The organism is Prochlorococcus marinus str. GP2 (assembly GCF_000759885.1).
GTDB lineage: Bacteria > Cyanobacteriota > Cyanobacteriia > PCC-6307 > Cyanobiaceae > Prochlorococcus_A > Prochlorococcus_A marinus_J.
Map to the genome: position 1 here is coordinate 1 of NZ_JNAH01000004.1, position 226,875 is coordinate 226,875.

The 226,875-nt window shown below is 30.4% G+C and carries 268 protein-coding genes, 2 tRNA genes, 1 other RNA gene and 2 pseudogenes (1 of these 273 only partly in view); 127 read left to right on the forward strand and 146 right to left on the reverse strand.

Annotated features, from left to right (window positions below; translation table 11 throughout):
- Positions 1-379, forward strand: a 379-nt coding sequence (locus EU91_RS09295; RefSeq protein ID WP_032524207.1) for a hypothetical protein, incomplete at its 5' end; no start/stop codon positions are given.
- On the opposite strand, the gene EU91_RS05355 is transcribed toward EU91_RS09295, so the two are convergent.
- The 6 genes from EU91_RS05355 to EU91_RS08955 all read right to left on the reverse strand — a co-directional run bounded on the left by EU91_RS05355 (position 376) and on the right by EU91_RS08955 (position 6,571).
- Complete coding sequence (locus tag EU91_RS05355; protein WP_082303026.1) at positions 376-1,539, reverse strand: type II secretion system F family protein; 1,164 nt, start codon at positions 1,537-1,539, stop codon at positions 376-378. The genes EU91_RS09295 and EU91_RS05355 overlap by 4 nt on opposite strands.
- A gap of 2 nt (positions 1,540-1,541) precedes the next feature.
- Positions 1,542-2,585 (reverse strand): type IV pilus twitching motility protein PilT, encoded by a 1,044-nt coding sequence (locus tag EU91_RS05350; protein WP_032524208.1) that lies wholly within the window; start codon positions 2,583-2,585, stop codon positions 1,542-1,544.
- A gap of 9 nt (positions 2,586-2,594) precedes the next feature.
- Positions 2,595-4,259, reverse strand: coding sequence for a GspE/PulE family protein (locus EU91_RS05345; protein WP_032524209.1), 1,665 nt, complete (start codon positions 4,257-4,259; stop codon positions 2,595-2,597).
- Between the two features lie 3 nt (positions 4,260-4,262).
- Entirely contained in the window at positions 4,263-5,423 is a 1,161-nt protein-coding gene (locus tag EU91_RS05340; protein WP_032524210.1) for a pilus assembly FimT family protein, read from the reverse strand.
- A gap of 86 nt (positions 5,424-5,509) precedes the next feature.
- Positions 5,510-6,019, reverse strand: coding sequence for a hypothetical protein (locus tag EU91_RS05335; RefSeq protein WP_032524211.1), 510 nt, complete (start codon positions 6,017-6,019; stop codon positions 5,510-5,512).
- A 51-nt stretch (positions 6,020-6,070) separates the two neighbouring features.
- A complete protein-coding gene (locus tag EU91_RS08955) occupies positions 6,071-6,571 on the reverse strand; it encodes a pilus assembly FimT family protein (RefSeq protein WP_052041271.1) in 501 nt (166 codons plus the stop codon).
- 110 nt (positions 6,572-6,681) lie between these two features.
- On the opposite strand from EU91_RS08955, the gene EU91_RS05330 reads away from it, so the two are divergent.
- Positions 6,682-7,500 carry a prepilin peptidase gene (locus EU91_RS05330; protein WP_052041273.1) on the forward strand — a complete coding sequence of 273 codons (819 nt, stop codon included), beginning with the start codon at positions 6,682-6,684 and terminating at the stop codon, positions 7,498-7,500.
- Between the two features lie 17 nt (positions 7,501-7,517).
- Here EU91_RS05330 and EU91_RS05325 read toward each other — a convergent pair whose 3' ends face one another.
- The 5 genes from EU91_RS05325 to EU91_RS09020 form a co-directional block, all read right to left on the reverse strand.
- Entirely contained in the window at positions 7,518-8,108 is a 591-nt protein-coding gene (locus tag EU91_RS05325) for a hypothetical protein (protein ID WP_152556170.1), read from the reverse strand.
- A gap of 116 nt (positions 8,109-8,224) precedes the next feature.
- Positions 8,225-10,207: a transglutaminaseTgpA domain-containing protein gene (locus tag EU91_RS05320; protein WP_032524213.1), complete on the reverse strand. Its 1,983-nt coding sequence runs from the start codon at positions 10,205-10,207 to the stop codon at positions 8,225-8,227.
- Positions 10,194-11,141, reverse strand: coding sequence for a DUF58 domain-containing protein (locus EU91_RS05315; RefSeq protein WP_032524214.1), 948 nt, complete (start codon positions 11,139-11,141; stop codon positions 10,194-10,196). The genes EU91_RS05320 and EU91_RS05315 overlap by 14 nt, the downstream gene beginning before the upstream one ends.
- On the reverse strand, positions 11,128-12,024 hold the full coding sequence (locus EU91_RS05310; protein ID WP_082303027.1) for an AAA family ATPase: 897 nt from the start codon (positions 12,022-12,024) through the stop codon (positions 11,128-11,130). The genes EU91_RS05315 and EU91_RS05310 overlap by 14 nt, the downstream gene beginning before the upstream one ends.
- Before the next feature lie 108 nt (positions 12,025-12,132).
- Positions 12,133-12,234, reverse strand: a complete 102-nt coding sequence (locus EU91_RS09020) for a DUF4278 domain-containing protein (RefSeq protein ID WP_072012890.1) — start codon at positions 12,232-12,234, stop codon at positions 12,133-12,135.
- Between the two features lie 307 nt (positions 12,235-12,541).
- On the opposite strand from EU91_RS09020, the gene EU91_RS05305 reads away from it, so the two are divergent.
- Positions 12,542-12,736: a hypothetical protein gene (locus EU91_RS05305; protein WP_032524216.1), complete on the forward strand. Its 195-nt coding sequence runs from the start codon at positions 12,542-12,544 to the stop codon at positions 12,734-12,736.
- Here the strand turns inward: EU91_RS05305 and EU91_RS05300 are convergent.
- Complete coding sequence (locus tag EU91_RS05300; protein ID WP_032524217.1) at positions 12,733-12,999, reverse strand: RNA recognition motif-containing protein; 267 nt, start codon at positions 12,997-12,999, stop codon at positions 12,733-12,735. The genes EU91_RS05305 and EU91_RS05300 overlap by 4 nt on opposite strands.
- Before the next feature lie 87 nt (positions 13,000-13,086).
- Positions 13,087-15,420: a ribonucleoside-triphosphate reductase, adenosylcobalamin-dependent gene (nrdJ, locus tag EU91_RS05295; protein ID WP_032524218.1), complete on the reverse strand. Its 2,334-nt coding sequence runs from the start codon at positions 15,418-15,420 to the stop codon at positions 13,087-13,089.
- A 134-nt stretch (positions 15,421-15,554) separates the two neighbouring features.
- Here nrdJ and EU91_RS05290 point away from each other — a divergent pair, with 134 nt between their 5' ends.
- Genes EU91_RS05290 through EU91_RS05280 form a run of 3 tightly spaced genes read left to right on the forward strand, consistent with a single transcriptional unit; the run spans position 15,555 to position 18,645 of the window.
- Entirely contained in the window at positions 15,555-16,250 is a 696-nt protein-coding gene (locus EU91_RS05290) for a class I SAM-dependent methyltransferase (protein WP_032524219.1), read from the forward strand.
- A gap of 31 nt (positions 16,251-16,281) precedes the next feature.
- The gene (locus EU91_RS05285; protein ID WP_032524220.1) at positions 16,282-17,919 is read left to right on the forward strand and encodes a peptide chain release factor 3; all 1,638 of its coding nucleotides are present in this window, start codon (positions 16,282-16,284) and stop codon (positions 17,917-17,919) included.
- Between the two features lie 51 nt (positions 17,920-17,970).
- Positions 17,971-18,645 carry a CPP1-like family protein gene (locus tag EU91_RS05280; protein ID WP_032524221.1) on the forward strand — a complete coding sequence of 225 codons (675 nt, stop codon included), beginning with the start codon at positions 17,971-17,973 and terminating at the stop codon, positions 18,643-18,645.
- On the opposite strand, the gene hslO is transcribed toward EU91_RS05280, so the two are convergent.
- A complete protein-coding gene (hslO, locus tag EU91_RS05275; RefSeq protein WP_032524222.1) occupies positions 18,640-19,548 on the reverse strand; it encodes an Hsp33 family molecular chaperone HslO in 909 nt (302 codons plus the stop codon). The genes EU91_RS05280 and hslO overlap by 6 nt on opposite strands.
- Entirely contained in the window at positions 19,538-20,185 is a 648-nt protein-coding gene (locus tag EU91_RS05270; RefSeq protein WP_032524223.1) for an ABC transporter ATP-binding protein, read from the reverse strand. The genes hslO and EU91_RS05270 overlap by 11 nt, the downstream gene beginning before the upstream one ends.
- A gap of 83 nt (positions 20,186-20,268) precedes the next feature.
- Between EU91_RS05270 and EU91_RS05265 the strand changes: the two genes are divergently transcribed.
- Genes EU91_RS05265 through EU91_RS05255 form a run of 3 tightly spaced genes read left to right on the forward strand, consistent with a single transcriptional unit; the run spans position 20,269 to position 22,248 of the window.
- Complete coding sequence (locus tag EU91_RS05265) at positions 20,269-20,712, forward strand: DUF3531 family protein (protein WP_032524224.1); 444 nt, start codon at positions 20,269-20,271, stop codon at positions 20,710-20,712.
- 9 nt (positions 20,713-20,721) lie between these two features.
- Positions 20,722-21,495, forward strand: coding sequence for a 16S rRNA (uracil(1498)-N(3))-methyltransferase (locus EU91_RS05260; RefSeq protein WP_032524225.1), 774 nt, complete (start codon positions 20,722-20,724; stop codon positions 21,493-21,495).
- Between the two features lie 6 nt (positions 21,496-21,501).
- Entirely contained in the window at positions 21,502-22,248 is a 747-nt protein-coding gene (locus tag EU91_RS05255) for a TIGR00297 family protein (RefSeq protein ID WP_032524226.1), read from the forward strand.
- A 13-nt stretch (positions 22,249-22,261) separates the two neighbouring features.
- Here the strand turns inward: EU91_RS05255 and EU91_RS05250 are convergent, their stop codons facing one another.
- From EU91_RS05250 to EU91_RS05230, 5 genes are read right to left on the reverse strand one after another with little or no spacing between them, the layout of a single operon-like run.
- Positions 22,262-22,906, reverse strand: coding sequence for a GDSL-type esterase/lipase family protein (locus EU91_RS05250; protein ID WP_032524227.1), 645 nt, complete (start codon positions 22,904-22,906; stop codon positions 22,262-22,264).
- Positions 22,907-22,955: 49 nt separating this feature from the next.
- Complete coding sequence (locus EU91_RS05245; RefSeq protein ID WP_032524228.1) at positions 22,956-24,458, reverse strand: PhnE/PtxC family ABC transporter permease; 1,503 nt, start codon at positions 24,456-24,458, stop codon at positions 22,956-22,958.
- A gap of 4 nt (positions 24,459-24,462) precedes the next feature.
- Positions 24,463-25,203, reverse strand: a complete 741-nt coding sequence (locus EU91_RS05240; RefSeq protein ID WP_032524229.1) for an ATP-binding cassette domain-containing protein — start codon at positions 25,201-25,203, stop codon at positions 24,463-24,465.
- Positions 25,200-26,093, reverse strand: a complete 894-nt coding sequence (locus tag EU91_RS05235) for a putative selenate ABC transporter substrate-binding protein (protein WP_032524230.1) — start codon at positions 26,091-26,093, stop codon at positions 25,200-25,202. The genes EU91_RS05240 and EU91_RS05235 overlap by 4 nt, the downstream gene beginning before the upstream one ends.
- 12 nt (positions 26,094-26,105) lie before the next feature.
- Entirely contained in the window at positions 26,106-27,284 is a 1,179-nt protein-coding gene (locus tag EU91_RS05230) for a pyridoxal phosphate-dependent aminotransferase (protein WP_032524231.1), read from the reverse strand.
- 162 nt (positions 27,285-27,446) lie between these two features.
- Between EU91_RS05230 and EU91_RS05225 the strand changes: the two genes are divergently transcribed.
- The 3 genes from EU91_RS05225 (at position 27,447) to EU91_RS05215 (ending at position 30,597) form a co-directional block, all read left to right on the forward strand.
- Positions 27,447-27,950 (forward strand): uracil-DNA glycosylase, encoded by a 504-nt coding sequence (locus EU91_RS05225; protein ID WP_032524232.1) that lies wholly within the window; start codon positions 27,447-27,449, stop codon positions 27,948-27,950.
- Between the two features lie 32 nt (positions 27,951-27,982).
- Positions 27,983-29,200 (forward strand): (E)-4-hydroxy-3-methylbut-2-enyl-diphosphate synthase, encoded by a 1,218-nt coding sequence (gene ispG, locus EU91_RS05220; RefSeq protein ID WP_032524233.1) that lies wholly within the window; start codon positions 27,983-27,985, stop codon positions 29,198-29,200.
- Positions 29,201-29,262: 62 nt separating this feature from the next.
- Entirely contained in the window at positions 29,263-30,597 is a 1,335-nt protein-coding gene (locus EU91_RS05215; protein WP_032524234.1) for a S41 family peptidase, read from the forward strand.
- On the opposite strand, the gene nadA is transcribed toward EU91_RS05215, so the two are convergent.
- Positions 30,594-31,553, reverse strand: a complete 960-nt coding sequence (gene nadA / locus EU91_RS05210) for a quinolinate synthase NadA (RefSeq protein ID WP_072012891.1) — start codon at positions 31,551-31,553, stop codon at positions 30,594-30,596. The two genes, EU91_RS05215 and nadA, sit on opposite strands and share 4 nt — an antisense overlap.
- Before the next feature lie 118 nt (positions 31,554-31,671).
- On the opposite strand from nadA, the gene EU91_RS05205 reads away from it, so the two are divergent.
- Positions 31,672-32,445 (forward strand): TIGR04168 family protein, encoded by a 774-nt coding sequence (locus EU91_RS05205; RefSeq protein ID WP_032524236.1) that lies wholly within the window; start codon positions 31,672-31,674, stop codon positions 32,443-32,445.
- A gap of 23 nt (positions 32,446-32,468) precedes the next feature.
- Here the strand turns inward: EU91_RS05205 and EU91_RS05200 are convergent, their stop codons facing one another.
- Positions 32,469-33,266 carry a hypothetical protein gene (locus tag EU91_RS05200; protein ID WP_011818183.1) on the reverse strand — a complete coding sequence of 266 codons (798 nt, stop codon included), beginning with the start codon at positions 33,264-33,266 and terminating at the stop codon, positions 32,469-32,471.
- A gap of 31 nt (positions 33,267-33,297) precedes the next feature.
- On the opposite strand from EU91_RS05200, the gene EU91_RS05195 reads away from it, so the two are divergent.
- A complete protein-coding gene (locus EU91_RS05195) occupies positions 33,298-34,488 on the forward strand; it encodes an SAM-dependent methyltransferase (protein ID WP_032524237.1) in 1,191 nt (396 codons plus the stop codon).
- Here EU91_RS05195 and aroB read toward each other — a convergent pair.
- Entirely contained in the window at positions 34,485-35,576 is a 1,092-nt protein-coding gene (gene aroB, locus EU91_RS05190; RefSeq protein ID WP_032524238.1) for a 3-dehydroquinate synthase, read from the reverse strand. The genes EU91_RS05195 and aroB overlap by 4 nt on opposite strands.
- A gap of 125 nt (positions 35,577-35,701) precedes the next feature.
- Here aroB and EU91_RS05185 point away from each other — a divergent pair, with 125 nt between their 5' ends.
- The 5 genes from EU91_RS05185 to EU91_RS09305 all read left to right on the forward strand — a co-directional run bounded on the left by EU91_RS05185 (position 35,702) and on the right by EU91_RS09305 (position 37,832).
- The gene (locus tag EU91_RS05185; RefSeq protein ID WP_032524239.1) at positions 35,702-36,892 is read left to right on the forward strand and encodes a 5-(carboxyamino)imidazole ribonucleotide synthase; all 1,191 of its coding nucleotides are present in this window, start codon (positions 35,702-35,704) and stop codon (positions 36,890-36,892) included.
- A 17-nt stretch (positions 36,893-36,909) separates the two neighbouring features.
- Positions 36,910-37,094, forward strand: a non-coding RNA gene (ssrS, locus tag EU91_RS09025) — 6S RNA.
- 162 nt (positions 37,095-37,256) lie between these two features.
- The gene (locus EU91_RS05180) at positions 37,257-37,556 is read left to right on the forward strand and encodes a DUF1651 domain-containing protein (RefSeq protein WP_032524240.1); all 300 of its coding nucleotides are present in this window, start codon (positions 37,257-37,259) and stop codon (positions 37,554-37,556) included.
- The gene (locus EU91_RS09300) at positions 37,553-37,693 is read left to right on the forward strand and encodes a hypothetical protein (protein ID WP_193741594.1); all 141 of its coding nucleotides are present in this window, start codon (positions 37,553-37,555) and stop codon (positions 37,691-37,693) included. The genes EU91_RS05180 and EU91_RS09300 overlap by 4 nt, the downstream gene beginning before the upstream one ends.
- A complete protein-coding gene (locus EU91_RS09305; protein ID WP_193741595.1) occupies positions 37,683-37,832 on the forward strand; it encodes a hypothetical protein in 150 nt (49 codons plus the stop codon). The genes EU91_RS09300 and EU91_RS09305 overlap by 11 nt, the downstream gene beginning before the upstream one ends.
- 141 nt (positions 37,833-37,973) lie before the next feature.
- Here EU91_RS09305 and EU91_RS05175 read toward each other — a convergent pair whose 3' ends face one another.
- The 4 genes from EU91_RS05175 to EU91_RS05165 form a co-directional block, all read right to left on the reverse strand.
- Positions 37,974-38,723: an NAD-dependent DNA ligase gene (locus EU91_RS05175; protein WP_032524241.1), complete on the reverse strand. Its 750-nt coding sequence runs from the start codon at positions 38,721-38,723 to the stop codon at positions 37,974-37,976.
- Entirely contained in the window at positions 38,724-38,927 is a 204-nt protein-coding gene (locus EU91_RS05170) for a hypothetical protein (protein WP_032524242.1), read from the reverse strand. It abuts the gene before it with no gap.
- Between the two features lie 30 nt (positions 38,928-38,957).
- Positions 38,958-39,215, reverse strand: a complete 258-nt coding sequence (locus EU91_RS0108520; RefSeq protein ID WP_032524243.1) for a hypothetical protein — start codon at positions 39,213-39,215, stop codon at positions 38,958-38,960.
- A gap of 69 nt (positions 39,216-39,284) precedes the next feature.
- A complete protein-coding gene (locus EU91_RS05165; protein ID WP_032524244.1) occupies positions 39,285-39,521 on the reverse strand; it encodes a hypothetical protein in 237 nt (78 codons plus the stop codon).
- A 191-nt stretch (positions 39,522-39,712) separates the two neighbouring features.
- Between EU91_RS05165 and EU91_RS05160 the strand changes: the two genes are divergently transcribed.
- Positions 39,713-40,003: a DUF1651 domain-containing protein gene (locus tag EU91_RS05160; RefSeq protein WP_032524245.1), complete on the forward strand. Its 291-nt coding sequence runs from the start codon at positions 39,713-39,715 to the stop codon at positions 40,001-40,003.
- Positions 40,004-40,734: 731 nt separating this feature from the next.
- Here the strand turns inward: EU91_RS05160 and EU91_RS05155 are convergent.
- From EU91_RS05155 to EU91_RS05135, 7 genes are all read right to left on the reverse strand, one after another.
- Complete coding sequence (locus EU91_RS05155; protein WP_032524246.1) at positions 40,735-40,917, reverse strand: hypothetical protein; 183 nt, start codon at positions 40,915-40,917, stop codon at positions 40,735-40,737.
- A 6-nt stretch (positions 40,918-40,923) separates the two neighbouring features.
- On the reverse strand, positions 40,924-41,121 hold the full coding sequence (locus EU91_RS0108525; RefSeq protein ID WP_032524247.1) for a hypothetical protein: 198 nt from the start codon (positions 41,119-41,121) through the stop codon (positions 40,924-40,926).
- A 96-nt stretch (positions 41,122-41,217) separates the two neighbouring features.
- Positions 41,218-41,472, reverse strand: coding sequence for a chlorophyll a/b-binding protein (locus tag EU91_RS05150; RefSeq protein ID WP_032524540.1), 255 nt, complete (start codon positions 41,470-41,472; stop codon positions 41,218-41,220).
- Positions 41,473-41,982: 510 nt separating this feature from the next.
- On the reverse strand, positions 41,983-42,156 hold the full coding sequence (locus EU91_RS09310; RefSeq protein WP_193741596.1) for a hypothetical protein: 174 nt from the start codon (positions 42,154-42,156) through the stop codon (positions 41,983-41,985).
- A 98-nt stretch (positions 42,157-42,254) separates the two neighbouring features.
- Complete coding sequence (locus EU91_RS05145) at positions 42,255-42,467, reverse strand: TIGR02450 family Trp-rich protein (protein ID WP_032524248.1); 213 nt, start codon at positions 42,465-42,467, stop codon at positions 42,255-42,257.
- 380 nt (positions 42,468-42,847) lie between these two features.
- Entirely contained in the window at positions 42,848-43,036 is a 189-nt protein-coding gene (locus EU91_RS05140; RefSeq protein WP_032524249.1) for a hypothetical protein, read from the reverse strand.
- Between the two features lie 61 nt (positions 43,037-43,097).
- The gene (locus tag EU91_RS05135; protein ID WP_032524250.1) at positions 43,098-43,304 is read right to left on the reverse strand and encodes a hypothetical protein; all 207 of its coding nucleotides are present in this window, start codon (positions 43,302-43,304) and stop codon (positions 43,098-43,100) included.
- A 172-nt stretch (positions 43,305-43,476) separates the two neighbouring features.
- Here EU91_RS05135 and EU91_RS05130 point away from each other — a divergent pair, with 172 nt between their 5' ends.
- Complete coding sequence (locus tag EU91_RS05130; protein ID WP_032524251.1) at positions 43,477-44,142, forward strand: SDR family oxidoreductase; 666 nt, start codon at positions 43,477-43,479, stop codon at positions 44,140-44,142.
- 531 nt (positions 44,143-44,673) lie between these two features.
- On the opposite strand, the gene EU91_RS05125 is transcribed toward EU91_RS05130, so the two are convergent.
- From EU91_RS05125 to EU91_RS09625, 5 genes are all read right to left on the reverse strand, one after another.
- Positions 44,674-44,928: a hypothetical protein gene (locus EU91_RS05125; protein ID WP_032524252.1), complete on the reverse strand. Its 255-nt coding sequence runs from the start codon at positions 44,926-44,928 to the stop codon at positions 44,674-44,676.
- A complete protein-coding gene (locus EU91_RS05120; protein WP_032524253.1) occupies positions 44,928-45,155 on the reverse strand; it encodes a hypothetical protein in 228 nt (75 codons plus the stop codon). The genes EU91_RS05125 and EU91_RS05120 overlap by 1 nt, the downstream gene beginning before the upstream one ends.
- Positions 45,156-45,243: 88 nt before the next feature.
- A complete protein-coding gene (locus EU91_RS09315) occupies positions 45,244-45,399 on the reverse strand; it encodes a hypothetical protein (RefSeq protein WP_012007524.1) in 156 nt (51 codons plus the stop codon).
- A 16-nt stretch (positions 45,400-45,415) separates the two neighbouring features.
- Positions 45,416-45,667, reverse strand: coding sequence for a hypothetical protein (locus EU91_RS05115; RefSeq protein ID WP_032524254.1), 252 nt, complete (start codon positions 45,665-45,667; stop codon positions 45,416-45,418).
- A 288-nt stretch (positions 45,668-45,955) separates the two neighbouring features.
- Positions 45,956-46,081, reverse strand: coding sequence for a hypothetical protein (locus EU91_RS09625; protein WP_275040657.1), 126 nt, complete (start codon positions 46,079-46,081; stop codon positions 45,956-45,958).
- Positions 46,082-46,614: 533 nt separating this feature from the next.
- On the opposite strand from EU91_RS09625, the gene EU91_RS05110 reads away from it, so the two are divergent.
- Both EU91_RS05110 and EU91_RS05105 read left to right on the forward strand, forming a co-directional pair.
- Positions 46,615-46,851 (forward strand): hypothetical protein, encoded by a 237-nt coding sequence (locus EU91_RS05110; RefSeq protein ID WP_032524255.1) that lies wholly within the window; start codon positions 46,615-46,617, stop codon positions 46,849-46,851.
- Between the two features lie 20 nt (positions 46,852-46,871).
- On the forward strand, positions 46,872-47,114 hold the full coding sequence (locus EU91_RS05105) for a hypothetical protein (RefSeq protein ID WP_032524256.1): 243 nt from the start codon (positions 46,872-46,874) through the stop codon (positions 47,112-47,114).
- Between the two features lie 310 nt (positions 47,115-47,424).
- Here the strand turns inward: EU91_RS05105 and EU91_RS05095 are convergent, their stop codons facing one another.
- Positions 47,425-47,736, reverse strand: a complete 312-nt coding sequence (locus EU91_RS05095) for a DUF3303 domain-containing protein (RefSeq protein WP_011818215.1) — start codon at positions 47,734-47,736, stop codon at positions 47,425-47,427.
- 283 nt (positions 47,737-48,019) lie between these two features.
- On the opposite strand from EU91_RS05095, the gene EU91_RS05090 reads away from it, so the two are divergent.
- From EU91_RS05090 to EU91_RS09325, 11 genes are all read left to right on the forward strand, one after another.
- Positions 48,020-48,403 (forward strand): hypothetical protein, encoded by a 384-nt coding sequence (locus tag EU91_RS05090; RefSeq protein ID WP_032524258.1) that lies wholly within the window; start codon positions 48,020-48,022, stop codon positions 48,401-48,403.
- A 96-nt stretch (positions 48,404-48,499) separates the two neighbouring features.
- Positions 48,500-48,637 (forward strand): hypothetical protein, encoded by a 138-nt coding sequence (locus EU91_RS09320; RefSeq protein ID WP_193741597.1) that lies wholly within the window; start codon positions 48,500-48,502, stop codon positions 48,635-48,637.
- Positions 48,638-48,758: 121 nt separating this feature from the next.
- Positions 48,759-49,112, forward strand: a complete 354-nt coding sequence (locus EU91_RS05085; RefSeq protein ID WP_032524259.1) for a DUF1499 domain-containing protein — start codon at positions 48,759-48,761, stop codon at positions 49,110-49,112.
- A gap of 76 nt (positions 49,113-49,188) precedes the next feature.
- Complete coding sequence (locus EU91_RS09630) at positions 49,189-49,320, forward strand: hypothetical protein (protein ID WP_275040658.1); 132 nt, start codon at positions 49,189-49,191, stop codon at positions 49,318-49,320.
- 182 nt (positions 49,321-49,502) lie between these two features.
- Complete coding sequence (locus tag EU91_RS05080; RefSeq protein WP_032524260.1) at positions 49,503-50,558, forward strand: potassium channel family protein; 1,056 nt, start codon at positions 49,503-49,505, stop codon at positions 50,556-50,558.
- Positions 50,559-50,612: 54 nt separating this feature from the next.
- Positions 50,613-50,966 carry a c-type cytochrome gene (locus EU91_RS05075; protein ID WP_032524541.1) on the forward strand — a complete coding sequence of 118 codons (354 nt, stop codon included), beginning with the start codon at positions 50,613-50,615 and terminating at the stop codon, positions 50,964-50,966.
- 169 nt (positions 50,967-51,135) lie between these two features.
- The gene (gene pstS, locus EU91_RS05070) at positions 51,136-52,107 is read left to right on the forward strand and encodes a phosphate ABC transporter substrate-binding protein PstS (RefSeq protein ID WP_032524261.1); all 972 of its coding nucleotides are present in this window, start codon (positions 51,136-51,138) and stop codon (positions 52,105-52,107) included.
- A gap of 105 nt (positions 52,108-52,212) precedes the next feature.
- The gene (gene pstC / locus EU91_RS05065) at positions 52,213-53,160 is read left to right on the forward strand and encodes a phosphate ABC transporter permease subunit PstC (RefSeq protein ID WP_032524262.1); all 948 of its coding nucleotides are present in this window, start codon (positions 52,213-52,215) and stop codon (positions 53,158-53,160) included.
- 6 nt (positions 53,161-53,166) lie between these two features.
- A complete protein-coding gene (gene pstA, locus EU91_RS05060) occupies positions 53,167-54,060 on the forward strand; it encodes a phosphate ABC transporter permease PstA (RefSeq protein ID WP_032524263.1) in 894 nt (297 codons plus the stop codon).
- Entirely contained in the window at positions 54,061-54,870 is an 810-nt protein-coding gene (gene pstB, locus EU91_RS05055) for a phosphate ABC transporter ATP-binding protein PstB (protein ID WP_032524264.1), read from the forward strand.
- 393 nt (positions 54,871-55,263) lie between these two features.
- Entirely contained in the window at positions 55,264-55,410 is a 147-nt protein-coding gene (locus EU91_RS09325; protein ID WP_193741598.1) for a hypothetical protein, read from the forward strand.
- A 180-nt stretch (positions 55,411-55,590) separates the two neighbouring features.
- On the opposite strand, the gene EU91_RS05050 is transcribed toward EU91_RS09325, so the two are convergent.
- The 9 genes from EU91_RS05050 to EU91_RS05010 all read right to left on the reverse strand — a co-directional run bounded on the left by EU91_RS05050 (position 55,591) and on the right by EU91_RS05010 (position 64,593).
- Positions 55,591-55,893 carry a hypothetical protein gene (locus tag EU91_RS05050; RefSeq protein ID WP_032524265.1) on the reverse strand — a complete coding sequence of 101 codons (303 nt, stop codon included), beginning with the start codon at positions 55,891-55,893 and terminating at the stop codon, positions 55,591-55,593.
- Positions 55,894-56,105: 212 nt separating this feature from the next.
- The gene (gene pdeM, locus EU91_RS05045; protein WP_032524266.1) at positions 56,106-56,750 is read right to left on the reverse strand and encodes a ligase-associated DNA damage response endonuclease PdeM; all 645 of its coding nucleotides are present in this window, start codon (positions 56,748-56,750) and stop codon (positions 56,106-56,108) included.
- Positions 56,751-59,237, reverse strand: a complete 2,487-nt coding sequence (locus tag EU91_RS05040; protein WP_032524267.1) for a ligase-associated DNA damage response DEXH box helicase — start codon at positions 59,235-59,237, stop codon at positions 56,751-56,753. It abuts the gene before it with no gap.
- Positions 59,234-60,874 (reverse strand): ATP-dependent DNA ligase, encoded by a 1,641-nt coding sequence (locus EU91_RS05035; protein ID WP_032524268.1) that lies wholly within the window; start codon positions 60,872-60,874, stop codon positions 59,234-59,236. The genes EU91_RS05040 and EU91_RS05035 overlap by 4 nt, the downstream gene beginning before the upstream one ends.
- Positions 60,875-60,876: 2 nt before the next feature.
- Entirely contained in the window at positions 60,877-61,863 is a 987-nt protein-coding gene (locus tag EU91_RS05030; protein ID WP_032524269.1) for a ligase-associated DNA damage response exonuclease, read from the reverse strand.
- A 35-nt stretch (positions 61,864-61,898) separates the two neighbouring features.
- Positions 61,899-62,312, reverse strand: coding sequence for a hypothetical protein (locus EU91_RS05025; RefSeq protein WP_032524270.1), 414 nt, complete (start codon positions 62,310-62,312; stop codon positions 61,899-61,901).
- 84 nt (positions 62,313-62,396) lie between these two features.
- Positions 62,397-62,678, reverse strand: coding sequence for a translation initiation factor IF-2 N-terminal domain-containing protein (locus EU91_RS05020; protein WP_032524271.1), 282 nt, complete (start codon positions 62,676-62,678; stop codon positions 62,397-62,399).
- 96 nt (positions 62,679-62,774) lie between these two features.
- A complete protein-coding gene (locus tag EU91_RS05015; protein ID WP_032524272.1) occupies positions 62,775-64,094 on the reverse strand; it encodes a DUF2130 domain-containing protein in 1,320 nt (439 codons plus the stop codon).
- Positions 64,095-64,224: 130 nt separating this feature from the next.
- The gene (locus EU91_RS05010; RefSeq protein WP_032524273.1) at positions 64,225-64,593 is read right to left on the reverse strand and encodes a hypothetical protein; all 369 of its coding nucleotides are present in this window, start codon (positions 64,591-64,593) and stop codon (positions 64,225-64,227) included.
- A 214-nt stretch (positions 64,594-64,807) separates the two neighbouring features.
- Between EU91_RS05010 and EU91_RS05005 the strand changes: the two genes are divergently transcribed.
- On the forward strand, positions 64,808-65,008 hold the full coding sequence (locus EU91_RS05005) for a hypothetical protein (RefSeq protein ID WP_032524274.1): 201 nt from the start codon (positions 64,808-64,810) through the stop codon (positions 65,006-65,008).
- Positions 65,009-65,065: 57 nt separating this feature from the next.
- Here EU91_RS05005 and EU91_RS09330 read toward each other — a convergent pair whose 3' ends face one another.
- Positions 65,066-65,236, reverse strand: a complete 171-nt coding sequence (locus EU91_RS09330; RefSeq protein ID WP_193741599.1) for a hypothetical protein — start codon at positions 65,234-65,236, stop codon at positions 65,066-65,068.
- 137 nt (positions 65,237-65,373) lie between these two features.
- On the opposite strand from EU91_RS09330, the gene EU91_RS04995 reads away from it, so the two are divergent.
- Complete coding sequence (locus tag EU91_RS04995; protein ID WP_032524276.1) at positions 65,374-65,580, forward strand: hypothetical protein; 207 nt, start codon at positions 65,374-65,376, stop codon at positions 65,578-65,580.
- Positions 65,581-65,594: 14 nt separating this feature from the next.
- Here EU91_RS04995 and EU91_RS04990 read toward each other — a convergent pair whose 3' ends face one another.
- The gene (locus tag EU91_RS04990) at positions 65,595-65,789 is read right to left on the reverse strand and encodes a hypothetical protein (protein ID WP_032524277.1); all 195 of its coding nucleotides are present in this window, start codon (positions 65,787-65,789) and stop codon (positions 65,595-65,597) included.
- 139 nt (positions 65,790-65,928) lie between these two features.
- On the opposite strand from EU91_RS04990, the gene EU91_RS0108535 reads away from it, so the two are divergent.
- The gene (locus EU91_RS0108535; RefSeq protein WP_032524278.1) at positions 65,929-66,111 is read left to right on the forward strand and encodes a hypothetical protein; all 183 of its coding nucleotides are present in this window, start codon (positions 65,929-65,931) and stop codon (positions 66,109-66,111) included.
- Between the two features lie 308 nt (positions 66,112-66,419).
- Here EU91_RS0108535 and EU91_RS04985 read toward each other — a convergent pair whose 3' ends face one another.
- The 3 genes from EU91_RS04985 to EU91_RS04980 all read right to left on the reverse strand — a co-directional run bounded on the left by EU91_RS04985 (position 66,420) and on the right by EU91_RS04980 (position 67,508).
- Positions 66,420-66,770, reverse strand: a complete 351-nt coding sequence (locus tag EU91_RS04985) for a hypothetical protein (protein ID WP_032524279.1) — start codon at positions 66,768-66,770, stop codon at positions 66,420-66,422.
- Positions 66,771-66,812: 42 nt separating this feature from the next.
- Complete coding sequence (locus tag EU91_RS09335) at positions 66,813-66,989, reverse strand: hypothetical protein (RefSeq protein WP_193741600.1); 177 nt, start codon at positions 66,987-66,989, stop codon at positions 66,813-66,815.
- An 81-nt stretch (positions 66,990-67,070) separates the two neighbouring features.
- Positions 67,071-67,508 (reverse strand): hypothetical protein, encoded by a 438-nt coding sequence (locus tag EU91_RS04980; RefSeq protein WP_032524280.1) that lies wholly within the window; start codon positions 67,506-67,508, stop codon positions 67,071-67,073.
- Positions 67,509-67,639: 131 nt separating this feature from the next.
- Between EU91_RS04980 and EU91_RS04975 the strand changes: the two genes are divergently transcribed.
- Positions 67,640-67,909 (forward strand): hypothetical protein, encoded by a 270-nt coding sequence (locus EU91_RS04975; RefSeq protein ID WP_032524281.1) that lies wholly within the window; start codon positions 67,640-67,642, stop codon positions 67,907-67,909.
- Between the two features lie 6 nt (positions 67,910-67,915).
- Here EU91_RS04975 and EU91_RS04970 read toward each other — a convergent pair whose 3' ends face one another.
- Together EU91_RS04970 and EU91_RS04965 are read right to left on the reverse strand one after the other, a co-directional pair.
- Complete coding sequence (locus EU91_RS04970) at positions 67,916-68,152, reverse strand: hypothetical protein (protein WP_241433929.1); 237 nt, start codon at positions 68,150-68,152, stop codon at positions 67,916-67,918.
- An 8-nt stretch (positions 68,153-68,160) separates the two neighbouring features.
- Positions 68,161-68,439: a DUF2103 domain-containing protein gene (locus tag EU91_RS04965; RefSeq protein ID WP_032524283.1), complete on the reverse strand. Its 279-nt coding sequence runs from the start codon at positions 68,437-68,439 to the stop codon at positions 68,161-68,163.
- 116 nt (positions 68,440-68,555) lie between these two features.
- Here EU91_RS04965 and petN point away from each other — a divergent pair, with 116 nt between their 5' ends.
- On the forward strand, positions 68,556-68,657 hold the full coding sequence (gene petN / locus EU91_RS0108540) for a cytochrome b6-f complex subunit PetN (protein ID WP_032513475.1): 102 nt from the start codon (positions 68,556-68,558) through the stop codon (positions 68,655-68,657).
- A 147-nt stretch (positions 68,658-68,804) separates the two neighbouring features.
- Here the strand turns inward: petN and psb29 are convergent, their stop codons facing one another.
- The gene (psb29, locus tag EU91_RS04960) at positions 68,805-69,452 is read right to left on the reverse strand and encodes a photosystem II biogenesis protein Psp29 (protein ID WP_032524284.1); all 648 of its coding nucleotides are present in this window, start codon (positions 69,450-69,452) and stop codon (positions 68,805-68,807) included.
- A gap of 35 nt (positions 69,453-69,487) precedes the next feature.
- Here psb29 and clpP point away from each other — a divergent pair, with 35 nt between their 5' ends.
- Entirely contained in the window at positions 69,488-70,075 is a 588-nt protein-coding gene (gene clpP / locus EU91_RS04955) for an ATP-dependent Clp endopeptidase proteolytic subunit ClpP (protein WP_032524285.1), read from the forward strand.
- On the opposite strand, the gene ftsH is transcribed toward clpP, so the two are convergent.
- Positions 70,072-71,985, reverse strand: coding sequence for an ATP-dependent zinc metalloprotease FtsH (ftsH, locus tag EU91_RS04950; RefSeq protein WP_032524286.1), 1,914 nt, complete (start codon positions 71,983-71,985; stop codon positions 70,072-70,074). The two genes, clpP and ftsH, sit on opposite strands and share 4 nt — an antisense overlap.
- A 106-nt stretch (positions 71,986-72,091) precedes the next feature.
- Between ftsH and EU91_RS0108545 the strand changes: the two genes are divergently transcribed.
- Complete coding sequence (locus EU91_RS0108545; RefSeq protein WP_032524287.1) at positions 72,092-72,301, forward strand: NAD(P)H dehydrogenase assembly family protein; 210 nt, start codon at positions 72,092-72,094, stop codon at positions 72,299-72,301.
- A gap of 1 nt (position 72,302) precedes the next feature.
- Here EU91_RS0108545 and EU91_RS04945 read toward each other — a convergent pair whose 3' ends face one another.
- Positions 72,303-73,520 carry a M16 family metallopeptidase gene (locus EU91_RS04945; protein WP_032524288.1) on the reverse strand — a complete coding sequence of 406 codons (1,218 nt, stop codon included), beginning with the start codon at positions 73,518-73,520 and terminating at the stop codon, positions 72,303-72,305.
- The gene (locus EU91_RS04940; protein WP_032524289.1) at positions 73,514-74,764 is read right to left on the reverse strand and encodes a M16 family metallopeptidase; all 1,251 of its coding nucleotides are present in this window, start codon (positions 74,762-74,764) and stop codon (positions 73,514-73,516) included. The genes EU91_RS04945 and EU91_RS04940 overlap by 7 nt, the downstream gene beginning before the upstream one ends.
- Before the next feature lie 41 nt (positions 74,765-74,805).
- On the opposite strand from EU91_RS04940, the gene EU91_RS04935 reads away from it, so the two are divergent.
- The 11 genes from EU91_RS04935 to EU91_RS04890 all read left to right on the forward strand — a co-directional run bounded on the left by EU91_RS04935 (position 74,806) and on the right by EU91_RS04890 (position 85,342).
- The gene (locus tag EU91_RS04935) at positions 74,806-75,531 is read left to right on the forward strand and encodes a phycocyanobilin:ferredoxin oxidoreductase (protein WP_032524290.1); all 726 of its coding nucleotides are present in this window, start codon (positions 74,806-74,808) and stop codon (positions 75,529-75,531) included.
- Positions 75,531-76,445, forward strand: coding sequence for an HlyD family efflux transporter periplasmic adaptor subunit (locus tag EU91_RS04930; RefSeq protein WP_032524291.1), 915 nt, complete (start codon positions 75,531-75,533; stop codon positions 76,443-76,445). Before EU91_RS04935 ends, EU91_RS04930 begins: the two co-directional genes overlap by 1 nt.
- Complete coding sequence (gene devC / locus EU91_RS04925; protein WP_032524292.1) at positions 76,445-77,617, forward strand: ABC transporter permease DevC; 1,173 nt, start codon at positions 76,445-76,447, stop codon at positions 77,615-77,617. The genes EU91_RS04930 and devC overlap by 1 nt, the downstream gene beginning before the upstream one ends.
- A gap of 13 nt (positions 77,618-77,630) precedes the next feature.
- Entirely contained in the window at positions 77,631-78,359 is a 729-nt protein-coding gene (locus tag EU91_RS04920) for a DevA family ABC transporter ATP-binding protein (protein ID WP_032524293.1), read from the forward strand.
- An 18-nt stretch (positions 78,360-78,377) separates the two neighbouring features.
- A complete protein-coding gene (locus EU91_RS09175) occupies positions 78,378-78,527 on the forward strand; it encodes a hypothetical protein (protein WP_011376314.1) in 150 nt (49 codons plus the stop codon).
- A 61-nt stretch (positions 78,528-78,588) separates the two neighbouring features.
- Positions 78,589-79,500, forward strand: coding sequence for a glycosyltransferase family 2 protein (locus tag EU91_RS04915; protein WP_032524294.1), 912 nt, complete (start codon positions 78,589-78,591; stop codon positions 79,498-79,500).
- A gap of 129 nt (positions 79,501-79,629) precedes the next feature.
- A complete protein-coding gene (rpsB, locus tag EU91_RS04910; RefSeq protein WP_011818259.1) occupies positions 79,630-80,334 on the forward strand; it encodes a 30S ribosomal protein S2 in 705 nt (234 codons plus the stop codon).
- Between the two features lie 44 nt (positions 80,335-80,378).
- Positions 80,379-81,035: a translation elongation factor Ts gene (gene tsf, locus EU91_RS04905; protein WP_032524295.1), complete on the forward strand. Its 657-nt coding sequence runs from the start codon at positions 80,379-80,381 to the stop codon at positions 81,033-81,035.
- A gap of 13 nt (positions 81,036-81,048) precedes the next feature.
- Positions 81,049-82,122, forward strand: a complete 1,074-nt coding sequence (locus EU91_RS04900) for an adenylate cyclase (protein WP_241433930.1) — start codon at positions 81,049-81,051, stop codon at positions 82,120-82,122.
- 22 nt (positions 82,123-82,144) lie between these two features.
- The gene (gene recG / locus EU91_RS04895; protein ID WP_032524297.1) at positions 82,145-84,601 is read left to right on the forward strand and encodes an ATP-dependent DNA helicase RecG; all 2,457 of its coding nucleotides are present in this window, start codon (positions 82,145-82,147) and stop codon (positions 84,599-84,601) included.
- 57 nt (positions 84,602-84,658) lie between these two features.
- Positions 84,659-85,342 (forward strand): M15 family metallopeptidase, encoded by a 684-nt coding sequence (locus EU91_RS04890; RefSeq protein ID WP_032524298.1) that lies wholly within the window; start codon positions 84,659-84,661, stop codon positions 85,340-85,342.
- Between the two features lie 3 nt (positions 85,343-85,345).
- Here the strand turns inward: EU91_RS04890 and EU91_RS04885 are convergent, their stop codons facing one another.
- Positions 85,346-87,133 (reverse strand): NADPH-dependent assimilatory sulfite reductase hemoprotein subunit, encoded by a 1,788-nt coding sequence (locus tag EU91_RS04885; RefSeq protein ID WP_032524299.1) that lies wholly within the window; start codon positions 87,131-87,133, stop codon positions 85,346-85,348.
- An 87-nt stretch (positions 87,134-87,220) separates the two neighbouring features.
- On the opposite strand from EU91_RS04885, the gene glyS reads away from it, so the two are divergent.
- Positions 87,221-89,383, forward strand: a complete 2,163-nt coding sequence (glyS, locus tag EU91_RS04880; RefSeq protein WP_032524300.1) for a glycine--tRNA ligase subunit beta — start codon at positions 87,221-87,223, stop codon at positions 89,381-89,383.
- Here glyS and chlP read toward each other — a convergent pair.
- Positions 89,364-90,704 carry a geranylgeranyl reductase gene (gene chlP, locus EU91_RS04875; RefSeq protein WP_025972038.1) on the reverse strand — a complete coding sequence of 447 codons (1,341 nt, stop codon included), beginning with the start codon at positions 90,702-90,704 and terminating at the stop codon, positions 89,364-89,366. The genes glyS and chlP overlap by 20 nt on opposite strands.
- 112 nt (positions 90,705-90,816) lie before the next feature.
- On the opposite strand from chlP, the gene EU91_RS04870 reads away from it, so the two are divergent.
- The 5 genes from EU91_RS04870 (at position 90,817) to ccsB (ending at position 95,694) form a co-directional block, all read left to right on the forward strand.
- On the forward strand, positions 90,817-91,530 hold the full coding sequence (locus EU91_RS04870; RefSeq protein WP_032524301.1) for a M15 family metallopeptidase: 714 nt from the start codon (positions 90,817-90,819) through the stop codon (positions 91,528-91,530).
- Between the two features lie 128 nt (positions 91,531-91,658).
- Positions 91,659-93,455 (forward strand): translational GTPase TypA, encoded by a 1,797-nt coding sequence (typA, locus tag EU91_RS04865; RefSeq protein WP_032524302.1) that lies wholly within the window; start codon positions 91,659-91,661, stop codon positions 93,453-93,455.
- An 11-nt stretch (positions 93,456-93,466) separates the two neighbouring features.
- Positions 93,467-93,835, forward strand: coding sequence for a DUF309 domain-containing protein (locus EU91_RS04860; RefSeq protein ID WP_032524303.1), 369 nt, complete (start codon positions 93,467-93,469; stop codon positions 93,833-93,835).
- 87 nt (positions 93,836-93,922) lie between these two features.
- Entirely contained in the window at positions 93,923-94,651 is a 729-nt protein-coding gene (gene lptB / locus EU91_RS04855) for an LPS export ABC transporter ATP-binding protein (protein WP_032524304.1), read from the forward strand.
- Between the two features lie 113 nt (positions 94,652-94,764).
- A complete protein-coding gene (gene ccsB, locus EU91_RS0108550; RefSeq protein ID WP_032524305.1) occupies positions 94,765-95,694 on the forward strand; it encodes a c-type cytochrome biogenesis protein CcsB in 930 nt (309 codons plus the stop codon).
- Between the two features lie 21 nt (positions 95,695-95,715).
- Here ccsB and rpe read toward each other — a convergent pair whose 3' ends face one another.
- Positions 95,716-96,474, reverse strand: coding sequence for a ribulose-phosphate 3-epimerase (rpe, locus tag EU91_RS04850; RefSeq protein ID WP_032524307.1), 759 nt, complete (start codon positions 96,472-96,474; stop codon positions 95,716-95,718).
- Between the two features lie 187 nt (positions 96,475-96,661).
- Between rpe and glpX the strand changes: the two genes are divergently transcribed.
- The 7 genes from glpX (at position 96,662) to EU91_RS04815 (ending at position 103,611) form a co-directional block, all read left to right on the forward strand.
- On the forward strand, positions 96,662-97,663 hold the full coding sequence (glpX, locus tag EU91_RS04845) for a class II fructose-bisphosphatase (protein ID WP_032524308.1): 1,002 nt from the start codon (positions 96,662-96,664) through the stop codon (positions 97,661-97,663).
- A gap of 18 nt (positions 97,664-97,681) precedes the next feature.
- Positions 97,682-98,992, forward strand: coding sequence for a glutamyl-tRNA reductase (locus tag EU91_RS04840; RefSeq protein WP_032524309.1), 1,311 nt, complete (start codon positions 97,682-97,684; stop codon positions 98,990-98,992).
- A gap of 129 nt (positions 98,993-99,121) precedes the next feature.
- The gene (locus EU91_RS04835; RefSeq protein ID WP_032524310.1) at positions 99,122-100,417 is read left to right on the forward strand and encodes a glucose-1-phosphate adenylyltransferase; all 1,296 of its coding nucleotides are present in this window, start codon (positions 99,122-99,124) and stop codon (positions 100,415-100,417) included.
- A gap of 95 nt (positions 100,418-100,512) precedes the next feature.
- Positions 100,513-101,931, forward strand: a complete 1,419-nt coding sequence (gene gndA, locus EU91_RS04830; protein WP_032524311.1) for an NADP-dependent phosphogluconate dehydrogenase — start codon at positions 100,513-100,515, stop codon at positions 101,929-101,931.
- Positions 101,919-102,656 (forward strand): 6-phosphogluconolactonase, encoded by a 738-nt coding sequence (pgl, locus tag EU91_RS04825; protein ID WP_032524312.1) that lies wholly within the window; start codon positions 101,919-101,921, stop codon positions 102,654-102,656. The genes gndA and pgl overlap by 13 nt, the downstream gene beginning before the upstream one ends.
- A 30-nt stretch (positions 102,657-102,686) precedes the next feature.
- On the forward strand, positions 102,687-103,235 hold the full coding sequence (locus tag EU91_RS04820; protein WP_032524313.1) for a CIA30 family protein: 549 nt from the start codon (positions 102,687-102,689) through the stop codon (positions 103,233-103,235).
- Positions 103,225-103,611, forward strand: coding sequence for a hypothetical protein (locus tag EU91_RS04815; protein WP_032524314.1), 387 nt, complete (start codon positions 103,225-103,227; stop codon positions 103,609-103,611). Before EU91_RS04820 ends, EU91_RS04815 begins: the two co-directional genes overlap by 11 nt.
- Positions 103,612-103,632: 21 nt before the next feature.
- Here the strand turns inward: EU91_RS04815 and ilvD are convergent, their stop codons facing one another.
- From ilvD to EU91_RS04800, 3 genes are read right to left on the reverse strand one after another with little or no spacing between them, the layout of a single operon-like run.
- Positions 103,633-105,306 (reverse strand): dihydroxy-acid dehydratase, encoded by a 1,674-nt coding sequence (gene ilvD / locus EU91_RS04810; protein ID WP_032524315.1) that lies wholly within the window; start codon positions 105,304-105,306, stop codon positions 103,633-103,635.
- Between the two features lie 23 nt (positions 105,307-105,329).
- Complete coding sequence (locus tag EU91_RS04805; RefSeq protein WP_011376338.1) at positions 105,330-105,620, reverse strand: hypothetical protein; 291 nt, start codon at positions 105,618-105,620, stop codon at positions 105,330-105,332.
- Positions 105,621-105,649: 29 nt separating this feature from the next.
- Complete coding sequence (locus EU91_RS04800) at positions 105,650-106,267, reverse strand: uracil phosphoribosyltransferase (protein ID WP_032524316.1); 618 nt, start codon at positions 106,265-106,267, stop codon at positions 105,650-105,652.
- Between the two features lie 63 nt (positions 106,268-106,330).
- Between EU91_RS04800 and EU91_RS04795 the strand changes: the two genes are divergently transcribed.
- The 5 genes from EU91_RS04795 to purQ all read left to right on the forward strand — a co-directional run bounded on the left by EU91_RS04795 (position 106,331) and on the right by purQ (position 109,147).
- The gene (locus EU91_RS04795) at positions 106,331-106,843 is read left to right on the forward strand and encodes a pentapeptide repeat-containing protein (protein ID WP_011862813.1); all 513 of its coding nucleotides are present in this window, start codon (positions 106,331-106,333) and stop codon (positions 106,841-106,843) included.
- 9 nt (positions 106,844-106,852) lie between these two features.
- Positions 106,853-107,917: a GTP-binding protein gene (locus tag EU91_RS04790; protein WP_032524317.1), complete on the forward strand. Its 1,065-nt coding sequence runs from the start codon at positions 106,853-106,855 to the stop codon at positions 107,915-107,917.
- 46 nt (positions 107,918-107,963) lie between these two features.
- Positions 107,964-108,128, forward strand: coding sequence for a hypothetical protein (locus EU91_RS09340; RefSeq protein WP_193741601.1), 165 nt, complete (start codon positions 107,964-107,966; stop codon positions 108,126-108,128).
- A 97-nt stretch (positions 108,129-108,225) separates the two neighbouring features.
- Positions 108,226-108,480: a phosphoribosylformylglycinamidine synthase subunit PurS gene (purS, locus tag EU91_RS04785; RefSeq protein WP_032524318.1), complete on the forward strand. Its 255-nt coding sequence runs from the start codon at positions 108,226-108,228 to the stop codon at positions 108,478-108,480.
- A 1-nt stretch (position 108,481) separates the two neighbouring features.
- Positions 108,482-109,147 (forward strand): phosphoribosylformylglycinamidine synthase subunit PurQ, encoded by a 666-nt coding sequence (purQ, locus tag EU91_RS04780; protein WP_032524319.1) that lies wholly within the window; start codon positions 108,482-108,484, stop codon positions 109,145-109,147.
- Positions 109,148-109,195: 48 nt separating this feature from the next.
- Here the strand turns inward: purQ and fba are convergent, their stop codons facing one another.
- From fba to hisA, 17 genes are all read right to left on the reverse strand, one after another.
- A complete protein-coding gene (gene fba, locus EU91_RS04775) occupies positions 109,196-110,269 on the reverse strand; it encodes a class II fructose-bisphosphate aldolase (protein ID WP_011376344.1) in 1,074 nt (357 codons plus the stop codon).
- Positions 110,270-110,416: 147 nt separating this feature from the next.
- Positions 110,417-111,484: a class I fructose-bisphosphate aldolase gene (locus EU91_RS04770; RefSeq protein WP_032524321.1), complete on the reverse strand. Its 1,068-nt coding sequence runs from the start codon at positions 111,482-111,484 to the stop codon at positions 110,417-110,419.
- A 103-nt stretch (positions 111,485-111,587) separates the two neighbouring features.
- Positions 111,588-112,685: a Gfo/Idh/MocA family protein gene (locus EU91_RS04765; protein ID WP_032524322.1), complete on the reverse strand. Its 1,098-nt coding sequence runs from the start codon at positions 112,683-112,685 to the stop codon at positions 111,588-111,590.
- Positions 112,686-112,690: 5 nt separating this feature from the next.
- The gene (locus tag EU91_RS04760; protein ID WP_032524323.1) at positions 112,691-113,080 is read right to left on the reverse strand and encodes a hypothetical protein; all 390 of its coding nucleotides are present in this window, start codon (positions 113,078-113,080) and stop codon (positions 112,691-112,693) included.
- 1 nt (position 113,081) lies between these two features.
- Positions 113,082-113,963, reverse strand: coding sequence for an acetyl-CoA carboxylase, carboxyltransferase subunit beta (gene accD / locus EU91_RS04755; RefSeq protein ID WP_032524324.1), 882 nt, complete (start codon positions 113,961-113,963; stop codon positions 113,082-113,084).
- 142 nt (positions 113,964-114,105) lie between these two features.
- Entirely contained in the window at positions 114,106-115,002 is an 897-nt protein-coding gene (locus tag EU91_RS04750; protein ID WP_025881193.1) for a phosphoribulokinase, read from the reverse strand.
- A gap of 89 nt (positions 115,003-115,091) precedes the next feature.
- Positions 115,092-116,165: a 3-isopropylmalate dehydrogenase gene (leuB, locus tag EU91_RS04745; protein WP_032524325.1), complete on the reverse strand. Its 1,074-nt coding sequence runs from the start codon at positions 116,163-116,165 to the stop codon at positions 115,092-115,094.
- A gap of 28 nt (positions 116,166-116,193) precedes the next feature.
- On the reverse strand, positions 116,194-117,228 hold the full coding sequence (lpxD, locus tag EU91_RS04740) for a UDP-3-O-(3-hydroxymyristoyl)glucosamine N-acyltransferase (protein ID WP_032524326.1): 1,035 nt from the start codon (positions 117,226-117,228) through the stop codon (positions 116,194-116,196).
- 20 nt (positions 117,229-117,248) lie between these two features.
- Positions 117,249-118,331 (reverse strand): glutamate 5-kinase, encoded by a 1,083-nt coding sequence (proB, locus tag EU91_RS04735; protein WP_032524327.1) that lies wholly within the window; start codon positions 118,329-118,331, stop codon positions 117,249-117,251.
- On the reverse strand, positions 118,328-118,822 hold the full coding sequence (locus EU91_RS04730; protein WP_032524328.1) for a YqeG family HAD IIIA-type phosphatase: 495 nt from the start codon (positions 118,820-118,822) through the stop codon (positions 118,328-118,330). The genes proB and EU91_RS04730 overlap by 4 nt, the downstream gene beginning before the upstream one ends.
- A gap of 5 nt (positions 118,823-118,827) precedes the next feature.
- Complete coding sequence (locus EU91_RS04725; protein WP_032524329.1) at positions 118,828-119,364, reverse strand: DUF3727 domain-containing protein; 537 nt, start codon at positions 119,362-119,364, stop codon at positions 118,828-118,830.
- 25 nt (positions 119,365-119,389) lie between these two features.
- Complete coding sequence (ruvX, locus tag EU91_RS04720) at positions 119,390-119,851, reverse strand: Holliday junction resolvase RuvX (RefSeq protein ID WP_032524330.1); 462 nt, start codon at positions 119,849-119,851, stop codon at positions 119,390-119,392.
- Positions 119,848-120,903 carry a hypothetical protein gene (locus EU91_RS04715; RefSeq protein WP_032524331.1) on the reverse strand — a complete coding sequence of 352 codons (1,056 nt, stop codon included), beginning with the start codon at positions 120,901-120,903 and terminating at the stop codon, positions 119,848-119,850. Before EU91_RS04715 ends, ruvX begins: the two co-directional genes overlap by 4 nt.
- Positions 120,904-122,079 (reverse strand): hypothetical protein, encoded by a 1,176-nt coding sequence (locus EU91_RS04710; RefSeq protein WP_032524332.1) that lies wholly within the window; start codon positions 122,077-122,079, stop codon positions 120,904-120,906.
- Positions 122,080-122,087: 8 nt separating this feature from the next.
- Positions 122,088-122,636, reverse strand: a complete 549-nt coding sequence (locus tag EU91_RS04705; RefSeq protein ID WP_032524334.1) for a thylakoid membrane photosystem I accumulation factor — start codon at positions 122,634-122,636, stop codon at positions 122,088-122,090.
- Positions 122,637-122,650: 14 nt separating this feature from the next.
- Entirely contained in the window at positions 122,651-124,273 is a 1,623-nt protein-coding gene (locus EU91_RS04700; protein ID WP_032524335.1) for a DUF3685 domain-containing protein, read from the reverse strand.
- 79 nt (positions 124,274-124,352) lie between these two features.
- Positions 124,353-125,120, reverse strand: a complete 768-nt coding sequence (hisA, locus tag EU91_RS04695; RefSeq protein ID WP_032524336.1) for a 1-(5-phosphoribosyl)-5-[(5-phosphoribosylamino)methylideneamino]imidazole-4-carboxamide isomerase — start codon at positions 125,118-125,120, stop codon at positions 124,353-124,355.
- Positions 125,121-125,212: 92 nt separating this feature from the next.
- Here hisA and EU91_RS04690 point away from each other — a divergent pair, with 92 nt between their 5' ends.
- On the forward strand, positions 125,213-126,133 hold the full coding sequence (locus tag EU91_RS04690; RefSeq protein WP_032524337.1) for an NAD-dependent epimerase/dehydratase family protein: 921 nt from the start codon (positions 125,213-125,215) through the stop codon (positions 126,131-126,133).
- On the opposite strand, the gene pgsA is transcribed toward EU91_RS04690, so the two are convergent.
- Complete coding sequence (gene pgsA / locus EU91_RS04685) at positions 126,107-126,646, reverse strand: CDP-diacylglycerol--glycerol-3-phosphate 3-phosphatidyltransferase (RefSeq protein WP_032524338.1); 540 nt, start codon at positions 126,644-126,646, stop codon at positions 126,107-126,109. The two genes, EU91_RS04690 and pgsA, sit on opposite strands and share 27 nt — an antisense overlap.
- A 183-nt stretch (positions 126,647-126,829) precedes the next feature.
- Between pgsA and EU91_RS04680 the strand changes: the two genes are divergently transcribed.
- Positions 126,830-127,441, forward strand: a complete 612-nt coding sequence (locus EU91_RS04680) for a PCC domain-containing protein (RefSeq protein WP_032524339.1) — start codon at positions 126,830-126,832, stop codon at positions 127,439-127,441.
- Positions 127,442-127,451: 10 nt separating this feature from the next.
- Here EU91_RS04680 and EU91_RS04675 read toward each other — a convergent pair whose 3' ends face one another.
- From EU91_RS04675 to nth, 3 genes are read right to left on the reverse strand one after another with little or no spacing between them, the layout of a single operon-like run.
- Positions 127,452-127,640, reverse strand: a complete 189-nt coding sequence (locus EU91_RS04675; protein ID WP_032524340.1) for a hypothetical protein — start codon at positions 127,638-127,640, stop codon at positions 127,452-127,454.
- Between the two features lie 26 nt (positions 127,641-127,666).
- Positions 127,667-128,326 (reverse strand): SDR family oxidoreductase, encoded by a 660-nt coding sequence (locus tag EU91_RS04670; RefSeq protein WP_032524341.1) that lies wholly within the window; start codon positions 128,324-128,326, stop codon positions 127,667-127,669.
- A gap of 35 nt (positions 128,327-128,361) precedes the next feature.
- Complete coding sequence (gene nth / locus EU91_RS04665) at positions 128,362-129,015, reverse strand: endonuclease III (protein ID WP_032524342.1); 654 nt, start codon at positions 129,013-129,015, stop codon at positions 128,362-128,364.
- Positions 129,016-129,110: 95 nt separating this feature from the next.
- Here nth and EU91_RS04660 point away from each other — a divergent pair, with 95 nt between their 5' ends.
- Both EU91_RS04660 and EU91_RS04655 read left to right on the forward strand, forming a co-directional pair.
- On the forward strand, positions 129,111-130,169 hold the full coding sequence (locus EU91_RS04660) for an ABC transporter ATP-binding protein (RefSeq protein WP_032524343.1): 1,059 nt from the start codon (positions 129,111-129,113) through the stop codon (positions 130,167-130,169).
- A gap of 242 nt (positions 130,170-130,411) precedes the next feature.
- Entirely contained in the window at positions 130,412-130,966 is a 555-nt protein-coding gene (locus EU91_RS04655) for a ferritin (protein ID WP_032524344.1), read from the forward strand.
- On the opposite strand, the gene EU91_RS04650 is transcribed toward EU91_RS04655, so the two are convergent.
- Positions 130,952-131,242 (reverse strand): hypothetical protein, encoded by a 291-nt coding sequence (locus tag EU91_RS04650; RefSeq protein ID WP_032524345.1) that lies wholly within the window; start codon positions 131,240-131,242, stop codon positions 130,952-130,954. The genes EU91_RS04655 and EU91_RS04650 overlap by 15 nt on opposite strands.
- 3 nt (positions 131,243-131,245) lie before the next feature.
- On the reverse strand, positions 131,246-131,833 hold the full coding sequence (locus tag EU91_RS04645) for a Crp/Fnr family transcriptional regulator (protein ID WP_032524346.1): 588 nt from the start codon (positions 131,831-131,833) through the stop codon (positions 131,246-131,248).
- A gap of 153 nt (positions 131,834-131,986) precedes the next feature.
- Here EU91_RS04645 and EU91_RS0108555 point away from each other — a divergent pair, with 153 nt between their 5' ends.
- Entirely contained in the window at positions 131,987-132,175 is a 189-nt protein-coding gene (locus EU91_RS0108555) for a hypothetical protein (protein WP_032524347.1), read from the forward strand.
- Here EU91_RS0108555 and EU91_RS04640 read toward each other — a convergent pair.
- The 3 genes from EU91_RS04640 to EU91_RS04630 form a co-directional block, all read right to left on the reverse strand.
- Positions 132,168-132,956, reverse strand: a complete 789-nt coding sequence (locus EU91_RS04640) for an ABC transporter ATP-binding protein (protein WP_032524348.1) — start codon at positions 132,954-132,956, stop codon at positions 132,168-132,170. The genes EU91_RS0108555 and EU91_RS04640 overlap by 8 nt on opposite strands.
- A gap of 104 nt (positions 132,957-133,060) precedes the next feature.
- Positions 133,061-134,383 carry a Rieske 2Fe-2S domain-containing protein gene (locus EU91_RS04635; RefSeq protein ID WP_032524349.1) on the reverse strand — a complete coding sequence of 441 codons (1,323 nt, stop codon included), beginning with the start codon at positions 134,381-134,383 and terminating at the stop codon, positions 133,061-133,063.
- A 157-nt stretch (positions 134,384-134,540) separates the two neighbouring features.
- Positions 134,541-134,735, reverse strand: coding sequence for a hypothetical protein (locus EU91_RS04630; RefSeq protein ID WP_025931807.1), 195 nt, complete (start codon positions 134,733-134,735; stop codon positions 134,541-134,543).
- A gap of 361 nt (positions 134,736-135,096) precedes the next feature.
- On the opposite strand from EU91_RS04630, the gene EU91_RS04625 reads away from it, so the two are divergent.
- Positions 135,097-135,438 (forward strand): hypothetical protein, encoded by a 342-nt coding sequence (locus EU91_RS04625; protein WP_032524350.1) that lies wholly within the window; start codon positions 135,097-135,099, stop codon positions 135,436-135,438.
- 20 nt (positions 135,439-135,458) lie between these two features.
- Here EU91_RS04625 and EU91_RS04620 read toward each other — a convergent pair whose 3' ends face one another.
- The 3 genes from EU91_RS04620 to EU91_RS09345 all read right to left on the reverse strand — a co-directional run bounded on the left by EU91_RS04620 (position 135,459) and on the right by EU91_RS09345 (position 136,514).
- Complete coding sequence (locus EU91_RS04620) at positions 135,459-135,641, reverse strand: hypothetical protein (RefSeq protein WP_032524351.1); 183 nt, start codon at positions 135,639-135,641, stop codon at positions 135,459-135,461.
- A gap of 337 nt (positions 135,642-135,978) precedes the next feature.
- On the reverse strand, positions 135,979-136,275 hold the full coding sequence (locus EU91_RS04615; protein ID WP_012007619.1) for a hypothetical protein: 297 nt from the start codon (positions 136,273-136,275) through the stop codon (positions 135,979-135,981).
- 92 nt (positions 136,276-136,367) lie between these two features.
- Positions 136,368-136,514, reverse strand: coding sequence for a hypothetical protein (locus EU91_RS09345; RefSeq protein WP_193741602.1), 147 nt, complete (start codon positions 136,512-136,514; stop codon positions 136,368-136,370).
- 75 nt (positions 136,515-136,589) lie between these two features.
- On the opposite strand from EU91_RS09345, the gene EU91_RS04610 reads away from it, so the two are divergent.
- The 4 genes from EU91_RS04610 (at position 136,590) to EU91_RS09180 (ending at position 138,104) form a co-directional block, all read left to right on the forward strand.
- The gene (locus EU91_RS04610; protein ID WP_032524352.1) at positions 136,590-136,988 is read left to right on the forward strand and encodes a hypothetical protein; all 399 of its coding nucleotides are present in this window, start codon (positions 136,590-136,592) and stop codon (positions 136,986-136,988) included.
- A 119-nt stretch (positions 136,989-137,107) separates the two neighbouring features.
- Complete coding sequence (locus tag EU91_RS04605; protein WP_032524353.1) at positions 137,108-137,419, forward strand: hypothetical protein; 312 nt, start codon at positions 137,108-137,110, stop codon at positions 137,417-137,419.
- Between the two features lie 75 nt (positions 137,420-137,494).
- Positions 137,495-137,668, forward strand: a complete 174-nt coding sequence (locus EU91_RS09350) for a hypothetical protein (protein ID WP_193741603.1) — start codon at positions 137,495-137,497, stop codon at positions 137,666-137,668.
- Positions 137,669-137,927: 259 nt separating this feature from the next.
- Positions 137,928-138,104 (forward strand): hypothetical protein, encoded by a 177-nt coding sequence (locus EU91_RS09180; RefSeq protein ID WP_152556171.1) that lies wholly within the window; start codon positions 137,928-137,930, stop codon positions 138,102-138,104.
- A 33-nt stretch (positions 138,105-138,137) separates the two neighbouring features.
- On the opposite strand, the gene urtE is transcribed toward EU91_RS09180, so the two are convergent.
- The 8 genes from urtE to ureE form a co-directional block, all read right to left on the reverse strand.
- Positions 138,138-138,848 carry an urea ABC transporter ATP-binding subunit UrtE gene (gene urtE, locus EU91_RS04600; protein WP_032524354.1) on the reverse strand — a complete coding sequence of 237 codons (711 nt, stop codon included), beginning with the start codon at positions 138,846-138,848 and terminating at the stop codon, positions 138,138-138,140.
- Positions 138,849-138,850: 2 nt separating this feature from the next.
- Positions 138,851-139,600 carry an urea ABC transporter ATP-binding protein UrtD gene (gene urtD / locus EU91_RS04595; RefSeq protein ID WP_032524355.1) on the reverse strand — a complete coding sequence of 250 codons (750 nt, stop codon included), beginning with the start codon at positions 139,598-139,600 and terminating at the stop codon, positions 138,851-138,853.
- Positions 139,590-140,723 (reverse strand): urea ABC transporter permease subunit UrtC, encoded by a 1,134-nt coding sequence (gene urtC / locus EU91_RS04590; protein WP_032524356.1) that lies wholly within the window; start codon positions 140,721-140,723, stop codon positions 139,590-139,592. The genes urtD and urtC overlap by 11 nt, the downstream gene beginning before the upstream one ends.
- Positions 140,723-141,877: an ABC transporter permease subunit gene (locus EU91_RS04585; protein ID WP_032524357.1), complete on the reverse strand. Its 1,155-nt coding sequence runs from the start codon at positions 141,875-141,877 to the stop codon at positions 140,723-140,725. The genes urtC and EU91_RS04585 overlap by 1 nt, the downstream gene beginning before the upstream one ends.
- 83 nt (positions 141,878-141,960) lie before the next feature.
- Entirely contained in the window at positions 141,961-143,238 is a 1,278-nt protein-coding gene (gene urtA / locus EU91_RS04580) for an urea ABC transporter substrate-binding protein (RefSeq protein ID WP_032524358.1), read from the reverse strand.
- 127 nt (positions 143,239-143,365) lie between these two features.
- The gene (ureG, locus tag EU91_RS04575; protein WP_032524359.1) at positions 143,366-143,977 is read right to left on the reverse strand and encodes an urease accessory protein UreG; all 612 of its coding nucleotides are present in this window, start codon (positions 143,975-143,977) and stop codon (positions 143,366-143,368) included.
- Positions 143,978-143,980: 3 nt separating this feature from the next.
- Entirely contained in the window at positions 143,981-144,667 is a 687-nt protein-coding gene (locus EU91_RS04570; RefSeq protein ID WP_032524360.1) for an urease accessory protein UreF, read from the reverse strand.
- Entirely contained in the window at positions 144,660-145,109 is a 450-nt protein-coding gene (gene ureE, locus EU91_RS04565; RefSeq protein ID WP_032524362.1) for an urease accessory protein UreE, read from the reverse strand. Before ureE ends, EU91_RS04570 begins: the two co-directional genes overlap by 8 nt.
- 49 nt (positions 145,110-145,158) lie before the next feature.
- Here ureE and EU91_RS04560 point away from each other — a divergent pair, with 49 nt between their 5' ends.
- The 4 genes from EU91_RS04560 to ureC are packed head-to-tail and all read left to right on the forward strand — an operon-like array spanning position 145,159 to position 148,451.
- Positions 145,159-146,061 (forward strand): urease accessory protein UreD, encoded by a 903-nt coding sequence (locus EU91_RS04560; protein WP_032524363.1) that lies wholly within the window; start codon positions 145,159-145,161, stop codon positions 146,059-146,061.
- Between the two features lie 50 nt (positions 146,062-146,111).
- On the forward strand, positions 146,112-146,414 hold the full coding sequence (locus tag EU91_RS04555) for an urease subunit gamma (protein WP_032524365.1): 303 nt from the start codon (positions 146,112-146,114) through the stop codon (positions 146,412-146,414).
- A 2-nt stretch (positions 146,415-146,416) separates the two neighbouring features.
- Positions 146,417-146,737, forward strand: coding sequence for an urease subunit beta (locus EU91_RS04550; RefSeq protein ID WP_032524367.1), 321 nt, complete (start codon positions 146,417-146,419; stop codon positions 146,735-146,737).
- A 4-nt stretch (positions 146,738-146,741) separates the two neighbouring features.
- Positions 146,742-148,451: an urease subunit alpha gene (ureC, locus tag EU91_RS04545; RefSeq protein WP_032524368.1), complete on the forward strand. Its 1,710-nt coding sequence runs from the start codon at positions 146,742-146,744 to the stop codon at positions 148,449-148,451.
- On the opposite strand, the gene EU91_RS04540 is transcribed toward ureC, so the two are convergent.
- Positions 148,448-149,674 (reverse strand): glycosyl transferase, encoded by a 1,227-nt coding sequence (locus EU91_RS04540; RefSeq protein WP_032524370.1) that lies wholly within the window; start codon positions 149,672-149,674, stop codon positions 148,448-148,450. The two genes, ureC and EU91_RS04540, sit on opposite strands and share 4 nt — an antisense overlap.
- 50 nt (positions 149,675-149,724) lie before the next feature.
- Here EU91_RS04540 and EU91_RS0108560 point away from each other — a divergent pair.
- From EU91_RS0108560 to EU91_RS09640, 6 genes and pseudogenes are all read left to right on the forward strand, one after another.
- A pseudogene (locus EU91_RS0108560) lies at positions 149,725-151,485 on the forward strand (sugar phosphorylase).
- A gap of 2 nt (positions 151,486-151,487) precedes the next feature.
- Positions 151,488-152,285 (forward strand): mannosyl-3-phosphoglycerate phosphatase-related protein YedP, encoded by a 798-nt coding sequence (gene yedP / locus EU91_RS04535; protein WP_032524371.1) that lies wholly within the window; start codon positions 151,488-151,490, stop codon positions 152,283-152,285.
- Between the two features lie 4 nt (positions 152,286-152,289).
- Positions 152,290-153,234, forward strand: coding sequence for a kinase (locus EU91_RS04530; protein ID WP_032524372.1), 945 nt, complete (start codon positions 152,290-152,292; stop codon positions 153,232-153,234).
- A gap of 91 nt (positions 153,235-153,325) precedes the next feature.
- On the forward strand, positions 153,326-153,553 hold the full coding sequence (locus EU91_RS04525) for a DUF1830 domain-containing protein (RefSeq protein ID WP_032524373.1): 228 nt from the start codon (positions 153,326-153,328) through the stop codon (positions 153,551-153,553).
- 89 nt (positions 153,554-153,642) lie between these two features.
- Positions 153,643-153,768: a hypothetical protein gene (locus EU91_RS09635; RefSeq protein ID WP_257008987.1), complete on the forward strand. Its 126-nt coding sequence runs from the start codon at positions 153,643-153,645 to the stop codon at positions 153,766-153,768.
- 57 nt (positions 153,769-153,825) lie between these two features.
- On the forward strand, positions 153,826-153,960 hold the full coding sequence (locus tag EU91_RS09640; protein ID WP_011818343.1) for a hypothetical protein: 135 nt from the start codon (positions 153,826-153,828) through the stop codon (positions 153,958-153,960).
- Positions 153,961-153,965: 5 nt separating this feature from the next.
- On the opposite strand, the gene EU91_RS04520 is transcribed toward EU91_RS09640, so the two are convergent.
- On the reverse strand, positions 153,966-154,244 hold the full coding sequence (locus EU91_RS04520; RefSeq protein ID WP_032524374.1) for a hypothetical protein: 279 nt from the start codon (positions 154,242-154,244) through the stop codon (positions 153,966-153,968).
- Between the two features lie 82 nt (positions 154,245-154,326).
- On the opposite strand from EU91_RS04520, the gene EU91_RS04515 reads away from it, so the two are divergent.
- Complete coding sequence (locus tag EU91_RS04515; protein ID WP_032524375.1) at positions 154,327-155,127, forward strand: undecaprenyl-diphosphate phosphatase; 801 nt, start codon at positions 154,327-154,329, stop codon at positions 155,125-155,127.
- A gap of 53 nt (positions 155,128-155,180) precedes the next feature.
- Complete coding sequence (locus EU91_RS09355) at positions 155,181-155,330, forward strand: hypothetical protein (RefSeq protein WP_193741604.1); 150 nt, start codon at positions 155,181-155,183, stop codon at positions 155,328-155,330.
- Here EU91_RS09355 and EU91_RS04510 read toward each other — a convergent pair.
- From EU91_RS04510 to EU91_RS04500, 3 genes are all read right to left on the reverse strand, one after another.
- Positions 155,331-155,404 (reverse strand) — tRNA-Pro (locus EU91_RS04510).
- Positions 155,405-155,431: 27 nt separating this feature from the next.
- Positions 155,432-156,160, reverse strand: a complete 729-nt coding sequence (gene msrA / locus EU91_RS04505; protein ID WP_032524376.1) for a peptide-methionine (S)-S-oxide reductase MsrA — start codon at positions 156,158-156,160, stop codon at positions 155,432-155,434.
- Positions 156,161-156,195: 35 nt separating this feature from the next.
- Entirely contained in the window at positions 156,196-157,941 is a 1,746-nt protein-coding gene (locus EU91_RS04500) for an ABC transporter ATP-binding protein (RefSeq protein WP_032524377.1), read from the reverse strand.
- 79 nt (positions 157,942-158,020) lie between these two features.
- Between EU91_RS04500 and EU91_RS04495 the strand changes: the two genes are divergently transcribed.
- From EU91_RS04495 to EU91_RS04465, 9 genes are all read left to right on the forward strand, one after another.
- Positions 158,021-158,317, forward strand: a complete 297-nt coding sequence (locus EU91_RS04495; RefSeq protein WP_032524543.1) for a DUF3288 family protein — start codon at positions 158,021-158,023, stop codon at positions 158,315-158,317.
- A 30-nt stretch (positions 158,318-158,347) separates the two neighbouring features.
- Positions 158,348-159,382 (forward strand): anthranilate phosphoribosyltransferase, encoded by a 1,035-nt coding sequence (gene trpD, locus EU91_RS04490; RefSeq protein ID WP_032524379.1) that lies wholly within the window; start codon positions 158,348-158,350, stop codon positions 159,380-159,382.
- A 10-nt stretch (positions 159,383-159,392) separates the two neighbouring features.
- Positions 159,393-160,532 (forward strand): glutamine-hydrolyzing carbamoyl-phosphate synthase small subunit, encoded by a 1,140-nt coding sequence (gene carA / locus EU91_RS04485; RefSeq protein ID WP_032524380.1) that lies wholly within the window; start codon positions 159,393-159,395, stop codon positions 160,530-160,532.
- Between the two features lie 126 nt (positions 160,533-160,658).
- On the forward strand, positions 160,659-160,958 hold the full coding sequence (locus EU91_RS09035) for an STAS domain-containing protein (RefSeq protein ID WP_342503432.1): 300 nt from the start codon (positions 160,659-160,661) through the stop codon (positions 160,956-160,958).
- On the forward strand, positions 160,955-161,356 hold the full coding sequence (locus tag EU91_RS04480; protein WP_032524381.1) for a Mini-ribonuclease 3: 402 nt from the start codon (positions 160,955-160,957) through the stop codon (positions 161,354-161,356). The genes EU91_RS09035 and EU91_RS04480 overlap by 4 nt, the downstream gene beginning before the upstream one ends.
- Positions 161,353-162,360: a 23S rRNA (guanosine(2251)-2'-O)-methyltransferase RlmB gene (gene rlmB, locus EU91_RS04475; RefSeq protein ID WP_032524382.1), complete on the forward strand. Its 1,008-nt coding sequence runs from the start codon at positions 161,353-161,355 to the stop codon at positions 162,358-162,360. The genes EU91_RS04480 and rlmB overlap by 4 nt, the downstream gene beginning before the upstream one ends.
- A 147-nt stretch (positions 162,361-162,507) precedes the next feature.
- Positions 162,508-162,723, forward strand: a complete 216-nt coding sequence (locus tag EU91_RS0108565) for a DUF1816 domain-containing protein (RefSeq protein ID WP_032524383.1) — start codon at positions 162,508-162,510, stop codon at positions 162,721-162,723.
- 29 nt (positions 162,724-162,752) lie between these two features.
- Positions 162,753-164,201, forward strand: coding sequence for an Asp-tRNA(Asn)/Glu-tRNA(Gln) amidotransferase subunit GatA (gene gatA, locus EU91_RS04470; RefSeq protein WP_032524384.1), 1,449 nt, complete (start codon positions 162,753-162,755; stop codon positions 164,199-164,201).
- Between the two features lie 85 nt (positions 164,202-164,286).
- Positions 164,287-167,787, forward strand: coding sequence for a DNA polymerase III subunit alpha (locus EU91_RS04465; protein WP_032524385.1), 3,501 nt, complete (start codon positions 164,287-164,289; stop codon positions 167,785-167,787).
- Between the two features lies 1 nt (position 167,788).
- Here EU91_RS04465 and EU91_RS04460 read toward each other — a convergent pair whose 3' ends face one another.
- From EU91_RS04460 to EU91_RS04440, 5 genes are read right to left on the reverse strand one after another with little or no spacing between them, the layout of a single operon-like run.
- A complete protein-coding gene (locus EU91_RS04460; RefSeq protein WP_032524544.1) occupies positions 167,789-168,238 on the reverse strand; it encodes a PAM68 family protein in 450 nt (149 codons plus the stop codon).
- 10 nt (positions 168,239-168,248) lie between these two features.
- The gene (gene rpsO, locus EU91_RS04455) at positions 168,249-168,518 is read right to left on the reverse strand and encodes a 30S ribosomal protein S15 (RefSeq protein WP_032524386.1); all 270 of its coding nucleotides are present in this window, start codon (positions 168,516-168,518) and stop codon (positions 168,249-168,251) included.
- A gap of 35 nt (positions 168,519-168,553) precedes the next feature.
- Positions 168,554-169,231, reverse strand: coding sequence for a Holliday junction branch migration protein RuvA (ruvA, locus tag EU91_RS04450; protein ID WP_032524387.1), 678 nt, complete (start codon positions 169,229-169,231; stop codon positions 168,554-168,556).
- Complete coding sequence (locus tag EU91_RS04445) at positions 169,232-169,588, reverse strand: glycine zipper 2TM domain-containing protein (RefSeq protein WP_032524388.1); 357 nt, start codon at positions 169,586-169,588, stop codon at positions 169,232-169,234.
- Between the two features lie 25 nt (positions 169,589-169,613).
- Positions 169,614-170,504, reverse strand: a complete 891-nt coding sequence (locus EU91_RS04440; RefSeq protein WP_032524389.1) for a DMT family transporter — start codon at positions 170,502-170,504, stop codon at positions 169,614-169,616.
- A gap of 94 nt (positions 170,505-170,598) precedes the next feature.
- Here EU91_RS04440 and dnaG point away from each other — a divergent pair, with 94 nt between their 5' ends.
- Positions 170,599-172,632: a DNA primase gene (dnaG, locus tag EU91_RS04435; RefSeq protein ID WP_032524390.1), complete on the forward strand. Its 2,034-nt coding sequence runs from the start codon at positions 170,599-170,601 to the stop codon at positions 172,630-172,632.
- Between the two features lie 16 nt (positions 172,633-172,648).
- On the opposite strand, the gene EU91_RS04430 is transcribed toward dnaG, so the two are convergent.
- The 5 genes from EU91_RS04430 to EU91_RS04415 form a co-directional block, all read right to left on the reverse strand.
- Positions 172,649-173,116 carry a hypothetical protein gene (locus EU91_RS04430; protein ID WP_032524391.1) on the reverse strand — a complete coding sequence of 156 codons (468 nt, stop codon included), beginning with the start codon at positions 173,114-173,116 and terminating at the stop codon, positions 172,649-172,651.
- A 5-nt stretch (positions 173,117-173,121) separates the two neighbouring features.
- Positions 173,122-174,408: a Y-family DNA polymerase gene (locus EU91_RS04425; RefSeq protein ID WP_032524392.1), complete on the reverse strand. Its 1,287-nt coding sequence runs from the start codon at positions 174,406-174,408 to the stop codon at positions 173,122-173,124.
- Positions 174,405-174,821: a LexA family protein gene (locus EU91_RS04420; protein WP_032524393.1), complete on the reverse strand. Its 417-nt coding sequence runs from the start codon at positions 174,819-174,821 to the stop codon at positions 174,405-174,407. Before EU91_RS04420 ends, EU91_RS04425 begins: the two co-directional genes overlap by 4 nt.
- A 101-nt stretch (positions 174,822-174,922) precedes the next feature.
- On the reverse strand, positions 174,923-175,339 hold the full coding sequence (locus EU91_RS0108570) for a 23S rRNA (pseudouridine(1915)-N(3))-methyltransferase RlmH (protein ID WP_032524394.1): 417 nt from the start codon (positions 175,337-175,339) through the stop codon (positions 174,923-174,925).
- A 19-nt stretch (positions 175,340-175,358) separates the two neighbouring features.
- Positions 175,359-175,691, reverse strand: coding sequence for a hypothetical protein (locus tag EU91_RS04415; protein ID WP_032524395.1), 333 nt, complete (start codon positions 175,689-175,691; stop codon positions 175,359-175,361).
- Between the two features lie 56 nt (positions 175,692-175,747).
- Here EU91_RS04415 and rsmA point away from each other — a divergent pair, with 56 nt between their 5' ends.
- The 6 genes from rsmA to secF all read left to right on the forward strand — a co-directional run bounded on the left by rsmA (position 175,748) and on the right by secF (position 181,420).
- Positions 175,748-176,572 (forward strand): 16S rRNA (adenine(1518)-N(6)/adenine(1519)-N(6))-dimethyltransferase RsmA, encoded by an 825-nt coding sequence (gene rsmA / locus EU91_RS04410; protein ID WP_032524396.1) that lies wholly within the window; start codon positions 175,748-175,750, stop codon positions 176,570-176,572.
- A gap of 13 nt (positions 176,573-176,585) precedes the next feature.
- Positions 176,586-177,521, forward strand: a complete 936-nt coding sequence (gene ispE / locus EU91_RS04405) for a 4-(cytidine 5'-diphospho)-2-C-methyl-D-erythritol kinase (RefSeq protein WP_032524545.1) — start codon at positions 176,586-176,588, stop codon at positions 177,519-177,521.
- 23 nt (positions 177,522-177,544) lie between these two features.
- Complete coding sequence (locus EU91_RS0108575; RefSeq protein ID WP_082303028.1) at positions 177,545-177,847, forward strand: DUF3082 domain-containing protein; 303 nt, start codon at positions 177,545-177,547, stop codon at positions 177,845-177,847.
- A gap of 179 nt (positions 177,848-178,026) precedes the next feature.
- Positions 178,027-179,010, forward strand: coding sequence for a pyruvate dehydrogenase complex E1 component subunit beta (locus EU91_RS04400; protein WP_032524399.1), 984 nt, complete (start codon positions 178,027-178,029; stop codon positions 179,008-179,010).
- A gap of 3 nt (positions 179,011-179,013) precedes the next feature.
- Positions 179,014-180,483 carry a protein translocase subunit SecD gene (gene secD, locus EU91_RS04395; RefSeq protein ID WP_032524401.1) on the forward strand — a complete coding sequence of 490 codons (1,470 nt, stop codon included), beginning with the start codon at positions 179,014-179,016 and terminating at the stop codon, positions 180,481-180,483.
- Positions 180,484-180,505: 22 nt separating this feature from the next.
- The gene (secF, locus tag EU91_RS04390) at positions 180,506-181,420 is read left to right on the forward strand and encodes a protein translocase subunit SecF (RefSeq protein ID WP_032524402.1); all 915 of its coding nucleotides are present in this window, start codon (positions 180,506-180,508) and stop codon (positions 181,418-181,420) included.
- Positions 181,421-181,624: 204 nt separating this feature from the next.
- Here the strand turns inward: secF and EU91_RS04385 are convergent, their stop codons facing one another.
- The 3 genes from EU91_RS04385 to mnmH are packed head-to-tail and all read right to left on the reverse strand — an operon-like array spanning position 181,625 to position 184,135.
- Positions 181,625-182,668 carry an AI-2E family transporter gene (locus EU91_RS04385; RefSeq protein WP_032524403.1) on the reverse strand — a complete coding sequence of 348 codons (1,044 nt, stop codon included), beginning with the start codon at positions 182,666-182,668 and terminating at the stop codon, positions 181,625-181,627.
- 12 nt (positions 182,669-182,680) lie between these two features.
- The gene (gene psb28, locus EU91_RS04380) at positions 182,681-183,034 is read right to left on the reverse strand and encodes a photosystem II reaction center protein Psb28 (protein ID WP_032524404.1); all 354 of its coding nucleotides are present in this window, start codon (positions 183,032-183,034) and stop codon (positions 182,681-182,683) included.
- 60 nt (positions 183,035-183,094) lie between these two features.
- The gene (gene mnmH, locus EU91_RS04375) at positions 183,095-184,135 is read right to left on the reverse strand and encodes a tRNA 2-selenouridine(34) synthase MnmH (protein WP_032524405.1); all 1,041 of its coding nucleotides are present in this window, start codon (positions 184,133-184,135) and stop codon (positions 183,095-183,097) included.
- Positions 184,136-184,170: 35 nt separating this feature from the next.
- Here mnmH and EU91_RS04370 point away from each other — a divergent pair, with 35 nt between their 5' ends.
- Together EU91_RS04370 and EU91_RS0108580 are read left to right on the forward strand one after the other, a co-directional pair.
- A complete protein-coding gene (locus EU91_RS04370; RefSeq protein ID WP_032524406.1) occupies positions 184,171-184,890 on the forward strand; it encodes a GUN4 domain-containing protein in 720 nt (239 codons plus the stop codon).
- A 48-nt stretch (positions 184,891-184,938) separates the two neighbouring features.
- Positions 184,939-185,372 (forward strand): annotated as a pseudogene (locus EU91_RS0108580) (ATP-binding protein).
- Here EU91_RS0108580 and EU91_RS04365 read toward each other — a convergent pair.
- The 3 genes from EU91_RS04365 to glnA all read right to left on the reverse strand — a co-directional run bounded on the left by EU91_RS04365 (position 185,351) and on the right by glnA (position 188,206).
- Complete coding sequence (locus tag EU91_RS04365; RefSeq protein ID WP_032524407.1) at positions 185,351-185,614, reverse strand: DUF6439 family protein; 264 nt, start codon at positions 185,612-185,614, stop codon at positions 185,351-185,353. The pseudogene EU91_RS0108580 and the gene EU91_RS04365 overlap by 22 nt on opposite strands.
- Positions 185,615-185,626: 12 nt before the next feature.
- Positions 185,627-186,682, reverse strand: coding sequence for a class I SAM-dependent methyltransferase (locus EU91_RS04360; RefSeq protein WP_032524408.1), 1,056 nt, complete (start codon positions 186,680-186,682; stop codon positions 185,627-185,629).
- A 102-nt stretch (positions 186,683-186,784) separates the two neighbouring features.
- Entirely contained in the window at positions 186,785-188,206 is a 1,422-nt protein-coding gene (gene glnA / locus EU91_RS04355; protein WP_032524409.1) for a type I glutamate--ammonia ligase, read from the reverse strand.
- 215 nt (positions 188,207-188,421) lie between these two features.
- Here glnA and EU91_RS04350 point away from each other — a divergent pair, with 215 nt between their 5' ends.
- The gene (locus EU91_RS04350) at positions 188,422-189,606 is read left to right on the forward strand and encodes a pyridoxal-phosphate-dependent aminotransferase family protein (protein ID WP_032524410.1); all 1,185 of its coding nucleotides are present in this window, start codon (positions 188,422-188,424) and stop codon (positions 189,604-189,606) included.
- Here the strand turns inward: EU91_RS04350 and EU91_RS04345 are convergent.
- Entirely contained in the window at positions 189,581-190,096 is a 516-nt protein-coding gene (locus EU91_RS04345) for a nucleoside deaminase (RefSeq protein ID WP_032524411.1), read from the reverse strand. The genes EU91_RS04350 and EU91_RS04345 overlap by 26 nt on opposite strands.
- A gap of 43 nt (positions 190,097-190,139) precedes the next feature.
- Here EU91_RS04345 and EU91_RS04340 point away from each other — a divergent pair, with 43 nt between their 5' ends.
- Entirely contained in the window at positions 190,140-191,525 is a 1,386-nt protein-coding gene (locus EU91_RS04340) for a pyridoxal phosphate-dependent decarboxylase family protein (protein ID WP_032524412.1), read from the forward strand.
- A 133-nt stretch (positions 191,526-191,658) separates the two neighbouring features.
- On the opposite strand, the gene EU91_RS04335 is transcribed toward EU91_RS04340, so the two are convergent.
- The 5 genes from EU91_RS04335 to pyk are packed head-to-tail and all read right to left on the reverse strand — an operon-like array spanning position 191,659 to position 197,218.
- Positions 191,659-193,158, reverse strand: a complete 1,500-nt coding sequence (locus tag EU91_RS04335) for a GTP-binding protein (protein ID WP_032524546.1) — start codon at positions 193,156-193,158, stop codon at positions 191,659-191,661.
- 1 nt (position 193,159) lies between these two features.
- The gene (lspA, locus tag EU91_RS04330) at positions 193,160-193,618 is read right to left on the reverse strand and encodes a signal peptidase II (protein WP_032524413.1); all 459 of its coding nucleotides are present in this window, start codon (positions 193,616-193,618) and stop codon (positions 193,160-193,162) included.
- Positions 193,618-194,154, reverse strand: coding sequence for a biotin transporter BioY (locus EU91_RS0108585; RefSeq protein ID WP_241433931.1), 537 nt, complete (start codon positions 194,152-194,154; stop codon positions 193,618-193,620). The genes lspA and EU91_RS0108585 overlap by 1 nt, the downstream gene beginning before the upstream one ends.
- A gap of 48 nt (positions 194,155-194,202) precedes the next feature.
- Positions 194,203-195,435: an ABC transporter permease gene (locus tag EU91_RS04325; protein WP_032524415.1), complete on the reverse strand. Its 1,233-nt coding sequence runs from the start codon at positions 195,433-195,435 to the stop codon at positions 194,203-194,205.
- The gene (gene pyk / locus EU91_RS04320) at positions 195,428-197,218 is read right to left on the reverse strand and encodes a pyruvate kinase (protein ID WP_032524417.1); all 1,791 of its coding nucleotides are present in this window, start codon (positions 197,216-197,218) and stop codon (positions 195,428-195,430) included. The genes EU91_RS04325 and pyk overlap by 8 nt, the downstream gene beginning before the upstream one ends.
- Before the next feature lie 61 nt (positions 197,219-197,279).
- Here pyk and EU91_RS04315 point away from each other — a divergent pair, with 61 nt between their 5' ends.
- Positions 197,280-197,609 (forward strand): nucleoside triphosphate pyrophosphohydrolase family protein, encoded by a 330-nt coding sequence (locus EU91_RS04315; RefSeq protein WP_032524418.1) that lies wholly within the window; start codon positions 197,280-197,282, stop codon positions 197,607-197,609.
- Positions 197,610-197,611: 2 nt separating this feature from the next.
- Here EU91_RS04315 and EU91_RS04310 read toward each other — a convergent pair whose 3' ends face one another.
- The 3 genes from EU91_RS04310 to ilvA form a co-directional block, all read right to left on the reverse strand.
- The gene (locus EU91_RS04310; protein WP_032524419.1) at positions 197,612-197,890 is read right to left on the reverse strand and encodes a YggT family protein; all 279 of its coding nucleotides are present in this window, start codon (positions 197,888-197,890) and stop codon (positions 197,612-197,614) included.
- A 38-nt stretch (positions 197,891-197,928) separates the two neighbouring features.
- Entirely contained in the window at positions 197,929-198,426 is a 498-nt protein-coding gene (scpB, locus tag EU91_RS0108590) for an SMC-Scp complex subunit ScpB (RefSeq protein WP_032524420.1), read from the reverse strand.
- A 75-nt stretch (positions 198,427-198,501) separates the two neighbouring features.
- Positions 198,502-200,040, reverse strand: a complete 1,539-nt coding sequence (gene ilvA / locus EU91_RS04305) for a threonine ammonia-lyase, biosynthetic (protein ID WP_032524421.1) — start codon at positions 200,038-200,040, stop codon at positions 198,502-198,504.
- Between the two features lie 116 nt (positions 200,041-200,156).
- On the opposite strand from ilvA, the gene dxs reads away from it, so the two are divergent.
- Positions 200,157-202,046 carry a 1-deoxy-D-xylulose-5-phosphate synthase gene (gene dxs / locus EU91_RS04300; protein ID WP_032524422.1) on the forward strand — a complete coding sequence of 630 codons (1,890 nt, stop codon included), beginning with the start codon at positions 200,157-200,159 and terminating at the stop codon, positions 202,044-202,046.
- A gap of 20 nt (positions 202,047-202,066) precedes the next feature.
- Here the strand turns inward: dxs and psaK are convergent, their stop codons facing one another.
- The 9 genes from psaK to EU91_RS04260 form a co-directional block, all read right to left on the reverse strand.
- Complete coding sequence (psaK, locus tag EU91_RS04295) at positions 202,067-202,327, reverse strand: photosystem I reaction center subunit PsaK (protein WP_032524423.1); 261 nt, start codon at positions 202,325-202,327, stop codon at positions 202,067-202,069.
- Positions 202,328-202,393: 66 nt separating this feature from the next.
- Positions 202,394-202,729, reverse strand: coding sequence for a DUF3593 domain-containing protein (locus EU91_RS04290; RefSeq protein ID WP_032524424.1), 336 nt, complete (start codon positions 202,727-202,729; stop codon positions 202,394-202,396).
- Positions 202,722-203,024: a DUF2499 domain-containing protein gene (locus tag EU91_RS0108595; RefSeq protein ID WP_032524425.1), complete on the reverse strand. Its 303-nt coding sequence runs from the start codon at positions 203,022-203,024 to the stop codon at positions 202,722-202,724. The genes EU91_RS04290 and EU91_RS0108595 overlap by 8 nt, the downstream gene beginning before the upstream one ends.
- Positions 203,025-203,028: 4 nt before the next feature.
- Positions 203,029-203,562 (reverse strand): peroxiredoxin, encoded by a 534-nt coding sequence (locus EU91_RS04285; RefSeq protein WP_032524427.1) that lies wholly within the window; start codon positions 203,560-203,562, stop codon positions 203,029-203,031.
- 5 nt (positions 203,563-203,567) lie between these two features.
- Entirely contained in the window at positions 203,568-203,804 is a 237-nt protein-coding gene (gene rpmB / locus EU91_RS04280; protein ID WP_032524428.1) for a 50S ribosomal protein L28, read from the reverse strand.
- A 38-nt stretch (positions 203,805-203,842) separates the two neighbouring features.
- On the reverse strand, positions 203,843-205,747 hold the full coding sequence (gene htpG / locus EU91_RS04275) for a molecular chaperone HtpG (RefSeq protein WP_032524429.1): 1,905 nt from the start codon (positions 205,745-205,747) through the stop codon (positions 203,843-203,845).
- Between the two features lie 116 nt (positions 205,748-205,863).
- Positions 205,864-207,012 carry an ATP phosphoribosyltransferase regulatory subunit gene (locus EU91_RS04270; RefSeq protein ID WP_032524430.1) on the reverse strand — a complete coding sequence of 383 codons (1,149 nt, stop codon included), beginning with the start codon at positions 207,010-207,012 and terminating at the stop codon, positions 205,864-205,866.
- Positions 207,013-207,030: 18 nt separating this feature from the next.
- Positions 207,031-207,879 carry an inositol monophosphatase family protein gene (locus tag EU91_RS04265; protein WP_032524431.1) on the reverse strand — a complete coding sequence of 283 codons (849 nt, stop codon included), beginning with the start codon at positions 207,877-207,879 and terminating at the stop codon, positions 207,031-207,033.
- 5 nt (positions 207,880-207,884) lie between these two features.
- Complete coding sequence (locus EU91_RS04260; RefSeq protein WP_032524432.1) at positions 207,885-208,259, reverse strand: 2Fe-2S iron-sulfur cluster-binding protein; 375 nt, start codon at positions 208,257-208,259, stop codon at positions 207,885-207,887.
- 49 nt (positions 208,260-208,308) lie between these two features.
- Here EU91_RS04260 and EU91_RS04255 point away from each other — a divergent pair.
- The 5 genes from EU91_RS04255 to EU91_RS04235 all read left to right on the forward strand — a co-directional run bounded on the left by EU91_RS04255 (position 208,309) and on the right by EU91_RS04235 (position 212,404).
- Positions 208,309-208,395, forward strand: a tRNA-Ser gene (locus EU91_RS04255).
- A 213-nt stretch (positions 208,396-208,608) separates the two neighbouring features.
- The gene (gene dnaK / locus EU91_RS04250) at positions 208,609-210,606 is read left to right on the forward strand and encodes a molecular chaperone DnaK (RefSeq protein ID WP_032524433.1); all 1,998 of its coding nucleotides are present in this window, start codon (positions 208,609-208,611) and stop codon (positions 210,604-210,606) included.
- Positions 210,557-211,516 (forward strand): DnaJ C-terminal domain-containing protein, encoded by a 960-nt coding sequence (locus tag EU91_RS04245; protein ID WP_032524434.1) that lies wholly within the window; start codon positions 210,557-210,559, stop codon positions 211,514-211,516. Before dnaK ends, EU91_RS04245 begins: the two co-directional genes overlap by 50 nt.
- Before the next feature lie 33 nt (positions 211,517-211,549).
- Entirely contained in the window at positions 211,550-211,930 is a 381-nt protein-coding gene (locus EU91_RS04240) for a DUF3110 domain-containing protein (protein WP_032524435.1), read from the forward strand.
- 36 nt (positions 211,931-211,966) lie between these two features.
- Positions 211,967-212,404: a peptidylprolyl isomerase gene (locus EU91_RS04235; protein ID WP_032524436.1), complete on the forward strand. Its 438-nt coding sequence runs from the start codon at positions 211,967-211,969 to the stop codon at positions 212,402-212,404.
- 4 nt (positions 212,405-212,408) lie between these two features.
- Here EU91_RS04235 and ribBA read toward each other — a convergent pair whose 3' ends face one another.
- Complete coding sequence (ribBA, locus tag EU91_RS04230) at positions 212,409-214,133, reverse strand: bifunctional 3,4-dihydroxy-2-butanone-4-phosphate synthase/GTP cyclohydrolase II (protein ID WP_032524437.1); 1,725 nt, start codon at positions 214,131-214,133, stop codon at positions 212,409-212,411.
- An 88-nt stretch (positions 214,134-214,221) separates the two neighbouring features.
- Between ribBA and argC the strand changes: the two genes are divergently transcribed.
- Entirely contained in the window at positions 214,222-215,277 is a 1,056-nt protein-coding gene (argC, locus tag EU91_RS04225) for an N-acetyl-gamma-glutamyl-phosphate reductase (protein ID WP_032524438.1), read from the forward strand.
- Here argC and purN read toward each other — a convergent pair.
- Positions 215,261-215,917 (reverse strand): phosphoribosylglycinamide formyltransferase, encoded by a 657-nt coding sequence (purN, locus tag EU91_RS04220; protein WP_032524439.1) that lies wholly within the window; start codon positions 215,915-215,917, stop codon positions 215,261-215,263. The two genes, argC and purN, sit on opposite strands and share 17 nt — an antisense overlap.
- Before the next feature lie 177 nt (positions 215,918-216,094).
- Here purN and EU91_RS04215 point away from each other — a divergent pair, with 177 nt between their 5' ends.
- The gene (locus tag EU91_RS04215) at positions 216,095-217,678 is read left to right on the forward strand and encodes a glucose-6-phosphate isomerase (protein WP_032524440.1); all 1,584 of its coding nucleotides are present in this window, start codon (positions 216,095-216,097) and stop codon (positions 217,676-217,678) included.
- On the opposite strand, the gene leuS is transcribed toward EU91_RS04215, so the two are convergent.
- A complete protein-coding gene (gene leuS / locus EU91_RS04210; RefSeq protein WP_032524441.1) occupies positions 217,675-220,245 on the reverse strand; it encodes a leucine--tRNA ligase in 2,571 nt (856 codons plus the stop codon). The genes EU91_RS04215 and leuS overlap by 4 nt on opposite strands.
- Before the next feature lie 107 nt (positions 220,246-220,352).
- Here leuS and dapF point away from each other — a divergent pair, with 107 nt between their 5' ends.
- The 4 genes from dapF to EU91_RS04190 are packed head-to-tail and all read left to right on the forward strand — an operon-like array spanning position 220,353 to position 224,239.
- Entirely contained in the window at positions 220,353-221,213 is an 861-nt protein-coding gene (gene dapF, locus EU91_RS04205; protein ID WP_032524442.1) for a diaminopimelate epimerase, read from the forward strand.
- Entirely contained in the window at positions 221,213-222,385 is a 1,173-nt protein-coding gene (locus EU91_RS04200) for a cysteine desulfurase family protein (protein ID WP_032524443.1), read from the forward strand. The genes dapF and EU91_RS04200 overlap by 1 nt, the downstream gene beginning before the upstream one ends.
- Positions 222,385-223,011 carry a DUF1995 family protein gene (locus EU91_RS04195; RefSeq protein ID WP_032524444.1) on the forward strand — a complete coding sequence of 209 codons (627 nt, stop codon included), beginning with the start codon at positions 222,385-222,387 and terminating at the stop codon, positions 223,009-223,011. The genes EU91_RS04200 and EU91_RS04195 overlap by 1 nt, the downstream gene beginning before the upstream one ends.
- A 7-nt stretch (positions 223,012-223,018) precedes the next feature.
- The gene (locus EU91_RS04190) at positions 223,019-224,239 is read left to right on the forward strand and encodes a D-alanyl-D-alanine carboxypeptidase (protein ID WP_032524547.1); all 1,221 of its coding nucleotides are present in this window, start codon (positions 223,019-223,021) and stop codon (positions 224,237-224,239) included.
- 8 nt (positions 224,240-224,247) lie between these two features.
- On the opposite strand, the gene coaD is transcribed toward EU91_RS04190, so the two are convergent.
- The gene (gene coaD / locus EU91_RS04185; protein ID WP_025961160.1) at positions 224,248-224,721 is read right to left on the reverse strand and encodes a pantetheine-phosphate adenylyltransferase; all 474 of its coding nucleotides are present in this window, start codon (positions 224,719-224,721) and stop codon (positions 224,248-224,250) included.
- Between the two features lie 59 nt (positions 224,722-224,780).
- Here coaD and EU91_RS04180 point away from each other — a divergent pair, with 59 nt between their 5' ends.
- Positions 224,781-225,269: a flavin reductase family protein gene (locus tag EU91_RS04180; RefSeq protein WP_032524445.1), complete on the forward strand. Its 489-nt coding sequence runs from the start codon at positions 224,781-224,783 to the stop codon at positions 225,267-225,269.
- Between the two features lie 9 nt (positions 225,270-225,278).
- Positions 225,279-226,875: the 5' portion of an excinuclease ABC subunit UvrC gene (gene uvrC / locus EU91_RS04175; RefSeq protein ID WP_032524446.1), read on the forward strand. The gene runs 362 nt beyond the window's last position; 1,597 of the gene's 1,959 nt are visible here — the first part of the coding sequence; the start codon lies at positions 225,279-225,281; the stop codon falls past the right edge of the window.

Here is a 226,875-nt window from a genome sequence, read left to right on the forward strand (position 1 = left end):
AGAGAGTAAGTTACCTCCAAAGGTAAAGGAGGATACTTCTGATAAAAAGCAAGAACTACCGCCACTACCAAATCTCAATATTAAGGAGAAGAAGGTAGAGAGTAAGTTACCTCCAAAGGTAAAGGAGGATACTTCTGATAAAAAGCAAGAACTACCGCCACTACCAAATCTCAACATTAAGGAGAGGAAGGTAGAGAGTAAGTTACCTCCAAAGGTAAAGGAGGATACTTCTGATAAAAAGCAAGAATTACCGCCACTACCAAATCTCAACATTAAGGAGAAGAAGATAGAGAGTAAAAATGAAAATAAAGAAAGTAAGAGTGGATTAAAAAATAAAAAGAATTTTAAAATTGATACTTCTTTTCTAGATAATGACTAACCCATTTGATTAATTAAATCAAACATAGGTAAATAAAGAGATATAACAATTGTTCCAACAATAGCTGCGACTACAAATATGACCATAGGTTCCATCGCCTTTGTCAAGACTGTAACTGCTTCTTCAACTTCTCTCTTGTAGAAATTAGATAAGTTTTCAAGCATAAATGATAATGCTCCAGTCTCTTCACCTATCTTGATCATAGATATTAATAATCTTGGAATTACTTTCGCATTTGATAAAGATACGCTCAATTCTTGCCCTTGAGTGACAAGAGATATAGCTCTTCGTAAAGCAATTTTTATTATCTCATTATTTGAAGCATTAATACATCTTTCTAATCCTTCTACTAGAGGAATACCTGAATTTATTAATGTACTTAAAGTATCAGACATTGATGCAAGTTCAGATTTTAATATCAAGTCACCAAAAAGTGGAACTTTTAAAATCAAACGATCAAAGAACTCGCGACCTTGTTGACTCGCATATGAAGTTTTGAATAGATATAAAACTATAAAAATTATTATCGGAGCTCCAATTGCAAAAGTCGGGGAAGTTACAAATTTGGAAAGAGTTAACATAAAGCCAGTTAGAGCAGGCAATTCTGCACCCATGCCTTTAAACATTTCATCAAATGTTGGCACTATAAAAATCAATAAAGCAAGACTTATTGTTACTGCTAAAACTAGAATGGCTATTGGATAAATTAATGCCCCTGTTATTTGTCCTTTAATTTTACTTTGAGCTTCAAGTAAAAGGGCTAACCTATCTAAAACTTCTGATAAAATTCCTCCAGCTTCTCCAGCTTCAATTAACCCTATCGTAATTGGAGCAAATATCCTTGGGTAAGAATTTAAACATGAAGATAACTCTTCTCCACTATTGAGTTTCTTTGAAATATCAAAAATACATGCTCCAAATTCTTTATTTGTCATATTCTCAGCAAGTAATTCTAATCCTTGTGATAATGGAACTCCACTTTTTAGCATTACTGCCATTTGTCTAAAGAAAACCAAAAGATCATTCTGAGGCACTTTTAGTTTTGTATTTGGGGGATAATCAAGATATGACTCTTCTCCAAATACGATCCCAAATACTTTTATTGGAGGTGTTCTCTGGATTGAATTAGTTTCAACTATTGATTTGCCATACTCTGCCATAATTAAAATTTAATAGCTTTTTTATTTGAAGCTTTACCTAAAGCTTCTTCTTGTGTAATTAATCCATCTGAATATAAATTATTTAAACACTGCTCAAGTGTATTCATCCCTTCTTGGCTGCCTGTCTGAAGTTGAGAATATATTTGACTTACTTTCTTCTCTCTTATTAAATTGCCAATGGCTGGTGTATTGACCATTAACTCATAGGCTAATGATCTTTTCCCTTTGGTATTTTTGCATAATGTCTGAGACATTATTCCAGCAAGAGAAGTTGATACTTGTAGCCTTGCTTGTTCTTGTTGATCTGCTGGGAAAACATCTACTATCCTTTCAACAGTTTTAGCAGCTGAGGAAGTATGTAATGTGCCTAAAACTAAATGGCCAGTTTCTGCGGCTGTAATTGCAAGCTGGATTGTCTCTAGATCTCTCATCTCTCCAATATAAATAACATCTGGATCTTCTCTTAATGCAGCCCTAAGAGCTGTAGAAAATGAATTTGTATCTCTTTTGACTTCTCTTTGATGAATTATTGAATTTTTAGTATGGTTGAAAATAAATTCAATAGGATCTTCAATAGTTAATACATGCCTACATTGGGTTTCTAACATACAGTTGATAAATGCAGCCAAAGTAGTTGATTTGCCTGAACCAGTTGGACCAGTGCAAAGTACGAGACCTCTGTGCAATTTGGATAAGTTTATAAATGAATCAGGTAGTCCTAAATCTTGCCATTTTGGTAGATCATTAGGCAGGAGTCTTAGAGTGAGGCATCTTTTTTCATTTGCAACGTAAGCATTTATTCTTAATCTTGATAGACCTTCTAATCCTATAGAGGTATCTAAGTCTGCTGTTTGATTAAATTCTTCTAATTTAACTTCTCCTAATAACTCCAGCAATAATTGATCCATATCATCAGATTCAAGCTTTTGAGGACTTATTTTTATATCAGAATTAACTCGCACTGCGATAGGCGCTCCTTCCTCAAGATGTATATCAGAAGAACCCGCTTGTATTGCGAAACTTACTATTTCTCTTGCAATGGACATCTTAAGAATTTATAAATCTGTCTTACATACTCTAATTAATTCTGCAGTGGTAGTTAAGTGATCTTTAACTAACTCAACACCATATTGAGTCAGAGTAAGCATATTGTTTTGAGTTACAGCAATTTGTTCGACTTCTTTATCAGTTTTACCCTCTGATATCGCATTTTGGATTTTACTATCTACTAGTAAAAGTTCATATGCACCAATCCTCCCTTTATAACCCGACCCTAGACATTGAGGACAAAGTGTATTTTCTTTTTTTCTTTTATTTTTTTCTTCTGCTGAAAGGGTATTTGCGTACATAATTGGCGTATTTTTCCCAATTTGAAATTCTCTGGCTTCACTCTCTGATATTGGTCTTTTTATACCACATCCTGTACAAACCCTTCTTAATAATCTTTGAGCTAAAACACCTCTAACACTTGCATTTAATTTATATTTGGGGACATCCATATCTAAAAGTCTTGTTAATGAACTTGTTGAAGAATTAGCATGAAGGGTTGTAAAAACCAAATGACCTGTCTCAGCAGCATCCATTGATGATTCAGCTGTTTCTGGATCCCTTGTCTCTCCTATAAGAATAACGTCAGGATCCTGCCTTAAAAAAGTTCTTAGAATCATTGCAAATGTTTGACCTTTAGCTCGGTTAACCTGAACTTGGTTTATGTCACCACCCATCTCATATTCAATAGGATCTTCTGCCGTAACAATGTTCGTATCTCCTGTATCTTTCTCTTGTAATGCTGCAGCAAGAGTAGTGGACTTCCCGGAACCTGTTGGGCCTGAAACAATAACAATTCCATTTGTCGCGTTCATTATTCTTCGGAAATCTTTTCTAACACTTTCAATATGAATTAAGGTATCAAGATTCAAAGTTGATGCATCACTATTTAGTATCCTGAGTACCATTTTTTCTCCATGCTTTCCTGGTACTGTTGAACAACGAAATTCAAGTTTATTACCTTCAAATTTTCTAAGAATTTTTCCATCTTGACTTGCTCTCCTTTCTGCAATATCCATCATTGCCATGTTTTTCAAACATGCAACTAATTGTATTCCGGGCTTTCTTGGTAAACCCATAAATTTTTGCATAACACCATCTTTCCTTACCCGGATTTTATAACTATCTTCTCTAGGCTCAATATGTATATCAGATACTCCTTCAGTCGTTTTTGCATATATGAGGACACCTCCAGCAGCTTTTTGAATTTTACTCTCCATCATTTCTAATGCTAAATCAGCACTATCTATCTCAACCTCACTTGACTCATCATCATCATCAAATTCAAATTTAATGCCATTAGGATCATTATCTGTAGTTTGTTTTATAGCCTCAAGGACTGCATCTTCATCAAATTGCGATATCTCAATACTTTCTCCACTAATAAATCTCTCTTCAGAAGCATCATCAAGTATTTCTTGAATTTCTTCTTGAGATTTTTCTACAAATTCGCACTTTAAATTATCACCAGATTGTAAGATTCTTTGCTTTATTGGCTCCGCAATGGTTCCTAAATAGGAATAATTAGCAATTGCTATTTTTAATATTCCAGGATTCATAGGCAAACTGGGTTCCACATAAAGTGGAACTACCAAGTTATCCCTACACCATTGCAGAGAAAAATATTTATCAACTAATTTTCTTACGCTTGTAGCTGTATATTGCTTAGCCATTTTCTATCTCTTATTCCAGCATATACATTCTTTATAAGCCCATTTAAGCATAGCGTTATCACAAATTGGTGGCTTAGGAAAGGGGGTACACGTTGGAGGAGGAGGAGGAGGAGGAGGAGGAGGAGGAGGAGCAGCTCCGCATGTATCTTTATATTCTGAATATTCAACCTGGTTACCATCACATATCCATATTTTATCCCCACAAGGTTTGGGACCACCCTCTGATTTTACTGGGTTATATTTATACTCCCCCTCCGTCTTCAGCCTATCTTTTTGGTAATTATATTCGCAAGCTTTTTCGTACCATTTATCTGGTTCATTCCATTCACTCCCAGTATGAAACCAAAACCTTTGATCCCCACATGCTACTGTTGTCTCTCCAGAAGCAGGGCTGATGTAGGTAGAATTATTTTTATTCTTTTGATTTTTCGCCCATTCTGTACATTCTTCACCTAATTCTCTTTCACGTGCCTTTTCTATTCCTCCATTGCACGAAACTACTTCACCTTTATAAAGGCAAACTGGTTGAATGCATTTTTTTTCGACACTATCCCATCTCGAAGTTTGTCCTACAAATCCAGAGACAAGCTTTTTTTTATAATCTTTTTCACAATTTTCTTCTGCTATTTGTAGACGTTCCAATTCCGCAAAATATGCTTCCTGTTCTGGTGATAGACCACAAAGTTGTCCAGCCCAACCTTTACATGAGTTAAGAGCTTTCGGATCATTTGATGGAGTAGCTCTCTTTTGAACTCCTGCTGGTGAAACTATAAAAGAAAAGGCGTATAAAAACTTCTCTTCTTGATCTGCAGGGATTATTCTTGTGAAACTACATTTTGATTTTTCTTGTTCACCCCCAAAACCATCAATCTTATAACCTAAAGTCAATAATTTCTCATTATCTATAGTGTCAGGCCTTGCTTCTTCTCTAAATGTTTGAATCTCAGTCGCAATTCTTAATTTCCCTAAACATTCAGCTGCATATGAATTCATTAAAGCTTTAGCTTCTTCAATTCTGTTAAGTTTAAGAGTATTTAAGAATGCTGGGAAAGAAAATGCCAAAATCGCAGATAAACCAGCTAAAACTACAACAAGCTCTACAAGTGTAAATCCTACTTGTTCTTTATCTTCACTTATGATTTTGCTATCTTTGGATATTTTCATTTAATATCCATAAGTTTCGAGTAATTTAAATTATATTATTCTTTAAGAATTAATGCAATAAATGAATAAATATAGCTTAAAAATAGCTATTTTAAATTCATAATTATTATATAGTTTTCATCATCTAAATTAATATTTATTGTCTCTAGAGAGGGGCTTATATTTTTTACAACAGCCTTTGGAGGGAGTAATTTGGTATTTATATCTCCAATTGAATCAATATCAATTATTCCTTCTTTGTTTTTGTATTCAACAAAAGCATAATCTTTATTATTAAGTGATAAGAAACCTTTTAGTTTGAAATCAGGAATCGATCTATTTGAATCGTTACCAAAAGATGAAAATGGATCTTTTTTCCCATATTTTATTGAACTGGTAATATCCTCCTTTTTATCCAATGAAATTAAATTTAATTCAACTTCTTTACTTTCTTGAATGATTTCATTTTGATTATCAATAGACTTGGCCGGTTTTGGAATAGTATTTTTGAAACTAGATAAATCTAAATCAACATTACTTGGACTTTTGCTGCAGCTAGAAATCAATATGATTCCTGAAAGAGTAAATAAAAAGTTTTGTAATGAATATTTTTTCATAAAAAAAAATCTCAAGATTTTAGTCTTGAGATTCGAATGGTTTTGATGATATTACCAAGTACCTGCCCCTTTGCCATCTGCAGCAGTTGCAGTACATCCAGCTCTTTCACCATGAGAACATGTTTTTACAGCGACACCATCACCATCCATATAAATTTCGAAGTCAGAATCATTCGCATTACTATCAGCATCAGCAATTGCTCCGAAACAAGAATCACCACCCTGAGGAGGATCGCCTGCTCTTTGCTTTACTTCAAAACCTCTAAATGCTTTTGGACTGGCGAAGGATTTTGCAGCTGAAAATGTTGTTGCTGAATTCTCTGCTTGAAGAACAAAACATTCTTTTATTCCGTTAACCAAACCGTTTTGCACCGCTGATGCTCTAGCATTTGCTTGGACATTAGTAAATGAAGGTATTGCTACTGCGGATAGAATAGCTAAAACAGCAATAACGACGACAAGTTCAATAAGTGAGAAACCTTCTTCTCCGGGCTTTGTAGACAAGGTTTTTTGAACTCTTTTATTTTTAAGAAAAACTTCTATTAATGTCATAATTACTAGGAAGTAGTAAATGTAATACTAAAAATTATATACATTAAGTAAAAAAATTACAATTATTTTATGTTTATATTAAAAATATATACGTTAATTTATCAATTGAAGTGATTGAAATCATTCAAAACATTTATAAATTAGTTTTAGGTTTGTGTGTTGGTAGTTTTCTAAATGTTGTAATCTTTAGGCTCCCTCAAGAGATATCAATAATTAATCCAAGAAGTTTTTGCCCAAACTGTAAAAATAAAATTATTTTTCGTGAAAATATTCCAATTATCAGTTGGATATTACTTAAAGGTAGATGTTCTTTTTGCGGCACAAGTATAAATATTAGATATCCATTAATCGAAATTTTAACTGGAATTCTTTTCCTTGTTTTTTCAGAATCTTCACCTGAATTATATAATTTTAATCAAAATTTATTTATTGAAAATATATTTTCTTGGCTGTTTTTATCTATTCTTTTAGTAATAAGTTTTATTGATATTGATTATTTCTGGGTGCCACAGTCTTTAATTAATTTTGGACTTTTAAGTGGATTTTTTAATCTCTGTTTAATAGGAATTTATAATAATAATAATATTCTTTCTATTTACCTTTTTGAAGGCTTAATAGCATCGATAGTAAGTTATTTGTTTTTTGAAATAATAAGAATTTCTGCAAAAGTAATATACAAGCGTGATGCCCTAGGAAAAGGCGATTCTAAGTTAGTCTCTATGATTTCTATTTGGCTTGGTCCGCTTGGAATTATTTTAAGTTTAGGAATTTCTTATGTTATAGCGGCTGTACTAATAATAATTTTGCTTAAATTAAAAAAAATTAAAAAAGGTCAAATGATACCCTTTGCTCCTTTTCTTTCTATAGGGGGATTAATAATTTGGTACTTTGGAAATCAACCTTTACTAAGATTTATATATAGTTTTTAGATTTAATTAATTAATATTTATTTGCAGAATTTATTTAGTAATTTAATTGCTGCACCATCAATTTTTGAATAAGTAAATGCTTCTCTTTCAATGTTTATTAATTCCTCAGGATTTTGGCTATAAAAATTGTGTAAATTTAAATTTATATTTTTTGAGAATTCTAGTGGTAGGCCTATCCTTTTTGGGAAGTCTCCTCGATTACCACTATTACAACTCTGAGAGACATGAATAACTTCATGTCTTAATACGTTGAGAAATGTAGGAGACCCCATGTTAATAGTTCTGTAATTTATCATTATTAAATCTTGGATTGGGACCCAAAGACCTAGAGTCTCATTTCCTATATTTGCCAATTTATTATTGATTTTTAATTCATTAATTCGTTTTAAAAGAGTTAATATTTTTTTTCTATCATTTTTGTAGAAATCACTTCCTAGTGAGATCCTTTTTTTTATTTCTTTTAAATTGATATCACTTTCTCCTGGCCTCTTAATATAGGAATAATAAGACGAGCCATCGATTTTGTTGACCAATTTAGGGGTTAATTTTTTATCTGCCTTAGAAAGTCTTAGCATTAAGTCATTTAAATTAATCGATTCAATCTTCATAGAATTTTTTTCTAACTTATTAATTGAATTCTTGTTGGATGTAGGCGAACAAGATAATAATAAAAAGATGGAAAATAAAAATATTAGAAAATTAAATTTCCTAGATATAAATGACATTACTTTTCTCTAAGTCTAAATTTAGAAATATTGGAGTAGGCTTTTTTTAATGCAATAAAAGTTAAAATTTTTGTTTGATAGAAGCTCATTTTTAAAAAAAGAATTATTAATTTCTGGGTTGAAAATTTATCATTACTAAATTTATAGGAATTATAAATAATATATATTTCTTTAATTTCTTTTTCTAGATGGGGGTAAGAATCTAAAACTCTTAAGCAAAACGATTTGAGTGTTTCTCCTTTTTTTTTGGTGATACTGAAAGTTTTTAATAAAGATAAATATATATTTAAATTTAATCTTAAGAGTCCAATCTTTTTTTTGTTTTCAAGTAATAAAAGACTAATAATGGTTAGAAATAATAAAAAAGCAAAAAATAAGATCGAAATTAAACGATTAAATACTAGATTTTCTGAGAATTTTATTATTTTGAATCTTCTATTAATTATCTCAGCTATATAGTTAATATCTTGTTCGATTCTGGTTAAATTAAAGATATATTTTAGATTAATATTTTTTGCAAATTTTCTTAATCTTGATTCATCTTTATTTATCAGTAATGTTGATGCCTTAATTCGTTCAGGGAATACCCACGAAGTGGGATCAACTCTTATCCAACCTTTATTTTCAATCCATATTTCGTTCCATGCATGTGCGTAAGTATTATCAATCAGAAGATAGTTTTTATTTTTTGCATCTTTAAATATTTCACCTCCTTGAAAACCAATTACTACTCTCGCTGGAATATTTGCATATCGCATTAACAATGCAAAACTTGCTGCAAAATGTTCACAAAATCCTCTTTTTTTTTGAAAAAGAAAGTCATCATAAGGTGATTTTTTACTCATATTTCCTGGGTTTATTGAATAAGTAAAACCCCCTTTCAAAAACCATTCTCTTGATTTTCCTAATATTTCCTCTGGAGTAGATGATTCATTTAACCATTTTTTTGATAATTGAAAAAGTAATTTATTTTTTATCTCACTATTTAGGCTTATTTTTTGGGGAGCAATTTCTCTCCATGCGTTTTTTTCATGAATAATTTCATATTGGTCTCTTTTATTTAATTTTTTGCTTCCAAGAAGAACACCTTTTTTAGTTATTGATAAATTTTCACTTTTAGAATTTCCTTTACCACTCCATGGCCTTTGCATAATGTAGTTAGGCTCTAATATCCATCTTTCACTTTTTAACATTTCTCTATTAAAATTTTCTTCTACAATGTTTTTCTGGATAATATTTTGTTTGTTGAATTTTGAAGTTGATGTCCAAGTATTATTTTTGAATCTATCTAAGACATATACTCTCCAATATCTATTTTCTGGTTTTGGTAATTGATCACTAAAAAAGACACGAGCTACTAATTCTCCATTTTGAGCTAGTGAATTTATATCGCCAGGTCTTAATTCATCATTTAGGCCTGTTTTTGCTGTTGTTTTGAAATTCTGCCTTAACCATGGTTTAGGAGATGGAATATTAATAAAAGAAATTAATGTTAGAGGTAAAAATGAAATTAAAATTAAAAGTTGTTTAAATATGTTTTCACTTTTATATTTATTAAGAACTAATAAACTATTTATCAGTAAAATTAAAGAAAATATATGAATTAGATTAGAAATAAAACCTATATTGAAGAGCGAACTAGTTCCAATACAGAGAAATAATAATAAAATTATATTTTTGTTATTGAGATTATTCCTTACTTCAATCATTTTTATTGATGTAAGTAACCATAACAAATTATTTAATGCAAGAAACCAATCTTCAGAGTTACTGATAACGATAAAATAACAATTGAATATCCAAATAATAAATTCAACTATAAAAATTTTATTTATAGCTTTTTGGCTTAATTTAGAAAAAATTGAAAAATATAAATTTGGCCCTAAAAAAATAATTACTGAAATTAAAAAATTTTTATTAATAAATAAATTTGCAAATAAAAATATATAAATACATAAAATAGTTATATTAAATCTTTTCATGATTGAAGTAAGCTAGCATTGTGAGGCATTTTTGATAATGCTTTTCACTTTTATTTGGGGTGATGAATTCATTTTTGCTAAGTAATATTCCAAAAACTTTATTATTTTGATAATGATTATAAATTTCAAAACATAAATGCTCAAGTGCTTTTTCAATTGGTAAGTTTTTGTTTAATAACAACCATTTATCATTAGTATTTTCATTAGCAAAGTTTTTTGATAAAAGAATTCTTGATCTTGCCATGGATTTCCAATGAATGGATGATTTTCTTTCCCCTTCTCTGTAAGGCTTTATATTTATAAATTGATCTCCATTTTTATTGTTGAAATTTTTATTTTTATTTTTGTTACCTTTAAAGTTTTGTTTATTTATCTTTCCTTTTTTTTTCTGTGGTGCAACTACGAAATTTTCAATTGGTAGCCAATAGAACCAACAATTAAAAAGAGAAAAAGGTGAAGATGATTCACCATAAATTATGTCTGGATTATATATACCTCTTTTCTTACCTTTTATTGGTAGAGATTCAATTTTTCTTTCTACAATTTTTTCTATGAAAATAAATTTATTTTCTTCATTAAGAAATTTTAGTTTAATATTGTTTCTAATTTTTTTTGTATCCAGGATAATTCGATATTTAATTTCAGAATTAGCAAAATTAATTTTTTGATTTATTGATATAAGTTCTAGGCCATGAATATTGAAATGCGTAAGAAATAAGCTTATTACAAAAACTATAATCATTAAATATGATATAAAAACAGTTAGATTATTCTCTAAGTTAATTCCTAAAATATATATAGTAATTAAGGTAAGGATCCAATAAAGTCCAAAAAGATTTGGAAAGATATAAAGATTTTTAAAACCTAGTACTATTTTCCCAGACTTTTTATAAAATTTTCTATAAAACCATTTATTTTGATTAACGAATTGCATCCACTTCTTGAATTATTTTTTCAGATAGTGAAGAAGAATCAATATATCCATTATCCAATCTATGTTCAGCGACTGATTTAAAAATGTATTGAACGTGATCCGGTGTAACGTCAGTGGCACCATTTACATAAGCACATGCTTTTGATGCATTTATAACTGCAATCGCGGCTCTTGTGCTTAATCCCCCTTCCCTGAGTCTTCTACTTTCTGAAAGTAAATCTAATATGTATTCATAAATTTCATTTGATAATTTTTTATTAATTAACTCTTTTTGAATAAATATGAGATCATCTTTAGACATTATTTGTTTGATTGCACTGGGAGTTTTATTCTCTCCCTTTAAAATCTCTTTTTCAGCTTCTCTATTTGGTTTCCCTAGAGATATCCTCATTAAAAATCGATCTAATTGAGATTCGGGGAGAGGTGATGTACCGACTTGATCTAAAGGGTTTTGAGTTGCGATTACGAAAAATTGAGAAGGTAGTTTCATCGTTACACCTTCTATATTAATTTCATTGTCATTCATTGCTTCCAGTAAGGCGCTTTGTGTTCTTGGACTGGCTCTATTTATTTCATCTGCTAAAAAGAAATTACTGAAGATTGGGCCAGGCTCAAACTGGAAAGATGACTTTTCTGAATTGAATACATTTATACCGATAATATCTGAAGGTAAAAGGTCACTTGTAAAGTGTACAGATTTTGAATTTAGACCAAAGCATTTAGCAAGAGTTTTAGATAAGGTCGATTTCCCTGTCCCAGGGAGATCTTCTATGAGTAAGTGACCTTTAGCCAAAAGACATATAACTGCCAATTTAATTTGTTTTTCATTACCAAGAATTACTTTATTTAGTTCATCTAAAAGTGAATTAATTTTTTCTTTCATAATTGAAAGTAAAGTTTCTATGTTATACCCATCATAATTATCTTTTATAAATGTAACTGCAAAAAAAAACTCCCTAAGTTATAGGGAGTTTTTTAAAAGTTGTAAGATCTAACTAGTGTAAGATTTACCTCTATAAGTAAGTTCATTATGCTGTTTTTTTACAGCTTCCTTGTTTTGAGTGTACTTTTGTCCTCTGTAAATAAGAGTCATTTTTTAAGCTCCGGTTTCGCTTAAGTCCCCGTTCCATGGCCTAAGTCGATTTGCGGCTTGCTAAACGCAAGTTGAACGTTTTTGGTAGCGGTTGCTACAAATTTATACTAACATCTGAGAAAATTATTTGTCTAGGTCTTTAATAAATAAACTTAATATTTTTATTATGAAATTAGGCTCCTACTAAAAATATATATGTTTATTTTTATGAAGTTTCTTGCAGGTTACATTTTGTTCGTTTTTCAGAAGTATTTTTTATTTAATGAACTTTTAAATGTAAAATTCTTAGGATTATAAAATTTGTTTTATGTTTTCTAAAAGCAAAAAACCTACAGTAAAAAAATCTGCAATAGTTGAAGAAACTCCATTATTTGCTCAATTACTACCATTCGCAAATAGAATGAATGATAAGGTTCAATTAGTAAATGCTTTGGCTTTTACTTTTATTATGGGATTCTCAATTTTTGGAATTGCTTTATGGAAACTCTCAGCGCTGACCTAATTCTTTAATTTTTGCAAAGCTTCAATTTTTGATTCTTTATTTTTAATTATGGTTATTAACCATTTAGAGGCAACCCCTCTAGATATTGATCTATTTTTTAAAAATCTACATATATAAATATGTAGATTTTTTTCGTTTTTGGAATTAAATTTTTCTTCAAATTCTAATATATCCGCTTCTAGCGTTCTCTTTTTAAGCTCATCAACTAAGGCATGGCTTGAGGAATCATTAAATAGGTTCCCAATATTTAAGCTTAATGTCATAAATAGTTTATGTACCTATTAAAGAGGTAGCCGTAAATCCAATTTTTAAAAACTAATTTATATTTTTTATTTACAAATAATCTAATATTAATCTTTTGGTTTGGCCAGAGGAAGAAGACACTTATCTGAATCACAACCCGCTGGTCCTGCTTCAGATAGTTCTCCAACATCATATTTATTAAGAGCGTCAAAGAAATCACTATTGACTTTCCTCTCTAATACTTTATTTTGCAATGATATATATTCCTCTTTGCTTATTGGTTCAAAAGGTAACCTCGGGAAAGTAGCGTTAGCACTAAATCGAGCCAACAATGCCGCTGAAATATATCCTTCATTATTTTCTATTGCATTATGAATAGCTTTTGCTAAATCCTCGATTTCATTTTCTCTAAATTCTACGGTTGCAGAGGTATTATGCTCTGTGTAAAATTTCTGCACTTGCATGTAAAAATCAAATTGAGCTAATGCTGAGAAATTATTGATGTCTATTTGGTCTGCGCCCTTTATGTTTGCCCAACTAACTTCTGTAGGTATTTCAACTAACCATTCTGTACATCTTGGATCAAATGGATTATCGAGCAAGCATCCATTTTCATCTTTATCTGATTGAGATGGAACAACTGAGTAACCATAATCCATGCAAGCTAAAGCAATTGGGTCATTTTTCCTGAAAGTTATTCTTCTTATGAATCTTTGAGCCTTTGGAGGATGCCATCCTGGAGCTGCTCCAGTAAGAAGACTCTTAGTTCCCGCTGGCTGTACTGTTGTGCATCTATTTGGTCTTCTTAGATTATGCTTATCACAATATTCCCATACAGTTTCTTTTACTATTTTTCTCCAATAATCTAGGAATTTAGCTTCCTTTTCTTTGAAGGCCTTCCCTTCTTCGTTATTTGGCCTTCCTGCTTCCCACCATTTCAACCATGGCGTCCCAAAGGCATGGACACAAAAATCAAATAATCCAGTGAAACTTACTCCCACAATAGGATCATATTCCCTACTTTTTCTGTAACGCTCAACTTCAAATTCATGGTTAAGTAAGCATGCTACAGAAAGAGCCGCTGCTTTAAAAGCCTTTTTTTGCTCTTCAAAATTTCCTGGATCAATTTGATTTAAATGAACTTCAGCTAAATTGCAGTGGAAATCATTTCCCAAGATCTCACCACAAGGGTTAAGTCCATATCTGCTCATCCTGTGGTCCAACTCTTCTTCTGAAAATGGACCATAACTACTATTTATCCAATTTCTCGCTTCATCCTTACCTTGTTCTGAGTAGATTTCAATAAATTCTTTTCTCAATTCATCATCCTTGAGAATATCTGCATTTGATCTTGCGATTGCTTCTGGAGCAAATTGAATAGCTCCCTCCCCGGAATAGAATTGTTTCGTTACTGCATCTAAAACAGTTTGGTAAGTTGGTTTAGTATGGTAAACCCTAGTATGATTAGCCATCCTTAGGGCATCTTTTTCAGGATCTATTCTCCAATTACCATTCTCATCTTGACTCCATAAATTTTCTTTCGCAGATGCTGCTTCCTTATCATCTGAAGCAAATTGTCTCATTCCAGCACTTCTTCTTATATTCCCAGCAACTATGGTTACTGCAGCTTCATCAATTAATAAACAACACTCTACAGTACTTAATTTCCTTCCTATCGCTTTTCCAAGAAGTGATGCGACTCTAGAGTAAAGATCTTTCAGTTTGATAGGATTTGCCATACCACCAAAACCTTTTAATGATTCTCCAGCAGGCCTAATATCTTCCAAATCAATATAAACATCAATTTCTCTTGCAAGATTCTCGTTACTTGATGCCTCAAGAAGATATTTATAGCTATCTACCCATCCTCTTCTGCTATCTCCAACTTTGATATGTAGGTCTTTACCTTTGATTTCTAATGATGATTTTTCTTCCCTTTGATCTTTAGGAGTGATTCCAACTTCGCTAACTCTTTTAATGTTTATTTTGTTTATTACAGTAGGTAAATTGTTTATAAAATGAGGCTCAATTATTGCACCTGTGCCACAACCCATCATTGCTAAGTCCATCATTAAAGCAAAGGCTTCCCAATCAATTAAATTTGTTGAAGTACAGTTGTATGCCCCGGAAAAATTTTGGTTTTTATTAATCCAAGGAGTTCCTCCAATCCATAACCATCTCCCTGATGGTTGAGCTTTTTGGTTGCTTTGCATCTCTCTCATCAGGATCAATTCTTCATCAGAAAGTTTTCCTAATTCTTTTAAGCCTGATAAATTCCTTTGGCCTACTTCGCTCCAGTTCTCCCTTTTGCCAGATGAAGTTTTTCTACTGTAAGATCTGAAAAAAACTGGATAAGCAGCTGGAGCAGTCTTTGGAAAATCATCTTTTTTAAGATTATTGGAATTGCTCTCTGAAGAAGCTTTATTTGGTGCAACAGTCACGATAAAAAAAATGTATGTAAATAACCTGTACTGGAAGAATAACTCTACCTGTGGCGTCTGCAACCATTCTTACCACTATTTAACGGTTTGTGTAGAATTATGTTTAATATGAAATCTTTGTTTCAAGAAAGGATATGGAAAGAATCCCTGAACCTGAATTAATGTTAGAAAAAAAACAAGTCATTTCTTATGACGAAGCTGATTTTTCAGAAGGGGAAGTTAATCTAATCAATCAAATAAATTATTATCTTTTGAGAAAAAATATTTCTTTAGGTGAAAAAGATTTAATAGTTGATTTAGGATGCGGCCCAGGAAATATTTCTGAGAGGTTAGCAATAAAATGGCCTAATACTGAAGTAGTTGGTATAGACGGTTCTAAAGAGATGATTTTGAGAGCAGAATATAATAAAAGTATTTTTACTAATCAAAAAAAATTAAAAAATTTACGCTACATTTGTTCTGACATCAAGGACATTAAATCAAAGAATTTCTTACTTAAAAAAAGAATTAGTTTGCTTGTAAGCAACAGTTTGATTCATCATGTTACTAATCTTGAAGATTTCTTCAACACAATAAGAAGTTTGTCTAGTAATACAACTGTAAATTTTCACAAGGACTTAAAAAGGCCATTAGATGAAAAGTCTGCTTTAGAACTCAAAGCACAATGTTCAAAAAAATATAATGAGATATTAACAAATGATTATTATGCATCTTTAAGAGCTTCTTACTCTTTTAAAGAGTTAAAAAATTTCACTTTGGAGAATGATTTATCCTCTTTAGATGTGTTTGAAGAAGGTGATAATTATTTAATAGTCTATGGTAATGTTTAAGAACTAAGTGAAAGGCACTTATATTATATAAATGAGCTTAGGTACTAAAATTCTAAATAATAAAGAAATACTGGATGCGGTAAATAAAAGAAGAAATTTTGCTATTATTTCTCATCCAGATGCTGGGAAAACGACACTTACTGAGAAGCTTCTTTTGTATGGAGGCGCCATTCAACAGGCAGGAGCAGTAAAAGCTAGAGGTAATCAGAGAAAAGCTACCTCAGACTGGATGGAACTTGAAAAACAAAGAGGTATTTCTATTACATCAACTGTATTGCAATTTGAATATGAAAGATCAGTAATCAATCTATTAGATACACCAGGACACCAAGATTTCTCCGAAGATACTTATAGAACATTAGCTGCTGCTGATAATGCAGTTATGTTGGAAGATGCTGCTAAAGGACTAGAACCTCAAACTAGAAAATTGTTTGAAGTTTGCAAGATGCGAAAAATACCAATATTTACTTTTATAAATAAAATGGATAGACCAGGAAGAGAGCCATTTTCTTTACTCGATGAAATTGAATCAGAACTTGGATTAAATACTTTGCCTATTAACTGGCCAATTGGGAGTGGCGAGGAATTTAGAGGGGTTATTGATAGATTTTCGAGGGAGGTGATTTTATTTGATAAAGCTGTGAGAGGGAAACAATCGAATGAGAAAAGATTAAGTCTTGAAGATAAAGAGCTATTAAAATATGTAGAGAGAGATTTACTTCAAAACGCACTTGAAGAATTGGAGGTTCTTGACGAGGCAGGATCGAAATTTGAAAAAGAAAATGTTTTTAATGGCTCTTTAACCCCAGTTTTCTTTGGATCTGCTATGACTAATTTTGGTGTAAGACCATTTTTAGATAGTTTTTTAAAAATGGCACAAAAACCAACTTCAAGAAATAGTAATAAAGGGGATATTGAACCTGCAAGCGATGAATTTAGTGGGTTTGTTTTTAAGCTTCAGGCAAATATGGATCCAAAGCACAGAGATAGGGTCGCTTTTATAAGAGTTTGTAGTGGTAAATTTGAAAAGGATATGTCAGTTAAACATTCTAGAACTGGGAAAACAATCAGATTATCAAGACCACAAAAAATATTTGGGCAAGATAGAGAAGTAGTTGATGATGCCTATCCTGGAGATGTTATTGGTTTAAATAATCCAGGTATGTTCTCTATTGGAGATACTCTTTATACTGGTTCTCATTTGGAATATGAGGGCATACCCTCCTTTAGTCCTGAAATATTCAGCTGGCTTAGAAATCCAAATCCATCAGCATTTAAAAACTTTAGAAAGGGTGTTAATGAACTTCGAGAAGAAGGTGCTGTTCAGATTCTTTATGACTTTGATGAGAGTAAAAGAGACCCTATACTCGCAGCTGTCGGTCAATTGCAGTTGGAGGTAGTAACTCATAGATTAAAAAGTGAATATGGTGTAGATGCAAATCTTCAAGCAATGCCATATCAATTGGCTAGATGGATTTCTGATGGTTGGCCAGCCATTGAAAAACTAGGCAGAATATTCAATTGTAAAATAGTTAAAGATTGTTGGAATAGGCCAGTTATTCTTTTCAAAAATGAGTGGAATCTAAATCAATTTGTTGAGGACAATAATCAATTAAATTTAAACAAAGTTGCTCCCGTTGTTAGTGGAGTCGAACCAATTGTTTTATAAAGTCTTAATGGATTATAAAATTAGTTAATCTGTTATTATTGGTTAAAAATTTTGGATTCAAACAGTAGTCAAAACAATAACGAAAAATCACCTTATGAAATTTTAGGTGTAAAAGAAGGGGCTGCTTTTGAGGATATTCAGAAGGCTAGAGATATTAAAGTTAAAGAGGCTGGTGAAGATTTAATTTTAAAAGCGAAAATAGAGTCTTCCTTTGATCAATTACTAATGGGTAGTTTGAAAGCCAGGCAATCAGGAAATGTAAGCTATGAAGCTGTGAGTGCCTCAAAAAAAGAAAAACAAATTAATCAAGTTACAATTAATAATTTCCCACTGCTTTCTAAGATAAAAAATTTTAATAATAACTCTAAGAATTCAAGTCAGTATAGTCTGCCAAAAATAACCACCCCCTCATTTGATAATCTTTCAATAAAAATATCTGTTGGGCTATTATTTTTAATTTTGTTATTTATCAGTCCAGACTCTAATAATAGAATTTTACTCTCTATCTCAACATTAATACTTACCTATACTCAAATTAAATCAGGGAAAAGATTTATAGGTTCTCTGGGTTGGAGTGTTACTTTTCTCTCGATAGGATTAATATTTGGCGGATTGCTTGAAAACAACTCTTTCATTCAAGAAGTATCAAACAACTCTTTATCAATACAAAAAATTCAAAGTATTCCAGCCATGGTTATTTTATGGCTAGGCATAATTTTTTTATGATTGATTTTCTATCAATGATTTAATTTCTTCATAATTTATAAGATATTTATTCTTACAAAATTCACAAACTAACTCTGCTTTGCCATCTTTCTTGAGGATGTCCTTCAACTCGCTCTTATCAAGCATTCTCATAGCATTCAAACTTCTTTGTTTGGAACACTTGCATTTAAAACTAACTTCTTGTGAACGAGCTTTTTCAGAGATTGATTTATCGTCAATATCGGGAAATATATTTCTAATTAAAGAAAGAAGATTATCTTTTGACTTAAATAGGTCTTCGCTGAAAGAATTAATTTCTTTACATCTTTCTTCAAGTAGTGAGACAAGTAGAGGGTCAGTATCTTTTTTAGGTAGAACTTGAGCTAATAAGCCCCCGCTACAAATAACACTTTTATTTTGAATTTTTTCTCCAATAAATACAGCAGAGGGCGTTTGCTCTGAGTGATATAAATATGAAGCTAAGTCTTCAGCAATATTACCGTTTACTAATTCAACAGTGCTTGTAAAGGGTTCTCCAAAACCACTATCTCTAATTACATTTAAATATCCTGTACCTATTGCTTTTGTAAAATCAAAAGAATATTTATTATTATCTATTTTGACTAAGTCTAATTCTAAATTAGGATTCCCTACATAACCCCTGACTTTTCCGTCTCTACCTGCATCAACTAGTAATCCCTTTAAAGGTCCGTCAGATCTAACTCTTAAAGTAACTCTCCCATGCATTATCTTCATCGAGCTTGCTAAAAGCAGTGAAGCACTAAATGCTCTGCCTAAGATACTGGTGGTTAAATAAGAAAGACCGTGTCTTTTTTTTGCTTCTAAAGAAGATTCTGTTGTTAAGACCGCAACTAATCTTATTCCTCCATTGGCTGCAGTAGCCCGTACTATCCTATCCTGCATGATTTTCTTTCATGAAATTTTTGATTTTCCCTTTTTCCAAGAATAATATCCTAGAAGGAATTCCCTCAAATATGGCAGGTTCATGGGTAACAATAATAATTGTATTTTTATTTTTTAAATCCAGAATTAAATTCTTCACATCATTTCTCATTGAATAGTCTAATCCAGCAGTTGGTTCATCAAGTAAAAGAATTGAGGGGTTTCTAAGTAGTTGAACTGCTACAGCTAAGCGCCTTTGTTGTCCGCCACTTAGCTGTTCTGGTGGTTGAGTCAGATTAATTTTTTTCAAACCAACTTTATTTAAAACTATTTCTATATTTTTTTCTCTTAAAGATTTATGGCCTATTTTTAACTCTTTCCCAATGGTTGTACCTATAAAGTATCTTTCAGGAAATTGGAATACTACTCCACAAAACCATCTTCTTTGTCTAGGAGACAAAATTTTATTTTTCCAAGTAATTTTTCCTTTTTGTGGATTCGTTAATCCGCTTATTATTTCGAGTAGTGTTGTTTTCCCAGAACCACTATTGCCGCAAATTAAAATAATTTCATTTTCATGAACTTTTAAATTTAAATTGTCTATTATTTTTCTTTCACCAGTTTGGGGTTGATATGATATTTCTTTTAAATCAAGCATTATTAATTAAGTTTTAGGTATGAATTTGAATCTAGTAATAACTTACTTATAATAGTTGTAGATCTAAAAAGATATTAGTCAATATGAATATTATTTTTAGGGAAGTTGATCCTTTTAATTGTTGGATATGGATCAGGTTTTCAGAGTCACCAACTCAAGATGAAAAAAATTATTTAGATGGTGTTTTTGATAGTTGGTACGTTTTAGGAAGGTTAGGTGGATTTAACTCTGAAAATTTGCAAACTCATGAAGAGGGTTCCGATCTAAGTTGGATGTCCTACGATAATGAACAAAAAAATGCATCTCTTCCAGCCTTAATGCATAATTTAGGAATTATGGAATATCAAAACCTGTGGGGAAGATGTTGGGTTGATTTTGGAACTTCAGACTCCATTTCAATAGATATATTAATTAATTCTTTGAATGAGATATCAAATAATTATGTAAAAATTGAAGAGTTAATTATTGGGGGTGAAAATAATGATTGGGCAATTGAAGAACATGAGGATTTAGTTTTCAAAGATTAAGTGTTTTAGATGGAAGACTTAACAAGATTAATTATTTCCCATGAGAGAATTGAAAATATTAAGAACAATAATTTAGAACTTTCTAAGGAAGAGGCTCATTATTTAAATAAAGTAATGAGGATAAAAAATGGAAAAGAAATATTTATAGCAAACGGAGAGGGTTTATTATGGAAAGCTATAAAAGTTAAAAATGATTGTTTAGAAATAATTCAATTAAATAAACCTTACTTATTTCAAGAACAAGAAACATACTTATTAGGAATAGCTGTTGTTATACCAAAAAGTGGTTTTGAGGATATTTTAAAAATGTGTACTGAAATAGGAATTGATTTTATACAGCCATTATTTTCAGAAAGACAGGTAAACAAAAATTTAAATTTTTCTAGAAAACTTTTGAGATGGAATTTAATTATCAAAGAAGCAGTTGAGCAAAGTGAGAGATTATGGAAACCATCTATTTTAAATGGAATGGATATTATTGAATGGATAAAAAGTAGAGATAATCAAGAAAGAGTTTCAATTTCCATAACTAGAGAAGAAACACTATATGACTTAAATCAATGGTTAAGAAAACAACAAGAATTTGGAAATAAAAAAGGAGGTATTTTTTGGAATGTAATTGGTCCTGAAGGAGGTTGGTCCTCTAAAGAAATTGATTTTTTTAATAAAAATAACATTACCTTTGTTAAACTTTCCGACACTATCTTAAGAACTTCGACAGCTAGTATTAACGCATCATCAATTCTAAATCAGTGGAGAATTGATTTGAAATTAACGAATTAAATAAATATGGATTTAATTAGAAATCAATTTTTAATAGGTTTTTGCATTAATTTTATTTTGATTTATATATTTTGTAAGATTCCTTTGATGACTAAAAGTGGTTGGGTAAGTGCAGGCATCTTAGGCACAATTTTGTGGGGATGTTTGTCTTGGCAGGGATGGATGTCAGTTGTAATTTATTTATTATTTGGATCTCTAGTTACCAAAATAGGTTTTAAATATAAAAAAGCACAAGGAATTGCTGAAAAAAGAGGCGGGAGAAGAGGTCCTGAGAATGTATGGGGCTCTGCAGCTACAGGATTATTTCTTGCCATTATGACCAAATTTTTTCCTGCCAACATAGTGATGTTTAAAGTAGGTTTTGCTGCAAGTTTTGCTGCAAAGTTGGCGGATACTTTTGGTAGCGAAATTGGGAAAAGATTTGGTAAAGACACATACTTAATTACTTCACTTAAAAAGGTGGATAGAGGAACTGAAGGAGGAATAAGTATAGAAGGAACATTAGCTAGTTTTTTGGGATCAATATTTATGGCTTTTATAATGCTTCGTCTATCAATTATTTCTACAAAATATCATTTTATAGTTGTTGTAGTTTCTGGGTTCTTGGCAACACTTTCTGAAAGTATTATTGGTGCTAAATTTCAAAATAAATATAAATTAAGTAATGAATTGGTAAATTCAATTCAGACAAGTATTGCTTCTGTTTTTGCTATCTTTGCTCTTATTTTATATTCATATTTTTTAAATCAATAATATTTGGAAAGACCTAGGATTCCTTCCATTTTGTAAGAATTTGCCAGCTTTTAAGTCTTTGGAAAAGCCAGAAATGACCTTCGGAATTTAGATGAATTCCATCATTCGTAATCCAATTTTTACTCCTTTTATCAGAGTATATTTCTCTAAAAGTAGGAAGAAATGGGACATTCTGATTGAGGCATACTTCCTCCATTCTCCTTTCATAAGAATTACAAAAATCATTTGAGTACCATAGACATCCTGCAAACGGCATTTTGCTTTCGTCAACTGGTGTCAAACCAATAACAAATACATTTGTTTGAGAGTTCATTTCATTAATTAGCCTCTCTAGTCCATATTCAAATCCATCTATATCTAATTGATGTCTTCCATTTATCTGACCAATTGCTGCAGTGTCGTTAAGACCTACATTTAGTAGGATTGCTTTAGGTTTATTTCTTCTCGTTTCTCCTCTAGATGACCATTCTTTTTCCCATCTAGATGAAACTTTTTCTATCCCATCTCCCCTAACGCCAAGTTGATAAATAACTGGCCCATTTTGATTATTACACCAATCTTTTCTAAGCCTCTCACACCATCCACCACCCTCATTATCTCCCCATCCATAAACTGAACTATCTCCAATTACAACAAGCTGTTTTGGTAAACTAATCACTATATCCGGAAAAAAATAATTACTTGATTTAACAAATTATTCTTACAAATCAAGTTAAACTATTTTTGATTTTACCATTTATTATTTCACCAACTATTGCGATGGAGCTATAAGCTATCAAAATTATGGTGACTTCTTGCCATGCGAAGGAACTTAGTGATTCTTGCAATTGCCAACCTAGACCAACACTTCCAATAACCCCAACAATTGCAGTTTCTCTAATAATGATGTCAGATCTATAAGCGCAGTATGCTAGGTAACTTTTTGCTTGTTGAGAAAATAAACCTAAAAGCCAACTAGTCTTTTTTGAGATTCCTAGAGATTGCATTGCAATATAATTTCTCTTGTCTTGGCTATCTAAATTTGTAAAAAGTAATTTGCTAGTAATACCAGCATTGTGGAGACCTAATGTTAAAGCTGCTAAAGATAAAGAAGGATTATTAAAAGTTAATAGAGTTAGAAGTATTATAGGTGTAGGTATTAAACGTAATAAAAATGCAAAAATTTTTATAAAAATTTTAGAACTATTGTTATTAAAAATTCCTATTACTAATGGAGGTATACTAATTGCGATTCCTGTTGATAAAAGACTTAAAATTATTGTTTCTAATATAAGTTTTAAGAAATCAAATAATCCTAAATCTGAGCTTGATTTAAATAGAGAACTAACGGAATTAAAATTTTCAAAATTATTATTAAAAATAAAATAAAGAAAATATGAAAAAGAAAATAAAATTGTTATAAAAAAAACTGCAATAAAAAAAATAGATAGGATTTTATTTGTAGGATTAGATTTTATTTTTTTGAATATTAATCCAGAAAGAATTATCAAAATTGCTAAGGACCATAAATAAGTCCATAACTCTCTAAAATTCAAAGTTTGGAAAGATAAAAAAATGCTGGTACCTATTCCTCCAATCCCAAAAATTCCTAAAATCACAGTACTTCTTATTGCACACTCTAATCGATATAAACCAAAGTTTTTAAATGTATTTATTATTGGATTCCATATTAAAGTTAGTAAAGAAGAAAATTTAGGTGCATTTATTTGATTTATAGATTCAAAACTTTTGTAGTCTATAGTTTCTAATTGTTCAGCAAAAACTTTTGAATTTACAGCAATATAAGGTATACATATAGCTATTATTCCTATCGAAAAATTTATTCCATATATTTGCATTAATATTATTCCCCAAACCACTTCGTGTATAGATCTAATTATTGTTAGAAAAACCCTTATTATGCGGTAGAAAAAATTTGGAATATTAAAGATTTTATAAAAAATATTTGAGGAAATTATTCCAAAAATTGCTCCAAAAATAATACTTACTAACCAACTAAAAAAACCAATTAAAATAGTTTCATTTAATCGCTTAATTACTGTAATAATAATTTCATTATCGATCTTGGGATTAAATGCAGAAATTAAGAATTCTTGGAATAATATAAATCCTCCAAAATGAATATTGTTTATTAATTGATACCCTAGAGGTATGCATACCAAAATTGGAAGAAAAGATAATGAGGTATAGTTTAATTTTAATTTGTTCAACTAATTAATATATTTTCTCTAAATGAATCTTCTTTAAATTATTTCTTTTGATATTGAAAAAAATTTTACCATCCCTTATTCCAATAACTTTATCGAAATCGTTCAGCAAATCTAATCGATGTAATGCAACTAATACCGCCTTTGGGGATTTTTTTGTATCATTTTTATCGACACTTTCTAGCATTAGGTTTTTAATTGATGTTATCAATTTGGGATCTAGATTATTAAAAGGCTCATCTGCAAGTAATATATTTGATTCTTGGATTAATGATCTAGCTATAGCCACCCTTTGTTTTTGCCCCCCAGATAGTTTTCTGATTTTTTTGTCGTAAATAGAGTTATGAAGTCTACATAATTTCATATATTTATGCGCCTTCTTAAAAGAACTTATATTTAGTAAATTTTTAAAAGCGAAATAAAAATTGTTTTCCGCTAGTAGTCCGCAATTAACATTTTGTTCTGCAGAGAGATCCTCTATTAATCTTAAATCTTGCCATATAGTTGTTATTTTACTTTTCTGCTTTCTATCTAATTCCTCGAAACTTTCATTGAATAATTTAACCTCACCTTGAGTTGGCTTTATAGTGCCATTAAGTACTGATATAAGTGTAGTTTTTCCTGAACCGCTTTTACCTAAAAGTGCAATTTTTTCCCCAGAATTTATTTTTAAATTTATTTTATTTAGGATCAGATCATTTTTGTATTTATAAGATATATTTTCTAATTCTAAGACAGTATTATTCATCTAATTTTATTTAATTTTCTCCCGATTTCCTCTATATTTTTGTATTGTTTTGATTCTGCGTTTATAAATCTTTTTGCATTGAACATATCTAGTATCTCTTTATGTGATTTTTGCTTTATATCTAAATTTAGAATTACTGATTTAAGTTCTTTTGTAAACCCTTCCCCGAATCTATTTTCAAGATCACCTTGAGCTACCCAATGATAGTCAACATATTCTGGTGTGATCCAGAATAATTCTAAATTACTTGTTCTTTTGGGATTATTTTTAAGATTGTTTTCCCAAACCTGTTTATTTAAAGCTCCAGCATCAAATGCCCCACTATTAACTAAAGCTATAGTGGCATCATGACTCCCACTAAAACCTGCTTTTTTCCCTTTAAAATTTTTAATTTCTACCCCTGCTTGATTTAAAAAATATTCTGGCATTAATCTTCCAGAAGTAGAGTTTTCAGAGCCAAAAGTAAATCTTAAATTCTTTAGTTTTTTAAGTCCTTTAATGTTTGAAATTGAGTTAATTTCTAAATTTTTGTTTACTATAAAAACACTTTTAAATTCCTTATCGATATCTCTTTGAGCTATGACAATTGAATTAGGTGTTTGTAATCTTGCTTGAACTCCTGATAAACCGCCAAACCAAACTAAATCTAAATCTTTAGTTCTAAATCCAGTTACTGCTGCAACATAATTAATAACAGGAATGTATTTAACTTCTACATCAAGTTGTTTGGATAATTCTTTTGAAAATAAATTAAATCTTTTGTCCAAAACATCTTGGTTTTGATCAGGTATTGCTCCAACTTTTAAAACTTTGGGATTTGAAAATACAGGTGATGAAAAAACAGAAAATAATAGAGATGAACTTAGTAGGAAATTCTTTAAATTAAACATAACTTTTTTAAATTAATAGTATTCGGAGATTGCTTTTTCAAGTCTCTGTAGTCCATCTTTTATTTTAATTTCTGAAGCTGCACAAGATATTCTTATACATTGATCAGCTCCAAAAGCTTTTCCAGGTACAACAACTAATCCGTAATCTTGAAGAGCTTTATTGCAGAAATCAACAGAAGTAATTGAGGAGTTGGGTAATTTTGGAAATGCGTAAAATGCTCCGTTAGGTTCTTCAATATAAATACCATTTATATTATTAAGGCCCTCATAGAGAAGTCTTCTTCTTTGATCATAATGGCTATTTATCATTGAGAAAAACTCATTATTAATTTTTAAAGCCTCTAAAGCACCTTTTTGAACAAAAGAGCAAACATTACTTGTACTTTGACTTTGTAATGCTGAGGATGCTTTGATTACATCTTTGGGACCTACTAAATAACCTATCCTCCAGCCAGTCATAGCCCATCCTTTCGCAAACCCATTTATTATAAAAATTCTATCTTTTAAGTCATTTGCCAATGAAGATAAACTGTAATGTTTAAATTCTTTTTTAAGGATTAGTTCGTAAATCTCATCAGAAAGAATATTGATATTTGGATTTTCTCTAGCTAAATCGGCAATTTGTAATAATTCTTCCTTTGACATAACTCTTCCAGTGGGGTTATTAGGAGAATTGATAATTATAAATTTAGTTTTTGAAGAGATTTTAGACTTCAAATCTTCCATATTTATTTTGAATCCATCTTCTGCGGAAGAATTTGTAAAAATTGGCTTCCCACCCGCCAATCTAACCATCTGGGGATAACTTAACCAATATGGAGAAGGAATAATAACTTCGTCTCCAGTATTTAAAAATACTTGGAAAAGATTATATATTGCTTGCTTAGCACCATTTGTGACCATTACATTTTCAAATTCATAATTTAAATCGTTTTGAATTTGAAGTTTATTTGCAATTGCTTTTCGGAGATCTAAATTCCCTGCTGCGGGCCCGTACTTTGTAAATCCATTAAATATAGCTTTACTTGTAGCCTCTATAACTTCTTTTGGAGCATCAAAATCAGGTTCACCTGCACTTAAATTGCAAATATCTACTCCTTCTGCAGATAATTGATTTGCTTTAGCACTTATCTGCAATGTAAGAGAAGGCTCAATTGAAAGTGCCCGATCAGATAAATTAACTTTACTCATTGATTTATCGCTTTTCAAATATAACTTTTAATAATGACAAATGCATAAATTTACAATAAATAAAGGTATCACATAATGGTTTAAATTAGTTCATTTTCTTAATCTATTTTGTTTTGATGTTTTGAGTTCTTAAGATAAAAATGTTTTAAATTTTTATTTTCGGTGAAAAGGTTAGTTATTGGGAGAGGAAGTGTATTTGCAGATTTGTTAATAATTGGTGAGGCACCTGGGGCACAGGAAGACTTAGAAGGAAAACCATATGTAGGTAAATCTGGTAAGTTATTAAATGAATTATTGATAAAAGCCGGGATTGACCATAAGAAGGATGTTTATTTTTGTAATGTAATTAAATGTCGTCCACCAAATAATAGAAAACCCACTGATAGAGAAATCAATATTCATAAACCTTGGTTATTACAGCAAATAAAGCTAGTTGATCCAAAAGTTATATTACTTACTGGTTCGACTGCTATGAGAGCTATTTTAGAAGTTAAAGATCCTATAAGTAATTTAAGAGGTCAATGGATTAAAAAAGATGGGAGAGAAATTATGGTAATTTTCCATCCATCTTATCTGTTGAGATTTCCCTCAAAAGAAATTAATAAACCTTACCATCTAACTTTGAAAGACTTAGAGAATGTAAGTGGTAAACTATATGCCGTATAATTTAGTGAATCCTTTTTGAATATCAAGAATTAATGTCATTAACTCAATCAAAAGAGGTTAATAGTCTCTCCAAAAGATATTCAACTCATATTGAGAGAAGGATTACTAGAACAGTAATGGTTGGTGATGTAGCTATTGGAAGTGATTATCCAGTAAGAGTTCAATCCATGATAAATGAAGATACTATGGATGTCGAAAATGCTTATTTAGCTATTAAAAGACTTCATGATGTAGGTTGTGAAATAGTTAGATTGACTGTTCCTTCCTTAGCACACGCAAAAGCAGTAGGAGATATAAAAGCAAAATTATTAGAAAATAATATCAATACCCCCTTGGTAGCTGATGTTCACCATAATGGTATGAAAATTGCGATGGAGGTTACAAAACATGTTGATAAAGTAAGAATTAATCCTGGATTGTTTGTGTTTGAAAAATCAGATCCTACAAGAACTGAATATACAGATGAGGAATTTGAAACTATTAAACAAACAATACTTAAAAGATTTACCCCTTTAGTTGAAGTTTTAAAGGCTGAAAACAAAGCTCTAAGGATTGGAGTTAATCATGGATCTCTATCTGAGAGAATGCTTTTTACTTATGGAGATACTCCATTAGGGATGACAGAATCTGCGATGGAGTTCGTCAAAATTTGTGATGAGCTTGATTTTCATAACATAATTATTTCCATGAAAGCTTCCAGGGCGCCCGTCATGATGGCAGCTTACAGAATGATTGCAGATAGGCTTGACTCGGAGGGATATAACTATCCCTTACATTTAGGAGTGACTGAAGCTGGAGATGGTGATTATGGAAGGATTAAAAGTACTGCTGGGATTGGAACGCTTTTAGCAGAAGGGTTAGGAGATACTATCAGGGTTTCTTTAACAGAAGCCCCAGAGAAGGAAATACCAGTCTGCTATTCAATTTTGCAATCTTTAGGACTAAGAAAAACAATGGTTGAATATATCAGTTGCCCCAGTTGCGGGAGAACACTCTTCAATCTAGAAGAAGTTGTAGACAAAGTTAGGAACGCCACTTCTCATTTGACGGGCCTTGATATAGCAATAATGGGATGTATTGTTAATGGGCCAGGAGAAATGGCAGACGCTGATTATGGTTATGTTGGCAAAGGCAAAGGAACTATTGCCTTATATAGAAGGAAAGAAGAGATAAAAAGAGTACCTGAAGATGAGGGGGTTAATGCTTTAATTCAACTTATCAAGGATGATGGGAAGTGGATTGATCCTTAAGGATTTGTCAAATTTTTGAAATTATAAATAAAATCTTTTTATAATTAAAAATATCGAATTCATTGAAGATAAGAAAATTGCTTAAAAAAAAATTTATAATTCTTTTTGCGACAACCTTTTCTGGGCTGTTTTTAAATAATATTGCGGAAGCAACAGTTTTAAATAATAGTTATAAAGAAGTAATTGATCATGTTTGGCAAATTGTATATAGAGATTTTCTTGATTCAAGCGGTAAATTTCAAAAATCTAATTGGATTAATCTAAGAAAAGAAGTTTTATCAAAAACATATTCAGACAGTAATGAAGCATATGATGCGATTAGAGATATGCTTTCTAACTTAGATGATTCTTATACAAGATTTTTAGAACCTAAGGAATTTAATCAAATGAGAATTGATACCTCTGGGGAATTAACTGGAGTTGGTATCCAAATAGTTAAAGATAAAGAATCTGATGATTTAATAATTATTTCTCCTATTGAGGGCACTCCTGCATTTGATGCTGGAATTAAAGCTAGAGATAAAATACTATCTATAGATGATATTTCTACTGAAGGCATGAATATTGAGGATGCCGTGAAATTAATAAGAGGACAAAGAGGTACCAAAGTAAAGCTTGAAATTCTTAGAGGTTCTAAATCCTTTTTTAAGATTTTATCAAGAGAAAAAATTGAAATAAAATCTGTATCAAGTAAAGTCAATCAAACCAAAAACGGCTTATTAATTGGCTATGTAAGGATTAAACAATTTAATGCAAATGCATCAAAAGAGACTAGAGATGCTATTAAGGATCTAGAAACAAAAAAAGTTGCAGGATATGTTCTTGACTTGAGAAGTAATCCAGGAGGTTTATTAGAATCAAGCATTGATATCTCAAGGCATTTTATTAACAAAGGAGTAATAGTAAGTACAGTAAGTAAAGATGGTTTAAAAGAAACAAAAAAAGGAAACGGTCAAGCTCTAACAAAAAAGCCCCTAGTTGTCCTAGTTAATGAGGGTTCTGCCAGTGCTAGTGAAATAGTCTCAGGCGCAATAAAAGATAACAAAAGAGGAAAATTAGTTGGTAAGAAAACGTTTGGTAAAGGCCTAGTTCAATCTATGAGAACCTTAGTTGATGGTTCAGGTCTAACTGTTACAGTCGCTAAGTATTTAACTCCGAACGGCACTGATATAAACAAATCTGGAATTATTCCAGATATAGAAGTAAAAATGAATATCAACCCTATTCTCCAAAGAGAGATTGGAACTAGAAAAGATAAACAATATAGAGCTGGTGAAAAAGAGCTAATAAATATAATTAATAGAAAGAATCAGATAAGCGAATTTAAGCCTGACACTACAAACCTTAATGCATTCCTAATAATTAATAAGAAAGAAAAAGTATTTTCATTAAATTAATTACTCATATCCAGCATTCTTTTTATTGGCACATAGGCTCTTCTTATTATTTCTGGGTCAAGTTCGATAGATGGGGAATTGTTTTTTAAACAATCTAGAATTTTTTCTAAAGTATTTAATTTCATATATGGACACTCGTTACATTTACAACCTTCTACATCTGGGACTTCAATAAAAATTTTGTTAGGTTCTTTCTTTTTCATTTGATGAATTATTCCAGGTTCAGTAAGTACCATGTAAATTTTAGATGGATCTTTACTTACGAAATCAAGCAGCTTACTTGTTGATCCAATAAAGTCTGAGAGAATTAGTAAATTTTGACTACATTCAGGATGAGCAATTACTTTTGATCCTGGATTTTGATATTTTAATTTTAGAAGTGCTTCTTCACTAAATGATTCATGAACAATGCAGCTGCCAGGCCATAATTTAAGATCTCTTCCTGAATTTTTCTGTACCCATCTCCCAAGGTTCTGATCTGGCGCAAATATTATCTTTTTATCTTTAGGTATCTTTTTAATTAATGAGACTGCATTACTACTTGTACATATCAGATCACTTTGAGCTTTTACTTCTGCAGTGCAATTTATATAACTTACGACATAGTGATCTGGATTTTCTTCTCTGAATTTTTGAAATTTATCTGAAGGACAATCGTCTGCTAATGAGCATCCTGCGTCAATATCTGGTAATAGGACTGTTTTATTAGGGCTAAGTATTTTTGCGGTTTCGGCCATAAAGTGTACACCGCAAAAAATTATTATATCTGCGTCATTATTTGCAGCTTTCCTAGATAGATCTAATGAATCGCCAATAAAATCTGCAATTTCCTGAATCTCTGGAGCTTGATAATAGTGCGCAAGAATAATTGCATTAGCTTTTTTGCAACGCTCCTTTATTTCAGAAATCAAATCCTCTTCGTTTTGAAATGATTTCTGTTTTGCAGTAGAAGTTATACTGGTCAGGATTTAGAATATCTCTAAATAGATTATATGCCTTTAAATAGAAAAAATTCTGACAAATTTAAAAATTGCTATTGTTGGTGACTGTCATGGTCAATGGTCTGAATTAGACTTGAAAGTTTTATCGATTATCAAACCAAATATTGTTTTATTTGTTGGTGATATTTCTGATGGAAGTGTCAAAATAATTAAAAAAATCAATGAGATCAAAATTCCTACTTTTGTGATTTTAGGAAATCATGATAGAGGGAAAGATTCTACAGGCGAAACTCTCTCAAAGCAGATACGTGTTCTTGGTGAAAAATATTGTGCATGGGATTTGAAAGTTTTTAATAATCAAATTAATTTATTGTCTGCTAGACCATGTAGTTCTGGCGGCGGCTATTATCTTTCAAAAGAAGTTAAAGGCGTTTATGGACCTATAACCGAAAATGATTCAATAAATAAAATTATCAAATGTTCAGAAGAGACTGTTGAAGAAATACCTCTAATAATTATGTCTCATGCTGGTCCTTCGGGTTTAGGTTCAGAACCTAAAAGCATTTGTGGGAAAGACTGGAAATTACCCTCTTTAGATTGGGGAGATAGAGATTTGTCTGCTGCTATTTCTCAAATACAAAAGAGAAGAAAAGTTGATCTTGTAATTTTTGGTCATATGCACAACCGGCTTAAAAGAAATCTAGGTTTAAGAGAGATGTTTAAAATTGATAGCGAAGGAACAATTTATTTCAATACTGCTGTAGTACCAAGATATAAAACTGATGAAGATGGGAAATTGCTAATTAACTTTTCATGGATTGAGTTTGAAAATAAGGAATTAAGGCATGTTTCTCATCGATGGTATTCAGAGTCTGGCGAAATTCGTGAAGAAGATAAATTTTTTTAGGATTAAATATCTCTGATCATATTTTAAGTATTTTTGGGCTTTTCATATCTTGAAAATAATGTTTGAGATAAGATATAACCCGCAATTCCTGCGGCTGTAAAAGCTAAACCATTTTTAAATAAAGGTAATAAATCATTTGTTCTGGATATTATCGGTGCCAAACCAAAAATTCCAAATAACATTCCCCATAAAGGAGAAAGAAGAGCTAAAAATCCAATTGATATGACTTGACCTTCTTTTCTTGGAGCAGATGCGAAACCTGCTACTAAACCTCCGAGAATCGATGTACATAAAGTCCATATATATTGCTCTTTGGGTAGGCCAGGAACAACTTGGCAACCTCCTCTTTCGAGGCAAATCTTTACTGAATCTATTGCATCTAATACTGCACCATCCTCACCGTGATCTTTAACATAGTATTGGTTGCCAAATCTTGTTTGAAGTTCAACCCAAAATAACCTTGGCATAAAATTAAAATAAGCCTCGCCTACGTTAAAGTTCAGCAAATTTCCCCCTCTAGGATCCGCAACTATCAACAAACTTGTCTCATCTAAATCCCAATAGTCCTTTATTGCACTACCAGGAGAACTTTCAAACTGAGATAAATATTTAATTTTCCACCCACTTTCAATTTCTAGATTGTTGAGCTTTTCCTCTAAAGATTTTTTCTGATTAGGGCTTAATGTTTTAGCTAAATCAATTACTGGTGTTTTTTCTTCAGGTAAGAGATTTGGATTATTTATAGCGAAAACGGGTTTATGTGAAATTAAAACTAATATAGATAGAAATATTCCTAATAAATAGTTAATCTTTGAAGGCATAAATAAGTTTTGTCTCTTTATATTTTCGCCGATGAATAGCTTACCCGCGAATAATCCAGATTGGTTAGTAAAAAAAATAATAAAAATGGGTGGGACTATAAGTTTTTATGACTTTATGAATTTTGCATTAAATGATCCTATTAATGGTTATTACGGAAGCGGTAAAGCTAAGTTAGGCGTTCGAGGAGATTTTGTCACATCACCATCTTTATCTGATGATTTTGCTTTTTTGGTTGGTAAACAAATAGAAGATTGGTTGATTCAGTTCAAAAGTAGTTTTTCATCTAATCAAACATTATCTGTAACTGAATTTGGAGCTGGAGATGGAAGCTTTATGAGTGGATTAATTAAGTATTTTTTAGCAAACAACAAGAATTTTTTAGAAGGAGTTTCTTTTGTAATTATTGAACCTAATGAAGGGATGGTAGAAAAACAAAAAAATAAATTGGAGGAATTTTTGAACTTAGGTATTGATATTTTATGGAAAGGTTTGGATGAAGTAGAGGAAAATAATATAAATGGAATAGTTCTAGCAAATGAGGTTTTGGATGCTTTGCCAGTAGAAAGAATAACCTTCTCAAAGGGAAAATTAATTCGACAAGCAGTTTCTATAGACAAAAAATCTCATAAATTATTTTTTGATGAAATGCCAATTACACGTGAATTGGAAAAAAGTTTTGAACTTGCTAAAAGTGAGTTGGGAATAACTATTCCGCCTGAAGATGCTCTTGAAGGATGGACGACAGAATGGCATGTAGATAACTCAAAATGGTTAGAAGCTATTTATGGGAAAATCAATAATGGTATTTTATTGATTATTGATTACGCTAAAGAAGCTAAAAAATACTATAACTCTAAGAATTCTGATGGGACGATAGTTTCATATGAAAATCAAAAAATGAAGAATAATATCCTAGATTCTCCTGGAAATTGCGATTTAACATCTCATGTGTGCATTGAAACTTTAATTAATGATGCTGAGACTCTTGGATTTAATACTGATGGAATAACTAAACAAGGAGAGGCTTTGTTGGGGCTTGGATTAGCAGAGAGACTTTATGGGATTCAGAGAGAATTAAAGGAGAATTTATCAAATGCTCTTTTAAGAAGAGAGGCATTACTCAGACTAGTAGATCCTGTTTGTTTAGGTGATTTTAAGTGGTTTGTTTTTAAAAAGTTTAATGAGAAGAAAATGAATATAAATTCAACCTGTTTGCGTTAAGAAAAAAACTTTAAAAATAATGAATCATCTACGTCATCATATATATCAACAGCACCAATTTCTTTCGGTAATATAAATCTCATTTTGCCATCACGAACTTTTTTATCACCCATAAGTATTGTTAGAACGTCTTCTTTATTTATTTTGGGAATCTCAGTAGGAAGATTATAACTCTCTAAGAGTATTCGCTGTCTCTCTAATTCTTCTTTAGACCATAACCCTTTTTCAATTGCTATTTTCCCCGCAATATTCATACCAATTGATATTGCCTCACCATGCAGGAATTTGCCGTATCCACATAAATTTTCAATAACGTGACCAAAAGAATGACCATAATTCAATATTGCTCTAACACCATTTTCATGTTCGTCTTGAGAAACAACATGAGACTTTGTTTTAATTGAACTATTAATTATTTTAATTAAATATTCATTTTTGAGATTTATAAGTTCATTTTTGTTTTTTTCAATTTCTAGGTATTCGAAAAGTTCTTTATCTTTTATTACTCCGTATTTTATTACTTCAGCCATGCCTGCGCTAAATTCTCTTTTGGGCAAACTTTTTAAGGTTTCTGGATCAATAAAAACTGCTTTAGGTTGATTAAAAGCTCCAATTAAATTCTTACCTTTTGGATGATTTACTCCTGTTTTTCCTCCCACAGATGAATCAACCATTGATAATAATGTTGTTGGAATCTGAATATATTCGATACCTCTCAGCCAAGTCGCAGCAGCAAAACCACTTACATCTCCAACAATTCCTCCTCCAAGGGCAATAATTATTGAATTTCTATCTAAGCCAAATTCAAATGCTACATCATATATTTCACTTAAGGTTTTTAAATTTTTATATGATTCTCCAGCCTTGATAAGGAACATTTTGGCCTGAAATTTATTATCTTTTAAATTATTTAAGAATTTTTCACCATATAAATTTGATATTTCTTTATTTGAAATCACAAGTATTTTTCTTGTCTTTGTTATTCCAATTTTTAAGAGTTCTTCGCTGATATTATTCAGTATCCCTGCTTCTAGAGTTACTTCGTATGACTTATCACCTAATGGAACTAATATTTTTCTCTCATTCACAATTGATTACCTAGTTAAAATTTATAAATATTTGGTATTGAATACTTTATATATTAGCAAAATCTAAGCTCTAGATCCTTAAAAATTCAGTTGTTAAGAATTAGAAATGGTAATAAAATCATGCTATGAGTTTAAAAAAAAATATAAACGATATTAAGAAAAATTATTCCCTAGGAATAATTGGAGGTGGTCAGCTGGCATTGATGTTAACCGAGGCAGCAAAAAAAAGAGATTTAGAAGTATGTGTGCAAACAAAATCTTGTGATGATCCTGCTGGTTCAAAAGCAGATCATGTCATAGAAGCTGATCCTTTAAAGATAAGAGGTAATAAATCATTAATTAATGAGTGTGAAAAAATAATTTTTGAAAATGAATGGATAAAAATTGATAAATTAAATTTAATTGGCAATAAAGATATTTTTGTTCCAAGCCTTAATGCAATTAAACCATTAGTAGATAGGTTTTCTCAAAAAAAATTAATAGATAGAATGAATATTCCTTGTCCAAAGTGGATAAGTATTGAAGATTTTAAAAATCTCTCGGATGAGGAAATCAATAATTGGACTTTTCCTTTAATGGCAAAATCAAATAAAGGTGGATATGACGGCAAAGGGAACAGAAAAATAAAGACAAAAGAAGATTTAGATTCTTTTTTAACAGAGAATAATTCTGATGAATGGTTAATAGAAGAATGGATAGAGTATGAAAAAGAACTGGCTCTTGTCGGTTCTAGAGATAGGACAGGTAAGATAAGATTCTTTCCAATAGTTGAGACATTCCAATCAAACCATGTTTGTGATTGGGTTCTTGCACCTGGAACAAATGAATATGATTTGAACTTATTTGCAATAAATATTTTCTCTTCAATAGTCAATGAACTTAATTACGTTGGTGTTTTAGCTATTGAATTCTTCTATGGCGATAATGGTCTTTTAATTAATGAAATAGCTCCTAGAACACATAACTCAGCTCATTTCTCTATTGAAGCTTGTACTTCAAGTCAATTTGATCAATATGTTTGCATTTCTTCCGGGATAATGCCACCTGAAATTAAAATGAACTGTGAAGGGGCAATTATGATAAATCTTCTGGGATTAAAAAAGAATTTCCCAATCTCAATGGAAACCAGAACTAAAATGTTATCTGAAATTGAGGGTTCTAATATTCATTGTTACGGCAAATCTCGAGAAATCCTGGGAAGAAAAATGGCTCACATTACATTTTTATTAAATGGTAAAACGCATTCAGAAAGATATGATGAGGCACAAGTTTTGTTAACTATGGTACGAGACATATGGCCATCTCCAAATGGATAAAAAAATAAGTTAGAGTTAAGTCACTGGATCTTTGGTTAAGTTCTTCTTTATGTGCTCTGATCTGACTCTCTTTCGACATGAGGAGACTGTCGTGATGCGGTAGTAAACCGATCTTGTAATCGGAAACGAAAGCCCACTTTGAATCCTCTTCTGGCATTTCCAGGTCGATGCAGCAGAGAACTGACGGGGATCCGGTGTTACCTATCAAAATGCTTGCAATAACAGGCATTTGGTAGGTATTTTATTTTTTAGGAATACCTTAGTTGTTTTTATTCTCTGTCAGTGTAAATAATTTGTTTACTAAAATACTTGACGATCCATTTCAAATGTATTTATATTAATAGTACACATGTATTACTAATTAATGACTTTAGGAGGAGCTAATGTTTGGACTAATTTTTCTTACGGTTATCGTAATGAGTCCCCAAGTGGTTGGTTGCTTAGCCCAGACCGCAGCAGATTAATCTTATTTACAAGGAATAAAAAATCTCCAAGAAGTAGTATGAGAATTTTTGCTCATACATATTATGCAAATGATCTTGGTGAGCCAAGGGCAATTAAATCATCAACTCAAATGTATTTGGATAATGCTTGGGATAAATGGCATGACCTTCAATTAGAAGGTTGGACTTTTGAAGAACTTGAATTACCTGAATCAGTATGACTAACTTAAATCCAATCAAAAAGAAACTATCAAAATTAGATAGAAAGATATCTATGCAAGACCCATCAAAATTATTAGCAGAATTTTTTAATGGTGTTGTCGTGGAACTTGATGAAGAATATAAACATGACTCATAAAGAATTGATAGATCAAGTTTCTGCAAATTTATTTAAACAAAGTGGAAAGTTAGAAAGCAGAAGATCTTGGTTGGCAATGAGAAATTATCTCGAACAATTAGATAGCGAACAACTTAAATCCATGCTTCAGGACCATTGATGATTTTGAAACTTTATTTATGAGTTATTTATTTGGTTTTTATTTTTTTCTTAATTCTTAGAAAACTGTAAGTTCCAAAGCCAACCAAAAACATGTCCAAGTAAATATGCCAAGTAGGAAAAATCTGGTGAACTAATTCCATTAGCTCTTTATTGCCACTTGCCAATAAGGATAATCTAAATTTGATTTTTCTCTAATTAATTGTAATTTTCTGGAATTTATCTTTACTACTATTCCATCTGTAGGATATTCCCTAAAAAGATTCCCTTCTAGCCATTTTTTTCTAAATACTTGAACTTGGCTTGTGAAGTTGCATGAAATATCCTGAGGGATTGTGAAGCGTAGCTTAGAAAGGCTCTTTTTGGATTCATATTGGTTAAGTGTTGAATTAAGTATTTGAAATGCGCAGAAGCTAAGACTTTCAGGAAATCCTTTTCTAGCTCTGAGAAATCCAGAAGCTATTCTCTGGGAGATGTTTGGACTTTGGTTGGGTGCGTATAATTCACCTCTAACTTGAAGCACTCCACGTAAAGGAAGATAATTGGGAATGTCTTTAACTTTTGTCAGTTTATTAGTAACGTCAGCTCCTTTTCTTGAAATTGCTTTATTCAAGATCCCATCACTATATTGCAAAGCAACAGCACAACCATCAATTTTAGGTTCAATTAATAATTTGGTATCTGCTAATAATCCTTTCAAAAATTCATCTATTGAATCTTTTTCTAATGAAGGTAAAACTAGCTTATTTTTATTTTTAAAGTAATCACAATTAGGGTTTGTTCTTAATAGATTCTTTTCAAGTTGGTCGAACTGCTTATCAGAAATTAAAGCATTGCCATTTCTATAATTATCGTCATACCATTCAATTCGTTCTTCTAAATAAGTCTTCATTTAATATGATTTCTTAAGTTTTTGGCTAGGAACCCAATTTGATTTATTTATGATCCATTTTTCTCTATCTAAATATTTTAAAGTCCATAAAAGAAATGAAGAAATTTGTTTTAGAGATATGCCAATCACATATCTTGTTTTGGGACTTATTGATATAAATGCAAATAATAATATTAAAAAAATAAGTTGAATATCCTTAATCATTTAAAAAATCAGCGTAATTTTTGAAACTTTTTAATTAATGCAATTCTTATAACCTTCAATCTTCGCTAGTTCATCAATGTTCAAACCTGTTTCTTCTAATAATGTTTCTCCAATATCGTCTTTATTAAATTTAGTCAATGCTCCTTTAGTTGAGTATTTGATACATTCGTTTTTATATTTTACCTCTTTGACAACAGGATATAAATAAAAACCAAACAAAATGATAAAAGTTCCATAGGTTAAAACTTTTCTGTGGTTTTTCCACCATGTATAAAATTTATTGGACACGAAAAATAACTATCTAACTTCTATTTTAAATTGATTGTCAATAAATTACTTAAATAATTGATGGACTTCTTAATTTATTGTTTTTTCATTAACAGATCTAATCCAAGAATAATATCTTGATTTTCTAATCCTTTGTTCTTTCGAGACTAATCTATCGGCAGATTCTAAAAGTGATTCTCCTTTCTCAACTTTTGTTGTAATAGAAATACCAAAACCTTTTGCTTCAATTTTTGGAGTGCCACCCTCTAAAAAAAATAGGAAAGACCAACCTTTATTCCATCCTAGATAGAAGGGATTCCGATACATTATATTTTTTGAGTATATTCTTAAATCATATTTTCCTTTTTAAGAAGTTACTTGTATACACTATTACCAAATAAGAAGTTTACAACTGATTATTTCTGGGAAGTAATTTGAGTATTTAAATAATTACTTGCAGGAGGACTTGACGTGGGCAAGTAGTACATTTATATTAATAGTACAACTGTATTATTTTCATGACTTCAGGAGTTGCTAATGTTCGGACTAATTTTTATCGTGGCAGCCTTATTGACCCCCCAACTGGCTGGTTGTTTAACCAAAAGAGTGGTTTATTAATTTTTTTTGAGAGTTATAAGAAATCTGTATCTAATAACTTAAAAGTATATACTCACCTTTTCTTTGCAAATGAATTAGGTGAACCAGCCCAAATTAAAAATTCAAGAATTCACTCTATTGAATGTGCTTGTGAAACATGGAATGAATTAATTTCAGGAGGTTGGCAAATTGTTACTAATAAATTCCAGTAATCATGATCAAGGTAAATCCGTCAAAATGGGAATACCTAAAAGAATCTACCCTAAAACGAAAACGGACAAAGATTTGTATTACATGCAATCACTTTCGCTACAGCACTACAGAAACTTTTGCTACTATCTTGATTTGTCCAAGATACGAAAAACGCATACCACAGGGTGATCATTTAATTAAAGGTTGTGAGTATTGGCAAAAAAATAGGATGATTTTTTCTCCTGAAGCATCCTAATTATTCTCTAATTAAACTTTTCTATGCAGAGATATTTTATTATGTAAATAAAGCAATATTTTATACAACTCAAAAAATTCTTTTTAAGTAATTTGAAAAAATGATTCAATTTTACTTTTCCATATTTTTATTAGTAGTGCTTACATTTTTTGCACTTTTATTAGATGCACCAGAATTGGCTTCTTTAATACAAACATTTTAGAAAAAGATAAATCAGCATTTTTACTGATTTACTTTCTTTATATGTATGGCGTAGGTTTAACTTATTGAATCGGAGGGATCAAATGATTGACAGTCCACCAGAGGAATCAGATTAAAAAAAATTTACATCTAAATAAAACTAATGCTAAATAAGGAATGAATCTTCTATTAGAAATTCATTCCTTTTTTAATTATTTTAAAAACGTTAAATTATGAATATTAAATTTTTAAAATTAGAAAGTATTCATATTGAAATAATTAGATGTCAAAGTCACTTGTAGAAAGTGGCAAACTTTACCTGAATCCAAAACCAGTTTTTTGTTCTTCCTTTTCTTCCCATTCATTCATAATTAGTTTTAATAAACTTTTAACTTCTAAATTCGAAGTATCAGTATCTTTTTGAAGATTTATACAAATGTTTTTTATTTCTTCATAAGCATCATCTATTAATATTGTTTTTTGGTCTGGATTAGCCATAGAATTTTAAAATGCTCCATTACAGTTAAAACCACTGCAGTTAATAACCCTAAAAATATTCATTAAAAAGTTGTGGAATCTTTCATCATAAAAAAACGCCCAGGTTGTAAATATAGCAAAACCAGAGACCGCGAAAGCAGCATATTGGAGCCAATGTATACCAAAGCTGTCTAATCCATTTTTATCAAAATCAGAGTTACTCAATTGTTTTTTTTCTTATAATAAAAATTTTTTTTTTAAAAGGCGAGTTTGTTTTGAACGAGAGATTTATTTTCTTTTAAACTTTAATAAATTGATAATTTAAATAAAACCAGGTATTATCCACCCAAAAAAACCGTAGTTCACTATTAAAGCTAAAAAACCAATCATAGCTAATCTCCCATTTGTTATTTCTGCATTTTTCCAAAATTTACCCATATAATTTTTTATTTTTTTAGAATTTTTATCTATCAAATAATTTGGTTCTAAAGGTTCCTGTAGCCTTTTTAAGGCGTATAAGGAAAATTGAATTGTAATTGCTATGATAACAACTATAAAACTAGTAAGAGCATCCATTTTTATATTCCCTATGAGATCGATTAGTAAGCCAAAGAATAAATGACAGTTGTTTGTATCAAACATTTCCTTATTTCTGTGTTGTTGAAAGAGGAAACCTTAACTTGAATTATTAACAAATGTAACATATTTAAAAAAAAATAGTATGAATTCTTACTTTTTCTTTGGATTTCACATTATTAAAGACTAAAATGTCACATTTATGTATCAATTATATCCTAAGAGTAGTCTTAATTTAATTGCAGAATTGTACTTAAAGTTTTATTCTTCTAATCATATAAAGTTCAGAAGAATTTTTACTATGAACGTTAATTTAATATATATTTATAACTAAATTTATTACTTCTGTTTGATTTCCGGAAGGTAAAATTTATTGCCTAATGTATAACCAATTGACATCAGTACGAACCCAACAAGTTGAGGTAAATGAGAATTTGCTAGAGAGATTTTTTCAATCATTTCTCAATCTATAAATTTCTATAATAATAAAAATTTTTTAATACTGTAAGTCTATTTTCTTTTTGATTCTTTAATTTCCCCAGATTTTTTTAACGAATTAACAAGCCTTTCATTTTCTGTTTTTAAATTTTCTAATGCAGATTTTGTGAATTGTTCTTTAGCCTCAAATTTTGCTGAACTTATAACTTTTTTATTGGGCAATTTTTTCTTCTGTTCTGGATTCATATTAAATATATTTTTAAAAATTTTAGAAGTTATTATTCTTGTATTAGGTATTATTTTTTACAGTTTTCTTGTTAATAGTATTTGTTTACATAGACAAATTAATCTTTATCTTGTGGGAGCCTTATCCATCCAGAAGTCCATTCTGATTTTAGTTTTGCCCATAGGATCCTTTTAATATCTTTTTTATTTTTGGTAGGAAAAATATCAACCCATCTATCTTCATTTTTACCACCATAAGCTTTAACTTGAAAATGCCTATTACCATTAATAGTCTTTGGTGCTGTCCAACAAAGAGTAGGAGGCCATTTCATGAGAAATTTTAAAAGTTGAAAAAACTAAAGGTTGCTTTGCCCAGTCAAAACTAAACCATAATAAGCAATCGTACCGAGGATAAGTACGATACCTAGTATTCTAATAATCATGCTTTAATATTTTTAAATTAAAATTACATTAAAATGGTTTTATAAATTTGAGTTGAAGATTTAATATTTTCTAATTTTTACTTTTTTTATTTCTAACTATGGAGTGGCAAGATTCAGGATGCCATTCATTCTGAATTTTGCCAATAAAATCATAAATAAATGAATCGGGACATCCAGTTTCTTTTTAAAGTTCTGAAAGTTCTTCTTTAATGAATTCATATACGCTTATTACCCCTAAATTTTCTTCTTGGCTGGGAGCCCATTCTTTATTATCCATTAATATTGTTTAAATTATTTTCCACAATATCGTAATAGGTTATATCTCCATAATCAGCATCCGAACAACATAAATCTCCATATAAATCCTCTAACAATTCGTACGCATCTGAATACTTATCAAAACTTTGAGCGGTTAATTCATCATCTTTTCCATCAATTCTAACTATTTTGTAGGTCATATCTTACTTAAATGCCAAAAGTATTTTTTTGATTCATTAAACTATCTTATAAATAAAAATCTTATTTAGGAGTATTGGTTGGGTAAAGCTTTTGAATTTTATTTTTCTGAATTTCTATTTTTCTTTGTTCATATTTTTTTGCCATTATTTTTCTGATAAATAATTGTGGGATAAGCCAAACTAATGCAATAGCTACAGCCATGAAAGCAGGATTTCTCCACGTTAACCTAATAATCTCTTGTATTAATTCTTGATTGGAAATTTCCATACATTAAATTTCGATGATAAAAATATCTTGACTTTCTTTTAAAAATCTTTTAAACATCACAACCTATCATAACCTTAAAAAATCTTATAAGTAATTTTATAAATTTTTTCTTTTTCTAGTTTGTTTTTTTTTATATTTGGATTTAGATTAATTTTTTACTTTTAGTTTAAAGATGCCGAATTATCTAATTACAGGATCAAATAGGGGCATTGGATTAGAATTATGTAGGCAAATTCATAAGAGGGGAGATAATGTAATTGCAACGTGTAGGAAATCTTCAAAAGAACTTAGAGATTTAGGAGTCAGAATTGAAGAAAATATAGAAATTTCTTCTAATGAGTCCATAACAAATTTGTGTAAAAAATTATCTGGAGTTAATTTAGATTGTTTAATTCATAATGCAGGAATTTATGAATATAATTCTTTCGAAAGCTTAGATAAAAAAAGTATTTTGCGTCAATTTGAAGTCAATGCACTGAGCCCAATATGTATGACTCAATCTCTTAAACATCTTTTAAAAAGATCTTCTAAAGTTGTTTTTATCACAAGTAGAATGGGATCTATTGAAGATAATACTTCTGGAAGTTCTTATGGTTACAGAATGTCTAAAGTCGCCTTGTCCATGGCAGCAAAATCACTTTCTGTAGATTTATCTAGAGAAGATATTCATGTAGCTATTTTGCATCCTGGTTTAGTGAGTACAAGAATGACTGGCTTTACAAGAAATGGAATTAGCCCTGAAGAATCAGCAAATGGCCTTTTAAAACGTATTGATTCTTTAAATAAAAATAATTCGGGTACTTTTTGGCATGCCAACGGACAAGTTTTGCCCTGGTAATGTCTTAACCTTTGATTGGAGAGATTTATATTGTTAATTTGTTAAAAAACTTTTAAATTTTTAGCGAATTTCTTTCCTTGTTTAATTCTTTTAGTTATCTTTAAAAAAACATTAGTAAAGGAGGTGATTCATTGTCGTATCTACCGAAAAATGCGGTTACCAAAGGGGCCGTGAATTCAGTATCTTCATCACATTCATCGGTCTCTTTTTCTTTAATTAAGAAAAAAGGTTTTATAATTAATAGATTTATATAAAACAATCACTTAATAATTAGTAGCTCTGCATCTCAAGTAGTTGCAGAGTTTTTTTTTGAATTTTAATAGTCTTTCAAAATTTACCCTATCTTTTTTGGCCGAAGTAAATTAAGGCTAAAAAAGATAAAGTGCTTACCACAGCGATTAAGTACCACCCAGTTGAGGAGTTGCTTGTTATTTCTGTCATCTATTTTGATTTATTGAAGGAATTTATTATTTGAGTGAAAATCACAATTGATATCATTAAAAAAACTAAAAGTATATAAGTTACGTTCATTTATAGAAAAATGCTAATTATTAAAAAGATTATTCCTAGAACTACTGTAACAATTGCTCCATCAACTAATAAGTCTTTCCATGTATAACTTTTAAGCATTCTTTTTCGATCTTCCTCACTCATAAGGTTTTTCAACCAAGTCCAATCTAAAAGCTGAGTCAATGCAACACCAAAAATTAAATGACCAATCAAAATACCAATCAGATCAATCTTAGAAATATCTTTAGTGAGACTTGTAATTATAAAAAAGTCCACTAGCTTTTGTCTTTATTAGATAAAGCGCCACCTTCTTCTTTGTATTTTTCCCAAGCTTCGCTTATTTTTGCTTTAGATAAATTTTGTTTACCCTCAGAGAATTTATTTTTGAGATTATTAAAACTATTAGTCAGCTCTTTTTTTGTTGGTTCATCAAGAAAGTTTGATGTTAATTTCCATAAGTACCAGCTACTAGCTAGAAGAAGAATTAATCCCAGTAATTGCATGTTGGTTTTTTACTATGCTATAACTTTTTTAACGGTTTCGATAAATAAATTTATTTAATACTCGAAGATTTTTTTGACATAAAAAAATTTAAAACTTTAACCAGTGGAAAAATATTCTATCCAGCAACCATATAGTTAAACCCCCTTCTAGGAAAGCCAACCAGTACATCCCGTAATCAGAAAATCCCATTTGTTCTTTTACTGTTTTAATTAATTTTTTGTGGGCTTGAATGAGATCTTTCATGAACAATCAAATTTTTTTAAACCTGCTGAATTTTTTTAACCAAAAAACCCTTCCCGTAGCAAGATAAACATGTTTTAGTCTCATCTAATGAAATTCTTAGAAAACCTGCTCCATTACATTTAAAACAATTTACCTTAGTGTTTGAATAGATTTTTGATTTAATTTTAGCAGCACGATTTAAGTAAGAAACAGTTTCTTTACGACCGTTTGCCTTGGCGGCTTTGTTTAAAAGCTTTTTGTAGTTGACTTTAAGTTCTTGGATATTCATTTTTTATAGAAACTAAAATGCGAATATAGGAAAAGCCAAATGTTTAAATAATTGAAAAACTTTTGATTTCCCGTCTATATTTCTAATCTGATCTCTTACTGAGATTAAAATAATATAACTAGGATTTGTCTTATATGGTTGGTATCAAGAGTTTTAATTTGTATATTTAATAGAAAATTTATATTTGAAAACCTTAAACTATTTAGGGTGATCATTCAAGAAATATAATTTCGTCTTATAAAGAAAATTAAGAAATTTATTGTTTAAAAATATTTTTAAGCTCTAGGATTATCCAGCCTTTTTAAGGTTTTTGACTAAAAAATCATTTTCTTTAGTTAAAACTTTAAGCTTAGATTTTTCCAACTCTTTAATAGTCTCGGAATTTAAATCCTTTTTTGTCTCATTTATATTCATAGAATTGGAAATTAAAAATTATTAAAAGACAAATGAAATCATAGAGATCTCTAAAAAAATTTGTGGATAGTTTTTCTTAAAAGAAGATAATATTTTATTTTGCACATAGAAATTCAAATTTAATCAACATATTGTGGAAAACCCTGTTGAAAAATGCTTAAATAGTGGATAACTCTTCGGGAGCATTATCAAAACAAGCTTTTCTGGAAAAATTTTTAAGTATTAATATTTCATCAAAAAAAATAAAATATAGTTTAAAAAGCATCATAATCACTTGTTATAACAGTGGGATCATTCCTTTTTTTTAAAGATAAAAATTCTCTTCCAGAAGCACATGTTGATAAAAAATTTAAAAAGTTTTTTCTTTATATGTATCAATTTGAAAATTAAAGTGAAGAAAAATCAAACTAAACTTGAAATTTTTAATTTTTGCCATAGCTGATCAAAAAATGTTTTAATTCGGTTTTCTCTATTCAAAGATTTTTCAAAACAAAAATTAATCAAATACATTTGAGATAATTGAAAAATTTTAAATGACAGAAGAAAAAAAAGATTCAAAAAAATGTTCTGGAAAGAAAAACATCATGTTTGCCTACGGGTTTATACAACTGGGCTCTAGTTTCGTATCTGCAATAGCTTTAGTTGCAATCGCTTTTGGATTCTGTTCTGTAAAAAAAGAGTCTAAACTTTTCAATAAATGTGTTGTAGAAATTATTGAAGATGGTGGTACCAATTCTGAGGCCGTAAGGTATTGCAATGGGGGCAATTAAAAGCCCTAAAGAACAATTAAATGGATCCAACCTGTGATTTGATTATTGACTCTTTAAAAGAGTTGCCAATTGGAGAAACTGATCATTTTATTTGGTTCATAACAGATATTGGCATTGTTGCCCTATTTAAAAGAGAGGAAGACTTTGAAACTTATAGTTCGAGTGTCGAAAATGAGGCAAATAAAATTGCTTTGGATATAACTAAAGAAGTGAAAGAGTACTTAAAAATAAAAGAGAAACAGCTTTTCTTGTTTTATTCATAATCTAGGATTTAGTTCTTAATCTAGTAGGATGGCTCAAGGTTTAGCGCCGGCTCTATAATATTGTTTTCGCTTATTAATTCGTAGGTTAGCTCTTTATTTAGGGCATTTATATAAGATGTATAAAGTTTTCCCCAAACAAATTCAAATTCATCCTTACTTAAATTCTTGAAAAGAATTTCTCCTTTGAAGTAAATGTGATAAGAATCATTCATCATGGAAAATTAATCTTATCCTTTTTAACGCAGTGAAATATGTATGTAGTATTAGGTGCTACTAAAAAGAAATTTTTATTTAGAAGTTAGAAATACTTTTAGACTATCCGTGTATTCATTTTTTGTTTTTTGAATAATCCGACTGTCTCATCAAGATCCATACACGGCTGAATACTTATATCCATTAACCTTCTCCAGGGATGCCATTGCTTCCAAATTGTCTCAAGAGAATCTGCACTTACTACAGAATGTCCAATCCCATTTTGAACCATAAAAATCCAAGAATGAACCTCATAGTTCTCAGGTCTATTTTGGGGACCACCTGATTCGTACCAATTAATTAGCATTTCTGCTCCTTCTTCTTGATCCTCGCCATCTGTAAATTCGTAGGAAATCAAATACCTTTGCATATAGATTATTATTAAAATCTTTAAACTATTTTAACTATAGATTTAGATATTGCCTCCTAATTTAATTAATGCTATCAAGTTTATAGAAGCGATTGTTTTAAATGTCTGAAAGATTTGGGAAAATCAAAAAGAATATTTTGACTAATTTATCTTTTATAAATAGGACAATCTTGAAGTATTTTCATAACCATGATCTGTTCGTATAGCTCCAGTTAAGAGATAAAATTTGATACTTTTTAAAATACCTTAAATTAGTTACCATATTTGTACTGTTTAGATACCAATGAAAAATAAAAAGGATCAAAGCGATCCAATTGATAATTTAGAGTATGAAAAAGTTCTAGAAGAAGAAATAATTAATTCGTACGAAAGTAAATTTCAGAAAGATACTGAAGAAGATATTAAAAAGATTAAATTTTACAGACTTAAAAGAACTCCATTAGAAATACTAAATAGGTCATTTTTCTTTTTCTTTATTGGAAGTTTTCTTTTCTCTTTGTTTTTAGCTTATTCAGAAAGTAAGTTATGGTTCATACTTTATGTAATAAGTGCATTGTCATGTGTTTTCTATACTCCTAACAGGAAGGCAATTAAAGAATTAATAGCAGCTTGGCCAAATATAGAGGATCTCATTAAAGGGAGGAGTTTGTGGAGAAAAGGCAAGTAAAAAGATTATGAAACCGTTAAATTCATTTAAAAAGTGGTTATTAAATATTCTTGTGCCATACATTGAGGGTACCAACAAGAAGAAAGAGGATAAAAAATGATTCTAATAAAGGTTGGAATTGTTGTTGAAATATTTTTGTTTGTTGTAGTTTTTTTATGGGTTAGGAAAATAAATAGAAAACAATCCAGGCAACCATCTCTATCAAAAAAAACAATAAAAAATCTCAAATTTTAGAATTTTGATCACAAAATAAGGAATTTTTATAAAGAGATCAAATTTATGGGAAAATTCTTTACTTTTTTCTCTCACTTTGTGTGTGAAATCGGTTAGAACAATTAAATCGTTCTTAAAAAATATGGTTTCTTCCATTCAAGGTCTTGCTCCAATAACCAATCCATTAAATAGTGTCTTAATAGAAAAGAAACTCATAAATGTTGATCAAAAGTTTATTCAACTTGTTTCTCTGGCAGAAGGATTACCTCGTACAGAAGTCATTGAAAGTGGAAGGAATTATTGGAGAGGTGTTTGTAGAAGCTTGATTTTTAGATTTCCTGATGACCTTGAAATTTTAAAGCTTGATGTAAGAAGTTATGTAGACAGATCAAAAGGAATCATTCAAATAAGATCTGCAGCAAGATTAGGTCAATCAGATTTAGGCGTTAATCTAAGACGAGCGGAATACTTGTTTAATCAATTAGAGAAATTTTAATTAATCTGTTTTTTATAAATTTAAGGTTCTTTTTACTAAATAGTTGTGCTTTAATTCATAAGAATATTGAACTGACATGGTTAAGATAATCTTAGTTGGAATAATTGTAGCTCTTGTGTATTCTCAACCTGACCTTCGTCTTACAGTCGCTGATTGGTTAAGAGCAGCTTCTGATTTTCTTATTGAATCAGTACAAGTAAAACCTTGAATAAATTTTAATGAAACATTAAAAAAGACCTGAGACGGTAATCATTTGTTTAATGCATACAGCTACGAAAATAAATATTATTATCCTGCTTAATATGTATTTCACTTAAACAAATAAAAAGTTTTAGAAACATAATAGAAAATTTTTTTGAAATTTTTGAATAGTTAACGATAATAAGTGATATGAAGCTTAGATTATTTGAGTTCTATTTTATTAAAGACTATTTAAGGCCTTGGTTTGGTCTTATTTATTCTTTATTCTTTCTGTTTTTTTTAGGTGCAATTGGCTATCGAATAACAGAGGGATGGGAATGGAGTGATTGCTTATGGATGGTTCTGATCACAATAACTACTATTGGTTTTGGAGAAGTTCAACCTTTAAGTCCTGAAGGCAGGATAGTAACTGTTTTAGTAATCGTTGGCGGATTGATCTTTATTCAATTTACCTTTCAAAAAGCTGTAAGATTATTCGAATCTGGCTATTTTCAAAGAGTAAACGAATTACGTTTTAAAAGACTTCTTAGAAAAATGGAAAATCATGTAATTTTGTGCGGATATGGGAGGGTAGGTCAGGAAATTTCTAACCAAATAAAAACGCAAAATATTCCAATTATTGTGGTTGAGAGCGATGAAGATAGAAAAAAGATTGCTGAAGAAAAAGGTTTAGAAGTTCTTTGTGCTGATGCAACTCTTGATGAGACTTTAAAACTGGCAGGATTAGAAAAATGCAAAAGTTTGGTTGTTACTTTGCCCAATGATGCTGCTAATTTATATGTGGTTTTAAGCGCTAAAGGGATAAGAAGTTCTATAAGAGTAATTGCAAGAGCTGGGACTGAAGAAGCCGCAAGTAAGTTGAGATTAGCCGGGGCAAGTATAGTTGTAAGTCCTTATATAGCTGCAGGAAGAGCAATGGCATCAATGGCTTTAAGACCAATAGCTATCGACTTCCTTGATCTGCTCGCAGGAAGTGAATGTGAAATTGAAGAATTTGAATTAAGTAATGATATTAGTCTTTTTGAAACAGCAGAGAAAAGATCACTTTCTGAACTTGGAATAGGAAAAAAAAGCGGTGCAAAAATTTTAGCTATTAAAGAAAATGAAAAGTTGTTCACTAATCCTGGTGGTAACTTTATACTTCAGCCAGGTCAGGTATTAATAGCATTTGGTAGTAAAGAACAACTAAATATTTTGAACGGATTATTAGGAAATCTTGTCGTAGCAGTAGAACTATTAAAATAGATAGATCGAGATTAAGAATTAATAGCTAAATTAGTTGTGAGTGCAATAAATCAAATGAAAATATTTAAATATCTACTTGTAATTCCTGTAATAACTTTAATAATTGTTTTTCAAACTTCTTTGCAAAATAGATTTCTAATGGCTTCTGATATTAGAGATGGAGAAACAATTTTTAGAAATGTTTGCGCAGGCTGCCATGTAAGAGGTGGATCAGTCGTTCTTAAAGGATCCAAATCATTAAAACTTTCCGACCTTGAAAAAAGAGGAATAGCAGATGAGATTTCAATAGCAAAAATTGCTAATGATGGGATTGGTTTTATGAAGGGTTATAAAAATAAATTGAAGGAAGGAGAGGATAAGGTTCTTGCACAGTGGATTATTCAAAATGCAGAAAAGGGTTGGGAATAAATGAAAAGCGTACTTCTTGCAAATTTTTTACTTCTATTAGCTGAGCTCTTAATGCCAATATATACATAATAATTTTATATATCAAAATAATTTGATTTATTTATCTTTTGATTTTTAAATTACTTCTTGGCTGTAATTTATATTTAACAGACTCGTTTCTCATTACAAAGTGGGCATTTTAAAAAAAATCTTTATTTTCTCTTCTGCTATCTCATTAGTTCTCTCTCAAGATGCGATTGCTTCAAAAAGATTAAGCGGAGCAGGTGCTACATTTCCCTCGAAAATTTATACTAGGTGGTTTTTTGACTTGGCGAAATCAGGCGGACCAAGGGTTAATTACCAGGCAATTGGTTCGGGCTCTGGAAGAAAAGCTTTTATAGACCAAACCGTAAACTTTGGTGCTTCTGATGATCCTATGAAGGCTAAGGATATAGAAAAGGTATCAAGAGGTTTAGTACAGATTCCTATGGTTGGAGGAACTATTGCTTTTGGTTATAACTATGATTGCGATTTGAAACTTACTCAAGAGCAAGCAGTACGAGTTGCAATGGGTATGGTTAAAAACTGGAAAGAATTAGGCTGTAAATCAGGAAAGTTAACTTGGATACATCGTTCTGATGGTTCAGGAACTACTAAGGCTTTCACAAACTCTATGGAAGCATTTTCTCCAACATGGATTTTAGGAACTGGTAAATCAGTTAAGTGGCCAGCAGGCGTTGGAGCAAAAGGTAATTCTGGTGTTGCAGGTGTAATTCAAAACACTCCAGGCACAATTGGTTATGTAAATCAGTCATATATTAAAGGTAATGTTAAGGCTGCTGCACTTCAAAATCTTTCAGGGGAGTTTCTAAAACCATCTGCAGAATCAGGAGCTAAAGCTCTTAATGGTATTACTTTAGATGAAAATCTTGCGGGTAAAAATCCTAATCCAACGGCGAAAGGAGCGTACCCTATAACTTCATTGACATGGATACTTGCTTACGAAAAAGGTAATGGTAGAAATACTAAAGCAATCAAACAAGCCCTTAATGCATTGTTAAGTGATGAGTATCAAGATAAGGCTTCATCCCTTGGATTTATCCCCTTAAAAGGCAATATCCTTTTGAAATCAAGAGCTGCCGTTGAAAAAATAGGTAGTTAAATTTTTAGATAGATGTCAAATTATCATGACTTTCATATACCTTTAAGTCGTCTTAAAGTCTTTTACAGCATTTAGTAGTAGATTTATAGAGATATTCTTTTTTTAATGGAAGAGAAATTAACTCTTTTCAAGAATCGTAAAAGATTCGGTATCGAAAAAAATATAGATATTATCTTCAAGAATACTGCCCTAGTCTTGTCTAGTTTCGTAGCAATAATACTTTTAGGAATTATTTTAGTAGTCTTTTTCCAGTCATTTGAATCTTTTTCAAGGTATGGTTTGAAGTTTTTAGTAACCTCTGAATGGAACCCAGTAAAAGATGAATACGGAGCTTTTACTGCAATTTATGGCACATTGGTAACTTCATTTCTTTCGTTATTAATAACTATCCCTTTGGGCGTTGGAACTGCAATATTTATTACCGAGGACTTTGTGCCGAAAGTTTTTAGAGAAATAATTGGTTCTTTTGTTGAATTATTAGCAGCTATTCCATCTGTTGTATTGGGACTTTGGGCAATATTTGTAATGGAACCTTTTTTTAGAGCCTTTTTTGTCTTTTTACATAATTTCTTTGGTTGGATTCCTTTATTCAGTACAGAACCAACAGGTAGGAATTCTTTGTTAGCAATATTGATTTTAGTAGTAATGCTTTTGCCAATAGTGACTTCCATTGCAAGGGATTCACTTAATCAGGTTCCTAAAAAGCTTAGAAATGCAGCCTACGGAATTGGAGCAAGTAGATGGAAAACAATATTTTCAGTGATTTTACCGGCAGCATTATCAGGAATTATGGCAGGTGTTCTTCTTGCTTTAGGTAGAGCAATGGGAGAAACAATGGCTGTCACAATGATAATTGGTAATTCAAATGCATTTAGTTGGTCTCTATTATCTCCTGGATATACCATTTCCTCCATGCTCGCAAATCAGTTTGGTGAGGCTGATGGAAGTCAGGTTTCATCACTATTTTATGCAGCTTTTGTACTAATGATCCTATCTTTAGTGGTCAATATCTTTGCGCAGTGGCTAGTTAAGAAATTTAGTCTCAAATATTAGATAATTATGAATTCACTCTATTACCAGAAAAGATTATCAAGAAATATAGGAGATAAATTCTTTACTTCTTTATCAGTAATTTGTGCATTGATAGCAATACTCCCTTTGATTTTTCTAGTGACTTATATCCTTTACAAAGGTGGAGCTCAAATCACACCAGAATTATTTACTTTGGAACCAAATCCTCCAGGAGATGATTTGGATGCAGGAGGTATTAACCCTGCATTAATAGGTACATTAATAATTACTACTATTGCTTCAATTATCGCCATTCCAGTAGGAGTTGGTGGTGGAATATATCTAGCTGAATACTCTAAAGGCGGAGCTTTTTCAAGATTTATTAGATTCGGAGTTAATGTTCTGGCGGGAGTCCCCTCAATAATTGCGGGTGTCTTTATTTATGCCTTAATTGTTTCTACAAAGATCTTGTTTGGGAGTATGTACAGCGGTTTAGCTGGAGGGATGGCGCTTTCAATATTGATGTTGCCTACTGTGATCAAGACCACTGACGAAGGTTTAAAGTTGGTACCAAATGAGTTGAGATATGCGTCTCTTGGTGTTGGAGCAAGTATGTATACCACCATATTGAAAGTTACTTTGCCCTCTGCCTTTAGGTCTATTGCTACTGGCGTTGTACTTGGTATCGCAAGAGCTGCAGGTGAAACAGCACCTTTGATATTTACGGCTTTATTCTCTTACTACTACATAACAGGCTTTGGCGACTTGTTTTATGAGATGGGCTCCTTGGCCGTATTGATATACAACTTTGCTCTAGAACCATACGATGCACAGAATAAACTAGCCTGGGCAGCTTCCTTTATTCTTGTTTTGTCGATACTATCAGTAAATATATTTTCAAGGATATTGGCTGCTTTTACTGAGAAAACCAAGAGAGTATAAATGATTAAAACTAATAAAAAAATACCGAAGAATATCATTTTATCTCTTGAGAATGTTTCTATTAGTTATGGAACTTTTGAAGCTGTAAGAAATGTTTTTTGTAACTTTAAAAAAGGAAATATAACTTCCCTTATTGGTCCCTCCGGGTGTGGTAAATCAACTGTCCTTAGATCATTAAATAGGATGAACGATTTGATTCCTAATTGTTCGTTAAAAGGAACTGTCCTCTTTGATGGAACAAACATTTACGATAAAAGAGTAGATCCAGTTGAAGTAAGAAGAAGAATTGGAATGGTTTTTCAACAACCAAATCCTTTCCCGAAATCTATCTACGAAAATATTGCATTTGGAGCAAGAATTAATGGATTTACTGGAGATATGGACGAACTAGTAGAAAGTTCACTGAGAAAAGCCGCTTTATGGGACGAATGTAAGGATAAATTAAATGATAGTGGTTACTCTTTATCTGGTGGACAACAACAAAGATTATGTATTGCTCGAACGATTGCAATTGAACCTGAAATAATTCTAATGGATGAGCCATGCTCAGCTTTGGATCCTATCTCTACTTTGAAAATAGAAGAGACAATGCACGAACTTAAGAAGAATTACACAATAATAATCGTTACTCATAATATGCAACAGGCATTAAGAGTAAGTGATATGACTGCATTTTTTAATGCTATTGAGTATGAAGATGGTGATGGAGGGAAGGTTGGTTATCTTGCCGAATTTAATTCGACAAAGAAAATTTTTAACTCTCCAAAAGAAAAAACTACTCAGGAATACATATCTGGTAAATTTGGTTAATGTTTAATTTTTACTTTTAAAAGAAAGATTTTTAGCTTTAAAACGGATAAAGGGTAGACAAACAGTATAAATACCTATATAGTTATTTCGAATTAGCAAGTTTATCGTTGAAAAACTACCCTTTTCTACCTTTCTTGATTTTTGCAGGGGCTCTTATAACAACTGCAACAATAGGATTACCTGTATTTACTTCATAATTTAAGAGTTTTTCTACTTCATGTAATCTTATGGTTTCAATATTGAATAAAGAATTACTTGGAAGTCCTCATAAAACCTTAATAAAGGCAGATTTATTTGACTTTATAAAAAAAAGAGAGAATATGAATCTGTGTGGGAGTGAAAAATCTGTATTAAACCCATTTTTAAAATTGGTTAATTTCTAATTTATTTATCATGGATAAAACTAAAGAACAGTTAGAAAAATTAAGAGAAGTAGCAGAAGCATCTCTTACAAAAACGGATGAACTTCAAAAAGTTTTGGCTCAAATCGAAGCTTTAATGTCTAGAAAAGAATCACAAACATTATTAAAGAAGAAGTAATTATTTAAAAAATAATTTTTAGTTTTGTACTTTTAATTACACCTCTACAAATTCATTGTAGTTATTAATTGGGTATGCAGAACCCGTTCCAAAGTTTTCTGTTAGGTCTCGGGGTCTTACCTTCTTTAAGTAAAAGACCTCTTTCAATCATTTGTGTTTTTAGAAATATTATTTGCTTGTTTAGTTGATAACTTTATATATTTCTTTCTTGCAGACATTTACATCGAAGAATTCAGTGCTTACAATTTCTAAGCCTGTTTTTTCTGTAACCTCAACGGTCGCATTACATTCGTCTTGTTTAAGAGCCATGTAAATTGGTTTTTTATTGCTTACATCTAATTCAATATTAGATTTAGTATCTTCTTTATATTTTTCCATTACAAGTTTTAGGGCCTCTATCTCAACTGAAAAATTCTCATTAGCATTTGTCTTTAATGGAAAAATAATTAATGAAAAAAAAATCAAAGCTATAAATTTATTCATTTCTATAAAATGCGTCTAATTTTTTTATAACGTGGATTCTGAGGTAAAGAAAGGGTCATTAGATGTATATATTTTAAAATTGTCTATGTTTACTTATTAAAAACAAATATATTTAAATTAATTGGTGAAAATGTTAATTGAGACTTCTAAGTATTAATAAGTATATTTAAATGCAAAATTTAATACAGATTAATAGGCTTTTGAGCTAACAATCATAATTCAATTATTTCTTCTTCAGAAACAATTGCCCATTTTCTAAATGACTTTTTACAGGGATAGCCTCCCGTTAAGTCTCCAAATGCTGGCAAAAATAAAGTATTTTTATTCTTATCCATGGCAAAACACCTAAAAGATAAACTATCCCCTTTGTTTCTCAAATAGAGTTTTGGATGATAATGTCCACAAATATTCAAAATTCTATTATCAGCTAAATCAACTGGCTCATGACTGAAAATAATATTTTTTGTTTTTTTAATATCAAAAATTTTTATATTTTTAATATCACAACCTGCATCATGATTTCCAAGGACAAGTTCAACATTAATTTGTAGTAGTTTAGGAAGATTTTCAACTTTTTTTTGAAGAGTTTTATCTATTGAAAATTTACTGTGAAATAAATCCCCCAAAACTATTAACTTTTCAGGACTATGTTTTTTTACTATTTTTTTTATTCTTGTAAAGTTGTTTTCATCTGAATTATTAGTAAGAGGGATACCATTTTGCTGAAAATAATCAGCTTTCCCAAGATGAATATCGCATATCAACAATTCTTTTGTTTCAGGTAGAAATAAGGATCTTGAAGGAAGCATCTCAAGCAATATATCTTCCCAATAAAATTTAAAAGAACTTTTTTTCATTTAATCACTATATTTTTTTATAAGTTTTTCTACTCTTTTTTCTATTGGTTCATTGCTTAAAGTATTTTTAAGTCTTTCAACTAATAAAGGGAAAGCAAAAGGAGTTGGCGTTTTTATCTCGTTTAATAGCATTTTTAAATTTTTTAATCTTTCTAATGATCTAGATATTCTTTTATTTTCTAATTGATATTCTTTAACTTCTTGATGCGATTGTTTTATCAAAAGATGGCCTTCTTCATATTTAGTAAAGACATCGTAGAAAAGACTTGAACTTATTTGAAGTTGAGAGGAGGTTTTTGTTTTAGTTGGATTATTTTGATTCACAAGTCCACTTATTTGGGCAATATTTTTAAATCTACGTTTTGTTAATTCTGAAAAATTAATTGCATTTTCTAGATCTTCTTCTAATTTTTTGTTATTCAAAAAGTAATCAGCTTCTGTTTTTATTATGGAAAAATCATAATCTTCTGAGGTGGTTAAGCTGAATCCAAAATCATTGGCAGTAATACTAAATGTAGATTGTTTTAATTTTGCTAATCTCAAAGCCCATAAAAATGCAATTCCTTCATTTACAAATTTGCCATCAAGTGTAAAAACAAAAAGATTTGATAAACCCTTGGTTTTATATATTTCTATGAGGAATTCATCATTCTTTGGAATATTTGAAAGAACTTTTTGTTTCTTCAATATTGGGCGTAATGAATTGAGTTCTGGATTTAAGCAATCATAATTTTCTAGTCCGTTGCATATATCTATTTCTTTTCTCAAACTCTCACAAAGTAGATCAGAAATTGCCATTTGACCTCCAACCCATGCAGGAATTAGAGAACTTTTTTTTGTTGATTTTTTAACGTACAAAATCATATCTCTTATTCTTACAAATTGAAGCATTTTGCCGGCAAAGTAAAATGTATCTCCGGGATTTAATTTTGAAGCAAAATTCTCCTCCAAATTACCTAAGGATTTACCTTTCGTATATTTGACATTCACAAATTTGTCACTTGTAATTGTCCCAATATTGAACTTATGCATTCTTATTAAAGATTTGTCTTTTACAAAATATTTAAAGTTTTCATTATTATTTTGTGATTCTTGTTTAACTATCTTTTTATATTTTGGGTATGCTTTAAGACATTTTCCTCCATATTCTAAAAAGTCAATACACCAATTCCAATCTTGATCCTTTAAGTTTCTATAACTCCAACAACTTTTAATTCTTTCTTTCTCAATTTTCGGATCAAAGCCATTCCCGCATGCCAAACTTATTAGATGTTGAAGCAAAACATCATAAGATAATTCAGGAAGTCTTATTTTTTCATATATTCCCCTTTTTATAATTCTTCTCATTGAACTAATCTCAAATAACTCTAAAGAATTAGTAGGCATAAAAATTATTTTCGATTTTCCACCCGGTCTATGCGCACTTCTTCCTGCTCTTTGAATAAGTCTAGCGATATTTTTTGCACTACCAATTTGAACTATTTGGTCTACAGGTTGGAAGTCAACTCCCAAATCTAAAGAGCTGGTGCAAACTACCCATTTTATTAATCCGTCTTTAACCCCTTCTTCAACTCTTTCCCTATCTTCTTTATCAAGGGAGCCATGATGAAGTGCGATTTTGTCTTTCATCTCTGGGAGAAAAAATTTAAGACATTGATACCATCTTTCAGATTGATTCCTTGTATTGGTGAATAATAAGGTACTTTTATTTTTATCCAATATTTTTAAAAGTGAAGAATGACTTCTAATCCCTAGATGACCACTCCATGGAAATGTCGTTTCCTCCTCTGGTAAAACACTTATAATTTCAATCTCTTTTTGAATATTTGTACTTATAATTTTGGGTTTAATAGCGCTCATACCAACTATTGCTCTTGCCGCTTCTTCGATATTCCCTATAGTTGCAGACATTGCCCAAATTTGTAAATTTTTTATATTGCCTCTTAGCCAACTTAATGATAATTCGCACTGGTTTCCTCTTTTACTACCCATCAATTCATGCCATTCGTCAATAATTATTGAAGACAAATCCTTAAAAAGATTATTTGATTCTTTATTAGAAAGTAAAAGAGATAAAGACTCTGGAGTTGTAATAAGAATATTAGGTGGTTTAGCTAACTGCTTTTTCTTTTCATATGGTGTGGTGTCCCCATTCCTAATCTGAACAGTGATTTCTTTGTTAAAATGCAAAGCTGCTAACTGTATGGAATTTTTTAAATCTCTACTTAGGGCTTTTAAAGGCGTTATTACCAATATATTCACACTTTTTTGATTTTTTGGATCTTCTATCTGTGATAGAGGCCCCATTAATGCAGCATAAGTTTTGCCGCATCCAGTGGGAACTTGTATTATTCCATTCTCTCCATTTAAAAATGCTCTCCATGATTCGATCTGATAGGGTAATGGCTCCCATCCATTTGAGGAGAAAAACTGTTTAATTTTAGAAATTAAATAATTTTGCTTACTATTTTGCGTAATATTTTTCATGATATTTTTTTCATCAGTTTATAAGCATTCTCTAGGCTATCTGCATCATTAATTTTTTTATCTTTTCTCCATTTTGTTATTCTTGGAAATCTTACTGCTATGCCTGACTTATGACGTTTTGAAATTTGTATTTTCTCAAAAGATATTTCGAATACCATTTCTGGTTTTACCGATCGAACAGGACCAAATTTTTCTATTGTATTTTTCCTGATCCATTTATCTAGCTCTTTTATCTCAATATTCGTTAAACCAGAATATGCACTTGCAAATTTAATTAATTCTTGTTCTTTCCATAATGCAAAACTATAATCTGTATAAAGACCAGCTCTTCTACCGCTGCCGCCTTTAGCGTAAATTAGAACAGCATCCAGTTGCATAGGATCAACTTTATATTTCCACCAAATACCTTTTTTTCTCCCAGACGCATATATAGAAGTCTTTTTCTTAATTATTAATCCTTCAGTATTATTTTCTCGAGATTTTTCTTTATAAGTTAGAGCATCAGACCAATCTTTAGGATATATTAAATCACATATTTTGAAAATATCAGAGATATTATTCTCAGTTTGCTTTTGCCATTTTAAAAAATATTTTTCTAAATAAATTCTTCTATTTTCTAATTTAATTTCTCTTATATCTCTTCCATTAATCTCTAAAAGATCATAAGCAATAAAAATGATTGGATATTTTATTTGGATTGATCTAGTAGGAGATTTTCTATTTATTCTTTTTTGAAGAAAAGAAAAATCAAATGCAATTTGTTGTTTAAAATTCCAAACTAATAATTCCCCATCAAGAACAAAATCATCTTTTATATGTGATATTTTCTCTACTAATTCTGGGAAAGATTCATTTACTAATTCTTGCCCTCTTGTCCATAAAGAAACATTGCCTGATCTTTTAATTAATTGCATCCTAATACCGTCGTATTTCCATTCAAATTGAAAATCATTTATTGAATTTTTGAAGATTTTATCTTCAATGGTATTTGCCAGTAGAAATGGAAATGGTTTGGAATTTAATTCTTGAAGATTGATATTCTTGTTAATTAAAAATTCATATGATTCAATTGAAGGTTTGAAATTACCCATCAACCTATGAGAAATAATTTCTTCATCAATATTATTTAGTTTTGATATTGATTTTATGATTAATCCAATAGAGACTCCAACTCTAAAAGTACCTGTAAGAATTTTATTAAAAATTAGATGGTTATCTTCAGGCAATGTTTCCCAAAGATTTTTAATTTCTAAATTTTTCTCCACCTCATCAAGTTTTGATAATTCAGGTATTATTTTGCTTAGTAATTCATTGAGACTTATATTTGATAATTTCTTATTTCTAGAATTAGTTTTATTTTTAAGTAATAACGTTATTACCTCAGCAGAATCACCAACTTTTAAATAACATGTATCAATTAACCATTGTGGATAATCATATAGTTGAGAAAAAATATTTTTTAAATATCTTCCACTAATAAATCTCTTTCTACTTTTTCCAGTTAATAGATATATTGCCCATGAATTATTTATTGGTTCATTTGATAAAAAATAACTTTTTAAAACTTCAATTTTATTATTTGTACTATTAATTGAATCAAGATCCGCAAATAATTGTGAAAAATTTTTTAAGCTCATATTTATTCGCTGAAGAAAAGAACATTTATTGATCCCTTTTCAATTAAATATTTACTTAAGGCTTCACTATCTCCATGATGAAAAAATACATTTTTTGCTTCTGAGTTTTTTACGACTTCTAGAATCCCATCCCAATCTGCATGATCAGAGATTGCGAATCCTTTGTCATATCCTGATCTTTTTCTTAGAGCTCTTATTGACATCCATCCACTCGCAAAGGCTGTTTGAATATTTTTGAAATTTTTTAAATATGAGCCTTTACTTAAAGATGGCGGTAACAATATTAAACTTCCTTTAAGTTCATCAATCTTTTTTTTATTTTCGATTTTCATTGTATCTTTGATATCAATTCCAAGTTTTTTATAAATATTGTTCATTTTATGTATACTGCTGTGAGAATAAATATTACCTTTAAAACTTGTTTGACTAATTTCGTTTAATAATCTTTGAGCTTTTCCAAGTGAATAGCAGAAAAGTAAAGAAGTTTTTTCTGGGGAATTAGTTATCCATTTTGAAATATCATTTGCTATTTTATTCGTTGCATCCCACTTAAATATTGGTAATCCAAAAGTACATTCACTTATTAAATAATCAGTTTTTACTATTTCATAGTTTTTGCAAGTCTCATCTTCTTGAAGCTTAAAGTCACCTGAAATTAGCCATTTTTCTTCTGCAAAAATAAATCTTATTTGACTAGATCCAAGGATATGTCCGGAAGGATGAAAAGAAATATTTATGCCATTTATCTTGAATTCTTCTCCATAATCAAAAGTCTTAATTTTTATATTACCTTCAACTCTTTCTTTAAGAAGTATCGCAGTTTCGTTAGTAGAAATGTATTCTTCACAGCCAAATGTAAAGTGATCAAAATGAGCATGAGTTATTAGCGCTGTTTTTACTGGCTTACTTGGATCAATCCAAATATCGGCAAGTTCACAGTAAAGATTTCCATCTTTGTATCTAATTAAATCTTCTTTTTTAATTCTCAAAACTACATCTCTAAAAATGAAGTTAATTTAGCTAATTATGCCCACGCTTGTTTTGATAAAGCTATGGCTGAAATTGTTATTAAAGCAATAACCACAACTCTGTTGCTCCAGTTAATCATGAATGATCTAATCATGTTAATGGAAACTCTATTAGATCGAAAAATTTTTTCATTATTAATTATTTTATCTTTCTCATTATTTTCTAAGAAATTTAAATTTTTGATCTCATTTATTAATTTAGATTCGCAAGTTGAAAGTTGTTCTACTTGATTTAATACATCAATATCCTCTGGTTTTAATAAGGAATTTAATTCTTTAATTTGTCTTTCGTTTTTTACAAGAAATTCATTAACTATCTCATTAGTTCCAAACCCCTTCTTTATATTTAAAAGAATTACATCTCTTTCCCATGATTTTTCGAGAGAATTTAAAATTTTGTTTATGCTCATTTTAAGTATTTTTACTTATAATAAATTATTATTTTTTTCTTCTGTGGCTTCTTTCTTCATGTAATAAGATAAAATTATTTTTATTTAAGATTTGCGAATAAGTCTGTTTGCAAAATATTTTATTTTTACCTTTTCTACATTTTTCTTAGAACTGCTTTTGGTTTTAAGTTTATTTAAATTGATCACTTCATCTGACGCATTTTTGCCCGTTTCAAAATAACTTTTAATTTTTTCTATTTCTTCTTCATTTAATCTTTTTGTCGCACCTTTTGCGTTTATTCCTAGTTTCTTGCAGGCTAATAATATTCTATTACTTTCTACATTAAGATCTTTGGCAATACTGAAAATAGGAGTGTTGATAGACATTATTTTCTTTACTATGAAATTTATTATTAATAGTATATTTATAATTTAGAAATAAAAGATATTTTTAACTATTATTAATTTCAAAAACTTTTTTAATTAGGCTACTTCATCTTCGAAATTATTTAAATCATTAAACTTTTTCTTCATAGTTTGGTTATTTCTAGTTAATTTCTTTACTGTTAAATCTTGTGATTTGCTGTCTGCGGACAAAAGATGTTTTTTTGAGAGAACTAGAGCCTCTTTAGTTTTTTGTAAATGGGTTATTGATTTATCAATTTCTGAAATTGCATCATTAAATCTATCTTGGGCAAGTGAAACATTTTTACCAACAGCATTTTTGAATTGCTCAAGAGTACTCTCAAAATTAGTTATATCAAAATTCTCACGTTTCATTAAATCAATTTGTGATTTGTATTTTAAGGATTCCATAGAGGCATTTCTTAATAGAGATATGATTGGTAAGAAAAATTGTGGTCTTATGACGTACATCTTTGGAAATCTATGAGAAACATCTACTATCCCAGCATTATATAGTTCACTATCTGGTTCTAGAAGCGATACGAGTACTGCATATTCACAAGATTTTTGTTTTCTATCTTTATCTAATTCCTTTAAAAAATCTTCGTTTTTTCTTTTATTAGTTCCATTTAAACTTTCATTCTTCATCTCAAACATTATAGATACGACTTCAGTTTTGTTTTCATCAAATTCTCTAAATATATAGTCACCTTTACTTCCAGAGGTGACATCATTATCCTTTTCGAAATATGAGTTTTTAAACGCAGAAGCACGATTCAGATTAAATTGTGTTTCGCAATGGATTTCTAATGTTTCTCCAACCATCTTTGTAGATAATCTAGATTTCATTTCTCTTAACTCCTGTATAGTCAGGTCTCTTTCACTAATTTTACTTTTATACTTTTCTTCAATTAATTTTTCATTAATTGAATGTTCAAGCCTTATCTTTTCAATAGAATTTGTTAATGATGAGTTCTCTTTTTCTAAATTAGTAACTGCTTCATTAACTTTGTTTTTTAAAGTTAGTTCTGAAATTAAAGACTGGTTTTTAATTTCATCCTTCAATTTGATTAATTGATTATTCAGTGAATTAATTTTATTTGTTGCTTGATTTTTTAAATCATTAAGAGCATTTGTTTTCTTTTCTTCAGCTATTTTTAATTTAGATTCAAGAGTTTTGATCTCAGATTCTTTAATACGATTTTGCTCTATTAACTGTATTTTTAACTCACGTTTTAAAATTTCCAAAGCTTTTTTATTATCTTCTTGTGCTAATAGAAGTCTTTGTTCTATTTGCTTATTAAATTCTTCATCTTTTATTTGAAGAAGTATTTCTTCAAAACTGCTGGGATCAATTCGAAATGTCTTTCCGCATGATGGACATTTAATATCTTTCATTTTTTATAACAAAATTAATATTTGAAGTGATTGAATATTCGAATTATTTAAAAAGAATATTATTCTTGACTAAGAATAAACAAAGATCCATTAATATGCATTAAAAAATAAAATAAATTCTCAAAGCTAGTCATATTAATCCAGATTCTTTAAGGATGTTAATTTTATTTGCCAATTCAATGTCTGCAGATGATATTGAGCGATCTAATGTTTTGTGAGAAGAAACTGTGTAACCACTATCATCAACAAATTCATCTTCAGCATCTTTTAAGTGCATATTCTTATTTTGTGCTTCATTGTAAATACCCGATTTGTATGTATTAGATTTGCTAATGTTGCCAAATCCAAAATTTGCTATTCCTCTGGCATCTAATGCTTCCTCAACTAATATTCCAACTACTTTTGATCTGCTTATAGATTCGCTCTTGGATATTTCATCAATAATTTCAAGAACTCTTTTTCTAGGAAGATATCCTATTCTTTTAACTTTATTTTCCATAGTTCTTACTATATGTCGTTATTGTAACACTTCTGTCAAATAAGATTTGAATTAGATTGTAATAAGGCTAAATTTGTTTACCAGAAGAAAGTATGATTATGATATTTATAATTTTTCCTTAATTAATTATTAGAATAGTTTAAAAGCTTCCTTTAAGAGCTTTTTATAATGAGCTCAAAATTTTAAAAAATTTTTAATTTTAATTTAAATACCTATGAAAGATAAGCTTTATGATAATGCTGACAGTTTTGCAGTTTCATTTGACGAGGAATGGAAAAATATTGATTGTGAGGATCTACGATTAAAGATAGATAAAGTATTTGAACTTTTGTCTGACCACCCTTTTTTACTATCGAATCCTACAAATGCAAGAAAAATGGCAGAATTTAGAGTGTTTTCATTAAAAAAATTCTAATAATTTTATACTTTCCTTTAGTTTAAAATTTTAAGCTTAATTTTGAATTCTTAAGATTCACATAGTTGGAGAATTAAAAAACCCCTTGCTGTATAAAAATATTAATATGCCTATTATTGGACCAATTCCAAATATAAAAAGAACTAATTTTGCAGAATTTTTTGTTTGACCTAATTTAAGATTTTTATTTGTATTAGTTTGAATTTTTTTTGATTTTTTCTTTTTCATGAAAATTATCTTACTATATCGCAACATATAAAAGGCTTGATATTATATTTAATCTTAAATAACTATTTGATTTAGCCAAATTCATCTAGGAATCATAAAAACACAATATTGTATAATGTAATGAACCAAAAGCAAATATGAGTGCTACAAAAAGAGAAGAAGTAAGTTCTCACCTTAGGTATATAAGGTTAGAGCTTAGAGAAATGCATCAAATGCTTATAAAAGAAGATTTGTTACCAGATTTAAATGAAGCGAAGGAAGTACATGCGCAATTAAATGCTTTGCTTGATTTGTTATCGGATAAAAGAGTAAAAAAAATAAATAGTCAATTTGGTAATTATTGAATCATCTTAAGATGTTATAAATAATTAGTAGCAGATTCTATTTTTTTACGTTTATCGTGCATTTGTTCTAATTTATTGTAAATCTCTTTAATTTGGATTTGTAATAGATCAGTAGAATTTATATTAGTTAAAGATTCCATAGCTGAGAGAAGACTATCTTTAGCTTCTATCAAATGTCTACATTCTTTACTTCCTGCTTCGTATGACATGAATTTAAAATTGTAATTATTACAAATACTACAATTTTTGTTCAGTATTGCTTGATACTCTTAATCAAACGAAAGCGTTTTAATGTAATTTTTAATACATAATGGTTGATTAATTTAACTAAAATTCAAAAAAACCTTTATGCAAGAAAATCCGAAAGACTATGAATTTTGCATTAAATTATCAATAGATAACGCAAAAAAAAGAATTAGCCTCCTAGATAATCAAGATAGTAAGTGTGTTTTTGAGGAATATAAAGAATGGATACAGGATGGATTAAATAACCATACAGTTTTACTACTTAGGGAAGACCCAATTATCTAAATAATATAGAACTATTTTTAATTCTTTTGGTTAGAAGTAACCTTAAATAAAAAATAAAGACTAACAATAAAAGTAATTATTAAAACTATAGTCAAAGATGAGAAACTATACATTATTACTTCTTTAAAGTAATTTAAATATAGCAATTTTCATAATATTTACCCTTTAATTCAGTTTTCTTTGAAAAGTGAAAAAATAAATTTTTTAAAATTTTCTTTTTCTAAGAAGATTTCTTTTGCTTTGTAACTTTTTAATTTCTTAAAAATTAAATCAATTATATGTTCAGATTTCTGATTCATACCAAAAGCTTATTTTTCTAATAAATAAATTTTTTCTTCACCGATTTTATCAGGCTTAGTTATTTTACATCCTTTATCTTTTTCCATATCACAATCCTTTGTGGCAGGAACAGATTGCCAAGTACAAATCTTTTCTTGAGAATCTTCTTTTAAGATAATCCATCCATCATCTAGGTATTTTGAAATTCCATCTTCTCCACATGAAAACTTTATTTCCATCCTTTTCTTTTCTATATTAGGATTCTCTTTAATATTTTCATCAGAATTTATTAAGGGTAATTCTTTAATAACTGAATTACTACAGGAAGTAGAGAAAATTAAAACAAAAAATATTTGAGAAATTGATTTTATCCTTTTCATTTGTTGAATCTTTTGGTGGTTAAAAGTTATTTAAATTATAAGTTAATTTGATTCTATTAAACTTAACAGTTTATCTACTTTTAGCATCAATGTTTTGACTTCATCTGGCTTAGGCAATGTTAATTCTTCTGTAACTGCCAAATGCATTTTTTTAAGATTTTGCCTTAAATCTTTTAAATGCATTTTTACGTTTTCTTTTTTTTTGTTTACATCAGACATAGTATGAAAATATAAATTTAATTAAAGGTAAGGAATTATTATAATATTTAATATGTTATTAAATAGAAAATTATTAAAAATTTAGTTTTTAAAATTCTCTATTTCGTAAACTTCTTCTCCACCATAACAAAAGTTTGTTGATAACATTTTTAGTTCTCTTTTGGTAATTCGTTTTATATTTTTATTCTTAATAATGTAATTTTTAGCTGTTGCTTCACAATCTAATTTATTTTTAGCATGTTTAATAACTGGATAAAAATATGTCATTACAGCAATTATGAAGAAAAATATTATTAATGTTCTTTTGTCATTTTTAATAAATTCTCTAGATTTCTTTTTGGCTTTTAACAATTTTATTAGTATGGTTTCTGGTAATCCTAATTGGACAAATAATAGTTCTACCCACCATGGTAGTTCTCTATCTTTCTTTCTCTTTGAGGTTTCGGAAGTATTCATTCTATTCGGATCATTATTTTGGTTTCTTAAACTTTTAGGATTACCTTTTTCTTTTTTATTCATATAATCAAATACCTTATTTGGGATGAGGGTTTTTATTTTGATTTGGAAACTATATATTCATATTATAAGTTTTGATTTAATTTATCTATGAATTTTAGTATTGTAAATTTGTATTTAAACAAAAATTATAAATGATAAAAAAAAGGAGAAAGTTAAATAAAGATTTCGAAAAAAAAATATATTCTTCTAAAAAAAATGTCGAATTAGTTTTGGCCAAAATTTATGATATTGATGATGAAGATATTCAAAAAGAATATATGAATGCATTCAATGCAGTTGTTTATTTATATGATGAATTAAAAGAAGATTATGAAAAAGTAGGATTTAATGAAAATTCGGAAGGCTTTTTAACAAAGTATAAAAAGGCTTTTAATCTTTTTGAATCAGAATTTGAAATTTAATTGTTATCACTTTCTATAAGGTGATACAGGTATTTCAATTAGATATCCTTTTTCTAGTTTAGATTTTTTTTCTTTTAGATTTTTAATACAAAATTGTTGATTTTTCTCCTTTTCACAAAATTTTTTTATTTGGTAATTAGTAAGTGATAAGGATTTATCTCCAAAGATGACTAAAGCAAGTAAAAATAAAGATACATTTACTAATCTCATGATTTGAAGATAGTGGTTTTTTTTTATTTTCATTTATTAGATTATTTATCATTATATATATCTATTATCTGTTTTAATTGATCTTTATTTAAGTCTGTTGAAATAAAAACTTCTTGAGCTGTTTTGCCTTTTCTTGCTATAGCCTTATATCCGTTTTTAGTTTTCACTGACAATCTAATTATTAATTTAGAAGATCTTCCTCTTACTCTTGATATCACAGCAGGCGTTACTGTCTTTATATTTATGTTTAGTGCTAATTTTTTGAGTATGGGTATTAGGCCATCTAAATTAGTACTATGATTTAAAACTAGCCTGCCCAATTTCTTTTTTATTTAATTATATTTAGAAAATTTTGTTAATGAGAATTTAAAGTTACCTTGGAAATTATAAAAAAATTTTGAAGTTCTGTTATATTTAAAATAGTAATTCTAATCAAATGATCTTTCAAATAGGGTGGGCCTCATTAGCTGCAATCTTTACTTTTTCAATTGCTATGGTTGTATGGGGAAGAAATGGGGATGGCTCCATTGATATATGATTTCTTTTTTAACTTATGAAGTATATTTTAATAAATTTCTTATCTTAACATCTTTTGTTTTACTTATATTCATAACATTAGCTGTAATTTATATATCTTATGTCTCCTGGAAAGATAAAAGAAGATTAAAGAAATAGTTATTTTTCTTTAGTCTTTTTTCTTATTTTTTACTCTCAGTTCTTCAATCAATTCTTTTGCTTGTTCCATTTTTGATATGCTACTTTTGTAAATCCCAATATCTTTTTCTGCTTTATTAGTAGATAATTTTAAATTCTCAAAAATATCAGAGATTAATTTATTTATCTCAGATTCATTTTTCAATTTGAAATCTTGGGAATTTGAAACTAATATGTATACCCCTAAATTTAATATCCTTGAGGGATAAAGTTTGGAATCGCTTTTTTCTTTTAATAATTTCAATATATCTTTTGATGACTTATCCTTAAATTCTATTTGAGATTTTTGAGAGATTTGATTAATTTCCTTTGCTTCAAAATTTGTTGAACTGCATAAAGAATCAAAAAGTAGATCCAAATGTTTTTCTGGTTTGTATCCTTTAGTTAATTCTTTGAATGTTTCGGTGAGACCTACACAAAAGAGATAATCCTGTGTAAATTCATTTTGATGATTTAACAGATTAAGTTCGACAAGCATTTCATCAACTATTCTTTTATATAAACCTGGAATAACGTAAGGGAATTGTTCATGAAATAACTTTTTGCTATCTGAAACAGTCAATTTTTCTTTCAATTTTTTATATGTAAACCTTAATAAGGTTAGCGTATGTTGACTCAATATCGTTAATATCTTATAAACAGATAAATATTATTATGATCCCTTTAGTTTTAGAAGAATCAGGTGGAAGTGAAAGAGTATTTGATATTTATTCAAGATTATTAAGAGAGAGAATAATCTTTTTAGGGGAACAAGTTACTAGTGAGACTGCTAACAGAATTGTTGCTCAATTATTATTTCTTGAAGCAGAGGACCCTGACAAGGATATTTATATGTACATAAATTCACCAGGGGGATCCGTCTACGATGGTTTAGGTATCTTTGACACAATGCAACATGTTAAGCCTGATATTCACACAGTTTGTGTAGGGTTAGCAGCCAGTATGGGTGCTTTTTTGTTGGCGGCAGGTACTAAAGGTAAAAGAAGCAGCCTCAGACATTCAAGGATAATGATTCATCAACCTCTTGGGGGTGCTAGAGGTCAAGCTAGTGATATTAGAATTCAGGCGGATGAAATTTTGTTTTTAAAAGAGCGACTTAATACAGAATTATCAGAGAGAACTGGCAAGGATTATGAAACTATCAAAGAAGATACAGACAGAGACTTTTATATGTCACCTAAGGAAGCAGTTGAATATGGATTAATTGATCTAGTCCTCGATAAAAAACCTATTAAAGTTTAACTTAATAGCTGAGGAGTTCGTTCTTTCTTAGGAATGGAAGTGAAATTAGAAAGGATTCTTGTAAACTCTTCACCATCTAATGTTTCTTTTTCTATTAATAAATCTACTATTTTATCCATAGCTTCTCTGTTTTTGCTAACTATAGCGTAAGTTTCTTTATAACATTCTTTAACCATTACTCTTACGCTTTCATCAATTTGTTTGGATATTGAATCAGAAACTTCACTTCTAGTCATTAAATCTCTACCAACGAATACTTCTTGGTTCCCACTTTCTAAAGCTATTGGACCTAAATTACTCATTCCAAATCTAGTAACCATTTGGCGAGCCATAGAAGCAACTTGCTGGAAATCCCCTCCAGCTCCAGTTGTAATCTCACCTTTTCCAAAAACAACATCCTCAGCAGCCCTTCCTCCTAAAGCACCCATTATTCTTGCTTTAAGTTGAGCTCTGCTAACTAGTGTTTGTTCATCGTCTGGGGTGAACCAAGTTAATCCTTTTGCTTGACCTCTTGGAATCACTGTCACTTTTTGTACAGGATCATGATCTTTAACTAATGAGCCAATTAGAGCATGGCCAACTTCATGATATGCAATTAATCTTTTACTTCTTCCGTCAGTTAAAGGAGAACCCTCCATCCCTGCGACAATCCTATCTACAGAGTCATCAATTTCTGAAATACTAATAGAATCTTTTCTTCTCCTTGCAGTTAAAATAGCAGCCTCATTTAATAAATTTGCTAAGTCTGCACCAGTAAAACCAGGTGTTCTTCTCGCAATGCTTTCAAGCGTTAAGTCATCTTGCAGTTTCTTATTCCTAGCATGAACTTCCAATATTGACAGTCTGCCTTTTATATCAGGTGCATCTACGGTTACTTGCCTGTCAAATCTGCCTGGTCTCATAAGTGCTGAATCAAGCACATCAGGCCTGTTTGTGGCGGCTATTATTATTATCCCACTATTACCTTCGAAGCCATCCATTTCAGTAAGTAATTGGTTGAGAGTTTGTTCTCTTTCATCATTACCTCCACCAATACCAGCCCCTCTTTGCCTTCCTACAGCATCGATTTCATCAATAAAAATTAGACAAGGACTATTTTCTTTAGCTCTTTTGAAAAGGTCTCTCACTCGACTTGCACCTACACCAACAAACATCTCAACAAATTCAGAACCTGACAATGAAAAGAATGGGACACCGGCTTCTCCAGCTATTGCTTTTGCTAAAAGGGTTTTACCAGTGCCAGGAGGTCCTACCAATAAAACTCCTTTCGGAATTCTTGCACCTACAGAAGTAAACTTTTCTGGCTTTTTCAGAAAAGTGACAACCTCTTGTAAATCCTGTTTAGCTTCGTTAACACCTGCTACATCATCGAAAACAACCCCTGTTTCAGCTTCCATTGCAAATCTTGCCTTTGTTTTCCCAAATTGCATTGCTTGCCCAGGACCTCCAGGCATACCACTTGATCTTCTGGCTAATAAAATTAAGCCCCCAATTAAAATAGCTGGGAAAAGTAAATTACCCAAAATTCCTAATGCAGGTGGGGCTGTTTTAATTGGATGCACGTCAAAACTTATTCCTTCATTTTTTAAGATATTTATGAGTTCTGGTGTTAATCCTGGAAGATCTACCCTTAACCTTTGAACTTTATTATCTAAATCCGAATCTATTGTCTCTATAACTGCATTTCTTCCTCCCTCAAAAATATCAACAGATGTAACCCTACCTGAATTAATGTAATCTAAAAATCTGCCGTAACTTACTCTTGCTACCGCAGAATTCCTTGGTGCAACAGTAGTCCCATTGGATTTAAGTGAGTCAACATTGCTTGAGGATAAAAATTGGTAGGAAAGCACTATTACTAAAAGTATAGGTAAAGCCCATAAAATTAATGTTTTGATTTTCTGATTCATTAATTTGCAGTAGTTAATTCATGGATTCTAGAATGAATCAGTGCATTTCGTTGATATTTTCTATAACTTTGTGCTTATACTACTCATGAATGTATCTAATTTATAAATGAAATTTGAGATCAACGATAAGGTTAAGTTGATTGCGCCAGTCTCTTACTTGAAGACTTCAGATAATATGCCGATGTTGAGACCACCTGATCTTGTTGCTATTGATGAAATTGGAGAAGTCCTATCAATCAAATCTCCAGGTACTCTTGAAATAAAGTTCAGAAGAGGTTCATTTTTAATCGATGTTGATAAGGTTGAGAAAATTTAACTTAAAAGTTTTTCTTCCATATATTAGAAATTTCAAAACATATTTTTTCACCGCCAGAAATACTTAAAAAAGGTTTTGGAAAATACTTATTAAACAATTTAAGAATATCTAAGGAAGAAATTTCATTTATTTTTGAAGCTAAATCGATCTCAGAAATTGGTGAAATGCCATAACTAATTATTTGTATCTTTCTCTGCAAAATTTCATCTAATGATTGATTTCCTAATAGAAAAGAACCTTTTAGTTTTTCTTTTGCTAAAAATATTTCAGAATCGGTCAAAGGATTAAAAAGTAAATTTTTCCAAAGTGTTGATAAAAGTTCAAAAGCAAAAAGGGCATGTTTATTGGATACTGATAAATAAATTAAAAATGGGGCATTTCCACTTCTGATAGGATAATGAACACCTAAATCGTAAGTGATACCATGTTTTTCTCTAAAAAGTTTAAATAAAGCGGCGCTCATTCCATAGGATAGATATGACTCCAAAACCTTGAGAGGCAAATATTCACTACTTCTTCGCGAGCAAGTTTGATCTCCAATCATTATTATTGTTTGATTTGAATCATTATTGATAGAAACAAATCTATTCATGGGACTTAAGTTATGATTTACACTCCCTGATTTTTCTTCAAAGGTTTTTTTTTCTAATGTTCCAAAATTTTCTCCATTAATTTCGGGATTATTTGAAATTAAATACTTATCTCGAATTTTGAAATTTTTAAACTCAAGCAAAACATCATCATAGGTAATCTTTGAGACATCATTTGCATTACCATTTGTATTAAAGGCATAAGGATGATTTGAGTAAACAATTCTTCTCCAGTTTTCAAAACAGATATTAAATGGATTCTCTTTATCTTTTTTAAGAGAATCAATAGAGGATTTTTTTACTTTTTGAAATTCAATTTCTAAGAGAGTTGGTTTATTAATTATTAAATCTAATAAAGGGAACAATTTACTGAAATGTTCATTTAGGGATTTAATGCTTATTGAAATACCATCTTCAAATATTTCTTGATTTAATTCTGCTCCATTGGACTCAATATACTCCGAAAGAGTGAAATTATTAAAACCCTCACATCCTCTTGTAAGTAATGAACTGAGGATTTTGTTAATACCTTTTTTGCCAACATTATCCATATCACTGCCTCCTTTAATCCAAATTGAAGCAGTTGAAAAATTCCTTTTTTTATTATTTAAAAAATATTTTTTTAACATTTACCAGGGGATGCAACTAAAGTGAATTTTTCTCCACGGATATATTCTGTGATCTCTTTGAAGTTATCCAAGTCATTCCAATATTTTAAATGACTCTCTAAATTATTGATTGAAGATTTTCTTCCCCAAAGAAGTTCATTTCCAAAGAATGAAGAGAGTTGTGTAGATGTCTCTAAATTAAAGAAATAATTACTTTTCACAATATTTATTGCTTTTTTTATTTCATCCAAAGTCAAAGCTTTACAATTTGAGATCTCATCTATTGTTTTATTAATTTGCTTTTCTACTATATCTATATCTTTGGACTCACAACTTGCCTCCATTATAAATAATCCGCCTAATTCTCCAGCATTTACATCTACATATACCGATTCAACAAGATTACTATCTTCTTTTAAAATTTTAACTAATCTGCTGTTTCTTCCAACAGAGAGTATTGATGCTAATATCTCTAGTCCAATAATATTTTTTTGATCATTTAGGTTTGGAATAAACCAAGCCATAAATATTCTTGAAAACTCTAAATTATCAAACTTAACCGACTCTCTACCATTTCTAATTTTTAAACTAGGTTCATTTTTTTGATTTATTAAATTTGGTCTTTTTCTTATGCCAGATAAATCACTTTTTTCAAAAATTTTGTAGATTTCCTTAGAGAGATTCCCAGCAATTGCAATACAAATTTTTCCGGTAGTGTAATGTTTGCTATGAAATTCCACCAGGTCATTTATGTCTAGGTTTTTTATACTTCGTTCAGTTCCAAGAATGGAATTGGCATAATTCGGACTTAACCAAACCCTTTTCAAAAAATAATTAAATAATTTTTCTTCAGGCTGATCATTTTGTTGTTTAATTTCATCAATAACTACCCCTTTTTCTTTAATAAATTCATCAGGATTAAAATCTGGAGCAACGACAATATTTGTCAAAAGACCAAGTGATTCTCTAAAGTTATTGGGTGGAACTAAGACATGGTAATGTACATCATCATAACCTGTTGAAGCGTTACTTAATCCGCCTAGTGATTCAATTTTATGGTCAAACTCACCTGGCATTATTTTGTTAGATCCTTTAAAAATCATATGTTCTAGGAAATGAGCAGTGCCGTTTTTATCAACATCCTCAAATGAAGAACCTGCTTTGCACCAAATATCAATGCTTATAAGCGGCAATTCTTTATTATCCACAAACACACATCTAGTTTTGCTTGAATGGGTGTAATAGTTAACTTCTCCTACGTTCATTTCAGTTCCCTCTTTAAATTCTATTTTGGTACTTTTTAGCCTTGTTGTCTGAATCTTTAACTAAAACAAAATTAACTGACCCTCTTATTTTGGAGTTATTACAAAATATTAGAGAGCATAGATGCATGCTTGAGGACCTTCAGAGTATAAAAATTGATCCAAAACTAACTAATATAATATCTAACGAAATAGGCAGAGAACTCTATATTGAAAATGAATTTCATAAAGCAAAAGGATTTAGAAAGTTACATATTGAAGTAGCAGAATTTTCAAAGAATCTTAAGATATTACACTGCGTCTTTTTCCCTGATCCAAAGTTTGACATTCCAATATTTGGGATGGATTTGGTAAAAATAAATGATAATGTTTCTGCTGCCATTGTTGATTTATCCCCGGCATCACAAAACCAAGGTTTGAAATACGAAAAATTTCTTTCTGAAGTTGATAAAAGTTCTTTTACCTCTTTGAGAAAGATTCCTAAATGGGGGGGGATTTTTTCTAATAATGTATTTTTTGCTTCCTTACAAAGTAAATCTGAAAAAAATAATTTTTGTAGGGTTGTGGATCAATACCTCTCTATTTTGATCAAATTAAGTAAGAAAGCTAAACCTGAGTTTAATGAGGAAATTATCCAAGAGAGAATAGATTTTCAAAAAAATTATTGTGTTCAACAAATGAAAAATGAAAAGACTAGTATGGTGCTTCTAAAATATTTTGATGAAAAATGGGTCAATAACTATATAAAAACAGTTCTCTTCGATTTTTAATGAAATTAAAAATATTAAAAAATGTATTTATTTATTTATTATTATTTGCACCAATATCTCTTGGGGTAATTTCCTGTTCTGGAAATAATAAATCTAGTTCAAAATTTAAAGAGGAAACAACTTCAGATTTCATACCTCCCATTACAGCTGTTGCTGCACTAGGTCAACTTTCACCTTCGGGAGAGATTAGACAATTGGCCGCTCCAATAAGTCAGTTTGGCTCTTCTCCTCGAATTGTCGAAATTTTAGTAACTGAAGGAGATTTTGTAAAAAAAGGTGATATTCTGGCAATCTTTGAAAATGAAGCAAAATTAATTGCTGATCTTGAAAGAAATGAAAATCTAATTAATACTATTAACGAAGAAATTATCCTAAAGAAAGATCAAATTCAACGGTATGAGTTAGCTTTGAGCGAAGATGTATATTCTTTTGTTGAGTTTTCACAGAGAAAAGATGAATTATTAAAATTGCAAAAACAGAAAATAAATCTTATCGGAGATCAAAAAAATATTAAGATAGACCTCTTTAATTCAAAACTAAGGAGTCCAATTGATGGTTTTATCCTTGGAATAAATACAAGAGTTGGTGAGAGACCTCAGAATGAGGGGATTTTGGATATTGGTTCTAGTCAAAAAATGGAAGCTTTGATAGAGGTTTATGAATCTGATATCGATAGAGTCTTTATCTCTCAGAATGTTGAATTAAGCAGTGAGAATGGGGGGTTCCAAAAAATTCTTAAGGGAAAGGTGATTAGGATTAGCCCTCAAGTAAAACAAAGAAAAGTTTTATCGACTGATCCAACAGGGGATGCTGATTCGCGAATTATTGAGGTACTAGTAAAACTAGATCAAGATTCTATAGATATCGTTCAAAACTATGCAGGAATGAAAGTGATCGCAAAATTTATTCCCTAATGAGTTTTTCTTTTTTAAAATTTAGAAAAATACCATTAGCTTGGTTGTTATTAACTAGGCAGCCATTAAGGCTAGCAGTTGCCATAGCTGGAATAAGTTTTGCAGGGATTTTGATGTTTATGCAATTAGGTTTTAGAGATGGTTTGTTTGACACGAGCGTAACTATTCATAAACTTCTAGATGCCGATCTTGTTTTGATAAGTCCCAGATCAAAAAGTTCTATAAGCATGAGTGGATTCCCAAAAAGAAGGTTAATTCAATCTCTCGCAGTTGAAGATGTTGAAAAAACTGCTCCCGTTAATCTAAATTATTTACTATGGAGAAATCCCGAAAATCTTAAAACTAGATCAATACTTGCATTAGGTTTTAATCCCTCCGATTCACTTCTTTTAGATGAGGGATTCTCAAAGAAAGCTTATAAATTGAGAAATCCATCAAGAGTTCTTTTTGACAAACTATCTAGACCTGAATTTGGACCGATTGAAGAATGGTTCTTATCTGAAAAAAAAGTTGAGACTGAGGTTGCTGGTAAAAGAGTAATTGTTGAGGGCCTTGTGGAGTTGGGACCATCTTTTGGCGCAGATGGTAATTTGATAACTAGTCGAGAAACCTTTTTAAGACTTTTTCCCGCTAATCCTACTGGAAGTATTGAAATTGGTTTGGTAAAGCTAAAAAAAGGATCTGATCCTGAATTGATTTCAAGGATATTAAATAACTCACTCCCAAATGATGTTAGGGTTCTTACAAAAAATCAATTTATAGAATTTGAGAAGAATTATTGGAAAAATAGTACTGCAATAGGTTTTATATTTAGTTTGGGGGCATTGATGGGTTTCGTTGTAGGGTGTGTGGTTGTTTATCAAATTCTTTATAGTGACGTTACAGATCACCTCCCAGAGTATGCCACCTTATTGGCAATGGGGTATAGACTTAAGTCCCTTTTCTTTGTTGTAGCTAGAGAGGGGTTTTTGTTGGCATTGTTTGGTTATTTACCTGCTTATTTCTCTGGTCAAATACTTTACTCAGTTATAAGAAGTTCTACTAAACTCCCAATAATAATGGACGCAGACAAAACTATTTTAATTTTCGTATTAGTTTTAGTTATGTGTATGGGGTCCGCTGCTGTTGCGATGCGTAAATTAGTTGACGCTGATCCTGCCGAAATTTTTTAACAATTGAAGATAAATGGTTAAAGCTAATAAATTAAAAAATAATGTTAAAAACCTTAAAACAGTCTCAATAAATAATTTGAGTCACTTTTATGGAAAAAATGAGAATAAAAAACAAGTTCTTAATGACGTTAATTTAAATATTGATAAAGGAGAGTTGGTTCTTTTGAAAGGACCTTCTGGATGTGGTAAAACGACTCTTTTAACATTAATTGGTGCCTTGAGAACCTGTCAAAGTGGAGATTTAACTGTTTTAAATAATCAGTTAAATGGAGCTTCAAGGAAAACTCGTCAGATTCTTAGAAGAAGTATTGGAATGATTTTTCAAGGTCACAATCTTCTGAGATGTTTAACAGCAGAACAAAATGTCCAGATGGGCGCCGATTTAATAAAAGGTTTAACATATTTGCAAAGACGTGAAATAGCACGGAATTGGTTGTCAGCAGTAGGATTAGAAGAACACCATAAAAAGTTGCCAAATGACTTATCTGGTGGGCAGAAACAGAGAGTAGCAATTGCTCGAGCTTTATCTGCTAATCCAAAACTTTTATTAGCTGATGAGCCCACTTCAGCTTTAGATAGTGTCACAGGGAGAGAAATAGTAACCCTTTTAAGGAAACTAGCAAAAGAACAAAATTGTTCTGTACTTATGGTGACGCATGATCCAAGAATTTCTGATATGGCTGATAGGATATTAAATATGGAAGATGGTAAAATATATGGTGCTCATAGTGAGCTAATATAATTAAAAGTTAAAAATTTTATGTCTAAGAGAAGGAATCTAAAAAAAGAAAAGCAGGAACGAAATAGAGCCTATGCTAGAAAATTCAAAAAAAGGAAATTAAGAACTGATGGAAGACCTGATGGTGGAAACGTTACAGGCACAGCAAATAATGGCGGTGCAGCTGATTAGGGAATATATTCTATTTTTATCTTTTGGAGATTAATATATCATGCATATTTAAGACATAATCATGAATGTAAGTATTGTTATACCGACTTACAATAGGTTACCTATATTAGAGAAATGTCTGTTTGCGCTTGAGAATCAAAAATTAAATACAAATATCAGTAATTATGAAGTAATAGTAGTTGATGATGGATCAACTGATGGGACAACCTCATGGATAAATAAAAACAAAGCTAATCTCCCACACGTTATTCTATTCCAGCAAGAACATGGTGGGCCTGCACTTGGAAGAAATCTGGGAGTAATTAAATCAAAATATGAAATTATTATATTCATTGATAGTGATCTTATTGTTTTAGACAACTTTATAAATTGCCACGTAGAAAAATTACTTGACTCTTGGAGAAAAAATGATAAAAAATGTTTTACCTATGGCTCGGTAGTCAATACATCTAATTTTCTAAATCCTCAGATTGAAAAACATAAAATAATGGACACTTCTTTTGCATACTTTGCTACTGGGAATGTAGCTATATCAAAAGAATTGATTTTAAGTGTGGGATTATTTGATACTTCTTTTAGTCTTTACGGTTGGGAGGATTTAGAACTTGGAGAAAGATTAAAAAAAATTGGGACAAAATTAATTAAATGCCCAAATGCCGTAGGTTTTCATTGGCATCCTCCATTTAATTGCGAACAAATAGATTCATTAATAACTCAAGAAAAAGAGAGAGCAAAAATGGCTTTAGTATTTTATAAGAAACACCCAAATTTGAGGGTTAGATTTATGATTCAATTAACTCCTCTCCATAATTTACTTTGGCAAATTCTTTGCTTGGGAGGACTAATCAGTGTTGATAGAATTCTTCCTTTATTAAGATTCCTAGTAAATACAAGAAGAAATAGACTTGCACTTGAGATACTTAGGATCCCTCTAAATATGATATACATTAAAGAGTTAACCAAATCAAGATAAAAAACTTTTAGAAATACACATCACTTGCTAAAATATTTTAAGTAAATTTCACACATCTGACAGTTTCGGGTGAATTATTAATATTAATTCCCCGTCGGATGGAGGCTAACCCGAAACCCTTTTAAAATTATGGCTGTTGTATCACTATCAGAAATGATGGAAGCTGGTGCTCATTTTGGGCATCAAACTAGACGTTGGAACCCGAAGATGTCTAAGTATATATATTGTGCGAGAAACGGAGTTCATATTATTGATCTTGTAAAAACAGCATTGTGTATGAACAATGCTTATAAATGGACTAGAAACGCAGCAAAAAGCGGTAAACGTTTCCTATTTGTTGGTACAAAAAAACAAGCATCAGATGTTGTAGCTCAAGAAGCTACCCGCTGTGGAGCTGCATATGTAAATCAAAGATGGCTTGGAGGTATGTTGACTAATTGGACAACAATGAAAGCTAGGATTGAAAGATTAAAGGATCTAGAAAGAATGGAAAGCAGTGGTTCAATAGCAATGAGGCCTAAAAAAGAAGCTGCAGTATTAAGGAGAGAACTTGAAAGATTACAAAAATACTTAGGTGGACTTAAGGGTATGAGAAGGTTACCAGATGTAGTTGTATTGGTTGATCAGAGAAGAGAATCTAATGCAGTATTAGAAGCTAGAAAATTAGATATCTCACTCGTATCAATGTTGGATACAAATTGTGATCCTGATTTGTGTGAAGTTCCAATTCCTTGTAACGATGATGCCGTTAGATCTGTGCAACTTATTTTAGGAAGACTTGCAGATGCCATAAATGAGGGTAGAAAGGGCTCTAATGCCGAAAGAAAAAATTAAATTCTAATTTAAAACTTACTATTCACTATTTTTTATTACTTCAAATGGGAAACATTACAGCAAAACTTGTAAAAGATCTTAGAGACAAAACTGGCGCAGGAATGATGGACTGCAAAAAAGCACTTAACGAAACTGAAGGGAATCTAGATAAAGCTTTGGAATGGTTAAGAAAGAAAGGCATAGCTAGTGCCGAAAAGAAATCGGGAAGAGTAGCGGCTGAAGGATCAATTGGTAGTTATATTCATACTGGGTCAAGAGTCGGAGTTTTACTAGAGTTAAATTGTGAAACCGATTTCGTTGCTAGAGGTGATATATTCCAATCTCTGTTGAAGGATGTCTCAATGCAAGTAGCAGCATGCCCAAATGTTGAGTATGTATCAATTGATGAAATACCTGGAGATGTTGTGGAAAAAGAAAAGCAGATTGAAATGGGTAGGGATGATTTATCTGGAAAACCAGAACAAATTAAAGAAAAAATAGTTGAAGGGAGAATAGCAAAAAGACTTAATGAGCTTGTTTTGCTTTCACAACCATACATTAAAGATAGTTCTCTAACAGTTGAGGATCTTGTTAAACAAGCAGCTGCAAAAATTGGGGAAAATATCAAAGTAAGACGCTTTACAAGATATACATTGGGTGAAGGCATCGAAAAAAATCAGGTGGACTTTGCGGAAGAAGTCGCATCAATGCAAACAAACTAGTCACTTGAATGATTTGAATAATTTTAATAATTACATAGATTTAGATAAAATTAATTCTCAATTAGAGAGAGCAGAGATACAAAAAAGAATATTAACTAGAAATATCTATAGGGAATATGAAATTTATCTTAATCTCGTAAGAGATCTACTTTTTATCTCTGTAGAAAAAGGCCTCAATCAAATATGTAATTATCCAACAATTAATGATAATTTCTTGAATGAAAATGAATTTTTTAGCCTTTTTGAAAAAAAAATAAGTAAATTAATATTGACGAATTTACCCTTTTTAACAGTAGAACAATTAAAGATAAATGAAATTGAAAAAAATATAAATAAGGAAATTAATTTAACTATTTTTGATAGTTCCACAAAAATAAGGGATGATCAAAAAGAAAAATTTCAATATGATGGTTATCAATTAAAAGAACAAATTCAGTTCGAGATTACTGAAGACTTATCAAATACTTCTGAATATTATCAAGTTCATAATTATGAGAGATTAGTGTCACTTAATTTAGATAATAACCAAAATAATAATTATTTATTAAAAAAAAATATTTTTGAAAATTTAGGAGTTGAAAAACAATTTATTTCCTCCTTACTTGAATTAATAGGAGAAGAAAAGGTGGAAAAACCAAGATATCAAGAAAAAGAAAATATCAATCAAATGGATAATTTACCAAAAAATCAGATTTTTAATGATTTTGATTTAATAGATAAGTCATTGGAAAATTTACTATTGAATCTCTCATATAATGTTAATCAAGAATTATTCAAGGCAAATCTAATTAAAAAGATGATAACTAAAGATACCTTTGATTACTTAGTAGGCAAAAATTTTATGATAAAACATCCATATCCTTTTGTTATTAATTTCGAATTAAACTTAAATCGGTCATCATTAATCGGCAATAATTTGCCAAGCATTATTTTCTTCAATATATCTACTGTTGAGTTAGAGTTTAAAAATTTAAATCTTTCTATTCAAAGGAACAAAATAAATGAGCTAAAAAATCAATTTCAGCGTTTGATTAAAAAAGAGACATATTGGAGGCAAAAAGAAATAACTTTGAATAAAATACGTTGAAAAAATAACTCTTTTTTCAAATGTGACTATTAGCGAGAATAATAATAAATTAATTAAAGATTGGATAAGACCTCTTCAAAAATCTCTTACTATTGAAACTGAAAATAAATTTATTAATACTTTAGGAAGAGAAAAATATTTTAATGATTATTTGCATGAATCATTAAAAAAACTAGATAATCTAAATCTCTCAGACGAATATTTAAGAATATTTTATGATTTTTCTAAAAAATATAATGAATATAATAAATTAGATAAAAATCAAAGAAAAAGGTTAATTATAGATACAAGAAAAAATCTTTATAAACTAGGGAAAACTCTAGAAATAAAAAGTTCCAATAATATTAATAATAATGTTTTTCTGAATAAAGCTGATTCAAGTTTGTCTTTTGATTCAGATATTTCATTAATAAAAAATGTAGGAAAAGTTTATAAAAATAAGCTTAATGAATTAGGGATATTTCATATAAAAGATCTAATTAATTATTTCCCACGAACATATCTAGACTATACGAATAGAGTCAAGATAATAAATTTAAAACCAGAGAATTTATACACGTGCATCGCAAACGTAAAAAGATTTTATATTCATAAGAGTAAAAAAAATAGTAATTTATCAATAATGAATATTGTAGTTTCTGATGAAACGTCTTCAATAAAGGTAACAAAATTTTTTTTAGGAAGAAGATTTAGATCTTACTCCTTCTTCACATCTCAAAAATCTTTGTATATTCCTGGAACCAAATTAGCAATTTCCGGCAAGGTTAAATTGACTGAGTATGGTAAAACTTTTGTAGATCCGCAGATTGAAATTCTTAAGGATAACAATGATAATTTTAATTTCTCAGGCAAAATATTACCCTTGTATTCATTAGGTGAAGCTCTATCAAATATGAGTTTTATAAAACTTATGAAAAAGGTACTAATTTATGCAAAGCAATATCCAGAAATTTTAAATAAAAAGCAACTTGATTCATTATCTTTATTATCAAAAGGAGAGTCGTTGATTAATATTCATTTCCCACCAACTAAAGAAGCACTTATTGAGTCAAAAAAACGTTTGGTTTTTGATGAGTTATTCCTACTGCAAATAAAGTTCCTTCTTAGAAAAAGAAAGATCAACAAAAATGTAACTTCCCAACAATTACCTCAAAAGAAATCTTTATTAAAAGAATTTTTAAATACTTTTCCTTTTGAATTAACAAAATCTCAAGAAAATGTTTTAAATGAAATTAAGAAAGATTTATCTAATCCTGTACCAATGTCTAGATTGCTTCAGGGAGATGTGGGAAGCGGTAAAACCATAATTGCAATAGCTTCTCTTTTACTTGTCATTGAAAAAAACCTGCAAGGAGCATTTATGGTCCCAACTGAGGTATTGGCAGAACAACATTATAAAAATCTATTAAAATATTTGAATCCTCTATTAGTTTCTGTTGAACTACTTACTGGGAATACTCCTCAAAAAAAGAGAAAAGAAATTTTCTCTAATTTGAACAATGGATTAGTTGATATCCTCGTAGGTACTCATGCATTATTTGAGGATAAAGTCATCTTTAATTCATTAGGGATGGTCGTAATTGATGAACAACATAGATTTGGAGTTACTCAAAGAAATAGATTACTAAATAAAGGAGAAAATACTAACTTGTTATCAATGACAGCAACACCAATTCCAAGAACTCTTGCGCTTTCCATTTATGGTGATTTAGATGTGAGTCAAATTAAAGAACTCCCTCCTGGGAGAGTTCCTATTACAACAAAAATAATTTCAGAAGATGATTTAACTAAGTTGTTCAAAATTGTTGAAGATGAGATCAATAAGGGAAAGCAAGCTTATGTGATTTTGCCACTTATAGAAGATTCAGAAAAAATGAATTTAAGCTCCGCAAAGAAAATATTCAAACATTTATCAGAAGAGATCTTTTTTAACAAAAAAGTTGGATTATTACATGGCAAATTAAGTTCACAAGAAAAGAATGAGGTGATTAATTCTTTTTTAAAGAATGAAATTAATATATTGGTTTCAACCACTGTAATTGAGGTTGGTATTGATGTGCCTAACGCCACAATTATGATTATTTATAATTCGGACAGATTTGGATTGTCCCAGCTACATCAATTAAGGGGGAGAGTTGGTAGAGGATCAACAAAATCTTTTTGTTATCTTGTAACATCCGATAAAAATGGATTAGAAAATAAACGACTTTGTGTTTTGCAAAAATCTAATGATGGCTTTTATATTGCTGAAAAAGATTTGGAGCTTAGAGGACCAGGACAGATTTTAGGATATAAACAATCCGGATTGCCTGATTTTGTACTGGACAATTTACCTAACAATAAATTTCTTATTGATAAGGCGCGTGAAGAGGCTATTAAGATTATTAGTGATGATCCTGATTTAAAAAAAAATATTGTTTTAAGAAATATACTTATTGATAATTCTGAAAATAAATTCATTCATGATTTCTTGAATTGAAAATTATCATTGTAATTTTTGATATATATGCCACCATAAATCAATTGCAAATTTCAATTGAAAATTTGGAATAACATACCAATTAAAGATAATGGAGATAAATTAATAGCTATACCTAGCTACTTTAAATTTTTAGATCCTCACCCTTACTATCATTTAGGAGCACCTTATAAAGATAAAACTTCTATTTGGAAATTAAGAGAGGAGGTCGTAAATAGATTAGTAAAAGTAAATGATTATTTGATATCAAAGAGTAGTTTTTACCTCTTAATTTATGATACTTGGCGACCCTTAGAGGTCCAGGAATTTATGTTTAAAAGAGCATTTTTATTAGAGTGTAAAAAATCCGATATTGTTGCTTCTTATGAAAATATAAAGTCTTACCCATCTATTTTAAAAAAAGTTGAAAAATTTTGGGCATATCCTTCTTATGACTCTATGTGTCCTCCTCCTCATTCAACAGGGGGTGCACTGGATGTTTGTTTATCAGATAAAGACGGAAATATTATTGAAATGGGAAGCACGGTTGATCAAATGGATGAGACCTCGAATCCTTATTTTTATGCAAACATAAAGAATGAAGAAGCAATTATTTGGAATAATAGAAGAAATTTTTTAAGTGAAATTATGACTAAATTTGGTTTTGCTCAACATCCAAATGAATGGTGGCATTTTAGTTATGGTGATCAATTATGGGCTTGGAAAAATAAAAAAGAAAATGCCATTTATGGAAAAATTTAAATTCTATTGAATCTCATTAAGTAAATTTAAAATTGAACTTTCATCTTGGGTATTTATAAAATCTCCAAAATCTAAATCCGAACTTTTTTTCCAATGATCAAATAATGGTTGAAGAGTTTTTTCTAAATCGTTAAGTTCCATTCTTTGTAAAAAAGGTTTAGCAAGCCTTTGTAGATTTTTGCTTCCCCCCAACCATAATTGGTATTTGTTTTGCCCACTTCCAACAAGTGCTAATTCGGCCATGTAAGGCCTGGTACATCCATTCGGACATCCTGTCATCCTAAATAATATTGTTTTTTGTATTTTTAGATCTAGTAGTAAATTTTCAATCCTTTTTAGTACATCTGGCAATATTCTTTCAGCTTCAGTCATTGCAAGACCACAAAGTGGTAAAGCAGGACAAGCTAAAGCGTGTCTTTGTATTTCATTAATATTTTCTAAATTTTCGTATCCAATTTTTGATAGAGATTTTTGAATTTCACCTTTGTTTTTATTGAGGATATTACAAAGTAAAATATCTTGATTAGGTGTGAGTCTTAAATCTAAATTATATTTTTTAACAATACTTGTGATGGTATTCTTCTTCTCTCCAGATAATCTTCCTGATAATAATGGTAAACCTACGAAATGGGAGGTTTTATTTTGTTTATGCCAACCTAGGTAATCAATAAGAACCTTATCAGGTTCTTTTCTAATTTTTTTAATTTCTTTTTTGAAATACTTATCAGCGAGTATCTTTTTGAACCATTTAATACCTTTTCTATGAAGAAGATATTTCATTCTCGAATTTTTTCTTGATTTTCTATCACCATAATCCCTTTGAATAGCCACAATGCTTTGTATTAATTCATAAACATCAGGTTCTTCAACATATCCAAGCGGATCTGCAATTCTAGCAAAGGTCTCCTCATTATTATGTGTGCGACCCATACCACCTCCAACATAGAAGTTGCATCCTTCTAAGTTTCCATCTTTAGAAGTAAAGGCAACTATTCCTATGTCATTGGTAAGAAGATCTACAGAATTGTCCCCAGGAACTGTCACGGCACATTTGAATTTTCTCGGTAGATAAGTTGAACCATAAAGAGGCTCATCTTTTATTCCACTAAAAACATTATCTTTGAATTGGAGCTTCCTAATTGCTTCAATATCTTTATCAGGCTTTATGGTGTACTCTAAATCTCCATCAGCCCAAAGCTCTAAAAAAGTGCCTTGGCCAGCCATTGGGGTGAGAAGATCTGCAACTCTTTTTGCCAATGCTCTTGCAATATTATAGTCTGGCGAATCAAACGGAGCCGCAGGGGCCATAACATTTCTATTAATGTCTCCACATGCAGCTAATGTGGAGCCCATTGAATTTACTATTGTTTGAATTACTTCCTTTAGGTTCTCTTTTCTGATTCCATGCATTTGAAAGGCTTGTCTTGTAGTGGCCCTAAGTGTTCCATTACCTAATTTGTCAGATAATTCATCTAATGCTAAAAATAATTTCCCAGGGACTTCACCGCCAGGATTTCTTAACCTAAGCATCATTTGCCAATCTTTACTTTTGCCCGGCCTTCTATTTTCCCTGTTATCTTGTTGATAACTACCATGAAATTTTAATAACTGAACCGCATCATTTGTAAAATGATCACTTTCATTGACTAATTCTGTAGCAAGTGGTTCCTTAAGAAATTGACTGCTTTTTTTAAAATTTTCAAATTTAGAGACTTCTAGTCCATTTGCTAAACAAACAGTCTCTTCATTTGCAGAATCTTTTTTCTTTTTTACTTTCTCAACCTTGATCAAAGGACCAAAACATATCTCTTTTTATACATTAGCGAAAAGCTTATTTAACTGGTAGTAAATTATAGTAAGTAAAGTTATATTTTTTTCTTGTCTAAATATTTACTTGAGATAGGAACAGAAGAGTTGCCCGCAAAATTTTCTCATTCTGTTATAGAGCAATTTAAATCTCTAATAGAATTTGAATTGGATAAAAAGTTAATCAAATTCGAACAAATAGTTGTTACCTCCACACCAAGGAGGATAGTTCTACTTCTCGAAGGTTTAGTTGATTATGCAGAAGATAAGATAATAGAAAGAAAAGGGCCTAAAGCAAATTTAGCTTATTTAAATGGAAGTCCTACTAATGCTGCTTTAGGATTTGCTAATAGCTTAGATATAGATGTAGGTGAGCTAGAAATAAAAAACACGGAAAAGGGTGATTTTGTATTTGGAAAGAAAATTGAGAAAGGACTATCAACAAAAATTTCTTTGTCTTCGATTATCCCAAAATTAGTAAAGAGTATTCAAGGTCCTCGATTTATGAAATGGGGTGGTGGGAACATAAAATTTTCAAGACCTATTAGGTGGATTGCCTCTATTTATAATGATGAAATTCTTGATTTTGAATTTGATGAATGTGATCCAAAAATCAAAATAAGTAATAAAACAAAAAGTCATAGGTTAATCAATGAAGTTTTAGAAGTTCAGAATCCTGATGATTTTTTTGAATTATTGAAACGAAATAGAGTAATAGCTATTCGAAAAGAAAGAAAAGAGAAAATTGAAAGTTTAATTAATCAGGCATCTAAATCTTTAAATCTGAAACCTGACCTTTCAGAAGGATTACTAAATGAACTAACTGATTTAGTTGAATGGCCAGACTTAATTATTGGCAAGTTTAATAATGAATTTCTTGATCTTCCTGTTGAAGTTCTCTCAACAGTCATGAAAATTCATCAGAGATATGTTCCTCTTTTATTTAAAAACGAAAGTTTTTCTAAACTAGATTTAAGCTCTGAAAAAAATATTAGTACAACTTTCTGCGTTATTTCAAATGGTCTTGAAAAATCAAATAATAATATTGCCAAAGGTAATGAGAAAGTATTAAGGGCAAGGTTTTCAGATGCAAAGTTTTTCGTAGAAAGTGACAAAAAAGTTACATCAATCGAAAGAACTGAAAAGCTTAAATCTGTTTCATATTTAAAAGGACTTGGAAATATATTTCAGAGGGTAGAAAGGATAGAGGAAGTTACTAAAAAAATTCTTAAATTTTTAAATGATAAGTCTTTAGAAGAAAAAAAAATAATAGAAGCTGCTAAATACTGTAAAAACGACTTATGTAGCGAAATTGTTTTTGAATTCCCTGAGCTGCAAGGAATAATGGGTGGTAAATATCTTAAATATGAGGGATTTAGTGAGGATGTTTGCTTGGCTGTCGCTGAACACTACTTACCTGCTTTTTATAAAGATGCTTTGCCCTCCACAAAATATGGTGCGATAGTTTCCATTTCAGATAAGATCGAAAATTTAATAAGCATATTTATTTCTGGTAAACGTCCTAGTGGATCATCTGATCCATATGCTTTAAGAAGGAATTTGAATGGAGTGATTAAAATAATTTGGGATTATGAACTTGATTTACCTTTAGATAAATTATTCAACGAACTTATTGATTTTTGGAAAATCGTATTTCCGAATTTAAACTTCTCAAAAGAAACAGTATTTAATGATTTAAATGAATTTTTAGTACAAAGAATTGTTAGTCATCTAGAAGAAATATCACTAAGTAAAGAATTAATAAAGGCCGTTTGCTCTTCTGATGAATTATCTCAAAAAAAAGTATTGAATATTGTTGATCTTAAAAATAGGATAAACTCTATTATCAATTTTATCGAAAAGGATAAATTTGTTGAAATCCAGAAGGTAATTACTAGGGTAAGCAAATTAGCAAATAAAAGTGATATTTCAAGAGAAGTTCTTTCAAGAAGAGATTATATAAACACAAAACTTTTTGAAAAAGATTGTGAATTTAAAGTTTTTGAATTTATTGGAGAATTAGAAAAACTTTTTTCAGAGGGTTATTGCAATTATTTGGAACTTCTAAATTTGTTTGAGATTAATGTAAACACTATCGAGGATTTATTTGATAATGAAAAGGGAGTCCTAATAATGGCAGAGGATTTAAAAATAAGAAATAATAGACTCAATTTGTTGAGCTTAATTAGAAATTATTCTCTAAAAATTGCAGACTTTACACTTTTGAACTCTTAACTTTAATTCCTCCCTTTATTGAATAATTTTCTAGCATTTTTTCTACCTCTTTATTTTCCCTAACAGCACTATCAACGGGTTTATATTTTAGTGGCGCTAGGGCTTTCCCTCTTAAAATCGAACCAAGTGTAAGCATCGTAATTTTAAGTTGCTGTAATGGTTTCATAGAGACAACTCTTTTGTATAAGTAACTATCAAAAGTAAGTCTTTGAACATCCATGTCATCACACATCTCAACAAAGGCTTCTCTAGCAGAATCATTTCTGTAGAAAATATTTTGAAGGATTTCTAGAACCTTATAAGTTGTGCCATATTTTTTATCCCATTTTTTAAGATAGTTTTTTAAATCTTTTTCTGATGGAATTACTTGACCATTTTTTGATGCTTCAACAATTTCTTCAGCACACATTCTTCCGCTTTTTGCAGCAAAATAAATACCCTCTCCAGAACTTTTTGTAACATAACCAGCTGCATCACCAACCAATGCCATTCTCCCAACTACCCTTCTAGGCCTTGGATGTTCCGGAATAGGGTGAGCTTCTACCTTTATTACTTCACCATTAACAAGTCTTTTCTTTGCCCTATTTCTTACACCCTCTTGAAGTCCTTTAATTAATGACTGATTCTTTTGCATGGTTCCTGTGCCCACAGCAACATGATCATATTTAGGAAATACCCACCCATAAAAATCAGGAGAAACATCAGTTCCAACATACATTTCAGCAAGATCTTCGTAGTAACTCATTTCTTCTTTAGGCAATTTAATTCTTTCTTGAAATGCTATAGCAACTTTGTAATCGCCTGCATCCATTGCTTTTGCTACTCTGCTATTGGCTCCATCAGCTCCGATCAAAAGGTCAACAGTAAGCTCTTTTAATTCCCCTTTTTTATCTCCATTCGTAAAATCTGAGTAGGAAAGCTTATATGGCCCTTGATTATTATCGCCAGTATCAATAGAAGTAACTAATCCATTTATTAATGTAGCACCAAGATCTGATGCTCTGTTTCGCATAAAGGCATCCATAACTTCTCTTCTACACATGCCAATAAACTCATTATCACTTTTTCCATAAACTCTATCTAAACTTATGTCTACTTCTCTATTTGATGGAGATATCATTCTCATATGCCTTACTTTTCTATCAATAATTGACTCAGGCAAATCAAATTCTTCGACCATGCAAAGTGGAATTGCTCCTCCACATGGTTTCGCATTATCTAATTTTCTCTCGAAGAGCCAAGTTTTTATTCCAGCTTTAGCAAGTATTTCTGCAGCACATGAACCACTGGGACCTCCACCAATAACAGCTACCCTCAACATATGAAAAAAAATAATACTGTATATAAAAACTACATCTTTTTTGCTTATAAAAGTGCATTTCTTAAAATAATAGTTAATATCGAAATATCTTTTCCAAATTCACTTCTAAATATTGGAACTAAACAAAGATAACGATCAATTTGACATACCACTTGCCAAAAGAACTTACCTAAATAATCCAAATTCAACATTATTAAAAAAAATATTAATATTTTCTCCATTTCTTTTTCTTATATTTTCTGTCGTTGCATTGCGATTAATTAAAAATATAGAAATAGGATCTCTTGATAATCTTAATTTTCAATCTCAGATAAATCACGACCGTAGAATTTTAGGTCATTTACCCTATGCGGAAATTTCTAAGGAGAAACTTGTTTTAATTGAGCCTAATATTGAAGTTCATATGGATATGCGCGATTCTCTTCTAAAGATGAGAGAAGAAGCCAAAAAGGATGGGATATATTTAGTCTTCTTGAGTGGTTATAGATCAATAAATTTGCAAAACGATATCTTTTATTCTTTAAAATCTATTAGAAATCAAGACGCCGCAGAAAGAGCTAGAGTTTCAGCCCCTCCAGGGTATTCCGAACATAGTACAGGATTCGCAATCGACATTGGTGATGCTACTCAAAGAGAGACAGACTTTGAAACCAACTTCGAAAATACTAACGCCTTTAGATGGTTAATAAAAAATGCAGCTAAGTTTCACTTTAAGTTATCGTTCAACAAACATAATAAATATATAGATTACGAACCCTGGCATTGGAGATATGAGGGGTCAATTGAAGCATTAAAAGTTTTTGAAAGCGCAAATAGAAAATTATAAATCTAATTGATTAATTTAATTATCCAATAAATTATATTTTTCAAAGTCTTAAAGAGAAAAATCTCATAATAAGCATACTTTGAGTTAGCCTTAATAAAGTCAATCTAATATTTATATAAATTCTTTAAATGTCATCTTCGATAAAAGAAATTAGAAATGTTGCAATTATTGCTCACGTAGATCATGGGAAGACAACTCTTGTAGATGCATTGTTATCTCAATCAGGAATATTTAGAGACAATGAAGTTATCCCTACATGTGTAATGGATTCAAATGATCTTGAAAGAGAAAGGGGGATAACAATTCTCTCAAAAAATACCTCAGTTAACTACAAAGATACCAGAATAAATATTATTGATACACCTGGACATGCTGATTTTGGAGGAGAAGTTGAGAGGGTTTTGGGAATGGTTGATGGTTGTCTGCTTATTGTTGATGCAAATGAGGGACCTATGCCTCAAACAAGATTTGTTTTAAAAAAAGCATTAGAAAAAGGACTTAGGCCTATAGTCTTTGTGAATAAAATTGATAGACCACGAGTTGTACCAGAAATAGCAATTGATAAGGTCCTTGATTTGTTTTTGGAGTTAGGTGCTGATGATGATCAATGTGATTTCCCTTATCTTTTTGGGAGTGGCTTATCTGGTTTCGCAAAAGAAGAGATGGAATCTAATAGTGACAATATGATGCCTCTTTTTGAAGCTATTATTAGACACGTTCCTCCTCCAGTAGGTGATTCTAATAAGCCTCTTCAGCTACAAATAACTACTTTGGACTATTCTGATTTCTTAGGCAGAATAGTAATTGGGAAGATCCACAATGGAACTATAAAAAATGGCCAACAGGCAAGTTTAATTAAAGAAAACGGAAAAACTATTAAAGGTAAGGTTAGTAAGCTTTTAGGATTTGAAGGATTACAAAGAATTGATATAAATGAAGCATTTGCAGGTGATATTGTTGCTGTTTCTGGTTTCGATGACGTCAATATTGGTGAGACCATAGCATGTCCCGATTCTCCTCATCCTCTTCCATTAATCAAAGTTGATGAACCTACTTTAAATATGACTTTTGTTGTCAATGATTCACCATTCGCGGGTAAGGAAGGGAAATTTGTTACTAGTAGACAATTAAAAAATAGATTGGAGAGGGAACTTTTAACAAATGTTGCCCTGAGAGTAGAAGAAACTGATTCTCCTGACAGGTTCTCAGTTTCAGGAAGAGGAGAATTGCATCTAGGGATATTGATTGAAACTATGAGAAGAGAGGGTTTTGAGTTTCAAATCTCACAACCTCAAGTAATTTTCAGAGAAATTGATAATGTTGAATGTGAGCCTATAGAGACTTTGGTTTTAGATGTTCCTGAAGTATCTGTTGGTTCTTGCATCGAAAAGCTTGGATCTAGAAAGGCAGAGATGAAAAACATGCAGACAAGTTCAGATGGTAGAACTCAATTAGAATTTCTAGTGCCATCAAGAGGATTAATTGGATTTCGCGGGGAGTTTGTAAGGATAACAAGAGGTGAAGGTATCATGAGCCATTCGTTTTATGAATATAAACCTAAAGCAGGAGACTTTGAAACCAGAAGGAACGGAGTTCTAATAGCTTTTGAGGAAGGTGTAGCCACATTTTATGCTTTAAAGAATGCTGAAGATAGGGGAGTATATTTCATTAAACCTGGAGTTAAAGTTTATAAAGGAATGATAATTGGTGAGAATAATCGACCTCAAGATCTTGAGTTGAATATATGTAAAACTAAGCAGTTGACTAATATGAGATCTGCAGGGGCAGAAGAACTTGATACGTTGCAGTCACCTGTGGATATTACCCTTGAAAGAGCACTCGAATATATTGGCCCAGATGAAATGCTAGAGGTAACACCGGATTCAATAAGAATGAGAAAAATAAATAAAAAGAAAAAAAATTAGTAATTGCTTTAATGAACGAAGAAAGTGCAAAAAGTTTTCAAGATTCCCTTTTTATAGCTTTAAATCTTTTTAACAATCATGAATGGTACGAGGCTCATGATGCTTTTGAAGAAATATGGAATTCCCTAGATGGTGACGAAAGACAAGTTATCCAAGGAATTTTACAAGTATCTGTTTCTCAGTTTCACTTAAGTCAAGGAAATTTAAATGGAGCTACTATTTTGCTCGGAGAGGGTTTAGGCAGAATAAAAACTAGAACCAAGATTGATTTAGGGGTTGATCTTGAATCCTTTTGCCAATGTTTGGAAGATTTATTAAGGAAATTACAATATAGAGAACTATTAAACGAAAACGATAAGCCTTTTTTGAAACCTCTTTGATGAATATATCTCTATCTTCAATTAAGTTAATATTATGTATTTAATTTTTTTTCAAGAAAGTAAGAAAACTAATCGATCTCAAGGAAAATGACCTTAAATATTCATAATGTATCCCTTTCAATTAAAGGAAAATTAATTGTAAATGATGTTTCCATAACTGTTAATCCAGGGGAAGTTGTAGGTTTGATGGGACCTAATGGTGCTGGGAAAACTACAACTTTTAATCTTGCAGTTGGGAATATAAAACCAGATAGAGGTGAAATTTTAATGAATGGGAAAAATATAACCAATCTTCCTCTACCAATTAGATCAAGACTTGGGTTAGGGTACTTAACTCAGGAGGCGAGTATATTTAGAGACCTCACAGTTAAGGATAATATAGATTTGGCTTTACAAAATTCATCTTATAGTAGAGCAGCGATAAGAAATAGAAGAGAACAATTAATTAATGAATTTAATTTGAATAACTTTGTAGATAATTATGGTTATCAACTTTCAGGAGGAGAGAGGAGGAGGTGTGAAATTGCAAGGGCTCTAACAGTAGGCAGAAAAGGACCTAGATATTTGTTATTAGACGAACCTTTTGCTGGGATAGATCCTCTAGCTGTTAATGATCTAAAGAAACTAATTCTAAAATTAAGTAGTGATGGGGTGGGGATTCTCATTACAGACCATAATGTGAGGGAAACCCTTCTAATTACTAACAAATCATATGTATTAAGTGAAGGAAAAATTTTAGCTAACGGTTCATCAAGCGAATTGGCTGATAATCCAATAGTCAAGAAGTATTATCTAGGAGATAATTTCAAACTTTGAAATGCTTTTTTAAAATAAATTAAAACTTTATTATTAAAGATTTACTCATACGAGAATGATTTTAATTATTATTTAGTTGTCATTGAATATTAAAACTTGAGAAATTTCAAGAAATGATACTAGATAATTTTTTTAAAAATTTTATATATGAACCGGTTTCAGTTTTAGGTCTTTTAGTTTTTTATTTTTTATTAATTAACTTACCAATATCTTTGGGTGCGGTTTTTAAAAAAAAATCTTCTGCTGCTGTAAGACTCATTACGATTTTAGTGAACTTATTAATAACATTACAATTACTTTTTAGGTGGTCAATTTCTGGGCATTTTCCTATTAGCAATTTGTATGAATCTCTTTATTTCCTTACTTGGGGTATCACATTAGGTCAACTATTGGTTGAAAGAGAATACCAAGCTCCAATAATTCCCTCAATTGCTATACCTATTGAGTTACTGACTGTGGCTTTTGCTTGTTTTGTTCTACCTGAGGATTTGAAAATATCATCCAATTTAGTTCCAGCTTTAAGGTCTAGTTGGTTAGTAATGCATGTTAGCGTCGTAATGCTTAGTTATGCAGCATTAATAATAGGTTCTTTACTTTCAATGTCCGTTTTGTTTATCAATAAAAATAAGCCACTTCAAATCAGAAGTAGTTCTACAGGTATAGGAGGATTTAAACTTTTAAATAGCCATCCCTTAAATGATTTAGTTGAACCTATTGAATTTTCTCATTCAGAAACATTAGATACATTAAGTTACCGTTCTATATTGGTGGGTTTTGTTCTTTTGACTCTCGGTTTAATTTCAGGTGCAGTTTGGGCTAATGAGGCCTGGGGCACATGGTGGAGTTGGGATCCAAAAGAAACATGGGCATTTATCTCATGGTTGTTTTATGCTGCTTATCTGCACATGAGAATAAGCAAGGGTTGGCAAGGACGCAAACCAGCATTATTAGCATCTACAGGCTTTTTAGTTGTTTTAGTATGTTATTTAGGAGTTAATTTTTTAGGAATAGGTTTGCATAGTTATGGATGGATATTTGGGTAATTTCTCAATCATTCAGAATATTTATTGAGGTTCTGAAAGAACATTCCCTTTTTGTGCTTCTTGTGCAACTTTTCTCAAGTCATCACATCCTTCTTTTAATGTTGGGTAAGCAAACATTCCGCTACCTGCAATAAAACAATTAGCACCAGCATCGGCACATTGTGAAATAGTCCAATTTGCTTTTATCCCCCCATCAACTTCAATGTCGACATCTAAGTTTTTTTCGATAATAAAGTTTCTTATTTCTTTTATTTTATTAAGCATTGTTGGTATATAAGCTTGTCCTCCAAAGCCTGGATTAACTGTCATAACTAAAACATGATCAACCATATCCATTATGTTTTTAATCATTTCAAAAGGAGTATGAGGATTCAATGCAACAGAAGGAGATCCACCTAAATCTCTTATTCTTCCAAGAACTCTATGTAAATGAATATTTGCTTCAGCATGAGCTATTACTACTCCTGGATCACCATTTGCCCCTTTTGTAGCGTTTACATAAGATTCAAGCATTGTTTCACAGTTGTACTGGCTTACCATTAATTGAGTTTCAAAAGGGACATTGCAATATTTCCTGCATGCAGCAATCATTTCAGGACCAAATGTAAGATTTGGTACGAAATTTCCATCCATTACATCAAATTGAATTCTATCTACCCCAGCTTCCTCGAGCTCTTTCACACATGCCCCCATATTTGCCCAATCTGCCGGTAAAACTGAAGGAATTATTTGAATTGGTCTATTTGCACCAGTTAATTTTGCTTGATTTGACTCAGTCATTTAATTTTTAAAATATTTAATAAAGATACTATATTTAGTTGTTTATTCCTAATTTCAAGTCACGGCCTGATAAAGTAACAGCTGTAAAGAGTTAAAAAAAGCTTATTAGCATAATAATTCTCATAAAAAATTGCATTTTATATGAGATCATACTCAAAACCTTTTAGAAAATCCTCAAAATTTAATTGTGAATCAAACTTTAATTCAAGAAATTCTCGAAGTTGTCGAGCAAGCAGCTATTGCCTCAGCAAAACTAACAGGACTTGGTCAAAAAGATGAAGCTGATGCAGCAGCTGTCGAAGCAATGAGATTGCGAATGGGCAAAATTGAAATGAAAGGGAAAATTGTTATTGGAGAAGGTGAAAGAGATGAAGCACCCATGCTTTATATAGGTGAAGAGGTTGGTAGTGGAAGTGGCCCAGGGGTTGACTTTGCAGTAGATCCTTGTGAAGGAACTAATCTTTGTGCGAATAATCAAAGAGGTTCTATGGCGGTTTTAGCTGCCTCTGATACAGGTGGTCTTTTCAATGCTCCTGACTTTTACATGAACAAATTAGCAGCTCCTCCTGCGGCCAAAGGTAAAGTTGATATTAGAAATTCAGCTACTGAAAACTTGAAGATACTTAGTGATTGCTTGGGCCTTTCTATTGATGAGCTTACTGTAGTTGTAATGGATAGAACTAGACATAAAGATTTAATTAAAGAGATTCGAGGATGTGGTGCAAAAGTACAGCCGATTTCTGATGGTGATGTTCAAGCTGCGATTGCATGCGGTTTTGCAGGAACTGGAACACATTGCTTGATGGGTATAGGTGCAGCTCCAGAGGGTGTTATTTCAGCTGCTGCAATGAGAGCTCTCGGCGGACACTTTCAAGGACAACTAGTTTATGATCCCGCAATCGCTCAAACTTCTGAATGGGCTGATTACACAAAAGAAGGAAATATAAAACGTCTTAATGAAATGGGCATATTAGATATAGATAAAATCTATGAGGCAAATGAATTGGCATCGGGAGAAAATGTTGTTTTCGCTGGAAGTGGAATAACTGATGGATTATTATTTGACGGAGTTAAATTTGAAAGGGATTGTGTTAGAACAAGTAGTCTAATTATTAGTACATTAGATAGTACTGCAAGGTTCACAAATACTGTCCATATAAAAGATGGTGCTAAGAGTATCAGCCTTTAAAAATTCACTTTTGATTTTATGCATATTGTTGTCGTCGGACTGAGTCATCGCACGGCACCTGTAGAAGTGCGTGAGAAGTTAAGTATTCCTGACCAATCCATAACAGAGTCATTGAAAGCATTAAAAGCTTTCTCTGATGTATTAGAGGTGTCAATTTTAAGTACTTGTAATAGGCTGGAAATATATGCGCTAGTAAAGGATAAAAATACTGGAATTTCATCTATCAAAGAATTCATATCAGAATATTCTGGAATTATTTTTGAAGATTTAAATCCACATCTTTTTTGCTTTAGACAGGAAGAAGCAGTTTTGCATTTGATGAAAGTCTCTGCAGGACTAGATAGCCTCGTTTTAGGGGAAGGACAAATCCTTTCGCAGGTAAAAAAAATGATGAGATTAGGTCAAGAGAATCAATCTACTGGACCAATTCTTAATAGATTATTAACTCAATCAGTAAGTACAGGTAAAAAAGTAAGATCCGAAACAAATTTAGGAACTGGAGCTGTGTCAATCAGTTCAGCAGCGGTAGAACTAGCTCAATTAAAAATTGGACAAGAAAAGGGTTTTGATACTCTTGTAAGTTTGGAATCAGAGAACGTTCTTGTTGTTGGCGCCGGACGAATGAGTAGGCTTTTAATAACTCATTTAAAATCAAAAGGATGTCATAAACTTATCCTTTTAAATAGAAATATTGATAGAGCATTAAATCTTGCTCAAGACTTCCCTGATTTAGAGATTGTTTGTAAAGGCTTAAACGAATTAGAAGAAAATATATCAGTATCTTCGCTTGTTTTCACCAGTACTGCTTCTGAAGAGCCAATTATAGATCTCACAAAAATTAAAAAAATAAATTTGAGTAATAGACTTAAATTTATTGATATTGGTGTACCGAGAAATATATCTAATGATGTCAAACAACATGAATTTGTTGAATCATTTGATGTTGATGACTTACAAGAGGTCGTTTCAAGAAATCAAGAATTTAGACAGAAAATAGCAAGGGAAGCAGAATCTTTAGTAGAAGAAGAAAGGATCATTTTTCTAGAATGGTGGGCAAGTTTAGAGGCCGTTCCAGTAATTAATAAACTTAGATCAGATTTGGAGTTAATTAGAAAAGAGGAATTGCAAAAAGCACTTAGCAGAATGGGACCAGATTTTTCGGCTAGAGAAAGAAAAGTTGTGGAAGCTCTGACTAAGGGAATAATTAATAAAATACTTCATACGCCGGTCACCAAGTTGAGAAGCCCTCAATCAAGAGAAGAAAGACAAGTTTCTTTGAAAATCGTTGAAAAATTGTTTTCTTTGGTAGAAGAGGATAAAAATAACTAACTTGTTCCATTTATATTAAGTTTTTCCAGTGATTTATCGAAATACCTTTGTAAACTGACCATTTGTATTTCTAAATATGCCCATAATCAGTTACTTTAGGTAGTTGTATATCTACCTCCATTAGATTTAATGAAGCGTGTGTTGGCCATAATCCTCGGAGGAGGAAAAGGTTCTAGACTTTACCCTCTAACAAAAATGAGGGCTAAACCTGCTGTGCCATTGGCAGGTAAGTATCGTTTGATAGATATTCCGATTAGTAATTGTATAAATTCAGGCATTGAAAAAATGTACGTATTGACCCAGTTCAATAGTGCATCTCTAAATAGACATATAGGAAGAACCTATAATTTAAATGGCCCTTTTGGCCAAGGATTTGTGGAGGTTTTAGCTGCACAACAGACTCCTGATAGTCCGAAGTGGTTTGAAGGTACTGCTGATGCTGTAAGAAAATACCAATGGTTATTTCAAGAATGGGATGTTGATGAATATTTAATATTGTCAGGTGATCAACTTTACAGAATGGACTACAGTTTATTTGTTCAACATCATAGAGATAATGATGCTGATTTAACTGTTGCAGCTTTGCCCGTTGATGAAGCTCAAGCAGAAGGTTTTGGGCTAATGAGAACCGATGATTTAGGAAATATAAAAGAATTTAGTGAAAAGCCTACTGGAGAGAATTTGAAGGCTATGGCAGTAGATACTTCAAAATTTGGATTAAGTAAGGAGTCAGCTGCCGAAAAACCATATCTAGCCTCTATGGGGATTTACGTTTTTAGCAGAAATACTCTCTTCGATCTTCTAAATAAATTTCCTAATTATACGGATTTCGGTAAGGACATAATTCCAGAAGCCCTAAATAGAGGCGATACTCTTAAAAGTTATGTATTCGATGATTATTGGGAAGATATCGGCACAATTGGGGCATTCTTTGAGTCAAACCTTGCATTGACTGAGCAACCAAAACCTCCATTTAGTTTTTATGATGAGAAATTTCCAATTTATACTAGACCTAGATTTTTACCCCCTTCTAAACTTGTAGATGCTCAAATTACTGATTCAATTGTTTGTGAAGGCACAATCTTGAAGTCATGCAGTATTTTACATTGTGTTTTAGGTGTAAGAAGCAGGATTGAAAGTGACTCGGTTCTTGAGGATACTCTTGTTATGGGAGCTGATTTCTTTGAATCCCCTGAAGAGAGGATTAAATTAAGAAAAGGGGGCGGAACACCTCTTGGAGTAGGTGAAGGGACTACTGTAAAAAGAGCAATTCTTGATAAAAATACAAGAATTGGCGATAATGTCGTGATCATTAATAAAGATCGAGTAGAAGAAGCAGATAAGCCAGAATTAGGCTTTTATATCAGAAATGGAATTGTTGTAGTAGTTAAAAATGCAACTATTGCAAACGGAACTGTTATTTAAATCTTTTCCATCATTTTTCGCTGACATAAGTATTTTTTTTGAGCAATTTTGTTGAGTTGTAGGCACACTATATTTATTGAGTTTTTTAATTTTTTATGTCCAAGGCACATTTTGGTTTAATAGGTCTTGGTGTTATGGGCGAAAATTTAGTTCTTAACGCAGAGAGAAATGGATTTTCTAGTGTAGTTTTTAATAGGACTTACTCAAAAACCGAAGAATTTTTACAAGGTCGTGGCCTTGGGAAGAATATAGAAGGAGCTGAAACTCTTCAAGAATTTGTTAATAAGCTTGAGAGACCTAGAAGAATTCTAATGATGGTAAAAGCTGGGCCCGCAACAGATGCTGTCATTGATAATATTTCTGGCTATCTCGAGGAAGGAGATTTATTAATAGATGGCGGTAACTCTCAATTTAAAGATACAGAAAGAAGGGTGAATACTCTTGAAAGTAAAAGTTTTGGATACATTGGGATGGGAGTCTCAGGAGGGGCCAAAGGAGCTTTAGAAGGTCCAAGTATGATGCCCGGTGGTACTAAGGCTTCATATGATGCAATAGAAAGCTTATTAACAAAAATGGCTGCAAAAGTTGAAGACGGGCCATGTGTTGCATATGTTGGACCAGGAGGCTCAGGTCATTTTGTGAAAACTGTTCATAATGGAATTGAATATGGAATTGAACAAATACTTGCAGAAGCTTATGACCTTATGAAGAGAGTCAAAGGAATGAAAGGTCAGCAAATGTCAGAGGTATTTGGTATTTGGAATAATACTGATGAATTAGCTTCTTATCTTGTTGAGATAACAGAGATTTGTCTAAATACAAAAGATGAGATAACTGGAGATGATGTCGTGGAAAAAATATTAGATAAAGCTGGCCAGAAAGGTACAGGGTTATGGACTGTTGTAAGTGCTTTAGAACTGGGGGTATCAGTCCCAACAATTTATGCATCTTTAAATGCAAGAGTAATGAGTTCTTTAAAAGAGCAACGTAGTGAGATTGAAAAAACTATTCCATCTAAAGAGATAGAGGATTTTGATTTAGGAAATATATCAGATGGAATGAAACCTTTATTTGATGCTGTAGTCCTTGCCACAATAGCTAGCTATGCCCAGGGTATGGACATCTTAAGGGAAGCATCTGCAGTATATGACTACGGTTTGAATATGCCGTCAATTGCTCAAATATGGAAAGGTGGTTGCATAATTAGATCAAAATTATTAAGTAAAATTCAAGATGCTTATAACAAAGACCCTAATCTAAAAAATTTAATTTTTGATGATTGGTTCAATAATGAAATTGCGACAAGATTAGATAACTTATCTAAAGTTGTTTCTTTATCCACAAAATCTGGTATCCCAGTCCCATGTCTATCCAGTACCTTAGATTATTTGAATAGTTATAGAACTAATAGACTTCCTCAGAACCTTGTTCAGGCAATGAGAGACTGTTTTGGCTCTCATACATATGAAAGAATTGATAAGGAAGGTAGTTTTCATACTGAATGGATGAAATGATTGAAAAGATTAAAAATGGATATACACTTAACATTTACAAAGACAAGTTAGAGCTATCTACAGCAGTTTTTAAGTTTATTGAAAGTCACATTATTCATATTTTAAAAAAGAAAGACAGGTTCAAATTTTGTGTAAGTGGAGGTTCAACTCCTAAATCTGTCTATAAGCTTTTATCAAAAAGTGATCTTAGATGGGATATGGTTGATGTCTTTTTAGGGGATGAAAGATGTGTTGATCCAAATTCAGAATTGAGTAACTCGTTAATGTTGAATAATTCATTGCTAACTAATTTTGGATCTAAAGCTTTTTTTTATGAAATTTTCAATGATTTAAATGCTGATGATGAAGCTACAAAAAATCAATTTATTTCTAAATTATTTGAAAAATGCGGATCAAACCCTCCAACTTTTGATTTAACATTATTAGGTCTTGGAGACGATGGTCATACAGCCTCACTATTCCCTTATAAAAAAAATAATAATGTAGATGATTTTGTTATTTTTAATGAAGGTAAAGGTTTAAGAAGAATTTCATTAACTCCAAAGGTTCTTTCAGCTTCTTCAAAGATAGTATTTTTAGTTAGTGGAGCTTCTAAAAGAATTGCTCTTGAGAGATTATTAGATGAAAAAGAGTCACCAGATAGAACACCATCAAAATTAATAAAATCTATTAATCAAATTTCAATATTTTGTGATCAGGAATCAGCAAAAGAATTAGAAATTTAGTTAAAGTCTACTAATAATTTAAATTATTTAATGAGTAAGAAAAAATTTTTATTCCAGAAAAAGGAGTTTGATGGTTGGGAAACATTAAATGATACTGTTATGGGCGGATCAAGTTCAGCTTTTTGTGAAATTTCAAATTCGGGTTTGATATTAAAGGGTAATATTGTCGAGAAAGCAGGAGGATTTGTTAGTTGTAGATCGTCTATATATAAACCTTCTTTAAATGTATCTGAGTATTTATCCTTTGAATTAAATATTGATGGACAAGGAAGAACTTTTAAATTTGCTGTCGCTTGTGAAGATGATCTACTAGGACTAACCGAATTTATTCCGGGTGGACTTAGATGGATTAAATCATTCCCAACAAAAAAATTCGGGACAACAAATGTTCAAATTCCTTTTAGTGAGTTAAAACCTTCAGTTAGAGCTAATAAAGTATCTTTTCCATTTAAATTCAAGCCATCTAAAATTAAAAGATTGCAACTACTACACTCTAAGTTTGGTGATGATGGATTACTTAATAATGAGTTTAGACAGGGTTCCATAAAAGTTTTAATTAAATCAATAAGTGTTATTTGAAAATCCACCTAAAAATATAGAGAGCTTAATCGCTAAGTCAGCAGATTTAACAAATAAACCTTTTGTTCATTCTGTAGTAAAAATAAATGGTGAATACGAATTTGAAGATGAAGATATTGATTTAACAGTAAATATCTTATGTCGTGATAAAGAAGGTAAAAGATTAGAAATTTATGATCTTGAATTAGAACTTTTTAAATCAAATAAAGAGTTGGTTTTAGTAATCTCTAAGCTTAACTTCCCTGATGAACCAATATTATGGTGTGGAGTTAAAACATTATGGATGGATAGCAATAATGGGAAAAAATGCAACTCACCAAAATACAGCTCTAGATTGGAAAATTTAGCAAATAGGATAAAAAGTTTTATTGAGTAAGAAAATAAAATTTGAGCTGATTTATAAATCAGTAACAGCCCCTAAACTTGATGTGCTTACGATTCTCGAATATTTTGAAAGAATTCCTCTTTTGTATTTTTGAATAGGTTTTACCCAATCTTTTTTTCTTTTTTCTAATTCTTCGTCAGATAAATCAACTTGAATTAGTTGTTTTACAGCATCTACTGTAATTAAATCACCTTGTTTTATTAGAGCAATATTTCCTCCTACAGCAGCCTCTGGAGCTATATGACCCACCACAAGACCATAGGTACCCCCGCTAAATCTTCCATCGGTAATTAAAGCCACCTTCTCTCCTAGCCCTTGACCAACAATCGCAGATGTTGGAGCTAACATTTCTCTCATGCCTGGACCTCCTACAGGACCTTCGTTTCTAATGACAACAACATCACCAGCTTTGATATCGTTATTTAATATCGATTTCAAACAATCTTCTTCACTTTCAAAAATCTTTGCGGGACCTGTTAATACAGGGTTTTTTACTCCGCTAATTTTGGCTACAGAACCTTCGCTCGCTAAGTTACCTTTTAATATCGCTAGATGTCCTTTTTTATAAAGAGGGTCATCCATGTCTCTTATGACATTTTGATTTGTTGGAGGCTTATCAGGAATATTCTGTAAGTATTCTGAGATGGTTTTGCCTTCAATGTTTTTGCAATCGCCATGAATTAATCCTGCATTCAAAAGTATTTTCATTACTTGTGGAATCCCACCTGCCTTATGAAGATCCACCGTCACATATTTACCACTCGGTTTAAGGTCACAAATAACGGGTACTTTTTGTCTGATTCTCTCAAAATCATTAATATTGATATCTATTCCTGCAGTATTCGCAATAGCTAAAATGTGCAATACCGCATTTGTTGATCCACCAATTGCCATAATTACTGATATTGCATTTTCAAATGCTTTCTTTGTCATTAGGTCTAGAGGTCTTATATCTTTTTCTATTGCAGAGACTAATATCTCAGCACTTTTATCTGCACTTTGTTCTTTTTCAAGATCTTCAGCAGCCATAGTGGAACTGTGAGGAAGACTTAACCCTAATACTTCAATAACCGCAGACATTGTATTAGCTGTAAACATTCCTCCACAGCTACCAGCACCAGGAATACAATTTTTCTCAACTTGGATTAGCCTTTCTTCATTAATTTTGCCTGATGTTAATTGTCCAACAGCTTCAAAGGCACTAACGACAGTAAGATCTTCTCCATGCAATTTCCCAGGCTTTATTGTCCCTCCATAAATGAAAATTGAGGGAATATTCATTCTTGCAATCGCAATCATGGCACCCGGCATATTTTTATCACATCCTCCTATAGCAAGTACTCCATCCATACTCTGAGCATTGCATGCTGTTTCAATTGAATCAGCGATAACTTCTCTTGAAACTAGGGAATATTTCATGCCCTCTGTTCCCATAGAAATGCCATCACTTACTGTTATAGTCCCAAACATTTGAGGCATCCCACCTGATCTTTTTATTGACTCTTCAGCTTTAAGAGCTAGCTTATTTAAACCCATATTGCATGGTGTTATGGTGCTGTATCCATTTGCAACTCCAATAATAGGTTTATTAAAATCTTCATCATTAAATCCAACAGCTCTTAACATCGATCTGTTAGGGGATCTTTGCACACCTTGGGTTATTGCAGATGATCTGAGTTTATTCATATTATTTGAGAACCTTTTTTATTCTATTGCCCCAACTCTTCAAGTTGCTTCCTCACATCAGCAATTGCAGAATTAAGTTGCTCAACTTTCTTCTCCAGATTCTCTCCTTCAACTTCATTTATATTTTCATTTGAATCAATCGCTTCTGAGCCGTCTTGAATTCTGGAGGAATACATCATTGCTTTTTGTTTTTTTTCCTCCTTTCTTTTGTCTGCTTCGGATATTAACCACCAAGCTAGACCTGCTGCTCCAATAAAAGCACCGCTTATTAATGATAAAAGATTATTTGAAGACGAATCTCTGTATTCAGACATTGGTAAAATATTTACTCCTATATTCTATATTAGTTCTTATCTTGAAATATAGTACTTAAACGCGATAGAGGATTCCCAATACCAGGTACTAATAATTGTGTTTTTTCGTCTTCCTCATCTATGCAAGAAGTGTAAATTACCTGATTAGGGAGTAATTTCGCAATTTCATTTAACCCTTTATTTGAGCAAATAGCAGTTATTAAAAGAATCCTATTTGAATCAACACCTAATTCCTTTAATTTAATTAAAGTTTCTAATGTTGCTGATTTTGTTGTTATTTGTTCTGAATAAAAAATAACTCCTTCATTTGATTCAATAGTTTTAGGAAGTTCTCCTAATAAGAGGGTTGAATTAGGAATTACTTCTTTAGATCCAAACCAAAGAGATAATCCTTCGGGCAACATTGCGAGCACTTTTATTGGATAATCATTATTAATAAAGAATCCATCTGCGTCTCCATTATCAGTATTTACTATTTCTTTTTTATATGGCAGCCAATTACGTAATGCTTCATATGTAAGCCATTTCCCTAATTGCTCATATCCTGTTGAGTACAAAATGTTTGGAGTATTTTTTTCTCGCAATATTGAAAGCCAATGTTTTATTAATGGATGAGGAGGAACAATAACCTTTAGTGACATTGCCATCTATTTTCCTTTAAGATACTCTTACAAACTTTAAATACTTAAGTTCTAAAATACAGTCTTATTATGATTAAATCAATTGTTTTCCCCTCACTAAAGAATGCATTAATTACTTTGTTATTTGTTGGGATTTTATTTTTTAATTCTGTAAATTCTGCATGGGCTAAAAGACCTCCTGAGATTAGAAACCAGCAAGACCTTAATTTAGAGCCAGATATGCATGGTCAAGATTTAAGCGGTAACGAATACGTTAAGTTTGATTTGAATGGGTTTAATTTCAGTGAAAGTAATTTAGAAGGGGCGGTGTTCAATAATAGTAAATTGCAAAACTCAAAGTTTACTGGAGCAAATTTAAGAGATGCACTAGCTTATGCAACAGACTTTACAGATGCTGATCTTTCGGATGTTAATTTTACTAATGCTTTATTAATGGAGAGTAATTTTGAAGGTGCAAAAATAGATGGTGCAGATTTTACTGATGCAGTTCTTAGTCGTACGCAACAAAAACAATTATGTGCGATTGCTAATGGCACAAATAGTTCTACAGGAGAGAGTACAGAATATAGCTTAGGTTGTTAATCATAAAAGATGAAAAAAAAAATTCCAGTTATTGTTGTTTCGGGATTTCTTGGCTCAGGGAAAACAACTTTTCTAAGATATCTATTAAAAGAGAGTAATAAAAAATTTGGTTTAATAATTAATGAATTTGGTGATGTTGGAATTGACGGTGATTTGATTAAAAGTTGCGATAAATGTGATGAATCTGAAGACGAGTGCGTTATCGAATTAAACAATGGATGTTTATGTTGTACCGTTCAAGATGATTTTGTTCCATCAATAAAAGCTCTCCTAGAATTTAATCCTCCTATCGAATCAATAATTATCGAAACAAGTGGCTTGGCACTACCAATTCTCTTAATTCAAGCACTTAACTGGCCTGAGATTAGGTCTTTTATCTATCTCGATGTAGTTGTTGGTATCGTTAATGGAGAATCAATGCTTAATGGTTCACCAATTAATGATTTAAATAAAATAACAAAACAATATAATGAAATAGATAAAATTGATCACAACGCCTCTATAGATGAACTTTTTGAGGAGCAACTAGAAGCTTCTGATATCGTTTTAGTCTCAAGATCAGATATCCTAAATGATGATCAGTTTGACGTTGTAAAAAATAAAATTCAGGGAAGTCTAAACTCATCCACACCAGTCCTTAAATCCAAGAATGGCAAAATTGATTTAAATTATTTATTTGACTTTAATTTTAAAAAAGGGACTTATAAAGAATTTTTAATGGAAGAACATGACCATAATCATGTTGAGCTAGTATCAGATTCATTTAAATTAAATTATTTCCTTGAAAAAAATGACTTTGAAAAGGAGATGTCAAAAATCTTGGATGAATTAAACATTCTTCGAATAAAAGGACGTATTTGGATACCAAACAAATCATTGCCTTTACAAATACAAATTGTTGGAAAGAAAATTAATACTTGGTTTGAACAAGCTCCAGACAATTGTTGGAGACCAAATGATAATGCTGGGCTTGAATTAGTAATAATTTCCTTTGATGAAAAATCTATAAAAAATTTAAGTAGAAAAATTAAAGAGAAATTTAAGATTTTAAGTGACCCAAAAATAGCAATTTGACTTTATAGTTAGCTGTCGGGATACTAACTACAGTAGACAGCCCAAGATGGAAAATCCAAAAATCACTTTAAAACAAATAATTTCTGACGACGTTACATCAATTGATAAAATAAAATGTTCAAAATGTGGAGGGGCAGGAAATTTTAAAACACATGAAAATTCAAGGAGAACTTGTTTAGTTTGTTTTGGTAAAGGATATATAAATATTTAATAACTTAGAAAACCTTAAGGTAAAAATATTTGTTTATTAATCAATAGTTCTTTTTATTAAAATTTAAACTAATCTTCTAGTAGAAATTAATTTTTAATTGGACCAATTTGCTGTAAAAGTTTTTGTAAGACTAAGACCCTCAGTTTTAGATCCAGCAGGGGAAGCTACCAAATCTGCTTCTATAAAACTTGGAGCCGAGGGAATAAAATCATTACGTATAGGAAAAATGATTGAGGTAAAAATTGAAGGTAATGGTGAAAACGAAGTAAGAGAAAAAATTGATTTATTATGTGATAGGTTATTCGCAAATACTGTTATTGAAGATTATGAGTATTTACTAGAAAAATTATAAGATGGATAATTTTACTGTAGGAGTTGTTGTCTTTCCTGGTTCTAATTGTGATCGTGATGTTTCATGGGCATTGGAAGGTTGTTTAGACATGAGAACAAAATACTTGTGGCATGAGTCTTCAGATTTAAGCGACGTAGATGCAATAGTTTTACCCGGAGGATTTAGCTATGGTGATTATTTAAGATGCGGAGCAATAGCGAGATTCTCTCCATTAATAAATGCTTTGGATGACTTTGTGAAAAGTGGAAAAAGAGTTTTAGGAATTTGTAATGGGTTCCAAATTTTGACAGAATCTGGCTTTTTGCCTGGCGCCCTTACTGCAAATAAAAATCTTAATTTCATCTGTGATGATGTTGAACTGGATATTGTATCTTCAAAAGGAGGTTGGTTTAATGTTGGTGGTGAAAAACAAACTATTAAGTTACCCATAGCTCATGGGGAAGGAAGATATCATTGTGATTCTGATACTTTAAAAAAACTTGTAGATAATGAATTGATCGCTTTGAGATATAAAAATAATCCTAATGGATCCTCATTCGATATCGCAGGCATAACTAATGATAAGGGTAATGTTCTAGGTTTAATGCCTCATCCAGAGCGAGCATGTGACGAGACAATTGGTGGGACTGATGGTCTCTTTACATTAAAATCATTAATATTGAAATAAAAAAAGACCCCCAATTTGGAGGTCTTTTTTATTTTATTTGGGATGAAATTAAACAGTAGCTTTTACTTTTGGATCTAAATCACCTTTTGCGTAAAGATCAGCAAAATAATTAGTGCTGTTTTGTTTGATCTTACTTGCTTGACCTTCGCACCAGAACTGCTTGTATCTATCAAGACAAACTTGCTTCATGTATTTTCTAGCAGGCTTGTTGAAATGTCTTGGGTCAAAGTTTGCTTTATCAGCAAATGCTGCCTCTCTAACCGCGGCAGTGAAAGCTAGTCTGTTATCGGTATCGATGTTGACTTTTCTGACTCCATTTCTTATTCCCTCTTGAATCTCTTCAACAGGAACACCATATGTTTGAGGAATTTCACCACCATATTTGTTAATGATATCCAACCATTCTTGAGGAACTGAACTAGATCCATGCATTACAAGATGAGTATTTGGAAGTGCTTTATGAATTTCAGCAATTCTGCTTATTGCAAGAACTTCTCCTGTAGGTTTCCTTGTGAATTTATAAGCACCATGACTTGTACCTATAGCAATAGCTAATGCATCAACTTTTGTTTTTGCAACAAAATCTGCAGCTTCTTCAGGATCAGTCAAAAGCATATCGGTCGAAAGTTCACCTTCAAATCCATGACCATCTTCTGCTTCACCTTTCCCTGTTTCTAATGAACCTAAGCAACCTAATTCTCCTTCAACACTAACTCCAACTGAATGAGCAAAATCTACTACTTTTTTAGTAACTGCAACATTATATTCGTAACTAGCGGGTGTTTTTGCATCTGCTTCTAGAGAACCATCCATCATTACTGATGTGAAACCATTTATTGCTGCTGAATAGCATGTTGATGGTTCATTTCCATGGTCTTGGTGCATTACAACTGGAATATTAGGATATGTTTCTGTAGCGGCAAGTATTAGATGACGTAGGAAAATCTCTCCTGCATAATTTCTTGCCCCTCTTGAAGCCTGGAGGATTACAGGACTATCAGTTTCATAAGCTGCTTCCATGATTGCTTGAACTTGCTCAAGATTATTTACATTGAAAGCTGGAATACCGTAACCATTCTCAGCAGCGTGATCTAAAAGTAGTCTTAGTGGGACGAGGGCCATAATTAAAATAAGTTAAATGCTATATAAAGCATATGTTTCCGCGAGTTTAGTATAAAGAGGTATCAAATGTCACGTCATTAGATATACAAAATACTAAATTAAAGAAACTAATTTTATGACCCAGAGTATATTTTTAGAATTTTTTAGTTAGTAAGTGTAGCCTGCTACAAACAATTGCTCATCGGATGAAGGTTGAGATCCTGCTACATAAGCACCTTTTGAAGCTTCAGAGTTTGCTTGCGCTCTTGATATTAATGCTTTTTGACCTCCTTCAACGTCGCTTCCCTTCCAGGCCTTTAAGCATGAGTGTTGTAATGCTCTTCCATAGGAGAATGAAACATTCCATAAAGCTTTCCTGTAAAGAGTGTTCATATTATTTAAATAAACAGAAGCAGCTTCTTCGCTTAACCCTCCTGATAAGAAAACTATTCCAGGAACAGATGCGGGGACACATCTTTCCATAGTTCTTATTGTCATTTCAGCAACTTTCATAGGATCAGCCTTTGTTGGACAATCTGCTCCATTAACAGTCATAGAAGGTTTTAATAAAGTGCCTTCTAGAAAAACCCCATTTGCTTGACAGGCAATATAAACCTGCTTTATTACCTCTTCTTGAACTTCAGCAGTTTTTTCAATAGTATGGTCACCATCCATTAAGATTTCAGGTTCAATAATTGGTACCAACCCAGATTCTTGCACTGATCTTGCATACCTTGCTAATCCCCAAGCATTCTCTTGAATTGATAATTTTGAAGGACAACCATCATTTGTAATTTGCAGAACTGCTCTCCACTTTGCAAATCTGGCACCTTGTTCATAATATTTTGCTGCTCTTTCAACTAATCCATCTAGGCCAGAGCAAAAAGTTTCTACATCTCCTCCTCCTGGAAGTGGATTTAGGCCTTTATCAACCTTTATACCTGGAATAATACCTAAATCATTTAGTTTCTTAACCATTGACTCACCATCTCGGTGATTCTGATAAAGAGTTTCTTCGAAGAGGATTGCTCCACTTATATATTTACCAAGACCTTCTGTAGTAAAAAGCATTCCTCTATATGCCTTTCTATTTTCTTCAGTATTCTCAACGCCAATTCCAGCAAGTCTTTTGCCTACTGTTTTAGTGGATTCATCTACAGCTAATATCCCTTTTCCTTTAGAAGCAAGTAATTGAGCATTTTCTTTAAGCTCATTTTTGTAATAATTTAAAGCCATTCTTGAATAATTCAGTTCAATTGATTTTTCCAGAATATGAAAAAAAAATAAAATCAATCCAATACTTTATCGGGTGATAATTGCTACTTATAAATGTATAGCCTTAAATTTTGATACTTAATCCACTTTTCGAAGATTCTCTTATGGCTTCGCAAACTTTATGACTAGCAAGTCCCTCACATAAGCCTGGGATTACAGGTGTGTTATTAAAAATACTCTCAGCCCATAAATTTTGAATTCTCAAAACTGGGGCTATCCTCCCATCAGTCCATGTTTTTTCAAAATTAAAACTTGAATCTGCAGTTAGATTTTGTATTTTATTTTCGTTGTTTGAATATTTCAAATTAAAACCATGTACATAATCTTTTTGGTTTTCGCTTTTAAGAATAAGTGATCCTTCGCTTCCATATATTTCTAAACTAAATCCTCTACCATTTTTAGAAATCGATGATAAAGATACTTGACATGGAATAAGATTCGAGCTGTAGTTTGATATTTCTATATTGGCTAAACATACATCTTCACTAGTAACATCATTTAAATCAGATGAATTGGGTAAAGGTCTTTTTTTTATTGATGTTGCTAATTTGCCAGAGACTTTTATTGCTTCTCCAAAAAACCAATTCAACATATCGAATGCATGAGTACCTAAGGCGCCAATAACTCCACCACCTTTTTCTTCTAATGAATACCAATTCCAGGATCTTTTGGGGTCGGATCTACTGCCCATTAACCAATCTAATTTTACTAAATATATATCTCCTAAAATATTTTCATCAATAAGTTTTTTTGTCTGCAGAAAAAGAGGAACTGCTCTATATTCAAAATCAACACCTACGCTTAAATTATTAATCAAAGATATTCTCTGAAGCTCTTCAATCTCTGAGGAGGATATTGAAACAGGTTTTTCAAGTAGTAAATTTTTATTGTTCTCAAGTGCGCTTTTTGCAAATTTAAATCTTGATTCAGGAGGGGTCGCAATAATGATCCCATCAATTTCTGGAGATTTAATTAAGTCATCCCAATCATGAAAAAAATGTAAGCCCGTTTCTTTTTCTAATATCGATTTTTGCTTTTTATCGTAATGATAAATAGCTACAGGAGTTAGGTAATCAGAATCTTTTAATGCCTCTAAATGAACTTTTTTACCAAACCCTAGTCCAGCGATTGCTATTTTTAATTTTTTATTTTTAGAATTCATTCTTATCAATCAATAAACTCTGAACAACTATTTTCAATAACAACATCTATTAGTTCATCATTATTAGAAGTTTGCCATTTTGAATTGAATTGAGGTATTCCATTTATGGAAGTATCTTTGAACTTTTTTTCATCGCAATTAATTCTCATGACATAAAGAGATAACTCTCCATCATCATCTGAATTAGTTGGATTTTTAAAGAACTTTGTTAAGACACTTATTTCACCATTTGGAAGAGGCTTAATACTGCCTCTATCAAGCCATTCTTTCCCTTCATTATTCTCTTTTAGTAAGACCCAGTCAACATTTCCTATCCCATAAGAATTAGGAGCAAAATTTAAAATAAAAAATAAAAGACTTAAAGAAAAATAAAAGAAATTTGAAATAATTCTCATTTTACATATTTGCTTTGGAAAGTTCTTTTACACCATGAATTTTTAAAATTTTAGTCAGAGTATCCTTGAGATCTTTCCTTTTAACTATTACATCAACAAAACCATGCTCAAGAAGATATTCAGCTGTTTGAAAATTATCGGGTAATTTTTCTCTTAATGTTTGTTCTATAACCCTTCTTCCAGCAAATCCAATAAGAGCTTTAGGTTCCGCCAAAATTAAATCACCTAACATTGCAAAGCTTGCTGTTACCCCTCCAGTGGTTGGATGAGTTAATAAGGGCATATAAAGAAGATTTTTTTCTTTATGTTTTTTTAGTGCTCCAGATATTTTTGCCATTTGCATGAGACTTAACATACCTTCTTGCATCCTTGCTCCTCCTGATGCGCAAACAATAAGAATTGGAAAATTTTCTAAAGTTGCTCTCTCAATTATCCTTGTAATTTTTTCACCAACTACTGAACCCATGGATCCTCCCATAAATCTAAAATCCATAACAGCTAATGCTAAGGGCATTGAATTTACTGAACAGATACCTGTTACAACTCCATCTCTTAAACCTGTGCCTGCTTGACTTTCTTTAATTCGATCAGCATATGATCTTCTATCTTTAAAACCTAAAGGATCTGTAGGACTTAGTGAACTATCAAACTCTTCGAATGAATTTTTGTCAGCAATTATATTTATCCTTTCATCGCTATTAATCCTATTGTGGTGTCCACAATTACTACAAACATTGAAATTTGAAATTAGGTCTTTTCTATATGCTACTTGCGAACATTCTGAACATTTAACCCACAAACCATCTCCCTCATCAGTATCTTGCGAAACTTTCCCAACAAATTGATCTTTACGCCTTGCGGCAAACCAGTCGATTAATGACACAACGTTTCCTGTTTTTTTCTATTTAAATCTAAATAAGGTACTTTTATCAAGAAAGATATATAAAAATTTGAGATCTTCTAGATTAAAAAATCCTCAAAGTAAAAAAATATAATGATTTGAGTGGATAATCAAAAATTAATTATTATTTATTTTTCTCCTCAATCATTTTATGAATAATTGGAGTAAGAATTAGTTCCATTGCGAAACCCATTTTCCCTCCATTTACAACGATACTTGTTGGACTTGACATAAATGAATCGTTAATCATTCCAAGCAAGTATTGAAAATCAATCCCCCATTTCTCTCTTGCCCCTTTTCTGAAATGTATGATCACAAAGCTCTCATCAGGAGTTGGGATGTTCCTGCATATGAAAGGATTAGAAGTGTCAATCGTGGGAATTCTTTGGAAATTAATATCGGTTTTGCTGAATTGTGGGCAGATGTGATTTATATAATCAGGCATTCTTCTCAATATAGTATCCACAATAGTTTCCGCTGAGTAACCTCTCTCTGCGTTGTCTCTATGGATTTTTTGAATCCACTCTAAATTTGTTATCGGAACAACACCAACAAGTAAATCAGCATAAGATGCCACATTGTATCCATCACCTTCTACCCCGCCATGCAAACCTTCATAAAAAAGTACGTCTGTTCCCTCAGGAATATCTTCCCATGGAGTAAATTGTCCAGGTTCCAAGGATGTCCCAAGTCTTGTATTATGTTCTTCTGCTTCTTCAAGACTATGTAGATAATATCTTTTCTTTCCTCCTCCAGTTTCACCATAAATTTTAAAAAGTTCTTCTAGCTTGTCAAAAAGATTAGCCTCTGGACCAAAATGAGAGAAATTTTCACCTTTTGAAAGAGCGTCTGCCATAGCTTTTTTCATAGGCATTCTTTCAAATCTGTGGTAACTATCACCTTCTACAACAGCGGGAACAATATCTTCTCTGGCAAAAATATGCTCAAAGGCTCTTTTTACTGTACTTGTTCCTGCTCCTGAAGATCCTGTTACAGCAACTACTGGATGACGTTTTGACATTTTTTAAAAACAATATCTAATGATTCTGACAGGTAATATGCCAACTTTATGTTTTACTTAAAAATATTTTTTTATTTATTAATTTTTTTTTAAATTTCATCCATTATTTTATCTCCAATTTCACTGCAAGATAAAACTTCAGAAGACCCATCAGCTAAGTCTGCTGTTCTAAACCCTTTTGATAAAACTTTATCAATGGCAGTTTCTAAATTTTCTGCAGCTTCTTCTTCATTTAATCCAATTTTTAACATCATGGAAGCAGATAAAAGCATTGCTATAGGATTCGCTATGTTTTTACCAGCTATATCAGGAGCCGAACCATGAACAGGTTCAAAAACTCCTGGACCATTATTGTTTAGAGAAGCAGATGGAAGCATTCCAATAGAACCAGTTAACATTGCGGCTAAATCGCTTAAAATATCACCAAATAAATTACTAGTTAAAATCACATCAAATTGACATGGATCTCTAACTAATTGCATCGCTGCATTGTCAACGTACATATTGCTTAGAGATATATTTTTATCTTTTGAGGTGATATTTAAAACTGTATCTCTCCACAATTGACTAACCTCAAGAACGTTTGATTTATCAACAGAACATATTTTTTTATTTCTTTGGTTAGCAATTTTTATTGCTATTTCAGTTATTCTCTCTATTTCGGCCGAATCATAAATCATTGTATTGAAAGCTTTTGGGATTTTTATATTTGTTATGTGTCCTCTTGGTTTTCCAAAATAAATACCCCCTATTAATTCTCTTACAACAATAAGATCTACATTTTCAACAATTTCTTTTTTTAATGTACTTGCATCTAATAGAGATTTTCTTATCTTGACAGGCCTGATATTTGCGAAAAGGTTTAGAGCAGATCTTAACTTTAGTAACCCACTTTCTGGCCTTAATTCTCTTGCAAGAGAGTCATATTTAATATCTCCAACACATGCTAAAAGTACAGCATCACTTTTTTTGCATTGATCTAGTGTCTCATCAGGAGCAGGAGTCCCATATTTTTCATAAGCTATCCCCCCAAATAATTTTTCAATAATCTCAATGTCGAAATTATGATTTTTTGAAAGCTTTTTTAAAACTTTTTTTGAAACTTCTGAAATCTCTGGTCCTATCCCGTCTCCTGATAATAAAACAATCTTATATTTCTTCATTTAAATATATGTTTAATAGAAGAATAAATTATTGCTTGTCTAATTGTCTAAGTTTTTTTGCTAATTCTGGTAATTTTTTAAAAATACTTGAACTCCTTAGCCATGATTTATTTCCCATCGCGGGGAAACCACTAATTACCTTGCCATCTTCTATATCACAATGGATCCCGCATTTTGAACTAGCTATGACATTATTTCCAACTTTTACTCTATTATTGACTCCTACTTGACCTGCCAAAATAACACCATCTCCAATATTTGCTCCTCCAGCGATACCAACTTGAGCTGCAAATGCACAATTCTTTCCAATTTTAACTCCATGACCTATTTGTACTAAATTATCCAACTTTGTTCCCTCATCAATAAATGTAAATCCTACTGAGGGTCTATCAATACAACAATTCGTTCCAATTTCTACAAAACTCATTATTTTTACACCACCTTTTTGCGGCATCTTTACCCATTTGCCATCTTTAGGAATAAAACCAAATCCCTCTGATCCAATGACAGAATTTGAGTTAATTACACAATTGTTTTTTAGAGTAGTATTTTCGTAAATAACACAATTTGGATGAATCACATTATTATCTCCTATTCGAACATTGCCTAAAATTGATGATCCAGGAAGAATATGATTATTGTCGCCAATTACAGTATTTTCTCCAATATAGACATTAGGTCCAATATGGCAATCTACTCCAATTATTGCTGTTTTATCTATAACCGCTGAAGCGTGAATTCCTGGTTTGAAATTTATAGTTTTATATAAACAATCCAATACTTCTGCAAATGCAATTCTTGGATTTTTAACGATTATGTTTGATATATTGAATTTCTTAAGGGAACAAACGATCTCATCGTTGTTAGTAGTTATTATTGCTGATGCTTTAGTTTGATCTAATTTTTCTTTAAGGATATTATTTTCCTCTAAAAAAGATATTTGATGTTTAACTGCAGTATCTAATGAGGCAGCATCATTTATATTTAAATCTTCGAAAATATTGGCACTAATAAAATTTGAATTTCCTTTTTTTATTAGATCAACTAAATCACTTAAAAGCATTTTTCAGTTTAAATTTTTTTCTAAGAGAGAGCAAGAACATCTCTGTGTACGACAATTATCGAGGAGTTGTTATTTTCTTTATTATTTAAGATACTTCTTAATTTGTCGCTACTTATTGATACTAAACCTTTTGCAACTTCTTTATTATTTGTATTTACGATTTTAACTGCCTGATTAATCGTAAAGTTTCCTTCTACATTCTTAACACCAACCGCTAGAAGTGAGGCACCTTTTTTTTTGATTGCAAAAGAAGCGCCATCATCCAAAGTAATTTTCCCTACTGTTTGAATTGCATGAGAAAGCCAACTTTTTTTATTTCCTATAGGTTTTTCTACTGGATAAAATAAAGTTCCAATTTTATTATCATTAAAAATTTCAATTAAGTTTTTTTTATTAGTTCCATCAACTAATTGGACTTCAACTCCTCCTTTTGTTGCTATCTCTGCAGAAATTAATTTTGTAGAAATTCCTCCTGTTCCCCATTCATTATTTGAATTTTGAAAATTTTTATCTTTAATTTCTTTTAATTCACTATTATGAACTTCTTTAATAGGTTGAGCATCTTTATTATTACGTGGATCTTTTGAGTATAGATTTTCAATATCGGTTAATAAAATAAGCTTGTTAGCATTTATAGCTAAGGCAACTAAAGCAGAGAGGGTATCATTATCTCCATATTTAAGTTCTTCATTTGCTACAGTATCATTTTCATTTACTATTGGAATTACATTCAAATCGATTAATTTTTTTAAAGTTTTAGAAGCGTTATTAAATGATTCTCGTGAATTAAAGTCAGCTTTAGTTATTAAAATTTGAGCAATATTATGACCTAATTTATTAAATACTTTATCGTATAAGGACATTAAATTAACTTGACCTACTGCAGCAGTAGCTTGAAGGGTGCTTAAATCATTTGGTCTAATCTTAATGTTTAATTTTTGGCAACCTAATCCTACGGCTCCACTAGTTACTAAAATTAATTTGTTTCCTTTTGAAAGAAAACTTGTAAAGGATTTAGAAAGGGTTTCAATAACTTCTTCTGTAGATGTTTCCTCTGTTCCTCTTAAAATACTAGTACCAATTTTTATAACCCAAGTTTTCATTTTATAATATGAGAAATTAATTTTTCTATTGTCAAAGTTAAATTAAATTTTATAGGCAAGCCATCCCTATTTAAGCGCTTAACTAATATTGTTTTTATATTACATCTATTCCCAACAATAATATCTGTAAAAATTCTGTCACCAATAATAGCTATATTTTTTGGCTCTCTGTCAATTTCTTTTATAGCCGACAAAGTTAATTTTTTTCTTGGTTTTGATGCATTGTATATGTACCTTAAATTTAATTCTTTCGCTATTTTTGCGATTCTTTTTTTTGATGGGTTGTTACTTATTAAATATAAGGAGAAAAGTTTTTTAGATTCTATGATCCAATTTTTTACAGCTTTTGGCACCATATTTGATTTTCTATTTACTAGAGTCCCATCCACGTCTAGCAATAAAGAATTAATTCCTTTTTTTTGCAACTCAGATTGAGAAATCTTATATATTGGTAAGTTTGAATCCCAATTGACTTTTAGGATAGATCTCATTTATTTTAAGAACTACTTTTTTCAAGCTCAGTTTCAATCAATGGTTGAATTTTATCGAACTCATCATCTTCAACTAATAAGGCACCTTTGTCTTTTAATTTACCAACAATAAAAAAAGGATCTAGTGGAATATATAAGCCATATTCTTGGTCAAAAAGATTAAAGTTAACGAGTAATTCATAACTCTCACTATCATCATCGATATAATCTTCTTCTAATTCATCGTAAATTGGTTCTTCAAGTTCTCCTGAAACTGTTAATGTAACTGCTGATCGGATTAGTCTTAAATCATGTTCTTGAAGAACTGCTTCAGCATTTTTTAGTATTTGTTCATTTTTATCTATTTTCTCAATTAGTTCAGGTTCATCTTTTTCGTTTATCTTAAAAAGACTTACTGGAGTATCAACTGGCGTTAATAAAGCATATTCTTGGCCTTCAACACTTACTAATTGTTCAAGATAACAAAATAGCTGGTTTCCATTTGAATCATTTAATAAAAGAGTCTGTGCATCATAATTATCATTTGAGTTGGCTTCTTTCATTTAAAAAAATCTATTCTTTTTAATACTAATATTTTATATGACGTTTACCAGCTATTACTTCTAATTCAGGACCCTCTTCGATCCATTGTTCAAGTATTATTTTTGCTGAAAAACTATCAATCAATCCAGATTTATCTTTTTTTATTCCAAATCTATCTGAAGATGCCCAAGTTGAACTATTTTCGTTAACGTAAGAAAATGGAAGCTTTAATTCATTTGAAAGTAATTGACCATAATTTTTACAGTCAATAGCTTGAGTGGTCATTTTACCTTCGTCATCTAATGGAATACCCACAATAAACCCAGTCAAATTAAATTCATTTATATAATTTCTAATGATTTTAATCTCTTGATTATTTTCAAACCGTTTCACTGCTGGAAGTATATTTGATGTTATGCAGAGTGGATCACAATAAGCTAATCCTATTCTTTTAGTACCTATATCCAAACTCAAAATTGACTTGGGTTTGGGTTTACAAAATTTCACTTTGTTTTTAATGGAAAAGGGGATGGATATGGATTACCTTGTGGACTTAATTTTTCAAAGATTGATTCCAAAGATTGGTTTATTATATTTACTTGTTTGGCTTCATTCTTAACTATTGTGTTCCTGACAAGAATTATTTCTTGATTTTTTTCTTTGAGATTACATTCTTCGAGAAAAAGATTTAATTGAGAGTTTTCTTTATAGGTTTTTAAATATGAAACAGGAGATTTTTCAAAAAATCTTTTTATAAATTCTTTCAAAATAGAATCGAATCTTTTATCCCAATATCTACTGATAGTTAAAGTATAAATTTCTTCTTTTTGATGATTTATATCTTTTAAAATTGTACATAGAACTGAATTTTCATATATTAAGGCACCACTTTTAGAGTTATTTCTTTTAAGAATGTCATCTTGATCAAAATCTAAAAGATTTCTTATTAAGGGAGATTGATTTGATCTTATGAAATTCACTATTTTTAATATATTTTGTTTATTAATGTTTTGGAATTCATTAATTAATGAATAGGCGTTGGTATTTTGCTTTAAAGATTTATTTAGATTAGAACCATACCAAAGGATTATTTCTCCTAACGGTTGAAAGCCTAATTCTCTTGAGGTGGATATAAGGTCAACATTATTTATATCAGCGTTAATTATCCAACTTGAAGTTTTAATATCATTTATTGAAATAGATTTTTTTATCAATCCTAAAGTTAATTGTTTATCTGTTAAAGAACATTTGTTGTTAATCAACTTGGGCTTGGTTATTTTTAAGCAAGTCTCTTTTTTGTTTAAAGGAAAAATATTCAAATAACCAATAATTTCTTTTCCATGTATAGCAATTATGCATTTATTTTTATTTTTCTTAAGACTATTTAAAAAAATTTTTAAGTCATCAAAAGTATTTATAATTGCCATCTTTAAAAACCAATTATTCAATTCCTTATTTTTAATATCTATTAAAAGGTTAATGTGCCTTATGTGGAGTTCTTCAAAAATTACTTCCATCCCTTTTTTAGATTGAAAAGAATAAGAGGTATTTTTTTTCATTTACTTTTTTTCTCTTATTAATACTATAGGAGTTTTTTCATCTCCATTGCCAGCTGGATTAGATATTAAGTTTCTTTTGAGTATTTTATTTACTGTTTTATTTGAACTAGCTAAGACTTTCACACCTCCAAGATCATTAACATCGACTACAGCAACATCTATATTCAGATAATTCGAGACCTCCTTACAAAATAATTCTGCATTGAGAGGACCCATAACAATACTCTTATCGTAAGGGGTAACTGTACCGCTTATATCATCAATGAGAGATGATTCTGAACCAGTTAACCTATAAAACATACCCTTAATACCAACTAACTTGAAGAGAAATCCAACAAATAGTGCAAAGGTTATTCTTGTGACTCCGATTCTATTTATTAATAATTGCATGCCGCAAGCTGTTGCTAGACTACTTGTAGGGTGAAAAAAATAACATAAAGCTTGCGAAAATAAACTATATTTTAAATTTTGAGGGGAAATATATCTATTTTGCATAATCGCTAGTGGACTCTCACCGATTGTTAAAATATCATTTTCTTCTACAATTCCTTTACAGTATTCAATCACAGTATTTACTGGGTTATCAAAGCAACCAAGTAAATCAGTTTTAATAGCAAAAGCTTTATATTTATTATTTAAAGGTATTTCATAAACTTCTTTCGGTTTTTGTTTTTGACCATCTAAATTAATTAACAAACAATCCTTATTATTTGAAATGCCAAAATGTCCATAGTTCTCCCAAAATACTTTTAACCATAGATATTTTATTCTTTTTCTTAGATTATTATTGGCAAATTTATATATGATTTTCACAAATAATTCTGAATTTGACTTGATAATTGTTGTTGGCCAATAATTATTTATATTCTTAATTTTATTATTATTGTTTATATAAATATCTTCTTGATAGTTTAAATTTTGGCAATATTTGTTACCTTTACTTTTGAAAAAATCTAATTCAAAATTTATATTTGATACCATCGTCTCTTTGGTTTTGCTTGTATTCGTTATTTTTAAATTAATAATTAATTCGTTTAAACCATCCTTTTGTTTGATTTTATAATTTATAGGTACCAGATTTAATTTTGATTTGGGTGAGTTTTTAAAGTATAAATCTGAAAGAATTAAAAAAATTAAGAGAACTAAGAGAGCTAAGAGGATATTTATTAATATCATTTTTTTAATTAATTATTGTTTTTATCTTTTTTTTCAGAAATGATACTGTTGTATTCATTAAAACTTTCTACAGAAAATTCCGTATCATTTATGTCAATTCCTTTTAACTCTCCTATAACTTTGTTTAATTCATCGATATTTATCATTCCATTTTGATCATATTTAACTTCACCATCACTGTTTAAAATAATGGTTTGTGGAATTAAACCGTTCCAATAATAATTAGGTTCATTTCTAAGATCAGACTTTTCTTTATCCTGTAATTCATCAGTAGTTAGAGCAATGATATCTATATTATTTCTCCATATCAAATCTAAACCAGATATTATCGGAGCCATAGCTTTACTATCTGAGCTATCGTCAAGATAAAAAAATAAAACTGCGACTCTTTTATTTTTTAATGATTCCTGAAGAGTTGTCTGGGGAGGAACTATAGCCCCATTGCCTGCGTATATTGGAAAGATGTTGCCATCGTAACTATTAGAATCTCTAGAGGCATTTGCTTTATATGGACTTAAGAAAATTAATGCTATTAGGACCCATTGAATTATTTTCATTAAAGTTTAAAAACTTACTTTGAACTTGATCTTCCTAATCCTTGAAGGATTCCTTTCCCCACTAAACCGATAGCTTTGCCAACGACCTTTGTAAGAAAAGTCACGAAAAGATTACCAATATATTTTACAGCAAGTTCTAATTGCGGTGCTAAGGCATCTCTTATCTCAACTAACAATGTAACTTGTTTTTGTAGCCATTCTAGATTCTCTAATTCTTTCTCTCTATTTTCATTTTTAAAGTAACGGGTAAATTTTTTATCGATAATATCAATATATTCTCGTTTACTCTCATATAAGTAGATAGGCATATAAATATAATCATGCCAGCGATTGTAGTTATTAATATTATTTCTAAATCTTTCAAAATTTCTTGTAGATTGTAATTCGGGATTTATAAGTACAGTTCTTAATTCAGGCCAAGAAGAACAAATATTAAAGATTTCAGAGGCTAATAAATTACAGTTCCTTATTGTCCAATTTGAAATTATATTTTCAAGGATCAAAAACGATTCTGTTTCATATAGAGGGAGTAATTTTCCATCATAGTCAAGAGCTTCATTTTTAATAATTGGCTCAATAAACATTATTGATTCATGTGATTCTTTATCTATATCTTCGCAATTTACCTCGCTATAAATAAAATCATTTATTGAAATAGATTCGCTTCCTTTTTTTAATCGAAAATAGCTGTCTGTGATATTTGAAATTGTATTAACTTTAAGTTCTTTTATGAGGGAATTTAAATCATCTTTAAAATCTTTCTCCTTATAGTTTTCCTTAATATTTTTTACTAAATTATCTAATTCATCTAACATTTTGCAAATTAGTCGTGAAATAAATTCTTTCTTTATCCCAGAGAGAATTATTGATGAATTATTAAATTCAACATTTAAGTTAGTTGAGCTATACCTTTCTTTTAGTCTATCTAAAATCAAATTCCATATTTCAATAGTATTTTTATCTTTAATGAATACAGTGTTCTTATTTTCAAGATTAATTTTATTTTCAGCGTAAACTGCCTCTGTATAAAGCTCTAGTGAATTACCCCATAAGAAAATTAGAAAAGATTTTGCAGTAATAAGTTCTCTTAATCTTCCTTTTAAAATGAATTTATAAAATTCTGGTGTTGAATCAGAGTTGACATACTTGAATATATAATTAATTTCAGAATCTATTTGCTTAAGACCTGAAGTTAAAATTTTTTGACTAAAAGACAGAGGCTTATCTTTATTTATATTTAGTTGAACCCTTGAATTGTTTTCAATATCAAATACCCTTCCTCCATTTAAAATGGTATCAATAGATTCAAGAACTTTTTCTGCACTAGGATTTAAAAGAAAACCTTCAGCATTTAACGATGGAGGGGTATTTGCTTCATAAACTAGTTCGCCAGAGAGAATTATAAGAAACTTTGACTCATCATATCTTTCTCTTAATTTTAATAATTCTAACCTTATAAGATCTTCTGATTGGAAATTAAGAACATTCCATATAACTAAATCCGGAGTTTTATCTCCCGTTCCATTATTAAAATTAATGTTTAAATTTTGGTCAAGTGATGTTAACTTAAGCGATAAAGATTCTGCTATTAAGCTTGGAGCAATAATCAAGATCGATTTTTTTGAAATTAATTCCAAGACTAGTTTTCTTATCTCTTATACAAAATTAACTAACAATTACTGCAAATACCAGCCTTGAATCAATTTTTATACTCTTTTAAGCGTAATAATTTCTGTTTAAATCAAAGTCATTTAATCTCTCTGATGACAATACATTATTCGCTTCGCTTATCGTGAATTTATTTTCATATAGAGCTTTACCTACAATTACTCCAACGAGTCCAGAATTTTCAAATTTTACTAACGATAATAAATCAGAAATTGATCCAATACCTCCTGAGGCTATTACTGGAATATCTGTAATTTCAAGTATGCTTTTTATGAATTCTTCATTTGTTCCTTCTAACGTCCCATCTGTATTTATATCTGTAACAATAAAACTAGCAATTTTAAATGAAGAAAACTCCTTTACTAGATCTGTGGCTAAAATATTAGATTGCTCAAGCCACCCCCTTGTACTAACTTTTCCATCTTTTGCATCTATACCAACAATTATCCTTCCAGGAAATTCATTTGATAAGTCTCTAACTAATTCTTTATTTTCTATTGCAGAAGTTCCCATGATAACTTTCTCAATACCATAAGAAAATAATTGTTTTATCCTTTCATGAGACCTTATTCCCCCACCTATTTGAATAGGTATGTTAACTGTTTTTGCAATTTTTTTTATTGATTCATCGTTTCTTGGTGATCCAGTTTTTGCAGCATCTAAATCAACTATATGTATATATTTTGCCCCTTCGCTTTCCCAAAATTTAGCCTGCTCATGAGGTTCTTTGGTGAAGTCTTTTCTTTTATTAAAGTCACCTTTAAAAAGCCTTACACACTTACCATTTATTAAATCAATTGCTGGTATTAGTTCCATAGAATCATCCTTTTCATTAATTACTTATTAGTAGTACTATTCAATATGTAATTCTATTTTAGATTACTACTTCAGTTAAATATTTTTTGAATATGAAAATTCTTGTAATGGGTGGTACTAGATTTGTTGGCAGGTCTTTGGTTGGAAAGTTATTAAGTCAAAATCATGATATTGATATTTTCACGAGAGGTAATAAAAGTAATCCTGAAAAAACAAATTTAATTAAGGGTGATAGAAATAGTTCAGAAGATATTATGAGGCTAAGAAATAAAAAGTATGATGTTGTTTATGATATTTCTGGAAGAGAGTTAGAACAAACTAAACTTGTTATAGAAAATTTAGATAACTCTTTCCAGAGATATATATATGTCAGCTCTGCTGGTGTTTATAAAGATAATTTTGAACTACCCTTATCCGAAGTTGATCCAATTGATCCAGATAGTAGGCACAAAGGAAAGTTTGAGACAGAAAATTGGTTAAAAAACCAAAAAATTCCTTTTACAAGTTTTAGGCCTACTTATATTTATGGACCGGGAAATTATAATAAAATTGAAAATTGGTTTTTTGAAAGGTTATATGCTAAAAAATCTATACCTATCCCTGGTGACGGGTCTTTAATTACTCAGTTAGGCCATGTTTCTGATCTAACTGATGTAATGATAAGGTGTATGAATTTTGAAAATTCTAAAAATAATATTTACAACTGTTCAGGTGAAAAAGGAGTAACAATCAAGGGTTTAATTTATTTCTGTGCGAATGTACTTGGATTAAACCAAAATGAGATTTCTTTAAGAAGATTTGATTATAAAAAATTAGATCCTAAATCTAGAAAGGGATTTCCAATAAGATTAAATCATTATCAGACTGATATCTCTAAGATTAAACATGATTTAGAGTGGTTGCCAACATTTGATTTACTTAATGGTTTAAAGGATAGTTTTTTAAATGATTTTAATAATAAAAAGAATGAGGAGTTTGATGAAAATTCAGATCATATTCTTTTTAATTCTTAAATAGACTAATAAAGTCACAAAAGTCAGAATGAATCCTAACCAATAAAATATTAAAGCCAAATTATTCAATAAGCTTATTTTTAATGGGGTAAAGAAGCTGATTACTGAAATAAAAAAGAAAAACGTTTTAAATTTACCCAGCATAGATGCTGGTAAACCGTCTTTTGTAGAGTTCCTCAGGCTAGAGATAATTATTTCTCTAAATAAAATTAATGACAAAGACCAGAAAGGTATTAAATTGTTTTTACAAAGAAAGGTTAAAGGAATTAAATAGAATATTTTATCGCTTAAGGGATCAAGGATAGCTCCTAATCTGGTTTTAAGATTAAACTTCCTTGCAATTAACCCATCAAAATAATCAGTTAAACCTCCAATAATAATTAATATAAAGACGTAAAAAGGCCTGTTAATTTCTAAAAAAAGTATTAATGGAAATACAAGGAAAAGGCGAGATATCGATAATAAGTTGGGAATATTCAATGTTAAATTTTTAAGATTTTTTCTTAATAACAAATTGGTTTTTGTATATAAAAAATATATTACACTCTCAATAAGCTTAAATTTTTATTGAAAATATTAAATATTTTTATTGCTAGATTCTCAAACTCAATTGAAAACTGAATCCTAAAGATTATAAACTCAACTTCTCTTTATGATTGATGATGTTTTATATTACGAAATTATTCCTTATATCTAATGCAATCTCATAGCCTAAAGCTATCTCCAGAATCTGATTTGATGAATTCAATTAAAGAATATTCTTTATTGAATAATTTATACGGGTATGTTTCTGGAGTGGTTGGTAATCTTAGAACAGTTTGTATTCAATGCCCAGGAAATCAAGAGATAAATAAATTTCAGGGAAATCTAGAGATAGTCTCTTTAAATGGACATTTTAATAAGGGAGATGTTCATTTACATTTGAGTTTTGCAGATGAGGGATGTAATGTCTTTGGTGGTCATCTTGAGGAGGGATGTATTGTAAAAAAAGGTACTGATATATTATTACTTTCTTTTGAACAAAAAATTATTAATATCTCAACTAATGATTTATTAAAAAATGAATCACGTGTAAAAGCATATATTTTAAAGGATTGTCCTTGGTCTAAAAGAGCAATTAGGTTGCTTAATTCTTTATCTATTCCTCATGAAGTTACTTTAATAGACAATGATGAGAGCTTTCAAAAAATAATGGCTCAGAGTAGCCATAATACTTTCCCTCAAATATTTTTGGATAATGAATTTTTTGGAGGATATGATGAACTTTCAGAACAAGCAAAAATTGATAACTTGAGTTCATTTATGTAATCTAAATTTTTTAACTAGCATGATCAGTAAGTTTTTCAGCAACTAATTCTTCCTCTAACTGCTTTATTAACCTTGATACAAGACTCTGAAATTCTGGTTGACAACCTTTAAACGCAGCTTTATGTCTTATTGGCTCATTTCTAGTTCTTAAATCAGTAAGCATTAATTGCAATGCGTCAATTTTTGAGTTTATTTTCATAGTTTTATTTTATATATTTACATCTTTTAAATCATTTGCATAGCTTTTTTAAAAGATATCTTTTTATTATCATTCGAACTTGTTACTTCTATTAATTTATTAATTGCATCTTTGTTTTTTAAAGAATCTATACAGCATTGTGCTACTAATCTTCTTGGGATTGATCCATTAATTTGAGTATTCTCCTTTGAATATTTTATATTTTCTAATTTAATATCTTCATTTTCCTTTAATCCTCCAGGTCTAATAATAGTCCATTCGAAGTTTGAGTTTCGTAGAAAGTTTTCACCTATTTTCTTCCAAATAAGAATCAAACCAAACAAGTTTAATGGGTGAAATAACTTACCAGTACAAAGAGAACTTACTAAAATAACTCTCTTAATGCCAACTCTCTTACAACTCTCTAATTGCCTGTATACCCCTAACGCATCAACCTTTGCAGGACCGGTTAAATCTAATGATGCTCTAGCACCAGTTGCAATTACCAAAGCATCAATACCTTTAAACGCTTTATCAAGTTCTTTTTTATTATCTAAAGATACTCTAATTTTTTCCAAACTCTCTAGACCTTCTGAAACTTTAGAATTTTTTCTAATAATTTGCCTAACTTTATATCCTTTCTTAACTGCTTCTTCAGTAATTCTATAACCTGTTTTGCCAGATGCACCAGTAATTGCTATTTTCATGATTTTAAAACTAATTAAATTATTATATTAATTTATTAGGGTTTTTTACATATAAATTTCTTCTTTCTTTTTGGGTAAAGAGTACGACATAAATAACATTTTGTTCCATCACAGCCTCTTGCAGTGCAGTATTCTCTGCCATAAAAGATTATTTGTAAATGTAAGGTATTCCAATCATTTACTGGAAATATTTTTTTTAGGTCTTTTTCTGTTTGAACTACGCTTTTTCCATTTGATAGACCCCATCTTTGTGACAACCTGTGTATGTGAGTATCGACTGGGAATGAAGGGATTTTAAAGACTTGAGACATTACAACTGATGCTGTTTTATGGCCTACCCCTGGAAGAGATTCAAGCTTCTCAAAAGAATCTGGGACCATACCATTATGCTTCTCAATCAATAATTTAGATAAATTATAGATGTTTTTTGATTTTTGATTAGATAGACCTAAAAATTTTATGTATTCGTAAATGCCATTAATACCTAGCTGTATCATCTTTTCTGGATTATCTGCAACCTTAAATAAGCTTTTTGTTAATTCATTAACTTTCTTATCTGTTGATTGAGCACTTAAAACTACCGCGACTAGAAGTGTATATGCATTTGTATGATCAAGGGGTATTGGAGGCGATGGATATAACTTTTTGAGTTCCTTGAGTACTATTTCTGCTCTTTCAGATTTTCTCATTAAATTTGAAAATTAAATGGTGTATAAAATTATACAAGGGATATTTTAGGTGAATATTTTCTGCTAATTTAATATATTTATATAAGAAGAACTTAGTGAAAAATGATGCGTTAATAATTGATGATCTGCATCATAAATATGATAAGCGAGAATGTTCAAATTGGATATTAAACAAAATTAACCTGAAACTTGAAAATGGCGAATTGTTAGGCTTGCTTGGTCCTTCTGGTTGCGGAAAAACAACTCTTTTAAGATTAATCGCAGGGTTTGAATATCCCTCAAAAGGAAAAATCTCTTTAAATGATAAGGAAATTTCAAGTAGAAAAAAAATTCTTAGCCCTGAAAAAAGAAATATTGGTATGGTTTTTCAAGATTATGCGCTTTTCCCTCACTTAACTGTTTTGGAAAATGTAATGTTTGGTTTGAAAAACAAAAAAGACAGATCTAGGGTTGATTATTTACTAAATATTGTTGGTCTTGATAGTTTTGTTGGAAGGTACCCACATGAATTGTCTGGCGGCCAAAAACAAAGACTTGCAATTGCGAGAGCCCTTGCTCCAGGTACAAATTTTATTCTATTGGATGAACCTTTTTGCAGCCTTGATATGCATGTCAAACTTAAATTGAGAAGTGAACTTCCAAATATTCTAAAAGGTTGCAATGCAAGTGGATTAATGGTTACTCATGACCCTGAAGAAGCTCTGTCAATTTGCGATAAAGTTGCCGTTATGAATGAGGGTAAAATACATCAAATTGATACTCCAATTAACCTTTTAAAAAGTCCCAAAACTAAATTTGTTAGTAGTTTTATTTTAGGAAATAATATTCTTAATCTTAAACAATATGGCAATTCATACATGTCTTGTTTAGGTGAAATAAATAGTTTAGGGTTATCAAGCAAAATAAAAACTAAAAATATGTCTATTTCACCTAAATTTATATCAATTAAAAGATCAGAATCTGGTAATGCTGTTGTAATTTCTAAAGAATTTATTGGTGAATATTTTATTTATAAAGTATCTATTAATAATGAAATTTTGAGGGTTAGAGCTAATATAAATAATCTGTTAAATAGTGGTGATAAATGTTTTCTTTCTATAAATAAAAATAGTTATTATTTTTTATATCCTGGAGCAATAAAGGTAAATATTTAATCTTTTTTATAGGCAATTACACTTTCCTCCCTTCCAATTAGAGCATTTTTTCTTTTTACATTTCTTTTTTTTATTTAAATATATTTTATTAATTAATAACAGTTCAGAAAAATTATACTCGAAATTCATTTATGATATTGCTATTGATATTCATTATCATATAATTTAATTTATTTTAAAGGTTTAAGTAATTACTTATTTATACAAAATGTTGTATTATTTACTTAGTTTCTTCTTAAGTTATGAATGAAAATAATTTAAAATTAAAGAAATTAATTAATTTTGGTCCATCTGGAAGAGCTATTGCCCAACCTATGGATAATAGTTTGTTAGATAATTTTTTTGAACATCTTACAATGGAAAGATATGCGAATGTTCAATATTTTTCGATATATCTATGGTTCCAAGAACGTGATTTAAATGGATTTGCCTCTTTTTTTCTGGGTGAATCACAAGGTGAAATGGAACACGCTCAAAAATTTGCTGATTATCTCATTGCAAGGGGACAAAACGTGAAATTGAATGAAATTCCAGCACCAGTTCAGACTTGGGACTCAATAGAAGAATTGATTTCTTTTTCTTTCAATATGGAGGCTGATTTAACTTCATCTTTACAACAACTTTATTCAATTTCAGAAAGAATTTCAGATACAAGATCCAACGTATTTTTAGATCCAATTGTAGAAGCTCAAACGAAATCTGAAGATGAATTCGCAAATATACTGGGAAAAGTTAAGTTTGCTTCTAATCAACCTTCTGCAATCTTATTGATAGACAGTGAATTAAAACAAAAATAAATTACTTTCATATATATTTTCAATTATTGTCCTTTTTGTTTTTTCAATAAGTAAATTTGAAAAATTTATTTTCTCACTATTTGTTTTATTCAAGAATTCAGCTATTCTATAGATCTCATTAACCCTTTGAAATATATTTTTATTTTCATAATATAGTCTTTCCTTTAACCCCTTATTTTGAGTAGTTTTAAGGGATTCTCTTATATTTCTGATTCGATTAGTCAATACATCTATTTCTATTAATAGGGTATTAGTAATTGATTGTGATTCTTCCATTTTCTATAGTAATGATGATTCAATAAAAGAAGGTGCAACACTGACAGTTTGAGTGCCAACTGGAGCTATCATTAACTCAGAGGACCTTAATTTAGAAATTAACCTGGTTGATGTTACTCGTGTTGAACCAATTAATTCACCTATCCTTTCATGAGTTAACCTAAAAGGTAATTCACACCATTGACCACATCTTCTTCCTAATCGGTTTACTAATATAGAAAATAAAGCCTGTAACCTTTGTTCAGCATTTCCCAAGTGTCTAATTCTGAGGAGTTGCAATGTCCACTCATTTACTGCATCAAAACCTACATTTTCATTAATAATTCCACTGCTATGGAACGATAAATCTGTTAATGCTTCAACGCATACACCCTCACTACATAAAAGGTCAGTTCTTAACTGGTCCCCTGACTGTAGGAAGGCTAGTGTCATCCCTTCCGTTTCTTCGCAAGGGCAATAGACTCTTGCAATCCCACTCTCAATTTCTAGACATGTTCCTTTTGGCCTTGATGAAGGATCTATTAAAACGGATTGACCAGTTATTATTCTTACTAACTTAGAAGGTGGTTCCCCATAACTATGGAAATTCATCTGAAAGGTTTTGATAATGAGAATTATTATCAATTATGCACTATTTAATAACTTATTGCAATAGATTCTCATTATCATAAATAAATTTTTGCTTTTCTTAATATATGTTTTTAAGAATATAATTAAGTTGTATTCCTAAAAAAAATTTTTTAGATGAACACAAATAGAGTCTGTCTTAATTGTGGGAGTTCTGCATTAGTTTCAGATCGATCTTTAGGAGGCAAGATAATTTGCTCTAAATGTGGATCTTCTTCATTTAAAAATAAATCTTCTTCATTTTTAAAAAGTGGAAAATTAATTTTTCTTGTTATTGGAATAGCTATTTTAATAATTCTTATTTAGATAATCTCTTAATAGACCAAAAACTATTATTTTTAGTTACTTCAACATCAATACCATATAACCTATTAAGATTTTCGCTATTAATAACCTCATTTTGATATCCATCAGCGATAATTTCGCCATCTTTCATCATTATGACTCGATCAAAAATATTTGTAATCATCGAAATATCATGGGTAACACAAAAAATTTTGCTGTTTAATTTTGATAATTCATTAATTTTATCAATCACTAAAAACTTTGATCTATAATCTAAATTTGCAGTTGGCTCATCAAGTATTAAAATTTCAGGTTTTTTTATTAACGCTCTTGCAATGAGAGAAATTTGCTTTTCTCCATCTGATAAATAGGAAAAATATTTTTTAGATAAATTAAATATATTCATATTTTTCAAGATATTATCCACCTGATAATGATCTCTTTCAGATTTATTTGGTATGTAACAATATTTTCCATATAATCCACTTAAAATTAAATCAAAAACTTTTATATTAGGATTTATTCTATTTTTAATATCATTATTTACGGTACTTATTCTTTTTCTCAGTTCCCATAAATTTATAAGTTCTTCGTTAAATATTTTCAGTTTTGATTGATTAGTTACTACTGGGTATATATTTCTATTAATTACTTCTATTAAAGAAGATTTACCTGAACCATTTGGTCCAATTAATATTACATTCTCTGAATTCGCAATTTTTAAATTTAAATCTTTAATTACTCTAAAACCACCCTTAAAACAATTTATGTTTTTCGCTTCAAACCATAACTTATTAACCACTAAAACTTATTGCTCCAAAATATAATTAATTGGATTGTGCTTAAAATAAATATTAAAAGATAAAGCCAATTCAACCATGAAGGTCTATTTACTTTCTTCATAAGTTATATAATCAACATAAAAAATATAAGTGGAGCTGCAAATCTTAAAAATGTTTTTCTAATAATATCAATATTATTGATAATTTCTAAGTTTTTTATCTCCGGAGGATATTTCAATATTACTTCGTCGTATACGTTGATATTTTGAGTTTCATTAGTATTTTTCCATGGTTCATCCTTATCTTCAGATTTCTTGTACCATTTCCAGAAGTAATTTATTATTCTGTCTTCTCCCAATAATTTTATTTCATCTTTACTTATAAATCCCATATTGTGATTAAATGTTTGTGTTTTTAAAATCATATAATCCTCATCAAATATCTTATAAAAAATCTTTCTTTGATTCTCTTGAAATAACATAAGGTTATTAATTAATTTATTTTTTAAGAATTTCCTGTAGTGTCTTACTATTACTCTTGCTTTGTTATTTCCTAGTGGAATATGGTCTAAAACTTGTAAATATCTAGCTTCAGAAGGATTCCCTTTATAAATTAAAATCCTTCCAGGTGGAATGTATTTTATTCGTATAAATTCTTTTGTAGGATCATTCTTATAGTAATAAATACTTTCAATATATTTTGGAGTGACATTAATTTTCTGGTTAAAACTTACTAATACATTTTTATTAACATCTTTATCAGGGATTGTATCACCGTGAACCCAAAAAAGATGAAGGATATCTAAGTGATTTTCAATTATCCTTGACCAATCACATTTAAAGTCAACTAGAACCTCTTCATATACATAATCCGCATGTAAAAATCCATTTTCAGATAATTCGTAGTTACTTATAGGTGAATCTTCACTTATATTTTTTAAATCAGTGTCAGATTTTTTGGAAAAATGTACAAATATATATCCATTCTTTTCTAAAGCTTTGTATTGGGATAAGTGAATTCTTTTGGCGTAGTTATCGTAGTTATTATCAATTATGTGACTGCATGTTATTCTATCAAGATTTTGGCAACTTCCACCAGAGGAGAATTTAGCACCATGATATGGACAGGTTATTACTCCATCTGATATGGTGCCTCCAAAAAAGGAAGCTCCCCTATGCGGACAAATATTTTTAATGCATCTAACATTTTTATTCTCATCTCTATAAAGAACTAGAGGCTCATCATATAGTGAAAAATAATGTAGCTTATTTTTTTTAAGTTCTTTTGAAGGACAAATTGCATACCAACCAAATAAACCTATTTTTAATTCATTTTTATTTTCTCTAATATCTATCGAGTCAATTTTTACTACCGTTCCTTTTTTAAAAGGCTTGAGAACGGTATTAAAGTCTTTTGATTTAAAAAAATTAATTTGTCTGTTTTCCATAAATTAATTTCTTTTTTAATTGACTGTTTATCTTTCGGAACTATAACTCAAGTAAATAATCAATTACTTATAAAAAGAAAATTCTCTATTATTTGTAGCAATATTTATATAGTTCTTTAAATATATTGGGACCCTGCTGTATTTATGTATATTTATTTTATGTTTTTTGTATCTTTTGCGATTCTTTTAAATTTTTTATGTAATCAATTGCATCATCAATATTTTTATGAAAATTGCATTGGCCGAGATAACAACCTATAAATCTCAAGAATTTTCTCTTGCCACCACTAATTTCATATCTATGTATTGTTCCGCCATCTATTGGAGCATATATAAGTTCTGGTAATGCCATATTAATTTTGAATTTAATTCTTAATAAAAGAATAATTCATGTTCAAATACATTTCCATAGCTGAATCCATATATTTAATAATTAATTTACTTATTTTGAGATATTTATTTATTGAATAGATAATCTTTAATTTTTATCTATTAAATATTGACATTGATTTTTTATTATTTCAAAAGCATTTAGTCTTTTTTTTAAGACTACCAATGTAATTCAAAAAAAATACTAATTTTGTGAGTTTTATCTTACAAAATTTCGGAGAAATGGTATATTCATCACACTTTTTAATTTCTAAATTTTTAATAAATCAAAGTCGGCGTAGTTAAATTATAAACTATATTAAATTTGCAATTTATGGAATATTATGATCAAAAGAATCTTCACGATATTCACCTTAACTTTACATCTTCTTTTTAGTAATCCGGTTTACTCTTTAAATACTTCCTTTAAAAATCTTGAGAAATATACTAATAAGATTTCTAATAAGTTCACTAGAACCTATTGCAATACTGTAAAATTTGGTATTTCACATGAAGGAGCTTTGCAATTTGCTATTGGAGAGACTAATAAGGAATTTAGAAATAACAAACTCAATAAGTTGATAGATTATTCTCTATTAAAAAATTCAATAGTTAATGATTTAGAAAATAATTGCGAGGTGTATGATTTTGATATTAGTAATTTAGAAAATTTAAAATTTAACTAGAAATATTAAAATTTAAAGTCTTATTTTTTACCTATCCAATCGTTGGGTTTCTCCATCATCCATTCAAAAACTCCTTTAGCATCAAGGTTTTTAGATGCATAAACAAACAAAATTGGAAATATTAGAATTACTGCTCCAATTACTGTCATTTCTATTTTACCAATACCCATCTCGCTTACTGTTAAGGCAAAATAATTAATCATTATTTTTATTGAATTAAAATTTATTTTTTCATAATGTATAAATAATTTTTTATTCTTTAACTTTTTTACAAAAAATCTTAATTGTTTATGATGAATGAAATTTGTATAAAGTACCTATTTTATTGATGCAGATTTTTTAATAATTTGGATATTATGCTTATATTTTGATTGTTATGAATCGTGAAATTATTATTTTCACCCCTATTATTACAATAGTCATTGGTTTTATAGTTTATACAATTTTAAATAAAAGAAAGAGATCGGCTAAAAGTATTTATAAATTAATAGATGATTTAGAAAAAAAATACATTTATTGATCTTTTTGATAGAGAAAATATTAATCGAATTCTATACCAACTTCCTCTTTTAAATCTCTCTCCAAATCTGGAAGATGCGGTTCAACCCAATGATCCTTGTTATCAATACCTGCTGCATTAACATAGTTCATGATATGTTGGTCTACTTGTTTATAAAGGTCATGCAAATTTAAATCCATGCGTATATCATGTGCAATTTCAGAGACTTGTTTTTCAGTTAAACAATGATCAGGATGAAGTAAATCACAGCAGGGAATTCTCTTCTCTATCAATTCATTTAAATTGATTTTTATTTCATAATCTTGATGAACAGTCATAATTTTTTTTATTCCTTCTTATTTTAATTAAGATCAAGTTTTTGTATATCTTTGGTCAAGAAATAAAGTTTTAAATTATTTATAAAGTGTTTTTAAATGAATAGATCTTCCAACTCTTCATAATAGTCATCATCTTTTGAGTTTTCTAATTGAATATCATCTTCTATTAGAAGTTCTTTTTTTGAAGTATAAAATAAATATCCAAGTGCCCCAAAAAGAAAGATTGTAGGTAAAATCATTAAATTTAATTGACTTATTATGAATATAGTGCAACACTTAATATAGTCAAGTGCTGAACTTATTTAAAATTTTAGATGCCCACCAAGAAAAAAAGAGTTGGTTTTATTCCGAGAGAAGATGTATTGAAAATAATTGATAGATTGAGTTTAGAAAATAACTTAAGTAATTCAAAAATAATTAGTATTTTGGTAGAGGAAGCACTTTCAATGAGAGGTATGTTTAACAAAAAAAATAGCATATTAACCCAAATAAATAAAAAGAATAATAAGGATTCAGAAAACTTTTCGGAAGCTTCTTATGCTTTAAGAGAAAATGATAAATTCAAAATCAATACTAAAGTAGTTAATCATAAAAACCCCATGGAAGGAAACTTTTTAAATCAAGCAAATAATGAGGATTTTGATTTGCATATCTATAAAAAGTTCTTAACTTTTCTTAAATTTCAGAAAATGATGGATGAATACAATAATTAGAGGTGTTGCATAGTTCTGCACTGTGAGTTAAATTATGAATGTGTTTATTCATTGGGGATTTATTTTTTTAGAGATTCTTTCACATTTCTAAATTCGACATTCAATTAATCCAAAAAAATATGAATTCTTCATTACCAATTTTTTCTATAAATCTTCTTCCTCCAGAAAGGTTATATTGTGATTTTAATTATTGGAGTACTCTGTTCTCTCAGGATATGCAAATTCTATGGGATAGAGCTCATGGGATACCTTTAGAAAAACTTCCAAAAGGGGTTTCGGATATGATATTTCCTTATTTATTGCTCGCTCTTTCAGACTATAAGACTTCTCAAGTAAATAAAATGAGTGGAATAGGTTTAGACAATCTATTAAGTCTTTGGTTTGATAAGTATTTGTTGAATAAAAATGGTTATTTCGAACTAATTAAATAATTTTGAATTTTATCTTCAAAATTTGTTGACTTTTATTGTTCATGAGATGATAATGACAAAAATAAATTATTAATTGTGAATCCTCTCTCAGATACTTTCGATGATTTTGTTGATGATCTACTTGCTTCCGATGCAAATTTACTAAAAGGGGAACTTGATTTTCTTCTTATCCAGCACTTATTTAATTCAATTGATTTAAAGCTTATTAATAAAACTGAATTTGAAGATAAAGAATCATTTGTTGCTTAATTTTTTATGAAATTTCTCTATGATAAGTTTTGGGTCCCAGTTTTTGGATATATTTTATCAAAATTTGTTTTTTTAATAGAAGATAAAAAGAATGACTCTAATAAAAAAAAAGAAAAACTTTAATTATTTTTCGACCTTTTTAAGTATCTTTCATTACATAATTAAGGTCAATATATTATGATAACAACAAAAGATATACTTTACTTTTTTAAATTATGCATTGTTGAAATATAAATAAAATTGCTTTTAACAAACTAAAATGAGCAAAAATGCATTTAAGAGATATACAGTACATTATCGTGATTTTCAAAATATAAGAATTGAAAATTGTTTTTATGCTTCAGACGCCTACGAGGCCAGAACACTAGCAATGGAATTTAATAAGTATATAAAAGAACATCCAAACAGTATTGACCTTATAAGATGTGAAAAATGAATAAAAATTTATAATTTAATAGGAAAAAAATATTTAAACACTTAAGAATTTATCAATAACTGCTTGACTCAACTCACTAGTATTTCCGCTGGCAACAATACCTCCCCGCTGCATCGCATAATATCTATCTGCTTGTCTTACAAAATGCAAGTGTTGTTCAACTAATAAAACACCAATTCCTGTATCTCTAATTATCTGATTAATTGCATTTTCAATATCTAAAACTATATTGGGCTGAATACCTTCTGTTGGTTCGTCAAGTAATAGTAGTTTAGGTTTGCCTAGCAATGCTCTTGCAATAGCTAGTTGCTGTTGTTGTCCACCACTGAGATCTCCTCCTTTCCTTTGTAGAAAATCTTTTAGGATTGGGAAGAGATCATAAATAAATGGATCTATTTTCTTGTTCTTAGATAATCCACCTGGCAGCGACTCCATTCCTAACATAAGATTCTCTTCAACTGATAAGTATGGAATAATTTCTCTCCCTTGAGGAACGTAAGCCATTCCTTTCCTCGCCCTCTGATGAGGTGCTTTTCTATTGATATTTTCTCCAATCAAATAAATATCGCCTTTTTTTTGTCTTAACAAACCAATAAGTGATTTCAATAATGTTGTTTTGCCAACTCCATTTCTTCCAATCAAACAAACCATTTCACCTGATTGAACATTTAAATCTACATCTCTGAGAATATGACTTTCGCCATAATATGTATTCAATGATTTGATTTCCAGTAAATTTTTCATAACTAATCCTCAGGCCTTCCTAGATAAACATCAATAACTCTTTGGTCCTTTTGTATGGTTTCCATTGTTCCCTCGCATAATACAGTTCCTTGATTTAATACTGAAACATTACTATCAAGTCTTCTTATAAATTCCATATCGTGATCTATTACTACTACAGTATTTTCTCCTGATAATGATTTTAATAAATCAGCTGTAAGATCAGTTTCTTCATCAGTTAAACCAGCAACAGGTTCATCAACTAACATTAAATCTGGCTTCTGTCCTACTAACATAGCTATCTCGAGCCATTGTTTTTGGCCATGTGATAAAGAACCAGCTTTAGAATCAACCTTTTGAGCTAAATTGACAATTTTCATAAGACGTTCAATCTCATTAAGTTGCTCATCCTTAATTCTTTTATTTATAAGGTTTAAGGGACTTTTAGGAGTTGACACTGATATTTCAAGATTTTCTTTAACTGTTAAATTTTCAAAGATTCTTGGACTTTGGAACTTTCTTCCCACTCCAAGTCGAGCAATCTTATGTTCCTTTCTGCCTACTAAAGATTTTCCTTTGAAAATTACTTCACCTTTTGTTGGCTTAACCTTTCCAGTTATTACATCAAGAAATGTTGTTTTACCTGCTCCGTTGGGTCCTATTACAGCTCTTAATTCTCCTTTGTTTAAATTTAAATTAAGTTTGTTGAGAGCTAAAAAACCCTCGAAACTAACAGTAATATCTATTAAATTTAGAAGATCTTTATTGTTCATTATTCCCCTCCTTATTGTTAACTTCTAAGCTTGGATAGGTTTCAATCTTCCTTTTCAAACCAAATCTTTGAAGAAGATTCCTAGGACCATCTCCTTGAATCCATCCTAAAACTCCTTCTGGCAGAGCTGTCACAACTAATATAAATAACCCTCCTTGGATAAACATCCAACTAGCAGGTAAAGCTTCACTTACTAAACTTTTTGCGTAGTTGATGAAAACTGCTCCTAGTATTGCTCCTAATAAAGTCCCCCTACCTCCAACAGCAACCCATATAACCATTTCTATAGAAAAGGGAACTGTCATAAATTGAGGTGATACTATCCCAGACTGAACAGTATATAAAGCTCCCGAAATTCCAGCGAGACCTCCAGCAATTGAAAATACTATCGTCTTGAATATAACTGGGTTATATCCTGTAAACCTAACTCTTGGTTCATCATCTCGTATTCCTATAAGAATATTTCCAAACCTTCCTCTAACTACCCACTTTGCAAAAAACCAAGCGGCTATTACTAGTATGGCCGTAATCCAGAAGAATATTCTTTGCATGGACTCAGAACCTACCATCTGACCAAATAGTTGTGTTACATCTGTTTTTAATCCATTTGTTCCATTTATAAGTTTTTGTTGTCCATTAAAGAAGTTAAAGAATACAAGAAGCGATGCCTGAGTAAGTATAGAAAAATAAACCCCTTTGATTCGATTCCTGAAAACGAGAAATCCAATTAAACCCGCAACCAATGCTGGAATTATCCAGATAGCGAAGAAGGTGAAAATTGGCGATTTAAACGGTTCCCAGAAAAAAGGTAATTTTTCAACACCATATAAAGCAAAAAATTCAGGAATATTATTTGGGAATTCTGAAGAGCTGGTTATTTGCAAATACATTGCTGCGCAATATCCACCTAATGCAAAAAATATACCTTGTCCAAGACTTAGTAAACCTGTATAACCCCAGATAAGATCTACACCTAGAGCCACTATGGACAAAGATAAATATCTACCAAGTAGATTTAGCCTAAATACAGGGAGTAAGGTTGGTGCTGCAATAATAAGAGCTATTAATATTATCCAGAATGATAATACTATCCTTCTATCAAATTTAAATTTACTTAGAGACATTAGTTTTCCACCATCCTGCCTTTTTGAGGAAATAAACCTGTGGGTTTAAATTGTAAGAATATAACTATTAAGGCAAATATCATAACTCTTGCCATACTTGTTGTCGCAAAAAAGTTGATTGTGTTTGAGAGTGGTAAAGGCATATCTGGCCATATTGATAAGAGCCTTCCAGCTCCAATTAAATCTGTCATTATTCCTATTCCAAAGGAAGCAAGTACTGTACCTAATAAATTTCCTACTCCTCCCAGCACTACAACCATAAAACAACCAACTATATAATTTCCGCCAACATTAGGTCCTACAGAACCTAGTAGCGATACTGCTACTCCAGCAACTCCTGCTAAGCCAGATCCTATTCCGAAGGTAATTATATCCACTTTTTCAGTAGATATACCAAGGCAGTCACTCATTTGTCGGTTCTGAGTAACTGCTCTAATACGCATCCCCCAAGCACTTTGGTTTAGAAATAATGTTATTGCTATTACAGAGATAAGTGTAATTACAATTATCATTAATCTTGTTTTAGGAAATGCAGTTCCTAAAATTTCTACTTGTCCTCTCATCCATGAGGGAGCTGTTACATCAACATTACGAGCACTCGCTCTACTTAGTTTGCTCACAGTGGATGAAATAACGCTACCGGTGAGAACCCCACTTAAAGCAGCAAATATCCAAGAACTAAATTTAAAATATTTGAAATTTACTGATTCTTTTATTTTTGGAGGAAACGTTGTTGGTAAAAATAAACCAATTATAAGACTTATAATTAGACCGGTCCCATAAGCCAATGGTACACTTCTGACAAATTGTTGAAGAATTAAGCTAACGCCCCAAGTGGCGAGAAGAGTTTCTAGTGGACTTCCATAAAGCTTCCTAATTATAGTTTTTTCAAGGAGAATGCCTACTACTCCACTAACAATAAAAGCAAGGAAAATTGAAACTATTATGTATGAATTGTAGAAGGGTTTTAATATAGGTAATTTGAAAATTAATTGGGTAACGTATGTTGTGTAAGCCCCAAGCATCATAAGTTCTCCATGGGCAAGATTAATAACACCCATGAGACCAAAAACAATCGCAAGACCTAATGCCGCAACAAGTAATACAGATCCGATCGCAACACCATTAAAAAGACTGTCGAGAAGTAACTCCAATTTGAAAATGAAAAAATTTGTTTATATAAAATAAAAGGAGGTGTTAACCTCCTTATTATTTTGAAGCATAGGTTTTAATTAAATTAAAGCCTATACTTTTCTCCTTTTGAAGGATCTGTCCAATCGCAAGCAAATCCTTTTGAGCTTGGATGCTTTTGGTTCCATGCTTGAGGAAGAACAACTCCTGTCTCTTCAAGAATTGTAAAGCCACCTTCTGCATTAATCTCTCCAATTCTCACTGTTTGAGATAAGTGATGGTTAGGCATAACTTCAACTGGACCTTGTGGGGCATCAAACTTTTGTCCAACTAGGGCTTCCCTAACTGCGTTGTCGTCGAAAGTTCCAGCATCTTCAACTGCTTGTTTCCATAAGTAAACCATGTTATAAGCAGATTCTTGAGGGTCAGCTACAACACGATCTGCTCCCCATCTTTTCTTGAAGCTTTTAGCAAATTTCTTAGATGCAGGAGTATCAATTGACATCATGTAGTTCCAAGCGCCGTAGTGACCTTCAAGGAACTCAGGACCAATTGTACTAATCTCTTCTTCAGCAATTGAATAGTTCATTACGTAGTAGCCACTCGAAGGTGTGATACCTGCGTCTTGAATCTGTTTGAAGAATGCAACGTTTTGGTCACCATTAAGTGTGTTAATGATTATTCCACCTTCAGGAAGTGCCTTTTTGATTTTTGAGATAATTGGAGCAACTTCAGTATTCCCTAATGGAAGGTAATCTTCTCCAACAACTTTACCGCCTAACTGTTTTACCTGAGCTTTTGTGATTGTGTTTGAGGTTCTTGGGAAAACATAATCAGAACCTACAAGGAAGAAATCTCCACCAGCTGCGGGAGAACGCTTATACATGAAATCTGTAGCGGGTTCCGATTGTTGGTTTGGTGTGGCTCCTGTGTAGAAAATGTTGTTAGAACATTCTTGAGCTTCATATTGAATTGGGTAGTAGAGGAAAGCATCTTTCGATTCGTAGACAGGTAACATTGCCTTTCTACTTGCAGATGTCCATCCGCCAAATACGACAGGAACTCCGTCTTGGTCAATAAGCTTCTTAGATTTTTCAGCAAAAGTAGGCCAGTCAGATGCACCATCTTCAACTATGTATTCTATTTTGTAGCTTTTGCCGCCAACTTTAACACCACCAGCAGCATTTATCTCTTCGATAGCCATTTTTTCCGTATCAACAAGAGTTGATTCAGAGATAGCCATTGTTCCGGATAATGAATGCAAAATACCAACGGTTACTGTGTCATCGAAACTTCCGGAGGTTCCGCCTCCACCACACGAAGTTGCTGTGACCGCAAGTGAGGCAGTAGCTAAACCTGCCAAAATACGCCTTGAAATTCTCATGAATTAGGATAAATTAGGTAATTGACCCTTATTAAGGGGGATAAAATAAAAGTTATTAACGAGTGAGGATTAGTTTTGTATCAGTCGTAACTTTTTGTTGAATCCAATATATAAAAATAATTATTTTCTAGCTTCGATTGTTTGGTATATGTGATTCTAAAAATTGAGTTATTTCTTCAACTCCTATGCCGCTACTTAGGTTAGTAAAAAACCATGGTTTCCCTTTTCTCATAAATTCAGTATCACTTCTCATAATATTTAAATCTGCACCAACCATATCTGCTAAGTCAATTTTGTTTATTAATAATAAATCTGACCTTGTTATTCCTGGGCCCCCTTTTCTAGGAATTTTGTCTCCTGCAGATACATCAATTACATAAATTGATAAATCTACAAGTTCGGGACTAAAACTTGATGCTAAATTATCACCTCCACTTTCTACAAAAACAAAATCTAAAGGATTATATTTATTTTCTAAATCTAAAACTGCATTTTTATTTAAGGAACAATCCTCTCTTATTGCTGTATGAGGACAACCTCCTGTTTCTACTCCAATAATCCTTCCCTCCTCTAATACTTTTTTATTTATAAGAAAATTAGCATCTTCTTTGGTGTATATATCATTGGTGACAACTGCTATCTCATAATTTTTTTTCAGGCTTAAGCACAAGGTCTCTACTAGTGCGGTTTTTCCTGAACCTACAGGCCCAGCAACACCTATTCTTAATTTACTGCTCATAAATTAATTTCTAAAAAGTTTTGTATAAAGGTCATTATGATTTTGTTGTGCCATAGCTAAACCTACATTGCCAAAATAGATGTCATCAATATTTTTGTCCATAATTTCTTTAGAAACTTTTGAAATTATTGCTAACAAATCTTTCTGAATTACTTGTGCTTCTGTTGAACCAATAGGAATAATTCTTAACGCAGCACTAAGTTGGTTTGCACTCCACGCATAGAAAAAATTCTCAACCATTTCTAACTTCGAAATTTCAAAACAATAGCAAGCCCAACTCCAAGCTAATGGCCAGGAGATTTTTTTATTATTTTCATATAGATATTCAAATCCAAATTCTTTTGTTATATCAAAAAGAGATTTTGCCATTTGGGTTTGTTGTTCTCTCATTTCGATAGAGTCCTTTGATGAGAGTATCCACTTATCCAAACTCAATAACTTTTTCGAGTTAATTTTTAAATTTTTGCCATCGTTTATCTCATTGAAAATATCAAAAAAATCTAGTAACAGTCTTCCATCTAGTCTAATTTGGCCAATTTCAAGTTCACTCATGATTAATTCTTTTACCGAATTTGAGTCTTTTAAATTTTTATTCTGAAGATAACTCTCCATTCCCTCCGAATAACAAAATCCTCCAACTGGTAAATTAGGGCTTATTAACAAGTACTTTAATAAGTGACTTTTACTCATGACTATGTGCACCTCTTTCCGGAAAAAATTTTTTCTGGATATTTTCGATATCAACATTAAAATTTTTAAGCATATTCGCTATTACGTAGTCATCTTTTGTTAAGAGAATGTCCTCTTCAATTTCTACTTCAACATGCCTATTTCCGAGGTGATAAGCAGTTTTAACAAGTTCAATTTTAGAATTTGAACTTATTTCAATTAAATTTTCCGTTTTGGCAATTATCTCTACATAAAAATTAGAGTCATTAGTTAAAAGAATATCTCCATCATTTAATTTACCTTCTCTAGGTAATTGTAAAATTATTTCTTGATCACAATCAGTTAATCTTTTACCACGCAAGATTCTTCTTTCATCTGAACTTAAGGTAAGTTTTAAAAATGAACCTAATCTTGGTTTTTCCTTAATCCAATCAGTTACAACTATTTGTTTATTCATTCTCATAATCAAAATTTTTTGGTTACTTTAATTTAATAATTAAAGAAAACAATTTATGATCAAAACTTCTTGGGAAGGCAATTGTTTCTTAAATTTTTTAAATAATAAAGCAAGTTTAGGAAATGTTGATAAAACAATCTTTAAATCTAAATCAACTTCTCCTTACAAATTATTAAAGTCTACTCATGATCAAGAGGGCAGATGCATTTTACCTGTTCTTCATACTGCAGGGGGATTGGTTGGTGGAGATTTGCTTGAGTTTAAAGTAAATCTTGAAAAAGACTCTAAGGTTTTGTTGACAACTTCTTCAGCTCAGAAAGTATATGGATCTGTTGGAAGATCAAAAATTAATCCAAAAGGAAGTTTTTCAAAACAAAAAAATCTTATAAATATTCTTGATAATTCCCATTTGGAATATTTGCCTCAAGAAACTATTATCTTTGCAAATGGTTTATATGATCAAAAGTTTAAAGTATCAATTTCAGAAAATTCAAGTTTTTTATTTACGGATTTAATAAGACTTGGAAGATCTTCTTCCGGAGAATCTATTGAGAGTGGAGTTTTTAGATCTAAATTAGAAATTATTAGAAATAATGATTTATATGATGATTGGGAATATGTTGATCAAATTGAATTATCTAAAGCAAGTTATGAGGCAAAGTCAGGCATGGATTACATGCCTGTTTTTGGATCATTAATTTGGATTTGCGAAAAAGAATTTTCCAAGTCAAAAATAAATAATCTTGTTGGAAATATAAAAAAGATTTTCAATGAAACAGAAAATAATTTATCTATTGGAATTCTTGAAAATGGAATCTCTGTACGATTCCTAGGGAGTTCTTCTCAAGATGCTAGGAAATGTTTTTTTTGTATTTGGAAACAAATTAGGTCTGTTTCTGGATTTTGTGAGCCAAAATATCAAGGTGTATGGCCTTTACAAGATTCTATGAATTATTAATTATGTTCAGAAAGAACTTTTTTTAAGAATTTATAGATTAATTTTTTATTATGCATCTTTCACCTCAAGAAAAGGATAAATTATTAATTTTTTCTGCTGCACTCTTAGCTGAAAGAAGGCTTAGTCGAGGTCTTAAGCTTAATTATCCTGAAACAATTGCTTTTTTGAGTTTTCAAGTTCTTGAAGGAGCTCGAGATGGAAAAAGTGTGAGTCAATTAATGTCAGAGGGAACTAACTGGCTTTCAAAATCACAAGTTATGGAGGGCATTCCTGAAATGGTGAATGAAGTCCAAATAGAAGCGGTTTTCCCAGATGGTACAAAGTTAGTTACTATTCACAATCCGATTAACTAGTTATGAGTAATTTAATTCCTGGCGAAATAATTCCTGAACAAGGTGAAATCGAATTAAATCTTGGGAGGGAAGTTAAAACAGTAAAAGTTTCTAATTCTGGAGATAGACCTGTGCAAATTGGATCTCATTATCATTTTTATGAAGCAAACAAGGCTTTAATTTTTGATCGAGAAAAAACATATGGTATGCGTCTTGACATTCCTGCAGGAACAGCAATTAGATTTGAACCGGGTGATACAACAGATGTCAAATTAGTGCCATTTTCAGGTTTAAGAAATGCATATGGTTTTAATTCATTAGTTAATGGTTCTTTAAAAAGTTAAAATTATGTCTTATAAAATTGATAGAAAAACTTATGCTCAAACTTACGGACCCACTACCGGAGATAGGGTAAGGCTCGCTGATACCGATCTTTTTATTGAAGTAGAAAAAGATTTAACTACATACGGAGATGAAGTTAAATTTGGTGGAGGTAAAGTTATTCGAGATGGAATGGGACAGTCTCAAGTAAGAAGAGCTGATGGAGCTGTAGATACCGTAATAACTAATGCTTTGATTGTAGATTGGTGGGGAATAATTAAGGCTGATGTGGGTATAAAAGATGGAATTATTTTTGAAATTGGTAAGGCTGGCAATCCTGATATCCAGGATAATGTTGATATTGTTATTGGTGCATCAACAGAAGTAATAGCTGGAGAGGGGCATATTCTTACTGCAGGTTCAATTGATACTCATATTCACTTTATCTGTCCCCAACAAATTGAGACAGCACTAGCCTCTGGAATTACAACCATGTTGGGAGGAGGAACTGGACCTGCAACTGGCACAAATGCTACTACTTGTACTCCGGGATCTTTTCATATTTCAAGAATGCTTCAATCAGCAGAAGCATTTCCCATTAATTTAGGTTTTTTTGGGAAAGGAAACTCAACAAACGAGAGCAATCTTATTGATCAGGTTGAGGCTGGTGCATGTGGATTGAAGCTTCATGAGGATTGGGGAACCACTCCTTCTACAATAAATTCTTGTCTAAATGTTGCAGATAAGTTTGACGTACAAGTATGTATTCATACTGATACTTTGAATGAGGCAGGCTTTGTTGAAGATACCATCAACGCTATTGCAGGAAGAACTATTCATACTTTTCACACCGAAGGAGCAGGTGGAGGTCATGCTCCAGACATTATAAAAATCTGTGGAGAAAAAAATGTTCTTCCTAGTAGTACAAATCCCACAAGACCTTATACAACGAACACATTAGAAGAACATCTTGACATGTTAATGGTTTGTCATCATTTAGATTCTAAAATTCCAGAAGACATTGCATTTGCTGAATCAAGGATCAGAAGAGAGACTATTGCAGCTGAGGATATCTTGCATGATCTAGGTGCCTTTTCAATTATTGCTAGTGATTCTCAAGCTATGGGAAGAGTTGGCGAAGTAATTACAAGAACGTTTCAAACTGCACATAAAATGAAAGTCCAAAGGGGTCCGCTATCGCAGGATTCTGATAGAAACGATAACTATAGAGTAAAGAGATATATTTCTAAAGTTACAATTAATCCTGCAATAGCCCATGGTATTGATAAACATGTTGGGTCTATAGAAAAAGGTAAAATTGCGGATTTGGCATTGTGGAAACCTTCCTTTTTTGCTGTAAAGCCTGAATTAGTTGTTAAAGGAGGATCTATAGTTTGGTCTCAAATGGGTGATGCAAATGCTTCAATTCCTACTCCAGGTCCTGTACATGGTCGACCTATGTTTGCAAGTTTCGGGCAATCTTTAATTAAGAGTTCTTTTACCTTTTTAAGTAAAAATTCAATTGAACAAAATATTCCAAATAAATTAGGCTTACAAAAGAAATGTATTGCGGTAGAAAATATAAGAAATATCAATAAATCAAACTTAAAACTTAATAGTAATTTACCAAATATTTCAGTTGATCCTCAAACTTATGAAGTTTTTTCTGATGGAGAACTTCTTACTTGTGAACCACTTGATGAAGTCCCAATGGCTCAGAGGTATTTTTTGCTTTAGAAGTTTTTAATTAATTCTTTTTCACTTATCTTTATGTCTTTTGACCCCGCAATAGCTAAATCTTCTTGCAGTTTGTTCTCACAAGATAGAACTCTTGACCAACTTGGTAACTGAAGTGTCGTTGGACAAGCCAAATAATCTTCTGTAGCTGGTCTTAATAGTTTCGCAAACTTTTGTACTGATAATTCTTCTTCGTGCCTATCGTATGGAAGTTGATTAACTGCTGAATCTAATCCAAATTGTTTTACCCGATCTTCTCCAACTCTTTTGTAGAGAACTTCTAAAGTTGCTAGTTGAGTGCTAGTTAAGGTCTCTGCTTGATGCTCCATGAGACCTCTTAAAACACTTGAAAGTATTTCTGTGCACATTTTTTGCAATCCTTCTTTAGAAGAATCTCCAATATTCTTATGTTTATGATCAAATAAACCTAGGTCAACTTGGGCTATTTTGGAGGTCCTTACGTTTCTATAAACCTCTGATAATAAGCCTATCTCTAAACCCCAGTCACAAGGTATTCTTAAATTCATAGCAAGGTCTTTAGTAAAAGCAAACTCACCTGCTAATGGATATCTAAATGATTGAAGATATTGTAAAAACGGACCCTTACCAACTAACTGCTCAAGACTTGCTAATAAAGGACCCACGAATAATCTTGTTGCTCTACCTTGTAATTGATTGGTCTCTAAAGATAACCTGCTGTAAAATGCTTTTACATATGATATTCCATATGATTCATCCAGAAGTGGAAGTATCATTCTTGAAGGATATAAAGGACTAAAAGTTCTTATATCAGCATCAAAAAGAGCAACAACTTCTGATTTTCTAGTCGCAACTCCTATCCCTTGCCATACAGCCCATCCTTTACCTGGAGTTCCTAAAAGTTCTAATCCATTTTTTTCTTGGCTTTTTAATAACTCAATTACAGAGGGAGAATTAGTCCATTGAACGTGAACTGGAAATGGCATTGAGTCAAAAAATGATTTTGCTGCCTTAACTTGCTCAACAGTTTTTGCAGAGAGAGCAATTACTAATTCATTTAAGCCTGTAAGGTTTTTTAAAACCTCTCTTATATCTTTTAATGCTGGACGTTCAAACTCTTCATATAAACAAGGTATTAAAATGCTAGTTGATCTTTTTTTAAGACTTTTGTTTAATTCTTTAAGTAAATTTCCTGTAACTCCATATTCATGTATTGTTGTGATTAAACCTTGTTGAAAGTCCATTTTCTAATTGATGTGCAGAATGGTATTAATACTTCGATGATTTTTTCAAAGTGAAGCAAATTGATTCAGAGAAAAAATTAGATAGATTAAAAATTGATAAATTGTTAAAAACAATTTATTCAAATCATACTACAGAAGAAATTAATTTTATTTCAAACCAATTATTACAGATTTTAGATGATTTCTCAGAGAAATCTGCTTATGAAGAAATAAGAGATAAGGAAAGGTGGAATGAATCTCATTCAGTTTTGATAACTTACGCAGATAGTATTTATAAAAATGGTGAGGCAACATTAATAACTCTTAGGAAGTTGTTAAGTAAACATTTTGGTAGTCTCTCTAAAGTTGTACATATTCTTCCTTTTCTGAAATCTACAAGCGATGGAGGTTTCGCCGTCTCAAGTTATGATTCCCTAGAAGAAAAATTTGGTGGTTGGGATGATCTCAAAAGTATTTCTAAAAATCATGATTTGATGGCTGATTTAGTACTAAACCATGTCTCATCATCTCACCCATGGGTACAACAATTTATTAAATCTCAAGAACCGGGTATATCAAATGTTTTTTCACCGAAAGAAAATCTTGACTGGTCAAATGTAGTTAGGCCTAGAAGTTCCTCCTTGTTTTCTCAAATGAATACTGATGATGGTCCTAAACAAGTTTGGACAACTTTTGGGCCAGATCAAATTGATTTGAATTGGCATAATCCTAAAATGGCTCTTGAGTTCTTAAATTTGATTGTTATTTATTTATCTAATGGAATTAAATGGTTAAGGCTTGATGCTGTAGGTTTTATTTGGAAGGAATCAGGGACTACATGCTTACATCTACCTAAAGCACATTCAATTGTAAAACTCTTAAGAGTTCTTTTAAATGATCTTCTTAATGATGGCGTTTTAATAACAGAAACCAATGTTCCTCAGAAGGAAAATCTTTCTTATCTCATTCCTGATGATGAAGCCCACATGGCATATAATTTCCCATTACCTCCTCTCCTCCTAGAGGCAATTATTACTTCAAGAGCTGATATTCTGAACTCATGGATTTTTGATTGGCCAATATTACCTGAAGATACTACTTTATTTAATTTCACGGCATCGCACGATGGTGTTGGACTGAGAGCCCTTGAGGGTTTAATGAATGAGCAGAGAATTAAGGATTTATTAATTAATTGTGAGAAAAGAGGAGGATTAGTAAGTCATAGACGTTTATCAAATGGTGAGGATAAACCTTATGAATTGAATATTAGTTGGTGGAGTGCAATGGAAGACTCCAGTAGAGATGCTAAAAGATTTCAATATGAGAGATTTATCTTGAGTCAACTATTAGTAATGGCTCTGAAAGGGGTACCTGCATTTTATTTACCAGCATTACTAGCTTCAGAAAATGATATCAAAAGTTTTTCTATGACGGGTCAAAGAAGAGATCTAAACAGAGAAAAGTTTAAATCAGAAAATCTTTCAGCAGTTTTAAATAATCCTGAATCTAATGCTAATAAAAACTTAAAATATCTCCGTAATGCTATGGATGTCCGATCAAAATTAAAGCAATTTCACCCTTGATCACAAATGAAATGTTTGTCTAAAGGTAGAAGTGATATTGTTGTAATCAAAAGAGGTAAAGGACCTGAGTCTGTTTTTGCAATCCATAATATGACTGAAAATAAAATCAATTATCAATTGAACGATAATGATCTACCAAAAATAATTGATAATGATTTCAATACCCATGATTTTTTAACATCCACTAAATACAATTTCAAAAATATTAGTCTTGATCCTTTTCAAGTAATTTGGCTTAGTGCTTTATAAAAATGATAGAGAATTCTTCTATTTGGGTAGTAAGTGATGTAGATGGTACTTTAATGGATCACTCATATGATTTATCACCTGCTAAAGAAACTATAAAAAAACTACAAAAATTATCTATACCCGTAATTCTTTGTACAAGCAAAACTGCTTCTGAAGTAAAAGTTATTAGAAAGGAACTTAACTTGACGGATCCTTATATTGTTGAGAATGGTGCAGCAATATATGGTGAATCTCTTAAAAGAGTAAATGGAGAAATAATTCTTGGAATAAAATACGAAACTCTTGAAGAAATCTTAAATTTGATTTCTAAAGAAATTGATTACAAACTTACTCCTCTTAATAATCTCTCTGATCAAGAAGCCACTAAGCTTACAGGTTTAGTAGGCAACTCATTGAACTTAATGCGTGATAGACACTGGAGCATGCCTTTTTTAAATCCGCCAAGTTCTTTAGAAGAGAAAATTAATATCTGTTGTAAAAAATTCAATGTTGATATTTTTAAAGGCAATAGAATGAGTCACTTATTATCTACAAAATCGAATAAAGGGAAAGCAATAAATGCTCTTAAAGAATATTCAAATATTCATAATATTGAAATTATAGGTTTAGGCGATTCTCCAAATGATTTGCCTCTACTTTTAAACTCAGATATTAAAATAGTTATCCCTGGAATAGATGGGCCTAACTTAAATTTACTAGAGCAATTAAAAGATTTGGAATTTACTTTGGCTTCTGAACCAAATGGATATGGTTGGAAAAATGAAATCAATAAACTAATAAATAAGCGAGAACTAAGTTAGAAACATGAAAGATTTAGATATTAATTTTCCTCTTGATAAATTTGAAAAATTAATTATTGATATTGGTTGGGAATCCTTGGATGATTGGTTCAATTTTTGGAATAATAAAAGAAACATTCTTTCAATTGATCAATATTGGAACAATAAAGTAAATGATGATTGGATTTGGGGTTTGGCTTTACCTCTTTTATCTCAGGCTTATAAATTTCAAAACAATTTTTCTGATAGAAAAATTATTGGGATCTCGGCTTTGCCTGGGACAGGTAAAACAACACTAGGTAAATGGCTCGAAGCTATATCGTTAAAATTAAACTTCAAAATTGCGGTTATTTCTATTGACGACTTTTATCTTCCGTCAAATGAAATGAAATTAGCAATTAAGAATAACCCTTGGAATGTTTCAAGAGGGTTTCCTGGAAGTCATTCAGTAAAATTAATGCATGAAAAATTATTAAATTGGAAGATAACTGGAGAATTAAATGTACCCGTTTTCGATAAATCTTTAAGAAATGGTTTGGGAGATAGATCTCATTGGAGATTAGATAATCCTGATTTATTAATTCTTGAGGGATGGTTTTTGGGAGTAAAACCTTATTCTATTGACACAAATTATCGACCAATAAATACAACAAATTTGAGTCTTCATGAATCATCTTATGTATTAAAAATTCAAAATAACTTAAAAGAATATTTAGATATTTGGACTTTAATAGACAATATTTGGCACTTAAAGCCATTGAAGATTGAATACATGAATATATGGAAAACAAATCAGGAAAAAGAAATGTTTTTAAAGAAAGGTAACGCCCTTATAGATGAAAAATTATCTAATTTCTTGAGAATGCTTAATGTCTCCATTCCTCATAAAAGCTTTGATGTTATAAAATCCTACGCGCTTTTATTAATTGATCAAGAAAGAAATTTAGTTGAGTCAGGATTGAATTTGTAGCATTTTCTAAATTTCTTTTTTTTCAGTAATTTTTTATACATTTTTTTCAGCTCTTTATAGTGTTTAATTGTTTATATTTTGCTGCTTAGGGATGGTTGAGTTTTCTTACAAAAATGAAGGCTGTAGAATGGTTGTCTTGAGATGTATTGGTCCATCAAACTTTTTCTTAGAAAGAGTTTTATTCCCAACTGACATTCTTACTTTTATGGCCCCAAATGATTCGAGAGTTGAAATCTGGGGAAATGAATTATATGGCCCTAAGTTGGAAGAGAGAATAAGAATTTCTTCTGATAACGAAGATTCGACTTTAGTGGCTTAGAACAGATATTATCTAATTGTCTTCGAGTCAAAATTTTTTACAAATACCTAGTTTTTATTGATATTATCAAACTAGTTTAAGTTTTATAGATGTATTATTTTTCTTCCTTTGCAATAGGAGGTTTCGTTCCCTCTGCAGCCATTGCTGGAGTTTTACTTTTAGTTGGTTTAGGAGCCTTCTTTTATCTTGGTATAAAAGGACCCACAGATTATTAAATATGAGTTAATAAAAATCTTGAAATTTTTCATAACCTTCTTGAATAAGTTAACATTATGGATTTAACAACTATTTTATTTATATTAAGCTTACCTTTCGTTTTATTAACTGTTTATTTTGGGACAAAAAATGATTTTTACGAAAGTGAAAACTACAAAGGTGATGGTTGTGCTCACGATGTTAAGAGGTAATTTTACTATTCATTACCGCTAAATATACAAGTCCATCTACTATCAAATTGCCAAACAGGTTTATATATTTCATTAGTAATTTTTTCCCCTGCTTTGTTACATGTATCCAAATCTTTCATCGGTATTGAGTATAACGAAGGACTTGTAATACCACTTACCTCTGGTCTTGCTCCTGGACCTTGTCTGTATGTCCCAATTATTAACCAATAATTAGCTTTTGCAGAGTCAGAAAAAAAGAATTGAAAAAAAAGGAATAAAAATATTAAAAAGGATTTTTTCTTCATCGTTTTATATTAGCTTTTACTTAATAAATGTAAATTGTATTTTCTAAATTGCTATTAATTAGTTAAGTGATGTTAAAAGTTTTTGGAATATTTAAGATTCATTCTGTATGGCTTAATTCAAGGTTTAACAGAATTTATTCCTGTAAGTAGTACTGCTCATTTAAAAGTAATATCTATTTTTTTTCGAATTGATGATCCTGGTGCCTCTATTTCCGCAATAATTCAATTTGGAAGTGTTTTATCACTACTTTGGTATTTTAGAAAAGATTATTTTAGATTAAGAAGTAAATCTTTAAAAAGATTTATTAGTTTTTCATTACATGCAAGATTATTGAGGTCAATTTTTATTGGTACTATTCCAATTACTTTGCTGGGTGGGACCATAAAAATATTTGCTCCTTATTTTTTTGATAAGATTTTTCGTTCAAATTTGTCTATAGCTTTATTTTCTTTATTTATGGCTATTTTTATGTTCATAGCTGATACTTCAGAAAAAGGTTCTATTAATTTAAAAAATCATAAATACTTTGATAGTTTTTTGATTGGTTTTTCTCAAGCCTTAGCTATTATTCCAGGTGTCTCAAGATCTGGTATTACAATTTCTACAGGCCTGATAACAGGTTGGGAAAGAAGGGATGCTGCAAAATTTTCCTTTCTTTTAGGAATTCCAGCTATCACTTTTGCTGCTATTGTTGAATTTATTTCTTCGTTTAATGAATTCTCTTCATTAAGTTTTTTCCCTGTAATAGTTGGTCTTATTACGACATTTTTATCTTCTTTATTAGCTATAGATTTCTTACTAAAGTTTTTTTCTTCAAACGGTTTGAAATTATTTATTATTTACCGTATTGTTTTTAGTGTTGTAATTCTTTTGAATTTATAAATCATCGGGATAATATTTTTTAATTATGTTAGGGTTTAAAAAATAATTAATAAATGAATTTTTTTATATCTTTTCAACTTGGAGAAGTTGAAGTTTCAAATCTTACCATATTGGTTCTAGTTTTTTTTTCATCTTTTACTTTCATAGCTGTTGGAATAAGTTCATATAAACTATATAAATCTCTTATAAATAATGATAAATGATCGGAACGGCGGGATTTGAACCCACGACCCCCACTACCCCAAAGTGGTGCGCTACCAAACTGCGCTACGCCCCGTATTATTACTATAAATATTAGAGGTATTTAAATGTTATTTTTTATAGGATTGTTATCAGATCTCAATACACACTTATCAATTTCCCAATTAAATTTTTCCCAAATATAGTTTTTTAATTTGAAATTACTTCCAGGAAAATTTCCTAACTTCACTTTTGTAGGTGATGCTGAGCAATATTGTCTGCTACCTGGTGATGCAAGATATTGTTGATGGTACGCTTCCGCATAATAATAGTTATCAATCATTTTTATTTCTGTTTCAATTACACCAAGATGATTTTTATTTAATTGTTTTTGGTATTGTTCTTTACTGGCTAATATGATTTTTTTATTATTTTCATTTTTGTAGTATATTGCAGACCTATATTGAGTACCTATATCATTACCTTGTCTGTTTTTTTGTGTAGGGTCATGGCATTCCCAAAACATCTTTAATAAATCACTTATATCTACTTGACTTTTATTCCAGATAACTCTTACAACCTCTGAATGCCCTGTTAAACCGCTACATACTTCATAATAAGTTGGGTTTCTTTTTTCACCACCAGCATAACCTACGGAAGTTGTGACAACTCCTGGAAGTTTCCAAAAGCATTTTTCGGCTCCCCAGAAGCAACCACATCCAAATATTATTTCATCTTCCTGGGGAGTAGGATCTCTATTGAAATCTGTTTTTAATATTCTATGAACTGAATAAACATCATTAGTTGGAGTTGGCAGTTCATTATTCATAAATTTTTTAATTAATTCAAACATAACAATATTTTTACATCATAAGACAAAAATTACTTCTAGCTTTTAACAATATTAGCAGCAAGTTCTCTCTCCCAAAGTTTTTTATAAAGTCCTTCCTCTTTTACTAGGTCATTGTGATTACCCTCTTGAACTATTTCTCCATTGTCCATTACTAAAACCCTGTCACAAGTTGCAGCAACAGATAATTGGTGACTTATCATTATAATTGTTTTATTTTTTCTATCTCGTATTTCACCTATAATTCGAGCTGCTGTTTTATTATCTACACTTGCTAAAGCATCATCAAGAACGATAATAGGAGAGTTTACAAGTAATGCTCTCCCGAGGGCTGTTCTTTGTCTTTGTCCACCACTTAGGGTAATACCTCTTTCACCAACAATCGTTTGAAATTTTTGAGGAAAATTATTTACATCATCAATCAAACCAGCTTTTTTAGCGCTTTTTTTAACTAGTCCATTAGATGCTTTTGGTTCTCCAAAACGTAGGTTTTCTGAGATTGTAGATGTAAATAAAAATGCTTCTTGTGGGACAATCGAAATATTTTTTCTAAGATCTCCTAATTTAATATTTTTTACATCAATTTCATCTAAGAACAATTGATCTTGTGGGATTTCTATTGTTCGCCCTAGTGCCCTTGCTAACGTAGTTTTACCACAACCTACAGGTCCAACTATTGCAATAAGTTCTCCAGGATGAATTTTAAAATTCAGACCATTTAACGAATTAAATAATGATCCTGGATATTTTATAGTTAAATCTCTAGCTTCTAAGGAACCTTTTATCTTTCTTTTTAAAAATTTGGAATTCGCTCCATCAACTATATTTGGATGGTTTTGAAAGATTTCTTCAACACGATCTAAACTCACTTGACCCAGTTGAAAAGTATTCAATGTAAAACCCAAGAGAGCTGTAGGAAAAACTAGTCTTTCAACATAAAGTATTAAGGCTACTAAACCACCTATTGAAATAAATCCACTATCCAGTTGAAAGGTTCCTAATCCTAATAAGATTAATAATGAAATTGAGGAAATACCTTGCAGCAACGGGAATAACGTACTAGCTGTTCTGGCAAGTTTTATAGCCGAATTCCGATAGGCATTATTGTAGATATTAAACTCTTTCTTCTCAGAATTTTCTTGTGAATATATTTTGATAGCGCTTATTCCAGAAAGATCTTCTTGTATTAAATCACTAAGTTTGGATAATGATTCTTGTTGAGATTTTCTTTGACTCACCATTCTTCCGCCGAATAAACTTACAATTCCAAGTATTACTGGAAATATAATTAAGGCTGAAATTGTTAGTGTTTTGTTTATTGCAAACATCGAGGGGATAGTGAATGAGTAAGCTAAAACAATGTTGCATAAACTTAAAACTGTAAAGCCAAGAAGTCTTCTTATATTTTCAACATCGCTTGTAGCTCTACTAATAATGTCTCCACTTCCTTTTTTTTGTATCCATTCTGGATCTTGAATAAGCAAATGATCGAAAAGTTTCTGTCGAAGATTTACCTCAACCTTTCTACCTATTCCGAATACAATTTGCCTTGAAAATAATCTTATTAAACCCATACAAGTTGCTAAAAAAATTAAAAGAAAAGATTTAGAAATTACAAATTCAGAAGAGAAACCTTTTTGTAATTGGTCTATTATATTTTTTACTTCTAAAGGGATTACAACGCTTAAAATATTAACTATCAGTAGAGCTAGAGCTCCTATAAAAAATTCTTTTTTGTAAGGTTTAAGGTATTTTGATATAACTTTAAATTTTAAATTTTTCATTTAATTTTTCCAATATGATTAAGATAATGTTTCATTTTTAAATATGTGAGCTAATTTTATAGTGATTCAGTTTTTATCTATGAGTAACGAACAAACTCATCCTTTACATGCAATAGACAAAAATATCATAGATTCTCTAATAACTAAAGAAAAACCAGAAGATTATGACTTTATTAATATAGCTAGATTAATTAATCGTTATGCTAATTTCCCCGGTGAAATTGAAATTAAAAATGATATTGAAAAAATTTTAAAATTTTGGAAAATTTCTAAAAATGATCTTTTTTCTAAAACGAAATATATTTGGTCAAAAAGCTTTAGGCCCTCAAATACAAATAAAGATTTAATTGGTTCAGGTTTTGATACTTCAAATTGAAATTTTTAACCTTTTTTTCTTAAAAAATAAATGTCTTCTGACCTATCGAACGCAAAAATCCTAAATATTTTATTAGAAGGGGGTAACCTTGATAATTCAACCTCAAGGTTGTTAATGCAAAGGTGGCTAAATGATGAAATTTCTGCTGTACAAACAGGTGCCTTTTTGAGTGCTTTGAGAGCCAAAGGTTGTACAGGATTAGAATTATCTTCTATGGCTGAGGAACTTTTAAATGTTTGTGACTTGCCCGTCGCAAGACCAAATTTGTATTTGGTAGATACTTGTGGAACTGGAGGTGATGGCGCTAATACATTTAATATTTCTACTGCAGTGGCATTTGTAGCTTCATCATGTGGTGTAAAAATTGCAAAACATGGAAATAAAAGTGCGAGTGGAAAAGTTGGTTCAGCTGATGTTTTATTGAATCTTGGTTTAAATCTAAATTCTTCATTAGAAAAAGTTATTTCTGCTGTTAATGAAATTGGAATAACTTTTTTGTTTGCACCTGTTTGGCATAAATCTTTAATAAAACTTGCTCCATTAAGAAAAGATCTTGGAATAAGAACTGTATTTAATCAACTTGGTCCATTAGTTAACCCTTTAAGGCCTAATGCGCAAGTATTAGGTGTTGCTTCTGAAGATCTTTTGGAACCTATGGGAAGCGCACTATTAAAAATGGGGATGAATAGAGTGATAGTAGTTCATGGTTCAGGGGGCCTTGATGAAGCTTCACTTCAAGGAGATAACAAACTTGTGTTTGTTGAAAATGGTAAATTGCGATTTTCAAAAATAAATATTTCAGATTTTAATTATGAAAATTTTTCAAATGATAAACTTGTTGTCTCCAATCGTGACACAAACGAAGATATTCTAAAGTCTGTTTTAGATGGTTCTGGGCAAAAATCACATAAGCATGTCGTTGCTTTGAATGCTTCATTAGTTCTTTGGGCTGCTGGAATTGAGGATGATTTACATGAAGGCTTTAATAAAGCCTTACTTACAATCAATAAAGGAAATCCATGGAAAAAATTTTTGCAATTAAAAAATTATTTATCCACAGATTAATTAAAAATTGATGATTAATACCTATAAGAAAAATGCAAAATTAGTTTTAAGTAATGGTATTATTTTCCCTGGATATTCATTTGGAGCTCCCGGTAGTGCAGTTGGCGAAATAGTCTTTAATACTGGCATGACTGGATATCAGGAGGTTATTACTGATCCAAGTTATTACGGACAAATATTAACTTTCACTTATCCAGAAATTGGAAATACTGGGATTAATCATGAAGATTCAGAATCAAGTATTAATGTTAGAGGTATAATTGTTAGAAATTATTCAACAAATAATAGTAATTGGAGATCTCAAAAGAATTTTAATCAATGGTTAGTTGAAAAAAATATAGTTGGTCTTTATGGAATTGATACTAGGGCTCTCGTTAAAATTTTAAGATCCAATGGCTCGATGAATGGAGTTATTACCTCTGAAGACAAAACTCTTGATAGCTGTTTAAAGATAATCTGTGAAACGCCAAAAATGGAGGGTTCAAATTTATCAAAAATAGTTTCAACAAGCCAACAATATTTTTGGCAAAATACGACAGAAACGGATTTTGATGTTAGAAAAAAATATTCGGATAAGACTAATAAATTAAAAGTTGTTGCGATTGATTTTGGTATAAAAAAATCAATTTTAAATAGGTTAGTCTCTCATGGTTGTGAAATTTTAGTTTTACCTTCCCGATCTTCTTTAAGCGAAGTTCTATCTAATAAGCCTGATGGTATATTCTTCTCAAATGGCCCAGGGGATCCTTCATCTGTTACTGAAGGTATAGATTTAGCAAAATCACTTATTGAGTATGGAGAAATACCTATGTTTGGTATATGTTTGGGTCATCAAATATTTGGATTAGCATTAGGCGGTTCAACTTATAAACTCCCTTTCGGACATCGTGGATTAAATCATCCTTGTGGACAGAATAATCAAATCGAGATAACTAGTCAGAATCATGGTTTTGCAATTGACCCTAATTCTCTTCCAAAGGACATAGTCAAAATAACTCACTACAATCTTAACGATACTACAGTTGCAGGATTAGAGGTCATTAATAAGCCAATATTTAGTGTCCAATATCATCCAGAAGCGGGACCTGGTCCGCATGATTCAGATTATTTATTTAAAAAATTTGTTTCTCAAATGTTAGATAGATGTTGACATATTGGTTTATTTTGATTTGATAATTACATTTGATATATTAATTTTCGGGAGGTTTAAATCATAGAAGATTTCCAGAAGCTAACGGTTTCATTAAGAGGAAACCTAGATATAAAAACAAATATCATTGTTTTTACTTTTAAAGGCCAACTAGATGCCTTTTCAGAAAAACAATTTAAGACTTTTGTTACTAATAATTTAAAAAATGAGTTTCCCTTTGTTATTGACCTTACAAAAATTGATTTTCTAGATTCTTCAGGTCTTGGAGCTCTTGTTCAGACAGCTAAAGAATGTAAAAAATTAAAATTAGGTTTTTCAGTTGTTGGTAATTCTAGAGTAGCTCAAACTATTAAACTTGTGCGTTTGGGAGACTTTCTTAATTTAAAATCTAGTCTTGAAGATGCATTAAATTATTTGAAAAATTGAATTATTGGATTCAAAATTTAGACCCATATGGATCTCCTGAAGAAATAGGTGTTATACAACTTGCTTGGCTTGGAGATTCAGTTTGGGAACTTCATCAAAGATTAAGGTATGTACATTTTCCTTTGAAATCAAAAGATCTTCATTTATCAGTTGTACAAGAGGTAAAAGCTAATACTCAATCAAAATCATTAGCAGAAATTGAACATTTATTAAGTGCCAATGAAATTGATTTAATTAGACGTGCTAGAAACAAATCAAAAAGATGCCCAAAGTCCACGGATCCTGCCGTATACTCAAGGGCAACTGGTTTTGAAACCCTCATTGGTTGGCTATTTCTTAAAGATCCCAAAAGACTATCAATTCTTTTTGAGTATCTTGAAGTAAATATGAAATCATGAAAAATTCATCTAAAAATAATAATTCTAAGAATAATATTAAACAAAACAAAAAAAGTTTTAATTCTAATTTTTTTCCTAAAAATACGAGTACATCTAAAAATAATCAATTTTTTAGTAATGTTTCTAAAAATAGAGGAAATGCGAATTTTGATGAAGGTGAGAAAAAGAATAGTAACTTTTCATCATTTAAAACAAGAAAACCATTTAATAAATCTAATATAGAAGTATCTAGAAATACCCGAGATATTTATCAAGAACAAGCGAATAAAAAAAATTTTGATGATTGGATATGGGGAAAACATTCAGTTTTTGAGACACTTGTGAGTAAAAGGGCAATTAATAGGATTTGGTGCACATCTGAAATTTTTTCTTCAGAAAAATTCTATATTTTACTTAAAGACCTTAAATCAAAAGGAGTCTTGATTGAAGAGGTTTCATGGAACAGACTTTCGCAATTGACTTTAGGCGCTACACATCAAGGCATTGCCTTGCAGTTGGCATGTTCTAAAACAGTATCATTAGAAAAATTAATCAATTCATCTAAGAATAAATCTGCTAATCCTATTATTCTTGCCTTAGACGGAATAACCGATCCACACAATGTTGGAGCAATTATAAGATCAGCAGAAGCATTTAATTGTAAGGGTATTATTATTCCTCAAAGAAGATCCGCTGGATTAACAGGAACAGTTGCCAAGGTTGCAGCAGGGGCTATAGAGCACTTGCCAGTTTGTAGAGTTGTTAATTTAAATAGGGCATTGGATGAAATGAAAAAAAATGGATTTCTTGTTATTGGATTATCAGGTGATGGTCAATTATCTATTTCAAATTTTCATGAAAAGACTCCTTTGGTTGTAATAGTCGGAGCTGAAGATAAAGGTATTTCTTTGCTTACCCAAAAAAAATGTGATTTTCTATTAAAGATTCCTCTTAAAGGAAAAACAACAAGTTTAAATGCCTCTGTGGCAGCAGCAATATCTCTCTTTCATCTAACAAGTAAATAACTTTTTTTCTAAAAATCAGTGTAATTAAATTCTTTTAAAATATGGTTGTTTCAATATATTTAAATAATTAATGAAAATTTATTGAATTTTCCCTACAAAATTGTATAGAATTTGACAAGAATTAATGATCTCTAAAGATCAATAAAATTGATTAGAAATTTTGGAAACAAACTCGGATTAGCTTGGTGGGCTAAAATTGAGACACAACAACCAAATACCATTTACTGGTATGGTCCATTTATTACTAAACGCAGCTTAAAAGAAAGCATCACTCATTTTTTGAAAGATCTTTCCGATGAAGGTTCTGTTAATATTAAATACACTCTCATACGTTGCAAAAAAGAAGAACCATTAACTGTTTGATAATTTTTACATAAGATATAGATTAAGAAATGGACTTTAATTCTTTAAGAAAGTTAATTAATAATAAAAATGCTTCAGTCAAGGAATTAGTTAATGATATTTTTTCAAAAATAGATTCAAAAGATAAAGAAATCAATTCATTTATTTGTACTACAAAAGATAAAGCAATATTGCAGGCTGAAAATATTGATAAATTAATTCAAAAGAAAGAATCACTTCCTCCTTTAGCAGGCCTGCCAATAGCAATAAAGGATAATATTTGTACTAAAGGTGTTGTAACAACTTGTGCAAGTAAAATGCTCCAAAATTTTGTTGCACCTTATGAATCAACAGCCTCAAGTAAATTATGGTCTTCTGGTGGGATTTGTTTAGGTAAAACAAATTTGGATGAATTTGCAATGGGTAGTTCAACAGAAACTTCTTTATTTGGTGTTACTTCAAATCCTTGGGATATTAATAGAGTTCCAGGTGGAAGTTCAGGAGGCAGTGCTGCTTCAGTTGCTGCTGGACTATGTGCTGCTTCTATAGGTTCTGATACTGGAGGATCAATAAGACAACCGGCTTCTTTTTGTGGAGTTGTTGGACTTAAGCCTACCTATGGCAGAGTAAGTAGATGGGGACTAGTAGCATTCGCTAGCTCTCTTGATCAAATTGGTCCAATTACAAATACTGTCTCAGATGCGGCTGAAATTCTTTATTTAATATCTGGTAAAGATCCCTTAGACTCAACATGTCTAGATAAACCGGTACCAAATTATCTGAGTGATTTAAATAAATCTATAAAGAATTTAAAAATTGGCATTATAAAAGAATGCTTTGAACATCCAGGTCTAAATCCAGAAGTGAAAGAATCTGTTCTTTCTGCAGTTGAGAGATTCAAAAATTTAGGAGCAGAAATAATCGAAGTTGAATGCCCTAGGTTTAATGATGGAATTGCTACTTATTATGTGATTGCTCCATCTGAAGCTTCTGCAAATTTAGCTAGATACGATGGAGTTAAATATGGTTACAGGTCCAATGAAGGATCTAATCTTTTAGATATGACTTCAAAAAGTAGAGCTGAAGGATTTGGAGATGAAGTACAAAGAAGAATTTTAATTGGAACATATGCTTTGTCTGCTGGTTACAGCGACGCATATTACAAGAAGGCACAAAAGGTTAGAACTTTAATAAGAAAAGATTTTGATAATGCTTTTAATAAAGTAGATATTTTATTAACTCCGACTTGTCCAACTACCGCTTTTTTGAAGGGTGATTTTGCAAATGACCCACTTTCTATGTATTTATCTGATCTCTTAACTGTGCCTGCTAATTTAGCTGGACTACCAGCTATAAGCATCCCTTGTGGTTTTGATACTAAAGGATTGCCTATAGGACTTCAATTAATAGGCAATGTGTTGGAAGAAGATAAAATATTGAATGCAGCAAATATTTTTGAAATTGATGCTCAGATAATGAAGAGTAGATCTATTTTTTAAAATTTGTATTAATAATTAACTTGTAATCAAAAAGTATAGATCTTTTAGAAATTTTCTCTATCTTATATATATGAATTGATTAAGTATGGGTTTTGTTCCACTTCATAATCATAGCGACTACAGTCTGCTTGATGGTGCAAGTCAAATTTCTAAAATTGTTGATAGAGCATGTGATCTTGGAATGGATTCTATAGCTCTTACTGATCATGGAGTTATGTATGGAGTTCTTGATTTAGTCAAAAGGTGTAAAGAGAGAGGTATAAAACCAATTATTGGTAATGAAATGTATGTGATTAATGGTTCTATTGATGATCCTCAACCTAAAAAAGAAAAAAGATATCATTTGGTTGTTTTAGCAAAAAATCATACTGGTTATAGGAATCTTGTAAAACTAACAACAATTAGTCACCTAAATGGCATGAGAGGTCGGGGTATTTTTTCAAGACCATGTATTGATAAATATCTTTTAAATAAATATAAAGATGGTCTGATAATTTCTACAGCCTGTCTTGGTGGCGAGATACCTCAAGCCATCTTGAAAGGAAGATTAGACGTAGCAGAGGATATTGCACTTTGGTATAAAAAAATATTTGCAGAAGATTTTTATCTAGAAATTCAAGATCACGGGTCTATAGAAGACAGAATTGTTAATGTCGAATTAATAAAGATTGGTAAAAAGCATCAAATAAAAGTAATTGCTACTAACGATGCTCATTACATTTCAAATATGGATGTTGAGTCACATGATGCTTTGCTTTGTGTATTAACGGGAAAACTAATTAGCGATGAAAAGCGATTGAGATATACCGGTACAGAATATATTAAAAGTGAAGAGGAAATGCTTCAACTTTTCCAAGATCATATAGATGATGAATCAATTAGAGAGGCAGTCAACAATACAGTAGAAATTTCTCAAAAAATTGAAGTATTTGATTTGTTTGGTAAATACAGAATGCCAAAATTTCCTATTAAGGAAGATTTAGATTCATTTTCTTTATTATCAAAATTATCTAATGAAGGCCTTTTAAAAAGACTTAAAAAAAACAATCTTTCAGAAGTTGATGATAATTATAAAAATAGACTATCTACGGAATTAAAAATTATAAAAGATATGGGTTTCCCAGATTATTTTTTGGTTGTTTGGGACTATATAAAATTTGCAAGAGATAACTCTATTCCGGTAGGACCAGGTAGAGGTTCTGCAGCAGGCTCGCTTGTAGCCTATTCTCTTAAAATTACAAATATAGACCCTGTTGAACATGGATTATTATTTGAAAGATTTTTAAATCCTGCAAGAAAGTCTATGCCAGATATTGATACGGATTTTTGTATTGATAGAAGAAATGAAGTTATTGATTATGTTACTAATCGATATGGAGAGGATAAGGTTGCGCAAATAATTACTTTCAATAAAATGACTTCTAAGGCAGTATTAAAAGATGTAGCAAGGGTATTAGATATTCCTTATGGAGAAGCTGATAAATTAGCTAAGTTAATACCTGTTGTAAGAGGGAAACCTTATAAACTTAAAGAAATGATTAATAACAATTCTCCAAGCCAAGAATTTAGAGATAAATATATTAATGATGATAGAGTCAAAAAATGGGTTGATTTGGCTTTAAGAATTGAAGGTACAAATAAAACATATGGGGTTCATGCTGCTGGAGTTGTTATTGCATCAGATCCTCTAGATGAACTTGTCCCTTTACAAAGAAATAATGAGGGACAAATAATAACTCAATACTCCATGGATGATATTGAATCACTTGGATTATTGAAAATGGATTTCTTAGGTCTTAAGAATCTTACGATGATTGAAAAGACAGTCTCTTTGATTAGTGAATCCACTGGAAATTCAATAAATATTGAAAATTTACCACAAAATGATGCTAAAACTTTTGAACTTATTGGAAGAGGAGATCTTGAAGGTATATTTCAACTAGAATCTTCTGGGATGAAACAGGTTGTAAAAGACTTTAAGCCTAACTCTCTTGAAGATATTTCATCTATCCTGGCTCTTTATAGACCTGGCCCGCTTGACGCTGGCCTAATACCTAAATTCATAAATCGAAAAAATGGTAATGAAAAGGTCGATTTTCCTCATCCTTTTATTAAGTCAATTCTTACAGAAACCTATGGAATTATGGTTTACCAAGAACAGATTATGAAAATAGCTCAAGACTTAGCCGGTTATTCCCTTGGTGATGCTGATTTACTTCGAAGAGCGATGGGGAAAAAGAAAGTATCAGAAATGGTAAAACATAGAAATATTTTTGTAGATGGATCTAAGAAGAAGGGTGTAAATGAAAAATTAGCAAATGATCTTTTTGATCAAATGGTTTTATTTGCAGAATATTGTTTTAATAAAAGCCACTCAACTGCATACGGCGCGGTAACTTACCAAACTGCATTTTTAAAAGCTCACTTTCCTGTTGCATACATGGCAGCTCTTTTAAGCGTCAATTCTGGATCAACCGACAAAATGCAAAGATATATTGCTAATTGTTATTCGATGGGAATAGAAGTAATTGCGCCAAGTATTAATTTTTCTGGAGTTGATTTCACTATTAAGAATAATCAGATCTTGTTCGGTCTATCTGCAATTAAAAATTTAGGAGATTCTGCAATACGAAATATAATTGAAAATCGTAATAATTTTGGAATCTTTAAGTCATTATTAGATTTGTGTGATCGTTTACCTTCTAATCTTCTTAATAAAAGAAGCCTTGAATCTTTAATTCATTGTGGAGCACTAGATGAGTTTTCAATTAATAATAATAGAGCTCAATTATTGTCAGATCTCGAACATGTCATTGAATGGGCTTCTTCACGAAATCGTGATAGATTATCAGGCCAAGGGAATCTATTTGAATCTAAAGAACATTTTTCTAATATATCATTTTCAGATTCACAATTGGCTAAGGTTGATGATTATTCTCTTATTGAGAAATTAAAGTTAGAAAAGCAGCTTTTAGGCTTTTACTTATCTGATCACCCGCTAAAACATTTAACTAAGCCTGCAAGGCTTGTATCTCCAATAAGTATTTCTCACTTAGAAGAAACTAAAGATAGAACCAAAGTCTCTCTAGTTGGGATGATTCCCGAGTTAAAACAAATCACTACTAGAAAGGGAGATAGGATGGCTATAGTTCAGCTTGAAGATCTTTCCGGAAGTTGCGAAGCAGTAGTTTTCCCTAAAACCTATGTAAGATTATCAGAATTTCTTTTGACTGACACTAGATTATTGGTGTGGGCTACAATAGATAAAAAAAGTGATAAAACCCAATTAATTATTGACGATTGCAGAGAAATAGATAACCTAAAATTACTTATTATTAATCTTGAAAGTTCTCAAGCATCTGATGTAAGGGTACAAAATACTTTAAGAGACTGTTTAATTAAATTTAAGCCAGATAAAGGGAAATGTGGAATCAAGATACCAGTTTTAGCTGCAGTAAGAAATACTAATAATAGTATTACCTATGTTAAATTTGGCGATCAATTTTGTATTGGTGACATACAAGGAGTATGCAAATTATTAGAAGACAAATCATTTCAAGTTAATTTGAAATCGCTAGTTTCTTAAATTAATTATTATCTTCAAAATTTTGAGTTGCAGGTTTAAAGGCTGCTTTTGCACGTTCTATGTTCATTGGAATATTTTCAATACCGAAAAAAGATCCAGGTTCCTTATCCCAACTAGCTGATAGTATTCCAAAACTTAATCCCGCGAGACCTATTAAGAAAAATAAAGCTGAAATTGCTATTGTTGAGGAAGGAGGGATTTCAGCAATATTTCTTGTAACGATAATGTAGCTAATAACAAATACGGACATTCCCAATATTGTGGGTATTCCCGCTGTAAAAAATATTCTTCTTGCCATTCTATCCGCTACATATTTAGGGATCCCAGTTGATGCTTGCTTTGGAGTAGTTATTTTACTAGATGTTTTTTCTAGATTAGCGAAAACAGTTTTCTTAGTGTAATCGTTTTTCTTCTTATTTTGTGCCTTTTTTTTAGATTGCTTTTTTTTCATTAAATTGTAATCATCCTCTGATTCCAATTTTCTTTACTAAATCTTGGTATTTCTGAATGTTGTTATCTTTTATGTAAGATAGTAATCTTTTCCTTTTACCAATCATTTTTAATAGTCCTTGCCTTGATGCAAAATCATGAATGTTTTCTTGAAGGTGATCACTTAATTTTGAAATTCTTTTAGAAAGCATTGCAACTTGAATTTCCACTGATCCTGTATCAGTTGGATGCACTTGATGGGTTTCAATAAGCTTCTGTTTTTCAGCTGTATCTAATGACATAAAATTTATAATCCGTATATATATATATTACTACGTTATATGACTACATTACTATTATCTTTATCTAGATAATTCATAGCTAACTTCAATAAATATTCAAATGTTAAATTATTTTCTTTTTTAGCATGGAAATCTGCTTCTTTAATAACAATTGGCAAAATAGTCTTTATTTCTTTATCTTTATAATTTAATGATTGAAGGGTCAACATAAGGTCATCTACCATTTTATTAATTTCAGAATTCTTAGTTTCAAATTCATCTTTTACTATTTCTTTTTCAAATTGAATTTCACTTTTAAATTTACTTTTTAATTCTAAAATCAAACGATCACCCATTTTTGGCCCTATACCAGGCACTGAACAAATTAATTTTTTGTTTTGTAATTTTATTGCATTGATAACTTCACTAATAGAAAATTTATTTAATATCCCCATACCAATTTGAGATCCAATACCTCGAATACTTAAAACTTCAATAAAGAAATTCTTTTGATCCTTTGATGTAAAGCCAAATAATAAATCTGAATCTTCTTTCTTAATATGTTTTATCCAAAGAGTGATGTTTTTATTTGATAACTTATTTGTTTTTAATTTGAGAAAAAAGGATTCTAGTATTTGTATTTCGTATCCTAATCCTTGACAATTTATTAAAACAAAAAATTTTTGATTAGTTTGCCATAACTCAATCAACTCTCCATTTATCCAATTAATCAATTAACCACCATCCACCTGGCATCCAATAAGTGCTCCTGCGGTCCCGCCAGCGGGAACGGCCCAAAATCTATCTTTACCTCTTGAGGAGGATAGTGCTATTCCAGCACCAAGAATACCTCCAATAACAGAGCCTTCACTACAGTCATTATCATCTACTTTTTCAGCTTTACTTTGACCTCCGCAAGGTATCACAACGTCAACTTCATAACTTTTTACGTAGCCTGGATTTGATTTCGTTCCAGGTATGTACTCCTCTCTATATTCAGTTCTTGTACAAGTTACTGACTTTGGAGTTGAAGCATTAACTTGAACTATAGGAAAAAAGCAAAATAATAAAGTTAAATAGAAAAATTTCACCGTGTTTTTTTATTCTTTTATTATTCTATGTCCTTTTGATTATTTTGGTAGTAGATATAATAGTTCCTAATAAAACTAATGAGGCGCCAAATAAAAAATTTATTTTTATTATTTCACTAAAAAATAAAATCCCCCAGATTGACCCAAATAAAACTTGCAAATAGTTAATTGTTGAAGCTTCAGAAGCGGGTAAATTTTTTAATCCTATTGTTAAGAAAATCTGACCTAATTGAGTAAATAAGCCAATGCCAATAATCCAAACAACTTCATTCCAATTTGGTGTAACCCAATTGATTAATACAATTGGCAATAAAGTTATAAAAGAAACAAGTGGAAAATATTCTATAATTACATACACATCTTCAGTGAATGAAAGTTTCTTTACTGTAACGTAAGCCAATGCAGTACAGATTGCTCCAAGAAATGCTATTAAAATAGAAAAATTTTCAATTTCAACGTTTATATTTGTTAAATGACTTGGATTTAATATTATCAATATTCCAATCCAGCCAATAATTAAAGCAATTATTATATTTCTAGTTATTTTTTCGTTTATAAATATGCCAGCGAATATAGATATAAAAATAGGATATGTGTACTGAATGACAGTTGATATACTTAAAGGCATATTTCTTATCGCGTAAAAGATACAAACTAAAGCTAAAGTTCCGAAAACACCTCTTAAGATGAGTAATGGTTTATTTTTGCCCCAAGGATTTATATTTTTTAGATTAATTATGAATAATGTAATTATTAAACTTAACAATGATCTGAATAAAACTAATTCATAAATAGGTATCCTTTCATCAATATTTTTTACGCATAAAGTCATCAAACTAAAGAAAAATGATGCAAATACCAAATTAAACTTATTTAATGAATTAAATTTTTGTTCTATTTTTGCGATATTTATCATTTTAAAAATAGTTTTTTTATGAAATTAAGTAGATTCTTATTTGATTTTGACCTATAACAGATAAATCATTATTTGTTTTTTGATTAAAATCTCAATGGTTCATTCTATACATCCAAGAACTATTCAAGAGGTTAAGGAAAAGGCAGATATTGTTGACGTTATATCTGAACATATTGTTCTTAAGAAGAAAGGAAAGGAATTTGTGGGGATTTGTCCTTTTCATGATGATACTAAGCCATCAATGACAGTATCACCAAGTAAACAATTTTATTATTGCTTTTCTTGTGGTGCTGGTGGTAATTCTATTAAATTTTTAATGGAATTTACTCGAGCAAATTTTTCTGATGTTGTACTGTCTCTTGCCAAGAAAAATAATATTAATGTTGAAAACCTTGAGGGTCCCCAAGTAGAGGCTTATAAAAAACAATTATCTAGAAAGGAAGAGCTTTATAAAATATTAAGAGTTACCAAAAATTGGTTTAAGTCTCAATTGAATAATTCTCTAGGTGTTGAAGCCAAGAAATATTTAACATCAAAGAGAAATTTGAGTAACAAGATTATTGATAACTTTGAATTAGGTTTTGCCCCAAATTCATGGAATGATTTATTCAACTATCTATCTAAGGTAGAAAAATTTCCTATTAATTTAATATTAGCTTCAGGCCTCGCAATTTCTAAAGATAATTCTGACAAGATTTATGATCGTTTTAGAAATAGATTAATTGTTCCAATACATGATATGCAGGGAAGAGTAGTTGCTTTTGGAGGAAGATCTCTTGATGGTCAGGAACCTAAATACCTTAATTCTCCTGAATCAGAGATATTTGAAAAGGGCAAAATGTTGTTTGCATTCGAAAAAGCTTCTAGCAATATTAGGAAAAGAGATAAAGCCATTATTGTTGAAGGCTACTTTGATGTTATTTCTCTTCATTCAAAAGGTATTACTAATTCTGTTGCATCTCTCGGTACTGCATTAAATAAGTATCAGATTTCTCAACTATGTAGATGTACAGATAACAAAAATATAATTTTGAATTTTGATTCTGATAATGCTGGGATATTAGCTACAAAAAGAGTAATAAAAGAAGTGGAGAGTTTATCTCTTCATGATCAAATTAATCTTAAGATACTTCAACTAAATGATTTTAAAGATCCTGACGAATATTTGAATCGCCATACTCCTGAAGATTATTTCAATTTAATTGATAATTCATCCTTTTGGATTGATTGGGAGATTGATCAGATTTTTAAAGATAAAGATTTAACTAAGGCTGAAATTTTCCAGAGTGTTATTTCTGCATTGGTAAAATTGTTGAGTAAACTCCCTCAATCATCAACCAGAACTCATTACTTACAAAAAATTTCAGAACGATTAAGTAAGGGACAAGCTAGGTTAGCAATACAGTTTGAACAAGATTTAAGAAATCAAGTTAAGGGATTTCGTTGGCATGGTAGATCAAAAAAATTTGAACAACCAAATGAAATTTCTCGTCGTGAGAAAAATGAATCTGAAATAATTTTTTATTATTTACATTGTCCAGATCTTAGGCTATTTATTCGTGAAGAATTTCTTAAAAGAGAAATTAATGGCTTCAATACTAATTATATTCAAAATCTGTGGGAAACTATTGCAAAAATTGAACAAAATAATTTAGGTTTAAATTATTTAAATGATTTAAAACAATCAAATAGTCAAAATCTTCAAAAAGAATTTACAGCCATTAACATAATTTCACTTCTACCTGACTACTTAGCTCTTAATAATCCTGAATCATTAAATAAAATTAATATTTTTGTTAATCCAAATGAGTTGTTTTTAACTTTGCTGAGTAATCCTAAAGACAATTTACTTGGAACTTTATCTCTTCTTGAGAAATATAATTCTTTAAAAAGATGTAGACACTTGATTGAATCTTGGGGATCTCAAAGATTAAAAACTTTAGAAAATTGTATATCTATTCTAATTGATAATTCTTCTACAGGTTCCTCAAATACTAATAAAGAGATCGACGATCTTTTTAAGGATTTAAATTCAGACGCGATTAAATTTCAGGAATTATATTATTTAGAAAGGCGACATATTAATCTTTTAGATAAACAACGTTGTGGCAATTTCATCGCTAGTTAATATAAAAATTTTTAATTTATAGGCAGTATTTTTTAATCAAGTTTTTAACTTTTTTGGGTTTATCTTCAAGAACATAAGCTTCTACTTCTTTTGCATAAGTTCCCGAAAACTTTGAAGTAGAAAATTCTAATGCTTCTCTCTTTCTTGGATGTAATTTATCTTCTAAATCTTTTATATCCCCTACCGTTTTATTATCGTTGCATTTTTGTATGGCATGAGTAGCTTCATGTCTTAATGCTTTTCTTATTGCTAATTCTGTTTTGAAGTTATCTTTATTTTGTTGTCGCTTCGTATTTCTATAATTTGTCTTCCTTTTTGCATTCTCAGTACATATTATTATTTTATTTTCTTTAAAATTATGTAGTCCTTTTATTTCTTTATTTATTAAACATTCAATTTTATTTTCTTCAACTACGTAATTTGCTTTTATTAATAAGTTAAGAATTTCTTTATCTAATTTGCTTAAAAATATTAAAAGTTCCATTTTTTTTACTTTACTATAGTTGGTATCTGTTTTATATCAGTTGTAGATGAGTGACTTAAGAAATTCTTATTCATCATCCAACTTTTTGGGTTTTTTGTAATAGCCCATGTAATTGCATTTTTATTAAATCTTCTATTTAATGAATCAATAGTTCTCATAAGATTTGCTGATTTTTTTAGTTCTTTCTGAGATTTGTAATTTATAACTGACTGCTGTAAATATTCGCTATTAGTTAAATCCTGCATTAAAACACCAGCCTTTGAAAATTTATATTCGGGATTAAAAATTTCTTTAGATAATTCAACTACTATTTTTAAAATACTATTTGTATCGTCTGTTGCATTCGTAAGTTTTCTATGAGCACTTCTTTGATAACTTTGACTTGAATATCTACTGGTTCTGGCGAATACTCTAATATCGGATGATTGCAAATTCAGGCTTCTCATCTTTTCAGACGCTTTTATTGCGTGAGTTGCCAGTGCTTGAGTTAAGTCTTCTAATTTGGTGACAGGAGTACCGAAACTTCTGCTTACCTGGATTTCTTTTTTTGATTTTTTACTTTCTTCTATGGGTAGACATTTATGACCTTTAAGTTCTAATTGCAATCTTTTCCCTACAATGCCTAGTTTCTTAATGATTTCATTTTCTTCCATATCTCGTAATTCTCTTGCATTTTTAATACCTTTACTTTGTAACCAATTAGAGGTTTGTTTCCCGACTCCCCAGATCTCATCTACATTAATTTTTTTTAAATAATTATTCTCATTTCTGGTGTTAGCTAAATCAAATATTCCAGCCGAATAATCAATATTTTTAGCTAATTTATTCGCAATTTTTGCTCTTACTTTATTTTCTCCTATTCCTACTGTTATGGGAATCCCTAGATTCTGATATATTAATGATCTTAGGTTTCTTGCCCAAGGATATAGATTTTTATCATTAGATCTAGAAATAGAAATAAATGCTTCATCAATAGAATAAATCTCTATTTGTTCACAGTAGTTTTTCAGTAAATTCATTAACCTTCTACTCATATCCCCGTAAAGCGAGTAGTTTGAGCTTAAAACTGCTACATCTAATTTATTTAATCTTTCTTTGACCTTAAAATATGGAGTTCCCATTTTAATTTTTAAAGCACGTGCTTCAGGACTTCTTGCAATGATACATCCGTCATTATTAGATAAAATTACTACTGGTTTATTTCTTAATTGAGGATTAATAGTTTGTTCACATGACGCGTAAAAGTTATTAGCATCTATAAGAGCTATCGCATCAATACTTGAAATTTTCATAAATAGCTATGTATTGAATAAATAACAACTCCCCATATCTGTACATCAATATGATTTTTAAATCTAAAATCAGGATAATTGTGATTTTCTGCTTTTAAATACAATTCATTATTTTTTATAGATAATCTTTTTATTGTAAATTCCCCGTCTATCATGGCAATGATAATATTCCCTGGCCTGGCTGTTAAACTCTTGTCTACTATTATTAGATCTTTATCTTTAATTCCTGCATTTATCATTGAGTCACCTTTAACTCTAAGAAAAAAAGTGCTAAACGGATTAGATATTAAATGTTCATTTAAATCAATATTCTCTTCTGTATAGTCATCTGCAGGAGAAGGAAATCCTGCTGATACTGAATCTACTAATAAGGGGATTTTAAAAATTTTAGTATTTGAATCAAAGAAATTCAAGATTTAAATTTTGATAGTATATATGTACTATACAATAAAAATTTAAAAAATAGTTAGTTATTAAAGTTTTATAGATTAATTTTAGATTAGATCTAATCTTTTTAAGAACGATGGTAAGGAGAGTTGTTAGATATAGAAACAGATCTATAGAGTTGCTCGATTAGGATTAATCTGGCTAATTCATGAGGAAAAGTTAAAGGAGACAGACTTAGAATAAGGTCTGAATTTTTTTTGATATCTGAACTTATTCCATCAGCATCACCGATTAAGAAATTAATTTTTTTATTTTTAAAATTTAAGAGTAAAGAACATAATTCAAATGAATTAAACTGCTTCCCTTCTTCACTTAGGCAGATAATAATATTGTTATTGGATCTAAGATTATTTACATTAAAAGTTTTTGACTCATTAATGATAAGTTCAGGCATTCTTTTTTTGTATTGATTAATTCCATCTCTAATCCAAAGTTTCTTTATTTTACCGATAGCATAAATAGTTAATCTATTACTTTGAAGCATAAGTAAGTATTAAAAGTAATTATTCATCAAGAAGATAATTAAATTCATCATATAGTTCCTCTTCGATTGTTAAATTCTTGGAAAATTTATTTTTTTTAGAATTCATATTAATTTGATTAATCTCACTTTTTCTTAGTGAGGTATTAACGTTAGAAGTCTCTTCTAAAGATTCTGAATTATCAATTAACGAATAAAAAATTTTATTGGGATCTTCTGAATTAAGTGGATTGATGATTAAATTATCATTATTAGTTGCATTTGTGTAATTATTTATATTTTTACTTTCATTATTTAAATTTTTATTTTTTTTAAATTTATTGAGTTTATCTAAATTATTTTTTGATAAGCTCATGATATAAAGTATTAAATAAATTCATATTTAATTAAAACATATTATTGATCTTTTAGATGAATTCTAAAAACTATCATCAAAAAAAAAGATTTGGGCAACACTGGTTGGTAAATAAAAAAATATTAGAAAAAATTAAAGAAATTGCTGTTCTTAATGAAAATGACTTTATTTTAGAAATTGGTCCTGGTAAAGGAGCTTTAACATCTAAGTTATTAGATTCAGAAATTAAAAAATTACATGCAATTGAGTTAGATAAAGATTTAATAAATTTATTAAATGATAAATTCAATAATAATGATAAGTTTTCACTGCAGCAGGGAGATATTCTTTCTGTAAATTTAGATTCGATTAATAAGAAGATTACTAAAGTGATTGCAAATATTCCTTACAATATAACTGGCCCAATATTGGATATTTTTATAGGTCGATTGGGAGTTATAAGAAACCATAATTACGAAAAAATAATATTTTTAATGCAGAAAGACGTTGTAGATAGGATTTTGTCAAAAGAAGGTAGTCCCAATGCTGGTGCGCTTAGTATAAGAATGCAACTTTTATCAAAAATAAAAAAAATATGTGATGTGCCCCCTTCATCATTTAATCCGCCTCCAAAAGTTTTTTCTTCTTTAGTAGTTTTCGAACCAATTAAAAATGATTTACGATTAGATATTAGTCTAGAAAAATATATAGATAAACTTCTTAGAATTTCATTTAATTCAAGAAGAAAAATGCTTAGAAATACTCTTAATTCAGTACTTTCAAATGAAGAGATAAATGAATTATCTGAATATTCAAAAGTTTGTTTTAATTTAAGGCCACAAGATATTTCAATTGACCAATGGATTAAGCTTGCAGAAAATTGTATTAAAATTAAAAAATAAAAAGTTTAAGTATATGCAAAATTTACCTAAAACGAAAATTAATATAAAGTCTCCTGCCAAAATAAATTTGCACCTTGAAGTTATTGGTAAAAGAGATGATGGATTTCATGAGTTAGCAATGATTATGCAAAATATCGATCTTTCTGATTATTTAGAATTTGAAATTAATAATGAAGGTTTAATTAAACTTGAGTCTGATTGTAATGATTTAAGCTTATCTGAAGATAACTTAATTGTTAAATCGGCAAATCTATTAAGGAAAAAATCAAATATAGATTACGGTGCGAATATATTTTTAAGAAAAAATATTCCAATTGGAGCTGGACTAGCAGGAGGATCCAGTAATGCAGCAGCAACATTAATTGGTCTTAATAAGTTATGGGATTTGAATTTAGATAAAGAAACATTATGTTCATTAGCATCAAATTTAGGATCTGATATTCCCTTTTTTATAAATGGTGGTATTCAATTATGTTTTGGAAGAGGAGAAATTTTGGAGAAATTAGATTCAAACTTTGGATATGGAGTAATTCTTTTAAAAAATCCAAATGTATCAGTATCTACCGCTGAAACTTATAAAAAATATAGTAATAGATTTTGTGATCAATATCTTACTGATAGAGAAATGATTGAGAACATAAGAAAAAATTTAAGAGATAATGGTTTAAATAACTTGGATTTTGATACTCATCATTCATCCATTAAAAATGATTTGCAGTTAGTTGTTGAAAATGAAAATGATTCTGTAAAGCAGGCATTATATTTACTTTCTAAATTAGAAAATTGTCTTACATATTCAATGAGTGGATCAGGCCCTACATGCTTTGCAGTCTTTAAAGATATTGAGACTGCTAAAAAAGAATTAATTGCAAATTATAAATTGTTTAGAAATAAAGGTTACGATTCATGGGTTTGCACTTTCCTTGAAAAGGGAATAACATTCATTTAAATTTTTTTTTACAAAATTTTATTGTGGCTGATAAAAGTAATGAGAATATTGAAAAAAACATTCCCGAAAAAGGACCATTCAATTTTATTGTAGGATCATTAACAAGTTTTTTATTATTTATATTTTTTTATTTTTTAAGTAATAAAATTGCAATTTATTTTTCAGTACATAAACCAGCTAATTCTTCTGAAATAGTCCAAAATATTTCTTCTAGTATTAATACCTTAATAATTGGATTATCTTTTTTGTTAACTTTCTCTTTTGCTTTTATAGGTTTAGGACTTTTTATTGTATTTATTCGCAGTTTTTTTCTGAAGAAAAGTTGAATTCCCAATATTATTAAGAAAATGCTTTCTTCGAATGTCTTTACATGACTTAGGCCTTTTAGTCCTTTTGCTGTCACCTGGAATGATTTTATCAATATTACTACTCATAACCTTCGCTGAAGGAGGTTGAATTATTCAAAGTGGTAGGATTATATATGTGATTAATTAGGTAATTAATTGTGGCTGGAACATTATTATTTAATGCTTTGAAAGAGGCAATTGATGAAGAAATGGCAAATGATGTAAATGTTTGCGTTATGGGGGAGGATGTTGGTCAATATGGAGGATCTTATAAGGTAACTAAGGATTTATATGAAAAATATGGAGAGTTAAGAGTCTTAGATACTCCAATTGCAGAGAATAGTTTTACGGGTATGGCTGTTGGTGCAGCAATGACTGGCTTAAGACCAATAGTAGAAGGAATGAATATGGGTTTTTTGCTTTTAGCTTTTAATCAGATATCAAATAATATGGGTATGCTTAGATATACAAGTGGTGGAAATTATAAAATACCAGCAGTAGTTCGAGGACCTGGAGGAGTTGGCCGTCAACTTGGTGCTGAGCACAGTCAAAGACTTGAAGCATATTTTCATGCAGTTCCTGGCATAAAGATTGTTGCATGTAGTACACCCACAAATGCTAAAGGTTTAATGAAAGCAGCTATAAGAGATGATAATCCGGTTCTATTTTTCGAACATGTTCTACTATACAATTTGTCTGAAGAATTACCTGAGGGTGATTATACATGCGCTTTAGATCAAGCTGACGTTGTAAAAGAAGGGAAAGATATTACTTTATTGACTTATTCAAGAATGAGACATCACTGCCTTAAAGCTGTTGAAGAATTAGAAAAAAAAGGAATAGATGTTGAGTTAATAGATTTAATAAGTTTAAAACCATTTGATATGGAAGCCATCTCAAAATCAATAAGAAAAACAAATAAAGTAATTATTGTTGAAGAATGTATGAAGACTGGAGGTATTGGTGCAGAATTAATTGCCTTGATAACAGAAGAGTGTTTTGATGATCTTGATGCCCGACCAATTAGATTATCTAGTCAGGATATTCCAACTCCTTATAATGGAAATCTTGAGAATTTGACAATAATCCAACCACATCAAATAGTTGAAAAAGTTGAACACTTAATTAGTGGGAGTATATAACCAATGAAAAGAAGGCAAGGTTGGCTTTTTTTTATTATATTTCTACTTACTTTATCTGTTTATCTATTAATAAATTATCCCTTACAGTTGGGATTGGATTTACAAGGGGGTTCTCAACTTACACTACAAATTATTAAAGAGGAGGGTAAAGTAACAAGTGATGAACTTGAAGCTGTTAATTCGGTTATTGATAAACGCGTTAACAATTTAGGAGTTTCTGAGTCTAATTTGCAGACTCTTGGTGGAGATCAATTGATTTTAGAATTACCAGGTGAACAAAATCCATTAGTGGCATCAAGGGTATTAGGTAAGACTGCTTTATTAGAATTTAGGACTCAAAAAAAAGGAACATCTACAGATTTAAAAACCTTGCAACTTCAGAGATTGAATATTAAAGAATTAATTGAACTATATTCCTCTTCAGATAAAACTCAAAATGATGAAAATTACCTAAAGATCATTCAAAATGATCTTAAAAAGATAGAGCAAGAATTAAATTACTCATACACTAGTAGTGATATATATGGGATGTTAATTGAAATTAAAAAGTATGTTGATAAAGAAATTACTAATTTATTTATTAAAACAGATTTATCTGGTAAGGATCTTATTAACGCAGGAAGGAGACAAGAACAAACAAATAGTAACTGGGAAGTTTTATTAACTTTTAGTAATTCAGGCGGAGAAAAGTTTGCAGAAATTACAAAGTCAATTGCTGGAACTAATCAACTATTGGCTATCATTCTTGATGGCGAATCAATTAGTGAAGCAAGTGTTGGTAGTCAGTTCGTTAATACTGGGATTACAGGTGGATCAGCTACAATAAGCGGTAATTTTAGTGCTGAAAATGCTAGAGAATTAGAAGTTCAACTTAAAGGAGGTTCATTACCATTGCCAATTGAAATAGTAGAATCTAACACTATAGGGGCTCTTTTGGGATCTAAAAATATTTTAAAAAGTCTTTATGCAGCTATTAGTGGATTAATTTTTGTTGGTATATTTATGATTTTTAATTATAGAATTCTAGGTTTTGTCTCAGTTCTTTCTCTAGTACTTTATGGTTTCTTTAACTTAGCCCTATATTCTTTAATTCCTGTAACTTTGACTTTACCGGGAATATCTGGTCTTATACTTAGCATTGGTATGGCTGTTGACGCAAATATTCTGATATTTGAGAGAATTAGAGAAGAATTATATGATGGAAATACTCTTACAAGATCTATTGATAGTGGTTTTCAAAGAGCTAATTCATCCATAGTTGATGGCCATATTACTACTCTTCTAAGTTGTTTTGTACTGTTTTTATTAGGAACAAATTTTGTTAAAGGTTTTGCGGCAACATTAGGTATTGGAGTCTTTATAAGCTTGTTTACCTCATTAAACTGCTCTAAAACTATTTTGAGATTTTTTACAACATATCAATCTTTGAGACAAAAAAATCTCTATCTACCCAAGAAAAATTTTTCAAATTAAATTTTTTATTTCTTATTTTCCCATGATATACAATTTTGAATTAATAAAAAATAAAAGAAAGATAATTAGTTTTTCAACTCTTCTTATTTTGTTGAGTCTTTTAGGAATTTTATATTCTACTTTTAATACTTCCTATAAAAAACCTATAAATTTAGGGATGGATTTTATTGGTGGAAATGAATTAAGAATAGAGAGAGTTTGTGAAGAGGAATGTTCTAATTTCCCCCCTGATTCTGTTTTGGAAAATTTAAGGGAGATCTCAAAAAATAAAAATGTTTTAAATAATACTAAATTACAATTCCAAAATAACAATAAATTAATTTCAATAAGGACCCCTTATTTGAGTATCGAAGAGTCAAATAATCTTATTTCGAATCTTGATAATATTGTGGGACCTCTTAATTATGAGAGTAAGGATTCAAGATTAATAGGTCCAAAGCTAGGGAAAAGATTACTTAATAATTGTGTTGCTTCATTGTTGGTTTCTTTATTTGCAATATCTTTATATATAACCATTAGATTTGATAAAAAATATGCATTATTTGCATTATTAGCTTTGTTCCATGATTTATTAATTGTTTTCGGTATTTTCTCCTGGTTGGGTATTATATTATCTGTCGAAGTAAATAGTTTATTTGCGGTGTCTTTGCTAACTATTGCTGGTTATTCTGTAAATGATACTGTTGTTATTTTTGATAGAATTCGCGAGAATTTAAAATCAAATAAAGAAGGCCATAACGAAACTATTCAATTATCAGTAAATGAATCATTTAGGAGAACAACGTTTACCAGTATTACAACTCTTATCCCTTTATTAAGCATAATGTTGTTTGGATCTTACTCGCTATTTTGGTTTTCCTTGTCCTTATCATTAGGAATTATAGTTGGTAGTTATTCAAGTATTTTATTGGCTCCAACTTTGCTGCTTAAAGACTGACCTTAAGCTTCTAATTTTATGAAATTGAATTATTATTTGATAATTTTATTTTCTTTAGTTTTAATAGATCTATCTACTGAGCTAAGAATATTACTTGATCATTTTACTTTTAATTCACTATATTTTGCTATTGGTAAACATCCCTTAGCTTTCTTTATACTCTTTTCCTACCCATATTTATATAAAAAATTAATTAAGTAGTTTTTAAATATCTTTAAATGATTCTTTGATTAAAACTTGTATTACTACAGCTAATGGAAGAGATAGTATTAAGCCTAATGGACCAAAAATGAAGGTAAATCCAAATTGTGATATTAATGTTAAACCCGGAAGTAAGTTTGCTTTTTTCTTCATTATAGATGGCATTATTATGTAGCTTTCAATATTTTGAATGATTACATATGCTCCTAAAACAGCCAGTGGTTTCCAGAAATTATCTAGTAGTGCAATTGAGATTGGAAATATACCACTAATAACTGGACCTATATTTGGAATAATATTAAGAACCATCGCTATTAAAGCATTTGAGACAACATATTTGACATCTAATATAGAGAGAACTATTAATGATAATAGACCTACTGATAATGAGCTTATGACCATAGAAAAGGTCCAATTTGCTAATGCAATATTGCATTTTTCCAGAATATTTCTAAATTTGTTACGATAATTTTTTGGAATTAATAGAAGTATATTTTCTTTATATTGTTTTGGTTCAATAGAAATCATTAAACTCACTGCTAATACGAAAATTAATCTCAAAACACCTGAACCCAAATTCCCCGCAATATTTATTAAATTTCTAAAACTTTCTTGTATAGCTTTTGCAATAGTTGAGGCATCTGGAATGGTAACTACATCATTTATAAGACTAAAAATGTCAATAACATTTTCTGATTGTTCACCATAAAATAAATTATTAAATTTGTTCAGATTTGTATTAATCAAAATATTTATTTTTGATAAACCATTTGGAATGTCAACTAGTATTTCGTTGAATTCTTTTATAAACGGAGGCAATACAAGAATAAAAATAGTAAATACTATTACTGATATAACAGTTAAAACAAGAAACAATGACAGCGGTCGGGGAATTTTCAACCCCTTTTGTATTTGATTACATAAATTACATACAATATTTGAAATTACTAAGGAGCAAATTATTAGAAGAAGAAAATCTCTTAGAGTCCATACTATTAACGAAGTGATTAAAATTACTACTAACTTAAAATATGATGAACTACTCAATTTTCAAAATTTCTACTTTTTCTCAGAATATCCTAATCCATTTGATTTGGCATAACTATTTGCAAATCTCATAAATCTATCAAAGTCAGATGTGTTCTTCCAAATGTATGCTGCTTCTAAAAATATTGGTTCTCCATCAACAAACTTTACTTTTACTTCCCTAGTTAGTATTTCACCTTCAGAGTCAATCATACGCATGCCTGTGATTTCACCATCTGTAATGGAAGATAATGCCTGAGGTTTTTCGAATAAAAATAATGCTTGGCCGGTGGTACCATCCTTACTCCTAGTAAGCCTTATTTCTGGTACTACTGGTTCATCAGTTCCTTCATAAAATTGTATTTTTGCATCTTTATTTGCTGTCATAATGTTAGTTTTATAATTTATTATCTTAGGAAATATTTTTCACATTCGTTTGTAATTATTTTATAAAAGATTATTTATTAACTCAAGGATACTTTCATCATATTTTTTATCGGTTAAATCTAATATCTTTATATTTGTTTTGCCAACCTTTTCATATTCATAACACTTATCGTAATATTCTAGAACTGATTTACAAACTAAGTCCCACCTCTCATTATTAATTGATTCGAGAGCTATTTTTGTTCTTTGTGGTCCTAATCTTTTTTTAATCCTTAATACAGATTCTTGGAGTTCCTCTTTCTTAAATACACTATATGTATCTATTAACTCTTCTAACCTGTTAGATTCGCTCCTTACAATTTCAATTCTCCTAGAATTTTTCATCTGATTAAAGAATTCATGTGGTATTTTGCATTTGCCTATATTTGCACTTTCAGCTTCTACAAAAATATTTTTAGTAAATTTAAAGGAATTTAATTTTTCTGCAATTTGGTTTTCAAATTGTTCATTTGAAGGTTGTTCTTTCATTCCTAAACCTCCAAATGTACTTCCTCTATGACAAGCAAATCCTTCAAGATCAATAGTTTGATATTTATATTTCTCTATTAATGATAATAATTTTGTCTTTCCTGTTCCTGTTTTTCCTCCAATAACTACTATATTCAACTTTTTTGAAAAACTATCTAATACCCATTTTCTATATATTTTGTATCCTCCATGAAGTGTTATTGGATTTAATTTATATTTTTCTAGTAGCCAAGCAATGCTTTGTGAACGCATTCCTCCTCTAGAACAATATATTCTGATAAAAAATTCATTATTTTTATTAGAAATAGTTTTATAAGACTCAATACTCATGAATAAATTATCAAGAAGTAATTCCATTTTTTTTTCAAAAAATTTTAATCCTTCTATGACTGCTTTTTTTCTTCCTTCTTTCTTATAAATCGTCCCAATTTTAGATCTCTCATCATTATCAAATAATGGAATGTTAATAGAATTAGGCAGGTGTCCTTTATAATATTCACTCGGGCTTCTAACATCTATAAGTGGTCCTTTAAAACTTCTAAATTTCTCTAGTTCTTTTCTTTTGAAATACATGGATAGTTTTTATTTTTTTAGATTGATTTTTTAAAATGAATAACAAAGAACAAGATAACTATAATAATGTTACATTAGATTTAATAAAACAATTTGTAGATTCCAATCAAAGAAAAAGAATAAATTCATTAACTCAAATAGAATCCGAAGTCGAAAATATTTTTAATCTTGGGCCTTCACTCTTCGATATCTTTGATAGTGAAGGAGATGACTGGGCTGCTGGTTGGATATTGCAAGTATTAAAAAAATTTAAGCCTGAATTCTTTAAAAACTCCAAATTTAATAATTGGTTTAATACTTATTCAGATATTGATATTAATTATGAAGAACTGCAATTAATGTTAATTGAGCAAAAATTTGAAGAGGCTGATAGATTAACTAGTTCTTACCTGAGAAAATTAGCTGGAAAATTAGCTGAAAAACGTGGATATGTCTTCTACAGTGAGGTTAAGAATATGTCAGGTAAAGATTTACAAACAATTGATAGATTATGGACTATTTATTCTACGGGTAGATTTGGATTCTCAATTCAAGCAAAGATATTAAAATCAGTAGGAAAAAAATATGAATTAATGTGGCCGAAAATAGGTTGGAAACAAGATGGGTTATGGACTAGATATCCTGGATCTTTTTGCTGGTCATTAGATGCTCCCGATGGTCATATGCCTTTAATAAATCAACTAAGAGGAGTAAGACTTATGGATTCCATCTTGCGGCACCCTGCTATTGCAGAGAGACATAACAATATTCTTTAAATTGAGGTATTTAATAAGTTAAAATTAGTTCAGTCTGAAAATATTATTATGTCCTTATTACGGGGCAAAAATATTTTAAAAAAGTTTTTTAAAAGGCCAAAGATTAACTGGTCAAACTACGAATTCGAATCATCATTGCAGTTAAATGAATTTGTAGATCAATTATTAGAACCTATTAAAAATTCTCAATCAAGCTATCTTATAAAACTTGGTTTACATGAAGCTCTAGTAAACGCTGTAAAACATGGAAATAAATTAGATCCTAAAAAAAATATTAGAGTAAGAAGAATAATTACTCCTAATTGGTGTGTTTGGCAAATTCAAGATCAAGGTAATGGTTTAGAAATAAAAAAAGAGACTATAAATTACCAAAAAAAATAAGTAGTGCAAATGGCCGCGGCCTTTATATTATTAATGAATGTTTTGATGATGTTAGATGGAGTAGTAAGGGTAATAGGCTTCAGTTAGCTTTAAAAAGGTGATTTTTACTAGGGCAAGGTTGATCTACGTTAATTTCTTTTAACCATTTAATACTTTCTTCCATATACTCAATAGTTTCATTCTCATTACAAGAAATAATTAAATGGCATAAACCCGCAGAAATTAGTTCTGCAGATCGTTTATATTTATTTCCTTTATCTTTATGCCATGTAGAATGATCAATCTTTAATTTGTCATTAAGACTTTGAACAAGCTGAATAGTATCTTTATCCCAATAGGTCATAGAAGTTTTTATTTACTTTACAGCAGACCACACTTTGGTCATAAAAAAGGAATTTGATTTTACATCTTTAAAACCAACATCCTCTATTTTAGAATCTATATCCTCTTTTATGTAATCACAATAAAAAGGCTCATGAAAAGATTTATAGAAGTTCTCCATTACAGATGTAAAGTCAGGTGAATCACTTATTTGAATTGAATCAGCTAAAACTAATATCCCACCAGGTTCAAGAACTCTAAAAAATTCATTTAATACTTTAGCTCTAATTGTTCTAGGTAATTCATGAAATAAGTAAACACAAGAAATACATTGAAAACTATCATTTTCAAAAGGTAATTCTTCAGCATTACCTTTTATTAACTGGATTAAATCTCCATCTAAATCTGAAATATATCTACTTGCCTCTTTTAAGTATGAATCAGATAAATCAATTCCTGTAATTTTTTCTTTAGGAAATGCGGCTCTTAATTGTTTTAATGTTCTCCCTGAACCTGTGGCCACATCAAGTATTTTTAATGAACTTTTTTTTCTATCGCTAAAAATTTCAAGTCCTTCTTTTATTGGCTTAATTATTCTTCTTCTCATTGAGTCAGCACTTCCATTAAAAAGTATCTCTACTTGTAAGTCATAAATGCTAGCTGAAAAATCTGATAAATAACCATCTGTTTGATGATGGAAATTTCTTAAGTAATATTGAGGATAATTATCTTTATCAATTGATTTTGGAAGATCATCAAAGTTTTGTTTTCTACGTCTATCCCATGTATTAGGCATATCGAGCCAAATTTTAGGATATTGAGTTAAATATCTAAGCCATGGCTCGTCAAACAATAATTTTTTTGGATATATATTTTTTTCTGCATCATTCCAATCTTCTTCTCTTAAGTTATCCATAGAATTTTGGATTTGTATTAGAAGATCCTTATCTATATCAAAATTTTCAAGCTTAGAATCGGGAAGAATAAAATTCATTAATCTTGAACTGATCTGCTTGTGAGCGAAACCTGCAAGGCTTTTACTTTGTTGTAGCGTTTTATATGCAATTTTTGAAATAGATTCCCTAGCCATTTTTCAATATATATATCTATATTCCAACAAAAAAAAAATCAATTTGAGAATATTTTGTGATATTTCTCAAATTGATTAATTTAAACTAATATGTTCTTTCAATTATGCATCGTAATACATAAAGAATTCATGTGGATGAGGCCTTTGTCTTAATTGTTGTACCTCTTCGTATTTTATATCGATAAAATTATCAATAAAATCATCAGTAAATACTCCACCAGCTAATAGATAATCCTTATCTGCTTTTAGAGCATTAAGTGAGTCATTAAGAGATGAAGGTACCGTATCAATTTTTGCAAGTTCATCATCTGGAAGTTCAAATAAATCTACATCAACTCCATCACCAGGATCAATTTGGTTTTTAATTCCATCAATACCAGCAAGCATCATTACAGAAAATGCTAGGTAAGGATTTGCAAGTGCGTCACCTGATCTGAATTCTAATCTTTTAGCTTTAGGGCTTGGACCTGTTAAAGGTATTCTTACTGCAGCTGATCTATTACCCTCAGAATAAACTAAATTTACAGGTGCTTCAAATCCTGGAACCAATCGTTTATAACTATTTGTAGTTGGGTTAGTAAATGCTAAGAATGATGGAGCATGTTTAAGTATGCCTCCGATGTACCATCTTGCTGTTTGAGATAAATTTGCATATGCTCCCTCGCCAAAAAATAGTGGCTGACCACTCTTCCATAAACTTTGGTGAACATGCATTCCAGTTCCATTATCATTAAAAACAGGCTTGGGCATAAACGTTGCAGTTTTACCATATTTTTTAGCAACATTCCTGACAACATATTTATAAGTCATTACGTTATCAGCAGAATTAATTAACGAATCGAATTTCATTCCAAGTTCGTGTTGACCGGCACCAGCAACTTCATGGTGATGCTTTTCTGTGGGTATACCTAATTCACCCATTAAAAGAAGCATTTCAGATCTGATGTCTTGCGCGGTATCATTTGGAGAAACAGGGAAATAACCTTCTTTGTATTGGATCTTGTATCCTAAATTTCCACCTTCTTCAGTTCTTCCTGTATTCCATGGGGCTTCAATTGTATCTACACTGTAAAAGCAGGAACCTTCTTTTGAGTCGTATCTTACGTCATCAAATAAGAAGAATTCTGGTTCCGGGCCAAAAAATGCTGTATCAGCAATCCCAGTAGATTCTAAGTATTTTAATGCCTTTTGAGCTAAAGATCTTGGGCATCTATCATAAGGCTCACCACTTCTAGGCTCTTGGATAGAGCAAATCATACTTAAAGTTTTATGTTTATAAAAAGGGTCTATCCATGCTGTACTTGCATCAGGAACCATTGACATATCAGAGGCATTAATTGCTTTCCATCCTCTTATTGATGAACCATCAAATGCTAAACCTTCTGTAAACGAATCCTCTTCTATCATGTCTGATGTAAGAGTTAGATGTTGCCATTTACCATGAATATCAGTAAATTTTAAATCGATGAGTTCAATTCCTTCATCTTTAATTTGACTTAAAACATCTTGTGGAGACTTTGACATAACTTATAAGATACCTTCTATGAAATTAATTACTTGATGATTCTTGTTATGTATCAACCGTAACCTTTTTTCAACACTTGATGTCTTCTTTCAGTGTTTCAAGTCATAACTTTAATAATTATTTACTTAATTATTTAAATTGAATTAATTTCTTTAAATAAATATCGCTTAAGAGACGATATTAGTTTAGTTTAAAGGTAATCGAATGTAATGCTTTGACAGAAGCAAAACTTATTCCGGCTTTAAATAAAGAGAATTTATCTCATTTCTCAAAGACTTATGTTCCCTCTAGACTTTTATTAGGTCCAGGCCCTTCAAATGCACATCCAGAAGTCTTAAGCGCTCTTTCTTTGAATCCTATTGGTCATTTAGATGAAGCATATATCTCTTTGATGTCTGATGTACAGCAACTTTTAAGATATACATGGCAGTGCAATAATCGTCTTACACTTCCAATGAGTGGTACTGGTAGTGCTGCGATGGAAGCTTCAATAGCTAATTTTATTGAAGAAGGAGAAAAGATTTTGATTGCTAAAAAAGGATATTTTGGAGACAGATTAGTAGATATGGCAAATAGATATAAAGCTCAAGTTTCCGTAATGGAAAAACCATGGGGTGAGGCCTTTACATATGAGGAAGTTAAGTATGAAATAGAAACTAAAAAACCAGCAATTTTTGCTATTGTCCACGCGGAAACATCGAGTGGTGTTTTACAACCTCTTGATGGGATTGGCGATATATGTAGAAAAAATAACTGCTTGTTTTTAGTTGATGCAGTTACTTCACTAGGCGCTTTAGAAATATTGATAGACGAATGGAAAATTGATCTAGCATACAGTTGTAGTCAAAAGGGGTTAAGTTGTCCCCCAGGATTAAGCCCTTTTACAATGAATAAGAGAGCTGAAGAAAAACTAAGTTCAAGAAAAACAAAAGTACCTAACTGGTATTTAGATTTATCTCTATTAAATAAATATTGGGGTTCTGATCGTATTTATCATCATACTGCGCCCGTAAATATGAATTTTGCTATACGTGAAGGTTTACGATTAATTGCCAATGAGGGTTTAGAAAATGTTTGGAATAGACATAATACTAATGCTAAGAAATTATGGAATGGTTTAGAAAGTCTTGGAATGGAATTACATGTATCAGAGGATTATAGATTGCCAACTCTAACCACAGTTAAAATACCTCCAGCAGTTGATGGGGATGGTTTTAGAAATCATCTCTTAAGAAATTTTGGAATTGAAATAGGAAATGGACTTGGAGAATTATCCGGTAAGGTCTGGCGTGTGGGGCTAATGGGTTTTAATTCATGTGAGGAGAATGTAGACAGATTATTAAACCTATTTGATACTGAGCTAAAGAAATTTTCTATTTTTGAGTCCTCAACTTTTTGAACCAAATCTGTAAGATTTTACTGCATTCTTCTTCTAGGATACCTCCAATTATTTCCATTTTGTGATGAGCACTCTTATGTTTTGACAGGTCAATTGAGCCACCCAATCCACCTCTTTTCTTATCATAAGCCCCGAAAATAACTTTACCCATCCTCGCTTGAATAAGAGCAGAGGAACACATAGTACAAGGTTCTAAATTTGTGATAATAGTACATTCATTAAATCTCCAATCATTTTTTATTAGAGATGCCTGCCTAAGTGCCATTATCTCAGCATGACCTAATGGGTCTTTATTTATATTCCTCCTGTTAACCCCTCTCCCGATACATCTTCCTCTCTCATCTAAAATTATTGAACAGATTGGTAGCTCAACATGTCCAATTTCTTTAGATCTTCTTAGTATCGAATTCATCCACAAAGTGTATTTTGAATTATTTGTTTTTACTCGTTCTTCTTTATTACTATTTCCATTTTCAAAAATATATCTCATTTGGCAATATTGAGAATAGAATTATTACTAGATATATTATCTGATGGCTGAAGATTTAATTAATAATAAAAATATATATTTCCCCTCATATTTAGGGACTAATGACAAATTGAATATTCTTCTGAATAGAACTAGTCAAATTCTTTGTGACTGGTTCTCTAAAGCTGATAAAAATGGTCCTTTACCTTTTGATGAGAGTTTCAAGGGCATTATGCCTGCGGAAGATGGTAACTCTGAAGAAGATTTATTTTCTGAGATTGAATCTCTTTTGAATAATTCATTTAATCCGGTTCATCCAGGATCACTTGCTCACCTTGACCCCCCACCTTTAATTTTTTCTATTTTGGGAGATTTAATTGCTGCTGGTTTAAATAATAATCTTCTTGCTTATGAGTTATCACCAAGTGTAACTTTGCTTGAAGAATCATTATGCAAATGGTTTGCCATGAAAATAGGGTTTAATGATTTCTCAGGAGGTATAGCTGCAAGCGGAGGTACATTAAGTAATCTGAATGCACTTATTGCAGCTAGAAATAACGCTGGATTAGGTACAAATCCCAATTCTGTATTACTTGTAAGTGAAGATGCTCATTCTTCCTTCGTTAAATGTATAAGAGTAATGGGTCTTGATACTACTAATCTTGTCAGGATTAAAACTGATAATCAAGGTAGAATGGACATAAAGGATCTCAGAAAGTCATTAGATAAATGTTCAATAGAAAATAAAAAAATATTTGCTATTGTTGCCACCCTTGGGACAACTGTACGAGGAGCCATAGATCCTATTAAAGAAATAAGTGATATCTGTAAACAAAGAAACATATGGTTACATATTGACGGTTCAATTGGAGGAATTTTTGCTATAACTTCTATTCCAATAGAAGGTTTAAATAATATTAATCAGGCTAATTCGATAACGATAAATCCACAAAAAATCATTGGCATAACAAAGACTTCATCTTTGTTATTGGTTTCAAATATTAGTACTTTAGAAAATACTTTTAATACTGGACTACCATATATATCATCTAAAGAAAATATTATAAATAGAGGAGAAATAGGTATACAAGGTTCTAGACCAGCAGAAGTTATCAAACTATGGCTTGGGTTGCGATTTTTAGGTCTGAATGGAATAGAAAATATATTAAATTCATCAATTAAAAGAAAAGATTTTTTTATAAAAAATATTTGTAAAAATAAATTTGATATATATTCAGGTCCTCTTCATATTGTTTCATTCTTACCAAAGAAACTTGAGCCAAAAGACTCTGATGCATGGACTCAAACTAAACTTAATGAACTAATTAACAATAATTTTATGCTTTCTAGACCAAAATTTAAAGGTAAATATTTTTTACGAGTTGTTATGGGAAATTACAATACAAAGGAATCTCATATTGAAGAACTATTGAGAGTTTTAAATACTTAACTAATGAATATGGGTAAATCAAAAATTATTGCAATTGTAACAGGTTTTATCTCTATAGCTATCTGTATTGCTTATTTAATCTTAATAACTATCTTTGATTTCAGAACTTATCTTAATGATCACTTATCAAATATTACCTAGGAAATTGAGGCAACCTTTTATTTGATTGAAAATATTTCTTTATTTCAATTTTTGCAATAGCTTCTTTGACGAAGTTATTTAAAATTTCCTCTCTCTTACTTATTTTGTATATCTTATCAACGACTTCCTGAATTCCTCCATCTCCCCAATCTTGACCATTCTTAAAATATTCAATCAAACTTAGTCCCACTATTCTTATTAACCAGCCTGCTGTAATTGATTGTATAGATTTAGATATTATTATTTTAGTTAAGCTTGTAGCTAGAGCAGGAGAAAGAATTGCAAGACCACCTTTTACTATCCCTAGTTTAGCCAATGTGCTTAGTAATGATTTTGATAAATCTTTTGCATCTTTTTTGGTAATTTTTATTTCATATATCTTTGATAATTCCATTATCATTTGAAGATTAACAGAGCTAGTAGTAAGGAAATCTACAGCAGGAAGTGGATTAACTAGTATTACACCTCCCGTTATCCACATATATTTTTTAATCACCTTATTTGACATTAAATATCTTTGTTCTTTCAAGAAATTTTTACTCTTAATGCCTAACTTATTTGATCGAAAAAGGATATTATCTGCCAATAACTCTTCACCATTATTATCTAAAGTTTCAATTATTTCCTTAAATAAACTTCCTACCTCTGGAATTAAATTTAAGGAATCTGATTTTCCATAACTATATTCTTGAGGTACTGCAATTGTTTGAACAACTGAAATATTATTTTTTCTAGCCGAAGTTATGTAATTTATATTTTCTTCGATAAGATTATTTTCATCACTAGACCTCAAATCACATTTATTTAGTACTATTATTATTTTTTTTCCTATTTTCAATAATTCTTTAATTAAATAGTTTTCGTATTTATTTATGTCTTGATCTAAAACAAAAAGGACTAAGTCAGAATTTGATGCTTCTAAAATTGTTACTTTTTCTCTTTCTTCGCCTAACTTAGATGGTTCGAATAATCCTGGAGTATCAATAATATTAATATTTCTTTTTAGGATTGGAATACTAATTTTATAACTATTAATTTGCTTTGTAGTACCTATTTTTGCTGATGTTTGTCCGACAATATTTTTTAATAAGGATCTTGCTAGGGATGTTTTACCTGAGGAACCTGCTCCAAAAAGAGTAACTTTATAATCCCCCATATTTAATTGAGACTCTAGTTTATTTTTTTGGTAATTTAAAAGTTCTACTTTTACCTGATCTTTAATTTTTTTATTGATTTTTTCAATACCTTCCAAACTTATCTTGGCTGCACCATATGTATTTTTGAATGAAAGTGTATTCTTTTTATTTTTGAATATAACTTTATAAATTATTTTTTTAAATAATTTTTTATCAATACTATAAAAGATATAAATAAATACTATTAAAAATAAGAGTGTATAAATATTTACTATTCTTATAAGTATCGAAAAGAAAATATATAGAAATAATATTAATAAAATATACTTTATATACTTTAATTTCAAGTAATCCATTTTATCGATTATTTTTAAATATGTTATAAAATAAAAAAATGAAACCAATATTAATAGATATATCAGCAATATTAAATATTGGAAAATTTATAATATTTATATTTATAAAATCAACCACGAAACCTTTATATATCCTATCTATACCATTACCAATTGTTCCGCCAAGAATAAAGCTGTAAGAATATAGATCAATTGCTTTTAAAGTATTTTTCCTAAATATTAAATAAATAAGTAATATTGAAAAAATTATACTTATTAAAGATAAAAATGTTCTACTACCACTAAATATATTAAATGCAGCTCCATAATTTTTTACAAAGTCTAATTTAAATACAAGAAAATCTTTATTAATAAATAATTTATTATTATAAATCATTAAATATTTCGTAAATTGATCTATTAGAACAATAAAAATACTTAAAGATAAAAAATATAATTTTGTTTGTATCTTATAAATCATTATCTGATTTTTTTTAAATGTTTAATAGGCTTAATAACTAATAATAGCGGTAAAAGCATTAAAAAATGATATCCAATTTTACCTACAGAGTATTTCCCTAAATTATATAAAAATATATTAAATTGACTGTAAAAAATAGTTTGTATAAGGTTGTAAAATATTCCTGTTAGATGCATAGCACCTATTGCTATAAATCCATTTATTAAAAAGTTGCCAATATTTATTTTATTTCTATTATTCAAAACATCAATTATTTTGATTAATGGATATACACCTAATAAATATCCAAAATTTGGAGTGAGAAGATATCCTATTGATCCTCCTTGATGAAATAATGGAGCAATAAATAACCCTAAAGTTAAATATATAGAAAATGCTCTGAAAACAACTTTTTTTTTAAAAATAAGTGTTAATAAAATTATGGTTGGAATTTGCCATGTGATAGGCAACACAAAGCTATTAGTAGATTTAAAGATAAAAGGTAGTGGAATATAGACAGGTAGCATTGATGTTATTACTAGTGATTGTAGACTCACCAATATCTCAATTAATTTATAAAAATTGAGCATGATTATAAATTTGATTTATAAACTTCTCAATGCAACAATTGGATCTAATTTAGAAGCTCTTTTTGCGGGTAAAACGCCAAAAATTAAACCAATTGATCCTGAAATGATCATGGTAGAAAAAGTTGTAGTAAATCCTACAGATGCAGGAAGTGGAGTTATAAGAGATAAAAGAAAGACACCTGATAATCCAGTTGTCGTTCCAATTAATCCTCCAATTGTAGATAAAATCAATGCCTCAATTAAAAATTGAATTAATATATCTGACTGTTTAGCTCCTATTGCTTTTCTAAGTCCAATTTCTTCAGTTCTTTCGCTAACAGAAACTAGCATAATATTCATGATTCCTATGCCTCCAACCACTAATGATACTGCCCCAATACCTGCCAATAAAAAAGTAAGTCCACTTGTTATGTTAGTAACTATATTTAAGGCATCTTCTTGTGATCTAACGGCAAAGTCATCATCTCTTATTATTTTATGTCTTTGCCTTAATAAATTAGTAATTTGAAATTTAGCAGCACTAGTTGAATTTTTATTTATCGCCTCCACACTGATGAAGCTTAAACTTACACCATATGTAGGATCCTTCCCAGTTATCCTATTTACCATTGTGGTTAGTGGAATATAAGCATTTTTGTCTTGATTACTTCCAAATACAGCCCCTTTTGGTTTTAATATTCCGATAATTTCATAAGTATGATCTTTAATTCTGATTTTTTTGCCAAGTGATGAAGATTTATCTTTAAAAAATTCGTCTTTAAGATCAGGACCTATTACTACATAACTTCTTGCACTATTAACATCACTTTTTGACAAAAATCTTCCCTTATCTATTTCAAAGCTTCTAACATCAAGAAACTCAGGAGTAACTCCTGCAATTGAGATATTTAGGCTTTTAGAATTTGATTGTACAATTTCATTAGCAGAGATTTGAGGAGCAACTTTTTTAACTGTTGGAACCTGATTACTTATTGCTACAGCATCTTCTAAAACAAGGTTTTTAGGAAATGTAATACCTCTTCTTCTTGTGTCATTATTGCCAGGAACAATGAATAAAACATTTGCACCTAAATTACTTAATTGGTTTTTTGCTAATGTTTGAGCACCTCTTCCAAGTCCAACAAGTGTAATAACTGATGCATTTCCAATAATTATTCCCAGCATTGTTAACGAACTTCTTAATTTGTTTGATACTAGGGTCTTCGTAGCCATGCCTAAGGCTTCTTTTATTGAGATATTCCTAGACATATTTATATTTATCTATTGCGTCATCATCTTCAATTTGACCCATGTATATAACACCTTCATTAAGCTGCAATGTAATAAGGTCTCCATTACTGATTTGATGATTATCTATATTTTCTAAATTACAAATTGTGGAAATCTTTTTATTATTTTTGTTATACAATGCATAAACATCATCTACATTTTGGTTCGTAACTATACCGACAATCTTTTTACTCAGTGGTATTAATTCCATTAATTCCTGTGGAACAAATATTATTTCTCCTGGACAAATTAAAGATATATCAAGATTATTTTTTATTATTCTTGCTTTACCTGTAACACCGATTTCCCCTATTGAAATTCCTCTTGAAACAATTTTCCTGACTAAACCGACTTTTATTAAATCTGTAGATCCACTTATACCAGTTAATGTACCTGCAGTTTGTACTACTAAATCTCCTTGATTTAATATCCCCATTTCTTGTGCAATTTGCATAGCTAAACTAAAAGTTTTAGCTGTTCTTTCATCATTTTTAACTACTATGGGAGTAACTCCCCAAACAAGTTGTAATCTTCTCGCTACACTTCTCTCAGTAGTAGTTGCCAATATAGGTGTTGGTGGTCTGAATTTACTTACATTTCGAGCAGTAGATCCTGATTTTGTTAATGGGATTATTGCGCCTGCGTCAAGTTGTCTAGCTATATTACTTACTGCTGCGCTAATAGCATTAGGGATAGTACTTGGTAAGTGACTCTCAATAGCTTTTAGTGGATAATCCCTTTCAATTCTTCTTGCTATGGTTGCCATGGTTTTTACTGCCTCTACAGGATAATCACCAACTGCAGTTTCGTTTGAAAGCATTACAGCATCTGTTCCATCAAGTATTGCATTGGCAACATCACTTACTTCGGCTCTTGTTGGTCTTGGATTAGAAGCCATAGAATCAAGCATTTGTGTCGCTGTAATTATTGGAATACCAAATGAATTAGCTTTTCTTATTAATTCCTTTTGTAAAAGAGGAACTTCTTCAGCAGGCATCTCGACTCCTAAATCACCTCTTGCAACCATTACACCATCACATAAGGGTAATACAGTATCAATTTGATCAATTGCTTCAAATTTTTCTATTTTTGCGACTACAGGAGTTGAATGGCCATTTTTGTTTATTAAATCCTTTATCTCGTTTATATCGGATGGATTTCTTACGAAACTTAGGGCTATCCAATCAACTCCTTCAGATAAACCGAATTTTAAATCCTCTTTATCTTTTTCTGTTAATGCTTTTACTGATAATTGAACATCTGGAAAGTTAACACCCTTGTTATTTGAAAGAACCCCCCCTACAGTAACTTGGCACTCTAATAGATTAGCTTCTATATCTACTTTTTTTACTATCATTTCTATTTTGCCATCATCTAAAAGTATTCTTTTCCCTTCACTAACTTCTTTAGAAAGATTGTCGTAGGTTACATTTGCAATAGTATTTGTACATTCAACTTCATTTGATGTAAGCGTAAATTTATCACCTTTTTTAACTTTTACTGGACCATCTTGAAAGCGCCCTAATCTTATTTTAGGTCCTTGAAGATCTTGTAATATTCCAATATCTATATCTAACTTTTTTGATACTTCTCTTATAGTTTTTATTCTTGCAGCATGATCTTTATGATCTCCATGTGAGAAATTTAACCTAAATGTTGTTACTCCAGCTTTTATTAAATCTGTAATTATCTCTTCAGATTGCGTTGCAGGCCCAATAGTAGCTACTATTTTTGTTCTTCTTTTTAAATCAATATTCGACATATATAAATAATATTGCTAGATATAAATAAATTTACCATACCCAAAGTTAGTTATTTAAGTCATGGATTTTAAAACTTATCAGAAAAAAGCAAGGGAAACGGCACAATATCCAGATATAGGTTCAAATAATATTTATCCAACTCTTGGATTAGTTGGAGAAGCCGGAGAGGTAGCTGAAAAAGTAAAAAAAGTTATAAGAGATAAAAATGGAATATTTGATAACGAATCAAAATTAGGTATAAAAAAAGAGTTGGGCGATGTCTTGTGGTATATCTCAAATCTTTGCACAGAATTAAATTTTAATTTAGAGGATGTGGCAATACAAAATCTTGAAAAATTAAAATTGAGAGCTGCTAAAGGAAAGATAAGCGGTTCTGGTGACGATAGATAAATTTAGCTATATCCTAAGCTTGCATATTGTAAATTTGTAATTAAGTTTTGAATAACATTTAAAAGTAAAAAAGCTAATAAAGATGAAATATCAAATCCACCTATGGGAGGAATGATACCTCTAAAAATATTTAAATATGGATCTGTGATAGAAGTTAATGCAGATAAAACACCGTTACTCCAATCTATACCGGGAAACCATGTGAGTAAAATTCTTATGATTAATATGAAGGAATAAATAGATAATGTTTGGCCTAGAACTGCTAAAATCTCAGATAACATTTTCTTATCGTAATTTTATACATCCTAACATTTACATATTATTGTTGCTTATTATTATGGCTTCCTATTTTTGAGAGATACTCATTACTCACAGCAAATGTTTGAAAAAATTTTTCTGATAATGATAACCAATATGATCTACCATCTTTTTGCTTCCGTTTCACAATAAATTTCTTTTCTAATAATTCTTTAATATGATCGTAAGCTCCTGAGCCTCGAAGAAGTATAAGATCCGATTGCAGAATCTTCTTTTTGATTGCGATAGTAGCCAATGTTCTTAATTCTGATGTTTTCAACTCAGAAGGCAGTAAATCTTCTACAAAATCATTGAGACTAGATTTTAGTTCGAGACAATAACTATTATTTACTTCATTCAATTCAATTGCCGAGTTTGGTTTAGAGTATTTATTTTTTAGATCTTTAATTGCATCATTTATTGAGTTAATATCAGAATTAGTAATTTCTGAGAGATCCTTTTTTGTTATTGGTCTGCCTTTTAAGTAAAGAACAGCCTCAATTCTGGTAACTAGATCTATATCAGATAGTTGCTTAGTAATTAGATCAGATTGATTAATTGTTATTACCGAAATCTCTCCTAATTTACCTCAAATTTATTCTGGTGCACCAAGAAACAATTTATATGTATCGTTTTTAGTTTCATCCCAATATTTATATCCTAAAATTTTCACAAAATTATCCCACTCAGTAATTTCAATCCTGTCGATTAATACTCCAATAACAATTTTTCCTACATCAGATCCATAATTCCTATAGTGGAATACACTTATTGACCAATTCGACTTCATATTTTTTAAGAAATTTATAAGAGCACCTGGTCTTTCAGGAAATTCAAATCTATATAACAACTCTACAAAATTTCTATTTTTCATCTCTTTAAATAATGGCAATCTTCCACCTACCATATGTCTAAGATGATTTTTAGATAATTCATCATCACTTATGTCAATAAATGGGTACTTCGAATTTTTAAATTGATCTAAAAGGTTTTTTTTATCAATTAATCCATAAACTTGTACTCCTACAAAGATCTGGGCATTTAAAGAGTTAGACATTCTGTAACTAAATTCAGTTAAATTTCTATTATTAAGCAACTGACAGAAATCAATTAAACTTCCAGCGTGTTCTGGAATTTCAACCGCCATCATAACCTCTTTACATTCTCCAAGTTCCGCCCTTTCTGCAACAAATCTAAGTCTTTCGAAGTTCATGTTAGCTCCACATGCAATTGCAACCATTCTTTTATCTACATGATTCGAATTGAAAATATCTTTTTTCATTCCAGCAATTGATAATGCCCCTGCAGGTTCTAGTATTGATCTAGTGTCTTCAAAAACGTCCTTTATTGCAGCACATATTTCATCTGTATTAACCCTAATCATCTTATCAATATATTTTTTCCCGATATCAAAAGTAATATTTCCAACTTTTTTAACAGCAACACCATCTGCAAATTGTCCTACCGAACATAATTCCACAATTTTTGATTCTTCCAAGGATTTTGACATAGCGTCAGCATCTTCAGGTTCGACTCCAATTATTTTTACTTCAGGCCAAATTTTTTTAATATATAAAGATATTCCTGATATCAATCCACCGCCTCCAACAGCAATATAAATTGCATATGGTTTCTCTCTTAGTTGTTGTTCAAGTTCAATAGCTATAGTTCCTTGTCCTGCTATTACATCTGGATCATCAAAAGGATGAATAAAGCATAAATTATTTTCTTTGCTAATCCTTATTGCTTCTTTGTAACTTTCATCATAATTATCTCCATACAATATAACTTTTGCTTTTAAATTTTTTACTGCATTAACTTTTACTAGAGGTGTTGTAATGGGCATTATTATGGTTGCTTGGCAATTTAACTTAAGAGCGCTAAGTGCAACACCTTGAGCATGATTTCCAGCACTTGAAGTGATTACTCCCTGAGTTAGCTCTGAACTGCAAAGCTTACTCATTTTGTTATATGCACCTCTTATTTTAAATGAAAAAACATCTTGAAGATCTTCTCTTTTTAGAAAAACTTCATTATTAAGTGTATTACTTAAATTATGAGCCTTCTCTAGGGGTGTTTTTTTTGCAACTTCATAGACTTTAGCTTGAAGTATTTTTTCAAAATAATCATTCATATATATATTTTTAGCATTAATTATTAATCTAATAAAACATTACATGATCTATTTCAAAAAAAATACTCATTTTGCACCTCGGCGTTTTAGATTATATAGATACCAATCTTTATTAAATGCTTTTAAGTGAGTTAAGTCATCCAAATCAACTTCATGGCTTAACAGTTTCACAATTAGAGGAAATTGCTTGTCAAATTAGAGAAAGGCATCTTCAAGTAGTATCTACTAGTGGAGGACATCTCGGTCCTGGATTAGGTGTAGTAGAGCTAACATTAGCTTTATATCAAACTCTTGATCTTGATTGCGACAAAGTTGTTTGGGATGTAGGACATCAAGCTTATCCCCATAAATTAATAACAGGACGTTTCGTTCAATTTGATACTCTTAGACAACAAAATGGAGTAGCTGGATATCTAAAAAGAAGCGAAAGTAAATTTGATCATTTTGGAGCTGGACATGCAAGTACTTCTATTTCTGCTGCTTTAGGAATGGCAATAGCAAGAGATAGAAAAGGTGAAAAGCATAAATGTGTAGCTGTTATTGGAGATGGAGCATTAACTGGAGGAATGGCATTAGAAGCTATAAATCATGCAGGTCACTTACCTAGTACTCCTTTAGTTGTAGTTTTAAATGATAATGATATGTCTATTTCACCACCAGTTGGAGCCCTTTCATCCTACTTAAATAAGGTAAGAGTTAGTCCATCACTAAAATTTTTATCCGATAGTGTTCAAGAAAGTGTAAAAAATATTCCATTACTTGGTAAGGATATTCCAGAAGAACTTAAAAATATTAAAGGAAGCGTTAGACGTTTAGCTGTGCCTAAGGTTGGAGCTGTTTTTGAAGAACTTGGATTTACATATATGGGCCCAATTGACGGTCATGATATTGGAAATTTAGTTAATACTTTTAACGCTGCTCATAAACTAAAAAAACCTGTACTTGTACATGTTGTCACAACAAAAGGGAAGGGTTACCCTTATGCAGAAGCTGATCAGGTTGGCTATCACGCACAATCTGCATTTGATCTGACAACTGGGAAATCTATTCCATCAAAAAAACCAAAGCCTGTCAGTTATAGTAAAATTTTCGGTCAAACCTTGTTAAAAATATGTGAACAAGATAGCAAAGTCGTAGGTATAACAGCAGCAATGGCTACAGGTACTGGTTTAGATATATTGCAAAAAAATATTCCAGATCAATATATCGATGTAGGTATAGCAGAACAACATGCAGTTACTCTTGCAGCAGGAATGTCGTGCGATGGTCTAAAACCTGTTGTAGCTATTTATAGCACTTTTCTTCAACGTGCATTCGATCAATTAATTCATGATGTAGGAATACAAAATTTACCTGTATCATTCGTACTTGATAGAGCTGGGATAGTTGGAGCTGACGGACCCACTCACCAAGGTCAATACGATATAAGCTATATGAGATCCATACCTAATTTTGTATTAATGGCGCCGAAGGATGAATCTGAATTACAAAGAATGTTAATAACATCTATTAATCACAAAGGCCCTACCGCTTTAAGAATTCCGAGAGGTTCTGGATTAGGTGTAGCCGTTATGGATGAAGGTTGGGAACCATTGAATATTGGCGAAGCTGAAATACTCGAAGAGGGAAATGATATTTTAATTATTGCTTATGGATCTATGGTAGCTGCCGCTATTGAAACAGCAGAGATTTTAAAAAGTATGAACATTAATGCATGTATTGTAAATGCAAGGTTTGTAAAACCTCTTGATGAAAATCTTATTATTCCTTTAGCGAGCAGGATTCAAAAAGTAGTAACTATGGAAGAAGGGACCTTAATAGGTGGATTTGGTTCTGCTGTCGTTGAATTATTTAACGATAATGAAGTAAAAATTCCTGTCTACAGAATTGGTATACCTGATGTTTTAGTAGATCATGCTTCACCTGATCAGAGTAAAGAAAAATTAGGTCTTATGCCTGATCAGATGGCAGATAAAATAATAAATAAATTTAAGTTGAATAATTAAAAAATATAATAACTATATTTTTATAAAACACCACGTGATGCTAATCCTAGGATTGCTCCAATCCCGAAAATATGACCTAAGCAATTTGCACCTACAACTGATGCGTGACTTAACCCACCATAGAATTTTGAATTAGGTATTTCAAAACCTTCATTCGGTTTTCTTATTGTTGCTCTTGCAATTGCATAAGCAAAAACATTACATAGTATCATTACGACGGCACACTTTGGAGACCAAGAAAAAGTTGCTGGATCTGCAGCTGCAAATAATGTAGTAAACATAAAAAATCGTTATTTTTATATATTGTCTAATACTTTTACCTAAAAAACACAAAATTGTAAAAGGTCTTAAGAGTTTTTTACTTCTAAGCTATTTAACAACTTTATAAATCCAAACAAAATAACAAAATCACTTAGAGTTAAGAAAGATTCTGCTAAACCATGCAGGAAGTCAACCTCAACAAGGGTTTTATCATAGAAATTTAGGGTGAAGATAGATACCAATATAGTTATCAATACGAATAAAACAGTTAAAGAAAACCCTGTTTTTACAATATTATTAATAAATTTGATTTTAAATAAGTAAAACAAAAATATTGCATATGGAATTATTGATACTGCGAATAATAATGTGTTATCAATTGAACCTAATTTTTCTATCAATTTTAAAAAAAATTCATTCATAAGTCTCTTTCTCTCTAAAAATCTTTATTGCAGCGAAGGCTAATGTTGAATTTCCAATAAATGTAAAAATTCCTTGAAGTGATACTAGACCGTAAAGATTTTCTTGGTTGTCATATATATGCCAAGTGATTGCACACATAGCACCTATTAAGTTTGGGACCATAGCGAGGCTTAACCAAAAAAATAAATTATATTTTTTATATGTGGAAATTTTGTTTATGACTAATATGGCAAAAATCCATTCTATTACTGATGAGATATGTATTATCCAAGTTCCAAATGATAATTCGTGCAAAATTTTATATTTTTTTCTTTAAAACGTTGAGAACTTCTTTGGCATGATTTATAGGTAAAACACTAATCCATCTATAAGAAATTTTTCCATCTGGAGAAATCAAAAAAGTATTTCTATCTGAGAATGGAGGAATCCAGGAACCATATTTATCACTAATAATTCCGTCAGGATCAGATAATAAAGTGTAATTTATTGATTTCTCGCTGCAGAAACTTTCGTGAGAATCTTGATTATCTGCGCTAATTCCAATAATTTCTGCATTATTTTTTGAAAAATCTTTTTTTAATTCTGAAAAACCTTTAGCTTCAAGAGTGCAACCTGCTGTAAAATCTTTAGGGTAAAAATAAATAACAAGCCATTTACCTTGAAAATCACTTAGTTCCCATGATGTTTTTGTTTTTATGTTTTTATTAAAACCTTCTAACTGAAAGTTTGGTGCCATATCACCAACTTCTGGGGCAAAATCGAAAGATAGGGCTGAATTACAATTGAATAAGAGAATAAATGGTAAAAATATACTTGCAACTAAATTTCTCATCAAGTTTAGAATTTTTTTAAATCAACTCCATTTGATTTAGCAAATTTATCTAAACCTACTTTTTGTATAGATTTTAGGGCTTTGGTACTTACTTTTATATTTACCCATTTTTTGCCCTCTTCCCACCATAGTCTTCTTTTTTGGAGATTAACTTGCTGCAATTTTTTTGTACGAATATGTGAGTGACTCACTGCCATCCCGTTATTAGCTTTTGATCCAGTTAGTTCGCAAACTCTTGACATATTTTTTAGTTATATCTTTAAAAATTTTAACACATGACTCAATTTGTTGAATTAAGTAATTCTGAAATTAATTCGGCATTATTATTTTGTAAAATAATTATCTGTTCTTGATCTAATCCACCAACGGAAAGCTTAGCCATATCGTAAACATGATTAACAATTTTAGATGCCAATGGATTTTCAATAGAATCTTTTTTATCAATAATTATTTTACTAGACGTAATTTTATTAAGACCAACAATAAGTGGATGTTCTTTATTAATTAAGAGCACATGGTATTCAGGTAAGCCAGGCATCTTTTGTTCCATGTAAGCGCCCATATCATTAATTCTTCTCATTTGTTCTGGAAGCAAGATCATAGCAGGTGGAGCATCTTTACTGGAAAGTGAGTGTACTTTAACTGTTACTTTCTCATTGTTAAGGGCCTTAACTATGGTATCTCTAAGATTATCTGTATTTGATTTGCCATCCTTATCTACAATTTCATTAGATTCTTTATCTTCTAGTTCATTTATTTCTGAATCTACTCTTTGGAATTGATAATCTTCATTTTTACTTTCCAACCATGGAAGAAATTGTGCGTCAATTAAGGGATCCGATTTAATAACTTCTTTATTATCAGATAAACAGATATTTAATGCACTTGACTGAGCAATTAAATCTGAACAATAAATAATTTTCTTAGAATCATTTATCTTATTACGTTCTTTGTAATTTGCGAGTGTAGTGAAATACTTATCATTGGACTTGATAAGGGATTTATTTTCAATATCTTTAGTTACGTCTTTCTCTGAATTTATTATTGTTTCAAAAATTATACTGCTATCAACTAAATCAGCAAATTTATCATCTTCGATTGCACCAATTTTAATAAAAGCAGAGATGGAATCCCAAATTTCTGCATAAAATTCTGGAGAATTTTTTATCAAATCCTTTAGTTTATTAGCAATCTTTTTTGAGATAAATGATGATATAGACCTTACTTTTCTATCTGTTTGTAATGCACTTCTACTAACATTTAAAGGTATATCTGTAGAGTCAATAACTCCTCTTAGAGGTAAAAGGTATTTTGGTACTATCTCTTTAATTGAATCGCTTACGAATACTTGATTGCAAAATAATTTAATTTCTCCCTTTTCCCAATCAGCTCTACCTGACAACTTGGGGAAATACAATATCCCTTGTATGTCATAAGGATAATCTGTATTTAGATGTATCCATAACAGTGGATCTCCCTGGAAAGGATAAAGGTATTTATATAACTCAATATAATCTTCATCTTTTAATTCATTAGGCTGTTTTCTCCAGGGAGGATTTTTCTTATTAATTATCTCACCTTCTAATAAGACATCTATTGGCATAAAGTCACAATATTTTTTTATTAGTGATTTAATTCTTTCAGGCTCGATAAACTCTTTTTCTTCTTCAAGTAGGTGAAGTATCACATCCGTACCAATGGACACTCTTTCTGATTCTTCTAACGTGAAATTTGGAGATCCATCACAAGACCATTTGAAAGCTTTAGATTCCCCAATTGCTGATTTAGTTAATATGTCAACTCTATCTGCCACCATGAAACTTGAATAAAAACCTAGACCAAAATGACCTATAAATTCATCATTATCTTTTTTATATTTTGTTAGGAATTCTTCAGCACTTGAAAATGCAACTTGGTTTATGTATTTCTTAATTTCTTCATCATTCATTCCAATTCCATTATCAGAAATTGTTAACGTATTTTGCTCACGGTTAATTGTTATTATTACTTGAGCCTCCTCAGTATTTTCACAATCACCTGCCATAGAGGCCATTCTTCTTTTACTGATTGCGTCAACACCATTACTAACAAGTTCTCTTAAAAAGATTTCATGGTCAGAATATACTGCCTTCTTGATAATTGGGAAAATATTTTCGGTATTAATACGAATTTCGCCTTTTTCCATTTAAATAAAAATCAAACATATAAATACTATTTCTTAAAAACTAGTTAATCAAGTTTAATTAGGAGTATTGTCCGAACAATATATGAATTTAAAGTTATGTAAATTTTTAAAAGGTTTTATTTAACCCATAAGATCTCACTACAATTATTTTCTTTCATTATTTGGTTGGCTTTAGCCAAGTCATCACAAGGATTTAGATACAAAATAGCTATATTGCCTCTTTTTTGTTGTACTTTCTGTTCATTCAAACCTTTTTCCAACAAATAAGCATCTTTAAACATCAATAAAATCTTTTTTTTATCTGTATTTTCTTCCCTAATGAAATTTCTTAAAATGTCTACTGAAATTGTAAATCCAATCCCATTAAAGATTTTCTCATTAGGACTAAAGAATCTTACTAACTCATCATATCTTCCGCCTTTTGCGATGACGCTTTTATTTTTACCATTATCCCCAATGAGTTGAAAAACTATTCCTTCATATAAATTCAGGTGAGGTTGAAAAGTAGGATCAAGTTGTAATTTAACTCCATATCTATTTGATATTTTTGATAATGTATCAAATAAAAAATTTAAGTCATCTAAAGTTTTACTAGTGCCATATATAGTTTTTAATTTTTTTAATATTGCAATTGGTTCTCCTCGTGTGAATAAAAGATCTTTAAGAATATATTTATCATCTTCATCAATCTCTAATTTAGATAAGTTATCTTGATCAAAATCAACCAGACTTTTCTTAATTTCTTCAAAATAATTATTCTTATATTTGTTCAATATCAACTCCATTATTTTTGTGGTACTAACTAGTAGAAATAAATTACAACCATCCTTCAAATTAATATTATCGATTGCATCAAACAATATATTAATAACTTCAATTTCTGGGCATTTTGTATCATATCCAATTAATTCAATTCCACTCTGCAGTTTTTCTTGTAACTTTATAGAATTTTTATTTTGTTTTTTATCAAAGACCATTCCATTGGTAAATAATCTTATAGGTCTTTTCTTATTTATTAATCTAGTAGATGACAATTTAACAATAGATGTGGTCATTTCTGGCCTAAGGCATAATGAATTATTACTAACTATTCCCACAACCTGATTTTCGTCAATAACGCCACGACCTTTTATCGTCTCTAAAGTATTTATAAATGAGGGTGAAACCTCTTCATAGCCCCATAGTTTATAAATACTATTTAAATTATTTATGATGTTTGAGTTATTTTTTACATCGACTAATTTAATTTCCTTTATATCTGTCATTTTTATATTTAACGAATTTTAGGTATAGAGATTTTTTTTAAATGGAGAGACATTATCTAGTTCATTTTTTAATTCATTCTCTAGGCTGGGAGAACAAGCTAAAATTCTTCCTGAATTTAAATTAAATTCGCCAGATGGATAATCAGAAATAATACCACCAGCCTCTTTAACAATAATAGCACCGGCCGCCAGGTCCCATACTTCTAATCCTCTTTCCCAGTATCCATCTACCTTACCTGCAGCAACAAATGCCAGATCAACTGCTGCTGCTCCTCCTCTTCTAACTCCTCTAGTTTTATGTGTTAAATAACAAAATTCAGCATAATTATTATCCTCTGTCTCAAATCTGTCATAAGAAAAACCAGTTACAAGTAGACTATCAGAAAGATTAGAGGGATTCGATACTTTAAGTTCACTATCATTGCAGAATGAACCTAAACCTATACAGGCTGAGTATAGTTCATTTAAATAAGGTACTGATATAGCCCCTATAATTGGCTTGTTTTTATATACAAGACCTACAGAAGTCCCAAAAAAAGGATATCCATGGGAATAATTTGTTGTACCGTCTAATGGGTCTATACACCAGGTTAAATCCGAAGATTTGGTTAATTTGCCCGATTCCTCTGCATTTATAGATATGTTGGGTGTAACTTCAACTATGTATTCCTTTATTTTATTTTCAACTTCCAAATCTACATTGGTAACTAGATCACCTTTCCTACCCTTTGATGATATTTTCTGTATTTTATTGTAATTAATTTTTAAAATTTTATTACCAATTTGTGCCGATTTCTTTGCTATTTCATACAAACTAGAAAAGTTTACTTGATTTGCAAGTTCCTCTATTTCACATAATTCAAACATAATAATTAATCTTCCTCAAATTCCCAAGGTGGGGCTACTCTTGTATTACCCCTACCAAAATATTGTCCAAATTGTAAATCGTACACTTCATCTTCATATGTAGTTTCAACCTCAATATCTGAAGTTGCTTTAGCAACACAAAGAAGTGCGTAACCTTTGTCTTTTAAAGCTTGAGATACACCCATGGCTTCAGGTTGTTGCAAAGTACCAGATATCATTTTAACTGCACAACTTGTACAACAACCATTTCTGCATGAAAATGCAAGTTTGAAACCTTTCTTTTCAAATTCTTTTAGTATGTACTCATCACTATTAACCTGTTCTTGATACACCTTTCCGGTTTCTTTATTTTTAATAGTGACTGTGAAAGTCTTTTTCAAATAACTTTCCTCAAAAATGGGATGATAAAAGGTTAAGATAGTTAACTTGGGAGAGGTGGCCGAGTGGTTGAAGGCGCAGCACTGGAAATGCTGTATAGGGGCAACTTTATCGAGGGTTCGAATCCCTCTCTCTCCGTTTTATTTTAGTTTATTTTGGTTAACTACACCAACAATTTTGTCTTTAAAGAATGTTTTAAAATAGATAGTAATCTTTTTGACAAGTTATAAATAATCTTATTTATTTAAATTAAGTTGAAAAAATTTGATTTTTACTATTATATGTAGATATCTAAGATAAAAATTAATTAAATTATTAGTAAATTTTGCTTTAATTTAGCGATCTAGAATCATGGGGCAAATAGTTGGAATTGATTTGGGTACTACTAACTCTGTTGTAGGAGTTATAGAAGCTGGTCGTCCAATTGTTATCGCAAATTCTGAAGGTTCTAGAACTACACCTTCAATAGTTGGATTTACAAAAGACAAAGAAATAGTAATAGGAGCACAAGCTAGAAGACAACTTGTTCTAAATCCAAAGAATACCTTTTATAACCTAAAAAGATTTATTGGTAGTGACTGGGATGAATTAGATGAGAATAGTATATCTGTTCCATATAATGTAAAGGCTAATACCACTGGAAGCGTAAGGGTTCTTAGTCCAAATACAGAAAGAGAATATGCTCCTGAAGAGTTAGTCAGCTCATTAATTAGAAAATTAATAAATGATGCTGAAACATATCTTGGAGACACTGTTGACTCTGCTGTTATTACAGTCCCTGCCTATTTCAATGAATCTCAAAGGCAAGCTACAAAGGATTCTGCAATATTGGCTGGAATCAAAGTAGATAGAATTCTAAATGAACCTACTGCAGCTGCTCTAGCTTATGGATTTGAAAAAAGTTCTTCAAATAATGTTTTAGTCTTTGATTTAGGGGGTGGGACATTTGACGTTTCATTATTAAAAATTTCAAATGGTGTATTTGATGTTAAAGCTACCTGCGGAGATACTCAACTAGGCGGAAATAATTTTGACTCAAAAATAGTAGATTGGATTGCTGAAAAATTTCTTGCTAACCATAATATTGATCTAAGAAGAGATAGACAAGCATTGCAAAGATTAACTGAAGCTGCTGAAAAAGCTAAATGTGAATTATCAGGATTACTAAAAACAAAGATATCCTTACCATTTATTACTACAAATAAAGAGGGGCCATTACATATTGAAGAGACATTAGATAGAAAATTATTTGAATCATTATCTCAAGATTTGTTAGATAGATTATTAGAGCCTGTCCAAATAGCCTTAGATGACTCTGGATGGGACGCTAAAGACATTGACGAGGTAGTTCTTGTCGGAGGCAGTACAAGAATACCAATGGTTCAACAATTAGTAAAAACTCTCGTTCCCAATGATCCCTGTCAATCTGTAAATCCAGATGAAGTTGTTGCAATAGGAGCAGCAATACAATCTGGAATAATTAGTGGTGATTTACAAGATCTACTGCTAAATGACGTTACACCTTTATCTTTAGGTTTAGAAACAATTGGTGGTCTAATGAAGGTACTTATACCTCGAAATACACCAATACCAGTAAGACAATCAGATGTTTTTAGTACTTCAGAGGCTAATCAATCCTCAGTAGTAGTTCAAGTAAGACAAGGTGAAAGGCCATTAGCATCTGAAAATAAATCACTTGGTAAATTTAGGTTATCAGGAATACCTCCAGCACCTAGAGGAATACCACAAGTTCAGGTAGCATTTGATATTGATGCCAATGGACTTTTAGAAGTAAGTGCAACTGATAGAACAACTGGAAGAAAGCAAACAGTTACCATTTCTGGAGGATCTAATTTAAATGAACAGGAAATTAATTCGATAATTGAAGAGGCTAAATCAAATGCTAATAAAGATAGAAAGAGGAGATCTATCATTGATAGGAAAAACAGTGCTTTAACTCTTATTGCACAAGCAGAGAGAAGACTAAGGGATGCATCATTAGAATTTGGACCTTATGGAGCCGAAAGACAACAAAGAGCTGTAGAATTAGCCATTCAAGATGTTGAAGAATATATAGATGATGATGATCCTCAAGAATTAGAAATTTCAGTAAGTGCTCTCCAAGAAGCATTATTTGGTTTAAACAGAAAATTTGCAGCAGAAAGGAAAACTGATAATAATCCATTACAGGGTATTAAAAATACATTTGGATCACTAAAGGATGAATTGTTTTCAGATGATTATTGGGATGATGACCCTTGGGATAATCGAATGAATAGAAATTATAGAAATTCAAGGTATGGTAATTCTAGGGACGATGATCCATGGGACAATGACTATTTCCTCTAAAAAAGACTATTTGTCGATTTTGGGTTTATCCCTTGATTTTGACGATAAAGAACTTAAAAAGGCCTTTCGCAGAGAGGCAAGAAAATGGCATCCAGATTTAAATAAAAATGATATTAATGCAGAAGAAAGATTTAAATTAATTAACGAAGCATATGAATACCTTAGTGATCCAAATAAAAGAAATGAAAGTTCGAATGTAAATAGTCAGGATGATTATAAAAATAATAATTTCACAACAGGTTTTCCTGATTTTCAAGATTATCTTGATTCATTATTTGGATATGAATATAACCCTGAGAATTATGAAAAAAACAGTAACGAACAATTTGATGATGAATCCATAAATATAGATAATGATGAGTTTGATAATTATGAATACCCTACAACATCTCCTGAAGAACCACCTCCAGTTAAACTTCACCAAGATATCGAAACGATTATAGAATTAACTCCTGATGAGGCCTTAAGTGGAGCATCTATTTTAATAGAACTTGAAGATCAAACTGTAGTTGAAGTTGATACACCACCTTTTGCTGGAGATGGATGGAGATTAAGACTTGAAAATATTGCAAGGGGAGGAAAAGACCATTATTTGCAGTTAAAAGTTCAAACGGAAAGTGGTCTAAGAATTGATGGTTTAAGAGTTCTTTATAAATTAGAGTTATTTCCTCATGATGCTCTTCTTGGATGTGCAGTAGAAGTTCCTACCCTTAATGGAAATGTAACACTTCAAGTACCTCCAAAATCATCTACCGGAAGAATGTTACGTTTAAAAGGTAGGGGTTTAAAGTTCGAGGATAATGTAGGTGATCAATATGTTGAAATCTTGGTAGTTATACCTGCTGATATTAATGATGAAGAAATTGCTTTATATACAAGATTACAAGAATTGTCACTTTCTGATTCTTAATCAAATATTATATAAAAAGAAAAATTTACGCTTATGAACGTATTTGTTCTTTTATACAATTCAGGAACAGATAAGGAAGGAATTCATTCAATCGAGCTTAAAGGAAGAACTATAGTTCTTATGTTTGAAGAGAAAGATGATGCGACAAGATACTGTGGCCTCCTTGAAGCTCAAGATTTCCCTTTGCCAACAGTAGAAAAGATAGACGTAGAAGAAATAAAAGATTTCTGTATTAAATTAGATTATGAATGTAAAATTGTGGAGAAAAACTTTGTACCTAAAACGGCCGAAGATAGGTTATTAATTTCTCCACCTCAGAAAAACCTAGAAGTGAATGATTGGAATAAAAATAGTAATAATGATGAAAAAATTGATATAAATACCATTAAGGAAAACCTTGAAAAGTTACTTTAAGTATTAAAATGTTAGATATTTAATAAAAAATAAAAAATGACAAAAGCATTATTTGAAACAGAAGTTGGAGACATTAATATTGAATTTTTCTCTGAAGACGCACCTAATACAGTTAAAAACTTCACGCAGTTGATTAGTGATGGATTTTATGATGGTTTAGCATTTCACAGAGTTATTCCTGGATTTATGGCTCAAGGTGGATGTCCAAATACTCGTGATGGGGCATCTGGTATGCCTGGGACTGGAGGCCCAGGATATAATATTAGATGTGAAATAAATTCAAATAAACATCTTAAAGGCTCACTATCTATGGCTCATGCAGGAAAGGATACAGGAGGTAGTCAGTTTTTTATAGTTTATGAACCACAGCCTCATCTCGATGGAGTTCATACAGTTTTTGGCAAGACAGATGATATGGATGTAGTGCTAAAACTTAGTAATGGTTCGAAAATTTTAAAAGCAACTTTAAAATAGAAAATTAACCTTCAAAAACAATACTAAATGTCTCTTTATCTAGATTAAATTTTCTCGTAGATGAATATAAGATTTCATTATTAATAGTAAATTTAGTATTGATTAATTTGATGCTACTTTTTGGGTGTAATGCTTGTTCAATGTTTCTAGAAACAATAATTCCAATTTTCGTACTATTTTCATAATTGGATAAAAATTGAATAAATAATTCTATATTCTTTATTTCTTCATCAGTAATGTTGGAATTGGTTCTATTCCGATCATGTAAAATTCGCCATACTAATTTTGGTCGATTCCAAAAAGCCAATAATCTTGGGGTACTTTCAAGTTTAATATTAATGTTCTTATCATTACAGAATTTAATAACGTTATTTTTTATTGGAACTAGGTCAATAGATTTATATTTTCCATCAAGAAAAATTGATATAAACGGATCGATATTTCTCGAATTAGGATCATCTTCATCAATCATGTGCCCTAGCTTCGTTTTTTTTACACTCAAATATTCTGCATTATTATCATTTGGACAAATTACTAATGGAACTCTCTCAATAACCTCTATTCCATAACCACCTAATCCAGCAATCTTTCTAGGATTGTTTGTAAGTAATTTTAGTTTTTTTATCCCTAGATCGGTTAATATCTGTGCTCCAACTCCATAATTTCTGAGATCAGCTGGAAAACCTAATTTTTCATTAGCTTCTACAGTGTCTAATCCACCATCCTGCAAACTATAAGCTTTTAATTTATTTATTAGACCAATACCTCTGCCCTCTTGTCTTAAGTAAACAACAACTCCCTCTTCCTCCTTTTCTATCCGTGATAAAGCTGCCTCAAGCTGTGGTCTACAATCACAACGTAATGATCCAAAAGCATCGCCAGTTAAACATTCTGAATGCATTCTTACTAGTACAGGTTCATTTAGTTTTGATGATTTTTGTTTAACTAATGCGATGTGCTCTGAACCATCGAGTTCATTAACATATCCATAAGCTTTGAAATTACCAAAGATACTTGGAAGCACAGCATCGGATTTTCTAAATACAAATCTCTCAGTTTGAAACCGATAACTTATTAAATCAGCTATGGATATTAATTTCATTCCCCACTGTTTTGCATACTCTTTAAGTTGTGGAAGTCTTGACATGGAACCGTCAGAATTTTGTATTTCACAAATCACTCCAGCGGGATAAAGACCTGACATTGCAGCAATATCTACTGCCGCTTCGGTATGACCTGCTCTTTTTAATACTCCACCTTTTTTAGCTCTTAATGGAAAAACATGTCCTGGCCTTCTTAAATCATCAGGTTTTGTATTTGGGTTTATTGCAACTTGAATAGTCTTTGCCCTGTCTTCAGCTGAAATTCCAGTAGTAACATTATTTTCAGGTCCAGCATCAATTGATATCGTAAAAGCTGTTTGATTTTCATCTGTATTTCTATCTACCATTAATGGTAAATCTAAGGAGTCAAGTTTTTCACCTTGCATAGCTAGGCATATAAGACCTCGTCCCTCAGTCGCCATAAAATTAATTTGCTGTGGAGTCGCAAACTGAGCCGCACATATTAAATCTCCTTCATTTTCTCTTCTTTCATCATCTACAACAATTATGCATTCACCATTTCTTATAGCAGCCAACGCATCACTGATAGGATCAAATTCAATTTTAAAAGATTCATTTATATCCAAAATTGTTCCATTATTTGATTTGGGACTTGTTTCTTTCATTATTCCTATCAATATAGAAAAAAAGTGTTTTAGTTACTTTAAATTCAACACTTTATAATCCTATCTCAAAGTCTGCCAATTCAAAGAAATGAATGTTGCAATAGTAGGTGCTACAGGTTACGGCGGTATTCAAGCGGTAAATCTTTTAAAGAAAATTAAAAAATACAAAATTTCATTTTTGGGAGGTAATAAAACATCTGGATCAAAGTGGAATGATAATTTCCCTTTTCTTTATCTAGATAATGATCCTTATATAGAAGAAATTTCAGTAGATAATATTTCAAATAATGCAGATGTTGCTCTGCTTTGCTTACCAAATGGCCTATCTTCAACATTGACGAGGAAATTATTAGATAGAGGAGTTAGAGTTATTGATTTATCTGCTGATTATAGATATAAGTCCTTAGATGAATGGAAAAAAGTTTATTCCAAAGAAGCTTCTATTTATAAAAGGAACGATGATGATTTATGTAAAGAGGCAGTCTACGGACTTCCTGAGATAAATAAAGAAGCCATTTCAAAAGCTAGATTAATTGCATGTCCAGGATGTTATCCAACATCTGCTCTTATTCCATTAGCTCCTTATCTTTCGCAAGGTATTATTGAAAATGAAGGTATAGTTATTGATTCTAAAAGCGGAACCTCTGGAGGTGGTCGAGAACCTAACCAAAAGCTACTCTTATCAGAATGTGGAGAAGGACTATCAGCATATGGATTGATAAATCATAGACATACCTCAGAAATCGAGCAAATAGCATCCTTAATTTCTGGAAATAATATTGAACTGCTTTTTACACCTCATTTGGTTCCAATATCAAGAGGTATGCACTCGACTATATATGGGAGACTAAGAGATCCAGGATTAACATCTGATGATTGCAGAATTCTTTTGGATAATTATTATAGAAATTTCAAAAATATTATAGTTTTACCTGTAGATACCTTCCCATCAACAAAATGGGTTAAAAATACAAATAAAATTTTCCTGTCTGTTAAGGTTGATATTCGAAATGGAAGGATTATTATTTTATCTGTAATCGATAATTTGTTAAAAGGACAGACTGGGCAAGCAATTCAAAATTTAAATATCATGAGTGGGTTTTCAATGGATGAAGGTCTTGATTTACCTAATAATTTTCCATAAAATTACTTCTTATCAAAAAACCAGCTTGAGAGATTGAATGAGGTAAAATTTTATGCTCAAGCATATGTATTCTTTTGGAAAGTGATTCAATATCATCATCATCTGTAATTGACAATGCAGCTTGCATTATCAAAGATCCACTATCTACCTCCTCATCAACAAAATGTACTGAACAACCAGTTATTTTTGAACCATTTAATATAGAGTCCTCTATTGCAGAACAACCTTTATATGCAGGAAGTAATGATGGGTGAATATTTATAATTTTATTCTTAAATTTGTTAATAAAAAATGGAGTGACAACTTTCATCCAGCCAGCCATTACAACAAGTTCAACATCGTAGTAATTTAATGTATTTATAATCTCTAATTCAAATTGCTCTTTTTGCAGAAAGTCTTTCCCTCTTATTATTTTATGAGGTATTTTTGCACTTTCAGCTCTTTTTATACAACCTGCATCATCTTTGTTAGTTATAAGAACTTTTATATCTATATCAAATTCTCCTTTATTTGAGAGATTAATTAACTCCTGAAAGTTTGTTCCTTTTCCAGAAGCAAGTACACCTATTTTTAATTTTGGTGAAAATCTTCTAAATTCAGATATCTCAGGAGAAATTATGTAATTAAATGATTTTTCCAAAGTTTTTTATCCAATGATAAATTCATATGAAATAAAAAAAACCCTCTTTTTAAATTGTTTATATTCAAAAACATATTTATTTAAAGATAAAAATTTAAACAAATTTAAATGATTCAAATCTATGTAGTATCCGTATAGATATAATTAAATAATAAATAAAAGAAACAAATATATAAAATGAATGGAGATTTAAACTCTTGGGATAAATTTTGTAATTATCTTTGGTTTGAGAAAAAACTAAATATTTGGTTAGACATAAGCAAAATTAATTTCACAAATAAAGACATAAAATACTTAGAAGATAAATTTATAGATGTTTTTTCATCAATAAAAGAATTAGAAAATGGAGCAATCTCAAATATTGATGAAAATAGACAAGTTGGACATTATTGGCTTAGAAACCCATCAATTTCACCCTCTTCAAAAATAGAAGAGGAAATTAGCTCAGATATTAATGAAATCTCTGAATTTGGAAAACAAATTTTAAATGGAGATATTAAGAATAAGAATAATCAAAACTATACTGATGTTCTATGGATAGGAATTGGTGGAAGTGGTTTAGGACCATTACTTATTACAGAGTCACTGCAGAAATGCTCTAAAGGCTTAAATTTTTCTTATATAGATAATGTTGATCCTTTTTTAATTAGCGAAAAGTTAGAAGAGTTAACTGAAAAATTATCCACAACATTGTTTGTAGTAGTAAGCAAATCAGGAGGTACCCCTGAACCTAGAATCGCTATGGAAATTATTAAAAGTCATTGCGAAAATAATTCTCTTGAATGGAATTCTAATGCCATAGCTATAACTATGAAGGATAGTAAGTTATTTAATAAAGCCACTTCTGAAAATTGGTTAAAAATATTTAATTTACAAGATTGGGTTGGAGGAAGAACAAGTATTACAAGCTCTGTGGGATTACTTCCATTAGCTCTTATTAATGAAAATATATTTGAATTTATTAGTGGCGCATCATTAATGGATGAAGCTACACGTATAAGTGATTTTAAAAATAATCCTGCAGCATTATTATCATCCGCATGGTATTTAACTGGGGATGGTGTTGGAAAGAGAGATATGGTCGTATTACCTTATAGAGATAGGTTACAAGTATTTAGTAAATATCTCCAGCAATTAGTAATGGAATCATTAGGTAAGAAATTTAATAGAAATGGTGAAGTAGTTAATCAAGGTATTTCCGTTTTTGGTAATAAAGGATCTACAGATCAACACGCTTATGTTCAGCAACTGAGAGATGGTATTGATAATTTCTTTTGTATTTTTATTGAATTATTAGATTCTCCATCTACTAATATTTTTGATGAAAAAGAAAATCCGAAAGAATATCTTTCTGGTTTTTTGCAAGGAACCAGATCAGCACTCTCTAGTGAAAACAGACAAAGTATCACTATCACGTTAGAAAAATTAAATTGTTTTTCACTAGGTGCCTTAATCGCTTTATTTGAGAGGGCTGTTTCCTTCTATGCTGAATTGGTAAATATAAATGCATATGATCAACCTGGAGTTGAAGCTGGAAAAAAAGCCGCCGCAAATATTATTGAGTATCAACAAAAAGTAAGTAATTTATTAGACGAAGGAGCAGAATATTCTATAAATGACATAACATCATTATTTGATAATTCAGTGAATGAAGCTATCTTTTTCATACTACGTGAAATGTGTTTCGGCAATGATAATTATTTAGTTAAGGGCGATTGGTCAAATCCAAATTCCTTGGTTATTCAAAAAAAGAATTCTTAAACAACAATATTAATAATTTTTCCTTTAACAATAATTATTTTTCTTATTTCCTTATCTTGAGTCCACTTTAATATATTAGGTCTTTTAAGAGTTAATTCTTTTATTTGATCTTCATTTATATCATTATCAATATTTACTTTGTCTCTAACTTTACCATTCACTTGTATCACTAGTTCATATGAATCTTCCTTTAATGCATCGGCATTAAAGGTTGGCCAGTGTTCTAAATGCACAGAATTTTTAAATCCTATAATATGCCATATTTCCTCTGAAATATGAGGTGCAAATGGAGCCAACAAAATGCAAAATGTTTTTAAAACTTCTTTTTTTAAGTTATTGTTTATGTCATTAATGGAGTTTGATAATGAATTATAAAACTTCATTAGTTCTGAAATCGCAGTATTAAATTGGTTATTTAATATGTCATTTGAAATTTCTTTAATAGCTATGTTCATTGACTTTATTAATAATTTTTCTTTATCTGGATAGGATTCACTTTTACTATTTATATCTTTTGCATAATTTATATATAGCTTCCATATCCTGCTTAAAAATCTAAATTGTCCTTCAACATCTGCATCTCCCCATTCCAAATCTTTTTCTGGAGGGGCTTTAAATAATATAAACATTCTTGCTGTATCTGCTCCATATTTTTTAATTACTGATTCAGGGTCTATTCCATTATATTTTGACTTAGACATCTTCTCGAAAAGAACTTCAAGTTTAGAATTGTCAATTGGATCTGTAGGATTTGATAGGTCATTAATATCGGAAGGAGAAACATATTTACCAGTTTTATTGTTTTTATAAGCTGCAGCCTGAACCATTCCTTGCGTTAATAGTTTTTTAAATGGTTCATCAATTTCAAATAGTTTATTATCCCGCAAAGCTTTAGTGAAAAATCTTGCATATAACAAATGCAATATTGCATGCTCTACTCCTCCAACATATTGATCTACAGGTAACCACTTATTAATTTCAACCTTTTCAAATGGCTTATTTGAACATTTGGAAGATGGATATCTTAAAAAATACCATGATGAACACATAAAAGTATCCATAGTATCAGTTTCTTTTTTTGCCGCTATTCCACATTTTGGACATGTTGTATTTATCCAATTATTATTATCACCTAAAGCATTAATCTTGTTAGCCGAGATATCTATATCTTTTGGTAATGCAACAGGTAATTCTGATTGGTTTAAAGGAACAGATCCACATTTTTTGCAATTAACGATAGGAATAGGACATCCCCAATATCTTTGTCTAGATATTAACCAATCTCTTAAACGATATTGAATCTTATTTTCGGCCCATCCATTATTTACGCCCTCCTCTGAAATTTTTAATTTAGCAATAGTATTTGCTATACCATTGTATTGATTTGAATTAATAAGATTTCCATTTTCCACATAAGCTTCATCAAGTTCTTTAGTTTGTTCATTTTTATCCTTTATTATTACCTGTTTAATATCAATATTATTTTTCTTAGCAAATTCAAAGTCTCTTAGATCATGAGCAGGCACGCCCATAACAGCTCCTGTACCGTATTCATCGAGAACATAACTTGCCACCCAAATAGGAATAGGTTCAGAATTAACTGGATTTATTGCTACTAAACTAGTTTTTATTCCAATTTTTTCAAGTTCATTATTTTTATTATTTTTCAAATATAGTTTAAGATTTTCTATATCATGTATGGTTTCTTGATCAGAAATATTTTTAATTAATGAATGATTAACAGAAATTGCTAAATAAGTAACTCCAAATAAAGTATCTGGCCTTGTTGTAAATACAGTTATTTTCTTTTCTGGATTGGTTTTGATATTGAAATTAATATTTGTACCAATTGACTTTCCAATCCAATTATCTTGCATTATTTTTACTCTTTCTGGCCAGTTATCTAATTTTTCTAAATCCTTCAATAACTCATCCGCATAATTAGTAATCCTTAAAAACCATTGCTTTAATAATTTTTTTTCAACTAGTGCCCCAGATCTCCAAGATTTACCTTCTGAGTCAACTTGTTCATTCGCTAAAACTGTATTATCTATAGGATCCCAATTAACTTCAGATTCCTTTTGATATACAAGACCTGCCTTGTTTAACTCTAAAAATAGATATTGTGTCCAAACATAATAATTTTCATCACAAGTTGCAAATTCTCTATCCCAATCAACTGATAGTCCCAAAAGCTTTAATTGTGACTTCATATGAGAAATATTTTTTTTAGTCCAGACACTTGGACTAATTCCTCTTTCAATCGCTGCATTCTCAGCAGGCAAACCAAAAGCGTCCCAACCCATTGGATGTAAAACAGATTTGCCATTAAACCTTTGGAACCGAGCTATTAAGTCTGTAATAACATAATTCCTAACATGTCCCATATGAAGATTACCTGAAGGGTAGGGAAACATTGATAAGGCATAAAATTTATCGCTATTCTCAGTTAATTCTTCGGTTTTGTATAAATTGTTTTCTGTCCATATTGACTGCCATTTTTTTTCTATTTCAGATGGATTATATAAATTGGTATCAGTCTCATATTGTTTATCGGAAGAAATCACTTAATTTTTATTTATTAAATTATTATTTTAATATCCATTGTATAAAATAGAAATAGATTGTTAAAAGGAATAATTTATAATTAGAATTTAAAATATATTATCTACAAATGAAAAATATAACTTTTGAAAAATATCAAGGTAACGGAAATGATTTCGTAGTAATTGATTCTAGAGGAAATGATTTATATAAAAATTACAAGACAAATAAAATATTTGATATAAAACAAATTTGCAACAGGCAATTTGGTATTGGAGCAGATGGTGTGATTTTTATAGAAGAACCTAATGAAGATAATTATGCAAAAATGATAATCTTTAATTCTGATGGTTCTGAAGCACAAATGTGTGGAAACGGAATTAGGTGTTTAGTTGAGTATCTCCACGTAAATGATTCAATGAATAATAAAAATATAGAATATAAAATTGAGACTAAAGCAGGTTTAAAAATAGCAAAATATATAAATGATGAAATTACAGTAAAAATGGGAGTTCCAATTTTAGAAAGTAAAAATATTCCAACAACAATTGAAAAAAAAATCAATTCAATTCCTTCACACGAATTTGTTGAGAAAAATTTTAATAATAAAGGTTATGCAGTAGGGATGGGAAATCCTCATTTAATATTCTTTGTACAAGATTTAGATTCCATTGCTTTTTCTACACTTGGGCCAATATTTGAAAATAATGAATTATTTCCAGAAAAAACTAATGTTCATTTTTGTCAAATCCTAAATAGAGATAATATCAAGGTAAAAGTATGGGAAAGAGGAGCAGGTCCAACCTTAGCCTGTGGGACAGGAGCTTGTGCTATTCATGTAGCAGCCTATAAACTAGGCCTTTGCAATTCGTTGACAATTGTTTCTTTGCCAGGAGGTAAACTTAAAATAGATTGGTCAAAAGACGATTCTGAAGTCATGATGACCGGGAATGCTAAAAAGGTTTTCTCGGGATCAATTTTAATAAATTAATGGAAAATAATTTTATATATTTAGATAATGCATCTACGACTCCATTATCTGAGAATGTTTTAAATATAATAAATTCAACTTATAAGAATTACTGGCATAACCCTTCATCAACATACGAGCTAGGGGTAAAATGCTCTACATATCTTGAAAAAATTAGATCTAGAATTGCTTATATATTTGAAGCAGAACCAGAGGATATAATTTTTACATCTGGCTCTTCGGAATCAACAAATATTGTGTTTAATAATATTTATGAGAAATTTAAAAATGGTAGAGTTGTCATTTCAAATGTTGAACATCAAGCAACAACTATTTGTGCTAATAAATTAAAAAAACAAAATTGGGATATTTACGAATGGAAGGTAAATAATGATGGAATTTTAAATATTGCTAATATAGATAAAATTTTAACCAATGATACTAAGCTTGTATCAATTATTTGGGGACAAAGTGAAATTGGGACAATTCAACCAGTTCAATTTATAGGTTCCAAATGTGAAGAATTAAATATAATGGTTCATTTAGATGGAACTCAAATATTAAGTAATGGAATATTCAGTTGGAAAGATCTTAAATGTGATTTTTTAAGTTTGTCTGCTCATAAATTTGGAGGGCCAAAAGGTATCGGCATTCTTTTAACGAAAGAAAAGTCTCGAATGATTTTAAAAAATAAAGACATATCACTTACCCAGGAATATTCAATTAGACAAGGTACACAAGCTTTGCCATTAATTGCTGGAATGTATGAATCATTAAAGAATATTAAAGGAAAAATAAAATCATATGATCACAAAACAGAATTTCCTTCTAATAACATTAATAAACTTAAAAATTATTTTTTTCAAAAAATTAAGGATAATAATCATATAAAGATTACGGGCAGTATTAACCATAGGCTTCCAAATCATATTTCGTTTCTACTTTTAAATAAGCTATTCGATCCTATAAGAGCCTATAAGGTTGTTAATTTCATGTCAGAAAATAGAATAGCCATAAGTAGTGGAAGTGCTTGTTCAAGCTCATCTGGGAAACCGAGCTCAACACTTAAAAATATTGGTTTAAAAGATGATGAACTATATTCCAATATTCGTGTTACTTTAGGTTCAATAAACAATAAGTCAGAAATAGATAAATTTTTAGAACTTATTCAAATATGTATTGACAAATTTTAATGGAAACAAATTACAGACTACCTAAAGATTTAAATGAATCTCTTAAGAATATGGAGGATGCAATTAGTCCAAGTTTATTAGATTCAAATAAAAGATTTACTATAGAATTTAATTTTGAAGGATTGAAATTTAACAGAATTGGAATAACTATTTACAAGATATTAGCTAAAAATAATAATGTATTCATAACATTTGCTGATCAAGGTGCTGTGGCTTTGGCTCAAAGAGACTATCCAGATATCAAAGATAAAATCTTTACTTTTAAATCATTTAATGAATCAAATAATATAAATAATATTGATAGTGTAATGATATCGATACTTCCTCAGCCTTATGATTTTGATTCATTTGAACCTATGTCCGATAATTATCAAGGAAAGCATTATTCATTAAATCCTAAATTTGAAGATGCTAATATTGGTATAGGAAGTGTTATTAGAGAGAGACGTAAAAACTTTGTCAAAACTTGGAAAAATATTTATTTTCTTCAGCCTCTAAATAAAGCTGCTCTTATGCATATTTATCCAAATAACTGGTTGCTTTTCAAAGAAGAAAACAAAAAATATTTTTTTAAAAAAGAATTTGAAATTAAACCCGACAATGAATCTATTTTTATAAATTTATAGATTGAATGTGATAAAAAAAATTTATTCATTTTTCTTAATTGTTCTTGTATTAGTAACATCTCCATTCTTAATAAGATATTTACTAACAAATCAGAAAATAAATATTTTAAATAGTATTTATTTTAATTTCCCTGGAATAATTACTAAAAATAAAAAATGTCCTACTTATGATGCTTTATTGAATCAAACGCTAGATGATTCTTTTAGTGTATCAATTATCAATAATAACGGAACAATAATTAGTTCCTATAATGATGAAGTTCCAAGATTACCAGCATCAAATCAAAAATTATTCTCATCAGCTTATGTTTTAAGTAAGTATAAATTAAATAAAAATTTAAAGACCTTTTTATTAAAAAAAAATAAAAACAATTATTATTTGCTCGGTCAAGGGGATCCAGATCTGAACTATGAAGATATAATCAAACTAATTTCAAATATTAAAGCAAATAAAAATATTAATTTTAATATTGTAGAAATTGATTCAAAATTAAATTGGCCTAGTGGTTGGACAAATACTGATAAACTTTACGAATATGGATCTCCAATTACATCTCTAGCTATTGAAAGTAATCACAATAAATATGAAGATATTTATGCTTTAAAAAATTTTATTAAAAACTATTTAAAAAGTAAATTTCCTAATTCAAAAGTAAATATAGATTTTTTAGATTCAGAAAAAACATTTTATTTAAAAGATATTACAGAGATAAGTAAAATATATTCAACTCCAATTCTTTCATTATTAACTCTTACAAATTCTGAAAGCCATAATTTTACAGCTGAATCACTCTTTAAAAATGCCTCAAATACATGGAACGATAATGACTATATAAAATTGAAAAGATGGCTTGAAAATAAAGGCCTCCCAGTAACTAATGCTTACTTTGCAGATGCTAGTGGATTGTCTCGAAAAAATAGAATTACAACAAAGTTAGTTGTATTGTTTTTAAATAAAATGAGATATTCTAATAATTTTCAAGCTTATCAATCTACACTTTCAATTACGGGAGTAAGAGGAACATTAGCTAAAAGATTTGTAAATAGTGAATTATCTGGAAAGTTTTTTGGGAAAACTGGGACTCTTTCAAATGTCTTTGCATTATCTGGCTTTTTATATAAAAATGAAAAGCCAATAATTATAAGCATTATCCAAAATTCTAATAAAATTGATAAAGAAAAAGCATTTAAATTATTACGTGATCTTTATTACTTGAAATCTTGTTAATAAAAATATTATTTAAAATATTCTTTTAAATCCCTCTCAACAGATGGAGGTACCATGTGATTAATTTCACCACCAAATTTTGCAACTTCTTTAACTAAAGAACTACTAAGAAAACTATAATTTGTATTTGTGGATAAAAATATAGTTTCAATATCATTATTAAGAGATTTATTTGTATGAGCAATCTGAAGTTCATACTCAAAATCACTCATTGCTCTTAAGCCTCTAAGAATAAGATTAGCTTTTAGATCATTTGCACAATCCACAGTTAGTCCAGAATAAGAAATAACTTCAATATTAGGTAAATGAGAAAGAGAATTTTTTATTTGTATTATTCTTCTTTCAAGATTAAAAGTTGGAGTTTTAGAAGTATTTTCTAAAACAGCAACTACAAGATTGCCAAATATTTTTTCAGCCCTTTCTATTAAATCAAGATGGCCATTTGTTAAAGGATCAAATGTACCTGGATAAAGAATTTTCATGAATTTATTATGATCGAATAAGAAATTTAGTTAAAATAGGATTATTAGATAAATCAATTATGACATTAAATCTAGAAGCAAAAAAAATCTTATTAAGAAAAATACCTCACGGATTATTTATTTGTGGTGTTAGAGACGAGGATAAAAATGAGGTGAATGGATTTACTGCAAGTTGGGTGACTCAAGGTTCCTTCTCCCCACCATTAGTTGTAATGGCTGTTAGAGCAGAGGGTTCTAGTCATGAAATAATAAAGTCCACCAATAAGTTCTCTTTAAATGTGCTCAAAAGTGATCAAAAGGATCTAGCTGCTGTTTTCTTTAAACCTCAAAAAGCATTAGGAGGTAGATTTGAATCTGTTGAATTTAATTTAGGTGAGCTTGGATTGCCCATTTTAGTTGATAGTGTTGGTGGAGTTGAATGTAATGTTGTTGGAAGTGTTATGCATGGAGACCATACCGTTTTTGTAGGAGAGGTTGAATCTGCTTATCTGAATAATGATGTTGACTCTCTAAATTTATCTTCAACTGGCTGGAATTATGGAGGGTAATTATTATAAATGAGTAATTCCTCTATTGAAAAAATAGATAACAAATATAATTTTAAAATTGAATATAAATTAATTAATAATAAGGAGTTATTAAAATCAAGGTTATCCGAAATTCCAAAGTCATCTGGTTGTTATCTTTTTAAAGATATTGATAGTAATTTACTTTATATCGGTAAATCTAAAAAACTACGTAGTAGAGTAAGTAGTTATTTCAATAATTATTCAGATTTAACGCCCAGATTAAGTTTGATGGTTCGTCAAATAACTGAAATAGAAATAATAGTCACAGATAGCGAATATGAAGCATTAAATTTAGAGTCAAATTTAATTAAAACAAACAAACCATACTTTAATATTCTTTTAAAGGATGATAAGAAATATCCATATCTTTGTATAACTTGGAGTGAAAAATATCCTCGAATATTTATTACAAGAAGAAGAAGAAATAGAAATAATTTAGATAGATATTATGGACCTTATGTTGATGTCGGATTATTAAGGAGAACATTATTTACGATAAAAAAAATATTTCCACTTAGACAAAGACCAAGGCCAGTCTATAAAGATAGAACTTGTTTGAATTATTCAATAGGAAGATGTCCAGGTGTCTGCCAAGAAGTTATATCATCTGACGATTATAAAAAAATAATGAAACAAGTATCTATGATATTTCAGGGAAGAAATGATGACTTAGAAATATTTTTACAAAAAAAAATGCAGCAATTTTCAAATGATTTAGACTATGAGAATGCAGCAAAAATAAGGGACCAAATTTCAGGTTTAAAATTATTAACTGAATCACAAAAAATATCAATACCAGATTCTTCAATTAATAGAGATATCTTTGGAATAGTTTCAGAAAAAAATGTAGCTAGTATACAAATTTTCCAAATGAGATCTGGTAAGCTCATTGGGAGAATTGGCTATAGTCAAAAATTAAATAATGAAGATGAAAATCTAATTCTACAAAAGATATTAGAAGAGCATTATATGAATGTTGAAGCTGTAGAAATACCATCAGAAATTCTTATTCAATATAACCTTCCAAAACAAGCAACCATAGAGGATTGGTTAACGGATCTAAGAAAAAAGAAAGTAAAAATCTTAATCCCAAAAAGAAATAAAAAACATGAAACTGTAGAAATGGTTTTAAAAAATGCGAAATTGGAATTAGATAGAATAATAAATGGGATACAAGATAATGAATCATCAATTGAGGATCTTGCCCAAATACTTGAATTAAGCGAACAACCTAAAAGAATTGAAGGTTATGATATAAGCCATATTCAAGGTAGTGACCCTGTAGCATCACAAGTCGTTTTTATTGATGGGATTCCTTCTAAACAGCATTATAGGAAATATAAAATTAAAGATCCAAACATTGTTGTAGGACATAGTGATGATTTTGCTTCGATATATGAAGTAATACATAGAAGGTTTAAAAAATGGTCAAGATTTAAAGAAAACGGAGGGGATTTTTCAATATTAAATGATAAAACGAATAGTAAATTAGACAATGAACTTCTATCAGATTGGCCTGATTTAATAATGATTGATGGAGGAAAAGGACAGTTAAATGCAGCTATTAAAGCATTAAAAGAATTAA

What these genes read in the sequence shown, in the direction of transcription:
- EU91_RS05355 (WP_082303026.1), bottom strand. Translation starts at nt 1,539, where the DNA reads ATGGCAGAGTATGGCAAATCAATAGTTGAAACTAATTCAATCCAGAGA.
- EU91_RS05350 (WP_032524208.1), bottom strand. Translation starts at nt 2,585, where the DNA reads ATGTCCATTGCAAGAGAAATAGTAAGTTTCGCAATACAAGCGGGTTCT.
- EU91_RS05345 (WP_032524209.1), bottom strand. Translation starts at nt 4,259, where the DNA reads ATGGCTAAGCAATATACAGCTACAAGCGTAAGAAAATTAGTTGATAAA.
- EU91_RS05340 (WP_032524210.1), bottom strand. Translation starts at nt 5,423, where the DNA reads ATGAAAATATCCAAAGATAGCAAAATCATAAGTGAAGATAAAGAACAA.
- EU91_RS05335 (WP_032524211.1), bottom strand. Translation starts at nt 6,019, where the DNA reads ATGAAAAAATATTCATTACAAAACTTTTTATTTACTCTTTCAGGAATC.
- EU91_RS08955 (WP_052041271.1), bottom strand. Translation starts at nt 6,571, where the DNA reads ATGACATTAATAGAAGTTTTTCTTAAAAATAAAAGAGTTCAAAAAACC.
- EU91_RS05325 (WP_152556170.1), bottom strand. Translation starts at nt 8,108, where the DNA reads ATGAAGATTGAATCGATTAATTTAAATGACTTAATGCTAAGACTTTCT.
- EU91_RS05320 (WP_032524213.1), bottom strand. Translation starts at nt 10,207, where the DNA reads ATGAAAAGATTTAATATAACTATTTTATGTATTTATATATTTTTATTT.
- EU91_RS05315 (WP_032524214.1), bottom strand. Translation starts at nt 11,141, where the DNA reads ATGCAATTCGTTAATCAAAATAAATGGTTTTATAGAAAATTTTATAAA.
- EU91_RS05310 (WP_082303027.1), bottom strand. Translation starts at nt 12,024, where the DNA reads ATGAAAGAAAAAATTAATTCACTTTTAGATGAACTAAATAAAGTAATT.
- EU91_RS09020 (WP_072012890.1), bottom strand. Translation starts at nt 12,234, where the DNA reads ATGACTCTTATTTACAGAGGACAAAAGTACACTCAAAACAAGGAAGCT.
- EU91_RS05305 (WP_032524216.1), top strand. Translation starts at nt 12,542, where the DNA reads ATGTTTTCTAAAAGCAAAAAACCTACAGTAAAAAAATCTGCAATAGTT.
- EU91_RS05300 (WP_032524217.1), bottom strand. Translation starts at nt 12,999, where the DNA reads ATGACATTAAGCTTAAATATTGGGAACCTATTTAATGATTCCTCAAGC.
- EU91_RS05290 (WP_032524219.1), top strand. Translation starts at nt 15,555, where the DNA reads ATGGAAAGAATCCCTGAACCTGAATTAATGTTAGAAAAAAAACAAGTC.
- EU91_RS05285 (WP_032524220.1), top strand. Translation starts at nt 16,282, where the DNA reads ATGAGCTTAGGTACTAAAATTCTAAATAATAAAGAAATACTGGATGCG.
- hslO (WP_032524222.1), bottom strand. Translation starts at nt 19,548, where the DNA reads ATGCAGGATAGGATAGTACGGGCTACTGCAGCCAATGGAGGAATAAGA.
- EU91_RS05270 (WP_032524223.1), bottom strand. Translation starts at nt 20,185, where the DNA reads ATGCTTGATTTAAAAGAAATATCATATCAACCCCAAACTGGTGAAAGA.
- EU91_RS05265 (WP_032524224.1), top strand. Translation starts at nt 20,269, where the DNA reads ATGAATATTATTTTTAGGGAAGTTGATCCTTTTAATTGTTGGATATGG.
- EU91_RS05260 (WP_032524225.1), top strand. Translation starts at nt 20,722, where the DNA reads ATGGAAGACTTAACAAGATTAATTATTTCCCATGAGAGAATTGAAAAT.
- EU91_RS05255 (WP_032524226.1), top strand. Translation starts at nt 21,502, where the DNA reads ATGGATTTAATTAGAAATCAATTTTTAATAGGTTTTTGCATTAATTTT.
- EU91_RS05240 (WP_032524229.1), bottom strand. Translation starts at nt 25,203, where the DNA reads ATGAATAATACTGTCTTAGAATTAGAAAATATATCTTATAAATACAAA.
- EU91_RS05235 (WP_032524230.1), bottom strand. Translation starts at nt 26,093, where the DNA reads ATGTTTAATTTAAAGAATTTCCTACTAAGTTCATCTCTATTATTTTCT.
- EU91_RS05230 (WP_032524231.1), bottom strand. Translation starts at nt 27,284, where the DNA reads ATGAGTAAAGTTAATTTATCTGATCGGGCACTTTCAATTGAGCCTTCT.
- ispG (WP_032524233.1), top strand. Translation starts at nt 27,983, where the DNA reads ATGTCATTAACTCAATCAAAAGAGGTTAATAGTCTCTCCAAAAGATAT.
- EU91_RS05200 (WP_011818183.1), bottom strand. Translation starts at nt 33,266, where the DNA reads ATGCCTTCAAAGATTAACTATTTATTAGGAATATTTCTATCTATATTA.
- EU91_RS05195 (WP_032524237.1), top strand. Translation starts at nt 33,298, where the DNA reads ATGAATAGCTTACCCGCGAATAATCCAGATTGGTTAGTAAAAAAAATA.
- EU91_RS05185 (WP_032524239.1), top strand. Translation starts at nt 35,702, where the DNA reads ATGAGTTTAAAAAAAAATATAAACGATATTAAGAAAAATTATTCCCTA.
- EU91_RS05180 (WP_032524240.1), top strand. Translation starts at nt 37,257, where the DNA reads ATGACTTTAGGAGGAGCTAATGTTTGGACTAATTTTTCTTACGGTTAT.
- EU91_RS09300 (WP_193741594.1), top strand. Translation starts at nt 37,553, where the DNA reads ATGACTAACTTAAATCCAATCAAAAAGAAACTATCAAAATTAGATAGA.
- EU91_RS09305 (WP_193741595.1), top strand. Translation starts at nt 37,683, where the DNA reads ATGACTCATAAAGAATTGATAGATCAAGTTTCTGCAAATTTATTTAAA.
- EU91_RS05175 (WP_032524241.1), bottom strand. Translation starts at nt 38,723, where the DNA reads ATGAAGACTTATTTAGAAGAACGAATTGAATGGTATGACGATAATTAT.
- EU91_RS05170 (WP_032524242.1), bottom strand. Translation starts at nt 38,927, where the DNA reads ATGATTAAGGATATTCAACTTATTTTTTTAATATTATTATTTGCATTT.
- EU91_RS05165 (WP_032524244.1), bottom strand. Translation starts at nt 39,521, where the DNA reads ATGTATCGGAATCCCTTCTATCTAGGATGGAATAAAGGTTGGTCTTTC.
- EU91_RS05160 (WP_032524245.1), top strand. Translation starts at nt 39,713, where the DNA reads ATGACTTCAGGAGTTGCTAATGTTCGGACTAATTTTTATCGTGGCAGC.
- EU91_RS05155 (WP_032524246.1), bottom strand. Translation starts at nt 40,917, where the DNA reads ATGGCTAATCCAGACCAAAAAACAATATTAATAGATGATGCTTATGAA.
- EU91_RS05150 (WP_032524540.1), bottom strand. Translation starts at nt 41,472, where the DNA reads ATGGATGCTCTTACTAGTTTTATAGTTGTTATCATAGCAATTACAATT.
- EU91_RS09310 (WP_193741596.1), bottom strand. Translation starts at nt 42,156, where the DNA reads ATGAATCCAGAACAGAAGAAAAAATTGCCCAATAAAAAAGTTATAAGT.
- EU91_RS05145 (WP_032524248.1), bottom strand. Translation starts at nt 42,467, where the DNA reads ATGAAATGGCCTCCTACTCTTTGTTGGACAGCACCAAAGACTATTAAT.
- EU91_RS05140 (WP_032524249.1), bottom strand. Translation starts at nt 43,036, where the DNA reads ATGACCTACAAAATAGTTAGAATTGATGGAAAAGATGATGAATTAACC.
- EU91_RS05135 (WP_032524250.1), bottom strand. Translation starts at nt 43,304, where the DNA reads ATGGAAATTTCCAATCAAGAATTAATACAAGAGATTATTAGGTTAACG.
- EU91_RS05130 (WP_032524251.1), top strand. Translation starts at nt 43,477, where the DNA reads ATGCCGAATTATCTAATTACAGGATCAAATAGGGGCATTGGATTAGAA.
- EU91_RS05120 (WP_032524253.1), bottom strand. Translation starts at nt 45,155, where the DNA reads ATGCAATTACTGGGATTAATTCTTCTTCTAGCTAGTAGCTGGTACTTA.
- EU91_RS09315 (WP_012007524.1), bottom strand. Translation starts at nt 45,399, where the DNA reads ATGAAAGATCTCATTCAAGCCCACAAAAAATTAATTAAAACAGTAAAA.
- EU91_RS05115 (WP_032524254.1), bottom strand. Translation starts at nt 45,667, where the DNA reads ATGAATATCCAAGAACTTAAAGTCAACTACAAAAAGCTTTTAAACAAA.
- EU91_RS09625 (WP_275040657.1), bottom strand. Translation starts at nt 46,081, where the DNA reads ATGAATATAAATGAGACAAAAAAGGATTTAAATTCCGAGACTATTAAA.
- EU91_RS05110 (WP_032524255.1), top strand. Translation starts at nt 46,615, where the DNA reads ATGACAGAAGAAAAAAAAGATTCAAAAAAATGTTCTGGAAAGAAAAAC.
- EU91_RS05105 (WP_032524256.1), top strand. Translation starts at nt 46,872, where the DNA reads ATGGATCCAACCTGTGATTTGATTATTGACTCTTTAAAAGAGTTGCCA.
- EU91_RS05095 (WP_011818215.1), bottom strand. Translation starts at nt 47,736, where the DNA reads ATGCAAAGGTATTTGATTTCCTACGAATTTACAGATGGCGAGGATCAA.
- EU91_RS05090 (WP_032524258.1), top strand. Translation starts at nt 48,020, where the DNA reads ATGAAAAATAAAAAGGATCAAAGCGATCCAATTGATAATTTAGAGTAT.
- EU91_RS09320 (WP_193741597.1), top strand. Translation starts at nt 48,500, where the DNA reads ATGATTCTAATAAAGGTTGGAATTGTTGTTGAAATATTTTTGTTTGTT.
- EU91_RS05085 (WP_032524259.1), top strand. Translation starts at nt 48,759, where the DNA reads ATGGTTTCTTCCATTCAAGGTCTTGCTCCAATAACCAATCCATTAAAT.
- EU91_RS09630 (WP_275040658.1), top strand. Translation starts at nt 49,189, where the DNA reads ATGGTTAAGATAATCTTAGTTGGAATAATTGTAGCTCTTGTGTATTCT.
- EU91_RS05080 (WP_032524260.1), top strand. Translation starts at nt 49,503, where the DNA reads ATGAAGCTTAGATTATTTGAGTTCTATTTTATTAAAGACTATTTAAGG.
- EU91_RS05075 (WP_032524541.1), top strand. Translation starts at nt 50,613, where the DNA reads ATGAAAATATTTAAATATCTACTTGTAATTCCTGTAATAACTTTAATA.
- pstC (WP_032524262.1), top strand. Translation starts at nt 52,213, where the DNA reads ATGGAAGAGAAATTAACTCTTTTCAAGAATCGTAAAAGATTCGGTATC.
- pstA (WP_032524263.1), top strand. Translation starts at nt 53,167, where the DNA reads ATGAATTCACTCTATTACCAGAAAAGATTATCAAGAAATATAGGAGAT.
- pstB (WP_032524264.1), top strand. Translation starts at nt 54,061, where the DNA reads ATGATTAAAACTAATAAAAAAATACCGAAGAATATCATTTTATCTCTT.
- EU91_RS09325 (WP_193741598.1), top strand. Translation starts at nt 55,264, where the DNA reads ATGGATAAAACTAAAGAACAGTTAGAAAAATTAAGAGAAGTAGCAGAA.
- EU91_RS05050 (WP_032524265.1), bottom strand. Translation starts at nt 55,893, where the DNA reads ATGAATAAATTTATAGCTTTGATTTTTTTTTCATTAATTATTTTTCCA.
- pdeM (WP_032524266.1), bottom strand. Translation starts at nt 56,750, where the DNA reads ATGAAAAAAAGTTCTTTTAAATTTTATTGGGAAGATATATTGCTTGAG.
- EU91_RS05040 (WP_032524267.1), bottom strand. Translation starts at nt 59,237, where the DNA reads ATGAAAAATATTACGCAAAATAGTAAGCAAAATTATTTAATTTCTAAA.
- EU91_RS05035 (WP_032524268.1), bottom strand. Translation starts at nt 60,874, where the DNA reads ATGAGCTTAAAAAATTTTTCACAATTATTTGCGGATCTTGATTCAATT.
- EU91_RS05025 (WP_032524270.1), bottom strand. Translation starts at nt 62,312, where the DNA reads ATGAGCATAAACAAAATTTTAAATTCTCTCGAAAAATCATGGGAAAGA.
- EU91_RS05020 (WP_032524271.1), bottom strand. Translation starts at nt 62,678, where the DNA reads ATGTCTATCAACACTCCTATTTTCAGTATTGCCAAAGATCTTAATGTA.
- EU91_RS05015 (WP_032524272.1), bottom strand. Translation starts at nt 64,094, where the DNA reads ATGAAAGATATTAAATGTCCATCATGCGGAAAGACATTTCGAATTGAT.
- EU91_RS05010 (WP_032524273.1), bottom strand. Translation starts at nt 64,593, where the DNA reads ATGGAAAATAAAGTTAAAAGAATAGGATATCTTCCTAGAAAAAGAGTT.
- EU91_RS05005 (WP_032524274.1), top strand. Translation starts at nt 64,808, where the DNA reads ATGAAAGATAAGCTTTATGATAATGCTGACAGTTTTGCAGTTTCATTT.
- EU91_RS09330 (WP_193741599.1), bottom strand. Translation starts at nt 65,236, where the DNA reads ATGAAAAAGAAAAAATCAAAAAAAATTCAAACTAATACAAATAAAAAT.
- EU91_RS04995 (WP_032524276.1), top strand. Translation starts at nt 65,374, where the DNA reads ATGAGTGCTACAAAAAGAGAAGAAGTAAGTTCTCACCTTAGGTATATA.
- EU91_RS04990 (WP_032524277.1), bottom strand. Translation starts at nt 65,789, where the DNA reads ATGTCATACGAAGCAGGAAGTAAAGAATGTAGACATTTGATAGAAGCT.
- EU91_RS0108535 (WP_032524278.1), top strand. Translation starts at nt 65,929, where the DNA reads ATGCAAGAAAATCCGAAAGACTATGAATTTTGCATTAAATTATCAATA.
- EU91_RS04985 (WP_032524279.1), bottom strand. Translation starts at nt 66,770, where the DNA reads ATGAAAAGGATAAAATCAATTTCTCAAATATTTTTTGTTTTAATTTTC.
- EU91_RS09335 (WP_193741600.1), bottom strand. Translation starts at nt 66,989, where the DNA reads ATGTCTGATGTAAACAAAAAAAAAGAAAACGTAAAAATGCATTTAAAA.
- EU91_RS04980 (WP_032524280.1), bottom strand. Translation starts at nt 67,508, where the DNA reads ATGAATAAAAAAGAAAAAGGTAATCCTAAAAGTTTAAGAAACCAAAAT.
- EU91_RS04975 (WP_032524281.1), top strand. Translation starts at nt 67,640, where the DNA reads ATGATAAAAAAAAGGAGAAAGTTAAATAAAGATTTCGAAAAAAAAATA.
- EU91_RS04970 (WP_241433929.1), bottom strand. Translation starts at nt 68,152, where the DNA reads ATGAAAATAAAAAAAAACCACTATCTTCAAATCATGAGATTAGTAAAT.
- petN (WP_032513475.1), top strand. Translation starts at nt 68,556, where the DNA reads ATGATCTTTCAAATAGGGTGGGCCTCATTAGCTGCAATCTTTACTTTT.
- clpP (WP_032524285.1), top strand. Translation starts at nt 69,488, where the DNA reads ATGATCCCTTTAGTTTTAGAAGAATCAGGTGGAAGTGAAAGAGTATTT.
- ftsH (WP_032524286.1), bottom strand. Translation starts at nt 71,985, where the DNA reads ATGAATCAGAAAATCAAAACATTAATTTTATGGGCTTTACCTATACTT.
- EU91_RS0108545 (WP_032524287.1), top strand. Translation starts at nt 72,092, where the DNA reads ATGAAATTTGAGATCAACGATAAGGTTAAGTTGATTGCGCCAGTCTCT.
- EU91_RS04945 (WP_032524288.1), bottom strand. Translation starts at nt 73,520, where the DNA reads ATGTTAAAAAAATATTTTTTAAATAATAAAAAAAGGAATTTTTCAACT.
- EU91_RS04940 (WP_032524289.1), bottom strand. Translation starts at nt 74,764, where the DNA reads ATGAACGTAGGAGAAGTTAACTATTACACCCATTCAAGCAAAACTAGA.
- EU91_RS04930 (WP_032524291.1), top strand. Translation starts at nt 75,531, where the DNA reads ATGAAATTAAAAATATTAAAAAATGTATTTATTTATTTATTATTATTT.
- devC (WP_032524292.1), top strand. Translation starts at nt 76,445, where the DNA reads ATGAGTTTTTCTTTTTTAAAATTTAGAAAAATACCATTAGCTTGGTTG.
- EU91_RS04920 (WP_032524293.1), top strand. Translation starts at nt 77,631, where the DNA reads ATGGTTAAAGCTAATAAATTAAAAAATAATGTTAAAAACCTTAAAACA.
- EU91_RS09175 (WP_011376314.1), top strand. Translation starts at nt 78,378, where the DNA reads ATGTCTAAGAGAAGGAATCTAAAAAAAGAAAAGCAGGAACGAAATAGA.
- EU91_RS04915 (WP_032524294.1), top strand. Translation starts at nt 78,589, where the DNA reads ATGAATGTAAGTATTGTTATACCGACTTACAATAGGTTACCTATATTA.
- rpsB (WP_011818259.1), top strand. Translation starts at nt 79,630, where the DNA reads ATGGCTGTTGTATCACTATCAGAAATGATGGAAGCTGGTGCTCATTTT.
- tsf (WP_032524295.1), top strand. Translation starts at nt 80,379, where the DNA reads ATGGGAAACATTACAGCAAAACTTGTAAAAGATCTTAGAGACAAAACT.
- chlP (WP_025972038.1), bottom strand. Translation starts at nt 90,704, where the DNA reads ATGTTGAGGGTAGCTGTTATTGGTGGAGGTCCCAGTGGTTCATGTGCT.
- typA (WP_032524302.1), top strand. Translation starts at nt 91,659, where the DNA reads ATGTCATCTTCGATAAAAGAAATTAGAAATGTTGCAATTATTGCTCAC.
- EU91_RS04860 (WP_032524303.1), top strand. Translation starts at nt 93,467, where the DNA reads ATGAACGAAGAAAGTGCAAAAAGTTTTCAAGATTCCCTTTTTATAGCT.
- lptB (WP_032524304.1), top strand. Translation starts at nt 93,923, where the DNA reads ATGACCTTAAATATTCATAATGTATCCCTTTCAATTAAAGGAAAATTA.
- ccsB (WP_032524305.1), top strand. Translation starts at nt 94,765, where the DNA reads ATGATACTAGATAATTTTTTTAAAAATTTTATATATGAACCGGTTTCA.
- rpe (WP_032524307.1), bottom strand. Translation starts at nt 96,474, where the DNA reads ATGACTGAGTCAAATCAAGCAAAATTAACTGGTGCAAATAGACCAATT.
- EU91_RS04840 (WP_032524309.1), top strand. Translation starts at nt 97,682, where the DNA reads ATGCATATTGTTGTCGTCGGACTGAGTCATCGCACGGCACCTGTAGAA.
- EU91_RS04835 (WP_032524310.1), top strand. Translation starts at nt 99,122, where the DNA reads ATGAAGCGTGTGTTGGCCATAATCCTCGGAGGAGGAAAAGGTTCTAGA.
- gndA (WP_032524311.1), top strand. Translation starts at nt 100,513, where the DNA reads ATGTCCAAGGCACATTTTGGTTTAATAGGTCTTGGTGTTATGGGCGAA.
- pgl (WP_032524312.1), top strand. Translation starts at nt 101,919, where the DNA reads ATGGATGAAATGATTGAAAAGATTAAAAATGGATATACACTTAACATT.
- EU91_RS04820 (WP_032524313.1), top strand. Translation starts at nt 102,687, where the DNA reads ATGAGTAAGAAAAAATTTTTATTCCAGAAAAAGGAGTTTGATGGTTGG.
- ilvD (WP_032524315.1), bottom strand. Translation starts at nt 105,306, where the DNA reads ATGAATAAACTCAGATCATCTGCAATAACCCAAGGTGTGCAAAGATCC.
- EU91_RS04805 (WP_011376338.1), bottom strand. Translation starts at nt 105,620, where the DNA reads ATGTCTGAATACAGAGATTCGTCTTCAAATAATCTTTTATCATTAATA.
- EU91_RS04800 (WP_032524316.1), bottom strand. Translation starts at nt 106,267, where the DNA reads ATGGCAATGTCACTAAAGGTTATTGTTCCTCCTCATCCATTAATAAAA.
- EU91_RS04795 (WP_011862813.1), top strand. Translation starts at nt 106,331, where the DNA reads ATGATTAAATCAATTGTTTTCCCCTCACTAAAGAATGCATTAATTACT.
- EU91_RS04790 (WP_032524317.1), top strand. Translation starts at nt 106,853, where the DNA reads ATGAAAAAAAAAATTCCAGTTATTGTTGTTTCGGGATTTCTTGGCTCA.
- EU91_RS09340 (WP_193741601.1), top strand. Translation starts at nt 107,964, where the DNA reads ATGGAAAATCCAAAAATCACTTTAAAACAAATAATTTCTGACGACGTT.
- purQ (WP_032524319.1), top strand. Translation starts at nt 108,482, where the DNA reads ATGGATAATTTTACTGTAGGAGTTGTTGTCTTTCCTGGTTCTAATTGT.
- fba (WP_011376344.1), bottom strand. Translation starts at nt 110,269, where the DNA reads ATGGCCCTCGTCCCACTAAGACTACTTTTAGATCACGCTGCTGAGAAT.
- EU91_RS04770 (WP_032524321.1), bottom strand. Translation starts at nt 111,484, where the DNA reads ATGGCTTTAAATTATTACAAAAATGAGCTTAAAGAAAATGCTCAATTA.
- EU91_RS04765 (WP_032524322.1), bottom strand. Translation starts at nt 112,685, where the DNA reads ATGAATTCTAAAAATAAAAAATTAAAAATAGCAATCGCTGGACTAGGG.
- EU91_RS04760 (WP_032524323.1), bottom strand. Translation starts at nt 113,080, where the DNA reads ATGAGAATTATTTCAAATTTCTTTTATTTTTCTTTAAGTCTTTTATTT.
- EU91_RS04750 (WP_025881193.1), bottom strand. Translation starts at nt 115,002, where the DNA reads ATGTCAAAACGTCATCCAGTAGTTGCTGTAACAGGATCTTCAGGAGCA.
- leuB (WP_032524325.1), bottom strand. Translation starts at nt 116,165, where the DNA reads ATGAAGAAATATAAGATTGTTTTATTATCAGGAGACGGGATAGGACCA.
- lpxD (WP_032524326.1), bottom strand. Translation starts at nt 117,228, where the DNA reads ATGCTTTTAAGTGATTTAGTTGATCTAATAAAAAAAGGAAATTCAAAT.
- proB (WP_032524327.1), bottom strand. Translation starts at nt 118,331, where the DNA reads ATGAAAACTTGGGTTATAAAAATTGGTACTAGTATTTTAAGAGGAACA.
- EU91_RS04730 (WP_032524328.1), bottom strand. Translation starts at nt 118,822, where the DNA reads ATGAGATCTATCCTAAAAGTCAATTGGGATTCAAACTTACCAATATAT.
- EU91_RS04725 (WP_032524329.1), bottom strand. Translation starts at nt 119,364, where the DNA reads ATGAAAGAAGCCAACTCAAATGATAATTATGATGCACAGACTCTTTTA.
- EU91_RS04715 (WP_032524331.1), bottom strand. Translation starts at nt 120,903, where the DNA reads ATGAAAAAAAATACCTCTTATTCTTTTCAATCTAAAAAAGGGATGGAA.
- EU91_RS04710 (WP_032524332.1), bottom strand. Translation starts at nt 122,079, where the DNA reads ATGATATTAATAAATATCCTCTTAGCTCTCTTAGTTCTCTTAATTTTT.
- EU91_RS04705 (WP_032524334.1), bottom strand. Translation starts at nt 122,636, where the DNA reads ATGAAAATAATTCAATGGGTCCTAATAGCATTAATTTTCTTAAGTCCA.
- hisA (WP_032524336.1), bottom strand. Translation starts at nt 125,120, where the DNA reads ATGGAACTAATACCAGCAATTGATTTAATAAATGGTAAGTGTGTAAGG.
- EU91_RS04690 (WP_032524337.1), top strand. Translation starts at nt 125,213, where the DNA reads ATGAAAATTCTTGTAATGGGTGGTACTAGATTTGTTGGCAGGTCTTTG.
- EU91_RS04680 (WP_032524339.1), top strand. Translation starts at nt 126,830, where the DNA reads ATGCAATCTCATAGCCTAAAGCTATCTCCAGAATCTGATTTGATGAAT.
- EU91_RS04675 (WP_032524340.1), bottom strand. Translation starts at nt 127,640, where the DNA reads ATGAAAATAAACTCAAAAATTGACGCATTGCAATTAATGCTTACTGAT.
- EU91_RS04670 (WP_032524341.1), bottom strand. Translation starts at nt 128,326, where the DNA reads ATGAAAATAGCAATTACTGGTGCATCTGGCAAAACAGGTTATAGAATT.
- nth (WP_032524342.1), bottom strand. Translation starts at nt 129,015, where the DNA reads ATGAGAAAATCTGAAAGAGCAGAAATAGTACTCAAGGAACTCAAAAAG.
- EU91_RS04655 (WP_032524344.1), top strand. Translation starts at nt 130,412, where the DNA reads ATGAATGAAAATAATTTAAAATTAAAGAAATTAATTAATTTTGGTCCA.
- EU91_RS04650 (WP_032524345.1), bottom strand. Translation starts at nt 131,242, where the DNA reads ATGGAAGAATCACAATCAATTACTAATACCCTATTAATAGAAATAGAT.
- EU91_RS04645 (WP_032524346.1), bottom strand. Translation starts at nt 131,833, where the DNA reads ATGAATTTCCATAGTTATGGGGAACCACCTTCTAAGTTAGTAAGAATA.
- EU91_RS0108555 (WP_032524347.1), top strand. Translation starts at nt 131,987, where the DNA reads ATGAACACAAATAGAGTCTGTCTTAATTGTGGGAGTTCTGCATTAGTT.
- EU91_RS04635 (WP_032524349.1), bottom strand. Translation starts at nt 134,383, where the DNA reads ATGGAAAACAGACAAATTAATTTTTTTAAATCAAAAGACTTTAATACC.
- EU91_RS04630 (WP_025931807.1), bottom strand. Translation starts at nt 134,735, where the DNA reads ATGGCATTACCAGAACTTATATATGCTCCAATAGATGGCGGAACAATA.
- EU91_RS04625 (WP_032524350.1), top strand. Translation starts at nt 135,097, where the DNA reads ATGATCAAAAGAATCTTCACGATATTCACCTTAACTTTACATCTTCTT.
- EU91_RS04620 (WP_032524351.1), bottom strand. Translation starts at nt 135,641, where the DNA reads ATGATTAATTATTTTGCCTTAACAGTAAGCGAGATGGGTATTGGTAAA.
- EU91_RS04615 (WP_012007619.1), bottom strand. Translation starts at nt 136,275, where the DNA reads ATGACTGTTCATCAAGATTATGAAATAAAAATCAATTTAAATGAATTG.
- EU91_RS09345 (WP_193741602.1), bottom strand. Translation starts at nt 136,514, where the DNA reads ATGATTTTACCTACAATCTTTCTTTTTGGGGCACTTGGATATTTATTT.
- EU91_RS04610 (WP_032524352.1), top strand. Translation starts at nt 136,590, where the DNA reads ATGCCCACCAAGAAAAAAAGAGTTGGTTTTATTCCGAGAGAAGATGTA.
- EU91_RS04605 (WP_032524353.1), top strand. Translation starts at nt 137,108, where the DNA reads ATGAATTCTTCATTACCAATTTTTTCTATAAATCTTCTTCCTCCAGAA.
- EU91_RS09180 (WP_152556171.1), top strand. Translation starts at nt 137,928, where the DNA reads ATGAGCAAAAATGCATTTAAGAGATATACAGTACATTATCGTGATTTT.
- urtE (WP_032524354.1), bottom strand. Translation starts at nt 138,848, where the DNA reads ATGAAAAATTTACTGGAAATCAAATCATTGAATACATATTATGGCGAA.
- urtD (WP_032524355.1), bottom strand. Translation starts at nt 139,600, where the DNA reads ATGAACAATAAAGATCTTCTAAATTTAATAGATATTACTGTTAGTTTC.
- urtC (WP_032524356.1), bottom strand. Translation starts at nt 140,723, where the DNA reads ATGTCTCTAAGTAAATTTAAATTTGATAGAAGGATAGTATTATCATTC.
- urtA (WP_032524358.1), bottom strand. Translation starts at nt 143,238, where the DNA reads ATGAGAATTTCAAGGCGTATTTTGGCAGGTTTAGCTACTGCCTCACTT.
- ureG (WP_032524359.1), bottom strand. Translation starts at nt 143,977, where the DNA reads ATGAGCAGTAAATTAAGAATAGGTGTTGCTGGGCCTGTAGGTTCAGGA.
- EU91_RS04570 (WP_032524360.1), bottom strand. Translation starts at nt 144,667, where the DNA reads ATGAGTAAAAGTCACTTATTAAAGTACTTGTTAATAAGCCCTAATTTA.
- ureE (WP_032524362.1), bottom strand. Translation starts at nt 145,109, where the DNA reads ATGAGAATGAATAAACAAATAGTTGTAACTGATTGGATTAAGGAAAAA.
- EU91_RS04560 (WP_032524363.1), top strand. Translation starts at nt 145,159, where the DNA reads ATGATCAAAACTTCTTGGGAAGGCAATTGTTTCTTAAATTTTTTAAAT.
- EU91_RS04555 (WP_032524365.1), top strand. Translation starts at nt 146,112, where the DNA reads ATGCATCTTTCACCTCAAGAAAAGGATAAATTATTAATTTTTTCTGCT.
- EU91_RS04550 (WP_032524367.1), top strand. Translation starts at nt 146,417, where the DNA reads ATGAGTAATTTAATTCCTGGCGAAATAATTCCTGAACAAGGTGAAATC.
- ureC (WP_032524368.1), top strand. Translation starts at nt 146,742, where the DNA reads ATGTCTTATAAAATTGATAGAAAAACTTATGCTCAAACTTACGGACCC.
- EU91_RS04540 (WP_032524370.1), bottom strand. Translation starts at nt 149,674, where the DNA reads ATGGACTTTCAACAAGGTTTAATCACAACAATACATGAATATGGAGTT.
- yedP (WP_032524371.1), top strand. Translation starts at nt 151,488, where the DNA reads ATGATAGAGAATTCTTCTATTTGGGTAGTAAGTGATGTAGATGGTACT.
- EU91_RS04530 (WP_032524372.1), top strand. Translation starts at nt 152,290, where the DNA reads ATGAAAGATTTAGATATTAATTTTCCTCTTGATAAATTTGAAAAATTA.
- EU91_RS04525 (WP_032524373.1), top strand. Translation starts at nt 153,326, where the DNA reads ATGGTTGAGTTTTCTTACAAAAATGAAGGCTGTAGAATGGTTGTCTTG.
- EU91_RS09635 (WP_257008987.1), top strand. Translation starts at nt 153,643, where the DNA reads ATGTATTATTTTTCTTCCTTTGCAATAGGAGGTTTCGTTCCCTCTGCA.
- EU91_RS09640 (WP_011818343.1), top strand. Translation starts at nt 153,826, where the DNA reads ATGGATTTAACAACTATTTTATTTATATTAAGCTTACCTTTCGTTTTA.
- EU91_RS04520 (WP_032524374.1), bottom strand. Translation starts at nt 154,244, where the DNA reads ATGAAGAAAAAATCCTTTTTAATATTTTTATTCCTTTTTTTTCAATTC.
- EU91_RS09355 (WP_193741604.1), top strand. Translation starts at nt 155,181, where the DNA reads ATGAATTTTTTTATATCTTTTCAACTTGGAGAAGTTGAAGTTTCAAAT.
- msrA (WP_032524376.1), bottom strand. Translation starts at nt 156,160, where the DNA reads ATGTTTGAATTAATTAAAAAATTTATGAATAATGAACTGCCAACTCCA.
- EU91_RS04500 (WP_032524377.1), bottom strand. Translation starts at nt 157,941, where the DNA reads ATGAAAAATTTAAAATTTAAAGTTATATCAAAATACCTTAAACCTTAC.
- EU91_RS04495 (WP_032524543.1), top strand. Translation starts at nt 158,021, where the DNA reads ATGAGTAACGAACAAACTCATCCTTTACATGCAATAGACAAAAATATC.
- trpD (WP_032524379.1), top strand. Translation starts at nt 158,348, where the DNA reads ATGTCTTCTGACCTATCGAACGCAAAAATCCTAAATATTTTATTAGAA.
- carA (WP_032524380.1), top strand. Translation starts at nt 159,393, where the DNA reads ATGATTAATACCTATAAGAAAAATGCAAAATTAGTTTTAAGTAATGGT.
- rlmB (WP_032524382.1), top strand. Translation starts at nt 161,353, where the DNA reads ATGAAAAATTCATCTAAAAATAATAATTCTAAGAATAATATTAAACAA.
- gatA (WP_032524384.1), top strand. Translation starts at nt 162,753, where the DNA reads ATGGACTTTAATTCTTTAAGAAAGTTAATTAATAATAAAAATGCTTCA.
- EU91_RS04465 (WP_032524385.1), top strand. Translation starts at nt 164,287, where the DNA reads ATGGGTTTTGTTCCACTTCATAATCATAGCGACTACAGTCTGCTTGAT.
- EU91_RS04460 (WP_032524544.1), bottom strand. Translation starts at nt 168,238, where the DNA reads ATGAAAAAAAAGCAATCTAAAAAAAAGGCACAAAATAAGAAGAAAAAC.
- rpsO (WP_032524386.1), bottom strand. Translation starts at nt 168,518, where the DNA reads ATGTCATTAGATACAGCTGAAAAACAGAAGCTTATTGAAACCCATCAA.
- EU91_RS04440 (WP_032524389.1), bottom strand. Translation starts at nt 170,504, where the DNA reads ATGATAAATATCGCAAAAATAGAACAAAAATTTAATTCATTAAATAAG.
- dnaG (WP_032524390.1), top strand. Translation starts at nt 170,599, where the DNA reads ATGGTTCATTCTATACATCCAAGAACTATTCAAGAGGTTAAGGAAAAG.
- EU91_RS04430 (WP_032524391.1), bottom strand. Translation starts at nt 173,116, where the DNA reads ATGGAACTTTTAATATTTTTAAGCAAATTAGATAAAGAAATTCTTAAC.
- EU91_RS04425 (WP_032524392.1), bottom strand. Translation starts at nt 174,408, where the DNA reads ATGAAAATTTCAAGTATTGATGCGATAGCTCTTATAGATGCTAATAAC.
- EU91_RS0108570 (WP_032524394.1), bottom strand. Translation starts at nt 175,339, where the DNA reads ATGCTTCAAAGTAATAGATTAACTATTTATGCTATCGGTAAAATAAAG.
- EU91_RS04415 (WP_032524395.1), bottom strand. Translation starts at nt 175,691, where the DNA reads ATGAGCTTATCAAAAAATAATTTAGATAAACTCAATAAATTTAAAAAA.
- rsmA (WP_032524396.1), top strand. Translation starts at nt 175,748, where the DNA reads ATGAATTCTAAAAACTATCATCAAAAAAAAAGATTTGGGCAACACTGG.
- ispE (WP_032524545.1), top strand. Translation starts at nt 176,586, where the DNA reads ATGCAAAATTTACCTAAAACGAAAATTAATATAAAGTCTCCTGCCAAA.
- secD (WP_032524401.1), top strand. Translation starts at nt 179,014, where the DNA reads ATGAAAAGAAGGCAAGGTTGGCTTTTTTTTATTATATTTCTACTTACT.
- secF (WP_032524402.1), top strand. Translation starts at nt 180,506, where the DNA reads ATGATATACAATTTTGAATTAATAAAAAATAAAAGAAAGATAATTAGT.
- psb28 (WP_032524404.1), bottom strand. Translation starts at nt 183,034, where the DNA reads ATGACAGCAAATAAAGATGCAAAAATACAATTTTATGAAGGAACTGAT.
- mnmH (WP_032524405.1), bottom strand. Translation starts at nt 184,135, where the DNA reads ATGTATTTCAAAAGAAAAGAACTAGAGAAATTTAGAAGTTTTAAAGGA.
- EU91_RS04370 (WP_032524406.1), top strand. Translation starts at nt 184,171, where the DNA reads ATGAATAACAAAGAACAAGATAACTATAATAATGTTACATTAGATTTA.
- EU91_RS04365 (WP_032524407.1), bottom strand. Translation starts at nt 185,614, where the DNA reads ATGACCTATTGGGATAAAGATACTATTCAGCTTGTTCAAAGTCTTAAT.
- EU91_RS04360 (WP_032524408.1), bottom strand. Translation starts at nt 186,682, where the DNA reads ATGGCTAGGGAATCTATTTCAAAAATTGCATATAAAACGCTACAACAA.
- glnA (WP_032524409.1), bottom strand. Translation starts at nt 188,206, where the DNA reads ATGTCAAAGTCTCCACAAGATGTTTTAAGTCAAATTAAAGATGAAGGA.
- EU91_RS04345 (WP_032524411.1), bottom strand. Translation starts at nt 190,096, where the DNA reads ATGAGATATATTTTTGAAAATGGAAATAGTAATAAAGAAGAACGAGTA.
- EU91_RS04340 (WP_032524412.1), top strand. Translation starts at nt 190,140, where the DNA reads ATGGCTGAAGATTTAATTAATAATAAAAATATATATTTCCCCTCATAT.
- EU91_RS04335 (WP_032524546.1), bottom strand. Translation starts at nt 193,158, where the DNA reads ATGGATTACTTGAAATTAAAGTATATAAAGTATATTTTATTAATATTA.
- lspA (WP_032524413.1), bottom strand. Translation starts at nt 193,618, where the DNA reads ATGATTTATAAGATACAAACAAAATTATATTTTTTATCTTTAAGTATT.
- EU91_RS04325 (WP_032524415.1), bottom strand. Translation starts at nt 195,435, where the DNA reads ATGTCTAGGAATATCTCAATAAAAGAAGCCTTAGGCATGGCTACGAAG.
- pyk (WP_032524417.1), bottom strand. Translation starts at nt 197,218, where the DNA reads ATGTCGAATATTGATTTAAAAAGAAGAACAAAAATAGTAGCTACTATT.
- EU91_RS04315 (WP_032524418.1), top strand. Translation starts at nt 197,280, where the DNA reads ATGGATTTTAAAACTTATCAGAAAAAAGCAAGGGAAACGGCACAATAT.
- EU91_RS04310 (WP_032524419.1), bottom strand. Translation starts at nt 197,890, where the DNA reads ATGTTATCTGAGATTTTAGCAGTTCTAGGCCAAACATTATCTATTTAT.
- ilvA (WP_032524421.1), bottom strand. Translation starts at nt 200,040, where the DNA reads ATGAATGATTATTTTGAAAAAATACTTCAAGCTAAAGTCTATGAAGTT.
- dxs (WP_032524422.1), top strand. Translation starts at nt 200,157, where the DNA reads ATGCTTTTAAGTGAGTTAAGTCATCCAAATCAACTTCATGGCTTAACA.
- psaK (WP_032524423.1), bottom strand. Translation starts at nt 202,327, where the DNA reads ATGTTTACTACATTATTTGCAGCTGCAGATCCAGCAACTTTTTCTTGG.
- EU91_RS04290 (WP_032524424.1), bottom strand. Translation starts at nt 202,729, where the DNA reads ATGAATGAATTTTTTTTAAAATTGATAGAAAAATTAGGTTCAATTGAT.
- EU91_RS04285 (WP_032524427.1), bottom strand. Translation starts at nt 203,562, where the DNA reads ATGAGAAATTTAGTTGCAAGTATATTTTTACCATTTATTCTCTTATTC.
- rpmB (WP_032524428.1), bottom strand. Translation starts at nt 203,804, where the DNA reads ATGTCAAGAGTTTGCGAACTAACTGGATCAAAAGCTAATAACGGGATG.
- htpG (WP_032524429.1), bottom strand. Translation starts at nt 205,747, where the DNA reads ATGGAAAAAGGCGAAATTCGTATTAATACCGAAAATATTTTCCCAATT.
- EU91_RS04270 (WP_032524430.1), bottom strand. Translation starts at nt 207,012, where the DNA reads ATGACAGATATAAAGGAAATTAAATTAGTCGATGTAAAAAATAACTCA.
- EU91_RS04265 (WP_032524431.1), bottom strand. Translation starts at nt 207,879, where the DNA reads ATGTTTGAATTATGTGAAATAGAGGAACTTGCAAATCAAGTAAACTTT.
- dnaK (WP_032524433.1), top strand. Translation starts at nt 208,609, where the DNA reads ATGGGGCAAATAGTTGGAATTGATTTGGGTACTACTAACTCTGTTGTA.
- EU91_RS04245 (WP_032524434.1), top strand. Translation starts at nt 210,557, where the DNA reads ATGGTAATTCTAGGGACGATGATCCATGGGACAATGACTATTTCCTCT.
- EU91_RS04240 (WP_032524435.1), top strand. Translation starts at nt 211,550, where the DNA reads ATGAACGTATTTGTTCTTTTATACAATTCAGGAACAGATAAGGAAGGA.
- EU91_RS04235 (WP_032524436.1), top strand. Translation starts at nt 211,967, where the DNA reads ATGACAAAAGCATTATTTGAAACAGAAGTTGGAGACATTAATATTGAA.
- ribBA (WP_032524437.1), bottom strand. Translation starts at nt 214,133, where the DNA reads ATGAAAGAAACAAGTCCCAAATCAAATAATGGAACAATTTTGGATATA.
- argC (WP_032524438.1), top strand. Translation starts at nt 214,222, where the DNA reads ATGAATGTTGCAATAGTAGGTGCTACAGGTTACGGCGGTATTCAAGCG.
- EU91_RS04215 (WP_032524440.1), top strand. Translation starts at nt 216,095, where the DNA reads ATGAATGGAGATTTAAACTCTTGGGATAAATTTTGTAATTATCTTTGG.
- dapF (WP_032524442.1), top strand. Translation starts at nt 220,353, where the DNA reads ATGAAAAATATAACTTTTGAAAAATATCAAGGTAACGGAAATGATTTC.
- EU91_RS04200 (WP_032524443.1), top strand. Translation starts at nt 221,213, where the DNA reads ATGGAAAATAATTTTATATATTTAGATAATGCATCTACGACTCCATTA.
- EU91_RS04195 (WP_032524444.1), top strand. Translation starts at nt 222,385, where the DNA reads ATGGAAACAAATTACAGACTACCTAAAGATTTAAATGAATCTCTTAAG.
- coaD (WP_025961160.1), bottom strand. Translation starts at nt 224,721, where the DNA reads ATGAAAATTCTTTATCCAGGTACATTTGATCCTTTAACAAATGGCCAT.
- EU91_RS04180 (WP_032524445.1), top strand. Translation starts at nt 224,781, where the DNA reads ATGACATTAAATCTAGAAGCAAAAAAAATCTTATTAAGAAAAATACCT.